Genomic DNA, 168,144 nt, shown 5'->3' with positions numbered 1-168,144 from the left:
ACAAAGCTTATACCCGTGAATTGGTAGCGGCAACAATCCCCTCTCGGGAGGGGAAGGGGTGGTTCGACAAGGTATAGCAAATTAAAAAAGATGAAGCCATACTTGTGAACTGGTAGCAACAAAAACCTCTCTTAAGAGGGGCAGGGTGTGTAAATCGTGCATAGAAATTCTGTGGATCATTTATAATCCCCGTAATCCTGATTCAGACAAAAGGATGGGCTTAGAGGAAGGTAACAATCCTGTAAATCCGTGGGGGTAGGGGCTCTCTCTAATCCTGAAAATCCTGATTCAGACAAACTAAACCTGAAAAAACAAACTTGGAAGATAAACCAAAAGATACAGGCAAGGTATTCGATGCGGACGTCATACGGCGGCTCTTCACCTTTGTGAAGCCCTACCTGAAGACGTTCTATTTCATCGTGTTCCTGACGTTCGCCTCGGCTATACTGGCCGCCCTGCGGCCGTTCCTGATTCAGTATACCGTCGATAATGAGATTCTGCAGAACGACTGGGAGGGCCTGAACAAGATGTTCGTGATACTCGCGGTGCTTCTTGTGGGGCACGCTATTGTGCAGTACCTCCATACCTATTTCGCAGGTTGGCTGGGGCAGCATGTCGTGCGCGATATTCGGGTGCAGCTCTACCGCCACATCCTCAACCTGCGCCTCAAGTTTTTCGACCGCACGCCGATTGGTACACTTGTGACCCGCAACGTATCGGACGTGGAAACGCTCTCTGATGTGTTCAGCGAGGGATTGGCAGCTATGATTGGCGATATCCTGCAGCTGGTGTTTATCCTCGGCTTCATGTTCTACATCGACTGGGAGTTGGCGCTTGTCAGCTTGTCCACTTTCCCGATCATGCTCATCAGTACCTACATTTTCAAGGAGAAGATAAAAGATACGTTCCAGGATGTGCGGACGGCTGTGGCGCGACTTAATTCCTTTGTGCAGGAGCATATCACAGGTATGAGCATCGTACAGATCTTCAACAACGAGAAGCGCGAAATGGAGAAGTTTAAGGAGATCAATAAGGAGCACACCCGCGCCAACGTACGCTCCGTGCTTTACTACTCGGTCTACTTCCCGGTAGCGGAGATTATCGGTGCGGCAGGTCTTGGTTTGCTGGTGTGGTATGGCGCCCACGGCGTGATCGACAATGATGTGTCACTGGGTACGCTGATGGCCTTCATCCTTTACATCCAAATGTTCTTCCGCCCCATCCGCATGATTGCCGACCGCTTCAATACCCTGCAACTGGGTGTGGTAAGTACTGAGCGTCTCATGCGCCTGCTCGACAGCAAGGAGATGATTCCGGATAACGGCAACTATGCACCGGAGAAGATCAAGGGCAATGTGAATTTTAAGGACGTTTGGTTTGCCTACAAAGACGAGGACTGGGTGCTGCGTAATATCTCATTGGATGTGAAGGCTGGCGAGTCAGTGGCTTTTGTGGGTGCTACAGGTGCAGGCAAGACCTCGGTTATCAACTTGCTCAACCGTTTTTACGAGATCAACAGCGGCCAGATTCTGATTGACGGGCACGATATTAAAGAATATAACCTGGATGTCTTGCGCCATCACATTGGCGTGGTGCTGCAGGATGTGTTCCTATTCTCAGGTACGATTGCCGACAATATCAGCTTGGGTAACAAAGCCATCACGGAAGAGCAGATGTGGCACGCCGCCGACCTGGTGGGCGCCCGTAAGTTCATTGAGCGACTGCCAGGCGGACTGCACTACCAGGTGATGGAACGCGGAGCCACGCTTTCGGTAGGCCAGCGGCAGCTGATTTCCTTCGTGCGGGCCATGGTCTATAATCCGGAGATCATCATTCTGGACGAGGCCACTTCCAGCGTCGACTCCGAAACTGAAGAACTGATCCAGTACGCCATCGACCAGTTGATGCATGGCCGTACGTCCATCGTCATCGCTCACCGTCTGTCTACCATCCAAAAGGCGGACAAGATCATCGTGATGGACCGGGGCGAGATAAAAGAAATGGGCAACCACGAGGAACTGCTGCGCCACGAGGGTTACTATGCCCAACTCTACCACATGCAGTATAAAAACATGATCGATCTATGAACAAGAAATTCTTGTTAGTAATGGCGGTGCTAGCCGTTATTGTGGGGGCTTTCTACGCCTATCTGGGAGGTTTCAGCTCAGCACAGGTGTCCGAAGTTAGCTCGGAGCAGCTCTACATGGCAGGCCGCTCTTTCAAAGGCTCTGTAAACGACAATGCAATCAATGACGCTTTCAGGAGAGCTGCCGAGGTACTCGACAAGAAAGAGCTGGAAGGTATGCTGGGTAACATCTACTACAACAATCCGGAAGGCCGAGCTGATAGTGTGGATGCATTTATCGGAGTGGTTATACCTGACAGCTCGGTACAGTTGCCAGCTGATTACGAACTGCGGGTAGTACCGGGTGGCCGCCGTGCTCTGCGCGGCGAAGTAAACGCCCATTATATGCTTTCACCTAACAAACTCTACGAAGCCATTTTTAACTACGCCGAAGAGAAGAGTCTGGAGCTGGAGACCTTCTATGTAGAGTGGTTTCCGGAGGACCACCAAGGTATAGTGGAGGTGCCTGTAAAGGAGTAGCTTGCAAGTATAGATTATCTCTATATCTTTGGTGATAGGGGAGCGGCTGTGCCTTTCCCCGTGGAACGATAGCAACAAAACAAATTGGGCAAAAAGGCAGAGGCAAAGAAAGAGCTGATACTGGAGGCAGCCAAGTCGGTGTTTGGCAAGCTGGGCTACAGCAAAGCCACATTGGACGATATCGCCCATGCCATCGGGCTCAAAAAACCGACACTCTACTACTACTACAAAAGCAAAGAGGTCCTTTTTATAGAGGCTTTTTCGCAGGAGTGGAAGGATAGTCTGTATCGCATCAAGAAAATAGCAGAGCAGGAGAAAGATCCTCGTGAACGCCTGTTGCGCTACATCCGTTCTTCGCTGCGCTATTATCAGGAGATCGTAACACAACACACCATCTCTATTAAGGTGCTCATCGAGACCCGCACCATGTTCCAGGAGCTATTCAGGGAATCGCGGGCCAAGGAGTCAAACTTTTACGCCACGGTCATCAAAGAAGGTATAGCCAACGGCACTTTCATAGACTGCGAAGCCGATCGGGTCGCTTATTCTATCATGGTGGTCAAAGACCTGATTCAGTTTGAAGAATTCCAACGAGCCCAGTTCCACAACCTGCCCTCCATTGATTTTGAGAAGATAGAGCGAGAAGTACTGTACACCGTCAATCTGATTATGGAAGGTATACGGGTGAAGGTATAAGAGTCAGGAGATAAAAGCTATTAAAAGTAACAATGCCCCAACTTAAGCAAGCATCTTAGGTTGGGGCATTGTTATAGCACCCCTGTCAGGGCCTAAAGGTTCCGTAAAAAGGAGTGCTGGGTTTGGGTAGCCGGTTTCCCCTAAATGCGGGGCTACTCCTGCGGGTGATTGGATTTATATTCTTCCAACTTGGCCTTCAGTGCGTCCACATCGGCGTGATGGCCTTTGGCTACTTCAGCTGCATCGAGTTCGATGAGCATGTTTTGCATTTGTTTCAGGTAGGCGGCTTTGTCCTTTTTGAGACACCCCTTGTGATTGTCTTTGCAGGTGCCATTCTCGTCCATGGGTTTGAACATACTGCCCTCACCGTAGATGAGCCACTGCGAATTTAGGTCATGGAAGTGCTTTACGATGCCCACCAACTCGTCTAAAAGATAATTCTTGCCAGATATGATATTGGCAAGCACTGTTTCGTCGCTGCCCGTCATCTCTAAGAGTTGGGGCATTTCCAATTCTTTGATGTTCGTATAGAAACGGAACCTTTTGCCAATTTGCTGTAAGTCAATAGCCATAGATAGAGAGTGTTAGAAGGTCATATAAAATTGCTATACGTACCTATAACAGTTTCTGTATCAAAAAATTCCCGGGCTATTAATTTCAGTTCGGCTAAGCTTTTGATTTTCAATGCGAAAGTGCTGGTGGCTAATGTGAGTCCTCTGCCTGCAACTGCCGCTCGTAGAGCACTTTGTAAAGCCCCTGCTGCTGTATCAACTCATCGTGTGTGCCATGCTGCACAATCTCCCCATCATCAAGCACCAGAATCTTATCGGCCAGCTTCACTGACGATACCCGGTGTGAAATGATAATTGAGGTACGGTTAGCCATGATACGACGCAGGCTGTTAAGGATGGCGTTTTCAGTTTTAGTATCTACTGCCGAAAGTGAGTCGTCGAGGATCAGGATGCTTGGCTCCCGCACCAGTGCCCGTGCTATAGAGACACGCTGCTTCTGACCGCCTGAAAGGGTAATGCCCCGCTCGCCCAGCTTGGTGTCGAATTGCTCGGGGAAGCGCATGATGTTTTCGTACACATCAGCGTCCTTGGCCGACTGCACCATTTGCTCCTCCGTAATGCTCGGCAAACCGAAGCCGATGTTGTTTCGGATGGAGTCGGAGAAGAGGAATACATCCTGCGGCACGTAGCCAATCTGGCTGCGCAGGCTCTCCAGGTTGTAGTCTCGCACATCTACGCCATCAATCAGGATGCGGCCACCTGTTATGTCATACATGCGCGGCAGCAGGTTGGCGATGGTACTTTTGCCTGAGCCGGTGTTGCCGATCACGGCGAGGGTTTCGCCATGCTTGATGTCAAACGAAACTCCTTTCAAGGCATGTATACCTGTGTCAGGGTACACAAAGTCAACGTTCTCAAACACAATATCGCCCTCAATCGGCTTGCGGATGTTCTCACGCGACACAATATCATTCTTCGTATTCAGGAATTCGTTGATGCGAGCCTGTGAGGCGGCGGCTCGCTGCACCAGGCTGGCCGTCCAGCCCAGCGAGGTAACAGGCCAGGTGAGCATGTTCACATAGATGATAAACTCAGCGATGTTACCCGTCGTGATGCTGCCGTTCATTACTTCCTGTCCGCCAATGTATACCGTGATGATGGTGCTCAGGCCTACCAGAAATAGCACCAGCGGAAAGAAGAGTGAGTTTACAAAGTTCAGCTCCAGCGACTTGTCTTTGTAGTTGTTGCTGGCTTTGGTGAAGTTATTATGCGAGTCGTCTTCCCGCACAAAAGACTTAAGCACTCTTATACCTGAAAAAGCCTCCTGCACGAAAGTTGTTATACCTGAGAGGCTACGCTGTATCTCGTCGGACTTGCGCTCAATGATGTTGTTGACGTAATAAATGCTGATGGCCAGAACAGGGAGTGGAATCAAGGTATAGAGCGTGAGCTTCACGTTTACCGACAGCATGTAAGGAATCACCATCAGGAAAAGAATCACGAGGTTGATGCCGTACATAATCGCCGGCCCAAGGTACATGCGTACCCGGCTCACGTCCTCGGAGATGCGCGACATCAGGTCACCTGTGTTGTTTTTGCGGTAGAAGCTCAGCGGCAGGCTTTGGTAGTGCTCGTAAATTTCGTTTTTGAGATCGTTCTCGATCAGGCGACTCATCACAATGATCGTCTGCCGCACAAAAAACAAGAAAAGCCCCCTTAGCAAAGCCATCACCAGGATGATTACCCCATACACCAGTATGCTGCTGGCGAAGGTGTCATACACTGTTTCCTGCTGCGCCATACCCTCAAAAAGGTTGTGCAGGTTGATACCCTCCTTGATCAGGTTGAAGGCGTGACGCACCACCTGAGCCGGCAGAATCTGGAAAAAGTTGGATATGATGATGAATACCAGGCCCCACAGGAGACGGTATTTATACTTGAGGAGATATTTATTGAGATAACGGAGTGATTTCACAGCAAGAATATGAAGCTCAGAGGCTTTTACGTAGACTTAGTAGGTTCAAATTGAATTAATCAAAAAAAGAATTAATTTTGCAGCACGAAAAACGGGGTATCTGTTGCCTCGCTTCTACAAAGATAGAATAACCCTTAATCAAATTCATAAATGGTCGAACTAAAAGAAGTTGAACTGAAGAAAGACAAGTCGGTCTTCGGTCAGATATCAGAGTATAACCATGAGAAAGTAGTTTTCTGCCACGACAAAGAAACTGGTCTGAAAGCTATCATCGGTATCCACAACACAGTACTTGGCCCTGCCCTGGGTGGTACCCGTATGTGGTCATATGCTTCTGAAGCTGAAGCGCTTGATGATGTGTTGCGTCTTTCGAGAGGTATGACTTACAAAGCCGCTATCTCTGGCCTGAACCTGGGTGGTGGTAAAGCCGTGATCATCGGCGACGCCAAAAAAGACAAGAACGAGGCCCTGCTTCGTCGTTTCGGCCGTTTTGTTAAGAACCTGAACGGTGCCTATATCACTGCTGAGGACGTGGGAATGACCACTAAGGACATGGAGTACATCCGTATGGAAACGGAGCACGTGTCTGGTCTGCCTGAGTCGATGGGCGGTGGCGGTGACCCGTCTCCGGTAACAGCTTATGGTACCTACATGGGTATGAAAGCCGCTGCCAAGAAGGCTTACGGCTCTGACTCACTGAGCGGCAAAAAAATCTCTGTACAGGGTGTTGGTCACGTAGGTGGCTACCTGGTAGAGCTGCTTGCTAAAGAAAATGCTCAGATTTTCATCACAGACATCTACGAAGACCGTCTGCGCGAAGTATCTTCTAAGTTCAACGCCCAGATCGTAGGCATGGACGAGATCTATGACCTGGACGTGGATATCTATTCGCCATGTGCGCTGGGTGGTACTATCAACGACAACACACTTGGTCGCCTGAAGTGCCAGGTAATTGCGGGTTGCGCAAACAACCAGCTGCGCGACGAGGCCGTTCACGGTCCTGCGCTGGTAGAGAAAAGCATCGTATACGCGCCTGACTTCTTGATCAACGCAGGTGGTTTGATCAACGTGTACTCTGAGCTGCAAGGCTACAACCGCGAGAGCGCCTATGCCCAGACAGAGCGTATCTATGGCTATACCCTGGATATCTTCGAACTGGCCGAGAAAGAAGGCATCTATACGCAACTGGCCGCCACTAAAATGGCTGAGAAGCGTATCAACAGCATCAGCAAAGTAAGATCTACTTTCTAAGGTTCTTCTATTGAAAAGATGATAAAACAGAAGTGCTGCATTAACCTGTGGCACTTTTGTTTTACACTTGTTCTGTTTTTAGCGAATTGGCTTACCTTTTCGTATAAAATTACCATAGCAATAAGCTGCTATACCTGATGCTCCGGCATTAATTAAGAGTACTAATACATTTCAACCAACACGTTCTTTAAAATACCATTATGCTCAACCGCAGAACACTTCGAATCAAGGCTATGCAAGCCATCTATGCCTACAAACAGGCCGAAGGTTCGGATTACCAGCTGGCACTTGACCAGATAGCAGACGACTTCGCTCCAGACCTGAACTCCATGGAAGTGCAGGATCGTAAGCTGCTTGAAGGCCGTAAACAAATTGCGCAGCTGCTCTTCAAAGAGTGGCACGAAACCGGCCAGTTCGAAACAGAAGAGACCGACAAGGAGATCATTGACGCGGTAAACAGAGCGATCGTCTACTACCAGAATACCCTCAAGAAGGACTATAAGCATTATAGCAACCAGATGATGGGCGCTGTGGAGCGTATCTACGACCACTACCTGGGCACCTTGCAAATACTGCAACTGCTGAACGAATTGGTAGAAGACGAAGAGGAAAAGAAAGAAAAGCGTTTCACGGAGGCCAAGGGCCCGGACGTAAAGCGTTTCCTGAACAACCGCGTGGCACAGCGCATCCTCAGCAACAAGTCTTATCAGGAAAACATCATCCGCCGCAATATCAGTTGGGGTTCTGACATCAGCGAAATCCGTGCGGTTTATAAGAACATCCTCAAGCAGGATGAGGTATTTCTGAACTACCTCGCACTACCTGAACCTACCCTCGAAGAGGACTTGGAGGTGGTGAAACATATTTTCAAAAACATTATTTTTAAAGAAAAAAACTTACAATCTTTGTTTGAGGAGCAGGATTTGAACTGGGTGGAGAATAAATCCATCGTGAAAAGCCTGGTCAACAAGACTGTCAAGATGTTTGGCGAAGAGACCGAAGAGGAGCCCGTGCTACTGGACCTCTCGGCTAACTGGGAAGACGACAAAGCCTTCTTTGAGGAGCTCTACCACCAGACACTGCAGGATGACGAAAAGTACGAGGCCATGATAGCCGAAAGCGTGAAGAACTGGGATGTGGAGCGTGTGGCCCTGCTTGACAAGATCATCCTGAAAATGGCGCTTTGCGAAATGCACATCTTCCGAAGCATACCCGTTAAAGTGACCATCAACGAATACATTGAGATTTCGAAGCTGTACAGCACACCTAAGAGCAAGCAGTTTGTGAACGGTGTACTGGACAAGATGGCGCAGGAACTGACCTCGAAAGGAGACATTCGTAAGTCAGGCCGCGGTTTGATCGACAACAAATAAGGTATAGTGCGTCTTTAAGCCCCGATATACCGTAATAGGGGAAAACGACATACCTAATATATAAGTATAGAGATAATCCTATGAGCAAAACGAGCAATATACTGTTTTTCGTTTCTGGAGCCGCTGTGGGAGCTGCAGCTGGTATCCTGTTTGCCCCTGAAAAAGGGAGAGAGACACGCAGCTGGCTGAGTTACCGCCTTGAAAAGTATCGCGACACCCTTTCAGACCTGCTGGAAGAATTGGTAGAGGATCGTAATCTGGTGCCTACTACTGCCAAGTCAGAAGGACAGCGTGTGATACAGGATGCCAAAGACAAAGCCGAGAAGCTACTGGGCGATGTCGATTCACTTATCAACGAGATTAACAGCAGGAAAGAAATATAAACATGAGAGAGATTACACTGATTCCCGGCGACGGGATTGGACCAGAAATTACAGAAGCCGTTAAAGCCGTTTTCAGCGCTGCAAACGTGCCTGTAACCTGGGAAGAGGAAAATGCAGGACAGACCACCTTCGACTCGATCGGTGAACTGATTCCTTCTACACTGATAGCTTCGCTTAAGAAGAATAAAGTGGCCCTGAAAGGCCCTATCACAACGCCGGTTGGCAAAGGTTTCAAAAGCATCAATGTGCAGCTGCGCCAGATGTTTGACCTGTACTCAAACGTACGACCTGCCAAGACTACACCCGGTGTAAACACCCGCTTCGAGAATGTAAACCTGGTGCTATTCCGTGAGAATACCGAAGGTCTATACTCTGGCCTGGAAATGTTCGACGAGCGCCTGCAGATCTCTGACTCCGTGGCCCGTCTGACACGTGTGGGTTGTCGCAAGATCATCCGTGCTGCCTTTGAGTATGCCAACAAGCACAACTGCAAGAAAGTAACAGCAGTGCACAAGGCCAACATCCTGAAGAGCGCAGGAGCGCTGTTCCTGAGCGAGGCCAGTGAAATTGCAAAAGAATATCCGCACATCCAGTACGACGACAAAATCATCGACAACATGTGCATGCAGCTGGTGATCAAGCCGGAGCAGTTCGACGTGATCGTAACAACTAACCTGTTCGGTGATATCCTGTCTGACCTGTGCGCGGGTCTGGTAGGTGGTTTGGGCGTAGTATCCGGTGCCAACATTGGCAATGACATGGCTATCTTTGAAGCGGTGCACGGCTCTGCTCCTGATATTGCAGGTCAAGGCAAGGCAAACCCAACGGCTCTGTTGCGCTCTGCCATCATGATGCTGCATCACATTGACCTGAAGGACGAGGCAAACCGCATCGAGACGGCCCTTGACGCTACGCTTGCTAACCGCGAGCAGTGCACAGGCGACCTGGGTGGCAATGCCAGCACCATGGAATTTGCACAGCACATCATTTCGAAACTATAATCAACTCAAAAGCTGTTTAACTGATATGAAAAAGAATTTCTTATTAGCCCTAGCACTTGGCGCTGCCATGACAGTGACCAGCTGCGACCAGAACAACACGACAGAAGCAGAGGCAACAGCCGCTGAGACAACTGCTACAGCCGAACAGCCACAGCAGATCGACAACCCAAATGTGGTGCCGACCAGCCAAACGACAAGCACTGAAAATGCAGCTGTGATGACGTTTGAGGAGTCTGAGTACGACTTCGGTACGATCAAGCAGGGCGAGGTGGTAGAGCATACCTTTACATTCACTAACACAGGCAAAACGCCGTTGGTGATCGAGAGCGCTTCTGCATCCTGCGGTTGTACAGCTCCTGACTGGACCAAGGCTCCTGTAGCTCCAGGCGAAAAAGGCAAAGTGAAAGTGCGCTTTGATAGTAACAACAAGGCTGGCCAGCAGGCACCTACCGTTACGATCCGTGCCAACACAGAGCCTAACATTGTTCGCATTGCGATGAAAGGCAATGTGGCTACATCAAACATTCCGACTGCAGGCGCTGACGGCCCTGTAAGACTCAACTAGTAATCACTCTTAAACAGAGCGTATAACCTTTTTATGCAAACGATATTCCTCCAAGCCGCACCAGATGGTGGCATGCTGCCACAACTCCTGATGTTCGGCGCTATTATCCTTGTTTTCTATTTTTTCATGATCCGTCCGCAGCAGAAGAAAGCAAAGGATCAGAAAAAATTTCGTGAAGAGCTGACAAAAGGCATGCAAGTCGTGACAATAGGCGGACTGCATGGTCGTTTAACAGCAGTAAACGATGACACCGTAGAGATAGAAGTAGACAAAGGCGTACGCCTGGTGTTTGAGAAGTCTGCTATCTCACTGGAAGCCACTGCAAAAGTGAAATAAGGATAAGAAACCTTGTCGTTTGAGAAAGCCCGAAATATCATTTTATGGTTTGTAAGGCCATTTAAGCCCCAAACAGAGCACTACTGGCGAATTGTAGTGCTCTGTTTTGTGGCGGCCTCTACTTTCTGGCTACTCAATGCCCTCAACAAAAGCTACTCTACCCAAACCACCTATCCGGTGCGTTTTGTATTCAATGATCAGCGCTTGGTGCCGATCAACCCTCTGCCTGAAGAAGTAGCGGTTAACGTTACCGGACGGGGATGGAAACTCCTTCGCAAAGCACTTAGGGTAGAGGTACAGCCTGCCGAGATCTACATCCGTAATCTGCCCCGCAACAATTATCTGCTTGGCTCTGCCCTGCGTCCCGCTCTGGTAAATGCCATGGATGGTCTGCAGCTTAACTTTGTAGTGACGGATACCCTTTTCTTCAACTTCAACGAGAAGGTAACGCGTCGTATCGCATTGCAGCTCGACCCTACTCAGAAAGTAACAGGCGAACGCCACGCGATGCTGCGTCCTGTTCGCATTGATCCAGACACCGTTACCTTCCGAGGACCGTCTTCCATGGTCGACAGTTTACCGAGCCCTTTCGTGTTGCGACTGCCGATTACCAATATGACTGAGTCCGCCAAGATCGTGGTACCCATCGAATATGATAATAAGTCGCTGGTAAAGTCAGATATAACAGAAGCCACAGTGTCGGTCAGGATTAGACCCCTGCAGCAGCGGGAACTCCAGGTAACGCCGGAGATGGTGAATGTGCCTTTAAATACAGATGTGACCTTGCGACCGCAGGTGGTATTGATTCGTTACCTCGCCCTCGAAGATTCGGGAGCTGTCATCAATTCAGACGCATTTAAAGCCATTGTAGACTTTTCAAGGTATAACCGCCAGGACTCAACGGTGGTGCCTGAGCTAGTACAGAAGCCCGCCGGAGCCCGCAACATCACGCTCTGGCCTGAGCGTATCAAAGCTGTTTTACAGAAATAATCTTATGCTTAGGATAGGTGTAACTGGAGGTATAGGAGTTGGCAAAACAATAGTGTGCCGCCTGTTTCAGGTATTGGGTATACCTGTGTATGACGCTGACACCCGCGCCAAGTGGGTAATGCAACATGACCCAGCGCTAAAGCAAGAGTTACAGGAGGCCTTTGGGCAGGAAACCTATACCTCAGAGGGACAATTAAATCGCGCTTATCTGGCGTCGGTGGTTTTCAATAACCAAGAGCGACTGGAGAAGCTGAATGCCATGGTGCATCCACATGTAGGCACCGACTTTGAGCGTTGGGCAGCGTCGAATGCTAAAGCCCCCTATCTGATCAAGGAAGCCGCGCTGATGTTCGAGTCAGAGTCTTGGCGGCAGATGGATGAAATTATTGTTGTGACTTCCCCGTTGGAGGTGCGTCTCAAGCGCCTGCTCAAACGAGACGCGCACCGGACAGAAGCTGATATAAAGGCAATCATCAGTAAACAGCTAAGCGAAGAAGAGAAAATTGCCCGGGCACAGCACATTGTCTACAACGATGATCAGCAGTTGATCATCCCGCAGGTGCTTAGCCTGCACCAGCAGTTTTTGGATAAGGTATAAGCAACAGTTGAAGCGAAACAGAGATGTAGGCCAGCCGGTAACAGGTATGGCCTTTTTTATTTTAACGACTTCGAGCCAGGTGCTTGGCATACCAATACACAGGGATAGGCGTTAAGGTATAGAGGGTGAATTGGTGACCAGTAGGTACAGCCCTGAAAATCAGGCAAAACAGAAAAGTATAGACATAAAAAAAGGACAACTTTTAAGTTGTCCTTTTGTGGGGCGTACTGGATTCGAACCAGTGACCCCCTGCTTGTAAGGCAGGTGCTCTGAACCAGCTGAGCTAACACCCCGTTTTATCGTTTCGTTGACCTGTTGTCCCCGTTTGATGATGCAAATATGGGGCGTTTTTTTGGAACTGCAAAACATTTGGAAAAAAAATCTTAAAATTTTTTTTCGTGCCCTTAGGCCTATTGTGCACGTGTGAATACTGCAGTACCTTTAGCTTTTGTAAGATGCTTAAAATCTGAACTTTCTCTTGGGACGAAATCGTGTTGTGAAAAAAGTGCTATTTTATATCGCCCTGGCAGCAGTGGCGATTACAGGCATTTCGGCGGGTTTGGTATATGCGTATCAGGATAAAATAATTGGCCTCTTTGTTGCCGAAGCCAATAAGCACATTACAACAAAGGTAGAAGTCGGTAAGATTTCACTCTCTCTCTTCGACAAATTTCCGCAGGTGGCTGTGGCGCTTGACCAGGTAAACGTGCACGAGGGTATAGCCGAAAGTGATTCGTCGCTGGCCCGAGCCGAGAAGCTGTATTTCACATTCAGCGTATTTGATATCATCCGTGGTAAGTATGATGTAAAACAGCTATACCTGGAGAATGGCTCCATCCATGTGCGTGTGCTGAAAAACGGGCAGGCTAACTACCACATCATTGCAACTGATTCCAGCGAGTCATCCGGTGATTTCGCCTTTAATCTGGAAAGGATTAACCTGAGCCAGGTGGCTGTGCGCTACACCGACCTGCAGCTAAACCACTACATCGAAGCTGATGCAGAGCAGTTGATTGCCGCTATGACCATCACAAACGATGAGATAGCCTTAGAAACGAAAGGAAACGCTACGATAGCGACTATACGGATAGGAGAGAGCGAGTACTTTAAAGAGAAGTCGGTTGCGCTACACACCGCCCTTACCATAAACCGCACGGCACAGACCATTGCCCTGCAGCCATCAGTTGTGCAGGTGGAGGGAGCCGCTTATGAAGTCGGCGGACAGATCGCCTATGGCGGCACTACAGAGTTGGATTTGCAACTGCAGGGAAAAGACACCAACATACAGTCCTTGCTGTCACTATTGCCGCAGCAAATCACGCGTGAGTATAACCAATACCGCAGTGAAGGCGATGTGTTCTTTAAAGGCACTGTACGGGGCAAAGTATCCGCTAAGCACAATCCAGAGGTAGCCTTTGAGTTTGGCGCCCGCAATGCATCTTTCTTTCACCCCGATACGAAGCAGAAGGTTGATGGCCTGCACCTGGACGGCTACTTTACAAACGGCGGCGGAAAGAGCGCTGCAACCTCATTACTGGAATTGAAGAATTTGAAAGGCGTGCTGAACAAGCGCCCGTTTGAAGGAAGCCTGACTTACCGCAACTTTGATAACCCCTACCTGGCCTTTAGCGCCAAAGGTATGCTGGATGTAGGCTATGTGGTGAGCCTGCTGCAGCTGGATGAGGTGCGCGGTGGAAGTGGGCTGGCAGATGTACGCATTGCCTTTGCAGGAAATTTAAAAGAGTTTAAGGCCAGGCCGGGCAACAGCACCCTGAATACAAGCGGCGACATTACGCTGCACAACGTGATGCTGAACCTCAAGGAAATGCCGATGCCACTGAAGAGCCTGAATGGCAACTTCATTTTCAAGAAGAATGATGTGGCGGTGTCGGACTTCAAAGGGCAGCTAGGCGACTCAGACTTTGTGCTGAACGGTATGTTTCGCAATGTCATGGCCTGGTTGCTGCTTGACAGGCAGCGTCTGCTCGTGGAAGCGGATTTCAGTAGCCAGTACCTCAACTTCGACCAGTTGCTTAGCGAAGAACTGAATACCCCGGCCGATGCCAGACAAACCAGTAATAGCGCCTATAAATTTAACATTTCACCGGACATTGCCTTTGACCTGAGCGCCGCCATCCGGCAGGCGAAGTTCAGGCGCTTCAGAGGAGAGCATATCAAAGGAGAGGTAAAGCTGCGTAACCAGATCGTATCGAGTCCCAATATCTCATTCAATGCCATTGGCGGCAACTTTGCCGTGCGCGGCAACCTGGATGCCCGTAACCGCGACCACATCAAGGTGAGCACAGCCACCAAACTAAGCAATATGAGTGTCGACAGCCTGTTCTATGTTTTCGAGAACTTTGGGCAGAGCTTTGTCTCCGATAAGCACCTGCGGGGTAAGCTCACAGCCAACATTGTATCAGATGTGTACTTCGACAGCCATCTCAATGCCAAAACTGACCTGATGCAAGCCGAAATAGCCGCTACAGTGCGTGACGGACAGCTGATCAATTTTGCTCCGATGCAGAAGATGTCCGCCTTCGTAAAGCGTTCAGAGCTGGCGAATATGAAGTTTGCTGAGCTAAGCAACAATTTCTGGATACAGCAGCGCACCATTTTCATTCCTGAGATGGACATTCGTTCCAACTTGTCAGCTATACCTTCAGTGTCCATCTCGGGCACCCATACCTTTGACCAGGACATGGACTACCGCATCAAGCTACCGCTGTCCAAAGGGAGTCGCCCTGACCGTGATAGTGTATATGGGGTGGTGGCAGATGATCCGGATGCAGGGAACAGTTCACTTTTCCTGACCCTGCGTGGCAAGGAGAGCGACTTTAAGCTAGCTTATGACAACGAGCGGGTGCGTGAGAAAATCAAAACAGACCTGAAGCAAGAAGGACAGGAGCTTAAGGACCTGCTGCGTGGTAAAAAGCCGGTAAAGCAGGAGAAGAAAGTGGAGCTGCAGGAAGGGGAGTATTTCGACTTTGACTAAGACTACAGCACAGCGGTTATACCTGGTCAGTATTTGTGCGGATTGGGTTAACTCAAATAGGTATAGGTAGGATGTTATAATAGGTGTAAATGCAGTATTGTAAAAATTATATTTTACTTACATCCTTTGTTAATGATCGTTTACCTTGTTAAAGTGGTTCTTTGTTAAAAAAATACTGTTGATTGTATAACCTGACGGGCATTCGGTCGTTAGATAAAACAAAATTACAATAATGATTTGCGTTGATTTTTTGGAATAGATGTAAAACTACTGTAGGCTCCCTTGGTAAGGTCCAATAATGGCGAAGGAGATGCTGCAGTTTGAAAATATAAGGGTGAAAAAAAAGCCGGAGTTTCTCCGGCTTTTTTATTTATAGCTGTGCAAGTATTTCTACTTAGTGCAGATCAGAAGGAGGGAAATGAACTGTTTCAGGTGCCTGCGGAGTGTCCCGCTTATTTTCCTTATAAACATGCAATGTCTGCGTAGGGAAAGCAAAGTCGGCGCCGTGCTTTTCTACTACTTCCACGATCTTGTAAGCCACTTCTTCTTTAATATTGATGTACTCGTTCCAATCCAGCGCTTCCACAAAATAGAGCACCATGACGTCCTTAGAGCTAGCTCCAAGGTTCTGAAAGCGGATGCGGCCATCCTGGTTTGTCTGTGGATGGCTGTCGATGTACTCCTGCAATTCGCTGGTGATGGCCTTGATCTGAGCTGAGGTTGTGTCATAAGTCAGGTTCACGTCAAACTGTACTCTGCGGAAAGTGCGCAGGCTCAGGTTGTTAAGCGGTTTGTCGATCATGCTCTTGTTGGGTACGGTCACGAAGGTCTTCTCCAGTGTGCGTATGCGCGTGCTTCGAAATCCGATTTTTTCAATCACACCTGTTACGCCGCCTACTTCCACCAGGTCACCAACTACAAATGGATGATCCAGGAAGATCGTAAAAGAGGCGAGCAGGTTTTCCAGGCTTTCCTTGGCAGCGAAGGCAATGGCCAGGCCACCTACACCCAAACTGGCAACAATGGCCGCTACGTTTACTCCGAAAACCGAACCCAGCACCACCAAGAAGGCAAATATGTAGATGATGACTTTGGAAAAATCCTTAAAGAACGGTACAAGTTGATCATCGAGCTTGGATGTGGTGCGGCTGGCTCTGCGCTGGAATACAAGCCCAAAGAAATCGATGAAGCGTGTAATAACCCAAGTAATGGCTGCAATGATGAAGATTTGATAGATGCGAAATAAAGCTATCTGCAGCATAGGGCTGCCGATGTATTCTACCCCGGATGGAAACTTCAGCACGTTAACAGCCAGAAAAAGAAAGACCAGAAACACCACCATCTCCAGCGGCTGTATCAGAAACCGCTTCAGACTAGCCTGGCCCTCCTCGTCTGCAAAGCGCTTCACCACCCTGAAAATGATACCGGTGATCAGTCTCGACAGCAGGGTTTTAAAGATATAACCGATCAGCAGTATAGTGGCGAACCAAAGATAAGCCGCTACTGTGTTGCCTAAAAATTCATAGGAAAGATACGCTCTTATATCATCCATGCTCATTGTATTATAGCAGTTGGCTCAGTGCTATTTCAAAAGAAGTTTTGGCGATCTCGGTCTTTGCCTGGTTCTTGGTATGGGTTCTCTCTAATGCCTCCCGGATGACACTGGAAATGTCATGGAAAATAGCGTCATCGGTGATTTCCACTTCATTCTCCATCAGGTAAGCAAACACACGCGCCATGCCGCAGTTTGCGATAAAGTCAGGTATAACGGATATGTTGCGATCGGCAAACTCACCGGTAGGGCCAAAGAAAATCTCCGGATCCTGGAACGGCACGTTGGCACCGCATGAGATTACCTCCAGGCCGCTGGCGATCATTTGCTCCAGCTGTCCGCGGGTAACAAGACGAGATGCTGCAGCAGGTATAAAGATCTCGGCAGGAAGAGACCAGATGCGGTTGTTCATCTCCTCAAAAGGGATCAAATTTTCGGTGTAGAGAGCATTGCCCTGCCGGCCCAAGAACAGTTCCCTGATTTCTTCAAAAGTGAAGCCTTCTTCATTGATCAGACCACTCGCCCGATCGATAATGCCAACAATTTTAACGCCCTTGCCTGCCAGGTAAAAGGCAGCAGCGGCCCCTACATTTCCCCAGCCTTGTATGATGGCACGCTTACCCTCAAACGAACCACCCCAGATAGTATAGTAATGGCAAACAGCCTCGGCCACTCCATACCCTGTAATCATATCAGCCACGGTATACTTGCGGGCAGCGGCCGGAGTGTAAGCCGGGTCCTCAATCACTTTGATCACTCCCTGACGAAGCTGACCTATCTTGTTTATCTTCTGAGGCTCGGTTGCATTGAAATGGCCGTTCACTACCCCTTCCTGCGGGTGCCACAGGCCATAGTCTTCTGTAATTGGAATTACCTCGTGTATCTCGTCCACATTAAGGTCGCCACCTGTTCCGTAATAGCTCTTCAGAAGTGGAATAACGGCCTTGTACCAGCGCTCCAGCACACCTCGCTTGCGCGGGTCGGCCGGATCGAAGTTGATGCCAGACTTGGCTCCGCCGATAGCAGGACCGGATACGGTGAACTTCACCTCCATGGTTTTGGCTAATGACTCTACCTCGCGCTTGTCCAGGCCTTTGCGCATGCGGGTGCCACCACCGGCCGCACCACCGCGCAGCGAGTTGATCACAACCCAGCCTTCGGCTTCAGTTTCAGCATCTTTCCACTCAAATACTATCTCAGGGCGTTTATTCTCAAATTTTTCGAGAAGCTCTTTCATGGGTTTGTTTGTAGTTAAGGGTTTACAGACCGCAAAGGTACAAAAATACATCGGAGCGTACAGACCCACGAAATCTTATGGAACCTTGGAGGTGAGGATTGTACTGTACTGGGAATACGCGTTACGACACTGGATTTTTGGTAAAAGGAAGTCAGGTTGGACAATTCGCGGAGGGAGTCAATCGGGCAAGGGCCATATAGTAATCTATTAACATTAAGTATTTTATATATCCAATTTTAATTTTTATACGTACATCTACTCAATTCAGCATTCAGGATGTGTCTGACAAGGAGTGTGTTGTGTTATGGGAGCCTTCAGAAGAAAATTTTAAAAATCCTTTGAAGCTACATCAGCCAAATGTCGCTGTTGCCGTATATATCTTAATATGAATTGTATTGTTTAAATGTATGTAGAAACTGTTAGGTATAATTATTAATTATGAAAAGTTTGTTGTCTAGAATTGAATCTAAAAAAATAGATAAGGCGGCCGCCATGCTGAAAGTACTGGCGCACCCGAAAAGACTGGCGATAGTGGACTTGCTCGGCAAGGAAGATAAAATGACTGTTACGGAAATTTATAAGTATCTGGACCTGCCACAGGCTATTGCTTCCCAGCACTTGATTACGCTGAAAGATAAAGGTGTGCTCTCTTCTTTTAAAGTAGGCACCAAGATTTACTACTCCCTTGCCATACCAAAGCTAATCGACGTGATCGATTGCCTGGAAGAGTGTTGCATTGATATTTAGTGATTCGCTCTGGTGCTTTGGCACCGAATATTGCATCAATAGAAAAGCCAAAGGTCTCCGTTCCCTTCGTTTAAAGAAGCTGGCGGGGACCTTTGGCTTTTCTATTGACTAAATAAAACAGACAGTTAACAAAGTTTTGCGGTGAAGCAAATGCTGCTGCCTGGGGCTTATAGTAGAATTTTGTCGCCTGATTCTTTTTGCTTTTTTACTTTTACCTTTTTGGAGGCAGGGGCAGCCTTGTCTTTTTTCATGGCCTTCTCAACTTCACGCTTCAGTATCTCGTGGCCTTCGTGCGTAGTGGCAGCAGAGAGCGCTACGGCATCGGTTCGACGCACGACACGGGAGGAGGTACTAACAACATGTGGCTTCGAGGTTGCAATCCATTTGGCATCTGCGTCTGCATAAGCGTCAGCGGGCTTATCAGTTACCATTCTATAGTCCGACTTCTGTATGGGAGCTATACCGTCGTTGGCAATATCACGCTCAGTCAGCATAAACGAATGGCTTGTGCAAGAGCTAAATAGCAGAACAACAGTAATAAAGGATAGGATAGTCGAGATGTTTTTCATTTTTACTGCACTAAGGGTAATAGGTTAGATTTTGTTTGCTGCTGTTCTCTTAGCTTGGATCGGTTTTTCCTGCGGTTTAAGTAAATATCTTATTTGAATATTTATATGTACAAAGATATGTATAAATAATTATATAACGCAAGAGTAAACACAAAAAAAGCTGACTTTTTGGAGTCAGCTTTCTATTAATGATGTTTAACAATGCTAATGTGAGTCTGCGGGTTGCTTCTCCAGATCAAACAGATCGTTGAGCAAGTCAATCAATGTTTCAGCTTCACCGCGTTTGCAGGCAGCTTTCAGTTGCAGCACCGGCAATTTTATTACTTTCTGCATCATCGATTTGGTGATGCTGTCAACCAGCTTGGCTTCTTTCGGGCCGAGCTTTTTCATGTAGCGGGCCATTTCCTCCTGGCGAATCGTCTCGAGCGCATTCTTCAGCTTGTTGATAGTAGGCGATACCATCATCTCTTTCGACCAGTCGTTAAACTGCTCTTTTGACTCTTCTATTATAGTACGTACCTGCGGCACAGAGTTGATGCGCTGCTGGAGTGCGGCAGATGCTTTGTTCTGTATAGTGTCGATGTTGTAAACCAACACCCCTGGTACGGCTTCCACCTCGGCTTCTACACTACGAGGTACGGATAAGTCTATGAAGAACTTAAACGTGAGCACGTTCAGGCGCTGGATCATTTCTTTGGTGAAGAAAGGCGTTTCGCGGGCTACAGAAGAGATAATCACATCTGCTTCTTTCAAGCCTTGCACGATATCTTCGAATGGGAGCACAGCCATGCCGCACTCGTCCGCTAACGTCTGTGCTTTAGCCATCGTACGGTTGGTAATGGTCACATGCTGGTAACCTTTGTCTTTGAGGTGACGACACACATCGGCACCGATTTCACCCACACCTACTACCAGTATCTTTGGCTCAGCCACCACATCGGCAGTCAGCTCCTCGATCAGCTCAATGGCTGCATAAGAAGTAGAGGCGGCGCCGTCGCGGAAGGCAGTCTCCTGTACCACACGCTTGTTGGTGAAGAAGATAGTATGCATGAGACGGTGCAGAAACGGACCGGCCGTCTCGTTGTCGGCGGCCCACTGATACGACTGCTTCACCTGGTTCGTGATCTGCATATCGCCCACCACCTGCGATTCCAGGCCCATACTCACCTCAAATAAATGCTGCACAGCATCGTTGTGCTCGTTGAGGATGGTAAAATAGTCGAGGTATTGGGTGATGTTGTCGATGCCTTTCGTGATACCGAGCAGCTTTACGATTTCGGTGCTATAGTCCACATCGGAGTTATAATACACTTCGGTGCGGTTGCAGGTAGAGAGCACCAGAATGTCAGAAGCCTGAATAAAGCTCTTCAGCGTCTGAATAAATTGCCTGCATGAGTTCTCATCTAAGGCAATCAGCTCCCTGATATCCAGCGGTGCTTTCTTATATGACAGGCTGATTGCTTTAAAGTTCTGAAGCATAACTTACGTTCGGAATACTAAAGTGCAAAATTACTGTATTGATGATTAAAATGAAACTTCCTTGCCCTTATTAATTAATTTATACTAATTTCAGATAATTTTCGCGCCACCGCATGATTCCCATTTACGCCCAGAAAAACAGAATAAAGTTTCTTGTCGTCATTGTCGCGCTCATTATTGGGGCGGTTACCATTACGTACACTAACGTATTAGTGAGCAAATTGTCTGAAAGAGAGCAAGAATTGGTGCAGCTCTACGCCAAAGGCCTGCGCTATATGATCAATGCTCCCAGCGACGATAACATCGTATTCATTGAAGAAGAAATTCTGTCCTCTAACCATACCATACCTGTTATTCTTACTGACGAGCACGAAAATATTCTCGATTTTAAGAACATCGATCTTCCCGAAAACATTTCAGAAAACCGCAAAAATGAGCTGCTGCAGCGCGAAATTGCCCGCATGAAGGCACAGCACGCTCCGATCATAGTGCCTTGGGCAGAGGGTTCTGAAAATTACGTTTTCTACAAAGACTCGGCCCTGCTATCGCAGCTGCGCTACTATCCTTATGTGCAGTTGATGGTTATTGCCTGTTTTGCACTGATGGCTTACTTTGCTTTCAGTTACTCCCGCAAGGCGGAGCAAAATAGGGTATGGGTCGGTCTGGCAAAAGAAACTGCGCACCAACTGGGCACGCCACTTTCTTCTCTGATGGCTTGGTACGAATACATGAAGTCCAGCCCGAAATTCGAAAATGAGCCCATCACGGCCGAGCTCTGGAAGGACATTCGCCGTCTGGAGATTATCACAGAGCGTTTCTCCAATATCGGGTCAGTGCCGCTGTTGCGTGACGAGAACGTACTGCAAGTGACAGAGAATGCCATCAACTACTTGCAGAACCGGATCTCAAGTAAGGTTGATTTTAGCGTAATTTCTAACTTCGCACCTGATATCACGGCCAAAATCAACGTGCCGCTCTTCGACTGGGTAATCGAAAACATCTGTAAAAATGCTGTGGATGCGATGGAGGGCCGCGGTAGTATCCGGCTGCAACTCTCGCTACTAGGCAAGAGCCAGGTCGCACTCGACATTAGCGATACAGGCAAGGGTATACCTAAAAGCAAGATGGACTCGGTCTTCTTGCCTGGCTTTACCACCAAGAAGAGGGGCTGGGGACTGGGACTGGCACTAGCCAAGCGCATCATTGACAACTACCATGCAGGCAGGCTCTATGTCAAGTCCTCTGAAATCGGAAAAGGTACCACTTTTAGGATCGTGCTGAATAGGTAGCGTTAAGTTAGGAATTTTGGAGTTTAGGATTTTAGGAGGTAGAAAGTCTGGAGTTAAAAATTAGAAGGTGCTCATAGGCGCGAGCATTTGTCAAGGGGTAGATAGAGGGCTGGTTTATGCTGGAGAATCGTGCTGCTTAATAGTGTGTCGTGATACGCTTTTAGTTTTTGTGAAGAAATGGTTACAGTCGTCAGGTATAGTGCTAGGTATAAGTCGGAATGGGATGCTTTTATAAAGGCGTCCAAAAACGGCACGTTCCTGTTTATGCGCGATTACATGGAATATCATGCTGACCGCTTCGAGGATCATTCGCTCCTTTTCTATTATAAAGACAAACTGGTGGCAGTGCTGCCAGCTAATACCACTAACAATGAACTGCACTCACATGCCGGCTTAAGTTACGGGGGTGTGATAAGTGGCCATAAGATGAAGGCCTCACTGATGTTGCAGGTGTTCGATGCTTTGATCAGGTATAGCCGGGAACAGCATTTCAAGTCACTTTATTATAAGACTATACCGCACATCTACCACCAAGTGCCAGCCGAGGAAGATCTGTATGCCCTGTTTAGGTATGGCGCTGTTCTATATCGCCGGGATGTAAACTCTGTTGTTGACTTAGGGCAGCCTGTCAGGTATAGCAAAGACCGGCGTTGGCGCCTGTCACAGTGCAAAAGCCATGAATGGGAGGTGAAGCGCTCAGAAGATTACGCGGAATTTATGCAGTTGGTAACTACACAGCTTGAAAGCAGGCACAAGCTGCAACCTGTGCATACAGCAGCTGAGGTAGAGAAACTAGCGCAATTTTTCCCTAAGGACATCAGCCTTTACATCATAAAGCAGGAGAGTGAACTCCTGGCCGGAGCTTTGGTATACGAAACTGCTGGCGTGGCCCACTGCCAATACATTGGTGCAAGCGAACGAGCCCAGGAACAAGGCGCTGCTCACGTGCTGATTGATCACCTTATAAATAAGGTATACCCGCACAAAAAGTATTTCAGTTTCGGCATCTCTACAGAGCAGCAGGGGCTATACCTGAACGAGGGTTTGGCGAGTTACAAAGAAAGTTACGGCGCCCGCACTGTGGTGCATGACTTTTACCGATTGGATTTCTAGTTTGAGGTAAGAGGAGTATAAGCTTCAACCTACTCCAAATCCAATTGTCGACCTTCAGCTTTGGCTTGCTCGTCCAGCTTAGTACCAACGCCTATACCTATGCCCATCCCAATTGGCATGCCCAGTCCAAGGAAAGCGAAGTTTTTCAGCATTAATGCAAACACGACACCGAAAGGAAGTCCTAGTGCTGTCATACCCAGAGCCATCCATAACTTTTGATGATGCTTTTGAGGCACCAGTTTCAACTGCTTTTCCACGAGCTTGAGGATGGAACTGCGGGTTTCCTTTAGTCTTGCCGTATACTGTTCCGCTGGAATACCTTGGCTGTTGAGCGGCTCTAGCTGTTGTGTAATGGCGGTAGCTATACCTTCAGGTATCTCTTTGCTGTTTAGGGCATCTATCAACCTTTGCATGTCATCAAACTCCCTTGTCAGTTTTTCAGACTGCACTACATCCGCTCGTGGTTGCAATTTTGGAATCATAGGCTCTCTGCTTTTTTAAACTCAAACTGGTACCTCCGCTGCGATGGGTTCATACTCGTTTTTCTTGCCAAACAGCTTGATAATACCCCAAAGTATAACGGCTCCTATGATGTATACCAGGAACCAGTGCACTCCCCAGCTGGAGAGCGAGGTGCAAACCAGGTTGGCTACCAGTGCCACCGTAACGGCATAAGGCAACTGGGTTTTTACGTGGTCGATGTGGTTGCAGCCAGAGGCAAGTGAGCTGAGAATGGTCGTATCAGAGATAGGGGAGCAGTGGTCACCGAATACGGCACCAGCCAACACCACCGAAATCACATTGTACATGATCGGCATGGTTTCCTCTACGCTCATGCCATGCTGCTGGCTCACGTACCAGGCAGCGGGCAGCATCAGGGGGTACAGAATAGCCATGGTGCCCCAGCTCGATCCGGTTGAAAATGCGATGATGGCAGCTAGGAAGAAGGTGATCTCAGGTAACCAGCGAGGCGACACGTTGCCCGAAAAGAGCGAGGTCAGGTACTCGGCGGTGTAAAGCTCCTTGGTAACCTGCGCCAGTGACCAGGCTAGCACCAGGATGAGCATGGCCGGAAGCATCGTCTTAAAGCCCGTCACCAGCGACTCCATAGTTTCATACAGACTCATGATACGCTGGCTCACCGTAAGCGCTATCGCCACGACCACACCCGATAGTGAGGCCCAGATCAGTGCAGTATATGAGTTGGAGTCACCTATGGTCATGGAGAGCTTGCGGAAGAAACCGATGCTTTGGTCGGCCCAGGTATCAGGGTTGTAGCCGGTATAGAGCAGGCCAATCACAGTGCCGAAGATAACCACCAGCACAGGTATAAGCGCATTGAAGGCACGGCTTCGGTCTGGATCGATAGCTTCGAACTCGGCCATTTCCTGCTGCTGGCGGGCTTCGCTGCGGCTGTCGGGGCGGTGGTTGCTCACAGCGCCGGTGGTGCGGGCTCGCTCTTCAGCTTTTTGCATCAATCCATAGTCGCGGTTCATCCAGATCAGCATAAACATAAACACCAGTGTCAGCACCGGATAGTAGGCGTACTCCAGCGAGTGGAAAAACAGCGAATAAGCGCCCTCCTCTATACCTAGGGTGGTGGCAGCATCTTTAATATAGCCAAGCTCAGCCCCAACCCAGGTCGTTACGAAAGCGATGGCAGCCACAGGGGCGGCGGTACTATCCACAATATAAGCTAGCTTTTCGCGGGAGATGCGATGCTTGTCAGTAACAGGACGCATGGTGTTGCCGACAATCAGAGTGTTGGCGTAGTCGTCGAAAAAAATAGCAATACCCAATACCCAAGTCACCAACTGTGAACTCCGGGCCGAGCGTGCGTAGCGGGATAATTTGTTCACAACTCCCGCCATCCCTCCATTTTTGGAGATAATAGCTACCATGCCACCGATCAGCATCGAGAACAGGATTACGGCAATGTGGTCCGTATCGGTCATGGCGCTGACCAGGTAGGTATCGGCTACAGCGAGCAGACCCGTAAAAAAAGCCCTAACGGACATGCCGTAGATCACAAAGCCACCCACCCATATACCTGCAAAAAGAGCGAGTAGCACCTCTCTGAAAATAAGGGCCAAAATGATGGCAATAAGTGGTGGTAGAATAGAGAGCCACATCGGGAAGCGGTGCACCCCGTGCTCGGCTTCGGCATCGAGGCGGTAAAGGCGGGCGATGGTGTGGGTGCCCACGTTAGCGCTCACCTGTATCAGATTGGCCTTTTGGGGAAGTGAGAAGCGGGCCTCACCTTCGGTGAAGCTGATCTCCTGCAGGTTGCCGTTGATGCGCACAGGCAGCGGTCCGCTATACTTGACCAGATTGCCCGCCTCGTTGGTGGTGCGCAGGGTAAAAGCCGTATCGTTGACGGCCTGCAGTCTGAATTCTTCTATGGCTAACTCTGTGCTATCTTCCTGCGCCATCGTCTGAAAGGAGAGAAACATCAGCAGCGCAAGACTCAAAAGGGTCTGTAATAACCTCATGTGGTTGTAGGGTCGGTTCTTGTAAACCCTTAAGTAAGTAAATTATTGAGAGATTAGAAAATTCTGATATTGGCGGAAGGCGGCTTTAGAAAAGAAAACAGCCCATGCGCCGGTGGCACAGGGGCTGTCGGTATCAGGTATGGCGTAGATTTACCGCGCTCTGTTCACAATAAACACGCCTGCCAGGATCACCACCATGCCGAGGTAGTGCCACAAGTGAATTACCTCACCATCGAGAACGCCCCACATGAGAGCCACCACAGGTATAAGATAAGTAGTAGAACTGGCAAACAGCGTAGTGGAGATATGAATCAGCTTATTGAAGAGCACCAGCGCGATGGCGGTGCTGAAAACAGCCAGTATGGCAATGTACATCAGCGCCTCCCAGGCACCCGGAACATGCTGCAGCTTGTAGAAAAAATCAGTGGTGAGCAGGTATACCAGCGCAACCGGGCCTACCGTAAGCAAGGCTAGGCTGGAAATGGCAACAGCCTTCATGCCGTGCAGACGGTGCTTGATAATGTTGGCGCTGATGCCGTAGAAGATGGTGGCCAGCACGATGTACAGACCATAGTACATGTTGTCGAGCTCAGCGTTGCCATTGCCTGTGAAGATCAGGATGGCCGTGCCCGCAATACCGATTACGATGCCAAGCATACGCATCCAGGTGATGGACTGGCCAAACAGTGCCGCGCCTACGAGCAAGGTGAACAGCGCAGTAAGTGAGTTCAGCACACCGGCTAGTCCGCTGGCCAGGCGCGTTTCGGCAATCGCAAATAGAAAGGCCGGGAAGAAGTTGCCCAGCAGACCGCTGCCAAGCAAAAATTTCCAGCGGCTTGGCTCTACTTTGCGAAGGTTCTTAATGGCAAAGGGCAGCAGGGCGGCGCAGGCAATGACCATGCGCAGTGCTCCCAGTTCGTCGGAAGAATAAACGACGAGTCCCTTCTTGATAAGTATAAACGATGTGCCCCAGATAAGAGCAAGTATAACAACCAGTACCCAGGCAATAACCGGTGTAGCTGTTTGCTCCTGTTTGGGCGTAGTAACAGTTCTGATAAGTTTGAGAATTTAAGAGTTAAAGAGTTTGAGAGATCCATCGCTTTCAAACCATTTGCAAAGATAAAGGAGTTAATGTCTCAGCATGCATGCCGGACATCAACTCCCTTAATTTTATCTGAAGCGTTAATTCCTAAACGCTCTGAGTCCTATACTTCTTCATACGCCATCGTCTGGGCTATCTCGTCCAGCGTGTCGTAGATTTCCTGGATGTCTTCGGACTGCACCAGTTTCATGCGCAGTGGCTTGAAGTGCGGCAGGCCACGGAAGTAGTTGGTGTAGTGGCGGCGCATCTCAAAGATGCCTAGTTTATCACCTTTCCACTCCAGCGAGTGCGTGAAGTGCTGGCGGCATACTTCCACGCGCTCTTCCAGTGTAGGCGGTGCTAGTACTTCGCCGGTGGCCATGAAGTGTTTGATCTCATTGAAGATCCATGGGTGACCGATGCTGGCGCGGCCGATCATGATGCCGTCTACGCCATACCTGTTTTTGTACTCCAGCGCCTTCTGCGGAGAGTCGATGTCACCGTTTCCGAAGATCGGGATATGCATGCGCGGATTATTCTTCACCTCCGCGATCAGGCTCCAGTCAGCTTCGCCTTTGTACATCTGCACGCGGGTACGGCCGTGTATACTCAGGGCTTTTATACCGATATCCTGAAGTCTTTCAGCAGTCTCTACAATGTATTTTGTATTCTCATCCCAACCCAGACGAGTCTTCACCGTCACGGGCAGGTGAGTGGCCTTCACGATCTCCTCGGTCATCTTCACCATTTTGGGCACATCACGCAGCAAAGCGGCACCGGCACCCTTACAGGCTACATTCTTTACAGGGCAGCCGTAGTTGATGTCAATGAGGTCAGGTCCGGCCTGCGACGACACAATGGCGGCTTCACGCATCGAGTCAATGTCAGAGCCGAATATCTGAATACCAATCGGGCGCTCGTAGTCAAAAATGTCAAGTTTTTGCACACTTTTGGCGGCATCACGTATCAAACCCTCAGAAGAGATGAACTCGGTATACATCAGGTCTGCACCGTTGGCCTTGCACACTTTTCGGAAAGGCGGATCGCTCACGTCTTCCATCGGCGCCAGCAGCAGCGGAAACTCGCCTAGTTCTATGTTCGCTATCTTTACCAAAGCAAAAGTTAAATTTTCACGTAAATTTACGTCAATTAAACCTAATCTTCTCTATGAAAGGTTTCATCTCCGAAGACCGACACCCACTTTTAGTTCTGCTATTGTTGCTGGCATTCATGCTGGGCGGCTATTTTGTGGCCAGTTTCCTATACCTGGTGCTGGTAAATGCGGTGCTCGGAATAGAGGTGATGGACCTGACTAATTTGCTGGCTAATCCGACTGAACATCCGGAAGCAGCCGACGCACTTCTACTCTTTCAGGGCCTAGTACAGTTCTGCTCTTTCGTACTCGGACCACTTTTGATGCTGCGTCTGGCGGGTGTGAACATCGACCACTATCTGAACTGGAAAAAGCTTCCTTTGCCAACAATTTTACTTTTGGCGGGCTTCCTGGTTGTTTTTATCATGCCAGCCAACTCATTGATCATCAACTGGAATGCCGAGCTCTCCCTGCCGGATTTCATGAAAGGCTTTGAAGAGTGGGCCCGTGCCAAAGAAGATGAACTGGCCGAGCTTACGAAACTGATTGCCAACTTCGGGACGTTCCCGCGCCTGCTGATGGGCCTGCTCGTGATCGCGGTTATACCTGCCATCGGCGAAGAACTGGTGTTCAGAGGCATCCTGCAGCGACAGGTGCACCGCTGGTCCGGCAACGCACATGTGGCCGTGTGGGTAGCAGCAATCATTTTCTCAGCTATACATGTGCAGTTCTTCGGCTTTGTGCCGCGTGTGTTGCTGGGAGCCTTATTCGGTTACCTATACCTATGGTCGGGCAACATCTGGGTGCCAATTGTGGCGCACTTCTTCAATAACGGCTTCACCGTATTTTTGCTATACCTGCAGCAGACGGGCGCTATCGATTTTAATGTAGAGTCGACGGAGCCGATGCCGATCATGACCATTTTGATATCGGCGGTGCTGAGTGCAGCCTTAATCTATTACCTTTACAAGCAATTTATGCTGACGCCCACTCGCCCCGAAAGTATAGCCGAGGCTGCAGATGAGCGCCGGAACCAATAATTCAAGACGAACCACCCGGCTGATGCTGCCGGTAACCTGTAACGCATGAGCACCAAGCTATCTGCCCTTAGTAATTTACAGCAACGCCTGATTGTAGGAGTATTAGGGGCGGCACTCTTTATCGGAGGTATAATTTTCAGTGAGTGGACCTTTTTCATCCTGTTTCTGGGGCTCACCGTGCTGGGCACATTGGAGTTTTATAAACTGTCAGAGGTAGCTGGCATCAAGCCCAACAAGGTATATGGCACGCTGTTGGCGGCCGGAGTTTTCATCGCTGTATTTCTGATCGACAAAGAGTACATGCCAGCCGAGCTGCTATACCTGATACTGCCCGCCCTGTTCCTGATATTTGTGCTGGAACTGTACCGCAAAGAGCCGCAGCCGTTCACCAACATTTCTTTTACCATACTGGGCGTACTCTACATCGCCGTACCATTTTCGCTGCTACAGTTGCTGGGTTATCTGGAGGGTGAATACCGCTGGCAGCCTATCCTGGGGCTCATGCTGCTGATCTGGTCATCTGACACGGGGGCTTACATCGCCGGCAAAAACTTTGGGCGCAACAAGCTCTTCGAGCGCATTTCTCCGGGCAAAACCTGGGAAGGCTGGGCGGGCGGCACGATTATGACCGTGCTGGTTGGCTGGCTGCTGTCCGTGTTCTTTCATGATTTGGAACTATACCAGTGGATAGGCGTAGCTATAATAGTATCGGTTTTTGGCGTATTGGGCGATTTAGTGGAGTCCCTGCTCAAGCGCAGCCTGGGTGTTAAGGATTCGGGTACGCTGTTGCCTGGCCACGGAGGCATTTTGGACCGCTTCGACAGCCTGATCCTGGCCGTTCCTTTCATCGTCGCATTCCTCAAAACTTTCTAAATTATTGTTGATTAAGGTGTAGGTATGTGTAAATAATATTTACATAACTTTACCGCCATAATTGTTAATCACTGATTAATTCAAAAGCTTAAAATGATGTTATACAAAGAGCCTGCACCGATCAAGGATAGAGAAAATCCTTTCGAATCGATGATGTCGCGTTTTAATATCGCGGCAGAGGTACTTGGGCTGGATGAGGAGGTTTACAATGTCCTTAAGACTCCAACGCGTCAGGTAATCGTGAACGTACCTGTCACAATGGATGACGGCAAAGTGCGAGTGTTTGAAGGTTACCGCGTTATTCACTCTACTATCCTGGGTCCATCAAAAGGTGGTATCCGTTTCGCGCCGGACGTGTTCCTGGACGAGGTGAAGGCCCTGGCTGCCTGGATGACCTGGAAGTGTGCCGTGGTAGACATCCCTTACGGTGGTGCCAAAGGCGGTATCATCTGCGACCCTTATGCGATGTCGGCAGGTGAGATGGAGCGTCTGACAAGAGCCTATACCCAGGCTTTGATTGACATCTTCGGCCCTGACCAGGATATACCTGCTCCGGACATGGGCACTGGCCCGCGCGAGATGGCCTGGTTGATGGACGAATACTCCAAAACCAAAGGCTCAACCGTACACGCTGTGGTAACAGGCAAGCCGCTTGTGCTGGGTGGTTCACTCGGCCGCGTAGAGGCGACTGGCCGCGGTGTGATGGTGTCGGCTATGGCAGCCATGGATAAACTGGGCATGGATCCGGCCAAATCAACGGCAGTGATTCAGGGCTTCGGTAACGTAGGTGCCTGGGCAGCTAAGCTGATGGCCGAGCGTGGCGTGAAGATACTGGGTGTGAGCGACGTGAGCGGTGCTTACTGGAACGACAACGGTATCGACATCGAAGAGGCTATCGAGTATAAGAACAACAACAACGGCCGTCTGGAAGGTTATAAGAACGCTGAGAAGATCAGCAATGATGACCTGCTGATCGCTAAAGTAGACGTGCTGGTGCCAGCTGCTGTGGAAGATGTGATCACGATCAAGAACGTGGACCAGATTCAGGCCCGCCTGATCGTGGAGGGTGCCAACGGACCTACTTCTTACAAAGCAGACAACATCATCAACGAAAAGGGCATCATGGTAGTGCCGGACATTCTGGCTAACTCAGGTGGTGTAACCGTGTCTTACTTTGAGTGGGTACAGAACCGCATGGGCTTTAAGTGGACGCTGGACCGCGTGAACACACGTGCTGAGCGCATCATGAACGAGTCATTTGAGCGTGTGTATGCTGCCTCTCAGAAGTACAACGTGCCGATGCGTATTGCGGCTTACATCGTGGCAATCGACAAAGTAGCGATGACTTATAAGTATCGCGGCGGTTTCTAAGAGAAGATTTTTATTAAAATAAACGAAAGTTTATATATTTTTGAAGCAGATAATAGCCCATCTACGAAACTGGATGGGCTATTATAAGTTATATAAGACCTGTAGCATTTAGTTTTCACGGATGAAAATTCATAAGGAAGGAAGAAGGATTCTATTTTTTACATTGCTGATTTTGTTGGTGCTCAACCTGTTGCTCTACAATTTCAACGCCGACAACAATACCTTCAACAAGATTTTCTCCGGTGTTTCAGCTGTTCTGTTTCTGCTTATCCTGCAGTTTTTCCGCAGCCCTTACCGCAACTTATTATTGCACGAAGATTTGATCGTAGCGCCTGCCGACGGCAAGGTAGTAGTAATTGAGGAAGTAGAGGAGACAGAATATTTCAAAGACAAGCGCAAGCAAATCTCGATCTTCATGTCACCGATCAACGTGCACATCACACGTAATCCGGTGTCAGGTATCGTGAGCTACTTCAAGTATCACCCGGGTAACTACTTTGTAGCCTGGCACCCGAAATCAAGTACGCAGAATGAGCGTACGACTGTGGTGGTAGAGTCCACTGCCGGTCCTGAAGTGCTGTTCCGCCAGATTGCCGGTGCCATGGCCCGCCGTATTGTGTGGTATGTAAATGAGGGCGACGAAGTAAGTCAGGGCGAGGAGTTCGGTTTCATCAAGTTTGGTTCGCGCGTGGATATTTTCCTGCCGCTGGACACTGAGGTGAAAGTGGAACTCGGTCAGAAGACTAAAGGCGGTCAAACTGTGATTGCTCAGCTCAAAACCGAAACCCCGACCTTCTTCGGATAAGATACTTAAGTAAAGTTATACCCTACATGAGGTATAAAAAAGGCCGGCCCGGGATATCCCAAGGCCGGCCTTTTTGCTTCTGAAGCTCACTGTAAAGAGCTTCAGATCAGTTGTTTTTGTTCTTGTATAGCAATCAAGGCAGCTTTGTAAGCAGAATAAGGAGACCGTATGTTGATCATCGTACATCAACATTCTCCTTTGTATAGCGTTAGCAGATAGGAGAATAACTGTGCCGCCTGAGGCAACTATGAAACAAATCTGCTACCTGTTACTGACACTGAGCCTGGCTTTGCTTTCGTCCTGTGAAGAGCTGTTTGAGTACCACCCGAACCAGATCATACTAAACGACGACGAGCGCGACCTCACCGCTCTCAACCTGGCGCGACTACAAAACCAGCAACCGGGTGATACGCTGCACCTACTCGTGATGGGCGACACCCAGCGCTTTTATGACGCCGCAAGCGCCTTTGTTGATGCCGCCAACACCTTCCCCCACATCGACTTCGTCATCCATCAGGGTGATATTTCTGACTTTGGCATGTCACAGGAATTCCGGTGGGTGCACGACATTATGAAACGGCTGAAGTGGCCATACCTGACCGTGATCGGCAACCACGACATGCTGGGCAACGGCCGCAAGGTATACCAGCAGATGTACGGTGGCTTTAACTATACCTTCGACTATGGTCATACCCGCTTTGTATTCATCGATACCAATAGTCTGGAGTACAATTACAATGGAAAAGTGCCCGATATCGATTGGCTGAGTAAACAACTGGTTCACCAGGAAGGCGATAGTTGGGAGCAGGCCATCGCAGTGTCGCACATACCTCCTTATGATGATGACTTTGATACGGCTCTGGAAAGAGCTTTCCATAAAACACTGAAGGAGAGTGAGCGGGTGCAATTGAGTCTGCACGGCCATATCCATGGCTTCAGGGCCGATTTTCGCTATGATGAGGAGGTGCTATACCTGGCTACCTCCACTGTAAAGAAGCGTGAATTTACATACCTGAAGGTATGGGCCGGAGGGTATAGTTTTGATAGAATTGCCTACTGATATGGAGCGGGTTTTCATCACATATCTCGTCGCTCTGCTATTCCTGTTGAGTCCTTACGAGGGACATGGCCAGGAGCGGTCGTTTTCACCCTATCATGTCAAGGTACAGTATGCGGGTAGCATTGGATTTGCTTCGGTTGGTGTTGGGCGGAGCTTTTTTCGTGAAAAGCTGGAGACAGATCTGTTTCTGGGCTATCTGCCCGAGCGTATAGGAGGAGATCGCATCTGGACGGCTGCCCTGAAGACTACTTTTGCACTTTTCAGGCCCGTGCCCCTGAAGTCGCTGGACTGGCAGCCGTTGCGCACCGGGTTTCAAGTGAGCCATACCTTCGGGGAGGAGTATTTTATTTTTGAGCACCACGACAAGTATAGCCGGGGCTACTACGGGTTCCCGACGGCGGTGCACCTATACCTATACCTGGGTGGGCAGGTGGACTTCACTCGTGTAGAGAAACTGCAACGGTTTGGGCTGTACTACGAAGTGGGCACCAGCGCCGAGTATTTGATTTCATATATCCAGAACCCGCGATACTTGGGGCCAGGCAAGATATTTAACCTGGCACTAGGCATGCGGGTGAGGCTGTAGTAGAGTAAACTTATTGGGAGCAACCTCAAAAAAGAATGGCCTTACCCCGAAGCAGGGATAAGGCCATTCTTTTTAGCGAAAGCAGAGCTTAATACCAGCTTTCTACGAGCTTCATCAGTTGCTCGAGGTACTTCTGGTCAACTTCGTCAAAATCGTCTAATTTGTCACTGTCTACGTCCAGCACCAGTTTCACCTCACCGTCTTTTATGACCGGTATCACGATCTCCGATTTAGAGTCGCTGCTGCAGGCAATGTGTCCCGGGAAGGCTTCTACGTCAGGTACCAGGATCGTCTCCTGGCGGGTAAAGCAGGCGCCACATACGCCTTTGTGATAGGGAATACGGGTGCAGGCCACCGGCCCTTGAAATGGTCCCAGCACCAGCTGGCCCTCTTTGTTGAAGTACACGCCCACCCAAAAGAAACCCATTCCCTGGCGCAGGGCGGCCATCATGTTGGAGAGGTTAGCGATCAAATCGCTCTCGCCGGTAACCAGCGCCTCAATCTGAGGCACCAGGGCTTTATATTTTTCTTCTTTCGTTAGATTCTGGTCTACTATAAGTGATTCAGCCATAATGGATAAGGTATAAGCATAAGTGCGCATCGAGGAAATCTGTACCTGATAAGAGGTTCAACGCTCCGGCGCGGGATTTATAAATTAAGTTCTGATATACTGTTTCGGTAATGCAGCAGCCTGTCTGATCCAGCGGTCTGTACTTCGAGCAGGTGGCTGTGTATCATGCCCGGGGCCGGCGTGCCCTCGCGCAGTACGCAAGTCTGGCTCTTGAAACAGATCGCTTCGTCCCACAGATTTTCCTTCAACAGACTTTTGAGCAGGTAAGTGCCGCCTTCCACGAGCAGCGACAATACCTGGCGCTGGTGCAGGTCCTGCATCAGCTGCGGCAGCAGTGGTTCGTTTTCGCGGAGCTGCACATAAGCTAGGTTCTCGTGCTGCTGTTCCCTTTGTTGGTAGGTATATACCACGGTTGGCAGGCTCTTGTCAAACAGGTGTAGATTTCCAGGTAGTTGCAGTTTGCGGTCGATGACCACCCGCAGCGGACTGTGGCCGGGCCAGAAGCGGGTGTCGAGGCGTGGGTTATCACACGCTGCCGTGTGGCTGCCCACCATGATCGCCTGCTCTTCGGAGCGCCACTTATGCACCAGCCTGCGCGACAACGGACCGCTGATCTGCACCTGCTGGTTGTTTGGTCCGCTGATAAACCCGTCTGCCGACTCTGCCCATTTCAGCAGGATGTAAGGCCGCTTTTGGTTGTGGAAAGTAAAGAAACGCTTGTTCAGTTCCAGCCCTTCGTTTTCCAGTACGCCTACTTTCACCCGTGCGCCCGCATCAAACAGCTTCTTGATGCCGCGCCCCGCCACTTTAGGGTTGGGGTCAGTATTGCAAATCACCACATCACGCACGCCACTGCTGATCAGCAGATCGACGCAAGGAGGAGTTTTGCCATAGTGGGAGCAAGGTTCCAGCGTTACGTATACCCGGCTTGTAGGTAACAGGCTTTTGTCCTGCACACTTGCGATGGCGTTAACCTCAGCATGCGGACCACCAAACTTGCGGTGCCAGCCCTCGCCGATAATGCGTCCCTCATACACCACCACACAGCCCACCATGGGGTTCGGGTAGGTATAGCCGCTGCCCAGTCTGGCCAGTTCCAGCGCACGCCGCATGTAGAGTTCATCAGTCAAGTTCAGGAGCTTAGGAGTTAAAGGGTTTAAGATCAAGTAAAAACCAAGTCAATAATAGAAAGCAAGTTGATTTTACACTTGTGACTTATACGCGATAAAACTTTACTTTTGCAAAGTTACCTAAAATCAAACAAAACCTATACCTGTGGCCACCATACTGCAAACAGCCCGATACATCCGCGAAAGCATACAACATGCCTATCCTGAACCAGAGGCCGGGGCCATTGCGCAGCTGGTACTGGAGCATGTGCTGCAGAAAAACCGTATGCAGCTCAGCCTGGGGCAGCAGGAGGAAGTCAATGAAGAGCAGGAGACGCAGATAAAGCAGGCTGTGGAACGGCTGCAAAAGCAGGAGCCAGTGCAGTACGTACTTGGCACCGCCCACTTTTACGGCCTCGACCTGCAGGTAGATGAACGTGTGCTGATACCCCGCCCCGAAACGGAGGAACTGGTGGATCTGGTCGTTCGTGAGCACCAAGGTCACAGTAATCTTCAGGTACTTGACATCTGCACGGGCAGCGGCTGTATACCTTTGGCACTGGCTGCCAATTTGGAGGTCCGCCAGGTGTACGGGCTGGAACTATCAGAGGGCGCATTGAAGGTGGCCCGAGCGAATGCCCGCCAATTGAAATTGCCGGTTGCCTGGCTTCAGCAAGACGTATTTGAACCGCTCCTTGGTATAGCATCTCATTCTTTGGATATCATTACCAGCAACCCGCCCTATGTAAAGGAACAGGAGAAAGCTCTGATGCGTACCAATGTGCTGGAGTTCGAGCCCCATCTGGCCCTGTTCGTGCCAGATGAAGACCCACTGAAGTATTATAGGCGCATTACCGAAATAGGGGCAGAGCTGCTCAAAACAGGCGGACGACTGTACTTTGAAATAAATGAACAGTATGGCGAAGAAGTACGGGCTTTGCTATTGCAGGCAGGTTTCAGGCAGGCGCAAGTGGTGCAGGACCTGTTTGGCAAAGACAGGATCGTGAGAGGAGAGCTGTAGAGTCTTCTACACATTAATAAAGCTGCGCTTAACCTGCCAGGGCTATGTCTGGTCTGCCTATACCAATAAATACAGTTTAATATTATATTTTTGTGATGCCTCCTGTTGTAGTAAAGCCTGTCGTCTGAACCCGGCACTCAGGTAATAAAGTACAACTGCTTTGATGAAACATACATAGCACCAGAAGACACCCAGGAAGTGATTGCTGATCTGTTGGCGATCAACGAGAATATACAAGTTGTTAAATAGTAGCCAGTCATAAGCGGCTGCACAGCATGAAAGCTTTTTGCAAGCTTGAAAACAAATTATATGAAGAAAATATTAGTGACAGGTGGGGCGGGGTACATCGGCTCCCATACCGTGGTGGAACTGGTAGAGGCAGGTTACGAGCCCATTATCATCGACAATTTCTCAAATACCGAAGAGCGCTCCTTGCAAGGTATAGCCGATATACTGGGTCGCGAAATCACTTGCCACCGCGTAGACTGTACGGATGGCGCAGCGCTGCGCAGTGTCTTTGAAAAGGAGACAGGTATAGCCGGCGTGATTCACTTTGCCGCTTACAAAGCTGTGGGCGAGTCGGTGGCCGAGCCGCTCAAGTATTACCACAACAACGTGGGATCGCTGGTGGCTTTGCTGCAGGTGATGGAGGAGTTTAAAGTAAATAAACTGGTTTTCTCCTCATCCTGCACAGTATACGGTATACCTGACAAGCTGCCTGTAACAGAGCAAACGCCGGTGCAGAAAGCCAACTCACCTTACGGCAACACCAAGAAAATCTGTGAAGAGATACTGACCGACCTGGCAACCAGTGGCAGCGACATGCATACGATTGCACTGCGCTATTTCAACCCAATCGGAGCACACCCTTCGGCTAAGATCGGCGAACTGCCGCTCGGAGTCCCAAACAATTTGGTGCCGTTCATTACTCAGACCGCCGCAGGTATACGCAAAGAGCTTACGATTTTCGGCAACGATTACGACACCCCAGACGGCACCTGCATCCGCGACTATGTGCATGTGGTGGATCTGGCGAAGGCACATGTGGTCGCCATTGACAGACTGCTGTCTGATAAGGCGGAGCATATCGAGTTCTTCAACGTGGGCACCGGCACTGGCAACACAGTGCTGGAAGCGGTGCAGGCTTTTGAGCAGGCTACTGGCGAGAAATTGAATTATAAAATTGGCCCACGCCGTCCGGGAGACGTGCCGAAAATATACGCCGACGTAACCAAGGCTACTGAGGAGTTAGGTTTTAAGACCACCAGCACCTTGGAAGAGGCCATGAAGAGCGCCTGGGACTGGCAAATGCATTTACAAAAATCAACAGTACAGCACTAACATATGAACTTACTTATTACCGGCGGTGCCGGCTTCATCGGCTCGCACGTGGTGCGGCTGTTTGTGGAGGCCTACCCGCACTATAACGTCTTCAACCTCGACGCGCTGACCTACGCGGGCAACCTGCAGAACCTTTCGGACATCGAGGGGCGGGAGAACTACACCTTCCTCCGCGGCGACATCACGGACGCCGCGTACCTGGAGGAAATCTTCGCTGAGCACCAGTTCGAGGCGGTGGTGCACCTGGCGGCCGAGTCGCACGTGGACCGCTCGATCGCGGGGCCCATGGCCTTCGTCCAGACCAACGTGATGGGCACGGTCAACCTCTTGGAGGCCTGCCGCTGCAGCTGGGCGGGGGACTACGCCGGCAAGCTCTTCTACCACGTCTCCACCGACGAGGTGTACGGCTCGCTGGGTTCGGAGGGGCTCTTCACCGAGTCCACGCCCTATGACCCGCGCTCGCCCTACTCGGCCTCCAAGGCGGCCTCGGACCACTTTGTGCGGGCCTGGTTCCATACCTACGGGCTGCCGGTGAAACTCAGTAACTGCTCCAACAACTACGGCCCCAACCACTTTCCCGAGAAGCTCATCCCGCTGGCCATCCACAACATCAAGGCTTTAAAGCCCGTGCCTGTGTACGGCAGGGGCGAGAACGTGCGCGACTGGCTCTACGTGAAAGACCACGCGAGGGCCATCGAGGCCATCTTTCACCGCGGCAGGGTGGGGGAGACCTACAACGTGGGGGGCGTGAACGAGTGGCGCAACATCGACCTGATCGAGCTGCTCTGCGACGTGATGGACGAGAAGCTGGGACGGGAGAGCGGTGAATCGAGAAAGCTGATCACCTTCGTCAAGGACCGCGCCGGCCACGACGCCCGCTACGCCATCGACTCCTCCAAGCTGATGGAGGAGCTGGGCTGGGCGCCCTCGGTGACCTTCGAGCAGGGGCTGAGAAAGACCGTGGACTGGTACCTGCAAAACGAGGCCTGGCTGGAGGAGGTCACCACAGGCCACTACCAGCAGTACTACGCGCAGCAGTACGAGGGCAGATAAGGAAAGGAACAAGCACACAGATGAAAGTAATAGAGACATTTCTGGGGGACTGCCTGCTGCTTGAGCCGGCGGTCTTCTCAGACGAGCGGGGCCACTTCTATGAGAGCTTTAACGAGGACAGGTTCAACGCCCTGGCGGGAGAAGAGGTGCGCTTCGTGCAGGACAACCAGTCCTACTCCACCCGCGGCGTGCTGCGGGGACTGCACTTCCAGCGCGGCGATCACGCGCAGGCAAAGTTGATGCGGGTGCTTAAGGGGGAGGTGCTGGACGTGGCCGTGGATATCCGACCCGGGTCCGAGACCTTCGGGCAGCACTTCTCGGTGGTGCTCAGCGCCGAAAACAAGCTGCAGCTCTTCATCCCGCGCGGTTTCGCCCACGGCTTCGTGGTGCTCAGCCCGGAGGCCGAGTTCTTCTACAAGTGCGATAACTACTACCACAAGGAGAGTGAGGGCAGCATCCACTACGCCGACCCGGAGCTTGGCATCGACTGGGACCTGGAGGCGTCCGAGCTGGTCATCTCCGGCAAGGACCGCGAGAGCCCCTCCTTCGCCGCGTTCAGGCAAAGCCTCTGAGTACTGCCAGGCAGCGCTGGGAGGCGATTGCCGAAGACATGACTATCTTTGCCGGCGCGGCGCAACAAACGGGGCCGCTCCGGGCATCAACCATAAAACCGAATAGAAGACAAATGAAAGGCATCATCCTGGCCGGGGGCTCCGGCACCCGCCTGCACCCCTTGACGCTGGCCGTGAGCAAGCAGCTCATGCCCGTCTACGACAAGCCCATGATCTACTACCCGCTCTCCACCCTGATGCTGGCCGGCATTAGAGAGATCCTGATCATCTCCACGCCCCACGATCTGCCCATGTTCGAGCGCCTGCTGGGCGACGGAGCACAGATCGGTTGCAAGTTCAGTTATGCCGTTCAGGAGACACCGAACGGGCTGGCGCAAGCCTTCGTGATCGGGGAGGAGTTCATCGGGGGGGACAAAGTGGCCCTTGTGCTGGGCGACAACATCTTCTACGGGGCCGGCATGGGCGCGGTGCTGCGCCAGAACGCCGATCCGGATGGCGGGGTAGTGTACGCCTACCACGTCACGGACCCGGAGCGCTACGGGGTGGTCGAGTTCGACGCAGAGGGGAGGGCCGTCTCCATCGAGGAGAAGCCGAGTGAGCCGAAGTCCAGCTACGCTGTGCCAGGCCTCTACTTCTACGACAACGAGGTGGTGGAGATCGCCAAGAACCTGGAGCCCAGCCCGCGGGGCGAGTACGAGATCACGGACGTGAACCGCGAGTACCTCAAAAGGGGCAAGCTGAAGGTGGGCGTGCTCAACCGGGGCACGGCCTGGCTCGACACGGGCACCGTGCAGTCGCTGATGCAGGCGGCCACCTTCGTGCAGGTGATCGAGGAGCGGCAGGGGCTGAAAGTGGGCTGCATCGAGGAGGTGGCCTGGCGCATGGGCTTCATCTCAGACCAGCAGCTCAGGGAAGCTGCAGAGCCGCTCCGCAAAAGCGGATACGGCGAGTACCTGCTCCGCATCATGAAAGAAAAGACATTTAGGTAGGTAGATACGAAGCCTAACCTGAGTCATAAAGCTGCCTGTGCAAATGCATGGGCAGCTTTTTATTTGAACAGAGCCTGAGATTAGGTATAGCGCGGCTAGAAAATAAAGCCCAGAGCAAAGCCCACTAGAATGAGAATAGGCGCAGGTATACGGGTAAAGAGGAGCAGGCAAAAGGTAGCCACTACAATGCCAAAGTTAAGGGGAGTGTTATCGATGGGGCGATAGAGCATAACAGCGGCCGCCACTACCATGCCTGAACTGACAGCACTTATACCTTCCAGCGATGCCCGCACGACCCTGTATTTTTTTAGGTCATCCCAAAAGCGGATCACAAAGAAAATCAGGAAAGTGCCGGGCAGGAAGATGCCTACTGTGGCTACCAGTGAGCCGAGTAGTTGCCCCCACACACCGTGCTCGCGCATAGCCAGATTGCCGATAAAAGAGCAGAAAGAGAAAACCGGTCCGGGAAGGGCTTGTACAATGGCAAACCCTGACAGAAACTCTTCAGCTGATAAGTATTCCTTAAAGTCAACAAACTCAGTGAACATGAGGGGAATCAGCACCTGTCCACCGCCAAACACCAGACTTCCGTTTCGGTAGAAGTTCTCAAATAGCCTGATGGGGAGTGACGATGTAGCTCCACCCAACACAGCTGCCGTGATCAACACGCCTACATAAAGTATAAAATTGGCCCACTGAATGTTTAGTTTCTTGTCTTTTTCCTGCGGGTGCTGCCTGAAACGGAGTGCCGTTATGGCTCCTCCAGCCAGCAATAGCAGCGGGTATACCCAAGGCGAATGAAAAAAGTAGGCCAGTATACCTGAAACGACCATGATGCCAATAGCCAGCTTGGTATTTACTACTTTGGAGCTAATCGCGTAGGCTGCATAGGACACAAAGCCTACCGCCATGGGTTGTATGAAGCGCAGAAATTGGAGTGATATGTTGTTTTCCTGGAGGTAAGAAATGCCTATTGCGGCTGCAGCCATAATACTGGAGGCTGGCAGCAGCCATACCAGCAGTGTCAGATAGGCCAGATTGGGGCCACCAATGCGATAGCCTATAGCTGTCAGAGTTTGGGTAGAGGTAGGGCCAGGGAGGATCTGGCACAGGGCATTGAGTTCAATCAGTTCCTGCTCGGTCAGGTAGCGGCGCTTGTTCACCAGCAACCGGAACATCATGGCAACATGTGCCTGCGGACCGCCAAAGGCGGTCAGGGCGAGCAACAGTACGTCTTTCAGGAAGATGTAGTAGCGCAGACTCATGCCGTAGGTTCAAAAAAAGAGAGACAGTGCGGACACCATCTCTCTTCTTACTGGTTTCAGTTCAGTTAAGCTTTCTTGAGCCCAAGCTCCACCAGGCGCTCGTTCAGGTATTCACCTGCTGTAGCATCAGGATAAGCTTTGGGGTTCTGCTCGTCTATGCAGCTCTCCAGGCAAGTCAGGTCCATTTCTGAACGCGGGTGCATGAAGAATGGAATAGAATAGCGGGAAGTATGCATCAATTCACGCGGCGGGTTTACCACACGGTGGATAGTTGACTTCAGCTTGTTGTTGGTCAGACGGGCGAGCATGTCGCCTACGTTTACAACTACCTGCTCTGGCAGGGCCGTGATCGGGATCCACTTGCCATCGCGGCGCAACACTTGCAGACCGTCGGCGCTGGCACCCATCAGTAACGTGATCAGGTTGATGTCACCGTGCTCAGCAGCACGAACTGCGTCAGCCGGTACCTGGTCAGGGTTTTCGATCGGGAAATAGTGGATTGGGCGCAGAATGCTGTTACCGTACTTCACTTTCTCGTCGAAGTAAGTTTCTTCCAGGCCCAGATGCAAAGCGATGGCGCGCAACACCTGTTTGCCGGCTGCTTCCAGTTTTCTGTAAGCTTCCAGCGTTACCTCCTCAAGTTCTGGTACTTCCGATGGCCAAATATTAGCCGGATATTCTGCCTTGATCGGGTCGCTGTCCGGAATGCCGCTCAGTTCCTGACCCACGTGATAAAATTCTTTCAGGTCACCGGTATTGAAACCTTTGGCTTTTTCCTTGCCCTTGCCCACATAGCCACGCTGGCCGGCAAGTTCTGGATTTTCATATTTTTGCTTTACCTCATCGGGCAAGGCAAAAAATTTCTTAACGGCTGCATAGAGTCTTTCCGTCAGGTCATCGCTCAGGCCGTGGTTTTTCAGGGCAATAAAGCCAATGTTCTGATAAGCGTTTCCCAATTGCTGCACAAACCGCGCTCTGCGTCCTTCATCTCCCGATGTAAAATCAGCTAAGTCCAATGAAGGAACTTCATCAAACAAAATCTCGCTCATATAGTCTTTTTTGTATACTTTTACGTTAATATTACGTAGTGCGCAATATACAAATAAAATCAGTATATTGGCTATTTGCTAATTCAAACCCTCTTTCGATGAAAAAAACCTACTTACTCTTTGCTTCGGCCCTTATGCTGGCATTTGCTTCCTGCGATACGACACGCCAGATGCAGGATGACGAAACGCGTACCCCTGTGATGGCTACTACTACAGGGCCAACACCTACCGGAGCTGTTATGAGCAAGGGCGGATTGCGTGTATTCGCTTTCGACGATTCACAGAAATACCCGGAGTCACAGCTTCGCCTGAATACTCCTCCAGCTAATGGTGTAGTGCAGCCAGGACCGGTAGAGTTTTCATATGAACTATCTAACTTCCAGTTGACCCGTATGACGCCGCACTCCAATTCGGAGTTCATGGCCAATTCGCAGGAAGGACAGCACATCCATAACATCGTAGACAACGAGCCTTACACCGCGCATTATGAGACTTCATTTACAAAAGAGATGGAGGAAGGCGAGCACGTGGTACTTTCATTCATATCGCGTTCATACCATGAAAGCTTGAAGCACAGAGGTGCTTACGACCTGCGCATGGTGACAGTAGGCAGACCACAGCAGCGTATGGAGTTCGATATGAAGGGTCAGCACATGTTCTACAGCCGTCCGAAGGGCGAGTACGTAGGCAGCGACACCCGCCGCATCATGCTGGATTTCTACCTGGTGAACACTGACCTGTCAACTACTGGCAACAAGGTGCGTGCTACGATCAATGGCAACGAGTTTGTGTTAGACAAGTGGATGCCACATATCATTGAAGGTTTGCCAATGGGCGAAACAACCATCAAACTGGAGTTGATCAACAATGCTGGTGCTGTTATACCTGGTCCTTACAACTCGGTAACACGCACGATCACTTTGAAAGAAAGCTAGGATTTCCTAAGCCATACAAGGACACAATAGAAAGGCCTGCGACACTCCTCGCAGGCCTTTCTATTGTGTCCTTCCAAATATTGCTCTAAAGGCTTATCTGAGTCTGCTAATACTCAAGCTGCAAAGCGGGAGCAAGTAAGGGATTAATAAGCCTTTAAAAAGAAGTGCTGTAACTTATTTGAAGTGGCCAACCATAATAGCTATAAAAGAAAAGTGGCTATACTTGACAATAGGTATAGCCACTTTTCTTTTTTGAGAGTGCTTGCTACTCCTTCGGCTTATTCTGCCCTCCCTGGTTAGGGTTGGCAATTGAGTTGCGCATGTCGGTGTCGCTTTGGATGTTTTGCATTTTGTAGTAGTCCATGATGCCGAGGTTGCCACTGCGGAAGGCTGCTGAGATAGCTTGCGGAATCTCTACCTCGGCTGCAATTACGGAAGCGCGGGCTTCCTGTGCTTTGGCCTTCATTTCCTGCTCCACAGCAACGGCCATGGCACGGCGCTCTTCAGCTTTGGCTTCAGCCACTTTCAGGTCGGCACCTGCCTGGTCAATCTGCAGTTTTGCTCCAATGTTCTCACCCACGTCGATGTCGGCAATATCAATTGATAGGATCTCGTAAGCTGTGCCGGCGTCTAGGCCTTTTTGGAGTACCAGTTTCGAGATGATATCCGGGTTTTCAAGTACACTTTTGTGAGAGCTGGAGGAACCGATAGACGTTACAATACCCTCACCTACACGGGCCAGGATAGTCTCTTCGCCGGCGCCACCTACCAGTTGCATGATGTTAGCTCGCACCGTAACACGGGCTTTGGCGATGAGCTGGATTCCGTCCTGCGCTACAGCGGCTACGTTTGGTGTGTTGATCACTTTCGGGTTTACAGAAGTAGTTACAGCCTCAAACACATCCCGGCCGGCCAGGTCGATGGCGGTCGCCTGCTTGAAGGATAGCGGAATATTGGCTTTATCAGCCGAAATAAGCGCTTTGATTACATTTGGGACGTTACCGCCAGCCAGGTAGTGGGTTTCGAGCTCAGTGGTCGTTACATCTATACCTGCCTTGGTAGCATTGATCATGGAGTTTACGATGAGGCTTGGCGGCACCTTACGAATACGCATGAACACCAGCTCCAGTAGGCCTACCTTAACACCCGAGAACAGGGCTGTGATCCAGAGGCTGATCGGTACAAAATAAAGAAAGATAAGCAGCAGGATAATGCCGCCCGCAATCAGGAATAAGACTGAAAAATTTTCCATTGAGTTGTTTTAGGTAATTGCTTCTACTGTGATTTTATTCGCTACTATTTTGATGATGCGCACGGGTGTGTTGGGTGCCAGAAAAGCGCCGGTGGTCTGTACCTCGTGGTGCCGCTCCTTAAAAAGGGCAGTTCCCTGCGGACGCAGCGCTGAAACAGTCTTGCCTTCTTCGCCGACTTCAAGCAAATGAGGGCTTTCCTCGTTCACACGACTTTTAATACTGTCTTTGAGCGCAAACCGCGACCAGGCATCCGACCTGAAACTGTAGAAAAGAGCCACTCCGCCGGCCAGGACGGACCCTGCCAGCACCAAATGTCCTGTTTCCGTTCCCAGGGCGGCATAACTGATCCAGATGCCTACGGCTACGAGTATAAAGCCCAGAATACCGACAATGGTAACGCCCGGCACAAAGATGAGCTCTACCACGATCAGAACAAGACCGATGCCAATGAGCAGCACTACTGTAAGCCAGTCTAAGAGCATAGTTTGGGAGTAGGTTTAGGTAAATATAGCGATTTTGCGATTCAATTACCCTGATCGCTTCATTTAATTTATACTGTGCGTAAAACAAAAAAGCCATCTCCCGCAGGAAATGGCTCTCTTTTTATAAATTTTGATTAATCCTCAGGTATAGCCGAAGCTTAGTAAGCCTTTGCAAAATATACACGCTGCTTCGATGACTTGCCTGTGATCATATCCACGCCGTCTTCTTCAGGCGTATTGAGGGCGATACAACGTATGGTTGCTTTTGTTTCTTCCTTGATGCGCTCTTCCGTTTCTGGTGTACCATCCCAATGTGCCAGCACGAAGCCGCCTTTGGTTTCCAGTACCTGCTTGAACTCCTCGTAGCTGTCTACCTTCGTCGTGTTTTCTTCACGGAAGGTATAGGCACGGTTGTAAATGTTCTCCTGAATCTCGTCAAGCAAGGCAGGGATGTAAGTAGCCAGGCTGTCGAATTGCTGTGTGCTCTTCTCCTTGGTATCGCGGCGGGCCACTTCGGCAGTACCGTTTTCCAGGTCGCGTGCACCGATGGCCAGACGAACCGGAACCCCTTTAAGCTCCCACTCGGCAAACTTAAAACCAGGACGTTCAGTATCGCGGTTGTCAAACTTCACGCTGATCCCTTTAGCTTCGAGCTCTTTCTTCAGCTGCAGCACTTTCTCGCTGATCTGCGCCAGTTGCTCTTCGCCTTTGTAAATCGGTACGATCACCACTTGGATAGGTGCCAGTTTTGGAGGCAGTACCAGGCCTTCGTCATCGGAGTGGGCCATTACAAGTGCACCCATCAGGCGCGTGCTCACACCCCATGAAGTTCCCCATACGTGCTCCAGTCCGCCTTCTTTGGTGGCAAACTTCACATCAAATGCCTTGGCAAAGTTCTGGCCCAGGAAGTGCGAAGTACCTGCCTGTAGCGCCTTGCCGTCCTGCATCAAGCCTTCGATGCAATAGGTATCCAAAGCACCAGCAAAGCGCTCGTTTGGCGTTTTCACACCACGGATTACCGGCAGGGCAATGTATTGTTCAGCAAAGGTGGCGTATACCTCCAGCATCTGCTTTGTTTCGGCAATGGCTTCCTCAGCGGTAGCATGGGCCGTATGGCCTTCCTGCCACAGGAACTCAGCCGTGCGCAGGAACAGGCGGGTACGCATTTCCCAGCGTACTACGTTAGCCCACTGGTTCACCAGGATAGGCAGGTCGCGGTAGCTTTGGATCCAGCCTTTGTACGTGTTCCAGATCACGGCTTCCGAAGTTGGACGTACGATCAGTTCTTCTTCCAGTCGGGCATTCGGGTCAACGCGCAGCTTGCCTGGCTTATCAGGATCGGCTTGCAAACGGTAATGCGTTACTACGGCGCATTCCTTGGCAAAGCCTTCGGCGTTCTGCTCTTCGGCTTCAAACAGGCTCTTGGGTACAAACAGCGGGAAATAGGCATTTTCGTGGCCGGTGGCCTTAAACATGTCATCCAGCTGACGCTGCATTTTTTCCCAGATGGCGTAACCGTAAGGTTTGATCACCATGCAGCCACGCACAGCGGAATTCTCCGCTAAACCGGCCTTTTTCACCAGCTCGTTATACCACTGCGAATAGTCTTCGCTTCTTTTTGGCAGCCCTTTGCTCATTATTTGAAAAAATTTATTTAATATCAGTAATTGTTAATCTTTTTGGAATGAATATTGCTTTCCACATAGTGAAGATTTAATATCATTCTCGCTCAAAATTACGTTAATATATTATACTATTGATAAGGTTTTGCGCTATTGTGTTTATATCTTTGATATAGAAGCATTTTTAGACACAGAAGGCCATGAAAAAATTAAACATATACACCGCACTAGCCCCTGTGATTGCACTTTTCGCGGTTGGTTGCAGTAGCCCGGTAGCTATGCAGTCGACAGAGTATGATGATATGTACTACAGCTCATCAGATCATACCGAGTATGTGCAGCCCCAGGCTCAGGCTTCCCAACAGCAGCAGTATGCTCCAGCTGAAGACAATCAGCAGGCCGCTACTGGTGATGTAACTCAAAACTATACTGCAGACGAGTACTATGACGGACGTACCTATCGTCCGCAGGCAACCTGGAACACCCCTAACTATGCCTACGTGGATCCATACTGGACAACTGCTTACGTGCATCGTCGCGTTAGTCCATTCTATGACCCGTTCTTTTATGACCCATTCTACGATCCATTCATGTATGACCCGTTCTTTCACAGAGGCGGCATGCGTGTGAACATTGGCTTGAGCATGGGCTGGGGATCCGGCTGGAACCGCTGGGGACATCCTTGGGGACGCCCTTATGGTATGTATGATCCATTCTGGGGTGGCGGATACTGGCCACACAATAACTATTATGCCGGCTTCTACCACGGATATAACCGAGGGTTCTATGGCAGTAACCGCTATATCTATGACCGTCCGGGTGTCGTGCAGCAGCGTCAGGTGCAGTACGGGCCACGTGGTGAGCGCAGCGTAGTGCCAGCCTCAGGTAACCCAGAGCGAGTAGCCGGACGTCCGAACAGATCGGAGTCTGTAAGAGATGAACAGCGTTCTACGCAAGGTGTAGACTATGCCCGCCCTGGCAGAACAGAGCGTGCCACAGGCAACACAAACGTAAGAGGCCAGGAAATCAACGCAGGAGAGAATACTGGACGTACTCTGCCAGCCAGACCGGCCACTACAAACCGTGGTTATGATCCGCAGAGCGGTCAGGTAAGACCATCGCGTCAGCAGCCGGAAGGCCAGCAGCCAGTACAGCGACTCAATCAGTCAAGAGAAGGCAATGTGTCGCCGGCAACGCAGCCACGACCAGTGGAGCGCCAGCAACGTATACAGCAGCCTACGCAGCGTCAGGAAAGAATTCAGCAACCTGTGCAGCGTCAGCAGATTCAGCGCCAGCCAGTACAGCGTTCTCAGCCAAGCTATCAGCGCAGCCAGCCAGTACAGCGTTCGCAGCCAAGCTACCAGCGTAGCCAACCGGTGCAGCGCTCGCAGCCTAGCTACTCACCACCAACCAGAAGTTCCGGTACATCTAGTCCTCCGGTACGAACTAACTCCAGCGGCGGTGGCCGTGGAAATAGAGGAGGAAACTAATCACAAACCCCTGATCCATGAAAATAACTAAGATTGTTTCCGCCAGCCTGGCACTAATGCTGGGCTGGGGCGGAACCGCTTTTGCCCAAGACGAGGTAGACGCACTGCGCTACACCCGTTACGGACTCACTGGCTCCGCACGCATCCAAGGTATAGGCGGAGCGCAAACGGCACTCGGTGCAGACGTTTCCACCATGGCATCTAACCCAGCAGGCCTGGGCATGTTCAGACGTTCAGAGTTTAGTATTACTCCCGGCCTTGGCTTCTCCACTTCAACCGGACGCGTCGGCGGAATTTCCACAAACGACGAACGCAACAGCGTAGCAGTACCTCACATTGGTTTTGTGTTCGCTGACCGCCAAAGTGATGAGAATAGCGACTGGCGCGGTGCTACCTTCGGTATAAGCTTCAGCAGGCTCAATAATTTCAACAACAGAACCTCATACCGCAACACTGCCGGCGGACAGGATCCAACTATTGTCGAATACTTTACAGAACTGGCAAACCTGCGTGGCCGCACGCAAACAGACCTAGATAACGAGTTTGATAATGGATTCACTACCATGGAAGGCTTGGCTTACGGTACCTTCCTGTTTGATTTCGATGAAGACGGCTTTGCTATACCTACTGATCGGATAGGAAATGTTAACCAATCAGAGGAGATTATCAGAAGGGGTTCTCAGAATCAGATCGATATAGCCGGTGGTACCAGCTATCGCGATAAAATCTACCTGGGAGCATCGCTTGGTGTAATCACGTCAGACTTCAGGCAAGAGCGCATCTTTAGGGAGACAGAAGAAAACGCAAGTACCGATTTTACCAGCCTGGAGCTGCGTGACGAGTACAGAACAAGCGGTACAGGCGTTAACCTGAAACTGGGTATCATTGTTCGGCCGACTGATGTCATCCGACTGGGAGCATCCATCCAAACGCCTACCCTGTATAACTTTAACGAAACGTACCAGCGCTCTATGTATTCCCAGTTTTTGCCGGGTGAAAACTATAGTGCCGTGGAACTACCTGGTGAGTTCTCCTATAAGCTGACAACGCCTTTCCGTGCATCGGGTGGTGTGGCCTTTTTCCTTCAGAAGTACGGTTTCATAGCCGCAGACATTGAGTACGTGGACTATGCAAATGCCCGTTTTTCTGAAAGTGATGATTTTGGAGGCAACAGCACGTATTTCAATAGCGTGAATGACCGTATTTCAGGCACATACCAGTCTGCTCTTAACTTCAGGTTGGGAGCGGAGGCGCGTTACGAGGTGTTCCGCTTCAGAGCAGGTTACGCTATAACTGGTGACCCCTACCGCAATGCCGATTTTGACGGCAAGATAAACACCTTTACGCTGGGCACAGGTATACGCCTGAACAGATATTATGCTGATGTTGCCTTTACAAGCTCGACGGCCAATAGCCTGTACAGCCCGTACAATTTCAACGATCCTACTGTATTCGTGCCAGTAGTAGACATTGAAGATAAGCTGAACACCGTGATGCTGACCTTCGGGTATAATTTCTAAAGATTTTTTCCTGTTTTCAGAAAGGCGGCAGATTCCGAAGGGGATGCCGCTTTTTTGTGTCTATACCTGTGCGCGGTATGGTTTTGGCGGTAAGGTATGGCAATACCATATTATTCTGATAAATTAGCAAACTAAACGTTAACAACACCTAAACACATGCATATCAACCTTAAAACTAATTTTCTGGCTGTCGTGCTTTTGTGCTTTGCCTTTGTAGCGCAGGCGCAGCAGAAAAAAGAAGTCACGCTGGAGGACATCTACCGCAATGGCACCTTCTCGGCCAAGTCGGTGTACGGCGTGAACTGGATGAACGACGGCCGCTACTACAGCTCGCAGGTAGCGGACGAGAAGAACGGCGTAAACGACATTGTGCGCTACGACGTGACTACAGGCCAGCCGGTGAACACCATCATCGAAGGCGAAGACCTGAAGCCGGAGGGCAGTGACAAGCCAATTAAGTTTGATGGCTATACCTTCAGCTCAGACGAGAAAAAGGTATTGTTCGCTACTGAAAGAGAGCAGATCTACCGTCGCTCTTCAAAGGCTGATTTTTATGTGTACGACATCGCCTCAAAGAAACTGACCAAGCTGAGCAATGGCGGCAAGCAACTTTACGCTACCTTCTCGCCAGATGCCCGTCGTGTGGCTTTTGCCCGCGAAGGCAATATGTTCTTCGTGGACCTAAGCAACATGCAGGAGACGCAGATCACCAATACGGGTAAGTTCAACTCCATCATCAACGGTTACGCGGATTGGGTATACGAGGAAGAATTTTCGTTTGCACAGGGTTTCCATTGGTCACCGGACGGCTCTAAGATCGCTTTCTATACCTTTGATGAGACCAACGTGCCGGAGTTCAACATGCAGATGTGGGGCGAGCTATACCCGCAAGACTACAAGTTCAAGTACCCGAAGGCTGGTGAGGCTAACTCTATCGTAACGGTATCGGTGTACAATGTGGGCAATGGCCAAACAGTGAAGATGGATACCGGCAACGAGGCCGACATCTACATCCCGCGCATCAAATGGACAAACGACAGCAACTTGCTATCTATCCAGAAGATGAACCGTCTGCAGAACACACTGGAATTGCTGCACGCCAACGCGACAACCGGTAAGGCCAGCGTGGTGCTGAAGGAGACAGACAAAGCCTATATCGATATCACTGACGACCTGACTTACCTGAAAGATGGCAAGCACTTCATCCACTCTTCTGAGAAAGACGGCTTCAACCACCTGTACCTGCACAACATGAACGGCAAACTGGTGCGTCAGATCACAAAGGGTAACTGGGAAGTGAGCAACTACATCGGCTACGACGAGAAGAACGACCGCCTGTACTACATGTCTACGGAAGTATCGCCGCTGGAGCGCCACCTGTACAGCATCAACAGCAAAGGCAGCAAGAAAAACCGCCTTACTGAGAAAGCTGGTACGCACCGCGTGAACATGAGCAACGACTTCAAATATTTCCTGGACTACCAGTCTGCTGCTAACGAGGTGCCTACTGTAAGCCTGCACACGGCTAAAGACGGTAAGTCAATTAAGGTGCTGGAGGATAACCAGAAGCTGAAAAACACACTGGCCCAGTATGATATCGCCAAGCAGGAGTTTTTCACCATGAAAACCCCGGATGGCACGCAGCTGAACGGCTGGATGATCAAGCCAACTGATTTCGATCCGAAGAAAAAATACCCGGTATTGATGTTCGTGTACGGTGGTCCTGGATCACAGACGGTGAACAACAGCTGGGGCGGTGCCAACTACCTGTGGTACCAGGTGCTGGCCAGCAAAGGAGCCATCGTGGTGAGCGTGGACAACCGTGGTACTGGTGCCCGTGGCGCTGATTTCAAGAAAGTGACTTACGCGAACCTCGGCAAGTATGAGATTGAAGACCAGATCGAAGCAGCCAAGTGGTTGGGCAACCAGCCTTACGTGGACAAAGACCGCATCGGTATCTGGGGTCACAGCTACGGTGGTTACATGACGCTTCTTGGCCTGACCAAAGGCAATGGTGTGTTCCGTGCAGGTATATCGGTAGCCCCGGTGACGAACTGGCGCTTCTACGATACTATTTATACAGAGCGTTACCTGAAGACGCCGCAGGAAAATGCTGCTGGCTATGACGACAACTCGCCGTTGTTCTTTGCCGACAAACTGCAGGGTGAGCTGTTGCTGATCCACGGTACCGGTGACGACAACGTGCATTTCCAGAATGCGGTGGCCATGCAGGACGCCCTGATCAGCGCCAACAAGCAGTTCGAAAGCTTCTACTACCCGAACCGTAACCACGGCGTGGGTGGCGGCATCACGAGCCTGCACCGCTTCAAAATGATGACCGATTTCCTGGAGCGCAACCTGATCAACCCGACTACTAAGCAGAACCAGTAAGGTATAGCTAGTACTAAGGACTTTCAGAAAAAGACAAAAGTCCTTCTAGGTATAACATGTTGCTATACCTGGAGCGAAGGCTGAAAACTGAAGTTTATACCTGAGCAACAAGGCTCGCCAGCAATGGCGAGCCTTGTTGCTTTTATGGCCTAGCTGTTCTTTCGTTGCAGGGCATTGAGGTGCAGGTATAGCCGCTGCTTTTCTGTGTCAGGTATAGCAAACTGGTTTATTTGAGTGTGTAGTTGTGTCTGTTCCTTCTCGGTAAGCGGGGTATGGCCATGCAATTTCTCCAGCACCGTTTTGATGAAAGAGGCTATTTGGTCGGCCTGGCCTGTGAAGTGGTTGAGCAGGTTAAGCAGGTCCCGCACAAAAGCATTGCAGCTGTGGTCGGGGTAACGCACCTTATGGTCTATTTCGCTCCAGCCTTCCTCGAAAAGCGTGCGCAGCTGTATCTCTGCAAAGTAGCGCTGTCGTTTAGGCTGGGTGCTCACTACAAAGTGCACAGCCCGGTAGCCGTGATCGTGCAGACGGATGTTTACACCGGCTTTTTCAAATTCTTGAATGGTAGTTGTAGCTGTACCAGGGGAGATATAGGCGAAAGGAGGGCGCTTCAGTTCCCAAGTGGCTTGTATGTGTTTTCCCAGAGCATGCCAGGTAGTCTTGTGTAGGTATAGCACCCGCACCCCAGCCAGGTCATTGATCCAGTTGACGTAATTATGCTCGTCAATGTGGCGGTCAGGATACTCTGATTTCTTGCGGATCACCTTGCGCAACAGGTGCAGCGGGTCCTTTACCCGATAGCGCACAGCATGCACTTCGGGTAGGTGCTGCAGGCTTTGGGCTGTCTGCGCTGCAATCTCCAGTAACTCTGGCTTACGCCGTAGAAAGTCATGGTAAATGCCCACCAGCGTCTGCGGTGCTATACCTTGCGCACGCCATTCTGACTCGCCCAAGCCAAGCGAGTTGAGTAACCTGGAAGCAAATTGTCCCGAACTTGTGTTTTTATTCAAGCCTCTAAGTCGCTGTTTCTAAATACTTACGTGATAAACCGTTGAAGGAAAATGGATGCCCGAAAGTATTTAGGTATAGACTATTCTTTTACCCCAAGCTGTGCATTAATCAATGGCGTTTTGGGAGCCAAAAAGAACCCTGTGAGACTTGCAAACATGATCGGGATAAAGTGCTGGAAGCCGGTGAGTGTCGCGAGTAAAATAATGGTGCTGATAGGAGTGCGGGTAACACAGGCATTGATAGCTGCCATACAGCTAATAAGTATAAGCGGTAGGTTCTGTCCGGGGAACGCCTGGTTGACGATCATTCCTACAGTAGCTCCCACAAAGAAGAGCGGAATGATAAATCCACCCCGCCATCCCGAGGTAACCGTAAAGCTGATAGCTAGAATCTTGGCTACCAGTAGCAGAAGCAGAAACCCTAATGTGAATTCCTCCGCTAGGAGCACATTGAGTTCGTCGTGGCTGAAGTAACGCGAAAGCGGGACATAATAGGCAATGATGCCGATCAGTAAACCCCCTACGGCCATTTTCACATAGATCGGTACCCTGAATTTTTTGAAAAGAGCCCTGCACTGACGCACGGTGAAAATAAAAAGCCAGCCTGCCGCAGTACCTGCCAGCGCATAGAGCATAGCGTAGAAGAAGTCGTTTAGCTCAGGGGTAGAGTACACGGGGAAGTTCCAGGTGGGGCCTATGCCGATGTGTGTGATCAGGATAAAAACAACATAGCTGGAGCAACTGGCGACAAAGGCAGGTATAAGCGCCTGGTAGTATTCTACTACATGCTTATGATGCAGGATTTCCAGAGCAAACAGAGTGCCTCCGAGTGGTGCACCAAAGAGGGCAGTAAAAGCAGAGGCCATACCTGCTATTGTTAAGGATCGGAGGTCTTCCCCTCTTATCTTGAGCTGTTTTGCGATCCAGGTACCGGTGGAGCCAACTACTTGTACCAAAGGCGCCTCAGGTCCGGCACTACCGCCACTTGCAATACACAACCACGACGACAAGATCATGGAAGGGTTGTTCTTTGGCTCCAGGTGCCCTCCTTTAAAGCGGATATTATTGACAATAAGATCCATCTCACCGGGGTCGCCGAGATAGTGGATGATAAGTCCGGCGAGTAAGCCGGCCCCGGCCATTAGCGGTATAACATACAGACCCTGTACAGGTGCCAGAAAGTGAAGCAGCCCCTCCAGAACCATCCAGTAAATGCCTGCGATGATACCCCCAATTATGCCAATAGCTACCCACAGCAGGAATATCTTGCTGAATACAAATGGGTTAAACTGTAAAGGATAGTTAATCTGGTTCCGCAACGTAACGGCCAGTCTTCTTCTTTTAAAGTCCATCCTGCAAAGGTACGGAGAAATGCAGGGATGGGTAAAGGAGGACTCGGATTATGAAGCTTCTACATTTCTTTCTGTCCTTTTGGGGATGGAAGAAATCTGGATTATTTCGCAGCTTCCGTCTACCTGCAGTTTAGCTGGCTTTCTCAGGCTCTCGTCACAAGAGTGTTCAGAAGAGAGGATTCCTTACAACTTCACACAAATATTCTGCGGCTCAGTGAAAAATCGCAGCGCCTCAAAACCACCCTCACGTCCTACACCCGAGTTCTTCATGCCGCCAAAAGGGGTGCGGAGGTCTCGCAGGAGCCAGGTGTTTACCCAAATGATGCCGGAGTGTACCTGATGCGCGACACGGTGTGCGCGATTCAAATTCTGCGTCCAGATGGTGGCAGAGAGGCCATAGTCGGTGCAGTTAGCGTATTGGATCACCTCTTCTTCGGTGTCGAAAGGGGTGAGCGTGACAACCGGGCCGAAGATTTCCTCGGTGTTGGTGCGGCAGTTGTAGGGCAGGCCTTCGATGATAGTCGGGGCGATGAACCAGCCATTTTTGCAACGTCCTTCTACCTGCACCTGATTTCCACCCGTCAGGATAGTGCCGCCTTCCTGTTTAGCCAGTTCGATGTAGGAGAGGACCTTTTGCATGTGCTGTTCCGATACCACCGCGCCCATTTTCGAGCCTTCTTCCATCGGGTCTCCAACCTGCATGGCCTTTACCTTCTCCACAAAAGCATCGCGGAATTTCTCGTACAGCGGGCGCTCAATAAATATGCGGGAGCCGCAAAGGCAAATCTGTCCTTGGTTGGCAAAAGAGGAGTGGATGGAGGTATGCAGGGCGTTGTTGAAGTCGCAATCCGCAAAGATGATGTTCGGGTTTTTACCTCCTAGCTCAAGCGATAGTTTCTTGAACATCGGAGCCGCCGTAGCCGCAATAGTGCGTCCGGTGGCGGTACCGCCTGTGAAAGAGATAACCGGCACTTTGGGGTGCGCCGTCATGGCGGCGCCTACCTTGTGGCCGTAGCCATGCACGATGTTAAGCACACCCGTAGGCAAGCCTGCCTCTATGCATATTTCTGACAACATGTAAGCCGTCATGGGCGTGACTTCAGACGGTTTCGCCACCACACAGTTGCCAGCAGCCAGGGCAGGAGCTATTTTCCACGTAAACAGGTATAGAGGCAGGTTCCAGGGCGAAATGCAGCCCACCACGCCATGCGGATGGCGCACGGTATAATTGATGGCGTTGGTTCCTTCCATGTAATGCGCTTCCGAAGCGAAATGCTGAATCGCTGTGCCGTAAAAGCGCATGTTGCTACTCGCCCTGGGTATATCCACCGATTTTGCCAGCTTCAACGGCTTGCCATTATCCACCGACTCCGCCTCAGCCAGCCTGTCCAGATTCTGGTCAATCAGGTCAGCAATGCGCATCATAATCTGGCCCCGCTTCTCAGCAGGCGTGTTCGACCATGCCGGGAAGGCCTTCAAAGCCGCCAGCACCGCCTGTTCCACGTCCTGTTCGTCGGAGTCAGGTATAAGCGAGTAAACCTCGCCCAAAGCGGGGTTGTAATTGTCGATGTACTGCCCTGCCACAGGCATTACCAGCTGGCCGTCTATATAGTTATGTATGTGCTGCATGGTACCTCCCCCCGGCCCCCTCCTAAAAACAGGAGGGGGAGCTTTGGGGTTTATTGCTTTGTCAAAATGAGAACTCTATAAATTTCCCCCTCGCTACGAATGCCTTCGGAGTAAGGGCTTCTTAACTCCCTCCCTTGTTTTTAGGGGAGGGCTGGGGTAGGGTTACAAACTCCCCGTTCTGCCCCCATCAACCGGCACATTAATGCCATTGATATAGGCTGCCGCAGGCGTGGCCAGAAACGCTGCCGCAGCGGCTACTTCTTCGGGCTCAGCGAAACGGCGGGCTGGGATTTCGGTCATCATTTCTTCTTCTACCTTGTCCACGGCACTGTCGGTTTTTTTCGCTTTATTTTCGATGATGGACTCCAAACGACCGGTGCGGGTTGCTCCCGGAAGTACGTTATTCACTGTAATACCGAACTGCCCCAATTCATTGGCCATCGTCTTTGCCCAGCTGGCTACGGCACCGCGTATGGTATTCGACACGCCCAAGCCCTGCAAAGGCTGTTTCACCGATGTACTGATGATGTTGATGATGCGGCCATAGCCTGCGCTTTTCATCAGCGGAATGACTGCCTGCGCCAGATTGTGGTTGTTAATCAGGTGCATGTTGAAAGTACTCAAGAATTCTTCTGGCTTGGCATTCACAATCGGTCCGCCCGCTGGTCCGCCAGTGTTGTTCACAAGAATGTGCACCTGATCGTGTTGCTGCAGGTATACCTGTAGTTGCTGCACCAACTCGTCGGGCTTGCTGAAATCTGCTACCAGATAATCGTGTTGCTGGCCTTTGCTATTGTCCAGTTCCTGGGCTACCGCTTGCAGCTTGGCTTCGTTGCGGGCCACCAGTGTTACGCTGGCACCCAGTTGTGCCAGTTCCACGGCGATGGCTTTGCCTATACCTTGCGTGCTGCCGCACACGATGGCTCTTTTATCAGTCAGGTCTAAGTTCATAACTTAAAAGTACGCAAAAGGCTTTAAACTTGCACGGCAGTCTGAGCAGGTGCTATACCTGATTTACCATTTATGCTTACTTTTTCGTACATTCAAGCTACAAACCTAACCCGATAAAACGATGGCCATACAGCGACCTTTCAATTTCAAACAGTGGATAGAGGAACACCGCCATTTGCTTAAGCCACCTGTGGGTAACCAGCAGGTATACAAAGGCAACGACGATTTTATTGTGATGGTGGTCGGCGGCCCCAACGCCCGGAAGGACTACCACTACGACGAAGGCGAAGAGTTTTTCTACCAAGTGGAAGGTGACATTGTGCTGAAGATAATTGAGGATGGCAAGCCTGTGGATATTCCCATCAAAGAAGGTGAGATTTTTCTTTTGCCGCCTAAAGTGCCGCACTCCCCGCAGCGCCCCGCCAATACGGTCGGTCTGGTGATTGAGCGCTACCGCCGCGAAGGGGAGAAAGACGGTTTCATGTGGTTCTGCGAGAACTGCGGCAACAAGCTGCACGAAGACTTCACAGAAGTAACGGACATTGTGAAGCAGCTACCGGTTATTATGGGCAATTTTTGGGACAACGAAGATCTGCGTACCTGCGATACATGCGGAGAGGTGCTGCAGCCTCCTGCAAAACCTGCATAACGGAAGTTGTCATTGAGAAATCTGGATTAACTTTTGGCTGTCGGTTGTTATTGTATGGACAGGTCGCGACCTGTCCGAATCGTGCATGAGTTTTTCCAGTTATTTTGGTAAAGCCAATGGGAGATCTTCACAATTCCTTATCCCAAGCCAAATGTAAAACTGATAAAATGCGTATCTTGTTGGATTGCCTGATTTGGCCGTACACTTTATAGCCGTTTTTCGCCCGATTACAAACATGCAAAACCAGAAGCCTATAACCTCCATACCTGCCACAGACAGTCTTTTCAAGATTGATATTCACACGCACATCCTGCCCGCTACGTGGCCCGATCTGCGTGAGCGCTACGGTTATGGCGGCTTCATACGGTTGGAGCACCATAAGCCGTGTTGCGCCCGCATGATGATGGACGACAAGTTCTTCCGCGAGATTCAGGACAACTGCTGGGACCCTAAAGTGCGCATGCACGAATGCAGTCACCACCAGGTGGGCGTACAGGTGCTGAGCACAGTGCCGGTTATGTTCAACTACTGGGCTAAGCCCGAGCATACCTACGATCTGTCGCGCATGCTCAATGACCATATCGCAGGTATCGTATCAGACTATCCCGACCGCTTCATTGGCCTCGGTACTATACCGATGCAGGCCCCCGATTTAGCCATTAAAGAGCTGGAGCGGTGCATGAAAGAGCTGGGTATGGCAGGTATACAGATCGGATCCCACATTAACGACTGGAATCTCGACGCACCCGAACTATTCCCAGTTTTTCAGGCGGCTGAAGAGCTGGGTGCCGCTGTGTTTGTGCACCCCTGGGACATGTACGGCAAAGAGAAAATGAGCAAATACTGGCTGCCCTGGCTCGTGGGTATGCCTGCCGAAACCAGTCTGGCCATTTGCTCTATGATATTTGGCGGCGTATTGGAGCGTCTGCCGAAACTGCGTGTCGCTTTTGCCCATGGCGGCGGTTCTTTTCCTGCTACCATTGGCCGCATCGTACACGGCTTCGAAGTGCGCCCCGACCTCTGCGCGGTAGATAACAACGTAAACCCCCGCGAGTATCTGGGCAAGTTCTATTTCGACTCCCTCGTGCATGACCCACAGGCACTGGATTACCTCGTGAATCTGGTCGGTGCCAACAGCATTGCCCTCGGTACAGACTACCCTTTCCCGCTAGGCGAACTCGAGCCTGGAAAACTCATCGAATCGATGCCATATGACCGTGCCACCAAAGACCGCATGTTGCACGGCACCGCTTTGGAATGGCTGAATCTGGAGAAAATTCGGTTTGTGAAGGAGGGTCTGGGTAGAGCGAGGGAGAAGGTCTGAGGTTTTTTGCCGCACCGTTACACCACCCTTCTTTATAAAAAGCAAAAAGACATCATTTACATTCCCGTTTTATTCGATAACAGGCAAGGCTTTCAAAAGAAGCTTACTAATTAGGACCATACGCTTGCAACCCTTTATGTAAAGTAAGGGTCATCTTGGTAAACAATCATTTTGATAAGATGAAAAATAGAATCGCTACGGTATTATGCTTATGTATTTTTTTCCTAGGTGCAAGCTGCAAAAAAGAAGCTGATGAACTAACAATGGAGTCTAAGTTAGCAAGCAAATGTACTTTTGACGAGCGAAAAACTGTAGGCAAATTCAACAATGAGCAGGGAACAGTCACTTATCTGCAGGATTATGATGTTTACATGATAATAGGTGGTAATCCAAGCGACAACATGCCGGCAGGAACATTGGAGCCTTGCAATTTGCCAGAGGGATTCAAAAAGGATCGCCTGAAAGTTATCTTCAGCGGAGAATTAAAACAAACGTATTCAACGGAGTATAGATTAGGCTGGCCTTTAAAACTGACGGAAATCAAGCTGGCTGAAAATTAAAAAGGCATCCTGCATAAGTTCATTAAACTTTCTAACTCCTACCCAACCCTCCCCATTCCCCAATTTCCTGTTCATTTTCTTATCTTGCAGATTATTAGCGTTGGCCTAGACTGGGCTGCCGTCAGAATCTTACCCGCATCAGAAAAATGAACTACCAGAATAGCCTTGCCTTTGCGCAGGAACAAGATAACCTTGATCCACTCAAGCATTTCAAAGACCGCTTTTATTTTCCGCAGGTAAACGGCCGTGATGCCATCTACTTCTGTGGCAACTCTCTCGGTTTGCAGCCTAAGTCAGCGCAGATGTACATCGACAATGAGATGTACAAGTGGGCTAACTACGCCGTGGAAGGTCACTTTAAAGGTGAAGAGCCTTGGTTCAACTACCATAAGTTGCTCGCTGACGGCGCTGCCCGTGTGGTGGGAGCCAAGCCACAGGGGGTGGTGATTATGAACCAACTCACCGTAAACCTGCACCTCATGCTGGTGTCGTTTTACCGACCGGAGGGCAAGCGTATCAAAATCATTATGGAAGGCGGGGCTTTCCCATCGGACCAGTATGCGCTCGAGACGCAGGTGAAATTCCATGGCTACACCCCCGAAGAGGCCATTGTGGAGCTGTTCCCGAGAGAGGGCGAGCATACCCTGCGTACCGAAGACATTCTGCAAAGTATAGAAGAGCACGGCGAAGAGCTGGCGCTCGTGATGATGGGCGGTATCAATTACTACACCGGTCAGGTATACGACATGGCGGCGATTACAAAAGCTGGTCATGCCGTGGGTGCTGTGGTAGGCTTTGACCTGGCGCATGCTGCCGGCAACGTGCCTGTGCAGCTGCACGACTGGGACGTGGACTTCGCCGTGTGGTGTACCTACAAGTACCTCAACTCCGGACCGGGCGGCACCTCGGGTGTGTTCGTGCACGAGCGCCACGCCAACAACCCCGACCTGCCACGCTTTGCCGGCTGGTGGGGCCACGACGCTAGCGTGCGTTTCCAGATGAAAAAAGGCTTTATACCGATGGCTGGTGCCGAGGGCTGGCAGCTGAGCAACGGACAGATACTTCCCTTTGCCCTGCACCGCGCTTCACTCGAAATCTTTGATGAGGCAGGTATGGAGAACCTCCGCGCCAAGAGCGAAAAGCTAACAGGCTACCTTGAGTACCTGATTGACGACGTACAGGTAAGCAAAGACGTGCTGGAGATGATTACCCCGCGTGACCCGCAGGCCCGTGGTTGCCAGATATCGCTTCTGGTGAAGCAGAATGCCCGGGAGCTATTCGATAAATTGATGGAGGCTGGCATCATCGTCGACTTCCGTGAGCCGAGTGTGATCCGGGTAGCGCCTACGCCGCTGTACAATAGCTTTGAGGAGGTATACCGCTTCTCCGAAATACTGCATAGCTGTCTGGAAGGACATTGCTAAACAGCGATATGGCATTGCAAAAGACGGAGGCTTGTAACCTCTGTCTTTTGCTCCTAGTAATACTCTAATCAAGAATACCTACTATTTTTGCAGCCAAACTATGCTGAACTGCATTTTAATTCATTCGCAGGGCGTTTTGAAAGAGGGGATGTGATGATAACAGACAGGCTTATTATTTAAATTTTTTTATTGTGACACTTTAAGGTAATAAATGGCCGTTACGTTCGAAGATATACTGCTGGTCTCCTCTATCCTGCTCTTCATCAGTATTCTGATCAGTAAGAGCCTTGGACGGTTCGGGGTACCAGCCTTAATCCTGTTCTTAGGAGTAGGTATGCTGGCAGGTTCTGAGGGACTGGGGAAAATTTATTTCAATGACGCACAAACAGCACAGTCGCTTGGTACAGTCGCTCTGGCATTTATTCTGTTCTCCGGTGGTTTGGATACCCGCTGGGAAAGTACGAAGCCCATTCTGTGGCGGGGCGTTATTCTGGCTACGGTAGGGGTATTCATCACAGCCATTTCCCTTGGAGCCTTTGTATACTTTGTTACAGACTTCACCTTACTGGAGAGCCTGCTCCTGGGTTCTATTGTGTCGTCTACCGATGCAGCGGCTGTATTCTCCATTCTCCGCTCCAAAAACATCGGACTCAAGAACAACCTGCGGCCTACACTGGAGCTGGAGTCGGGCTCTAACGACCCGATGGCCTATTTCCTGACTGTCAGCTTCACATTCCTGATCATGAATCAGGAGGCGAGCATCTGGCAGCTTGTTCCCATGTTCTTTATGCAGATGAGCATTGGTGCCGTGGCAGGTATAGCGATGGGCCGGGCTATGGTGTGGGTCATCAACAGGATCAAACTGGAGCAGGAGGGCCTTTATCCGGCATTGACCATGGCGATGGTGATCTTTACCTATGCCTTCACGAATGTCATCAACGGCAATGGCTTTTTGGCGGTGTATGTGGCGGCGGTTATACTCGGTAACCGCAACTTCATCCATAAGCGAAGTCTTACCAAGTTTTATGATGGCATAGCCTGGCTTATGCAAATTCTGATGTTCTTAACACTTGGCTTGCTTGTATTCCCATCTCACATGCTACCGGTAGTGGGCACAGGTCTGCTGATTTCGATGTTCCTGATATTTGTGGCTCGTCCGGTGAGTGTGTTTTTAAGCATGGCTTTCTTCAAAAACACGATACAGGACAAGCTCTATGTATCATGGGTTGGCTTGCGTGGCGCGGTTCCTATTGTGTTTGCCACCTATCCGATGCTGGCAGGAGTAGAGAAATCGGATATGATCTTCAACATCGTGTTCTTTATCGTACTCACCTCCGTTATGCTGCAAGGCACTACGCTCAGCCCGGTTGCAAAATGGCTTAACCTGAGCGAAAAAGACAAGAAGCTGAAAAAGCACCAGTTCGATCTGGAAATGGAGTATGACCTCAAAAATGAGCTCACCGAAATAGAGGTTCCGGACAGTAGCCCTGCAGTTGGCAAAACGCTGGTAGATCTGCAATTCCCAAAAGGTGCGCTTATCGTGTTGATAAACAGGAACAGAAAGTTTGTGACTCCTAACGGTGCCACCATGCTGGAGCCCAAAGATAAGCTCTTCGTGATGACCGATAACGACGAGGAACTAACAAAGGTGAACGAGCTGCTTGGCTACGAGGTGGAGTAGGATAAACGATCAATCGGCTAATGTTTAAACGGCATCTTAAAAGCAAAAGCCTTACTTTTGCAGGGCAATGGCTTTTACCAAGAACATAAAGCGCTATCTTACCTACCCACTCATGTGGGTGATGCTGCTTTGGGCTGTCACACTGCCGGGCCACGAACTGGCTGTGTACAGTTACTTAGTGAAAGGCTCTGCTGATGAAGTAGCTCAAAGCCTCAGGTCAGCTACCAGCGAACAAGATGATTTTTCGGTAAAGCAGCAGACTGTGCAAGTCTTTCTGGACGCTAATACTGCTTCGGTCATCGTGCTGAGTCCGCAGCAGCTGATCAAATGCGTGTTCCAGACACTCACGTTTGCTCCTGCCATTGATGACACACCCTCTTACTCACCCCATGCGGCAGGAGCTGAACTCATCACCCAGCTTTTCCCCATCACCATACAACCCAACGCCCCCTAGGCAATCTCAGTTTTGCACTAATAAGTTTTCCTCTGATGCATGCCAACATTCAGCGCAGGCTCAGGGCATCTCCTTCTTTTTCATATAGAGCAAGTCAGCCTTATGCTGCTTTAAAGCCTGTTATGCTTATCAACCAGTAGGTATAGGACAGCTCTACATACTCATATTTCGCATGACTGATTTTGCAATAGTCATATCGTGGGTATCCATTTTCGGGTTACTCATCGGTATAGTCTTCCCTCAATGGAGTCTCTTTTGGTATGCAGGCGAGAAAAGCCGGATTAACTCCTTCATTATTTATAGCTCCCTGCTGATAATTTCATTTCTGCTGTTCGCTGTTTCAGCCTGAGATCACAGGAGCATATCATATAGCCAAAGTTATTTTAAAACCCTTTCATTTATCATGAACACTACTTATTCGAATGATCAAATCAGTAGCTGGATATCTGACCAATTACTAAACTTAGGTGTACCTGAACAAGCAGCTATGCACATCAACATGTTGGTCCTGATTTTGGCAACGGCCCTGTTGGTATACCTGGCGGATTTCTTTTCCAGGAAGATCCTGGTGGGTACCTTGCATAAGTTTGCGGCTAAGTCCAGCACGAAGTTGATAGAGTATCTGGTGCGCAATAAGGTGATCGTATACTTGGCCAGGATTGCGCCGCTCATTATTGTGGTGCAGGCTATACCTGTTGTGTTTGCCGATTTTACGAGCCTGATTTCGCCGCTCATCAAGTTAACAGACATCTACCTGATCATGCTGTGGGTGTGGGTGGCCCGAGCGCTTCTGCGCACCTTCAAAGATTTCCTTAAGACAACTGAAACCTTCAGAGACAAGCCCGTAGAAAGCTTCCTGCAGGTACTTACTATTTTTCTGTACTTCGTGGGTGGCTTACTTATTTTCTCCACCCTTACAGGCAAAGATGCCTGGACATTCGTAACGGCTATGGGTGCGGCTTCGGCGATACTGATGCTGGTGTTCAAAGACACGATCATGGGCTTTGTGGCAAGCATACAGGTGTCGACCAACGACATGGTGCGCATAGGCGACTGGGTAACCATGGAAAAGTACGGGGCAGACGGCGATGTGATCGAGATAAACCTGAACACCGTAAAAGTGCAGAACTTCGACAAGACCATCACCACGATACCGACCTACTACCTGATCTCCGACTCGTTTAAAAACTGGCGGGGGATGCAGCGCTCGGGCGGGCGGCGCATCAAGCGCTCTGTGTATATCAAAATATCCAGCATCCGTTACCTGTCTGACGAGGAGGTGAGCCGCCTGAGCAAGATCCAGCTACTGAAAGGCTATCTGGAAGAGCGCCAGCAGGAAATCAGGCAGTTTAACGCAGCCAACGAGATCGATAAGAGCCTTTTGATCAATGGGCGCAGCTTAACCAATGTAGGTGTGTTCCGGCAATACGTAGACGCCTACCTGAAGGCGCACCCGAAAACACACAAAGGCATGACCATGATGGTGCGCCAGCTCGAGCCGACCACCACTGGTATGCCGATTGAGCTATACCTGTTTGCCAACAGCATTGTGTGGACGGAATACGAGGCAATTATGGCTGATATTTTTGACCATCTGCTGGCTGCTGTGAAGTACTTTGACCTGGAGGTATTCGAAATGCCAGCGGCGGATGATGTGCGGAGCCTGCAGTTCAATTCGGTTACGACAGCCAATATGCGTTATCCCATGACGGAGCCCATGCAGAACTAAAGCGCCTGTAACCAGTTCGTTAAACATCGCTGGCTGTGAATCAGGTATAATAGGGAAGTCCCGTATCATTAAAAATCAAGGGACCTATACCTGTGAGCGGATAAAGTTTGATGTATATTGTAAGATTGGCAGCCTGTTGCTGTATTGTTTTCACACTACTTATTTCAGTATAACGCGATTATATGACACACCTTCCCCATTTAGTAATGGACCTGGGGCTGATACTCGGAGCTGCGGGTATCACAACACTGATTTTCAAAAAGCTCAAGCAACCACTTGTGCTGGGCTACATCATAGCGGGCTTGCTGGTAGGGCCGCACTTCAACCTTTTCCCGACCATCATCGAGATTGAAAACATCAACGTGTGGGCCGAGATCGGCGTGATTTTCCTGCTGTTCAGCCTCGGGCTGGAGTTCAGCTTCAAGAAGCTGGTAAAAGTAGGCGGCGCATCCTCCATCATGGCGGGCGTGGAAGTGATTGTGATGCTCTTGCTGGGCTACCTCACAGGCAAAATGCTGGGCTGGAGCACGATGGACAGCGTGTTCCTGGGCGGTATACTCTCCATCTCCTCTACCACCATCATCATCCGGGCTTTCGACGAGCTAGGCGTGAAATCGCAGCGTTTCGCAGGGCTGGTGTTTGGCGTGCTGATCGTGGAGGATCTGGTGGCGATCCTGCTCCTGGTGCTGCTCTCCACTTTGGCCGTGAGCCAGCAGTTTGCAGGCACCGAAATGCTGCAGGCAGTGCTCAAACTGGCTTTCTTCCTGGTGGTCTGGTTTCTGGCGGGTATCTTTCTTATACCTACTTTTTTGCGCAAGGCCAGCAAACTGATGAACGATGAGACCCTGCTGATCGTCTCCATCGCACTCTGTTTTATTATGGTGATACTGGCGGCGCAGGTAGGCTTCTCGCCAGCGCTTGGGGCGTTCATCATGGGCTCTATACTGGCAGAAACTACTAAAGCTGAGAAGATCGAGCACCTGGTCACCTCTGTGAAGGACCTCTTCGGGGCCATCTTCTTCGTCTCGGTAGGTATACTGATCAACCCGGCCATGATTGTGGAGTATGCCGGGCCGATCGCCTTGATCACAGTAGTGACGATTGTTGGCAAAATGGTGAGTATCACGGGCGGTGGTCTGATGGCCGGACAGGGGCTCAGGACTTCAATCCAGTCAGGTATGAGCGTGTCGCAGATCGGGGAGTTTTCGTTCATCATCGCCACTCTGGGGCTCACCCTCAACGTAACCAGCGACTTTTTGTACCCGGTAGCGGTGGCGGTTTCGGCCATCACAACGTTCACCACACCTTACATGATCAAGCTGGCCGACCCGCTGCACCGCTCCGTAGAAGGTATGCTGCCAGAACGATGGAAAACCTCGCTCAACGAGTACAGTTCGGGCGCAGAGACAATCAGCACCGTTAGCGACTGGAAAATAGTATTGCGGTCCTATGTCATCAACCTGGTTGTCTATTCAGTCATCCTGATTGCGATCGTACTGGCGTCTGGCAACTTTCTGTATCCGTTCATCACAGAGAACTTCATCAACGGTGTGTGGGGTGGTGTAGCGACGGTGGCGATTGCGCTGGTGTTCATGGCGCCCTTTCTGTGGGCGATGGCCGTATACCATCCGCAAAAAGAAGCCCAGGGCCGCATCTGGGCTAACCGCAACTACCGCAGCCTGATCATCGTCCTGGAGTTTACGCGGGTAGGTATAGCCATCCTGTTCATCGGATTTTTGCTCAACCAGGTGCTGTCGGTGCAGGTGGCCATTGTCGGTAGCCTGTTCATCATCGGTTTGCTGGTTGTTTTCTCGCGGCGTATCCAGAACTTCTATACCCGCATCGAAGACCGGTTTATGTCGAACCTGAATGCCCGCGAGATTGAGGCGGCCAGCAAAATGACGCATACGCTGGTGCCCTGGGATGCTCACCTGACTAGCTTCGAAGTATTGCCTAACGCGGTGGTCGTAGGTAAGAGTATGATTGAGCTGCAGATCCGTGAGAAGTATGGTGTGAATGTCGCCGTAATTGAGCGGGAAGGCCGCAACATTATGGCACCGACCCGTAACGAACGCATCTTCCCCGGCGATAAAATTTATGTATTCGGCACAGATGAGCAAATCGAGGACTTCAGCGAGTTTATTAACGAAGAGTTTATACCTAGTTCGAACGGCGAGACCACCCGGGAAGAAATAAGCCTGCAGAAACTGGTGGTGTCGCCTGCCTCCAAGCTGCTTGGAAAGACTGTGCGGGAATCGGGGGTGCGGGAGAAAACGAAAGGGCTGATTGTAGGTATAGAAAAGAACGGCGAGCGCATGCTCAACCCGGACTCAGAGCTGGTAATAGGGGAAGGTGATATTCTATGGATTGTGGGCAGTCCGTGGCGTATAAAACAACTGGAAGCCGCCCGTCAGGAAGCTTGAGAAAGATCATCCTTTTTACGATTTTAGCTTGACAAAGAAGCATTATGCACAAAATTGAATACTGGATAGAGGAGAACCTCAACCTGTCGGCTGCCATACAGGAGAACATCGTGAAGTCACTTGTGGCTTTACTGGTGCTTTGGATCGTGAGCCGGGTGCTGCTACGACTGGCTTCGCGACAACAGACCGACTCCCGCAAGCTATACCAATGGAGAAAGACAACCAACTACGTCGTGACGGGGCTGGGAATTATTTTTCTGGCCAATATCTGGTTCGACGGCTTCAGGTCCATCACCACGTTCCTGGGTATCTTCTCGGTCGGTCTGGTGGTAGTGCTCCGCGATCCGATACTGAACATGATGGGCTGGGTATTCCTTATCTGGAAGCGCCCATTCAAAGTAGGCGACCGCATTAAGATAGGCCTCTATACCGGCGACGTCATCGACATCGGCTTCTTCCAGTTTACCATCAACGAATTGGGTGAGTGGGTGGATTCTGAGCAGGCGACGGGCCGCGTGGTGCACATCCCCAACAGCCAGGTATTCACGCAGGGGCAAATCAACTACAACTACGGCTTCCCGTTTCTGTGGCACGAGGTGCAGGTAAGGGTTACTTTTGAAAGCAATTGGCAGAAGGCGAAAACCATTTTGCAGGAGATCGGGAGTCGGCATACCGAAAAACTGACAGGGGAGGTGGAGCAACGCGTGCGCATAGAGGCGCAGCAGCACCTGATCTTCTATCGAAGCTTCGAGCCGCGGGTGTTTACCAAAGTCAGAGAGAACGGTATACAGCTTACTTTACGCTACCTCTGCAACCTGAATGGCCGTCGGGAGAGCGAAAACAAGATATGGGAAGACGTGCTGTCCGAGTTTCTGGCCACATCGGATATTCGCTTCGCTTACCCAACCACCCGTTTCTACAGCGCCGCCGAAGGGCAGGAGAGCGAAACAGAACTGCAGCGGATTGTATCGTCGCGAAAGAGCTTGGAGTAGAATAAAAAAGGAGCCTGTTCTTTTATAGAACAGGCTCCTTTTTCTTATGCCGGAGATTTGAAATTATACTGCTTTGCGAACCGCTCAGCTTTAATTTTTATACTCCCTTTGCCTCCTTTTCTTTAGCCTCTTCCCGGAACTCCTTCATCCTTGCAAAATAATCCCGCGCGGCAGCCATCACCTTTGGCGAAAGCAACAGGGCCGATACCATGGTAGGAATCGCCATCATAGCATACATGCCGTCGATAAGGGCGATTACGGCAGTGATGGTGGCGGTGGCGCCAAACACGATAGTGGCTACATAGAAGTAGTTGTAGTAGTGCTTATACTTCGCACCGAAGAGGTAGCTGAAGCATTTGGTGCCATAGTAAGAGTAGGAAAACAACGAAGTGAAGGCGAAAATCATCACACACACCACCAGTACATAGCTGCCAAAGCCAGGCATGGCATTGTTGAAGGCAGTGGCCGTCATAGTCACGCCGCTGGCATCGGTATCCTGCCACGTACCCGTCAGGATGATGGCCAGACCGGTGAGCGTACAAACTACGATGGTGTCAATGAAAGGTCCTAGCATGGCAACCAGTCCCTCGCGAATAGGCTCGTCGGTTTTGGCGGCGCCATGCATCATAGAGGCCGTGCCTATACCTGCCTCATTCGAGAAGGCCGCCCTGCGTGCACCCGCAATAATGATCGCACCCACAGCACCGCCCAGCACAGTTTGAGCCGAGAAGGCGTCCCTGAAGATCAAGGCGAAGGCATCAGGTATAGCAGTGTAGTTCACGAACATGATGTAGAACACAGCCAACATGTAGAGCACCACCATGCCTGGCACCATTTTGCCCGCCACATGGCCAATGCGCTGTATACCTCCGAAAATCACCAGAGATGTAATGAACACCAGCACCAGTCCGATGGTAAGGTTGGTGTAGAATAAGTCAGTGGTCGTGAATCCATTAGGCTCGAGCACAACCTCCCGGATGACCTGCGTGAGCTGGTTGGCCTGGAAGATAGGCAGCGTACCAAACAGACCCGCAATAGCGAAGAAGGCCGCCAGCGGTTTCCATTTCTTGCCAAGGCCTGTCTCAATCACGTACATCGGTCCGCCCTCCAGGTGGCCTACGCTGTCGTGGCCACGGTACATCACCGACAGGGAACAGGTAAAAAACTTGGTGGCCATACCTACAAAGGCACTCACCCACATCCAGAACAGCACACCCGGCCCGCCAATGGCGATGGCCACGGCCACACCGCTGATGTTGCCCATGCCTACAGTAGCCGCCAGCGCAGCCGACAGCGCCTCAAAGTGGTTGATGTCCCCCGGGTCGTCGGGGTCGTCGTATTTGCCACGCAGCACGTTGATGGCATGGCGCAGGTAGCGGAAGGGCAGGAAGCCTGAGTAAAACATAAAGTAAAAACCGCCGCCCATCAGGAGGATCAACAAAGGCATACCCCATGCGGCGTCACTAAACCATACTAAAAACTCTTCTAATGCTTTCAATAGAAAATAGGTTGCTTAAGTAGAAAGCTACAAAGATACGCTTAGAATGGCAACCAATGGCACTATACAATTGCCGTATTTTTTCGTAGCTTACAGATATAGGTGCCAGTACTGGTACAGGTATACTGCTAAACCCATGCCGATGAAAACCAGGTTTATAGTACTGATCGACTTTTCCTCTTACTCTAAATTTGAGCTGCAGCTGGCCAAGCACTGGGCTGACAGCATGGCCGCTGACGTGTTGCTTCTGCACGAGCCCATTGTTATGGCACCAGCCCTCACCGATGCCAGCACTCGCAATGAAATAATCGGTTATGAGACCGATAAAGCCCTGAACAAACTCAAAGCGTTTGCGATGCAGCACCTGCCTGATACACGCCACATCAGCTATCGGGTAGCCGAGGACAGCCTGATTATATCGCTGCAGCGTCTGTTAAGTGAGTACTATTATAATATAATCTTTGTAGGGCTGAAAGGGACTGGCTTCCTGAAGCGGATCTTTATGGGCAGCATGGCCATTAGTGTAATTGACGAAACAAACGATGTGGTAGTGGCTGTGCCCCGGCACTCTTTCAACATGGCGCCTGACACGCTTTATGTAAGTGTGTACTACAAATACAGACTCAACACGGCAGAGCTTGACAAGGTGCTTCAGCTGTTCGGTGATAAGATCAAGCACATCCGTTTTCTGTCTGTAGTGGCGAAGAAGGACAGCATGAAGCAAACGATGAGCTACCTGAAAGAGTTGCGGGAGATGTACCATGGTGAGCGTGATGCTCACATAGAGGCTTTCGAGGGAGAAGATGCTTTCTATACCTTAAAGCAATACATGAACGCCCACGCCGATGGCATGCTGGTGGTACAGAAAGGGTCCCGCTCTTTCACAAACCAGGTTTTTCGCCGCTTCCTGATCAACGAGTTGGTCTACGACGCCTCTGTTCCGCTGATTGTGTTGCCGGAGGTAGAGCAGGAACAGGTATAGCACATCTAGGTATAGAACCAAGTCTTAAAACTAAAAGCCCCTGTGCTCTGTATTAAGTCGGGAGCGCTTTTTTTAGTGCACACGCCACACCCCAATCTACTACTATGAACCTAAGTGAGCTGATCAACAACCAATTTTACGAGTTCGCCCTCATTATCTTTCTGGCTACTTTGGCTGGAGCCATTGGCCGCGTGCTGCGGCAGCCACTTATCGTGTCGTTTATCGCGGTAGGCATACTGGTAGGGCCCTCGGTGCTCAACATCCTCAATTCCGAACATGAGATTGATCTGCTCGCCGAGATGGGTATTGCCATTCTGCTCTTCGTGGTAGGCCTCAAACTGGATATCAACCTGATTAAATCGACGGGAAAAGTAGCTTTGATGACAGGCCTCGGGCAGGTGATCTTTACCTCGGTCTTTGGTTTTGGCATTGCCATGGCGCTAGGTTTTGAGTGGTTGGAGTCGCTGTATGTGGCGGTGGCACTCACGTTTTCGAGTACCATCATCATCGTCAAGCTGCTCTCCGACAAAAAGGAGATCGACATGCTGCACGGGCAGATCGCACTTGGCTTCCTGATTGTGCAGGACATTGTGGTGGTCGTAGTAATGATCGTGCTGTCGGCGCTGGGTGCCGAGTCGGATCGCTCCGTCGGAATGGACCTGCTCTTTGTGTTCGGCAAGGGCATTGCCATGTTTGCGGTGGTGGCCGTGCTTATGAAGTATGTGATTCCGAGAGTGACCAAGCAACTGGCCGACTCGCAGGAATTACTGGTGCTCTTCTCCATTGGCTGGGCGATCCTGCTGGCCGCGCTGGGCGATTTTCTGGGCTTTAGCAAGGAAGTGGGTGCTTTTCTCGCAGGTATATCGCTGGCCTCCACACAGTACCGCGAAGTGATCAGCGGCCGACTCACCAGCGTGCGCGACTTCCTGCTGTTGTTCTTTTTCCTTGATCTGGGTTCGCAACTCAACCTGGGGCTGATGGGCGAACAGGTCGTGCCGTCCATTATATTCTCGGTGTTTGTGCTGGTCGGCAACCCGATCATCGTGCTCATCATCATGGGTATTATGGGCTACCACAAGCGCACCTCCTTTAAGGCAGGCCTAACCGTAGCGCAGATCAGTGAGTTCTCGCTTATCCTCATCAACATGGGCATGGGCGTGGGTCACATCGACGAAGAAACGTTAGGACTGGTGACGCTGGTTGGCCTTATCACCATCACGCTCTCCACCTACATGATCATGTTCTCGGACAAACTCTACGACTGGCTTGGGCCCATGCTCGGCGTATTTGAGAAAAAGAAACCGACGCAGCCCAAGGAGCTCGAAGACGATACCGAAAAACTGGATGTGCTTATCTTCGGCTTAGGGCGTTACGGCCAGCGTATAGCCACTGCCTTAAAAGAAAAAGGACTGAAGTATGTCGGGGCAGACATCAACCCGGCCATTGTGAACAACTGGACAGAGAACGACTTGAATGCCGTGTACTGCGATGCCGAAGACCCGGATTTAGCCGAGGTGTTGCCTATAAAAAAGGTATCGAACGTCATCAGTACCATTTCGGAGGTGAACGTAAACATCGCCCTGATGAAACTGCTGTGGCACCACGATTTTCAGGGCCAGGTGGCTGTAACCGCTACCAGCGACAGAGCTGTAGTGGCGCTCAGAGAGGCAGGCGCCCAGTTCATTTTAGAACCTTACAAAGACTCTGCGCAGCATGTAGCCGAAATGTTCAGTCACGAAGTGGAGAAAGACGAAAAGGCGGAAGCGGAGCAAGAGATAGAAAGTGATCAGGAGAGAACCAGAAAAGAAGATGATTCCGAATAGCGAAGGCTTCACCCAACTCGACATGCCCGATGCCGAGGTATACTACGCAGCGCACTTTTTCACGAAAGAAGAAAGCGACCTATACCTGCAGCGACTGACCGAGGAAGTAGCCTGGCAGCAAGAGGAAATCAAAATGTTTAGCAAACAGCTGCCCCTGCCACGTCTCACTGCCTGGTACGGAGACAAAGGCTATACCTACTCAGGCCTGTACAATGCACCCCAGCCCTGGCTGCCTGTGCTGCAGGAGCTGAAAGAAAAAGTAGAAGCCGCCTCAGGCGACAGGTATAACAGCGTGCTGCTCAACTACTACCGTCACGGGCAGGACAGCATGGGCTGGCACGCAGACGACGAAAAATCGCTTGGGCCAGGTATAGCCTCCATCAGTTTTGGCGGAGAGCGGGGCTTTGCCTTTCGGCACCGCAAGCGCAAAGACCTGCCTGCTTTGAAGCTTACACTGCAGCACGGCAGCCTCTTGCTCATGCAGGCAACTACGCAACAGCACTGGCAGCACCAACTGCCCAAAACAAGTCGTCCTATCGCGCCCCGCATTAACCTGACTTTCCGTACAATCATTGGCTAAGGTATAATGCCGCCGGAGTATTGCCTTTCCCGATTGGAAAACGTTTCTTTACAGAACAAGAAGCCCTGAACCTCACACTATGACTGAGAGAAAGAACATCACCATCATGGGAGCCGGACTGGTTGGTTCGCTGCTGTCGCTATATCTGGCCAAGCGCGGTCACAAAGTGGACATCTACGAGCGCCGACCCGACATGCGCAAGATCCTGCTTGATGGTGGCCGTTCGATCAACCTCGCCCTGAGCGACCGCGGCTTCAAAGCGCTTAGAGGTATAGGTATAGAGGAGGCTGTGCGCAAAGTGGCTATCCCGATGCATGGCCGCATGATGCACGATGAACAGGGCAAGCTCACGTTTCAGCCGTACGGTAAAGAGGGGCAGTCGATCTATTCGGTTTCCCGTGCAGGTCTGAACGCTGCTTTGATGGATCTGTCGGAGTCAAATCCCGATATCACCTACCACTTCAACCGCCAGCTGCTCGACCTGGACCTGCGCCAAAGCAAAGCCACACTGCGCAATCACGAAACAGGCGAGCTGGAAGAGCTGCAAACCGAAATGCTGTTCGGAGCCGACGGGGCTTTTTCGATGGTGCGCAACGCCATGCAGAAAACCGAACGCTACAACTACTCACAAAGCTACCTGGAGTACGGCTACAAGGAGCTGACCATACCGCCAACCGCAGACGGTGGCTGGGCATTGGAGAAGAACGCCCTGCACATCTGGCCGCGCGGCAACTACATGATGATCGCCCTGCCCAACATCGACGGCAGCTTCACCTGTACCTTGTTTTTTCCTTACGAGGGTGAGCTTTCCTTTGAGAGCATCAAAACCGACGACAACCTGCTCAACTTTTTCCTGCAGACTTTCCCCGATGCTATACCTTTGATGCCTGATCTGGCCGAGGACTACTTCTCTAACCCCATCGGTTCGCTGGTGACGGTCAAGTGCTTCCCCTGGTCTTTCGAAGACAAAGCTCTGCTGATCGGCGACGCCTGCCATGCGGTGGTACCGTTCTACGGGCAAGGTATGAACGCTGGCTTTGAGGATATCACCGTGCTGGACCAAATGCTCGAAAACTTCAGCGGGGATTGGGAAAGCCTGTTCAAGAAGTTTGAGCGCAAACGCAAACCCGATGCCGATGCCATTGCCGACCTGGCCGTGATGAACTTCATCGAGATGCGCGACAAGGTGGCCGACCCGCGCTTCCTGCTCCGCAAGAAGATTGAAGGCAAGATCAACCAGCAATACCCCGACAAGTGGATTCCGCTCTACTCCATGGTAACCTTCACAGACTTACCTTATTCCTACGCCCTGGAGACAGGCCGTGAGCAGGACAAGATCATGAAAAAGGTGATGAAGCATATCAAAACTGTGGAAGACTACGACAAGCCGGAGGTGCATAAACTGCTGGAAAAGCAGCTTGTTAAGAAAGAGAAACTGAAAAGCTATCAGGCGCAGGAGGCGTAAAAACCTGCTAATCCAGCTAAGCTTCTCTCAATTTACAATAGCCTTTTTTGGGGCCATATCCTGCTTATATTTTACATTTAAGTTACCTTTTCCATCGGAATATTAAAAGTAAAGTTTGGGGCCTCTGAGAGCAGTTGAATAACCTGGCTAGGTTCTTGCAAGTTATAGCTTCAAAACATTTTAATTAAGAGTCAGGTATAGCTTATATAGCGATCAAGTGAACCCGTCTTTCTTTATTCATCATTTCAAAATTTTTAACCCCGAGTCTCATGAATATTTTACATAAACTGAAGGCCACTGCCGTGGCAGGACTTGTTGTAGGCTTCGTGTCAATAGGCGGTAGCGCAGTAGCCCAGCAGGCTACTCCTCAGAAAGCACCGCAGCAACAGGCGCAAGCTATTTCTGATCAGGATATCAAGCTTTTTGTAGATGCCAGTACCCGTTTGATGGAGCTGCAGCAGGAAAGCGAAAAAGCCATGCTGGTGATTCTGGAAGAAGAGAAACTAAGCGTTGATAAATTCAACACCCTGGCGCAGGCACATCAGCAGCAGAAGCTGGCTGAAGCCGAAGGCACAGCAGAAGAGAAGGCCGCTTTTAACAAAGCGATCGGACGTATGATGGAAATGCAACCTGACATTGAAAAGAACATGCAGGCTGCTATTCAGAAAGATGGCATGTCAGTAGAGCGCTACGAGCAGATCATGCTGGCTTACCAGCAGGACCCGGCCGTGCAGGCCAAGATCCAGAAAATGATGGGTTTGTAAAAGCTCTCAGGTATAAAGCACAAAAAAGCTTCGCCGAATTCCGGCGAAGCTTTTTTATTGGCCTTAGTTCTGTGTGAACTCCAGTATCTTAAAGGTCTTACTACGCTTGTCGAAATAGCCGTAGTGCAGCTTGTTGTTGCCATAGCGGTATAGTGTCTTATACTCTGGCTTCTGCTTCAGCTCTTCTTCGTAAGCCTCTATCTTGTCCTGCACGGTGGCGGCGGCACTGTCGTCTTTTGCTACATAAGCTTTGTCGAGCGTCTCACTATCGAGCACAGCTCTGAAATAGGTGCTCGTTCCAGGCCCCACTGGCTCACCCGATCGGTTATAAAACGGATCGTAGTAGTAGCGGTTGTACGGGAACATGCTGTAGCTGTACGGTAAGGTATAGGCCGGTACCCAGCGTCCTGGCATCAGGTATAGCCCACGTGAGGTCTGGATAAAGCGATCGGGCGTACGCACTAGTCTGCCCGGGTCTCCGTTTATGTTGCGGCGGCTTGGCGGCTGGTACGAACCGATGGTAAGCTGCAGTGTGCTATCGTTGAAGGCATCTACGGTAATAGCAGGTTTGCCCGTCGACAGGTTGCGCATCACCTTAGAGGTCTTCTCGATCACGCTATTGCCTGACGAGAACAAGGCGCCTGCTCCCCGCTGGTGCACTGGCGTAGCTTTAATGTCGATATCCTGATCAGCCGTATACCTGTACTCCTTGATTGGCTGCAGGGTGTTGAAGTTAAAGGCGGTCAACGTAAATTCGTCTTTCTCCAATTGTACCCGGAACAGGGTGTTGGCATGCAGGAAAGAGTTGAAATTGGACGCGCTTTTAACGGTCAACGACGGCAGTGTACGGTATTCGGTTTGGCCACTTGGCCAGTCGAGTGTCAGAATCTCAGTGGTCAGTTCATTCTTCTTGCCACGCAGCGAGAAACCGTCGAATACCAGGTATAGCTTATCACCGCGGGTGTAGATCTTGCTGCGGTGCTGACCGGCAAACACGGTGCGCTCCAAGTCAGGGTGCACAAAGATCAGTTCCTGCTGGCGTTCGCTACGGGTACGGGTGCGCGGCAGGTCCGCCATCTGGAAGGTCTTCTTCTCGTAGTAGCTTTCATCCAACTCACGGTGCAGGATCAGGTTATCCTTCTTATCGGTATAAATCATGTAAAAATGAGATGCATCGGCAAAGGCGCCGACAAACGTCTCGTTTCTGTCACGGCGCAGCGGCACATCGGGCAGGCTACGGAAACCACCGCTATACCTGTTTACGGCAAAAGGGCGCACAAACTCTTTGCTGCCGTTTACATACCGGCTATAAAATACAAACTCAGTATCGGTTACGCGGGTACCCAGCACCTGTGGCTGCTGGCCGTTGCGGTACGGTATCTCCTGAGTCGCTACGGTCTGACCCTTCGCATCTACCAGGCTAAAGTGCAGCTTGCCACCCTGAAAGAAGTAGAGACAGACATTGCCGTCACCATCGGCCACCGACACCAGATCTTCAGCCCGGCGCAAGGGAAGCTCCAGGCTGGCGAACTCCTGCTGCGCACGCACCTCAGGTGCAGCAAAACCGAGCAGGAGCAAGGCTAATATTATATATCGCATAAGGCTATTTATTAGGGATTTATCTGAAGTAAGATAGCAAATTTCTAGCCAAAAAGAGAGCCCGGCTAAGGTATAGCCGGGCTCTATGTTCACGCAGGTATAACCTGTGTTAAAACTCTGCGTTTTTCGGTGTGCGTGGGAAAGGGATCACGTCGCGGATGTTGCCCATACCTGTCACGAACTGCACCATGCGCTCGAAACCCAGACCGAAGCCGGCATGCGGACAGCCACCGAAACGACGGGTGTCGAGGTACCACCACAGGTCCTCCTCGTGTATACCTACGCCTTTCATGCGCTCCACCAGTATGTCCATGCGTTCCTCACGCTGCGAACCACCCACGATCTCGCCTATACCTGGCGCCAGGATGTCCATAGCGGCCACAGTCTTGCCGTCGTCGTTGAGGCGCATGTAGAAGGCCTTGATGTCTTTCGGATAGTCCGTTACAATCACCGGCTTTTTGAAGTGCTTCTCTACCAGGTAGCGCTCGTGCTCACTCTGCAGGTCGATGCCCCACTTCACGTCATACTGGAATTTCTTCTTTTTGTAGTGATTCGAGTTGAGCAGGATATCGATCGCCTCGGTATAGGTTACACGCTCAAAGTCGTTGTTCACCACAAACTCCAGTTTCTCGAGCAAGGTCATTTCCTGGCGCTCGTTCTGCGGCTTGCTCTTATCTTCTTCTGTCAGGCGCTGGCCCAGGAACTCGATGTCCTCGCGGTTGTGCTCCAGTGCGTAGCGGATGATATACTTGATAAACTCCTCGGCCAGGTCAGCGTTCATCTTCAGGTCATAGAAAGCCATTTCCGGCTCGATCATCCAGAACTCAGCCAGGTGACGGGCGGTGTTGGAGTTTTCTGCCCGGAAGGTCGGGCCGAAGGTATAGATATCACTGAAAGCCATGGCTGCCAGCTCACCTTCCAGCTGACCAGATACCGTCAGGTTGGTGGCTTTGCCGAAGAAATCCTCTTCGTAGTTCACCTGTCCGTTTTCGGTAAGCGGCGGGTTGGTTGGGTCTAGCGTGGTTACGCGGAACATCTCTCCGGCGCCCTCTGCATCAGAGGCCGTGATGATCGGCGTGTGCATGTACACAAAGCCCTTCTCGTTGAAGAACCTGTGCACGGCAAAAGCCAAAGAGTTGCGCACGCGGAACACAGCTCCGAAGGTGTTGGTACGGAAGCGCAGGTGCGCGATCTCGCGCAAAAACTCCAGCGAGTGCGCTTTCTTCTGCAGTGGGTAGGTTTCCGGATCGGCTTTGCCCAGCACTTCAATCGTGTTGGCCATGATCTCGTAAGCCTGTCCCTTGCCCTGCGACTCTACCAGCTGCCCCGTAATAGCTACGGCAGCACCGGTGGTTACGTCCTTCAGGGACTCCTCGCCAAACTTCTCGGCATCGGCTACTACCTGCAGGTTCTGTATCGTGGAGCCGTCGTTCACGGCGATGAAATTCACAAATTTGTTGCCGCGCTTGGTGCGTACCCAGCCCTTCAATAAAACCTCGTTGCCTACACCGGCACCCGTCAGTAGCTCTTTTACTTTTGTGCGTTGCATGTTATTTCTAGTAGCGTAATGTGTCTGAACAAATTATAGGTTAAGGTATAATTTTCTGCCCTTCAGCAAAGGCAGAAAAAGGTACGTAAAAAAGCGCAAACCAGCGGCCCTAATCTACTTAGGTAAAGTCCTGTAGCAGGCAAGTTGACCACTGTTGGCACCTGGGTGCAGCCCCTTTCCCAATAATCCCTCAAAGTAACGATATTTTAACCTTTTTTGTAAATGCAAGTAAAATTATCCTAAATTTGAAGGTGCACTGACAGGCGCCAAAATCCATTTTCACCCACTATGCAGCGACTCGATTTAAGACAACTCTTATCCCAGAAGTTATCGCCGCAGCAGATACAATTTATCAAGCTGCTGCAGATACCTACTGTTGAGCTGGAGGCACGCATAAAAGAGGAAATGGAGGTTAACCCCGCCCTGGAAGAAGGCCGTGAAGAGCCCGAAAACGAATACAGCGACTCCGAGTCGGATGACTACGACAGCGATGACGACTACGGCAAAGACGATGTCGACATCAATGACTACCTGAACGACGACGAGATAAGCGGCTACAAGATGCAAGGCGACCGCGGTGGCGATGATGACGATGATCGCGAAATGCCCATCGCCATGTCCACCTCGCTCACCGACAACCTGATGGACCAACTGGGCTTTCTGGAGCTCGACGACAAGCAGTACACGATTGGGATGCAGCTCATTGGCAGCATTGATAGCGACGGGTACATCCGCCGCGACCTGAGCTCTATTGCCAACGACCTGGCCTTTTCGCAGAATGTGATGACCTCCGAAGAGGAAATTGAGCAGGTGCTGCACATGATCCAGACCTTCGACCCGGCAGGTATAGGCGCACGTGATTTGCCGGAGTGCTTGCTGCTGCAGCTCGAGCGCCGTGAGCAGGACGAAACCATCCGGTTGGCCGAGCGCATCATTAAAGACTCATTTGACGAATTCACTAAGAAACATTACCAGAAAATACAGAGCAAGTTTGGCGTGTCGGAAGAAGAGCTGAAAAAAGCTATCGACGTCATCATCAAACTTAATCCGAAGCCAGGTGGTAGCGGTGCCGGCATGACGCGGGTGCAGTACATTATACCTGACTTCATCCTGACGAACGAAAATGGGCAGCTGCAGCTTTCGCTCAACTCCCGCAATGCCCCGGACCTGCGCATTAGCCGCTCCTATGCCGATATGTTCGACGCCTACGACAAGTCGGACAAGAAAGACAAGAAGCTGAAGGAGACAGTGGCTTTTGTAAAGCAGAAGCTCGATGCGGCCAAGTGGTTTATCGATGCCATACGTCAGCGCCAGAACACACTGCTGCGCACCATGGAGGCCATCATTAAATATCAGCACGATTTCTTCCTGGAAGGCGACGAAAGCCAATTGCGTCCGATGATTCTGAAAGATATCGCCGAGGAGATCGGAATGGACATCAGTACGGTGAGCCGTGTGGCCAACAGCAAGGCCGTGCAGACTGAGTTCGGTATTTACCCGCTCAAGTACTTCTTCTCCGAAGGTATCGCCACCGATTCCGGCGAAGATGCCAGCAGCCGTGAGGTGAAGCATATTCTCAAAGAGATTATTGACAAAGAGAACAAGCGCAAGCCACTCTCCGACGAAAAGATAGAAAAGCTCCTGAACGACAAAGGCTACAACATAGCCCGCCGCACCGTGGCCAAATACCGCGAGCAGCTCAACATACCGGTAGCACGTCTGCGGAAAGAGCTTTAATAGAATGAATTAATTAATAAGGATGAATAATTAATTAGCCGTTCATTGCGAAGCGTATACCTGTCAGATAACTCAAAAATTTAGTCACTATTCATTCGTCATTAATAATTAGCCTTTCTTGAACCGCTCCCTTGCCCGCTTTTTGTCTGTTGCGTTTCACCCACTGCTGATGCCGACGTATCTGTTCGTCATCATTCTTTACTTTCTGCCAGTTTCCTCTATTTCGCTGCCATTGCAAAGCCGCTGGATCATACTTGGAATGGTCTTCTTTAGCACCTTCATGGTGCCTGGGCTTGGTGCCTTTGCGATGTTCAAAACCGGCTTTATCGACTCATATGAGATTGACCGGCGCGAGCAGCGCAGCAAACCACTCCTGTTCACGGCCCTTTGCTATGCGGTCACGACTTACCTGTTTTACTCAGAGCCTGTTTTTGATCAGCTTTTCTATTTTATAATGGCCGTGATCACAGCATCTGTCTTTGTGGCCTGGTTCGTATCCTTTTTCTGGAAGATCAGTGCGCACGGCATCGGATTGGGAGGGGCCTTGGGTGTGCTTCTGCTGGTGAACAAACTGATGCCCGAAGCAGGTTTGCTTATGCCTATCATATTGCTGATCCTGGTATCTGGGGCGGTGCTCTCGGCCAGACTGGCGCTGCACGCTCATACCCCGGCGCAGGCCTATACCGGCTTTCTGACAGGGCTTGTACTAGTGCTTATGGCGGGTTTGGTAGCGCTATAGCCGTTTTTGCTCTTCAGGGTGATTATCTATACCTTTGGTTATCTCTACTATAAACAAACGACAACATGAACTACGAGTGCTTGCTATATGACGTGCAGGATGGCATCGCAACCATCACGCTGAACAGACCCGATGTTTTCAACGCCTTTAACGACAAGCAGAGCTACGAGCTGCAGGACGCCCTGAAGCAGGTGACCCGCGACGACAGTGTGCGGGTGGTTATCCTGACGGGTGCCGGCCGGGCCTTCTGCTCCGGGCAGGACCTCAAAGCCATCGCCAGTGCCGACAAGCGTGATCTGTCGGAGTCGCTTGAGAAAAGGTATAACCCGATCATCCGGGCGATGCGAAACCTCCCCAAGCCGATCATCTGCAAGCTGAACGGTGTGGCTGCAGGTGCCGGTTGTTCCCTTGCTTTGGCCTGTGACCTGATCGTTGCCTCCACCGCTGCCAGCATGATCGAGGTGTTCGTGAACGTAGGCTTGGTGCTCGACTCTGGGTCCTCTTTCTTCCTGCCGCGTGTAGTAGGTTCGCTTAAGGCCTTCGAGTTGAGTACCCTAGGCTCTAAAGTAAGCGCTGAAGAAGCGCTGCAGCTCGGTATGGTAAACAAAGTGGTAGCGCCTGAAGAACTGGACGCTGCCGTGGCTGAACTGGCTGCCCGATACGCTGTGGCACCAACCAAAGCCATTGGTCTGATGAAGAAAATGCTTAACAAGTCCTTCAACTCTACTTTGGACGAAATGTTGGATTACGAGGCACACTGCCAGAAAATAGCCGGTAATTCAGCTGACTATAAGGAAGGCGTGACTGCCTTCAACGAGAAGCGCAAGCCGAACTTTACAGGTGCTTAAGGTAACTCCTGACTCAGAAACATAGGTATAGAAGCCGGAACTTGCGTCCGGCTTTTTTTTATACCCTGAATTTTAGGCCGTTTGCCCATGCGACCAGCCCGTTCACACATATCTGCAGTTATGATAGGCGATCAACTACTTGTTATAGTATACATATAGTAGTATTCAAAGGGTAAATTAGCTTAAAATTATGAAAAATCAGTTTCTCCTCATCACGATAGTACTGTTGTGGGTGTTGCTGACGACTCCTGTACATGGGCAGGACTGCAATGGCTATATGCTGCTAACTGAAAATGCTGAGTACGAGATACTCAACTACAACCAGCGCAACAAACTCACAGGCCGCATGCTTTACAAAGTAACCGATGTGCGGCGCAACGGAAATAAATCGGAGGCTACGGTTCATACCCAGATGTATGACGAGAAGGGCAAAATGGCCAACGAAGGCAGCTACCAGGTAGGTTGTGAAAACGGTTCCATTTGGATAGACATGCGCTCGCTTATGAACCCGGATATGATGGAAGCTTACAAGAACATGGAAGTCAAAATGGAAGGCGACCACATGGACTACCCGGCCTCTCTCAGTCCGGGGCAACAACTTAAAGACGGCAGCTTCACCATCAATGTCATAGACAAAGGCAGCGGCCAGAACATGAGTACGATTACGATGCAGGTAACAGGACGCACCGTGGGCAACAAAGAGCGGCTGGAGGTGCCGGCCGGTACATACGAAGGCTTCAAGATAAACCAGGACATGGAGGTGCAGACCCGTGCCATGGGCATGAAAATGCCCAGTACCCGTATGCAAACGGTCGAGTGGTTTGTGCCCGGCACCGGCTGGATCAAGTCAGAAACCTACCGCAATGGCAAACTAATGGCTTACAGTGTGCTCAACAAGATCAATAAGTAATCAGAAAGAATAGCCGATCGAGAAGTTCAGCTGCGGAGAAGGCCCCACCGTGAAGACGGCGCCTTCATCGGAATGCATCACATGCCCGATGATGTTTTCCCTGATCAGGTCTCCGCCGTTGGTGGCATTGGCAATCTTAACCCGTCCCCCAAGTCCTCCTGACAGCTCTGTGGTAAAGTGGCGGCCCAGCCGGAACTGGTAGCCCAGGTGGTAGCTCAGGTCTATGGCATTCTGGTAGAGCCGGCCTACATACCTGAAATCGGGGTCGCTGGGCGGCACGTCCGGCAGGTCAAACACATTGCGCTCAAACACAATGAAACGGTAGCTGAACATGGGGCCGTGGAAAAAGCCGAAAGGAGCAGGTTTTTTCTTAGAGGTATAGTAACGCTGACTCATCCGGATGCCGATGCCCATCACATCCTTTATATTAGTTGACCAGCCATCGCCCTTCATGTGCAGTTTGTAAAAATAATTCAGTCCGAACTCGTTACTGATACCGGGTGCGCGCACTTTTTCATAAGAAACGAAAACTTCTCCGTAGTGCAGCGGGTGTATCTTGAATACCTTGTCATGGTCTTGGTCAATGTTAGCCATCTCGGCACGATCCTCCCTTTCCTGCTCCGTTACCTGTGCATGGGTTGCGGTACAAATCATAAAACAATAGAAGAATACCAAAGCTGCGGTGGGGCGCAAGGCCAGGAATCGTGTCATATGGTTTGGCTTAAGAAGGGTTGCAGGCTTGTTTCAGGTATATATCGTTTTATGCCTGAGATGGTTGTAGCCTTTTCCGCCTATGTTGCATACCCCCTCACTTTAACCCAGAAAATCCTCCAAACAGCGGTTTTTTGACTGTGTCTACTATATTAAAAGCACATAATATAACAACATTGCATTAGGGGCGTATACCAATCTGTTCAAACTATTTTACTATTAACAAGAAATAACACTATGAAAAGAATTGCAACAACAGGATTAATGGCATGTGCCTTTATGTTCGGCACAATGGCCTGTGGCGGCTCGGGCAACGACAGCGTAGAACAGGCACAGGAAGCTACCGAACAGACCTTTGAGGACACTGCCATGGAGGACCGCAGAGTAGAGGCCTCTGAGTTTGTGACCAAAGCAGCCAGCAGCAGCATGATGGAAGTAGAGGCAGGTAAACTGGCGCAGGAACGTGCGACCAACTCACAAGTGAAGGAGTTTGCCGCTATGATGGTGAAGGACCACTCAGCGGCAAATGACGAGCTGCGCACGCTGGCAACCAGCAAAAACATCACGCTGCCTGACAGCATGAGTAACGAGCACATGGACCAGATGCGTGATTTGCGCGACAAGCAAGGCGCTGAGTTTGACAGAAACTATATGGACAAAATGGTGAGCGCGCACGATAGCGACATCAGCATGTTTGAGGATGTAGCAGAAGACGAAAACTACGCAGATGCGGATGTGAAGGCCTTTGCCAGCAAAACACTTCCAAAGCTGCGCCAGCATCGTGACCGTGCCCAGCAGATCAGAGACGCCCTTGGTAATAACTAAGCACTTGCTCTGATTTATTTTATAAAAAGACTATCTTGAGCATCTGCAGCCCTTTTGGTTGCAGATGTTCCTGTTTTAAACCCATGTGTATGATTCGGAAATTTACGGTGTATATGGCGAGCGCCCTGCTGCTGTTGGGCAGCACCTCATGTGGCGGAGACGATAGCATAGAGCAGGCAGCTGCCCAGAGTGTAGAGCAGTTTGAGGCTGCCGGTGTGCAGGGAATGAAAAACGATGCCCTGTTCATAGCAGAGGCCACCAGCGCAAATATGCTGCAGGTGCAGCTCGACGACCTGGCTTTGGAGAGAGCTGTCAGTCCAGAGGTAAAAGAAATGGCGCAGGAGATGAGCACAGGTCACCGTCGTGTGATGGAAGACCTGCAGGATGTAGCTGTTCAAGGCGAATTTGTAGTGCCTAACGAACTGGGCAGTTCGCATCAGAAGGTATACAATGAAGTAAGCGGTGAAACAGGTATTGGCTTTGACCTGGCCTACATCAAGCGTATACGCGAAGAGCACAATCGTTTGCTAAAACGCTACGAAGACATGGCAGAGAACGCAATCAATATGGATGTAAAGCAGTTTGCCTCCAAGCAACTCCCGCTCCTGCGGCAGCACCTGCAGAAGGCCGAAGCACTCGAAGACAGACTAGGAAGCATCTAGAAACGAAAAGTCCGCTGCTATACCTTAGCAGCGGACTTTTCAAATATGCTGAGCTATACCAGATCCTAAGCCTGACCGTTTTCGCGGTAGTGGCTGGTCTTGAGCTCCTCTTTCAGGAAGCGGGCGGTATAGCCTTTCCCTTTTTTGACGATTTCCTCTGGCGTACCGGCAGCCACAATAGTACCACCGCCCTCGCCACCTTCCGGCCCGATGTCGATGATCCAGTCGGCTATCTTTATCAGATCGAGGTTGTGTTCAATGATCAGCACCGAGTTGCCTTTGTCAGTCAGCTTGTGCAGCACCTCACTCAAGTGCTCGATGTCCTGGAAGTGAAGACCGGTCGTTGGTTCATCCAGAATGTAGAGCGTTTTGCCTGTATCTTTCTTCGATAGTTCTGTTGCCAGTTTCACACGCTGCGCCTCACCGCCTGATAGGGTAGTCGCCTGCTGGCCGAGGGTAATGTAACCTAAGCCCACCTCATTGAGTGTCTGTATCTTGCGCAGGATGCGTGGCTGGCTCTCAAAGAACTCCACTGCCTGCTCTACCGTCATGTCCAGCACATCGGTGATGCTCTTTCCTTTGAAGCGCACTTCCAGCGTTTCGCGGTTGTAGCGCTTGCCTTTGCAGACTTCACATGGCACGTACACGTCCGGCAGGAAGTTCATTTCGATCGTGCGCATACCTGCGCCTTCACAAGCCTCGCAGCGGCCGCCCTTCACGTTAAACGAGAAACGACCTGGGTTATACCCTCTGATCTTGGCCTCCGGCAGCTGCGCAAACAGTGTACGGATATCGGTAAACACACCCGTATAAGTAGCTGGGTTGGATCGTGGCGTACGACCGATCGGTGATTGGTCTACCTCGATCACTTTATCAAGATGCTCCAATCCTTCAATTTTCTTATAAGGAAGCGGGTCACGCTTGGCTCGGAAGAAGTGTGTGTTCAGGATAGGATAGAGCGTATCATGTATGAGCGAGGACTTGCCACTGCCCGACACACCGGTTACGCACACCATCTTACCGAGCGGCAGCTCCAGTGTTACGTTTTTCAGGTTGTGGCCCGTAGCGCCTTTCAGTTTCAGTACTTCACCTGTGCCCGGACGCTTCACACGCGGCACGGCTATACCCCGGCGGTTACTCAGGAAGTCGGCGGTGGTGGTACCGGCCTTCATCATGTCTTCTGGCGTGCCGGCGGTTACCACCTGGCCACCGTGTATACCTGCGCCCGGACCGATGTCCACCACATAGTCAGCCTGCAAAATCATGTCTTTGTCGTGCTCCACCACAATAATGGAGTTACCCAAATCGCGGAGGTCCTGCAGGGCTTTGATAAGACGCTCGTTGTCGCGCTGGTGCAGACCGATGCTCGGTTCATCCATGATGTAAAGCACACCCACCAGCTGCGTGCCGATCTGGGTAGCCAAGCGTATACGCTGACTCTCACCACCAGACAGTGTTTTCACAGGCCGGTGCAGACTCAGGTAATCCAGACCCACATCTAACAGGAAGCCGATACGCTTGCGGATCTCTTTGAGGAGTTCCCGGGCAATCACATTCTGGCGCTCGTTCATGCGGTCTTCCACGCCCTCAAACCAAGCCGCCAGTTTGTTGATATCCAGCACTGAGAGCTCGCCTATATTGGTATCAGCGATCTTGAAGTGCAGGGATTCTTTTTTGAGTCTATACCCGTTACATTCCGGGCAAGTGGTGGTCTGCGCAAAATCCTCTACCCAAGAGCGGATGTTGTCGGAGTCCGATTCCATCTGCCCTTTCAGGAAATTGACAATGCCCTCAAATTCGACTACATAGTTGCCCTTTTTAGTATTCACTTCCAGCTCCTCTTCCAGACCATAAAGCAACACCTTCAGCACATCCTCCGGCAGGTCTTTGATCGGCGTCGAAACCGATACCTTGAAATGCTTGAAAAGGGCCTCAATCTGCTTAAAGATCCAGATGTCACGGTACTCGCCGAGGGGCGCTATACCTCCGCGACGAATACTTAGGCTCTTATCAGGTATAACAGACTCTTCCGTGATCTCCTGTATCTCACCCAAACCGTTACACACCGGGCAGGCACCGTAAGGGGAGTTGAACGAGAAGGAGTTTGGAGCCGGATCGTCATAGGCTATACCTGTGGCCGGGTCCATGAGGTGGCGTGAGAAGAAGTGCGTCTTGTCGGCGTCAACGTCCAAGATCAGAACTGTGCCCTTGCCGTGCGTGAGTGCATTCTGGATAGAACCTGACAAACGGAAACGGTCTTCTTCTTTCACCACAATCTTGTCGATCACGATTTCGATGTCGTGAATCTTGTAGCGGTCCACCTGCATTTTCGGGGCAATCTCCACCAGTTCGCCATCCACGCGGGCACGTATAAAGCCCATCTTGCGTATTTGCTGAAAGAGTTCGCGGTAGTGCCCTTTACGGCCTTTTACCACCGGGGCCAACACCACAATGCGCTTGCCGTCGAAGTTCTCCAGGATGTGGTTTACGATCTGGTCGTCGCTCTGGCGCACCATTTTCTCGCCGGTCACATAGCTATACGCCTCGGCCGTACGAGCCCAGAGCAGTCGCATGAAGTCGTAAATCTCGGTGATAGTGCCTACTGTGGAGCGTGGATTGCGGCTCGTGGTCTTCTGCTCGATGGAGATCACCGGCGAAAGTCCTTCGATCTTGTCCACGTCAGGGCGCTCCAGTCCGCCCATAAACGAGCGGGCGTAAGCCGAGAAGGTTTCCATGTAGCGGCGCTGTCCTTCGGCGTATATGGTGTCGAAAGCCAGCGAGGACTTGCCCGAACCACTAATACCGGTAAAAACGACCAGCTTGTAGCGGGGCAGCTTGATGGAAATGTTTTTGAGATTATGTTCGCGGGCACCGTATACTTCGATCTGCTGTGTTTCTCCGTCCTCAGAGAAGGCAGTGGCGGTGCCGGTTGCTGTGTCTTGCGCTTGATTAAAAGCCATTCAGGAATGCTTGATTTTAAATAGCAAAGGTACAAAAATATCAGCTCCTCCGGACTCGAAGATGCTAACCCTTCTTAACAGAGATCAGCGCTAAATGGTTTAGCTTTTAGCAATTATCCTTAGCTTTTACCTCAATCTATGTTTCCGTAGCGTGATGCCTGTTTTTCGTGAAGTTCCTCGTGGTGGTGGCTCGTGGGTTGGTAGTCCTGCCGATGGCGTTGGATCAGTTTCTGCTTATTCAGGTAGCGTACAAAGCTATACACAGCCAATAGTATCCCGATCGGCATCAGGGTAAGCCCGATCAGCTCCATGTACATGTGCTGCGAAAACTTAATAGCGGCAAAACCACCGGCTATGAGCGCAATGGCCGTTCGGAAATAAGCCATCAGGGTACGCTCGTTGGCGAAGATGGTGCGCTGTATAGCCATCTCGTCCCGTATTTCCGAGTTTTTCTTCTCCAGCTTCTGGATTTTCTTCTTCAGCTTTTTGATCTCGTCTTGTTCCGGCGCCTGCATTTTTTCGCTTTTTGAGAAATATACGAAACTAATGCGAGGGAAGGCATAGCTGTCAGCTTTTGTAAAGTCATCGGTTGAATCCCGAATAATGGTTTCTATCACGTTGAAGGCTGCTTGCCGTTTTCGCCGGGCTGTAGCAGGTCATCATGTGCCCGCTCGTGTTCATGACTGGTAGGGCAGTAACCCTGGTGGTGATTCTCAATGATACGCTGCTTGTGTCTATACCTGATAAAGCTGTAAACACCCAGTATAATGCCGATGGGAATCAGGATAACGCCAATGATTTCCAGGTACAGATCATCGGAAAGCTTGATGGCAACAAAACCACCTACTGATATGGTCATGGCGGTGCGCAGGTAAGCCATCAGAGTACGTTCATTGGCGAAGATGGTGCGTTCTGCCGCCATGTGGTCACGTATCTCCGCGTTTTTCTGCTCCTGTACTTTCAGCTTCTTCTTGAGCTTCTTGATCAACTCTTTGTCCGCGTCTGACATAGGCTTGGGGCTTTCCTGTTATTATGTACGATTCTACTGGGCTAAGGTAATGGCAATCAGCTAAAGCTTTCAGGTAGAGCCGAATTCAAAATTTTCAAATTCAATGTTAAAACTATATATTGCTAAGGTGCAAAGCAGCTCCTTTTATACCTGCTGCGCACATACGCCAACCGCACCTCCGTTTTATGAAAAGACGCTACCACTATTTTCTGCTTGCAGTACTGATGCTATTGTCAGGCTATACCTGGGCGCAGGACGCCGGGCAGATACGCATCACGGCCAGCTATCAGAACCAGCCCCTGAACGCAGTGCTGCAAGACCTGCAGCAGAAGCACAAACTGCGCGTGTTTTACCAGCCCGACTGGGTGGAAGGTATACAGGTGACCCAGACCTTTGAGCAGGAGCCACTCACAAGTGCTTTTCAAAGACTTTTGGAAAAAGCCCAACTGTCGTTTGTGCTGTACGATGACCACACCGTAGTGCTGGTGCCTCTTTCTGCGGCTTCCATTTTTCGGTCTGATACAGTGACGTCAGGGGCAGCTGCCGCAGGGAAGGCCGCTGAGCGCATTGTGACGCTGAGCGGACAGGTGCGCAGTGCCAAAACAGGCGAGCCTTTTATAGGAGCCACCGTGCTGCTTGTGGAAACAGGAAAAGGCACTGTTGCCGACGAGCAGGGCAGGTATACCTTGTCGGTGCCGGCAGGTAACTATACCTTGCGGGTGCGGGCCATTGGCATGGTGGAGGACCAGCGGCGGGTTAGCCTGCAGCAGAGCCGCACCATGAATGTCGAGCTCTTTGAAGTTAGCAACCAGCTGCGGGAAGTAGAGATATCGGCCAAAGCGCCTGACCATAACGTGGAAAGTCTGGAGATGGGCGTGGCACGTTTGTCAATACAGGAAGTGCGCAAGATGCCTAACTTCCTGGGAGAGGTGGATGTGTTGCGGAGCGTAATTGCGCTGCCCGGCGTTACCACTGTAGGGGAGGGGGCCAGCGGCTTCAATGTGCGCGGGGGCAGTATCGACCAGAACCTGATCCTGCAGGACCAGGCACCGCTTTTCAGTGCGTCTCACCTGTTCGGCTTCTTCTCAGTTTTTAACCCGGATATGGTGCAGGATGTTACCCTGTACCGCGGCGGTATACCTGCCAGGTATGGCGGGCGCATCTCGTCGGTGCTGGACGCGGAGCTAAAAGAGGGTAACAAAAAAGCGCCGATCCTGAGCGGAGGCATCGGTTTGCTGGCCAGCCGCCTGATGGTGGAAGGGCCGCTGCTGAAAGACAAAGCTTCTTTTGTACTCGGAGCCCGTGGCGCTTACCCGGGGTTGGCACTGCGCTATGTGCCTGACAAGTCCGTGCGCGACAGCGACGGCTATTTTTACGACTTCAATGCCAAGGTCGACTATACGATCAGTGCCAAAGATCAGTTGATGGTGTCAGGCTACCTGAGCCGCGATGGTTTCCGTTTTGGGGCTGATACCACTTATACCTGGGGCACCGCTACTGCAACTGCCCGCTGGAACCACACCTTCAGTGACAAACTCCTGTCGAGCGTAACGGGTGTGGTGGGTGACTATGACTATGGCGTGGAGGCCGAAACAGATCCCTTCAGCTATACCCTCGACTCAGAGATAAAATACAAGCAGATTAGGGCAGACCTGAACTACGAACCTACTGTGCGGCATAAAATGGGCCTGGGTGCCTCGTCCTCCTGGTATGAATTCAGTCCCGGCACCCTAACGCCCGGCTCAGAACTGTCCAGTCTGCTGCCTGTCAGCATGCCGCGGGAGCGCTCCGTTGAAGCCGCGCTATACCTGGACCACGAATACGCCCTTAGCCCGAGGATATCAGTTAGCTACGGATTGCGCTACTCTTCATACTATAACCTGGGGCCGGGCGATGTGTACGTGTACGATCCGGAGTCGCCACGCAGGGAGTCTACTATCATTGATACACTGAGCTACAGCAATGGCGGCGTGATTCAGCAGTATGGTAACTTTGAGCCACGTGCTTCCCTTAAAATAAGCCTGGGCGAAAATAGCTCGGTGAAGCTGGGCTACAACCGCATGGCGCAATACATTCACCTGATATCTAATACAACGGCAGCCTCCCCGGTGGATATCTGGAAAACGAGCAACCCGAACCTGCGCCCGCAGATCGGCGATCAGGTGGCGCTTGGCTTCTTCAAAAACCTGCAGGACAATACTATTGAACTCTCGGCGGAGGCCTACTATAAAAAGCTGCACGACCTGGTGGAGTATAAAGACGGTGCCCGGCTCCTTCTCAACAACACACTAGATGCGGACCTGCTGCCAGGCGAGGGCAAGGCTTACGGTCTGGAGCTGATGATGCGCCGTAAGGGCAAAAAGCTGACGGGCTGGGCAAGCTATACCTATTCCAGGTCGCTCCGCCGCGTCAATGGCCCTACACCCGAAGAGCGCATCAACAACGGCAATTTCTTCCCGGCAAACTTCGACAAACCGCATGACCTTACCTTGGTCATGAACCAGCAGCTGACCCGCCTGATCAGTCTGTCAGCCAACTTTACTTACAGCACCGGCAGACCGATCACTTATCCGGAATCAGTGGGCTACATCGATGGGCTGCTGATCGTGAACTACAGCGACCGCAACCAGCACCGCATACCGGACTACCACCGCCTGGACCTGGCGTTTGTGATAGACGGCACCAACAAGCGAAACGCCAACTGGGTGAGCAGCTGGGCCTTCTCGGTATACAACGTGTACGGGCGCAAAAATCCTTATTCGGTCTTCTTCAAACCAGCCTACGGCGGCACTATTCCACAGGCTTACAGGCTATCGGTGATCGGATCGGCGGTACCAGCCATTACTTACAATTTCAAGATCACACGATGAGAAAGCTGTTGCTGAGTTGGCTGGTGGCTGTGATTGGCTTAGGGACGTCTGGTTGTATTGATCCGATTGCGATACAGACCGGGGAGACGGAGCCCCAACTGGTGGTGAGCGGGCTGATCACAGATCGCCCCGACGAAACGCTGAACAAAGTGAGCATCTCCTGGTCAGAATCATTTGACAGTGAAAATAAGGTTGTGTACAATAGGCCTGTGCTGGGAGCCTACGTCAAAATTCTGGATAATCGGGGTGCAGGGTTTCAGCTGATTGAGGGGGAGCGGGGAGTTTACTTCCTGCCTCAGTACCTGGCAGGGGAAGTTGGGCAGCACTATAGGCTGTACATCAAGTTGCCCGACGGCCGGGAGTATGAATCGGCACCCGAGCTGCTGCAGCCATCTCCGCAGATAGAGCACGTGACCTATACCTTCAAAGAGTTTACCGAAGTTGTCAGAAATGGCAGCGGCGAACTGGTAGAGCAGACCTCAGAAGGCTTTGAGGTATACGCTACCCTGGCAGATCCGGCTGGCACCGCTAACTACTACCGCTGGGATGCAACCGGTGTATTCGAGTACTTCAGTCGCGCTCCCGATGCCATTCCTATACCTGCTACCCAATGCTGGTCTTTTGCAGGGCGTGTTACAGGCAGAGCTGTAACTGCGGGCGACAGGCTCTTTAACGGAAATACGCATAAGCAGACGGTCGTAGTATTGCCTGCTGACATGCCTACCAAGTACCTGGTCAGAGTGCGGCAGTATGCGCTCACCGCACAGGCTTATGAGTTCTGGCGGCTTTTTGAACAGCAGCAATCCAGCGTAGGAAGCATATTTGATCCGCCACCCGCCAAAATACGGGGCAATCTATACAGCTTAAGCAATCCGGCAGAAGAGGTGATCGGGTATTTTGGCGCTTCGGGGGTTAGCGAAAAAGGTATTCTAATCGACAGGGCAGTGCACGCTCCTTTCCGAAGTGGGCCTTACGAGCCACCTTTTGTGGTGCCGCCCCAGGATTGCCGGATTCTTTTTCCGAACAGCACCGCCATGAAACCGGCTGGTTTTTAAGATTTACAGATTATTGTCTTTCAATGCAGCGAGTAAAAAACACATATTGTCACATCCTCCCGTGGGCCATGCTACTGATCATCGTCCTGCTGCAGGCTTGCGTGGATCCTTTTGAACTCCAGACCGGAACAGAGCAGAAGTCACTGGTGGTGAGCGGCATGATCACAGATCAGAATAACCCGGAGCTGAATAAAGTAACCCTCACCTGGACTGCCCCTTTTGATAGCGAAAACCAGCAGGTAATTGTAGAGCGTGTGCACAATGCCACTGTAACCATACAAGACAACCTCGGCAACAGCATGCCGCTGTATGAAGGGGCCAGAAATGGCGTGTATACGCTGAGTGCGGATGACTACCAGGTAGCGCAGGGCAGGAGCTACACCTTGCACATTATTTTGCCCGATGGACGGGAGTATACATCACGTCCGGAACTGTTGCGCCCTGTGCCAGCCATCCAGGGTATAAGCTATGAGTTTAAGCAGTTTGTAGACGTAGTGCGCAACTCAGCAGGTATGCTGATCGAGCGCAGGTCGGTGGGTTTTGAAGTAAAGGCCCAAGTGCAGGACCCGCCAGAGCGAGGCAACTACTATCGCTGGGACACAGAGGGGGTATTCGAGTTTTATACCAACACAGGCGATGCGCCAGTGCCTTCCGTGTGCTGGGCCAATATGGGCAGCATTAACACTAAAGTGGTAGCAAACAACGATAGGCTGGTGAATGGCCGCTATTTTGAGCAGCCTGTGGTAGTGGTGCCTGCCGATATCCCAACCAAATACCGCATTAAGATCAGACAGTTTTCTCTGACTGGCGAAGCTTACGAGTTCTGGCGCCTGTTCAATGAGCAGCAGACCAGCGTGGGCAGTATTTTCGATCCGCCTCCGGCACGCATCAACGGCAACATGTACAGCGTCACTAATCCCGAAGAACGGGTGGTCGGGTATTTCACCGCCTCTTCCATGGTAGAAGATTTCATCGTGATCCAACGCATGTTTTATGCCCCTTTCCCGGGTTTGCCATATGAATTACCTCTTGGCGACTGCCGCTACACCTTCTTGTACCCGAATGTAACCAACGAACGGCCAATCGGCTTCTAACATTTAAATCAAACAGATGCACATAGCCTTTCATAGCATCCCCAAAATAACGGCCAGGCTGCTACTGGCAGTAGCTCCCTTGCTCAGCTTACCGGCTTTTGCGCAGCAGGAGCAGGTTGCCAAAGTAGCTGCCGCCCAGGTACAGCGCCAGCTTTCAGACGAGCAGGTGCAATTGGTACACAGTCAGCCCTGGTACATGGCAGGCGAGCGACTCTGGTACAGTGCTGCTGTGCGCAAAAACTCCACTGCTCCCGCCAGTCGGGTGCTTTATGTAGAGCTGCTGGATGCAAAAGGCAGCACCCTGATCAACCAGCGACTGGTGCTGGAGGATGGAAAAGCACAGGGAGATTTCCTGTTGCCTGAAAACATGCCATCGGGCAGCTATACCTTACGGGCTGCCACCAACTGGATGCGAAATTTCAGTACGCAACAGCACTGCCAGGAGCAGCTCACCATTGTCAACCCGAACGAAGTAAAGGCGCTGGAAGGACGTGCGGTAACAGCTAGCCCCCTTCAGGTGCGATTTTTACCTGAGTCCGGTGTTTGGCCGGCGGGAGTGCCTACCAAAATAATAGCGACCGTGACCAATGCCGCAGGTATAGGTATAGCCGCACAAGGCATAGTGGCTGATACAGCCGGCCAAACGCTTGCCTCTTTTAAAAGTGACGCATCAGGTATAGCCCTGTTCAGCCTGACGGCTACAGAACAGCAGGAACTGGTAGCACAGGTACAGGCAGCTAACTACGCACCTCAGCAGGTAATGCTCCCCAAACCTAAAAAACAGGGCGTAGTATTAGCAGTTGGAAAAGTAAGCCCGACAGGTATAGAAGTAAATGTGCAGGGGCAATCAACTGTAAGTCATGTGCTGGTGGCCGCATCGGGAGGCAAGGTATATTTTGCGCAGCACGTGACGGGGGCAGAGCAAGTCACCGTGCCGTGGGCAGATGCAGCGCAACCGCAGTGCAGGTTGCTACTGCTCAACACGGGCGGTTTGGTAGAAGCTGAGCAGCGCATTGTGATGCCACGTGCAGCAGGTATAGGGGTACAGGCCGACCGTCAGCAGTATGGTACCCGCCAGCAGGTAACCGTTACAGTGAAAGGGCTGCCGGCCAATGCCTGGCTCTCGACCTCCGTGGCCGAGCGACGAGCAGCACTTCAGCAACCTGGTGGTTTTGTCGCTACAAATGAACTGCGGCTGGAACACGAAACCGACCAGGAACTCTGGGAGGCCATCGCAAAAAATGAAACAGAAGCCCGGTTCGCACGGGAGCCCTTAGTGGAACCCGTACGGCAGGAAGGCGTGAAGGGACCATTTCAGCAGGAGACTTTTGCCAAGCAGTTAGACACCGCTTTTGTGCAGGCGCTGCCCTCACATGTCATAAGCGTTGCGAAGAAACACTATACCCGTACTAATATCCAGGACATCTATGGCCTGACAGAACCTCATGCGGCCTCTCCACTACCACGTTTGCCAGCCGACCGGGTGTTCAAGCTGGATGACTACGTTGCTTTTCAGGATGTAGAGGAGGCTATCCGGGAAGTGAGTACCAACCTGCGCATGCGTAAGAAAAAGGGCAGGCAAACCGTGCGACTGCTTTACGTGGCCCCCGGAACCAAGCGCATGATGAAGGACGAACCGCTATACCTGCTGGACGGCGTCATCCTGGAGAATATGGACGAGATCATGGCGCTCGACCTGAACGACATCGCCTCTATCGAGATAGCCTGGTCAGAGGAGAAGCTGTATGCCGGCAACCTGGGACGTCTGGTAGACAATGGCATGTTTGCCATCTACACCAAAAGCGGTGAGGCCCGGGAGCGACTAAAAGCGAAGGGCCTGCCTGTGCTGTATGAACAATACAACTTGCCCCGGAACTTTGTAGTGCCGGCGGCTGCCTCTAACGACGCGACGCAGCTGCCAGACTTCCGGCAACAGCTTTATTGGCAGCCATACCTGCAGGTCGGAGCTGACGGAAATGCCACCTTCACGTTTTATACCTCCGACGAAACGGGAGTATTTGAGATACGGGTGCAGGGGCAAACAGCCGAGGGCATACCTGTAAGCGGAAGCACTTCAATTGAGGTAAAGCTGTTAAACTGAAAGCCAAAGAAAGGCTAAACTGAGGTAAGGGTTCTGCTTATGCATATTCTGATCATAGCCGATACCGGTAGTTGACAGACTGACATCTACTAAAAGCGGTATATACCTGCATAAAAAAAGCGCCCTACTGGAGAACAGTGGGGCGCTTTTTTGTAAGAGTGCTTTTCTCTTAGAAGTTCGGAGACAGCAGGTATTTGCTGTAGAACTCGTCGATCACTTTCACAGCTTCCGTTGGGTCATCCACAATGTGCACCAGGTCCAGGTCCTCGGGGCTGATGTTGCTCTCTACTTTCAGCATTACATCTTCAACCCACTGCATTAGACCGCCCCAGTACTCGCGACCTACCAGTACGATTGGGAAAGCACCGATTTTCTTGGTCTGGATCAGCGTGATGGCCTCAAACAGTTCGTCGAGTGTACCGAAGCCACCCGGCATTACGATAAAGCCCTGCGCATACTTCACGAACATCACTTTGCGCACAAAGAAATAGTCGAAGTTAATGAGCTTGTCAGAGTCGATGTAAATGTTGTTGAACTGCTCGAATGGCAGCTGGATGTTCAAACCCACAGACTTGCCTCCCTCGGAGTGCGCCCCTTTGTTACCGGCTTCCATAATACCCGGGCCACCGCCCGTGATTACGCCATAACCATGGCGTACCAGCTTGGCTGCGATTTCCTCAGCCATGACATAGTATTTGTGCGTGTTCTTGGTGCGGGCAGATCCAAAAATAGATACGCATGGACCGATTTTAGCCAGTTTCTCAAAGCCTTCCACGAATTCCGACATTACCTTGAAGATCTGCCAGGAGTCAGCGATCTTGATCTCGTTCCAGTCCTTATCTACAAAGGCCTGGCGGATCTTTACATCCTCTTCAGATGCCGGGGGAGCTGAAACCTGACCGGCTTCACGCAGGTCAGTAATGGATTTTGCTTTATTTTCGTTTACGTCCGGGTTCAGGATAGTCTGTCCGCTGCCGCTGTTGTGTGACTCGTCGTTGAGTTTCGTTTTGCTTGTCTTTCTAAGCTTTGTCATAATTCTTTCTTCGTCTTCTTCAGGAGGCAGGCCTCCTGCGGCGCACTCACGGTGAGGCGCCTTCTTCATTTAATAAATAATTTTAAGGGTGTGTGTCTGCAGCGTGGAGAAGAAAACTATGCAGTCACGGTTGTGTCTTTCTTTATTTGGAGCGAATCGCAATTACCGGATCCAGGTTTGAAGCAAGTACCGCCGGAATGATCCCCGACAGCATGCCTATGACCGCCGATACGCCCAGGCCCAGTATAATGTTGCCTGCCGAGAGCGAAATCTTCATCATGTCCTGCGGTATAAGTGTGAGTAGGAACACGAGCAGGATACCGATGCCACCGCCAATAATGCTCAAAAATACTGACTCAAACAAGAACTGGAACAGAATGAAATAGTTTTTAGCACCCAGTGATTTTTGTATGCCGATGATGTTGGTTCTTTCCTTTACAGACACGAACATGATGTTGGCGATGCCGAAGCCGCCCACCAGTATGGCAAAACCACCAATCACCCAGCCCGCCAGGCCAACTACCTGGAAGAAACCTGAGATGGCTTGAGTGGCCATTTCGGGTCGGTTAATGGCAAAGTTGTCTTCGTCGCGGGGCTTCAGACCCCGGATGTTGCGCATCATGCCGCGTACTTCGTATTCCAGTTCCTGTAAGCCTATGTCCTCTTCGCGGCCTTTTACAGCAATAGTGGAGCCGATGCCATTAGGTCCGGTCGCGTACATCTTGCTAAAGGTGCCATAAGGTATAATTCCCATCTGATCGAAGTTAGGCATGCCAAACATACTCTCGCCCTGCTTCTCCATCACCCCGATTACCGTAAACTTATGTCCGCTCACGCGGAGTTCCTGCCCAATGGCTGGCTGGCCTGGGTATAGCGTATTGGCTACCTCATCGCCTATGATCATCACATTGCGGGCTGCATCCACCTCCTGCGGTATGAAGTAGCGGCCTTCTGCCACCGGAATCTCTGTTACTTTGTTGTAGTCGAAGGTGACGCCCATCAGGCCGGCATCTCTGAAATTGTTATTGCGGTGCTTAAACAAGCTGCGTCCTTTGTTGGCAAAAATAGCCACGCCGGCATCGTTGGTCAGGTTGCGGTCCAGTAAGCGGAATTCGTGGGTGTTGGGCTGTGGACGCTTAAAGTATTTCCACCAGGGATATTCGCCGCCAAAGCTCCAGGGCCACTTCTCCACATACAGCACCTTGTCGCCGATGAAACTCATACTGTCGCGCACGTTGCGTTCAAGCGAGTCCACCAGTGTAAACACCGATATGATAGCGAAAATACCTATGGTTACACCCAACAGGGAGAGGATCGTTCGGAGCAGGTTAGCACGAAGGGCTTGCCATGCAAATCGGAAACTTTCGGCGATAAGGCGTAGGTAGATCATAGTTTGGCGTACAGCAAAGTAATTTTCTTAAAAGTAAGAATATTTCGGGCAAACTAAGTAAATTTGCGGTTTGATTTTTTAATTGTATCATGGGTATGTCTTCTTGAATTTTAGGGAAGAAGATATAGGATTTGATACAGGCCGTTTTAAGTCAGCACGATTTATACCGTAATATAAAAAGTATGAAGTTATCAGAATTTAAGTTTGAGCTACCTGAAAGCCTGCTAGCCACACATCCATCCGCTAACCGCGACGAATCGCGCATGATGGTGGTACACCGCGACTCGGGCAAAATTGAACACCGCGTGTTCAAGGACATCCTGGAGTATTTCGATGAAGGGGATGTGATGGTAGTGAATGACACCAAGGTATTCCCAGCCCGCCTGTATGGCAACAAAGAGAAAACCGGTGCCAAGATTGAAGTGTTCCTGCTGCGCGAGCTCAACAAGGACATCCACCTGTGGGACGTGCTGGTAGACCCTGCCCGCAAGATCCGCGTAGGCAACAAACTGTACTTCGGCGACAGCGACCTGGTAGCCGAGGTAATCGACAACACCACTTCCCGTGGCCGTACGATCAAGTTTTTGTTCGACGGTCCGGACGAGGAGTTCTATAAGACTATCAATGAGCTGGGTGAGACGCCACTTCCAAAGTACATCAAGCGTGAGGCTGAGCCGGAAGACAAGGAGCGTTACCAGACAGTGTACGCCAAAAACGTAGGTGCCGTAGCCGCTCCGACAGCTGGTCTGCACTTTACGAAAGAAGTACTGAAGCGCCTTGAGATCAAAGGAGTGGATGTAACGCCGCTTACACTGCACGTTGGCCTGGGTACTTTCCGCCCTGTGGACGTAGAAGACCTGACCAAGCACAAGATGGACTCTGAGAACTTCATGGTGCCAAACGACACCGCAGAGTTGGTAAACAAGGCGTTGGACAATAAAAAGCGGGTTGTAGCCATCGGTACAACCACCATGCGTGCACTGGAGTCGTCAGTATCGGCCAGCAACCGCCTGAAGCCAAACGAGGGCTGGACAGATCGTTTCATCTTCCCTCCGTATGATTTCAAGATCGCCAATGCGCTGGTTACAAACTTCCACATGCCGGAGAGCACACTGTTGATGATGACAGCTGCCTTTGGCGGATACGAACTGGTGATGAAAGCCTACGAGGAGGCCGTGAAAGAGAAGTACCGCTTCTTCAGCTACGGCGACGTGATGCTGATCCTGTAGTAGCAGGTATAAGATTTAGAAAAGCCCCGGCCCACCAAAGTCGGGGCTTTTTGCTTTATTTGCAGCTTCATTTAGTTCGCAACTAAGCCGAAAAAGTATGTTAGCGCCGGATCCTGATATCACATACCCGCTTACGCATCACCATAATTTGGTTTTTCTGAAGAACATCATCCAGAATCCAAATATCATGGTTGGAGACTATACCTATTATCATGATCTGGATGATCCGCACAATTTCGAAAGAAACGTACTCTATCATTTCGACTTTATAGGGGATAAGCTTCGGATCGGGAAGTTTTGTGCCATCGCCTCCGGTGTGAAATTTATCATGAATGGTGGCAATCACGAGACCAGGCCAATCTCCACTTTCCCTTTTGCTATCTTCGGGAATGGCTGGGAAACAGCTGATGGCGGAGCAGACGCCTCATCGAAATATCCTCACAAAGGAGACACGGTAGTAGGAAACGATGTCTGGATCGGTTATGAGGCTGTGATCATGCCTGGTGTGAAAATTGGGAATGGTGCCATCGTGGCAACTAAGGCCGTCGTGACCAAAGATGTGCCGGACTACGCCATTGTAGCGGGCAACCCAGCGCAGGTTGTTAAAATGCGTTTTACGGAAAGTGAAGTTGCGCAATTGCTCCAAATTGCCTGGTGGGACTGGAGCGTTGAAAAGATTACCCGGAACCTGTCTGTTATAAACGCGGCAGATATCAGGCAACTGGCTCACTGCCAATGATTCAAAACCTCTACTCAATACACAAACCTATTCTATGGAAAAAGCTTTGCAACAATACGCCATTATCGTAGCCGGTGGCACAGGCAGTCGCATGCAGCACAGTCTGCCGAAGCAGTTTATCGAACTTGCCGGTAAGCCGATCCTGATGCACACGATTGAGCGGTTCTATACCTACAATGCCGACATACGCATCGTCGTGGTGTTGCCGGAGGACCAGTTGCAGGTATGGCGGAACCTTTGTAAGCAGCATAAGTTTCCTGTTTTCCATATGGCAGTGCCGGGGGGCAAGACACGCTTTGGCTCTGTGAAAAATGGCCTGGCGACAGTGCATGGCGAGGCCCTGGTGGCTGTGCATGACGGCGTGCGGCCGTTTGTAAGCTCTGCCACAATTAAAGCAGCCTTTGAGAGCGCAGCTGAGGCGGGAGCTGCCGTGGTGGCTGTGTCTCCTAAAGACTCTATTCGGGAACTGACCGAGGGCGGGAGCCAGGCTGTGCCACGCACCAGGTATAAACTCGTGCAAACCCCGCAGTGCTTCAAAGCCAGCCTTTTGCAGAAAGCGTACGAGCAACCCGAGCAGGAGTACTTTACTGACGATGCTTCTGTTGTAGAGCAGCTAGGCGCAGGTATAGCCCTGGTAGAGGGTAGTTATAGTAATATCAAGATCACGACACCCGAAGACCTGCTGTTGGCTGAAGTACTCGTGAAGCAGTTCGATTCGGCATCTTAACGGACAATGCGCTGCGCTTCCAGAAATTCCTGATTCTGCTGTACTGTTTCAGGTGAAAGCGGTTCTAGATTAGGGTCGGGCTTGGACAGGTTAAGGAGATAGCCTTGCATGGGCAGCAGGTTGTAGAGGTCATGTGTTATGCAGAACACCGTTTTGCCTTTTTGCTGTACCCACTGCTGCAACAGTTGGAATACCTGCTTCTTATAATAAACATCTAGCTGCTGGGTGGGCTCATCGAGCAGCACCACTTCGGCGTCCTGTAGCATCAGCTGCGCCAGCCACACCATTTGCTGCTCACCTCCCGAAAGCGTAGTAAAGTCCTGCTCCTGCAGGTGTGTCAGTTCCAGTTGCGCCAGCGTAGCGCGGGCCAAGGCATAATCCTGTGCGGTATAATTCTCAAAAAAGCTCTTTCTCCTGAAAAGGCCCATCACAACCAGGTCAAGCACGCTGATCGAGAAAGAAACGATGTTTTTTTGGGGGAGGTAGGAGAGAAGGCCTGATGCCGCTGCGTCTTTTGCGTTTCGCAAGTCATGGCCGTGCAGCAGGAGCTGCCCCTGGTAAGGTATCTTTTGCTGAAAGGCCCGGAATAGGGTTGTCTTACCGGCTCCGTTATGACCAACAATAGCTACAAATGCCTGCGAAGGCACAGAAAAAGAAAGGTTGCGGATCAGAGTACGATGCTCATAACCCGCAACCAGATTTTTTACTTCAACGATGTTTTTCAATGAGTAATGAATAGTGAAGAATGAATAATATAAAGTCAATTACTCATTATCCATTATCTAATTCATCATGAATTAGTACTCGTCTTCGTTGAACATGAAGTCTTCCTTGGTAGGATAGTCAGGCCAGATCTCCTCGATGTTCTCGTAAGGCTGCCCGTCATCTTCAAGTGCCTGCAGGTTTTCTACCACTTCCATAGGGGCGCCTGAGCGAATAGAGTAATCGATCAGCTCGTCCTTAGTGGCTGGCCAAGGTGCGTCCTCCAGGTATGATGCTAATTCCAGTGTCCAATACATAGTATGTGTCTCCTTAATCTAAATGGCGTTGAAAAAAATAGTTCGCAAAAGTATGAATTAATTCACAAACTAAAATTTTTTTGAAATATTTATTGCTTTTTGTGATTGTTTTTACCAAAACAACGCAAATACACCGTAAATGTTCATTTTGAGTCAAATTTTTTTGACCCTACTTTTTCGCTGCAATTTGCCCTGATTGGGCTGTATGTAAATATAAAAAGCGCCTGCCGCATTCGCAACAGGCGCTTCCTCAAAAAATATAGGTAAATCTGAATTTTTCTATTTATTGATCGTGCTGAGCTGCTCTTGGAACATCTCGATCAGGGCCTGCTTAGTCTTGATCTTACGATTGAAGTTGCGGATCTTGCCCAGAAGCATGTTACGGAACGAGTCATTGCTTGGCGCTTCGCTCAGTTTGCCTAGGTTCGTCTCAAGCACTTCCAGCTCCTGACGGTCCGACTTGATGAAGTCGCGCAGCGCGTTGATACGGGCATGCAACCCCTCTTCGTGGCTATAGGTTTCGTTGGCGTTCTGCTGGCGCTTGCGAATGTAGTGCTCCAGGCTGCTCATTTCAAACACACGGTCGCAGGCTTTGATGAAACGCTCCCAGATAGCATCTGAAACATCAGGGCGAACAGGACCTACTTTTTTCCACTCTGCCTGCAGTTCTTTGGCGCGTCTAACGGCATCGTTGAGGCTGTTGTGCTGCAGCAACTGCTCGGCTTGGCTTACCAGTTCCTGCTTGCGTTCCAGGTTCGTGTCGTAGTACTTTTCCTTCGAGTCTGCCTTTTCGTTTGTGATCTTTACTTTAAGTCGCTCAAAAAAGTGGTTGTGCGCTTTTCTGAACTCAGTCCACAGCTTGTTGGTGGTGGCTCGCGGTAGCGATCCTCCAATTTGCTTCCATTGCGTCTGCAGGTCTTTCAGCTTGGCTGTGGTAGCCTCCCATTCTTCAGAGTTTTGCAGTGCTACCGACTTGGCGATCAGGTCTCTATACCTGTCGTAAGTGCGGTTCTGCATTTGTTTCTTATCATTGAAGAAAGACTTCTTGCGCTCAAAGAAAGCCTCCAAAGCAGTTTTAAAGCGTTCTTCGATCTCGTCGGTGAGTTCTTTCTCTACAGGGCCCGTCTTGATCCAAGTGGCACGGAGGTCCTTCATTTTATCAGAAGTCTCTTTCCACTCCACGCTATCCTGCAGCGCCTCTGCCTCCTGTATGAGTCCGATCTTGATGCTTAGGTTCTTCTCCCGGTTTTGCTTGATGGTTTCATTTATTTCCTCCTCAGCTTTGCTCAGGGTATGATAAATAGCCTCAAAGTCACCTAAAGCGTCATAGTTGCCTACCTGGTCTTTCATGTGCAGTACTTTCATCAGGAAAGAGCCTTTGTTTTCGGAAGTTGCAATGCGCTCAAGCAGGGCGTTTACTTTATCGCTAAACATGTGAAAGCGCTTGGCAAAATAAACCAGCGAGTCTTCCTCTGATTCTTTCACTTCGCCTACTTTTCTGTCGGGGTAGGTCATAAAAGCTTTCAGCCATACTTGCTGGTCCTGAATAAAGCCGTATTTTTTGGCTTCTTCCAATAGGTCGTTGTTTTCCATTTAAGGATCGGGTTAGAATCGGAACATAAAAGGGCAAAGGGTCCAAAATTTAGACTAACCTTAGCATACGCATGTCAGGTTGAAGCGTTGACTGTCTGCTGTTTAGCAGCATAAGTCTTTTGGCAATGACCTGATTAGGTGCTACGGTAAGTCTGTGCGGACTTCTCCCATACAGTTTTTCTACAAGTTTAGTGATTTCAAAGCACTTTTGTGAACCATAAAGACATGAATTTTTACGATATTTGTATTTGTCGGCGTAAATAATGGCTTGTCCGGGTACTTTTGCCGGGCCTGGTGCTGTAAATGCCGCTTTTATTTAAAACTAATTTACTGTCTGCGGGCAGTACTAAACTGATATACAGTAAAATGAGCAACGAAACCATTATTTTCTCCATGGCCGGGGTCAGCAAGATCTACCCGCCACAGAAACAAGTACTTAAAAATATTTACCTCTCCTTTTTCTATGGTGCCAAGATTGGCGTGCTGGGTCTGAACGGTTCCGGTAAGTCAAGCCTGCTCAAGGTGATCGCCGGCGTGGACAAGGAGATACGCGGTGAAGTGGTGTGGTCACCGGGCTATACAGTGGGTTACCTGGAGCAGGAGCCACAGCTAGACCCAACCAAAACCGTGCGCCAAGTGGTAGAAGAAGGCGTAAGCGAAGTGGTTGGCTTGCTGAAGGAATTCGACGAGATCAACATGAAGTTCGCCGATGAGATGACCGACGATGAGATGAACAAACTTATCGAGCGTCAGGGGGAGGTGCAGGAGCGCTTGGACCAACTCAATGCCTGGGAACTGGACAACCGCCTGGAGCGGGCTATGGATGCTCTGCGCACGCCGCCAGAAGATGCCGTGATCGGTAACCTGTCAGGTGGAGAGAAGCGCCGCGTAGCCCTTTGCCGCCTGCTGCTGCAGGAGCCGGACGTATTGTTGCTGGATGAACCGACCAACCACCTCGACGCTGAGTCGGTGGACTGGCTGGAGCAGCACTTGCAGCACTATAAAGGCACTGTAATCGCCGTAACCCACGACCGTTATTTCCTTGACAACGTGGCTGGCTGGATTCTAGAGCTGGACCGTGGCGAAGGCATTCCGTGGAAAGGCAACTACAGCAGCTGGCTAGAGCAGAAAGCTGCTCGTCTGGCGAAAGAAGAGAAGTCGGAAAGTAAGCGCCAAAAGACTCTCCAGCGTGAGTTGGAGTGGGTACGCATGGCCCCGAAAGCCCGTCATGCCAAATCGAAGGCACGTATCAGCCAGTATGATAAGCTTGCCAGCGAAGAGGCTTCCAAGAAAGAAGAAAAACTGGAGCTCTTCATACCGGACGGCCCGCGTCTAGGTGCGCAGGTTATTGAGGCACACAACATCAGCAAGGCCTATGGCGACAAGCTGTTGTTCGAGAACCTGAACTTCTCATTGCCGCAGGGTGGCATTGTGGGTATCATTGGTCCGAACGGTGCAGGTAAGACTACCTTGTTCAAGTTGATTACTGGTCAGGAAAAGCCAGATGCAGGTGAGTTTACGGTAGGCTCTACGGTACAGATCTCTTATGTAGACCAGGAGCACGCGAACCTCGATCCGAGTAAGTCGGTGTTTGAGGTGATCTCAGGAGGAACGGAGCACATGCTGATGGCAGGCCGCCAGGTGAACTCCCGTGCCTATGTAAGCAAGTTCAACTTCTCTGGTGGTGACCAGGAAAAGAAAGTGGAGAAGTTGTCGGGTGGTGAGCGTAACCGCGTGCATCTGGCCATGACGCTGAAAGAAGGCGGTAACCTGTTACTGCTTGACGAACCGACCAACGATTTGGATGTAAATGCCATTCGTGCTCTGGAAGATGCGCTGGAAAACTTTGCAGGCTGTGCCGTGATCATTTCGCACGACCGCTGGTTCCTGGACCGTATCTGTACCCACATCCTGGCTTTCGAAGGTGATTCGCAGGTATACTGGTTTGAAGGTAACTATACGGACTACGAGGAGAACAAGAAGAAACGCTTGGGTGATACTGAGCCAAAGCGTATACGTTACAAAAAACTGGTATAGATTGCACCATCGTGTGCTGAAAGTCAAGTTTTCTGTATGAATGAAATCCCTTGGAAACCGTTTGGTTACCAAGGGATTTTACTTTTTATGATGCTGTCAGTATTGGGAATTATCTGATTTAAGATTTTTCTCACAAAAATTTTAACAAAATTTAAATTTAATAATTCTAATAGCCTGTTGCTTTTATTTATTTGATTGGCTATTAGTAAGTTGTAATATAAGTAGAAGGTTGGGAAATGATAGGTTGTAGATATTGTTCTATTAAATAGATTTTATATACAATTGTTTGCATATACTAATTATTTAATATTTATTTGCAATGTCTTCTGGAAAAAATATGATGATATTTAACTAGAAGTGAATTTTTTTATGCTTGCAATAATAAAGTCTAACCTAAACCCTAAAACATTCTATTGTCATGAAAAAATTTACCCTTAACGAATCAAAAGCTAATCTGATTGTTGCTGCTTACTTTGTGCTCGGTGGTGCAATTAGTAGTTTACTAGTAACAATAGCTTAATTTTACCAATTTTAATAGTAATGATAAGGGCGATGCTTTTAAGCATCGCCCTTATCATTAGCTCTCATTCTAATATGTGTTGGAATGGATGTTTGCTTGACTTATTCACTATTGTAAAATGCTTTACATAAGTATTGACAACCGACAATAGTATTAATATTCAAATATATATATATGAATATCATAAATAATTATAAAATATTTATAAATAATACAACGATAGAGTTAGGATATACGTAATGTATTATTAGTAAGGCAGCCAAAGGTATTTTAAAGCATTTCTAACGTTTAAAAGGTTGTCACTCATGAAAAAACTTTACTTTGATGAAGATGCGCTCGCATACATTGTCATAGCAGGCTATTTTGCGGTTGCGAGCATTGTTTCTGTTATTGTAGCTTACTAAGAGCAGTATCTTAAAAATAGCGGGGCCATACCTGATTTCAGGTATGGCCCCGCTATTTTTAAAGAGTTTGTGGATTACTTAACTTTCCTGAACTCAAGTTCACTGAAGTGGAAATCCGGGTTGTTTGCATCGAGTCGCATTTCAGCAATCTTACCGTCCGGACCTACAATGAAACGCACTTTCGTTGGGGTGAGCAGCGCGAAATTGTTCTTCCACTCCAAGTCAAAGATGTCATGCTGCCAGTGCGTGAGCTTGCCTCCTAAGGCAGGAGCAGGGGCCAGGTCCAATACTAATTGTTTGTTCTGTACCTTAATGGTTGCATCACCATACAACGGACTGTTGTATGTGCCCGCGTAGGCTTCCAGATCCATGGTTGGTTTGCTCTTGCGTGGCTTTTCTTTTGGGGCTTTGGCAGCGGCTTCGTCTTGTGCTCTACGTGCCTTGGCTATGTTGTCGAGTGAGAACTGGCTCCAGTCGCGGCCGTTCTGTACTCCCAGGAACTGATCGAGGGTATAATTGGCCAGTGGCGACATGATGCTGCTCATACTGTTTGTCAAGATGACAATGCCTAGGTTCTCTTCAGGTACCAGCACCGTGCGACTGTTCATGCCTTCATGCCCTCCACCATGGGCCAGTACTTTGCGACCTTCGTAATCGTTCATCATCCAGCCCAGACCAGCGGCCGAAAAGTGGGTGGAAGGTACATTGGCTTCGGCTTGTTTGGATATCGGCATGGCATTGTGTGCAGTCCACATCATGCGGTTGGCATCTTCGCTGAAGATCTTTTGGCCTTTGTAAGTACCGCGGTTTAGCTGCAGACGCATCCACTGAGCCTGCTGGTTTACGCTCGTAAAAATTCCTGCCGCTGGGTTCCAATTGTCCCAGGCTGTGAAGGTAGTAGGGTAGGGCTTGCGCTTTTCGTCGAAGCCGTGCGGAGAGGCGACGTTGTCTTTACCGGCCAGCTCATTTACGGAGGTATAAGAGCGGCTCATACCCAGTGGCGAGAAGAAGCGCTGCTTGATAAAGTCTTCCCACGTTTGTCCCGATAAGGCCTCAATCACTTCGCCGGCGGCGATGAACATGAGGTTGGAGTAGCCATAACCGTCGCGGAAGCTGTAGGCGGGCTTGAGATGACGGGCACGCTCCAGAATTTCGCGGCGGCTGTAGGTGGTGTTGTACCAGAGCAAATCCCCGCTGAAGGTGCGGAAGCCAGCGCGGTGGCTCAGCAGGTCCTTGATGTTGAGCTCCTGCGTTACATAAGGGTTATAGAGCTGCAGCCACGGCAGGTGCTTTGTTACTTTGTCGTCCCAGTTGAGTTTGCCTTCATCCACCAATATGCCGAGGGCGGCGGCGGTATAAGCTTTGGAATTGGAGGCGATGCCGAACACGGTGTTGGCATCTACTTGTCCGCCTGCTTTGAGGTCGCGCACGCCGTAGCCCTTGGCAAAGATCACAGAGTCGTTTTTCACGATGGCAATGGCCATGCCCGGGACATCCCAATCCTGCAGCGCCTTCTGGTAATAGGCATCCAGCTTTTGGAGGGTAGCGGCTGTGTTTTGCTGCGCTAAAGCCTGCAGGCTACACACTGTTGCCAGTGTAAGGAGCAGCGCAAGGCGCTTAAAGAAAGTATCAATAGAGTTCATAGTTGAGTAAGTGGGTTGTAGAGGCAAGATAGGCAATTTTACATCCTTTTGCATAACATGGCCTGTCCGTTGTTGTATAGACGACAATAAAGAACACGGGCAGTAGATAGGAAGCTTTCTAACTACTCTCTGCGCCCCGAAATCCATATTCTGCGGTGAAGCCGGGTCTCGCCTTCTTCACGGGGCAGGTGAGGACCTTGTTCGTACTCCTTCAGCTCCATGCGCAGGCGCTCCTGTTCTTCTGCCGATACGGTGGGAGCTAGTTGACGGAGGTTGGGCTGACCCGCGTCTATCCAGGCTGTAAACCAATAGCTGGCCACGGTATGGATGGCAAGACGCATCTGTCGCTCTACCTGCCCGTTAAGTCGGCGGTGATAGGCCTCCGAAAACTCTCTGGAATACACCCGCGTGGTGAGGTTGCCGCGCACTTCGTAGCTGTACTTTTTCTCTTCCTCAAAAGCCAGTGTGAGTTCACGCTCAAAACCAAGTACGGAGTCAAGGGCCAAATGGGCGCTGGCGACAATCTCCCAGGCCTTAAGCTGTGGTTGCTCAATATACCTGGCCTGCCCCACAAAGAAGTCGTAGTTGTCAGAGAGCAGCTCGGGGATCCGGCTCTCCCAAAAGCCATGTATACCGCGCTGCCCTGTGAACTGCCCGTTGTAGTTGCGGGTGGTGTGCAGGGGCACGCAGGCGTCGGCTATGTAATGACCCATGTCGGCCGAGAGGCGCAGGATGCGATCCAGGTCGCGGTCTTTGAAAGCCTGCGTGAGCTGAAACTTCATGCGGTTAATGTGCCAGGGCACAATACCGTGCGCCATGAGTGTGTCTTCGCCATAGCGCTCTACGGCCTGTTGCCAATAGCGGGGCATTTTATAGAGGGCGCTGTCGCCGTATACGTCCAAGTCGATGTAGTGGCGGGGCGCCTCGCCAGCCACTGCATAGCGGCGGCGGTCTGGGTTCACGGCGTTTTCAGTGATGTAGCGGATGTGCTTTTTGTAGAAGCCCACCATCTCGGGCGGCAGCGTATACACAGCCAGGCGGTTGATGCGCTGGTGCGCGAAAAAGCCCCAGCTATACCCGGTGAGTGGGAGCAGGAAGGCAAGCAGGAGCAATACAGCGATTTGTCGGAAAGCCATACCTGCCGTGTACGGAGAATAGCGGAATTTGTATGTTACACGCCTCCCAGGCTTTCTCGGAAGTGTGGAATGAAAACAGGTATAGTATGACAGTAAGTTTGACCGGCAGATCCGTAAATTAGGAATGTTGATTATGTAAGGTTTATATGCAGAAGCCTGCAGTTTTTCGTTTAAACTCTTTTGTCCCGACATACACTTGAAACACATGAGCATAGAGAATATACCAAGTCTTGCCCGCTTCCTGGATGCACAAGCCAGCAGTTACGAGCAGGCTCTGACTGAAATAAAAAATGGTCGCAAGCGGAGCCACTGGATGTGGTTTATTTTCCCGCAATTGCAGGGGTTAGGGTATAGCGAGACTGCCCGATACTACGCCATTAAAGACCTGGAAGAAGCCCGGCTATACCTGCAGCATCCTGTCCTGGGGCAAAGATTAGTGGAAATTTCCAAAGCCATGTTAGCGCTGGAGGGAAAAACAGCCAACCAAGTCCTGGGGAGCCCCGATGACCTGAAGCTGCGCTCCAGTATGACCCTGTTTGCTGCAGTACCCGGCGCTGATCCTGTTTTCAAAGCTGTGCTCGACAAGTATTACAGTGGCAAAGAGGATGAAAAGACACTGCAGCTTTTAAAGTAACGCGGCGATTTTTCCAGCTTAAGTGGAAGCCCGTGCAGGCAGTTGCCAGCTAAGCCTATACCTTACCAAGGTATAGACACGTGATTTTTTCAGTAAGGATTATAATTTACTGAACCTTACTGCAGTTAAAGTATAGTAAACCTACTATGCTCTGATGATGCAGCTAAAACTCTGGAAGAAAAAACCGGCTGAGAAGCCAGCCAAGAAAAGTGCTCTGCGCGAATGGGGAAATGCCCTGATGTTTGCGGTAATCGTATCCTCGTTTTTCCGCTGGGCCACATTTGAGGCTTATGCTATCCCGACGCCTTCCATGGAAAAGTCGATGCTTGTAGGCGATCGCCTGTTTGTGAGCAAACTGCACTACGGCCCCCGCACCCCCATGACGCCACTGCAGGTGCCACTGACCCACCAGACCATTTGGGGTACGGATCTACCTGCTTATTCTGAGGCGCTGCAGTTAGAGTCCTATCGGTTGCCTGGTTTCTCAGAATTGAAGCACAATGACCCGGTAGTATTCAATTTTCCGGATGAAACGGAGCACCCCATGGACCAGCGCACGCACTACGTGAAGCGCTGTGTAGGTATAGCCGGCGACATGCTGGAAATCCGCGACCGGCAGGTATACGTCAATGGTAAGCCACTCGACAACCCGGAGCAGATGCAGTACGGCTACTTTATGGCCACTGACAAGGTGCTGCAGCCGAAGTTCTTCAGAGAGCGAAATCTCACAGACGTGTACCCGGTGCAGGGAGGTTATCTGCTGCACACTACACCTGCCAGGGCACGGGAACTGGCTTCGCTCCACTTTATACAGGGCATCGAGCTACAGCAAATGGCGACGGGCGAGTCAGAGGCTGGAATATTTCCACAGGCGCCGGGCCTCAACTGGAACCGCGACAACTACGGCCCGCTCTACATCCCAAAGCAAGGCGTTTCAGTAGCGATCACACCCGAAACGCTACCTATCTACCAAAAGATCATCCTGGAACACGAGCAGAACAAAAACGCCGAGGTGCGGGAGGGCAGGCTATACCTGGACGGTAAGGAAGCCAAGAGCTATACCTTCCGGCAGAACTATTACTTTATGATGGGAGACAACCGTCACAACTCACTTGATTCCCGCTACTGGGGCTTTGTGCCGGAAGACCACGTTGTCGGGAAACCGTTGTTTACCTGGTTTTCGGTGGATGAAGAAGCGGGTGGGTTAGATAAAATTCGCTGGAGTCGGTTATTTAGCTGGGTGGAATAATAGCCTCAGCTATGGCTAACAGCTGCTGGACAATTTGCTGCCAGCATACCTGGACAGGCTATGTGCTGGTCTTTTTGATGGAGACTTTCATGCGGAGCCACTCCTCGGCCCCTTCGTCTTTATCAAAAGACTTTACATCGAGCACCTCCCTGAGGTTAGGAAACAATGCTTTAAAGGACCGTTGCCCATAAATGCCAGGAGATAGTACATGCGCAAAGAAGCGCAGCCCCAGGCTTTTGGCCTGCGGGGCCCACTTAAAGGCCAGCCAATTGACTGCTGCTTCCCAAGGTCCTATTAGCTCCCGATTACTGTTCAGAACTCCCGGTGACGGCTTCTGCCGCAACATCGACAGAACCAGGTTGCCGCCCATCACAACAGTCTCAAGAGACTGTATACCGATCCAGTTCATAGCTATAAAGCCATTATCAGGCATCCTTCTTACCTCCAGGAAAACATCTCCGTTAGCCTTCTTTAATTCTTTATATTCTATACTGTCTGTCAATTCCACTAAAATGTATATCTCTTTCTTCGCAACCTAATGACTTTGCGCCCGCTGACCAATATCTGCACAGATACTTGTACGGTATTTTTACAAAAAATTCTTAATGGCCTTGATTGTCTCTTCCGGCGCACTCAGGTTAGGGCAGTGGCCTGTCGCCTCTAAAATTGTGAACTTGCTGCCAGCGATGCTCCGGTGGGTATATTCGCCAACTGGCGGCGGGGCAATGGCGTCCTCCGAACACTGCAAAATCAGGGTGTCTGTCTTTACCTGAGGCAGGTCCTTTCGGTGGTCTGACAAGAAGGTGATATGGGCAAAGTCATTGGCGATTTCGGGATTGCTTTTGCAGAAGCTCTGCGCCAGTTCCTGTGCCAGCTCCGGACGGTCGGCGTTGCTCATGATCACTGGGGCTATGGTGTTGGACCAGCCCAGGTAGTCCCCATCCAGCGAAAGGAGCAGGCCATCTATATCCTGTCGTGAAAAACCGCCATAATAGTCGCCGTCATTGATAAAGCTTGGCGAGGGGCTTACCAGCACAAGCTTAGAGAAGCGCTCAGGCTCCTGGATGGCAGCCAGCACTCCGATCATGGCACTCACTGAGTGGCCTACAAAGATGACATCCTGCAGGTCCAGTTCATGGCATATCTCAAGCACATCTGCCGCATAACCTTGCAGCGACGAGTAGCGATCTTTTGAATAGGTAGAAGCGTCTGAGTTGCCAAATCCTATGTGATCGAAAAGTATGATCTTGTAGTCATCCTGAAAAGCAGGGGTAATATAACGCCACATGTTCTGATCGCAGCCGTAGCCATGAGCAAACAGCATCGGCTTTTCTCCTTTTCCGGTTACCGTCACATTGTTTCGTTTGATCGCATTCATAAGCTTGAGTTTAGAAGGTGAGTTGAAGAAAAATGTTGGTAATTGAATAGATGTGCCACTAAGGTAGGCATGGCAGATGAGAGTACAGCACAAAATCCGAAGTTTAACCTTTGATGGTATGCGTCGCAGATGTGTGGCAGTAAAGTAAATCGCCTGCCGCAGTAGTCTGGAGCAGGCGATCTTTGATAGGTGTCAGGTATAGCGTCTAGCGTTTCTTTGTTGCCGCTGTCGGGAATTTCATGCGATAATCCGCATCCACTTCTCCTTTGGATATTTTGGTAAGCTTGTTCTTGATCAGGCGCTTTTTCAGTCCGGAAAGGTGGTCTGTGAACAGGATGCCCTCAATGTGGTCGTACTCGTGCTGGATCACACGAGCCGTCATGCCGTCGTAGGTATCGGTGTGTTCGTTCCAGTCCTGGTCAAAGTAGCGGATAACAATGCGCTCAGGGCGGTATACCACCTCACGCACACCCGGTATGCTCAGGCAGCCTTCCTCAAAGCCCCACTCTTCCCCGTCTTCCTCGATGATCTCCGGGTTGATAAATGCCTTTTTCACACCTTTGCCTTCGTCGCCTTCGTCCATCATGGGCTCAGAGTCGATCACAAACAGGCGGATGCCCTTGCTGATCTGCGGAGCAGCGAGTCCCACGCCGTGGGCATGGTACATGGTGGTGAACATGTCTTCAATCAGCTCATTCAGACCTTCGTAGTCCTTCGGGATGTCCTGCGCCGGCTCCTTCAGCACCGGGTCGCCATAAGCGGTAATAGGGTAAATCATATTGTTCTGCTTTCTAAATACGACTGTAAAATAATGGCTGCGCTCACCCGGTCCACGGTGCTTTTGTCCTGGCGGTCCTTCTTCTTGAGTCCGCCGGCCAGCATCGCTTTCTGAGCCATGCTGGAGGTAAAGCGCTCGTCTACGGTATGCACCGGTATACCCGGAAACTCCTTCTGGAGCTTACGTACAAAGCCAATGACATGTGGCGTTGCATCGGTGGCTTCACCAGTCAGGCGTCGCGGCATACCTACAACAAAGGCCTCCACGGGTTCGCGCAGGGTATAGGCTTTCAGGTAAGTCAGCACATCTTTGGCATGTATAGTTTCGAGTGGCGAAGCAATGATCTGGAGTGTGTCCGTTGCGGCCAGCCCCACCCGCTTGTTGCCGTAGTCTATACCTAAAATTCTCGCCATAGTGCCCTGTGTAACTTCTTTTGCCTGCCTTAAGCGAGCATTTGCGCTTTAAAAATACAAAGTTAAGGGATTTAATCAGGATTTACAGGATTAAAAAGGATTGGCGGAGTTGATCAGGTTGGAGGGGCTGGGCTCCACCACGTCTTGCGGCCCTGTGCGCGGTATGTGAGCAGAAAAAGGTAGCCTGTCCGGATCTTTTTATACTAAAATGGAATAAAACCCGACCAAAGCTTTGTTAAAAGAATAACAAGCTATACTGTATGCAGGTATACTTAAAAAGAAGCCTTGTATAGCAGAGCCTGAATATTTATCTCTGTAAAGCTGCAAAAAAGCGCCCGCTTAGCTTTATATTTAACCGTTTTTAGAGATCGAGATGAGCGAAGAAACCAAATACAACTCACAGGAGGAGCCTGAAACAACCGGGCAGGGCAAAGCCCGCAACACGCCCTTTCAGGTACGCTTACCCCTGTACATTGCCTTGGCCCTGATTGTGGGGGTGCTGATCGGTGCAAATACCTTTTCCCCTTCTGATAACAATCCACAGAGTACAGCTAAGGCCTACTTGAAATTCCGCGACATACTGAGCTATATCGATCGTGACTACGTGGACACCGTGGACACTGAGAAGCTAACCGATCACGCCATCACCAAGATGCTCGAGAAGCTCGACCCGCATACCTCATACATCCCCGCCGCTGATCTGGCCATGGCCCGCTCTTACCTGGAAGGCGATTTTGAAGGCATCGGCGTGGAGTTCAATATTTTTAAAGACACGATTTATGTGATTACCCCCCTGAGCGGCGGACCGTCTGAGGCGGCAGGTATACAGGCCGGCGACAAGATTGTGAGTGTAAATGGCGAGAACGTGGCGGGTACAGGTATAACGAACGAGGGCGTGTTTAAACGATTGCGAGGTCCGAAGGGTACAGACGTGAAGATACAGGTGCTGCGCAAAGGCAACAGGAAGCCATTCGACTTTACGATCACCCGCAACAAGATTCCAACCGTGTCAGTGGATGTGAACTATATGGTGAACAGCAACACGGGCTACATCAAAGTGAGCCGCTTCGCCAACAATACCTTTGACGAGTTTAAAACGGCCTTGACCGGCCTCAAAAAGAAAGGGATGCAGCAGCTAATACTCGACCTGCGCGGCAACCCGGGCGGCTACATGGACCACGCAACCCGCATGGCCGACGAGTTTATAGCAGGTGACAGGATGATCGTGTATACCGATGGAAAAGACTCCCGCTACGACTCCAAGTCTTTTGCTCGAACCAAGGGTGACTTCGAAAACGGTCCTGTGATCGTGCTGTTGGACGAGGGCAGTGCTTCGGCCTCCGAGATTGTGGCTGGTGCCCTACAGGATAACGATCGCGCCCTGATTGTGGGGCGACGCTCATTTGGCAAAGGACTGGTGCAGATGCCAATTCCGCTAAACGACGGGTCGGAGCTGCGCCTGACCATTTCGCGCTACTACACGCCGAGTGGGCGCTCTATCCAGAAACCTTATGTGGCGGGCACCGAGGATTATCAGAAAGACATGCTGAACCGCTTCGAGAATGGGGAGTACTTCCATCCGGACAGCAGCCTGTTTGTAGACTCGCTTAAGTATAAAACAGGCAAAGGACGCGTGGTGTATGGTGGCGGGGGTATTATGCCCGACGTGTTTGTAGCCCGCGATACTACGGAGTTGTCGGAGCTGTTGAGCCAGCTTTATAGCAAAAATGTGATCCGGGAGTATGCATTGGCCTACTACAACGACAACCGCAAGGACCTTGAAAAGATGCCAATGGACAAGTTTGCGAAGTCCTTTAACGTTTCTGATAAAATGCTGCAGGAGCTGATGCGTATGGCGGCACAATCGGAAGTGAAGTACGACGAGGCCCAGTACAAGCGCTCACAGGCGCTGCTCCGTAATAACGTGAAGGCATTTATTGGCCGCAGCGTATACGGTAACCCGGGTTTCTTCCCGATCCTGCACGAGAAGGACGAGGAGTTTCAGGAAGCCCTTCGCCAGTTTGGCAAGGCCCAGCGATTGGCCAAAGGAGGCGTATAACAAACCAGAATTTATACCTGTATCAGAAAGGCACCCGGTAGGGCTGCTTTTATAAACCATAACCAAACAGAGAGGAATGGCTTATTATCACAAATTAGGCACCATCCCGCAGAAGCGCCATGTGCAGTTCAGGCAGGAGGACGGAAGTCTGTACGCCGAGCAGCTGGTGGGTACGCTGGGCTTTAGCGGCCTGTCGTCGTTGCTGTACCACAAGAATCCGCCGACACGCATCACCCGCATCGAAGATCCTATACCTTACGCACCCAAAAAGGCCGAAGGTGTAAAGCTGGCACCGCATCACCTGAAGACGCTCGATCAGACCGTTACGGGTTCTGACTACTTAAGTGCCCGTAAAACCATGATGCTCAACAGCGATGTGGCCATCAGCATCTGCAATCCGTCGGAGCTGAAAATGGACTACTACTACAAAAACGGCCAGGCCGATGAGGTGGTATTTGTGCACGAAGGGAGCGGGGTGCTGTTGTCGCAGATGGGCAAGCTGGAGTTCCGAGAAGGCGATTATATTGTGATTCCGCGCACCATCATTCACCAGTTCCATTTCAACGACGGCCCGGTGCGCTTGCTGATCACTGAGTCATTTAGCCCGATTGAGACACCACGCCGCTACCGCAACCACTTTGGGCAGCTGCTGGAGCACTCGCCGTTTTGTGAGCGTGACATCCGTGCTCCGCATGAGCTGATCGAGTACACCGAGGGCGGTGAGCACTTGGTGCAGATCAAGAAAGACGGCATGCTGCACCAGTACTACTACGACTTCAGCCCGTTTGATGTGGTGGGCTGGGATGGCTACTTCTATCCGTATGCGCTGTCCATCTACGACTTTGAGCCCATAACCGGTCGCATTCACCAGCCACCTCCCGTGCACCAGACCTTTGAGGCGCACAACTTCGTAATCTGCTCCTTTGTGCCACGCTTGTTCGACTACCACCCACTGGCTATACCTGCGCCTTACAACCACTCCAATGTAGACTCCGACGAGGTGCTCTACTACGTGGCAGGAGACTTCATGTCACGCAAGGGCGTGGACCGAGCTTCGTTTACAGTGCATCCAGGCGGCATACCGCATGGCCCGCACCCGGGCACGGTGGAGGCGAGTATCGGCAAGAAAGAAACCCACGAGTACGCTGTGATGATCGACACTTTCAAGCCGCTATACCTGACCGAAGAGGCCGTAGGGCTGATGGACAAGAATTACCCGATGAGCTGGCTCGAAAATGGCCCGGGTGGTTCGCGCGCAGCCGACATGTTCGACTAATTGCGCTACTCTAACTCGTTTTTACTAAATTTGCACTCTGTGCAGGCATTACAGGAAAGACAGCCCGCAAGGTTGTCTTTCTTTTTTGGCCCTTCACACCTATAAATTAGTAAAATAGAGTACTTTAAATTTCACCCTTTTATGAAAAAAATGCTGTTGGCAGTGTTTGCGCTGCTCACCATTATAGCAACTTCCTGCGACAAGGTAGACGATCTGCTTACCTTCTACATTAATCAGGAAGAAACTATTCGCATCGAGTCTACTTTCCCGATTGGTGTCGTAATGCCGCTGTCACCTATACCTGTGAAGACAAACTCGTCGGAGACTTTCAAGAACAACAAGACACGCGCCGAGCTGGTAAAAGACGTGAGCCTGAACAAACTGACGCTTACCATAGCTGATCCCGCTGATGAGAACTTTGACTTTTTGCGCAGCATTGAGATATACCTGAGCAACGGCGAAGGAGACGAAACGAAGATCGCCTATCTAGATGAAGTGCCGAAGGGCGTCAAGGCCATTGAGTTGAAATCGACCAATGCTAAGCTAGATGAGTACATCAAAGGAGAAACGTATACAGTTAGAACGAGAGCTGCCATAGCCAAGCCAATTACACGCGATGTAGCCATTAAGGCTGCCATGCGCTTTAAAGTGACTGCAGACCCAATTTAATCATGCATACCATATCCATGAGAATTTCAGAAAGCAACAAACTGGAGAAGATCATCATTGTAGGCGACCGGGTGCTGATCAAACCGAAGACCTCCCGGGAGCAGACCAAGAGCGGGTTATACCTGCCGCCTGGAGTACAGGAAAAAGAGAAGGTACAGGAAGGCTATGTAATGAAGGTAGGCCCCGGCTACCCAATGCCTGCTGACTATGGCTTCGATGAAGAGGTGTTTGGCGACGAGGAACAGGAGCAAGTGCGCTACCTGCCGCTCCAGATAAAAGAAGGGGACCTGGCCATCTACCTGCAGCGCGACGCCATCGAAATCAACTACCTCAGCGAGAAGTACTTTATCGTGCCGCAGTCTGCAGTGCTGATGCTGGTACGCGAAGAAGATTTGTAAGCCTAACTGGAGCTTATGTAAAGGCGCCATACCTGTCAAACGGGTATGGCGCTTTGTATTTCCATCTCTCGTCGTTTAAATAGGCACGTTTACCAGTTATGTATATGGTTAAGCGTTTTGTTGTCAGGAAAATGCAAGTATTGTGGCCTCGGGGGCATCTATTCTATACCTTTGTATAAACACTCACTTTGATTGCCCTTTTACTTTATGGTTGGCTGTATACCTACACTTGGTTTTGTGCGGATGGTTGTGCTTGTATTAACTGTGCTGGCATGGCAACAGGTAGGAGCGCAGGAGAAAAAAGCTCCTGTCTTTGCCAATGTGAAACAGTTGCAGGCGCTTCGCATAACCGAATCCATCAAAATTGACGGTTCGCTGGACGAGGAAGTCTGGCAACAGGCCGAGACCGCCACAAACTTTATACAGAGCAGTCCCAACCCCGGCGCGAAAGAGGTGCACCCCACGAAGGTGCGCATTCTCTACGACGATGAGTCTATCTACGTGGGCGCCATTATGCACGACGTGTCCCAGGACAGTATATTTAAGCAACTGGGCAAGCGGGATGATCTGGGCAATACCGATTTTTTTGCAGTGTTTTTCGACACCTACAATGACCAGATCAACGGTTTCGGCTTTTATTTGACACCCGCAGGTGTGCAACTCGACGCACGCTATTCGTCCGACGGTGAAGACTTTACCTGGAATGCTGTGTGGGAGAGCAATACTAAACTTGATGGCAATTCTTGGATAGCAGAGATGCGCATACCTTACTCGGCCCTCCGATTCAGCAGCAAGCCGGAGCAGTTATGGGGACTTAACTTCATGCGCAACCGACGATCCACGCGGCAGGAGTTTTTCTGGAATCACGTGGACCCAGCCATTAACGGTTTCATGAACCAGTTTGGCAAGCTTAGGGGCATCAAAAATGTGGAAGCACCGCTGCGGCTTTCGCTCACGCCCTACGTATCGGCCTATGCCGAAAAGTACCCGGTGCGCAACGGCGACGGCAGCGTGCGATACGAAGACAATGTGAACTTTAGTGGAGGTATGGACGTGAAGTACGGCATCAACGACGCCTTCACACTCGATATGACGCTGATACCTGACTTCAGCCAGGTGCAGTCCGATAACCAGGTGCTCAACCTGTCGCCTTTCGAGGTGCAGTTCAACGAGTACCGGCCTTTCTTTATGGAGGGCACGGAGCTGTTCAACAAAGGCGGCTTCCTTTATTCCCGACGCATTGGCGGCACACCCATCAACTTCCTGGACGCAAGTGCCGAGCGCGAACAGGGCAACACTATCATCGAAAACCCGCGCGAAACCAAGATGCTGAACGGTACCAAGATATCGGGCCGCACGCAGTCGGGTTTGGGTATAGGCTTGTTCAACGCGGTAGTAGGGCGGCAATTCGCTACACTAGAAGACAGCGAGGGCAACCGCTTCCAGAAAGAGACGCAGCCGCTCACTAACTATAACATTCTGGTACTGGACCAGTCGCTCAAGAACAACTCCTATGTGACGCTCGTGAATACCAACGTGCTGCGTGCAGGCAGCACTTACGACGCCAACCTGACCGGTATGCTCTTCCGGGTGGCCAACAAAGGTAACCGGTATGCCGTGGAAGGCAGTGCCGCCCTGAGCCAAAAATACTACCCCGGCGACGCGCAGCTGGGGCATATGTACAGCATCGGCGGGGGCAAAGTGAGCGGCAATTTTCAGTACAGGTTCACCCATTCCATGAAGTCCGACACCTACGACCCGAACGACATGGGTATCAACTTCATCCGCAATACTGTGGACGAGGACCTGAACCTGCGCTACAACATCTACCAGCCATTCTGGAAGCTGCTGAATATGAATACCCAATTGGGCGCTACCTACAGCCGCCGGTATAAGCCCGACGATTTCCAAAACTTCGTGATCTATGGCAGGGCGAGTGGCACATTCCGAAATTTCCTGAGTGTGGGCACCAACTTTAATTTGGAGCCAGTGAGGACCTATGACTTCTTCGAGCCACGGGTAGCAGGTCGCTACTATACCTTTCCGGTGAACCGCAGTATTGGCGGCTGGATCTCGTCGGACTACCGCAAGCGCCTGGCCCTGGATGTGGACTTCAACTACCGCACGTTTGACGAGCACGAGCGCCAGAATTTAGGCTATTCCATTTCGCCGCGCTTCCGGGTGAACGATAAGCTGATGTTCATCTACAGGTATAGCCGCAACAGCAACCGCGACGACATGGGCTATGCTAACTATCGTAGCCGAAGCTCAGAAATCAGCGCACCGCGTGACATCATTTTCGTGCTTCGCGATGTGAATACGGTAGACAACACGCTGACGAGCTCTTATATTTTCAACAATCGGATGTCGCTGTCGCTGCGGGCGAGGCACTATTGGTCGAAGGCCGAGTCTAACCGTTTCTTCGAGCTCAGCGATAAAGGCGAGTTGCTCACCAGCAGCTACCCGCTTGGCTACTTCCCTGAGAACGAGCTGCCAAACCACAACATCAATTACAATGCCTTTAACATCGACATGATCTACTCGTGGTGGTTTGCGCCGGGCAGTGAGATCAGTGTGATGTGGAAGAACGCCATTTTAGAAAGCCAGGGCGACATTGTACCGCGTTATCATGAGAACTTTACCCGCACCATCACCGGGCCCCAGACCAATAGTCTTTCGGTAAGGTTGCTGTACTTTATCGACTACCAGGTGCTGAAGAAGCAGTTCAGCAAGTCTTAGAACCAAATACCAGCAAAGCAAAAGCCCGGAACTGTAGCAGCTCCGGGCTTTGCCGTTTTAAGGTATAGAAGGTATAGATTAGTTGATCGGTTGGGTCAGGTCGAAGTCAGCCTGAAAACGGAGCTGGTTATCGCGCTTGAGGATATAGCTGAACGTGCGGCCGTCGGGACTCAGGACTACATTCCACTCATTGGTAGAGGCCGCAGGTATAAGCTGGGCGGTGAAAGCGTCAGCCGGGAAACGCATGGTGGTTGCGTCGTCAGTATCCAGGGCAATGCCGCCGTACATGGTGACTTCGTCTGAGGTGCCATCTTCGTGGCGGTGGTCATGCTTTAGTTGTAAGCCTTCCTCCATTTTAGTGAACACCCACGTTCTGGATTTGTCTTCACCCACATGGAACGGGATACGGATAACCTGGTCGGAGCACTCACGCACGTGCATGGTTAGTTCTTTGCCTGCAAACGGGTCTTTGCCATCGGCCGGGAACACAGCCTTGCCTCTGAAGCTTTTGCCGCACAGCTTGCTTAACTGAGAAAAGAAAGCCTGCTGCGTAGCTGTTACAGGTGACTGCGGGGCCGCGGCAGTTTCCTGTTGCGGAGTGGTAGTCTCGGTAGTAGTGGTCGTTGTGCTGCTGGCCTGTGGTTGCTGGGCGCAGGAGCCGAACATGAATGCCACACCTATAGCGAGTAGTAATCTCTTCATAGTTTCTGTTTTGTTTGGCTGAAGATAGGGAATGCGCTCGGATTAGCAAAACAGGTAGGTATAGGTAAAGACACTACTTTGACTGCATCTGAACCAAACAGAAATGCACAGTAGCACAAAAAAGCCCCGGCTCAAAAGCCAGGGCTCTTCTGATTACTGTGCTTATTAGCGCTGTAAGACCAGTTTTTGAGTGAAGGCCTGATCGCCGAACTTCACGCGGAGCAGGTAAATGCCAGAAGCTCTTGCCGAGAGGTCGATGTCCGCTTCATAGAAACCATTGAAGCCGGTCACTTTGCGGGTATAGATCAGGTTGCCCAGCATGTCAGTCACGTTCAGGTATAAATCCTCTTGCTGCGCCGTCTCGAACTGCACCTTAAATACGCCAGTACTTGGATTAGGCGAGGCTACCAGCTCTTTCTTCAGTTCACGGCCATTAGCCTGATAGGCGAAGGTATAGATTTGCGATCGGGTAGAAACGCAGCCCTTCCACTGTGCCTGCACGCTATAGTCCCCGCTTTCTGTTGGGGTATAGGTCTGCTCAGTGGCACCAGGTATAGGCAGGCTGTTCAGGTACCACTGGTTGCCGTCTGCGGCACTTGACTGCAGGCTCAGGCCCTGGCGCGAAATTACCGGCGTTGGAAGTGGAGAGCCATTCTCAACCGGTACAGCTACCCTTGGGCTGATACAGCCTAAAGCACGCACCTTCAGGTCATAAAAGTAGTAATAATAGCTTAGCGCGCCCGGGTTGGCCGTGGTGCCAGTAATCGTGAACACATTGCTTACGCCAAATGGATAACCCGTTACGCCGGCGTTGTTCCTGTAGATGGTGGCCCCATTCGCATGGTCATAGGTGATTGCGATGTTGTAAGTGCCAGCCTCAGGTAATTCCAGTCCCAGGTAGTATACTTCGCCTTGGTCATTTGGGTCGTCCTCCTGCACGCCCGGGGCAGGGGTGGAGCGGGTGGCTTCCACAGTAATTGTACGGCTCGAAACAGGGGAGCCGTTGCTGTTGTAGGCTGTAAAGGTAATCTTGCCTGGGTTGCCAATATACAGGCGGGCGCTTTCCAGCAGCATAGGAGCTTTTGTGTCTACGATCACATCCGGCGTAAACTGGTTATACCCACCGCCTGTTGCAAACTTCTTGGTCGCTGGTCCAACAGTGGCTGAGAAATCGTTCAGGGAGGCATAGAGCGAGCCGTTAGCACTGCTTGTTGCAATACTGGTTGAGTTACCCGCAGCGATGGGCGTGCCTCCGCTTGCCGTATTGTACCAGAAGATTGTACCATCACCAGTGCCGGTCAGGGTATAGCTGGGCTGGTCACCGCAGCGGGTTGCCACTGCCTGTGCCACAGTGGTGTTGCCACCTACCCCGTAGATTTTGCTCAATGTATTATTCTCTGGTACGGCATCACTGGTGGTGCCTGCCGAAGCAATCAGTTCATAAGTAGCGCCAGCTTCTGTTTGGAAATCAGCTGTCAGCAAGATCTCATCTGAGGTAAAGGATTTTAGCGTTTTGGTGTAAACCGTTGTCATGGTAGCTACTTTGGTGCTACTACGGTATACCTCTAGTGTCATCGGAATATTTTTCTGATCGCGGAGCCCATTGTTACGGATTGTAACCAGAAACTGCTGATTCGTGCCGGCGCAGAGCGATGAACCTACCGGCTTTACCTGCTCCAATGCAACATCTGAGGACGGCTTTGTAACCTGAATGATATAGTCCTGCGTTTCGCCGCGGGTGTAAGTGCCACAAGAGCTTATGCCTGCCGGATTGGAGGTTTCAACCAACACGACGCGCAGTCGGGTCATGTAGCCAGGCTGTAGAAAAGATGGGGCTGAAATACTGGCATTGAACATCCCGACACCGTTGGTAACACCAGAAGCAGCAGCTTCCTCACCCTGATCTTCGAAGCTGCCATTGCCGTTCCAGTCCACATATACCTTAGCTGCCTTGCTGACATTGGCGCCACAGGTGCCCAACTCAAACGACACCGTTTTAGTCTGACCCGGCTCAAAGGATAGCAGCATTTCCTCCTGCAGGCGGTAGGTGGCGCATCCTTCAAAAGAAGTTGTAATGCCGTCAAAAACAATTTTGCTGATGCGTGAACCTGCCTCCGAAGTGGGAGCGCTTGCGCAGTAGGCTGTGCCGCCCATGCCGCTCACCAACAGGGAATATTCCTGAGGCCCTTTCTGAAGCGTGCGCTTGTGAGATACGGTAATGGTGTAGGTCTCGCCAGGTATAGCGTTAGGTATAAGTACCTGCTCTACATTGTCTACCACGTTGTCGCCTTGGGTTGCGGGCAGTTCAGGAGCATTGGGGTTCAGTACCCAGGGCATGATCGTATTGCCGCGGTTCGTGACACGTATGTCCAGGTCATTAATCAGGCGCGGACTGCGGTTATTCAGGGCGCTGTACATGGAATGGGCAGCTCCTTCCGGGTCGGTCCAGGAAATGGTGGCCACCAGTGGTCCTGCGCCGGATGCCACTACCTCCAGCGTATAGGTTTTGCCTTGCTCCAGACTGCGCTCCTGTATCAGGTGCGTGTTCTGGGTGTTGCTGATCATAGTAGCGGCGCGACTGGCGTTCAGAAGTCCCCAGCCATGCATGTAGTCAGGCCCTGGAGCGTCGCCGGCCTCGTCAGCCGTATGAATGGCCAAACCTTTGAGTGTGGCGGCACGCATGAATTTCCCGTTGTTCAGATTGGAATAGTGCTCTTGTAGCAGCAGCAGGGAGCCCGAAATGTTGGGGGCTGCCATGGAGGTGCCGCTCAGAGCTTTGTAAGAATTGTCGCTGGCACTGGTTGTAGAAAGAATTCTTTCTCCACCTCCTACCAGGTCAGGCTTAATACGACCATCATCAGTAGGCCCAAAGCTGCTGAAGCTGGTGATCTTGACATCGGAAGACTGGTTGTAGCCGTTTGGGAGGCTGTTCACGGCACCCACAGTCAGTATATTCTTGGCAGTGCCGTAGGTGGCTATGCCATCATAGCCTTCGTTGCTGCTTATGTTGGCAGGACGCTGTGCCACCAGCGTGAAGTTACCGTTAGAGTTGCGCTGCATGTAAGGTTTGCCTACAGCGGGGCCAGGCTCCTGCCGATTGTTACCACCTGACTTCACGATCAGGAAATAGGGCGCATTATAGGCGATGCGGTCCCAGCTAACAGAAGTCTCGTCATAGTAGCCGAACTTGTAGTCCTCTGTTTCGCTTACCTGAGGTGTTCCCCACCATTCCCAGTACGGGTCCTCATCGGTGCCTTTGCGTTCACTATTATAACGCCAGCCGGCTATGGTACCATAAGAGTGGTTTGAAACCAGCATATTGGCTTGCGCAGCCTCGGCCATTTCGGAAGGACTGTTATTAAAGTCGTAAGCGTACAGCTTTTTCACCCCGTGCGCCATGCCCTTGGCCATCAGGCTCTGTCCGCTGGCGATGAGGGTGCCGGCCACGTGGGTGGCATGGTCATTCAGTTTTGATGGCTTGTCTTTCTGCTCTACACGGCCGCGCAGCTCCACATGTGACTCGCGTACCAGGCCACCGTCCCAGACCCCCATTTTGTCAGTAACGCTGTTGCTCGCCCCACTGAGGTTAAGCCCCAGCTTGCCGCCTGTCCAAAGCTGGTTTGTGCGGGTGGTGATGGCGGCGTTATTGTTGTAGGTGATATAGTAAACCGGCATGCCCAGTTCATCAAGGCTCTGTAAGGATATGTGGGTACCGTCCTTGTAAGTCTTTTCAATTTCCCAGCCATTTCGCTTGGCAAGCGCAATAGCTTCGGCACGTTTTGTCCGGTAATTTTTGTCTTCAGCTGCCGCAATGCGGCCCAGCTCCTGCACATTAGCGCGCACAGGCACCGAGCCACTCTGCTGCGCAAAGCTAACAGAAGTCGTTGCAAGTGCCGCAGCCATCAGCCAAAGGCTCAATCCTCTCATAAAGTAGTAGTAGGTAGAAGTTTAGAACCACCAATATACTTAAAAGTGCGCGAACGCCAAACTGGTTCAGTGTGAATACTTTATTTGGTTAAACATTGGTTTGGAGGGGCGCTAGACCCTGTGTTGGCGCTAGCCTGCTTTTAAAACAAAACGCCCTGAGCTGTGAGCCCAGGGCGCTTGTATTGTCGAGGGTCTGACTTTGTTATTTTTGGAGGTACTTTGCAAAATCCTTGGCAAAGTATGACAGGATAATATCCGCTCCAGCTCGCTTGATGCTCAGCAAACTCTCGAGCATAGCTTTTTCCCCGTCAATCCAGCCTTTGAGGCCAGCGGCTTTTACCATGGCGTACTCACCGCTCACGTTGTAGGCGGCGATAGGCAGGTGTGAGTTGTCGCGCAACAGCTTGATGATGTCCAGGTATGCCAGGGCTGGCTTTACCATCAGGTAATCGGCTCCCTCTTCGGTGTCGAGTGCGGCTTCGATCAGCGCCTCACGGCTGTTGGCCGGGTTCATCTGGTATGTTTTCTTGTCACCCATTTTTGGAGCGGAGTCCAGGGCATCGCGGAACGGACCGTAGAAGGCGCTGGCATACTTGGCAGTATAGCTCATGATGCCCACTTTGTGGAAGCCGTTCTCGTCGAGCACGCGGCGGATGTGCCCTACACGACCGTCCATCATATCCGAAGGACCCACAATGTCAGCGCCAGCCTGTGCCTGCGTGAGCGCCATTTTGCCCAAAACCTCCAGCGTCTCGTCGTTCACGATCTCACCGTTTATCACAATGCCGTCGTGCCCGTCGGAGCTATAAGGGTCCATGGCCACGTCAGTCATCAGCACCACGTCCGGGAAGTTCTTCTTGATCTCACGGATGGCTCTTGGGAACAAGCCGTCAGGGTTCTCGCTCTCCCTGGCGTACTTGTCTTTCAGGTTTTCGGGGATGCTAGGGAAAGGGGCAAAGGCTTTGATGCCTAGCTCCACACAGCTGGCCACTTCATCGAGCAAAGTGTCAACGGAGTAGCGGTTGATACCCGGCATAGAGGCTACCTCCACCTTCTGGTTTTGGCCCTCGATAATGAATAGCGGGAAGATGAAGTCGTTCAGTTCCAGGGCAGTTTCCTGCACCATGCTGCGGATGACTTCGTTATAGCGGTTTCGTCTTGGTCTTTTCGTGATCATAGTATAGCGTTTGCTCTAAAATGCTTCGACATAAGTATACGGCAAAGGTACGGCTTATGCGTGGCAAAGCGAAGCTATACCTTGGAAATTGGAGTGCCCTATACCTAGACCAGCATCTATTTCACTGGCGCTTCAAGAACCGCAGGCGGTGCTATGTTCTCGGATGTTGTATGCTGCTTAAGCGCCACGTAAGCGCCAATGCCGAGCCCTATTAGAAAACCAGCAAAAGCAAAAGCGATAATCCATTTGCGTAAGCGGAACAGGAGGGAGTTTGTGTCAGTTTTCATGAAACGGAATGGTGTGGTGGGTTTAAGTTGCGAAGTGAGAGCCGTGTTAGTTGGTGAAATAATACAGCGCTTCGCCCATGCTTTTGCCGAAGGTAAAGATAGCAACAGCCGAAGCAGTGATTAAGAGTGCTTTTATGATTCTAGTCTTCTTTTGCATAACGTGAATGTTTGTTTCGTTTTGGAGTTGGCTGTAAGTTATACCTGTTTCAGGGCAGGTATAGTTGTAGGACGGATTAGCTCTTTAAATATAACACGATTCCTGCAGCAACTCCAAGTAAGAAGCCCAGAGCGCAGATGATAGAAAGCGTTAAGGGTGTCAGGTATAGCCTTCCTGTTTTGATAAAAGACTAGTGAGTTAAGTTGTAAACAAGCTCGCCAAGGCTGCTTCCCACATGTTCTCCCGCTATAAAAACTATAACAAGTGCAATTAGGATAGAGGTTATTCTTGCTGATTTTTTCATAAGTCTGATGTGTTAGTTCTCGTCTTGGTTGTCAAAAGCAGCAGCATCAAATCCATCCAGAAGGCGCTGCGCCTCTTCCTCATCATGTCCGGAGATAATGAGCCGCACCGGATTAAAGCCGCCAGAAGCTACTTGAAAAGGCGCAATACTGCCCATGTGCTCATTTTGTATAAACACATAAATGCCGTGGTTCTCAAGCATGTTTTTAATGACCGCTGCCCGATGAAAGTCACCGGAAAAGATTATGGTGGGTTTGCTTTGTTCTGGTTGGGCCATGTATGCGAATAAGTTTGTTGTTAGCGAAAGTCGTATACCTGTCAGGATTGATGAATATAAGGAAAGTCAACTACAAATCCTAAGAGCTTACTACTATTGTGTTCCCATCTTCTCGGTGGCTGCTTCTATTGCCTGGTACTGCTTCTCAAAGTCTGATAAGACAGAAGTGGAGTGGATAACTTGATCTAAGCCCTGCTTGTCTACTTTCTGCAGCCAGCGGTCTACTTCGTGTTTGGAGGTGACGCACCGGTACCAGCCAAGGGTATCTGATTGGTAGAAGTATGTTGACCTCCCCCATAAAAACCGGACTGCTGTAAAGTAGAGGAGACGAGCAATTGTCGTATAGTTAAAAAACGAATTGCCATGAAGAAATCGAAGTTCACCGAGGTGCAGATTATCTTCGCCATCAAGCAAGTAGAGACGGGAGTTAAGGTAGAGGAGGTGTGCCGCAAGATGGGCATCTCAGAGGCCACCTTCTATAACTGGAAGAAAAATACGGTGGTCTGGGAGTGTTGGAATTAAGAAAGCTCCGGCAGCTGGAGGAGGAGAACCGGCAGTTAAAACAGCTGGTGGCAGACCTCGGGCCTGGACAAACAAATGCTGCAGGACGTGGACCCGATGCTGAGACATGTCTGTGGGTCTGAAAAAAGCTTTGAAGCCAGCCCGGCTAAAAGGGCTGGCTTCAGGCTTGACAAATGTTTGTCGCGTTTCCATCACCAGGGCTTGTAAGGTGGTGAGGTTTCACCGTACAGGCTGGTACTATCGCTCCAAAGCCAGGGACAGCTCCGTGATCAGGAAGCGGATGCGGGAGATAGCTCAGGTGAGGGTTCGCTACGGCTTCTGGCGTATCTTTATCCTGCTGCGGCGGGCGGGTTGGCGGAACAACCATAAGCGCGTGCATCGCCTCTATAGGGAGGAGGGGCTGAAACTGAGGACAAAGCGCCCGCGAAGAAACAAAGCCGCCGCTCATAGCCTGGAGCAGCCTGAACTCTCCAGCAATCAGGAGTGTTGGAGCATGGATTTTGTAGCCGACCAGCTCTTTGACGGCAGGAAGTTCCGCTGCTTAACTGTAGTGGATAATTATAGCCGACAGTGCCCGGGCATCCTGGTGGGACAGTCCCTGAGGGGAGAAGACGTGGTCGCTGCTTTGGAAAAGATAAAACAGGAAAACAATGCTGTACCCAAGCGTATACAGGTAGACCACGGGAGTGAGTTTATATCCAAGGCGCTGGATAAATGGGCGTATGATAACAAGGTGACGTTTGACTTCCCCAGACCCGGGAAACCCACGGATAACGCCTTTATCGAGTCCTTCAAAGGTAGCTTCAGGAACGAGTGTCTGAACGCCAACTGGTTCCTTTCTCTGGAGGATGCAAAGCAGAAGATAGAAGCTTGGCGAGAGGAGTATAACGGTTTCCGGCCTCACAGTTCATTGGGTGACATAAAGCCGGAAGCGTGGGTGAAAAAGAACATAGTGAAGCCCGAATTCTCTATTTTTGGCCAGTCCTAAAATTGGGAGGAGCTCAGATTTTAGAAAAGTCTACTTTTGAACTGTGCTGGTTTAGGGGTACTTACAATGATAAGCGCCTTTTTAGAAGTGGAAAACAAAAGAACCTCCTGGCTTTAGGTAATACATTGACTATATCCCTAAAACAGGAGGTTCTTCTTTATCATCCTAGCTCTAAGCTTTGGTATGTTTCATGATTCGTTATACAATTAGGTAAAAGAGAAAAAGTCTTCTATACTAGTGTGTAATATAGTATAAGAACTCACCTATGCTCTTGCCAAATCTGAATATAAAATAGGCAGATAAGGTAATCAGGAGAACTTTAGTGTACCAAGTAGCTAGCAACATTTGCAAGCATCTATCCAGCGTTTCTTTATTAAAGTATTCCATGATTCATTAATTAAGGTGAGTTGATAAACTTAGCGTGTAATATGGTAAATAAATTCTCCTGTAGCTTTTCCTGCTTCATAAATGGCTAAGCCTGCCGCTGCAGCTCCACCTATTGCAAGAAATGGAATAATAAATGGGTTTCCACCTTCAATTTCGATATTTTCATCGTAGGTGTTTTCAGCTACATTATATGTAGCAAGATCTAATTGTAGGGCTTTCATAGTTCTTATTTTGCAGCTTCTTGATATCCAACATAAACTCCTGCTCCAAAGAGCCCTGCTGCGGCAGTGCCTGCTGCAATCCAACCTGCAGTCTTAGCTGATATAACTACACCTGCAATAACTATCGGGAAAATACCCCCGTTGATATTTTCTAATTCTTCTACTTTTAGTTGAACTACGTTTAAATTTTCCATATTTTTTTGAAATCTTTATGCTTCTGTCCACACTTACAGGCGGCTGACATTACCTTTTGCTTAACCGGTTAACTGATATAAAGCTACTTTTCTTCCATCTAGAAAAATTGGATTGGAATAAATTTTTCCTCCAAAAACTTTAATATTTTCATCCTCCGAAACAACCTTCAAAGAGAATGCTATTTCCAGCTTTTGATTAGAGGTATAGTAGAATGTGTTTCGCTTTCTGGTATAGTTAATTGCTAAGCCTTCGGTCTTCAGTTCATCAATTATATTATACAGTTGTGCCCTGCTGACGCCAAGCCTACTAGCTAGCTCCTCTGGCGTACCTGTTCTCTCTTTCCGGATTAATTCATCCAGATACTTAATCCTTTCGATGTACTTTCTAAAATTCATATCATTTCCACATTTAATTTAGAACCAAAAGTTGTTTGTTTATCATCTCAAAATAGCGCTCACGTTTTGTTAGAAGCTCCGCGTGTGTACCCTGTTCTATGAGTTTGCCGTTTTCCAATACAAACAGCAGGTCAAAATCCTTCACAGCAGCAAGTCGGTGGGTAATAAATATCACGGTCTTCCCTGCTTCTGCCAGTTTGCGGATAGTCATTTGAACAAATTCTTCTGATTTAGGGTCAAGCGAGGAGGTGGCCTCATCCATTATCAGTACTTCAGGGTCTTTATATAAAGCTCTGGCTATAGCGATGCGTTGTTTCTGGCCGCCCGATAAAGAAGCGCCATTTTCGCCGAGGTAAGTGCCAAAACCATTTGGTAAGCCTTCAATAAAATCCATCATACCTAACTGCCCACAAATGCCGACAATGCGCTGTACGTCTGGTTGGTAATCTCCAAGGGCAATGTTTTCAATTACGTTGCCGGCAAACAAGTCTACTCTTTGAGGTACTACTGTCACCAGTTGCCTCAGACTTCTGTTCTCAATGTACTTTAGGTCATAGTCACCAATATGCACACTTCCCGATTGAAGCGGGTATAGGTTCTGCAGGATAGAGATAAGTGTAGATTTACCAGAGCCGCTTTCCCCGATAATGCCTGTTATTTTGCCTTTCGGGATTTTAAGGCTTAAGCCCTCGAAAACATTCTTGCGGGATCCATAGCGGAAGTGTACATCCTTGAGGTATATGTTGCCAATAAGCTCTTTCTTCAGCTCAAATTTATTTTCATTACTTTCTACCTCCAGGTCCATAATTTCAAATAAACGGTCTGCCGCAATCATGGCATTTTGTATTGTTTTGTTCATGCCGATTAGCGTACCCACAGGGCCGGTAAAATAACCTATGACGGCATAGAATGACATGAGTTCACCGGGTGTTATCTGGTTTTCCAAAACATAACCAGCGCCGACCCATAACAGTACGATGGTGAATACTCTGGAAATAGTTTCGGAGGTAGTGCCAGTGAAGATGTTGTTAACGCCTGATTTATAGACTGAGCCCAAAAGCTTGATAAAGCGCGTCTCGGATTTAATGTTGGCATGGTCTTCCATGCCAAATCGCTTGATAGTTCCGGCTGCCGTAATAGACTCTACCAATTGTGACTCAAGCTCGGCTGAGTCTTCCATCAGTTCCCGTTCTACTTTTCGGTTCAGCTTATTGGTAATAAAATATACCAGCGTATAGAGTGGGATAATCAGGAGAATGACCAGAGCCAGCTTCCAGTAATAAGTAAACATCAAGGCAAAAGCGAACAGTACGATGAACACATTAACCATTAGATTAATGGATACATCGTTAATGAAAGCCCTGATTTTAACTGCGTCGTTTATTCTGCTGATAATTTCACCTACTCGCATCGTATCAAAGAATTGCTGCGGGAGCGTAAGCAAGTGTTTGTAGTAGCCAAGGATGAGGCGTGCATCTATTTTCTGACCTGTTTTCAGAACAAACAGGGTCTTGTATACGCCAATCAATACCTGGAACACTAGTAGTGCCAGCATAATGACGCTCATCAGATTGAGCAGGTTCTTGTTGCCATCTGCAAAAACATGGTCTACTATCTTCTGCACGTAAATGGCCGTCGATAAACCAAGCACAGTGTAAATAATTGCTCCAAAAAGAGCCTGAAACATCACAGATTTGTGAGGCTTCATTAGAAACCAGAAACGCTGGTAGACAGAAACAGTCTGATTGAGTGCTTTAAAGTCATCATTGGGCATCAATAGGACCAGCACGCCACTCCACAAGGCTTTAAACTCTTCATGAGGCATCTTTTGCATCCGGCCATCCGCAGGGTCCATGATGTGGATGTGCTTCTTTGTCGCTTTGTAAATAACGACGTAGTGATGGAGAACACCCTTAATGATGACGTGTGCAATGGTAGGTGTAGGAATTTTGAATAAGCTGTCAAATTCTCCTCTAACGCCCTTAGCGGAAAATCCCATCTTCTCAGCCGCTTCAATTAAGCCAAGTACGTTGGTACCCTTCTGATCGGTAGAGGCCATCTGCCGGATCTTTGAAACAGGAAGCTTTAGTTTGTAGTGACTGGCAATAGACGCCAAACAGGCAGCCCCGCAATCTGTTATATCACGCTGCTTTACTTTGATACTCATACGTGTAGTTTGTTAGGGAATAGCTTAAATAGTAGTAATGGCAGGATTCATCCAGTCATCTACTTTGTCATAAAGGAGCTGAAACAGGCTGCGACGCGCGACTAAGAACCGACCATTGAATGTCATGCCTTTTCTCAGCTCACCAGTATACCCGTTTTTCAACTTAAGGTGCGTTTGGTCGAGAGAGCAGATAACCCTAAAGGCTGCCTGCTGTTCGGAAATAAGAGAAAGGTCATCCGCTATTTCCGCTACTTTGCCTTTTGCAAACCCCCAATCATTGTAATTGAAGGCGTCTACTTGAAGAGATACCTGCTGACCAGGTTGTATGAACCCAACATCTTTGGGTGAGATATAAGCTACTGCTAATAGCGTAGAATCAGGAGATATTTCGGCTATTTTCTGGTTCGGAAATACAAAATCTCCCTCCTTAATATTTTTTACATTTAGCAGGGTGCCGTTCACGCCTGCTAAAATCTTGTAATGAGTTTTCTGCTCAGTAACAGACTTTACTTTATTTTCAAGTTGATTTAGTTCGTTAGCATAGGAGTTAGCTTCCTGTTTCCATTTCGCTTTCTGTTTTTTAATATGAAGTTCTAAATTAGACTGGGCTTGCTCATACTTCAATTTAGACTCGTCATACTCTACAAAGGCAATTGCTTTTGCTTCGTATAATAGCGCGTTTCTTTCATAATCTCGGGTTGCTTTATCAAGCACTGCTTTCAGGCTTTCATAAGCAGAAAAGTATTCATAATAAGAAGCAGCATAAACATCAGACTTGAAAGAAGGGGGTGTAGTTGTTATATTTTTATTCCCTAAAGTTCTCAGATCAGAAAGAAAGGTGTTTAATAAGCCAATCCTTTGCTGATATCCTTGTAACTCCAAATTCAGTTGTTCAGATACGATTTCAGCAATGACATCTCCTTTAGACACCTTGTCATTCTCTTTATATCTGATGTTATAAACTCTCCCCTGTACAGGTACAAAAACTTCATTTCGTTCGAGCGAGCTCTGCAGTATGCCTTTAGCCTGGATAGATAGATCAATATAGATGAAGGGTAGGCACAAAAGCGCTAAAAATAAAAAAGCTAATGCGCTTAAGTAAATGATCTTCGAACGTACAGTTATTCTGCTTTGATAGCATTCCGTTGACTGCTCGATGATAGCCGAGGGGAAAATCGTTTTCATGTGATAGTTGTGTAAATGGAGCGTTTACAAGTATATCTAAAATGAAAATTAATGCAAAATAAATATTACTATATTTTGCATTAAAAATATATTGAGAAGGCTTTAGTTAGGTTTAAGCGAGCTTTAGCGTTAATTACTTGATCGATTGATTTATAAAATCAAATAGACGCCTACTGATTGTAATTACAAATGAGTTATTTTAAGTGCCATTAAAAACAAAAAGGCGAAGCCATTACAGCCTCGCCTTTTATGTGTTTTAGGTATACCTTCTCTTAAAAGTTCATGATTACTTTTTCAATGATGTCGCAGCATTCGTGCAGCTGCTCCTCCGTCATCACCAAAGGCGGTGCAAAGCGGATAATATCGCCGTGGGTTGGCTTGGCAAGCAGGCCGTTCTCTTTCAACTCCACGCACACATCCCAGGCGGTGCGGCCATCAGCCGAAGGCTCGATCACGATGGCGTTGAGCAGGCCGCGACCTCTTACCAGCGTAACCACTTCCGGGCGCTTGGCCTTGAGTTGGTTCATGCGGTCACGGAACACTTCACCCAGCTTGTAGGCATTCTCTATTAAGTTCTCTTCTTTAATCACCTCCAAAGCGGCAATGGCAACTGCCGCTGCCACCGGATTGCCGCCGAAGGTAGACCCGTGCTCACCTGGCTGAATGCACAGCATGATGTCGTCGTTGGCCAGCACACAAGACACCGGTAGCACGCCACCTGAAAGGGCTTTGCCCAGGATCAGGATGTCGGCTTTCACATCATCGTAATAGCTGGCGAGCAGCTTACCGGTACGCGCTATACCTGTCTGGATCTCATCAGCCATCAACAGCACGTTGTACTCTTTGCAAAGCGCATGTGCCTTAGCCATATATCCGTCCTGCGGTACTACTACGCCTGCTTCGCCCTGAATCGGCTCTACCAGGAAACCGCAGACGTTCGGGTTCTCTTTCAGGGCCGTTTCCAGCGCCTCCAAGTCGTTGTAAGGAATCACTTTGAAGCCGGGCATGTATGGGCCGAAGCCTTTGGTAGAATCCGGGTCAGTGGAGAAGGAGATGATGCCTGTCGTGCGACCGTGGAAGTTGCGCTCTACTACGATGATCTCGGCGTTGTGAGAGGCGATTCCCTTCTTCAAGTAAGCCCATTTGCGGGCCAATTTGATGGCCGTCTCCACGGCCTCGGCACCGGAGTTCATGTAAAGCGATTTGTCGTAACCGAACAGCTCGCAAATGTACTTCTCGGCTATACCTAGCTTGTCGTTGTAGAAGGCACGGGAAGTTAGTGTGAGTTGCTGGGCTTGCTCGATCAGGGCATTGATGATGCGCGGATGGCAGTGGCCCTGGTTTACGGCGCTGTAGGCCGACAGGAAGTCAAAATAGCGTTTGCCCTCCACGTCCCACAGGTATACGCCTTCGCCTTTGTTCAATACCACCGGCAGCGGGTGGTAGTTGTGGGCGCCGTATTTTTCTTCGGTTTCGATAGCCTGCTGGCTGGAGGTGATGGATAGCGTGCTCATAGTTTATGTGTTAAAAAAGCTGTTTCCGGTCTATTGGGCAGCGCTACGCCATACGCTGTAGTGCCGCACCTATATTTACGGGATTCTGTATATAGGTTGTAAATATAGCAAAAACAGCCTGACTTATATCTTTAACTGGAAAGGGAGCTTATTCGGTCTGCCGACACTGCCTGAAAACGGAGCGGAACTCCTCTGCATCATACTCGGCATAGATATCTGTCATGATGCCAAGCAGGTTGTTATCCGTCCGGAAGCCATACACCTCTTCCTGTCCGCTTTGTGAGGTGGGCGATGGCACGATATGGCGCTCCAGCAAGGTGAGTTGATTGGGGGAGAGTTCGCAGCTCTGCTCAGAGCAGTAAACCCGCTGATGCTGAATAGTAAACGTGTTGACAAAGCCTCTTGCACGCAGGGCACTCACGGCTTCGGTTAAATTTTGGAAACGGGTCATAGGCTTGCAGGATAAGGGTTACAAATTGAGACACGGCCATCTTTGTTAGAACGAAATGCCCTGCCGCTACAAGGTATAATGAAGGGGCTATTTGGTAAACGTACCTGAAATGCCGATATTTGTCGCTTTATAAGGAGTATAGCGTGAGCGATCTGAAAGAAGGCGAGGACTTTTATTTTGAGCGTGGACTGATGGTGCTGACGGCCAAGTACCTGCTCAAACGAGGCTATTGCTGCAAGAATGCCTGCCGGAACTGCCCCTACGGCTTCACCAAAAAGAAGAAAGAAACGGGCATGAAAGGCGAAGACAAGGTATAAGCAATGCTGTTAAAAAGCCTTTGTAGTTGTCTTGCAGCGTGTTTTGTTAAAAATATCTGCTATGCTTTTGAATTTCTGTATCTTTTTGCAGATATTTGCACCCCTATTGAAATAATTTAGAAGAAAATACAAGATGGCACGAGTTTGCGATTTAACCGGAAAGAGAGTACAAGTAGGAAATAACGTTTCTCACGCTAACAATAAGACAAAGCGTAAGTTCTATCCGAACCTTCAGAAGAAGCGTTTCTACATCCCTGAGGAAGATGCTTGGGTAACCCTTAAAGTTTCTACTTCAGCATTGAGAACAATCAACAAAAACGGTATTTCTGCCGTTCTGAAGAAAGCAGTAGAGCAAGGCTTCATTATGTACTAATGGCAGCCTTCCGGCTGTGTGTACTGTTATGCTTGCTGTCTTTTACGGCAGTAGCGCAACCGCATGCAGGCTCGGGAAAGCCATCTGATACTTTAGATAAAGAGTTTCACCGGCAACGGAGAGAGGTACTGCGGCAACAGCTGCCCCCTCGCTCCGTTGCCGTTCTTTTTGCCAGTCCCGTGCGCAACCGCGCCAACGACGTGGACTACTATTGCCATCCGGACCCCGACTTCTATTACCTGACCGGGTATAAGGAGCCGAACGCCGTGCTGCTACTTTTCCAGAGTCCGCAGAACGTGAACGGTAAGCAGGTACAGGAAGTACTATTTGTGCAGCCCAATGATGAAATGCATGAACTGTGGAATGGCAAACGACAAGGCGTAGAAGGAGCGGCTAAAGAATTAGGTATAGCGACGCTGGCAAATACCGATTTCGCTTCCTTCAAGCTTGATACCGCCAACCTGCAACAGATCCTGATCAAAAGTCTGCCGCATGATGTACGCGACGATGCAGCGGATGAAGCTGATCTGTACAGTTTGCTTGGCCAGTTCAAGTCCAAGGTAAAGTACCCGACCAACTTCAGCGCGACACGCAGTATGCTTTATGGCATTGTGCGCGAGCATGGACTGGCGCAGTCCGAAGGAGTAGTAGCCTACATTCAGGAAGCCATGCAGCAAGAGCCAAATCTGCGACAAGATCAGGCGCTGCAAGGTTATCTGCAGGCAAAAGATATGCGTGCCCGCACCAAAGCTGTAGCGGCTATACCTAAGCAGAAGCTGGATGCTTTCACACTCGATCAGGCGCTGGACGCCATGCGCGAAGTGAAGACTGAAGCCGAACTCAACCTGCTTCGCAAAGCGGCAAGCATGTCAGCAGTGGGGCAAATCGAGGTGATGAAGGCCATGAAGCCGGGCATGTCCGAAATGGAGGTGCAAGGTATACACGAGTTCGTGTTCAAGAAATACGGTGCGCAGCATGTAGGCTACCCGAGTATAGTGGGAGCCGGCAACAATGGCTGTGTGCTGCATTATATTTCCAGTGCCAAGCCGGCTATACCTGGCAGCGAACTGGTGCTGATGGATGTGGGCGCTGAGTACCTGGGCTATACCGCCGACGTGACGCGCACTATACCTGCCAATGGCAAGTTCACGAAAGAGCAGCGTGCCATTTATGAACTGGTGCTCAAAGCGCAGGAGGCAGGATTTCAGCAGTGCAAGGTAGGCAACGCTTTCAACGCGCCACATCAGGCTGCCGAGGCAGTGATAGCAGACGGGCTTGTTAAACTGGGCATCATCAAAAAGCGTGAAGAAGTACAGCGTTATTTTCCGCACGGTACCTCGCATTACCTGGGGCTCGATGTGCACGACCGTGGCAGCTACGGGCCTTTCCAGGCCAACACGGTGATTACGGTGGAGCCGGGCATTTACATTCCGGAAGGAAGCCCGTGTGACAAGAAGTGGTGGGGGATCGGCGTACGCATTGAAGATGATATCCTGATCACTGATAAAGGCTGGGAGAACCTGTCGAAACAGGCGCCCCGGACAATAGAGGAAATTGAGAAAACCATGGCCCAGCCGAGCGCGTTGGACGGTTTCAAGCTGCCAAGGCTTGATTAAGGGCATTTTTAACGATGTATAAACGCGGCAGAGAGCGCAGCTAAAAAGCTTCTGCAGAAAAATTTATACTTTGTTTGTAATTAGAGATTTAAGCTTGTATATTTGCAGTCCTAAATAAAAATTTACTGTTGAGATGGCTAAAAAAGCAAAAGGTAATAGAATCCAGGTAATTATGGAGTGCACAGAGCATAAAGCGACTGGCATGCCTGGAACTTCAAGGTACATCACTACCAAAAACAGAAAGAATACTGCTGAGCGTCTAGAGCTTAAGAAGTATAACCCTGTGTTGAAAAAAGTAACTGTACATAAAGAAATTAAATAACCATGGCTAAGAAGGTAGTTGCAACCCTAAAGACCGCTACAGGTAAAGATTGGGCAAAAGTGATCAAAGCCGTTAAGTCTCCAAAAACTGGTGCTTACAGCTTTAAAGAAGAGATGGTGCCTGTTGATAAAGTACAGGAGTTCCTTAAGAAGTAATTAAGCCTACTCTACTATACATAGATAGAATACACGAAAAAGTCCCTTTGCTGGGACTTTTTTAGTATATTACCGTATCACACCGAGATAGTCTCACCCTACAAAACACGCAAATGGGAATTTTTGACTTTTTCAGCAAAGAGCAAAAGAAAGAATCGCTCGACAAAGGTCTAGAGAAAACCAAAACCAGCTTTTTCGGGCAATTGAGTAAAGCAGTCGTTGGTAAGTCCACGGTAGACGTGGAAGTGCTCGACGAACTGGAGGAAATTCTGGTGCATGCGGACGTGGGAGTAGAGACGACTGTAAAGATCATCGACCGCATTGAGAAGCGTGTCGCGCGTGACAAATACGTGAGCACAAGCGAGCTCGACAGAATCCTGCGTGAAGAGATTGCCGCCTTGCTCGAAGAGAACCGTGCCGGTGACGGTGCCAACTTCGACCTGCCGGCAGGTATAAAGCCTTACGTGATTATGGTCGTGGGCGTGAACGGCGTGGGTAAAACCACCACCATCGGCAAACTGGCCTCGCAATTCCACAAAGCCGGCAAGAAAGTAGTGCTAGGTGCCGCCGATACCTTCCGTGCCGCCGCCGTTGATCAGCTGATCATCTGGGGTGAGCGTGTAGGCGTGCCGGTAATTTCGCACGGCATGAACACGGATCCAGCCTCTGTGGCCTATGATGCCGTAAAGAAAGGTGTGGACATTGGTGCTGACGTCGTGATCATCGATACAGCGGGCCGACTGCATAACAAAGTGGGCCTGATGAACGAGTTGTCGAAGATCAAGCGCGTGATGCAGAAAATCACGGCAGACACCCCGCACGAGGTGTTGCTGGTGCTCGACGGCAGTACAGGCCAGAACGCCCTGCTTCAGGCACGTGAGTTCACCAAAGCCACTGACGTAACCGCACTGGCCATCACCAAATTGGACGGTACGGCCAAAGGTGGTGTGGTGATCGGTATATCGGACGAGTTTAAAATTCCGGTGAAATACATCGGTGTAGGTGAGAAGATAGAGGACCTGCAGCTATTCGACAAGAACCAGTTCGTGGAGTCGTTCTTCTCCCGCAAATAGATTTTTGCTGTTGCCTGTATGGGAAAATTGCTGTTGATAGGGCTGTCGCTGTTGCTGACCGTTTGTAACGGTACCCAAGGTACGTCAGGGCAGGAGAGCGAAGGCCAAGAAGCGCAGCAGGAATCTAAAACGCAAACAGGCCAGCAGATGCAGATCAAGCAAGGTATACAGGGGCAGATACTCTGGGAGGCAGGCAACCAAATGCCTTCCCCGGATGCCCCAACCAGCAGTGGTCGCCGCGGTGTGGAGCGCACCGTGTATATTTACGAGCTGACCAATAGTTTACAAACCACATCCAAAGACGGTGTTTTCCACACCGCGATTCAAACCAAATTAGTCACCCAGGTAAAAACAGACGGCAGCGGCAACTTTGCGGTTCGTCTGGAGCCCGGCAGGTATAGCCTTTTCACAAAAGAGGAAGACGGACTATTCGCCAATCTTCTTGACGGCGATATGAACATCTTTCCGGTGGAGGTTAAAGAAGGTGAAGTAACGGAAGTAGAGTTTTTGGTTAACTACAACGCATTTTATTAACGAATCACATCATCCAGAGCATCAGCTCGGAGTCACCACAGTTAATATCAAATCCAGTAAAGGTATAGCTCAGCTTCTATAGCTATAAAACAAATCAGCCCGCTATACAGCAGGCTGTTCTTTTATTCCCTAAACATGTTGTACTTTTGCAGTTCATTTGCCCAATCGAACTAATGCGCAGCCGCAATGGTTTTGAGTAATTGGGAATTATCGCGCTAATACATAGATAAGTGAAAGTAAGAAGTTTAAAGAAAGACAAGGTAAACGTGATCACATTGGGTTGTTCTAAAAACCTGGTGGATTCGGAAGTGCTGATGGGGCAGCTGCGGGCCAATGACATGGACGTAGCGCACGAGTCTGAGAAGGACGATTCAAATATCATCATCGTGAACACCTGCGGCTTTATCGACAATGCCAAGCAGGAGTCTATTGATACCATTCTGCGTTACGCTGAGGCCAAAGAAATGGGCCAGATCGACAAGCTGTACGTAACAGGTTGTCTGTCGCAGCGCTACAAGGACTCGCTGGAAGCAGAGATTCCGCAGGTGGATGCTTACTTCGGTACGCTGGAGATGCCGCAGCTTCTCAAAAAGCTGGAGGCAGACTACAAGCACGAGCTCATCGGCGAACGACTCATCACGACACCTTCGCACTTCGCTTACTTTAAGATAGCCGAGGGCTGTAACCGTCCTTGCTCTTTCTGTGCTATCCCTTTGATGCGCGGCAAGCACGTGGACCGTCCGATCGAAGACCTGGTAAAAGAGGCGAAACGACTTGCTAGCATGGGCACAAAAGAATTGGTGCTGATAGCGCAGGACCTGACTTATTACGGCTTACAGCATTACGGTGAGCGCAAGCTGGCTGACCTGCTCCGCAACCTGTCGGATGTGGAAGGTATAGACTGGATCCGCATGCAGTACGCCTATCCGTCCCAGTTCCCGATGGAGGTGTTTGACGTGATGAACGAACGTGAGAACATCTGCAAGTACATGGACATGCCGCTACAGCACATCTCTGACAACATGCTCAAGACCATGCGCCGTGGTATCAGCAAGCGCCGCACCATTGAGCTGGTAGACCAGATTCGTCAGCGTGTGCCGGATATTGCTTTGCGTACGACACTGATAGCAGGCCACCCGGGTGAGACTGATAAGGATTTCCAGGAGCTGTATGACTGGGTAGAGGAAACCCGCTTTGAGCGTCTGGGCATCTTTACCTACTCACACGAAGAAAACACCCATTCCCATACCTTGGAGGACAACGTGCCGGACGAGGTGAAGCAGGAACGTGCCGACGCCATCATGGAGCTGCAGCAAGGTATATCTGTAGAACTGAACGAAGAGAAAGTAGGCAAGACTTACAAAGTACTCTTCGACCGCAAGGAAAGCGGCTACTTCGTGGGCCGTACGCAGTACGACTCACCGGAGGTGGACAACGAAGTGCTTGTGCCAGCCGATAGCCAGTATGTGCGTCTGGGAGACTTCGCCAACGTGAAGATCACTGATGCTTCTGACTTCGACCTATACGGTGAGGTAGTGCTGTAAATTAACTGAAAGCCAAAGATCGGGTGTTTAAAACCCGAGACTGCGAATAACCATAATTAAAGGAAATTCCTTGCGTGCTACGGCCGACAGGGAATTTCCTTTTTTGTTTATAGCCCGGAATTATGTATTATGGTATTCAGAAACCTAAATATAGTTCAAGGAGCAGTTTTAGACGCTGCAAAGCCTTTCCCACCTGTATGCGGCACATCAAATTACTCACTACTGATTCCCTTACACTCGAGTATAATGCGGTAGAAGATTACATTGCAGCTACCTGGCATGGGGCCTTTACCAGCGAGGTCATCAAACAGGGATATGAGCAGATTCTGTTTTTCCTGCAGAAAGAACGCTGCCACAAACTACTTGACAACCACTACGACGTGCAGGGGCTATGGGTAGAACTGACTGATTGGCTAGCCTTTGACTGGCACCCACGTGCCGAGCAGGCTGGTTTGCGCTACCATGCCGCTGTTTATTCGCAAGACTATTTCAGCCGTCTCTCCACTGACAGAGCCATCCAGATGGTGCGGGATGGTATTGCGAATGGATTTGAAACGACCGAAAATGCGGAGGGCTGGCTCAACTCACTCTAGTTTATTTCAGCACATACTTGCTTAGCACTTTGTAAGCATCATTCACATTGTCGCCTTTGCGGAATTCCTGCTTGATAGTGGGCGATGCCTCACCTGTCAGCCAGATCTTCAGCTCGGCATCGAAGTCGAGCATGCCGGCGCTCTCTTTTGAAAACATCTTGATGCTGGCATAAGGCACACTTTGGTATTCAATTTTAGAACCTGTTATACCCTGCTTATTCACTACGATCAGCCGCTTGTTCGTGAACACCAGCATGTCCCGGATCAGGCGGAAAGCCTTTTCAATTTGCTCATCATCGAGCAGGATGGGCTGAAATTCTTTTGTGAGTTTTTCAACAGGCACAGCCGAAGCATGGCCCATTAATCCGTTCAATAATCCCATATCGTTTGATTTTTAGCTAAGTATACGGACTTTATACCTTTAGTTTGTCTACTAAAGCCTTCGTTTTGAAAGCTTTTGGAGCGAAGGTAGTGGGTGCCTAAATTCAGATTCCGTCCGCCTATACCTGTTTTCTATCGTATCAGCTATATATCGAAAATAAAAAACACGTACTTTGTGGCGCAACATAGGTGAACGTGTTTTGTTATACCCTCCAAGTATAGCTACACAGCGTAAAGCCACAAAACAGAGCAGATGGAAGTAACTGATATGAAAATCACCAAAGTAGACTATGCCGCTACTGGCGCTTTCTCCCAGACGATAGCCGATTACCTGTCGCAAAGCGAAAAGCTAAAGACGTTCTATCACCGCTTTCCGACGCTGGAGGCTTTTGGCGAACAAATCAAGGAGAAACAATTCACGGAAGCCCAGCGCCACATTTTGTGTCAGGTGTTGCAGGAGCAGTATGGTTCTTTAACAGATATCCATCCAACGGTGCAGCAAAACCTGGAGTTGTTGCAGCAGCCCAACACCTATACCGTGACCACAGGGCACCAGCTCAATATTTTCACAGGGCCGCTTTATTTTGTGTATAAGATCGTAACGGCGATCAACACCTGTCGCCAATTGCAGGCAGCTTACCCGGATTACAACTTTGTGCCGGTATACTGGATGGCCACCGAAGACCATGACTTTGCGGAGATCAACCACTTCAACCTATTTGGCAAGCGCTATACCTGGGAGTCGGAGCAGACCGGTGCCGTGGGTCGCTTCGCAACAACAGGACTTGACAAGGTGCTGGAAGAGCTGCCGGAGGCTTTCCCGATTTTTGAGGACGCTTACCGTAACAGCAAGACACTGGCCGATGCAACCCTTGCCATCACACATGCGCTGTTTGGCGAGTATGGTTTGGTGAGCATCGACGGCGACCATAAAGAGCTGAAGAAGGCGCTTATACCTGTAGTAGAGAAAGAGCTGAACGAGCAGCTGTCGAATAAGCTGGTAGAGGAGACGAACGCACAGTTGGAGCAGCTAGGCTACAAACCGCAGGTGTTTTCACGTGAGATCAACCTGTTTTACCTGCAGGACGGCATGCGCGAGCGCATCGTGCAGGAAGGCGACAGGTACAAGGTACTTAATACCGAGATTAGCTTTTCTCAAGAAGAAATCCTGCAGGAGGCACAGCAGCACCCGGAACGTTTTAGCCCGAATGTGATACTTCGTCCGCTTTTCGAAGAGATGGTGCTGCCCAACCTGGCCTACATTGGCGGTGGGGCAGAGGTGGCATACTGGTTTCAGCTTTGTAAAGTGTTTGAAGCACACCAGGTAACCTTCCCGATCATCATGCTGCGCAACTCGGCCCTCTACATCAGCAAGCCGAATGCTAGCCGCATGCACAAACTAGGCCTTGAGCCGATCGAATTGTTCCAGGATTATCAGGAGCTCAAGAAGAAACTATCATCGCAGCTGCATGAAGAGGAGATTAACCTTGAAACGCAGCGTGAGGCTGTAGCCAAAGCGTTTAAACAAGTAGAAGCGCTGGCCGAAGGAATTGACCCGACCTTGGTAAGAGCTGTGGCGGCTGAACAGCAGAAAGCGCACAATTCATTGCAAATGCTCGAGAAGAAGCTGTCTAAAGCACGCGACAGCAAGCACGAGCAAACCTTCAAACAACTTGAAAACCTGAAGGACAAACTCTTCCCGAACGGCAGCCTGCAGGAACGCCAGGACAACCTGCTCTCATACCAGACCAACCACCCGAACTTTATACCTGCACTAGTGGAGGCTTTTGACCCATTGGAGTTTAAGTTCACCATACTGGAGGAGGAGTAATGCACAAAGCCGAGCTGCGCAAATCCATGCTACAACGTCGCCGTGCACTGTCCGTCGACGAGGTTGCTGTGCGGAGCCAGCGTATAGCTGACTTGTTTTTCCAGCACTTTCCTCTTAAGGCAGGGCAGACCGTACACGTATTCCTGCCGATCATCAAAAACAACGAGGTGAACACCTGGCCCATCATTGAGCGGTTGCGGCTGGAGTGCCCTGAGGTGCGCGTAGTTGTGCCCGTAACAGATGCCGAACAGCATACGCTTTCACACCATCAACTGACGGAAGAGTCAGTGCTGGTAGAAAATGCCTGGGGTATACCTGAGCCGCAGAATGCCGAGATCGTCCATGCCCATGAAGTAGATCTGGTGCTGATCCCTTTGCTGGCTTTCGATAAGCAAGGCCATCGGGTAGGGTATGGCAAAGGCTTTTATGACCGTTTCCTGGCCGACTGCCGACCAGATGTTGTGAAGGTAGGGCTGTCGCTGGAGCAGCCTGTGGAGCGTATCGCTGACCCAAATGTATATGATGTACCACTCGACTTTGCCATAACACCCGACGGGGTGTGGCCGGAAACATTAGCGTTGCATAGTTAGTTTGCAGTGCTCCCTAAGCTTGGTTAGTGTCAACTGAGATCGGGACGTTACATAAGCCGCAAACAAAAAGCCCCGCTGCAGTGATGCAGCGGGGCTTTTTGTTTGCGGCCCTTCGGAGCCTTATTTCTTTTTGCCATTTACCACCTGGCGAAGCTGAGCTACAGGACCGAATTCAGCCTGCTCAATTGTCTTGCCACCAAGGTAGATTTTGCGCAGCTGCACTTCAACAGGTGCCATGGTGCGGGTCATGTCTGAGCTCACCACTTTTGTGTAAAAATCACGGGCTTCTACTACTGCGCCGCGTTCAAACTGGTGTCTGGTTTCGTTCTTGTTCACTGGCAGGCCAGGTATAACCTGGTAAGTCGTACAAACTACTTCGTACTTCGCCTGGAAAGGCTTCACCACTTTCTGTAATAATTTCTTCATTTTGCTTCCTGTTGATTTGCTTTCATTGCTCTAAGACAATGCAAAATAAGACTTAATTCCAGAAATAAAACAATTTTTGAAGTATAACAATTAAAAAAAATGGTGAGCGGTTTATGTAAGTGCCTGAATTATACTTTATTGAGATAAAACTTTGCTGTAATTCCTTAATAAGGAGGCACTTGTGATAAATCAAAGTTCAAGGAAATGAGATTCGATACCTGTGCAGGCATTTAAAATTCATATTTAGGGTAACTCGTAACGCCTTGATATACTATTTGTTAGCTTGCTATACCTTGTCAGGTGTTACTTCTGTTTTATTAAGCAAGCGCTCTATATCCGGTGTTATCTTCTCGGGTTTGGTGATCGGAGCATAGCGTTTCACCGGATTTCCGTTGGCATCAATCAGGAATTTAGTGAAGTTCCATTTCACACGGCTGCCCAGCAGTCCTCCAAGCTCTGACTTCAGGTACTGGAACACCGGATGGGCATTACGACCGTTCACGTCCACTTTCTCCATCATGGGGAAGCTCACGCCGTAGTTCACCAGGCAACCCTGTTCAATCTCTTCTTTTCCTCCCGGCTCCTGATTGCCGAACTGGTTGCAGGGGAAGCCCACCACCACCAGGCCATCATCCTTGTACTTCCTATAGAGCTCCTCCAGACCTTCGTACTGTGGCGTAAAACCGCAGTTGCTGGCAGTGTTCACCACCAGCACGACTTTGCCTTTGAAGTTCTCCATATTGACTTCTTTGCCCTGCAAAGAGGTCGCTGACAGGTTATAGAAGGGGCTATTTTGATTTGACATGCTCATCGTTATTCGTTTTAAGTATTTGCTATACCTCAACCGAAAATAAGCGAAAAGGTTTTACTCCACCGGTTTGATGCCGCGTGTCATTTCACGCTTGCCCGGAGGGCCAGGGAGTGCCTCTACTTCGTAACCAGCTGCTTTCAGGCTTCGCTTAAAGGAGCCCTTTGCGCAGTAAGTAACCAACACACCACCGGGGCGGGTAGCTTGGAATAACTTATCGAACATCTTGTCAGACCAGAGTTCAGGCTGCTTCTCGGGAGCGAAGGCGTCGAAATAGATCAGGTCGTAATAAGCACGCGGTGGCACAAACTCTTCCAGCGTTTCGTGGATCTTCTGCAGCGTAAAGTAAGGGATTACGTCAACCGGCTCGTTCCAGGGAGCTTTGTGAAGTTCCAGAAATGCATCGTGCAGCTCAGGATTCAGAATGACTTTATCAAACTGCAACTGCTCCACCACCTTCATTTCCAGCGGAAACTTCTCCAGTGTGTCGTATTGTATGAAAGCCTTCTGAGCCAGCGAGATGGGGTAAGTGAGGATGGCGTTGAGGCCGGTGCCAAAACCCACCTCCAGAATCTTGATGTCTTTGCGGAGATTGAGCACATGCTCCAGGCCGTGCTTAATGAAGACATGCTGCGACTCCTGCAAAGCGCCATGCACCGAGTGGTAGTGCTCGTTCAGTTCGGGCACGTACAAGGTGTTGGAGCCGTCTTTGGTCTGCCTGATTTCGAGATGCATGATTATTTGTTTACTTTACAAATGTAAGCAATGACGAATGATTAATGAATAATTAATAGTGAGGAATGAATAATCATTAATGAGTAATGGATAATGAAGAGTGAATAATGATGAATGAATAGAGAAGTTTAAACTACATCTCTTAAACGCTCAAGCTTCCCAACTCTTAAACTCGAATAACTTTATACCTTTCTAACTTTTTACCTCAAAACATGCCCCGCATCAAAGTAGCTATACCTGAACATGTGTCCTTCGAGGCAACTATACCTGTGCGCATTACTGATCTCAACTATGGCGCTCATCTGGGCAACGATGCCCTGCTCTCTATCCTGCACGAGGCACGCCTGCAATTGCTCAAGCACTTCGGCTACACTGAGCTCGATATGGGCGGTGGCAGCCTGATCATGGCCGATGTTGCCATCGAATACAAGGGCGAGGGCTTCTATGGTGATGTGCTGACGCTGCGGCTGGCCTTTGACGATGTGCACAAGTATGGCTTCGACATCACCTACCACGTGCTCAACCAAAACGACAAGGAAGTGGCCCGCGCCAAGACAGGTATGCTCTGCTTTAATTACCAGGAACGAAAATTAATGGCACTGCCCGACGAAGTAAAAGCCCGGATTGAAACTAAAGCCTAAGTATTTTTGTAATTTTGTGGTATGAATTTGATTGCAGATATACCCGTTTTAAATAAGAAAGACATCCGTAAGCTGTCGCTCGACGACTTAAAGGCATGGCTAGTGGAGCAGGGCGAGAAAGCGTTCCGTGCCAAGCAGGTCTATGAGTGGATCTGGAAGCACTCTGCCCAGTCGTTTGAGGAGATGAACAACGTGAGCCTGGCCCTGCGCGAAAAGCTGGACCAGCACTTCGCCATTAACGCAGTGCAGGTAGCCACCAAGCAGCTCAGCAACGACGGCACTATCAAATCTGCTTTCAAACTGCACGACAGTAACATCGTGGAGGGCGTGCTGATACCGCACGAAGAGCGCAAGACCGCCTGTGTGAGTAGCCAGGTAGGATGCTCGCTTACCTGCAAGTTCTGCGCCACCGGATACATGGACCGTGTGCGTAACCTCGATGCCGCCGAGATCTACGATCAGGTAGTGCGCATCAATGAGCAGAGCATGCAGCAGTATGGTCAGCCACTTACCAACATCGTGTACATGGGTATGGGTGAGCCGATGCTCAACTATGCTAACGTGATGAAGAGCATTGAGCGTATTACAGCGCACGATGGCCTGGGTATGGCCGCACGCCGCATCACGGTGAGCACGGCAGGTATAGCTAAGATGATCAAGAAGATGGCCGATGATGGTGTAAAAGCCAATCTGGCCCTGTCGCTGCACGCCGCCAACGACGAGAAGCGCAACCAGATCATGCCGATCAACGAGACCAATTCACTGGAGGCACTGACCGATGCTCTGAAGCACTTCCATGAAGTGACAGGCCGCAAGGTGACGTACGAGTACATCGTGTTCCAGAACTTCAACGACACCCTGCAGGATGCCGAGGAACTGTATCGTTTCTCCAAAGTGATACCTTGCAAGATCAACCTGATCGAGTATAACCCGATCGAGAACGCCGACTATAAGAACACGGATGAAGAGCGCTGGCAGAACTTCATCTACTACCTCGCTGACCGTGGGGTGCAGGTGAACGTGCGCCGCAGCCGTGGCAAAGACATCGATGCTGCCTGCGGACAGCTCGCCGTAAAAGAGAAACAGCCTGCTGCTTAAGTTTAGGCTAATGATAAAGCAAAAGGCCCCTGCTATACCTGTAGCAGGGGCCTTTTGCTTTACTTGGGTTTGTGTCAGCTGGCTTTGTTGAACCTGCCTTCCGGCCTTGGTCTGCCGCTGGATATGTCGTGCGGGTTATTGGTGATCTCCTGCTCTCTGAACAGCACCGCATGCTCCTTGGGCCGTATCTCCTGGCCAAACTCAGCGGCATACTGCTGAGTGAACTCCGCCCCGAACAGCACGATCAGCGACGAGTAGTAGATCCATACTAAAATTACGATAATGGAGCCGGCAGCCCCATAGGCTGAGCCCGGGTCGCTGGTGCTGATGAACCAGCTGATCAGGAATTTGCCAATAGTGAACAGCAGTGCCGTGATCAAAGCGCCCACCCACACATCTTTCCATTTGATAAAGGCATCGGGCAGGTACTTGAAAATAAGTGAAAACAGGGCCGTAATAATGGCAACCGACAGAATAAAGTCCATGGCCTTGATGAGGAAATACAGCACATCAGGCGAGATAAACTGCAGGTAGCTGTCGAAGATCTCGCGGAGATATTCGCTGAGGATAGAAATCACTGCACTAAGCATTAGCGACACCAGCATCAGCAAGGCAATGCTCAGCACGATACCAAACGAGAACAGGCGCACCTTCAGCATCTTCACGATGCCGTTTGTCGGCTTCGGTTTCACGTTCCACACCCTGTTCAGCGACTCCTGCAACGTAGCAAAAAACGTAGTGGATGCGAAGATCAGCGTGCCTATACCTATCCAGAACGCTATACCGCCTCCTTCGCTCAAAGCCGCATTCTGTACGATGGTCTCAATGGAATCAGCTGCACTGGGACCTATCGCCCCTGAAATCTGGCTGGAAAGTTCACCTGAAACGGCCTTCTCGCCAAGGAAGTACCCGGCGGCCTGTATGATGATGACCAGCAGGGGAGGGATTGAGAAAATGGCATTGAAGGCCAGTGCCGCAGCCAACATAAGAGAACCGTTGTCCAGAAACCCACTAAAGGTATTCTTTGCAAGGGGGAATATAATGCCTGTTAAAGATTTTGTCATATCGCTTGTCTGTATCAGAATAGCTTTTTGATACGACAGCGGGAAATGTTAGGTTGGAAATGCTAGAGCTTATCAATGGTGGCGGTAAGGCTGCCTCTGGCATTGACAACAGCCTGTATACCTGAAGGGCTCAGGTAAATATTCTCAAGCGCCAATTCGCTGACGGCCCCACGCAGCAATACCGATTCGTGCAATCGACCTGACTGGTTCAGCGTCTGCTGCAGCATGTTGCGCACATCCGTCAGCTGGCTTTGCACCGGTATGTTTACCTGGCTTTGAATCATCTCCTTGAACTTGTTCTTGGCCAGCCAATTGGCCGTGTTCAATAGCATGTCTCTGGTGTCGAGGTCATAGTCCACGTCACGCAGCCTGATAGAGGCAGTTTGAGCATCGTAGTAAGGTGTGCCGCGCAGGTATAGCTTGCCTACCAGCTTCTTGGTAAAGAGGCCTGCCTTGGTTTTGCCGTCCACGTCCAGCATCAGTACAAGCTGCTCGCCGCTTGGGGTGATGGCGGCGTCCTTAACAGTCAGCTGGCTTTTGCCCTCGTCGAAGGTATAGGTTTGGTTAGCCACTTGCTGCTGCATCAGGCTGCTGGCATGGGCATAAGGCACGGTAGCAGTTAGGCCGATCTGAATGTCGTCGCTCATGCGGCTGTCGATGATCAGGCGGGGCAGGTTCTTGTTTACTTTTGTTTGTGGCTTGCCGTCAGTGCTCACCTGTATAAAAGAGCTGATGCCGATGCGGGTATGCAAACTGCCGTTATGAGCGTATAGCGGAGCCATGCGCACCTCCTGTGGATTCACAGTGAGCCAGGCATTGAGGTTGTCGTCCAGCTTCACAGGCTGCTGCAGCTGCACCCAGGTGTCGGCCACGTACTGGCGCAGGTTCAGGCGACTCTGTATTTCTTTGTCCAGCTGGCGGGCGATGGTGCTCATCTGCTGCTTCATGGCGGGCTCTATGAAGCGGGCCAAGCCGATCTTAAGCGGACCCAGGTTGATGTAAGGCTTGGTATCGCCCCACTCAAAATTGCCGCTCGTGATGGTGTTCACTTTGTAATCGTCGGTGAGGCCAAAGCGGCTTTCTGTTTTCACGACCATGTCGAAAGAAGTGGCCTCGGTCTTGCTGAATGAGGGACAGGCTTTGCAGGGTTCCCACTGCCAGCGGCCCTTGGCGTGTACCTGCAGCGGCACACTGAAGTAGAGTTTATCCTTATCGGCCCTAATGGTCATGCGGCCCTTTTTGAGCACGGTGACCATCAGGTTGTCATCGTTTAAGTTGTCGTCTTTGTAAAGGGCGCTCTGTATTTCCTCGTTGATCTTGTCCTCAATAGCAGCCAGCGGGATGGAAACAGGTATACTGACAGAAGAGAGCTTCGGCTTATAAACAGGCGCATTTGACACGGTAGCCGCTGGGGCAGTAGTGTTCAGTCGAGCAGTACTGGAGCATGCCTGAAACGCAAGCAGGCTGCTGAGTACAAACAAAATAAAAACAAGCTGTAGGGTAGTGAGTCGGAACACGCGTTATAGCCTTCTAAATTATGGCGCAAGTTAAGGGCATTTGTCCATTGTCCGTGCTCGACCCGATGTGTTATTATCTGGTTTCCTGACTAGCTGGTTGTAAAAGCCGGGACAGCATAGCGCGAATGCCTTCTTCGGTGTCAACAATGCCGCACTCCTGAATTGTTCCTTTTAGGTAAGAAGCGAAAAATGGCGTGCCCGTAAGCTTGACCTCCTGACTAGATACTGGATTCTCGCTGGCGCTCATGCGCGCAAACGTGATGTCATGGTATTGTGGTTCAGTAGAGAACTTTCGAAAAGAAGGGGAAAGCTGTTTGCATACCGGGCAGGCCGGGTCAGTGAATTTTACGATTACTCTTTCTTTCTCAAATATCAGCTGCCTTAGCTTATCGTCATTTATATCAGTTACAGTCATGGTCTAGTGTTTTGGGTCGTCGCATACCTGCCGGGGCCTGCGACTGTGCTTCTGTAACTTATAGACGTTTTGTGCAAAATATAGGTTAACTGCTGAATAAAAAAACAGCCGCCAACAAGATGCTGGCGGCTGATTATATAAGTGTAGCTAATCTTTAATTTTTATTAAAATACAAATCCGAGGCGGATTCCTCCGGTGGAAAAAGGAGAGAAGCTGATGCTGTGGTATCCTTTATATTCCTCATCGGGCGTGTAATCATTTTTGTAGGTAGTTGTCACGTCTTTCTCCTTACTGTACCGGATTCCAGCACCTAATTCAAATCCTGCATAGAAGCGGGGGGCAATGTAATAGTCTACCCCAGCCAAACCGTTCAAGCCAATGTTGTAATTTGCTCTGTTGCCGGCTGAACAGCCACTAGCTGGTGTCCAGGATCCTTTTGTAATTTGGCTTGCACTTTCAGATTTAGTGCCTCTGTAGCCAATCGGTAGCTCCGCTCCGATGTAAGGCGACAATCTGCTGGTGCCCGCAAAATGCTTTTCTATACCCGGCGCAATGGAAATGCCAAAAGTTGTCTGATACGATTCGTCTCCTGTCTTATCATAGACATAGTTTGCCTGAGCCCCAAGTCGGTAAGCTTTGTCTGCAGCAATAAACTTTCGGACTCTGATTCCCCCTCTGTTTAAGGATATCCCATATTCGAGGTTGACGGCTACTTCAGTAGTAATGTCGCCGGCAGTAGGTTTGTAAGTTTTGTTTTCAGGTTGTGCGACCTCTGTAGTCTGCGCCTGCGCTGTGAAAGCTGCGGCCAGGCAGCAGGAAAGGGCTAGTAGTTTTAGTTTCATATAGATGGTTTGGTTAAGTATATATAGGTAAAACCAAATATTGTGCCGTTTTGAATAGTTTAAGGTATAAGTATGAATTAAAATTGTTTTGCTTAGAGCTTGTGCTGTTTAAGTGTCAGATAAATAGCGTGTTATTGGCTAAATAAAAAAGCGGGTGATGCTTTCGCACCACCCGCTTTCGCTTGTATACTTTAAGATTGAAGAACTAAAGTGTACCGTTATAGTAGCTTCAGCTCTGCAAATGTCAATGTCCCAATACTTATACCTAAGCCAGTGTCTGCTCTTCTTTCATCTTCTTCAGATTGAGCAGCATATCCTCCGTCATGGCATCAAGGTCATAGGCAGGTTTCCAGCCCCAATCCTGCTGGGCGGCGCTATCATCAATGCTCTGCGGCCACGAGTCGGCGATCTGCTGACGGTAGTCGGGCTTGTAAGTGATCTTGAAGTCAGGTATAAACTTGCGAATGGATTCCGTGATCTCCTTCGGAGAGAAGCTCATGGCGCTCAGGTTGTAAGAATCGCGGATCTTTACTTGCTCAGCCGGTGCGTGCATCAGGTCCAATGTGGACTTAAGCGCATCCGGCATGTACATCATCGGCAGGTACGTGTCTTCGCTCAGGAAGCATTCGTATGTTTCACCTTCCAGAGCTTTGTGATAGATGTCTACGGCATAGTCGGTAGTGCCACCGCCTGGCAGGGCCTTGTAACCGATGAGGCCAGGATAACGGAGGCTGCGCACATCCAGCCCATATTTCTGGAAATAGTATTCGCACCAGCGCTCGCCGGCTTGCTTGCTCACGCCATACACTGTGTTCGGGTCCATGATGGTGTGCTGCGGTGTGTTCTGGCGCGGGGTGTTCGGGCCGAATACGGCTATAGAGCTTGGCCAGTATACCTTCTGGACCTTGTGCTCCAGCGACAGGTCCAGCACATTGAACAGGCCTTCCATGTTCAACTTCCAGGCAAACTTTGGGTTCTTTTCACCGGTGGCCGACAGCACGGCTGCGAGGTGGTAGATTTGCTTGAATTTATATTTGGAGGCCAATTCGGCCAGTACGTTTGTGTCCAGTACATCCACCTTCTCAAATGGGCCTGAGTCGCGGAGGTCAGCCTGTTTGGGAGCCGTGATATCGGCTGCCACTACATTAGAACCGCCATACATGTTGCGGAGCTCCAGGGTGAGTTCAGAGCCAAGTTGTCCGCAGGCGCCAATCACCAATACCGTGTCACTTGTGTTTGCCATAGTCAGAATAAATTAGTTGCACAAAGTAACCGATTTCAGGCCAATCCTGAAAATATAAGCGCAAGAATCCCAAGGGGCCTGAAATAGAAAACGCCTGCCAAAGGCAAGCGCTTCATGCTCACTAAATTAATCTTAACCTAATACTTTCACCACGAACCAAAGGTATAGCGGCTAATCGGGTACTGAAATAGCTGCCGGCAGATTTAATGATTAAGTAATGCAATGGTAAAATAGAAATAATGCCAGCCTGTTTCAGGAGTGCGATTTTCTTATATTTGTTGAGCAAAAGGCCTTTGCAGTGAGTGTGGCAGGCCTATAAAGCGAATATTAAACACGATTCAGGCCTGTTTCCGTACCTTTGCAGGTATAGCACACGGTCAGCGCACTATGAAGTTTGAAGAGTACCTCGTAAAAAAGCGGATAAACAAGGAAGCCTTTGCGGCAGAAGACCCGGCTCGGTTCCAGGCCTGGGAGAGCATGTATGCGCAAATGCACCCCAACAGCTTTTATGTGGCCGTGAAAATGGTGCTCAACAATGTACGACTGCGCTACCACTTACGGGAGGAAGACGTACCCAAGCCGGCTACCACAGCAGCACCACGGCCCGCTGCCCGCCGTGCCGCTGCTCCTGCTCCGAAGCCTGAAACTGAAATCCCAGCAGCTATACCTGCTACACCCGATGTTCCACAGGAAACAATTGAGGAAAAGCCGGTTACGCCTGCCGCAACGCCTAAGCCAAGGCCTGTGGTGCGACGACCTGCCGCTTTGCAGACGCCAACAACCGACGACCCGTCAGCTTCCGAAAAGCCAGCGGAGGAAACATTACCTACAGCTCCGAAGGCCAGACCAGTTATCAAGCGTCCTGTTATACCTAAGCCAGCTGCCGAAGCGTCTACCGACAAGCCTGCAGAAGCAGATGTGCCTGCACCGCAGGAGCCAGCCGTGCCACGAGCCAGACCAGTGATCAAGCGTCCGGCCGCTCTTTCAAAACCAGAAAATCAGCCAGCCAGCCAAGAGCAGAATGCCACAGCTATTCCTGAGCTGACCGCTAATTCAGAGGCATCAGCTGAACCTGCTAAGCCAGCCCGACCAAGGCCGGTGATCAAACGACCAGCCGCTCTGCAGAAGTCTTCACAAGGTGAGGGGCAGGCTACTCCGGAAAAACCCGCCGAAGGTATAGCACCGGCAAGCGAAGCAGCTGCAGAAGCCTCAAAGCCAGCACGGCCAAGACCGGTCATCAAAAGGCCGGCAGCTTTGCAGAAGCCTGCGGAGCAACAGCAGTTGAATGCAGGTACAGAAGACCAGCCAACTGCTGCACAAGCAGCGTCAACAGGTATAGAAATCCCGGCTCAACCGGCCTCCGCAGACACATCAAAACCGCCAAGGCCACGGCCTGTTATCAAGCGTCCGGCTGCTTTGAGCAAAGCAGTAGCTCCGGAAGCGAAACCGGAAGAGGCAAAAAGTGCCGAGAGTGGCGTTGCTATACCTGACGCTGGAGCAGATGTATCCTCAGAAGTTAAACCTACAGCACAGATCCCTGTAACAGGAGCACCTGCTACACCTGATAAAGGAGCTGAACAGCCAGAGGATAAGTCAGCTGAGAGCACACCGGGAGTCGAGCCTGATGCTGCGCCGCCAGCTAAACCGCCTCGTCCGCGTCCGATCATCAAAAGACCAACACCGCCAGCAGTGGCACCGGGCAAGGAGCCGGAAACAGAAGAACAGCAGGAGGGAGGAGGTTCAACGGCAATGGAAAAACCGGAGGCAACGACAACAGAGGAGCAGCCTATACCTGAACCTCAGCCAGAAAAGCCAAAGCCACCACGCCCACGGCCAGTTATCCGCCGTCCACCGCCTAAAACAGAAGAGTAATTGGAGTCAGGTCTATACCTGAACAAACAACATAAATCAAGTAACAGCCTAACGAAGATAACCCATGTACGAAACGTTAAAACCAGATTTGGAAAAACAGCTTGCCGAGATCAAGGAAGCTGGTTTGTATAAGCAGGAGCGTATCATCACCACTCCGCAGGGAGCTGATATTGATACCACGCAGATGCAGCACGTGCTGAATTTCTGCGCCAACAACTACCTGGGCCTGTCGGCTCACCCGAAAGTGATCGAGGCAGCCAAACACGCCATTGACACCCACGGTTATGGCATGAGCTCCGTGCGCTTCATCTGCGGCACGCAGGATATCCACAAAGAGCTGGAGCAAAAGCTGTCTGAGTTCCTGGGCACTGAAGATACGATCCTTTACGCAGCGGCCTTCGACGCTAACGGCGGTGTGTTCGAGCCTTTGTTTGATGCCGAGTCAGCGATCATTTCGGATGCGCTGAACCATGCCTCTATCATCGACGGTATCCGCCTGTGCAAAGCCCAGCGATTCCGCTACGAGCACAACAACATGGAAGACCTGGAGGCCAAGCTGCAGGAAGCCGTGAATGCCGGCACCAAGCATCGCATCATCGTGACAGACGGGGCCTTCTCTATGGACGGCACGGTGGCGCAACTCGACAAGATTGTGGATTTGGCTGATAAGTACCAGGCTGTGCTGATGGTAGACGATTCGCACTCCACCGGCTTTATGGGCAAGACTGGGCGCGGAACGCACGAGTACCACAACGTGATGGAAAAAGTGGACATCATCACCGGTACACTAGGCAAAGCACTGGGTGGTGCTATGGGTGGCTTTACATCTGGTAAGAAAGAGATTATCGACATGCTGCGTCAGCGTTCACGTCCATACCTGTTCTCCAACTCACTGGCTCCGTCTATCGTGGGTGCCTCCATCGCCGTGCTCGACATGCTGAGCTCTACCACTGAGTTGCGCGACAAGTTGGAGTGGAACACGAAGTACTTCCGTGAGCAGATCACCGCCGCTGGTTTCGACATCAAGCCTGGCGACCACCCGATCGTGCCGGTTATGCTGTATGACGCGCCGCTGGCGCAGGAGTTCGCTGCCCGCATGCTCGACAAAGGCATCTACGTGATCGGATTCTACTACCCGGTTGTTCCAAAAGGGCAAGCCCGTATCCGTGTGCAGCTCTCCGCCGTGCACGACCGCGTACACATCGACAAGTGCATTGCCGCTTTCACAGAGGTAGGCCGCGAGTTGGGTGTGATCAAGTAAGATTGCAAATCCATCAAGGTATAGAAACAGCCACTTCCATTGGGGGAGTGGCTGTTTTTTATTAACTTGTCATTATCAAGGTCCACATTCCTGCTATACCTATGAACAACGTCAAAATAAAGGCTGGTCAGTTGCTGCTCGGTACCGTGCTGGCCTGGTTGGTGATATCCTTTCTGGCCTACGCCACGGCAGGTATACGGGACGAGGTAAACCTGACCGGTACACTGCTTCAAATCACCTTTTACTTCTCTATTTTACTTTCGGCAGAGGCCTACCTGAGCATGATGCTCAACCCACAGTGGGTGCGTGTCAATCTGGGTATGGTGCTGCTGCTTTGTGCACCGGCATTAGCTTATTTGGCTTGGTTTGTCAGCCAGATCATTATTGGATAAGCCTGTTTCTTCTCTTTCTCAACACTAAACCTAGTCTATGCTGTTCTGTTTTATCGGAAACGAACCTTTCTTCAGTTCTATCTTTCTGCTGGTGGCTGCCTATTATACACTGGTAGTGCTCTCACTGCTGCACCTGATCTTCAAAACAGATTATAACCTGACCGAGCGTCTGCTTTGGATGGTTGTGCTGTGGGTTGTGCCCGTTTTTGGCCTGCTGGCCTACTGGGTATTCTGGAAAAGAAGAGGAAAAGCATAAACACAAAAAAGCCTCCGCTTGGCGGAGGCCCTTTTCCATAGTTCTAAGTATAGTTTCTTTAAGTACGCTTTGGCTATTCTTGTTCTTTAGAAGCGTCCTGGCCTTGCTCATCAAGGGTGATTGTGCCAGTCTGGCCTTCTTTGTTTGTCAGGGCGATTTCGTAAACAACTTTTGCGTTCGCGTCACCTTCAGCTGGCTTCACTTTGTAGATATCGCCTACAGTCCACTCTTTGTAAGCTTCGTGATCCAATACCGCCTTTACAGGGGCTGGAAGCTGATCTTTGGTAACTTTTTCTCTATTGTCGTTCTGAGTTTGCGTTTGGGCTTGCTCAGCAGCCTGTGTAGCTTGTGCGTTCGCATCGATAGATGTAAATCCAAGTAGGGCAATGGCGGCTGCTAAAAAAGTTGCTTTTTTCATGTTATGTTAGTTTAGTTCGATTAACATTTGTTTCACATAGCCCTATTGGCATAACCGTGCCAGAACCACTTAAATTATATAAGTTACTGTTTATTAATTAGTTGTGTATTTTAGGTGGGTTTTGCAAACTGTGGAAGAGCACAGGGTGATGGGGAAATTTTTCCACACTTTGTGGTGAGCACCCATCATTTAACCCTGGTTGTAGGAAGTATGGCTGCAGGTATGCAACAGGTATAGCTTCTGAGTCCATGGTAATAAAAAAAGCCAGCCCCAAGGGCTGGCTTTGCTATCGTTTTAGGCTTATACCTTAGGCTGCGCTTACCGACTTCTCTGCAGGAGCTGGAACAGCGGCTGGCTTCTGGTCTGTGTCGAACAGGAACTGGTTGAGCTTCACTCGCAGGTCAGCTGAGGAAAGGTTGCGGTATACCTCGGCATTGCGTACCAGCGCGATCTGGCCTGTTTCTTCGGATACGACCAGCACCACACTGTCGGTTACTTCCGTAAGGCCGATAGCAGCGCGGTGGCGAAGACCCATGGAGGCGGGTATCTCGTTGTTCTCCGTTACAGGCAAAATGCAGCGGGCCGCTTTGATGCGATTGCCCGAAATGATCACAGCGCCATCGTGCAGCGGACTCGTCTTGTTAAAGATCGACATCAGCAGTCGCTTCGAGATCACGGCATCAATCAGGTCGCCGGACTCGGCGTAATATTTCAATTCGGAGCTTTTGGCAAATACGATCAGCGCACCTGTATTTTTAGCGGCCAATGATTTGGAGGCTTCAATAAAGGGGGTGAGGCTGAGCTTCTCCACCTGGTCGCGCCGCCATGGGAATCCACGGAAAAGGCGGTCGTTGTTGAAGGCGGTGGTTTTACCGATCAGCAAAAGGAAGCGCCGGATCTCGGGCTGGAATACAATGATGGCTGCGAGTACACCCACTCCCATAAACTGGCCGAGGATGATGCTGAGGAGCTCCATGCCTGCGGCCCTTACCACCAGGTATAGTAGGTATACGGAGAGCAGGCCCAGGAAAATCTTAAGTGCCACGCTACCAGTCAGAAGTTTATAGAGCTGGTAAAGCAATACCGTGACGAGCAGGATGTCAAGCACATCGAGCAGCTCAATTTCCAAAAAGCCTACTGTAAATAAAGGAATCAATGCGTTACTTTCGTGTATAGTTGGATAGTCTGTTTTGTTTCTTTTACGTCGTGCACCCGCAAAATGTCGGCACCTTTTCCTAACGCGATGGTATTGAGTGCTATTGTGCCGGCCAGTGCTTCGGATTGGTCGATGCCCAGGTACTTGTAAGTCATGGACTTGCGGGATACTCCCACTAATAACGGTAGCTCAAGTACACGTAGTTCCTCAAGTCGGTGCATTAGCTCAAAGTTCTGATCCACAGTCTTGGCAAAACCAAAGCCCGGGTCCAGTATGATGTCGTTCACACCCAAGCTTTTTAACTGCGCCACCTTGACCTGCAGCTCGTCCAACACATCCAGCACGAGGTCCTTGTAGTCCGTGAGGCTGTTCATGGTTTGCGGCGTGCCGCGCATGTGCATCAGGATGTAAGGCACTTGCAGCTGCGCCACGGTTTCGAACATGGCCTCGTCGAGGTTGCCGCCCGAAATATCGTTGATGATGGAAGCACCCGCCTTTACACTGGCCTCCGCTACTTCGGCCCGGAAGGTATCCACTGAAATCACAGCTCCCGGGAAAGCCTGCATGATGGCCTCAATGGCAGGTATAACTCTATCCAGTTCTTCGGCTGTTGAAACATCCGCAGCGCCCGGCCGGGAAGAGTAACCTCCCAGGTCAAGGATGTCAGCACCGTCTTCCAGCATGCTTTTGGCTCGTTGAACAACTTCGTCGGGAGAGCTCAGGCGGCTGCCTGCATAGAAAGAGTCAGGCGTAACATTGAGGATGCCCATGACTAGCGGCATATCCAGCGAAAGGATTTTTCCGCGGCAGTTAAGTGTACTTTTCTTTCGAAAAAACTTATCTTTCGATTCCAATGTTGGCGTATCTGTCAATCGTTTAAAATTAAAGCTAAAAAGTTGATTAGTCAAACACTCCAGGAATATAATCAGGTAGTAAACCGCTGCAAAGATATCTTCGTCAAGAAGACCAAAGATTACGGCACCGCCTGGCGCGTGCTGCGACTGCCGTCCATCACCGACCAGATTTTTATCAAGGCACAACGCATCCGCTCCATCCAGGAGAAGGGCAAGCAAATGGTGGAGGACGACATCCGTGACGAGTTTGTGGGCATCATCAACTACTGCGTGATCGCCCTGATGCAGCTTGGCCTGCAGGAGAGCGACGAACTGACGCTTTCGGCAGAAGAGGTGGAGCGCATGTATACTGAGCACATAGAAGAGAACATCAAACTGCTCAATGCCAAAAACCACGACTACGGCGAGGCATGGCGCGACATGCGCGTGAGCTCCATCACCGACATTATCCTGATGAAGCTCTACCGCACCAAGCAGATCGAAGACAACGAAGGCCAGACCCTGATCTCGGAAGGCGTGGAGGCGAACTACCGCGACATGATTAACTACGCCGTGTTTGCCTTGATTAAGTCGGGCTTTGCGGAGACGGTGAAGTAAGTATAGATAAAAGAATGTCATCTCGACGATAGGAGAGATCTGGAGGATTGATTTCCAAGATAGTTTCAGATTTCTCTGAGCTACGCTCGCCCCCTTCGACTCACGTCTCGGGCATGTTCGAAATGACAAAAGTCCTTTAATAGAAGGTGTCAGGTAGAGTAGGTGAATCGGCTTTTGCGATTTCCTAAACTCCCAAACTCTTAAAATCCCAAACTCAAAATGCGCTACATCACTAAATTTTTCTGGCTCTTTGTGGGCGTCCTGTTCATCTTCTCAGGACTGATCAAAATCAACGACCCGGTGGGTACGGCCATTAAACTGGAGGAGTACTTTGAAGTATTCGCTCACGATATTTCGCCCGTGTTTCTGTCGCTGGTACCGGCAGCGCTGTTTCTTTCCATTTTCCTGAGTGCGGCTGAGATCGTGCTGGGGGTGGCGCTGCTTATCCGCTGGAAACTCAAGGAGGTACTGTGGCTGCTGCTGGCCATGATCGTGTTCTTCACCTTCCTGACCTTTTACTCGGCATACTTCAACAAAGTGACCGATTGCGGCTGTTTCGGAGATGCCATCAAGCTCACGCCGTGGGAGTCGTTCACCAAAGACATAGTATTGCTGGTAATGATCATTTGGCTGCTCCTTTATAAACGCTACCTGCAACCAATCGTGCAGCCCAAAGTGGGAGCAGCCGTAACAGCGCTTACCGCCCTGATTTCGGTTGGCATTGGCTGGTACGCTTATGAGCATCTGCCTTATGTCGATTTCCGCGCTTATAAAATTGGCAATAACATTCCGGCCCTGATGAAGCCTTCGGCACCGTTGCGTTACAAATATGTGATGGTGAAAGATGGAGAAGAGGAGGAGTTTGAGGAGTACCCGATGGATGAAGCCTATACCTTCAAGGAGATGGTAGCGGTGAATCCGGAGGATGGTCCGAAGATCACCGACTTTAACGTGTGGAACGATCAGGGAGATTTCACACAGGAAATCCTGAGCGGCAACAAGCTGCTGGTGATCGTGCACAATGTAGAGAAAGCCAACCGCAGCAACATCGAGCAGATAAGCAAGCTGGTACAGGAAGCCGAGCAACAGGGTATAACGCCTGTAGTCATCACTTCCTCCGGCCGTCAGGAGTTTGAGGCCTTCCGCCACGAGGTGGGTCTGGCTGCTCCGTACTTCTTCGGCGACGGCACTGTACTCAAAACCATGATGCGTGCCAACCCCGGCACCATGCTGCTGCAGGACGGCACCGTAAAAGGCATGTGGCACCACAACGACACACCAGATGTGTCGGAGCTGGTGAGCTTGCTGTAAAAGCACTATACCTTAGCTTTGAGCACGCAACGCATTTTCCTGATCGGTATGATGGGGGCTGGCAAGACCACTTTGGGTCGACAGCTGGCTGAGCGGCTGGGCTATACCTTCGTGGACCTCGACGAGTACCTTGAGCAAAGGGAAGGCTGCAGCATTGCGCAGCTGTTTGCCGCAGGGGGGCAGGAGGGCTTTCGACAGAAGGAACGGCAGGCGCTGGAGTCGGTAGTGCAGGAATTTGAGCAAGCTGTGGTAGCTACTGGCGGCGGCGCACCCTGCTTCTTCGACAACATGGCATTTATCAACCAGCACGGCACGAGCATTTTTCTGGACGTGCCGGCTGAAGAACTCACGCAACGACTGCTTTTGACAAACCTGAGCCAGCGTCCCTTGCTGGCTCAGAAAAGCGAAGAAGAGCTAAAGGATTTCATAGTCAAAACATTAGCTGAACGTCTGGTATTCTACAAGCAGGCTAAGTATACGGTATCGGGAAAAAGGTATAACATTGGACGGTTAGAATCGTTAGTTAAACCATAACAAAAACTCCTCGTTTCCGCTTATGTGTTGCAGCGGATAAATACATACGGGATACCTAATATTTAACTAATTTTGCGGTAAAAATCCGTTTTTAGCAAAATCTGACTATGAAACCCAATCACAAAGGACAAGCCCAGATATTCCAGAATCCTGTGCTGGAAAGACTGACACGTACACACATTGCACTGCCTATTTCTATTTTTATCGTCATTGCCATCGGGCTGATTTACTATGGCATCACGTATAGCTTTATTAATGTGCTGGAGGCGATCGGCTTCTTTCTGCTGGGCTGGCTTATCTTCTCACTGATCGAATACTGCGCGCACCGCTTCGTGTTCCATATGGATACCGATACGCCGATGAAGGAGCGCATTCAGTATACCTTTCACGGCAATCACCACGAGTACCCGAAAGACAAAGAGCGCCTGGCTATGCCGCCGATTGTTAGCTTGTTCATCGCCTCGTTCTTTTTCTTTGTGTTCAAGCTGATCTTCGGGCAGTTTGTATTCGGTGTAGTGGCCGGGCTGCTGTTTGGTTATGCGCTATACCTGTTCGTGCATTATGCCGTGCACGCATACGCACCGCCTAAGAACTTCCTGAAGCAGCTTTGGATTCACCATAGTATTCACCACTACAAAGACCCGAACGTGGCTTACGGTGTATCTTCTCCGCTCTGGGACTACATACTGGGAACGATGCCGAAACGCACTAACTCAAAATAGAGCAGTCCATCGAAATCAAAAAGGGAGCCGATTGGCTCCCTTTTCTTTTGTTAGGTATTGTGTTTATCGTCTGAATCTGCTGAAGAGCCAGCCTACCAGGGCCACAATCAGAACGATGATGATGAGCGCGGTCCACATACCGGCTTTGAAGATGTCTCCTATCAATTCGCAACTACTCATGGTAACTGCCATCAGGACGAAAAGGACGGGGAGGTATAGTCTTATATTTTTCATAGTCTTATTTTGTTTAGGTTATAGCGCAGCGCCTAACACTCTTATAGAGAGTGCGGTTGCGGTAATATGACGAAATTGTCATATATATCAGATACTTGCTTTTTAAGTAAAAGGTTGGCTTATAAGGGGTGAGGTGCTGTGGAAGCTGCTGGCTGCTTCTTAACCTAAGGCCCCCTGTATGAGTAAACACATGAAAGTGTTTTCATGTTTATAAAGAGTCAATTCCTTAATGCTAGATTTCTATAATTTCATTAAGCGGTTTGCGGCAGGGGTCTTAATGGTTCTTATCGCTTACCTTTTAATAAGCCAAGGTTACTTTTTTCTGCTGGTCTTTTCAGGCATTCTGCTTGCCGTGCTCTTCAGTGGTATGGCGGAGTGGATTGTCCAAAAAACGGGAATGAAGCGGTGGGTGGCACTACTGCTGTCCGTGCTGCTTTTCTTCGGTCTGATAATAGGGGCCTTTTGGTTGTTGGCACCCACTATAGCAGAGCAGGTAGGCGAGATGCGGGAAACCTTGCCTAAGTCCATTGAGCAACTGAGAAACTGGCTGGGTGAGCGAGGCTGGGGAGAGCGGGTCGCGGAGAAGCTACCTGAAAACTTTGAAGGTGCTCTCTCGAAACAAGAGAATCTTTTCTCGCAGGTTACCGGCGCTTTTTATACGACACTCGGGTTCCTGGCCGATCTTGTAATAGTCGTCATCACAGCCTTGTTCCTGGCCGCCAGTCCGACCCTCTACACACATGGGCTGGTGAAGCTGTTCCCAGTCCATAAGCGGACACGAATACTGGAGGTGCTGGATAAGTGCTACAGTACCCTACGGGGATGGCTGGTGGCTATGCTGCTGGCTATGTCTATGATTGGTATCAGTACCGCCATTGGCTATAGTCTGATCGGGTTACCCCTGGCATTCGCTTTGGCCTTCATCGCTTTTCTTTTCGCGTTTGTGCCCAACATTGGCCCATGGCTGGCAGGGGTGCCTGCTGTGCTCGTCGGTCTGATGGAAGGAGGGCAGATGGCGCTGTATGTGATTCTGATCTATGGCGGCATTCAGATGGTGGAGAGTTATGTGCTGACTCCCATCATTTTCAAGAAGACAGTAGACCTGCCACCGGCCCTGCTACTGTTCTTTCAGGTGTTGCTTGGTTTGCTGCTGGGAGCGTTAGGGCTGCTATTAGCCGCCCCGATACTAGCCGTGCTAATGGTGATCGTGCAGGAGTTGTATGTGAAGGACGTGCTAGAGGCAGAGGTTAAAGAGAAATAAAAAAAGCCACTTGACGATTTTACTCGTAAGTGGCTTTTTCTTTAAGCTCCCCCTCCTGGGCTCGAACCAGGGACCCCCTGATTAACAGTCAGGTGCTCTAACCAACTGAGCTAAGGAGGAATCTTATTTATGTTCAGTGACGGCCTCTACCGTCGAATGATGGTGCAATATTACGGCGCCTAAGCTTACTACGCAAGTACTGGGCTAAAAAATATTTCGAGTAAGTTGTAAATGGTTGTGAATCAATCCGAAAAATTTAATTAAAAATGGAGAGCAGAGAGCCATTCAGTGCGGTGCGGTACTGCCTGAGGCCATATACAGCGGGACCCGCACTCACACCTCCCTGAAAATTGAACTGGGATCCGCAGCAAGTGTCCACAATAAACAGGTTGGACTGGTCTGCCTCCACCTGGCCGCAAGGTGCGCTCGCGGTAGGGTCATAGGGGCAGGCTCGCTCAAAAGCCAGGTATAGGTTCGCATGCTGCCGGATCACAATGATGCCTTTGTAACCGGAGTTCAGGTATACATAGCCTCCATCCTGGCGCAGACGCGTGTACAGCTGGCTGTTGACATTGATCTGCTCGCTTACAGGTACATTGGGTATACCCGGGCCTGGGTTATCGCTGCCGCAAGAGGCAAGCATCAGCAACGCCAGCAGGCAAAGGAGCTTACTGGTAATCGTAGAAGCCTTTGCCAGACTTGCGGCCATGGTGGCCGGCATCCACTTTCTGCTGCTGTATGCGGCTCGGTCTGAATTTCGGGTCATAATGGAAAGCCTCAAACATGGAGGAGGTAACAGAGTAATTGGTGTCTACGCCGATCAGGTCCATCAGTTCAAAGGGGCCCATCTTAAAGCCGCTGGCCTGCATAAGCCGATCTATACCTTTGGCATCGGTCACACCTTCTTCGAGCAGCTTGAGCCCCTCTACATAAAAGTGGCGCGCCACCCGGTTCACAATAAAACCAGGAGCATCTTTTGCCATGACAGGCTTCTTCTCCAATTTCAGGGCAAGCTGCTTGATCGTTTCAGCCACTTCCGGCGAGGTAGCGGCTCCTGAGATCACTTCCACCAGCTTCATGATATGGGCCGGGTTAAAGAAGTGCATGCCCACTACCCGCTCCGGGTGCGGTATACCCGCTGCGATGCGGGTAATAGGTATAGACGAGGTGTTGGAGGCAAAGATTGTATCAGGCGTATTCACGGCATCCAGATCTTTGAAAATGCTCTGTTTTACCTCCAGGCGCTCTACCACAGCCTCAATAATAACGTCGCAGCTCAGCTGCAGTGTATCACCAGTATAAGATATGTTCTCCAGCGCCACCTGTTTATCAGCTTCGGTCAGCTTGCCGCGCTCTATACCTTTGTCGAGGTTTTTAACGGTAGTCGCTTCGGCTTTCTTGAGCACCTGCGCATTGATATCGAACAGAATGGTCTTATACCCGGCCTGCGCACAGATCTGCGCAATGCCTTGCCCCATCGTGCCGGCACCTACTATACCTATCGTTTTGATGTTCTCAAATTTCATAGCCTTGGTTGTCTGTTAAAAAAGAATGGGTGAATGCTTTGCTATACTTAAAGAAACAAAACATTCACCCATTCGCTCAATCACTCATTCAGAATTAAATCACTCCTTTGAATTGTCGCAGGAAGCGTACGTCGTTTTCGGTGAATAGGCGCAGGTCTTTGATCTGGTAGCGGAGCATGGTGATGCGCTCGATACCCATACCGAAAGCAAAGCCGGAATATACCTCCGGATCGATGCCGCAGTTGCTGAGTACGTTCGGGTCTACCATGCCGGCACCGCCGATCTCTACCCAGCCCGATTGTTTACAGATGTTGCAACCCTCGCCTTTGCAGATCAGGCAGGAGATATCAATCTCGGCGCTTGGCTCCGTGAACGGGAAGAACGACGGGCGGAAACGGATCTTGGTGTCCTGTCCGAACATCTCTTTCGCGAAGTAATAAAGTGTCTCTTTCAGGTCTTTGAAGCTCACACCTTTGTTCACATAAAGGCCCTCCACTTGCTGGAATACCATGTGCGCACGGGCTGAAATGGCTTCGTTGCGGTATACGCGGCCCGGCATGATGCTGCGCAGCGGCGGCTGGTTGTTCTCCATCAGGCGCACCTGCACGTTGGAGGTATGGGTACGCAACAGTTTGTCACGGTCCTCGCTCAGGAAGAACGTGTCCTGCATTTCACGGGCCGGATGGTTTTCCGGGAAGTTCAGGGCGGTGAAGTTGTGCCAGTCGTCCTCGATCTCCGGTCCGTCGGCCACGTTGAAGCCGATGCGCTCAAAAATGCGCACGATCTCGGCACGCACCAGTGAAAGTGGATGGCGGGTGCCCAATGTATTAGGTATAGGAGGTAGCGTAAAGTCAAAAGCGTTCTCAGCTTCAGCGCCTGCCGAAGCATTGGCCAACTGCTCCTGCGCCTCATCAAACCGGGCCTGGGCTTTATTCTTGAGCTGGTTTAGCTCCTGGCCTACCTGTCGACGCTGCTCGGGTGCCACGGATTTGAGGTCGTCAAAAAGGGCGGCTATAGCGCCTTTGCGGCCAATGTAAGCGATTCTGAATTGCTCCAACTCGGCTGCGCTACCAAGCTGCGCGGCCTCTATCTCTTGTGCTACTCTCTGTATATTCTCAACCATAGTATGCAAAGATAATAATTTGCGAAATGTGAAAGGCAAAATAAGGCGCTTTGCTATACCTTGCCATTCGGTGAATAAAACCTAACTTGGTTTACCGACGCCAACCGGCCGTTTACCGACTTCTGTCCGGGGGTAACCTAATAGCCATTGAACTGAGCAAGGGCATCTTATACCTTTGGTACAGATCTTAAAACTAAGCGAAATAAAACCATGAAAAATCAAGAATACAATAGAGGCGGTTCCGGCAAAATGGCCGGCGTTTTTCTCCTGATGGTAGGTGTGCTGTTGCTCACTGCCAAGAT

Annotated in this window: 155 protein-coding genes, 2 tRNA genes and 1 pseudogene (1 of these 158 only partly in view); 89 read left to right on the top strand and 69 right to left on the bottom strand. The window is 50.4% G+C overall.

All coding sequences use genetic code 11. The features are described from left to right. The first annotated feature begins 317 nt into the window (after window positions 1-317). From I0P70_RS14675 to I0P70_RS14665, 3 genes are all read left to right on the top strand, one after another. Window positions 318-2,087 (top strand): ABC transporter ATP-binding protein, encoded by a 1,770-nt coding sequence (locus I0P70_RS14675; RefSeq protein ID WP_196119341.1) that lies wholly within the window; start codon window positions 318-320, stop codon window positions 2,085-2,087. Beyond that, window positions 2,084-2,605, top strand: coding sequence for a GyrI-like domain-containing protein (locus I0P70_RS14670; RefSeq protein WP_196119339.1), 522 nt, complete (start codon window positions 2,084-2,086; stop codon window positions 2,603-2,605). Before I0P70_RS14675 ends, I0P70_RS14670 begins: the two co-directional genes overlap by 4 nt. 84 nt (window positions 2,606-2,689) lie before the next feature. Further along, entirely contained in the window at window positions 2,690-3,301 is a 612-nt protein-coding gene (locus I0P70_RS14665; protein ID WP_196119337.1) for a TetR/AcrR family transcriptional regulator, read from the top strand. A gap of 152 nt (window positions 3,302-3,453) precedes the next feature. Here I0P70_RS14665 and I0P70_RS14660 read toward each other — a convergent pair whose 3' ends face one another. Together I0P70_RS14660 and I0P70_RS14655 are read right to left on the bottom strand one after the other, a co-directional pair. Next, entirely contained in the window at window positions 3,454-3,873 is a 420-nt protein-coding gene (locus I0P70_RS14660) for a hypothetical protein (RefSeq protein ID WP_196119335.1), read from the bottom strand. A 130-nt stretch (window positions 3,874-4,003) separates the two neighbouring features. After that, on the bottom strand, window positions 4,004-5,788 hold the full coding sequence (locus tag I0P70_RS14655; RefSeq protein WP_196119333.1) for an ABC transporter ATP-binding protein: 1,785 nt from the start codon (window positions 5,786-5,788) through the stop codon (window positions 4,004-4,006). Between the two features lie 150 nt (window positions 5,789-5,938). On the opposite strand from I0P70_RS14655, the gene I0P70_RS14650 reads away from it, so the two are divergent. The 8 genes from I0P70_RS14650 to coaE all read left to right on the top strand — a co-directional run bounded on the left by I0P70_RS14650 (window position 5,939) and on the right by coaE (window position 12,285). After that, window positions 5,939-7,039, top strand: coding sequence for a Glu/Leu/Phe/Val dehydrogenase (locus tag I0P70_RS14650; RefSeq protein ID WP_196119331.1), 1,101 nt, complete (start codon window positions 5,939-5,941; stop codon window positions 7,037-7,039). A 233-nt stretch (window positions 7,040-7,272) separates the two neighbouring features. Next, the gene (nusB, locus tag I0P70_RS14645; protein ID WP_230392210.1) at window positions 7,273-8,412 is read left to right on the top strand and encodes a transcription antitermination factor NusB; all 1,140 of its coding nucleotides are present in this window, start codon (window positions 7,273-7,275) and stop codon (window positions 8,410-8,412) included. 80 nt (window positions 8,413-8,492) lie between these two features. Then, the gene (locus tag I0P70_RS14640) at window positions 8,493-8,795 is read left to right on the top strand and encodes a YtxH domain-containing protein (RefSeq protein WP_007655029.1); all 303 of its coding nucleotides are present in this window, start codon (window positions 8,493-8,495) and stop codon (window positions 8,793-8,795) included. A 2-nt stretch (window positions 8,796-8,797) separates the two neighbouring features. Continuing rightward, window positions 8,798-9,796, top strand: a complete 999-nt coding sequence (locus I0P70_RS14635) for an isocitrate/isopropylmalate dehydrogenase family protein (protein WP_196119327.1) — start codon at window positions 8,798-8,800, stop codon at window positions 9,794-9,796. Between the two features lie 25 nt (window positions 9,797-9,821). Beyond that, a complete protein-coding gene (locus I0P70_RS14630; protein WP_196119325.1) occupies window positions 9,822-10,361 on the top strand; it encodes a DUF1573 domain-containing protein in 540 nt (179 codons plus the stop codon). Window positions 10,362-10,394: 33 nt separating this feature from the next. Continuing rightward, a complete protein-coding gene (gene yajC, locus I0P70_RS14625; RefSeq protein WP_007655023.1) occupies window positions 10,395-10,697 on the top strand; it encodes a preprotein translocase subunit YajC in 303 nt (100 codons plus the stop codon). 12 nt (window positions 10,698-10,709) lie between these two features. Continuing rightward, window positions 10,710-11,687, top strand: a complete 978-nt coding sequence (locus I0P70_RS14620; RefSeq protein WP_196119323.1) for a hypothetical protein — start codon at window positions 10,710-10,712, stop codon at window positions 11,685-11,687. A gap of 4 nt (window positions 11,688-11,691) precedes the next feature. After that, window positions 11,692-12,285, top strand: coding sequence for a dephospho-CoA kinase (gene coaE, locus I0P70_RS14615; protein ID WP_196119321.1), 594 nt, complete (start codon window positions 11,692-11,694; stop codon window positions 12,283-12,285). Between the two features lie 218 nt (window positions 12,286-12,503). On the opposite strand, the gene I0P70_RS14610 is transcribed toward coaE, so the two are convergent. Next, window positions 12,504-12,578, bottom strand: a tRNA-Val gene (locus I0P70_RS14610). Window positions 12,579-12,781: 203 nt separating this feature from the next. Between I0P70_RS14610 and I0P70_RS14605 the strand changes: the two genes are divergently transcribed. Further along, entirely contained in the window at window positions 12,782-15,280 is a 2,499-nt protein-coding gene (locus I0P70_RS14605; protein WP_196119319.1) for an AsmA-like C-terminal region-containing protein, read from the top strand. Window positions 15,281-15,674: 394 nt separating this feature from the next. Here the strand turns inward: I0P70_RS14605 and I0P70_RS14600 are convergent, their stop codons facing one another. Continuing rightward, window positions 15,675-16,832 (bottom strand): mechanosensitive ion channel family protein, encoded by a 1,158-nt coding sequence (locus I0P70_RS14600; protein WP_196119317.1) that lies wholly within the window; start codon window positions 16,830-16,832, stop codon window positions 15,675-15,677. A 10-nt stretch (window positions 16,833-16,842) separates the two neighbouring features. After that, window positions 16,843-18,069 carry a Glu/Leu/Phe/Val dehydrogenase dimerization domain-containing protein gene (locus tag I0P70_RS14595; RefSeq protein WP_196119315.1) on the bottom strand — a complete coding sequence of 409 codons (1,227 nt, stop codon included), beginning with the start codon at window positions 18,067-18,069 and terminating at the stop codon, window positions 16,843-16,845. 438 nt (window positions 18,070-18,507) lie between these two features. Between I0P70_RS14595 and I0P70_RS14590 the strand changes: the two genes are divergently transcribed. After that, window positions 18,508-18,816 (top strand): helix-turn-helix transcriptional regulator, encoded by a 309-nt coding sequence (locus I0P70_RS14590; RefSeq protein ID WP_076421268.1) that lies wholly within the window; start codon window positions 18,508-18,510, stop codon window positions 18,814-18,816. 167 nt (window positions 18,817-18,983) lie between these two features. On the opposite strand, the gene I0P70_RS14585 is transcribed toward I0P70_RS14590, so the two are convergent. Together I0P70_RS14585 and hemA are read right to left on the bottom strand one after the other, a co-directional pair. Further along, a complete protein-coding gene (locus tag I0P70_RS14585; protein WP_196119313.1) occupies window positions 18,984-19,310 on the bottom strand; it encodes a hypothetical protein in 327 nt (108 codons plus the stop codon). Window positions 19,311-19,589: 279 nt separating this feature from the next. Continuing rightward, window positions 19,590-20,864, bottom strand: a complete 1,275-nt coding sequence (gene hemA / locus I0P70_RS14580; protein WP_196119311.1) for a glutamyl-tRNA reductase — start codon at window positions 20,862-20,864, stop codon at window positions 19,590-19,592. A 113-nt stretch (window positions 20,865-20,977) separates the two neighbouring features. On the opposite strand from hemA, the gene I0P70_RS14575 reads away from it, so the two are divergent. Then, the gene (locus I0P70_RS14575; RefSeq protein WP_196119309.1) at window positions 20,978-22,153 is read left to right on the top strand and encodes an ATP-binding protein; all 1,176 of its coding nucleotides are present in this window, start codon (window positions 20,978-20,980) and stop codon (window positions 22,151-22,153) included. A gap of 177 nt (window positions 22,154-22,330) precedes the next feature. Then, window positions 22,331-23,266 (top strand): GNAT family N-acetyltransferase, encoded by a 936-nt coding sequence (locus I0P70_RS14570; RefSeq protein ID WP_196119307.1) that lies wholly within the window; start codon window positions 22,331-22,333, stop codon window positions 23,264-23,266. Between the two features lie 29 nt (window positions 23,267-23,295). On the opposite strand, the gene I0P70_RS14565 is transcribed toward I0P70_RS14570, so the two are convergent. The 4 genes from I0P70_RS14565 to dusB all read right to left on the bottom strand — a co-directional run bounded on the left by I0P70_RS14565 (window position 23,296) and on the right by dusB (window position 27,953). Then, window positions 23,296-23,748, bottom strand: a complete 453-nt coding sequence (locus tag I0P70_RS14565; RefSeq protein ID WP_196119305.1) for a hypothetical protein — start codon at window positions 23,746-23,748, stop codon at window positions 23,296-23,298. Between the two features lie 21 nt (window positions 23,749-23,769). Beyond that, window positions 23,770-25,758: a Na+/H+ antiporter NhaC family protein gene (locus I0P70_RS14560; RefSeq protein WP_230392208.1), complete on the bottom strand. Its 1,989-nt coding sequence runs from the start codon at window positions 25,756-25,758 to the stop codon at window positions 23,770-23,772. Window positions 25,759-25,908: 150 nt separating this feature from the next. Further along, window positions 25,909-26,754 (bottom strand): DMT family transporter, encoded by an 846-nt coding sequence (locus I0P70_RS14555; protein ID WP_230392217.1) that lies wholly within the window; start codon window positions 26,752-26,754, stop codon window positions 25,909-25,911. A 209-nt stretch (window positions 26,755-26,963) separates the two neighbouring features. After that, the gene (gene dusB, locus I0P70_RS14550; protein WP_196119303.1) at window positions 26,964-27,953 is read right to left on the bottom strand and encodes a tRNA dihydrouridine synthase DusB; all 990 of its coding nucleotides are present in this window, start codon (window positions 27,951-27,953) and stop codon (window positions 26,964-26,966) included. A gap of 53 nt (window positions 27,954-28,006) precedes the next feature. Here dusB and I0P70_RS14545 point away from each other — a divergent pair, with 53 nt between their 5' ends. The 6 genes from I0P70_RS14545 to I0P70_RS14520 all read left to right on the top strand — a co-directional run bounded on the left by I0P70_RS14545 (window position 28,007) and on the right by I0P70_RS14520 (window position 33,667). Then, complete coding sequence (locus I0P70_RS14545) at window positions 28,007-28,972, top strand: CPBP family intramembrane glutamic endopeptidase (RefSeq protein WP_007659500.1); 966 nt, start codon at window positions 28,007-28,009, stop codon at window positions 28,970-28,972. 45 nt (window positions 28,973-29,017) lie between these two features. Continuing rightward, window positions 29,018-29,845 (top strand): phosphatidate cytidylyltransferase, encoded by an 828-nt coding sequence (locus tag I0P70_RS14540; RefSeq protein WP_230392207.1) that lies wholly within the window; start codon window positions 29,018-29,020, stop codon window positions 29,843-29,845. 96 nt (window positions 29,846-29,941) lie between these two features. Continuing rightward, the gene (locus I0P70_RS14535; RefSeq protein WP_196119389.1) at window positions 29,942-31,216 is read left to right on the top strand and encodes a Glu/Leu/Phe/Val dehydrogenase; all 1,275 of its coding nucleotides are present in this window, start codon (window positions 29,942-29,944) and stop codon (window positions 31,214-31,216) included. 121 nt (window positions 31,217-31,337) lie between these two features. Continuing rightward, complete coding sequence (locus I0P70_RS14530; RefSeq protein ID WP_196119301.1) at window positions 31,338-32,021, top strand: phosphatidylserine decarboxylase family protein; 684 nt, start codon at window positions 31,338-31,340, stop codon at window positions 32,019-32,021. Window positions 32,022-32,268: 247 nt separating this feature from the next. Further along, window positions 32,269-33,081: a metallophosphoesterase gene (locus I0P70_RS14525; RefSeq protein WP_196119299.1), complete on the top strand. Its 813-nt coding sequence runs from the start codon at window positions 32,269-32,271 to the stop codon at window positions 33,079-33,081. A gap of 1 nt (window position 33,082) precedes the next feature. Continuing rightward, a complete protein-coding gene (locus I0P70_RS14520) occupies window positions 33,083-33,667 on the top strand; it encodes a hypothetical protein (protein WP_196119297.1) in 585 nt (194 codons plus the stop codon). Window positions 33,668-33,755: 88 nt separating this feature from the next. Here I0P70_RS14520 and I0P70_RS14515 read toward each other — a convergent pair whose 3' ends face one another. Both I0P70_RS14515 and ribD read right to left on the bottom strand, forming a co-directional pair. Further along, a complete protein-coding gene (locus I0P70_RS14515; RefSeq protein ID WP_196119295.1) occupies window positions 33,756-34,238 on the bottom strand; it encodes a GAF domain-containing protein in 483 nt (160 codons plus the stop codon). Window positions 34,239-34,315: 77 nt separating this feature from the next. Beyond that, entirely contained in the window at window positions 34,316-35,368 is a 1,053-nt protein-coding gene (gene ribD / locus I0P70_RS14510) for a bifunctional diaminohydroxyphosphoribosylaminopyrimidine deaminase/5-amino-6-(5-phosphoribosylamino)uracil reductase RibD (protein ID WP_196119292.1), read from the bottom strand. A gap of 145 nt (window positions 35,369-35,513) precedes the next feature. Here ribD and prmC point away from each other — a divergent pair, with 145 nt between their 5' ends. From prmC to rfbA, 5 genes are all read left to right on the top strand, one after another. Further along, window positions 35,514-36,368, top strand: coding sequence for a peptide chain release factor N(5)-glutamine methyltransferase (gene prmC, locus I0P70_RS14505; protein WP_196119290.1), 855 nt, complete (start codon window positions 35,514-35,516; stop codon window positions 36,366-36,368). 309 nt (window positions 36,369-36,677) lie between these two features. Next, window positions 36,678-37,709 carry a UDP-glucose 4-epimerase GalE gene (gene galE / locus I0P70_RS14500; RefSeq protein ID WP_196119288.1) on the top strand — a complete coding sequence of 344 codons (1,032 nt, stop codon included), beginning with the start codon at window positions 36,678-36,680 and terminating at the stop codon, window positions 37,707-37,709. A gap of 3 nt (window positions 37,710-37,712) precedes the next feature. Continuing rightward, window positions 37,713-38,762 carry a dTDP-glucose 4,6-dehydratase gene (rfbB, locus tag I0P70_RS14495; RefSeq protein ID WP_196119285.1) on the top strand — a complete coding sequence of 350 codons (1,050 nt, stop codon included), beginning with the start codon at window positions 37,713-37,715 and terminating at the stop codon, window positions 38,760-38,762. Between the two features lie 20 nt (window positions 38,763-38,782). Beyond that, window positions 38,783-39,334 carry a dTDP-4-dehydrorhamnose 3,5-epimerase gene (gene rfbC / locus I0P70_RS14490; RefSeq protein WP_196119283.1) on the top strand — a complete coding sequence of 184 codons (552 nt, stop codon included), beginning with the start codon at window positions 38,783-38,785 and terminating at the stop codon, window positions 39,332-39,334. 113 nt (window positions 39,335-39,447) lie between these two features. Then, window positions 39,448-40,323 (top strand): glucose-1-phosphate thymidylyltransferase RfbA, encoded by an 876-nt coding sequence (gene rfbA, locus I0P70_RS14485; RefSeq protein WP_196119281.1) that lies wholly within the window; start codon window positions 39,448-39,450, stop codon window positions 40,321-40,323. Between the two features lie 95 nt (window positions 40,324-40,418). On the opposite strand, the gene chrA is transcribed toward rfbA, so the two are convergent. Together chrA and I0P70_RS14475 are read right to left on the bottom strand one after the other, a co-directional pair. Next, the gene (gene chrA, locus I0P70_RS14480) at window positions 40,419-41,588 is read right to left on the bottom strand and encodes a chromate efflux transporter (protein WP_196119279.1); all 1,170 of its coding nucleotides are present in this window, start codon (window positions 41,586-41,588) and stop codon (window positions 40,419-40,421) included. A gap of 65 nt (window positions 41,589-41,653) precedes the next feature. Continuing rightward, window positions 41,654-42,637, bottom strand: coding sequence for an isopenicillin N synthase family oxygenase (locus I0P70_RS14475; protein ID WP_007654196.1), 984 nt, complete (start codon window positions 42,635-42,637; stop codon window positions 41,654-41,656). 98 nt (window positions 42,638-42,735) lie between these two features. Here I0P70_RS14475 and I0P70_RS14470 point away from each other — a divergent pair, with 98 nt between their 5' ends. Then, complete coding sequence (locus I0P70_RS14470) at window positions 42,736-43,572, top strand: hypothetical protein (protein WP_196119277.1); 837 nt, start codon at window positions 42,736-42,738, stop codon at window positions 43,570-43,572. Between the two features lie 265 nt (window positions 43,573-43,837). Here I0P70_RS14470 and floA read toward each other — a convergent pair whose 3' ends face one another. The 3 genes from floA to proS all read right to left on the bottom strand — a co-directional run bounded on the left by floA (window position 43,838) and on the right by proS (window position 46,944). Then, on the bottom strand, window positions 43,838-44,824 hold the full coding sequence (gene floA, locus I0P70_RS14465; protein ID WP_007654193.1) for a flotillin-like protein FloA: 987 nt from the start codon (window positions 44,822-44,824) through the stop codon (window positions 43,838-43,840). A gap of 9 nt (window positions 44,825-44,833) precedes the next feature. Next, window positions 44,834-45,307 carry an NfeD family protein gene (locus I0P70_RS14460; protein WP_196119275.1) on the bottom strand — a complete coding sequence of 158 codons (474 nt, stop codon included), beginning with the start codon at window positions 45,305-45,307 and terminating at the stop codon, window positions 44,834-44,836. A 158-nt stretch (window positions 45,308-45,465) separates the two neighbouring features. Further along, the gene (gene proS / locus I0P70_RS14455; RefSeq protein WP_196119273.1) at window positions 45,466-46,944 is read right to left on the bottom strand and encodes a proline--tRNA ligase; all 1,479 of its coding nucleotides are present in this window, start codon (window positions 46,942-46,944) and stop codon (window positions 45,466-45,468) included. 185 nt (window positions 46,945-47,129) lie between these two features. On the opposite strand from proS, the gene I0P70_RS14450 reads away from it, so the two are divergent. The 3 genes from I0P70_RS14450 to I0P70_RS14440 all read left to right on the top strand — a co-directional run bounded on the left by I0P70_RS14450 (window position 47,130) and on the right by I0P70_RS14440 (window position 52,330). After that, window positions 47,130-48,419, top strand: coding sequence for a hypothetical protein (locus tag I0P70_RS14450; RefSeq protein ID WP_196119271.1), 1,290 nt, complete (start codon window positions 47,130-47,132; stop codon window positions 48,417-48,419). Between the two features lie 17 nt (window positions 48,420-48,436). Next, window positions 48,437-49,939: an OmpP1/FadL family transporter gene (locus I0P70_RS14445; RefSeq protein ID WP_196119269.1), complete on the top strand. Its 1,503-nt coding sequence runs from the start codon at window positions 48,437-48,439 to the stop codon at window positions 49,937-49,939. Window positions 49,940-50,095: 156 nt separating this feature from the next. After that, window positions 50,096-52,330: a S9 family peptidase gene (locus I0P70_RS14440; protein ID WP_196119267.1), complete on the top strand. Its 2,235-nt coding sequence runs from the start codon at window positions 50,096-50,098 to the stop codon at window positions 52,328-52,330. 149 nt (window positions 52,331-52,479) lie between these two features. Here the strand turns inward: I0P70_RS14440 and I0P70_RS14435 are convergent, their stop codons facing one another. From I0P70_RS14435 to I0P70_RS14420, 4 genes are all read right to left on the bottom strand, one after another. Next, complete coding sequence (locus I0P70_RS14435; RefSeq protein WP_196119265.1) at window positions 52,480-53,340, bottom strand: RelA/SpoT domain-containing protein; 861 nt, start codon at window positions 53,338-53,340, stop codon at window positions 52,480-52,482. Between the two features lie 80 nt (window positions 53,341-53,420). Further along, window positions 53,421-54,692, bottom strand: coding sequence for a chloride channel protein (locus I0P70_RS14430; RefSeq protein WP_196119263.1), 1,272 nt, complete (start codon window positions 54,690-54,692; stop codon window positions 53,421-53,423). A 183-nt stretch (window positions 54,693-54,875) separates the two neighbouring features. Further along, the gene (locus I0P70_RS14425) at window positions 54,876-56,321 is read right to left on the bottom strand and encodes an aldehyde dehydrogenase (RefSeq protein ID WP_196119261.1); all 1,446 of its coding nucleotides are present in this window, start codon (window positions 56,319-56,321) and stop codon (window positions 54,876-54,878) included. 162 nt (window positions 56,322-56,483) lie between these two features. Beyond that, window positions 56,484-57,272, bottom strand: a complete 789-nt coding sequence (locus tag I0P70_RS14420) for an SDR family oxidoreductase (RefSeq protein ID WP_196119259.1) — start codon at window positions 57,270-57,272, stop codon at window positions 56,484-56,486. A gap of 121 nt (window positions 57,273-57,393) precedes the next feature. Here I0P70_RS14420 and I0P70_RS14415 point away from each other — a divergent pair, with 121 nt between their 5' ends. From I0P70_RS14415 to I0P70_RS14375, 9 genes are all read left to right on the top strand, one after another. Then, complete coding sequence (locus I0P70_RS14415) at window positions 57,394-57,921, top strand: 3-hydroxyanthranilate 3,4-dioxygenase (RefSeq protein WP_196119257.1); 528 nt, start codon at window positions 57,394-57,396, stop codon at window positions 57,919-57,921. Between the two features lie 235 nt (window positions 57,922-58,156). Next, complete coding sequence (locus I0P70_RS14410; protein ID WP_196119256.1) at window positions 58,157-59,245, top strand: amidohydrolase family protein; 1,089 nt, start codon at window positions 58,157-58,159, stop codon at window positions 59,243-59,245. Window positions 59,246-59,424: 179 nt separating this feature from the next. After that, window positions 59,425-59,805: a hypothetical protein gene (locus I0P70_RS14405; RefSeq protein ID WP_196119254.1), complete on the top strand. Its 381-nt coding sequence runs from the start codon at window positions 59,425-59,427 to the stop codon at window positions 59,803-59,805. A gap of 146 nt (window positions 59,806-59,951) precedes the next feature. Beyond that, complete coding sequence (kynU, locus tag I0P70_RS14400; protein ID WP_196119252.1) at window positions 59,952-61,229, top strand: kynureninase; 1,278 nt, start codon at window positions 59,952-59,954, stop codon at window positions 61,227-61,229. Window positions 61,230-61,440: 211 nt separating this feature from the next. Beyond that, window positions 61,441-62,910, top strand: a complete 1,470-nt coding sequence (locus I0P70_RS14395) for a potassium/proton antiporter (RefSeq protein WP_196119250.1) — start codon at window positions 61,441-61,443, stop codon at window positions 62,908-62,910. 67 nt (window positions 62,911-62,977) lie between these two features. Continuing rightward, window positions 62,978-63,364 (top strand): hypothetical protein, encoded by a 387-nt coding sequence (locus tag I0P70_RS14390; RefSeq protein ID WP_196119248.1) that lies wholly within the window; start codon window positions 62,978-62,980, stop codon window positions 63,362-63,364. Between the two features lie 403 nt (window positions 63,365-63,767). Beyond that, window positions 63,768-65,093 (top strand): mechanosensitive ion channel family protein, encoded by a 1,326-nt coding sequence (locus I0P70_RS14385; protein WP_196119246.1) that lies wholly within the window; start codon window positions 63,768-63,770, stop codon window positions 65,091-65,093. A 182-nt stretch (window positions 65,094-65,275) separates the two neighbouring features. After that, complete coding sequence (locus I0P70_RS14380) at window positions 65,276-67,516, top strand: cation:proton antiporter (protein ID WP_196119233.1); 2,241 nt, start codon at window positions 65,276-65,278, stop codon at window positions 67,514-67,516. A 44-nt stretch (window positions 67,517-67,560) separates the two neighbouring features. Further along, window positions 67,561-68,508, top strand: a complete 948-nt coding sequence (locus tag I0P70_RS14375; RefSeq protein ID WP_196119221.1) for a mechanosensitive ion channel family protein — start codon at window positions 67,561-67,563, stop codon at window positions 68,506-68,508. Between the two features lie 97 nt (window positions 68,509-68,605). Here the strand turns inward: I0P70_RS14375 and I0P70_RS14370 are convergent, their stop codons facing one another. Then, window positions 68,606-70,006, bottom strand: a complete 1,401-nt coding sequence (locus I0P70_RS14370; RefSeq protein ID WP_196119219.1) for a sodium:alanine symporter family protein — start codon at window positions 70,004-70,006, stop codon at window positions 68,606-68,608. 142 nt (window positions 70,007-70,148) lie between these two features. Between I0P70_RS14370 and I0P70_RS14365 the strand changes: the two genes are divergently transcribed. The 5 genes from I0P70_RS14365 to I0P70_RS14345 all read left to right on the top strand — a co-directional run bounded on the left by I0P70_RS14365 (window position 70,149) and on the right by I0P70_RS14345 (window position 75,620). Next, entirely contained in the window at window positions 70,149-70,988 is an 840-nt protein-coding gene (locus I0P70_RS14365; RefSeq protein ID WP_196119217.1) for a universal stress protein, read from the top strand. A 104-nt stretch (window positions 70,989-71,092) separates the two neighbouring features. Continuing rightward, window positions 71,093-72,811, top strand: a complete 1,719-nt coding sequence (locus I0P70_RS14360; RefSeq protein WP_196119214.1) for a cation:proton antiporter — start codon at window positions 71,093-71,095, stop codon at window positions 72,809-72,811. Continuing rightward, on the top strand, window positions 72,798-73,391 hold the full coding sequence (locus I0P70_RS14355; RefSeq protein WP_196119205.1) for an alpha-ketoglutarate-dependent dioxygenase AlkB: 594 nt from the start codon (window positions 72,798-72,800) through the stop codon (window positions 73,389-73,391). Before I0P70_RS14360 ends, I0P70_RS14355 begins: the two co-directional genes overlap by 14 nt. Window positions 73,392-73,470: 79 nt before the next feature. After that, complete coding sequence (locus I0P70_RS14350; RefSeq protein ID WP_196119203.1) at window positions 73,471-74,856, top strand: NAD(P)/FAD-dependent oxidoreductase; 1,386 nt, start codon at window positions 73,471-73,473, stop codon at window positions 74,854-74,856. 269 nt (window positions 74,857-75,125) lie between these two features. Then, window positions 75,126-75,620, top strand: coding sequence for a DUF4168 domain-containing protein (locus I0P70_RS14345; protein ID WP_196119201.1), 495 nt, complete (start codon window positions 75,126-75,128; stop codon window positions 75,618-75,620). Between the two features lie 63 nt (window positions 75,621-75,683). Here the strand turns inward: I0P70_RS14345 and I0P70_RS14340 are convergent, their stop codons facing one another. Both I0P70_RS14340 and asnS read right to left on the bottom strand, forming a co-directional pair. Then, window positions 75,684-77,219, bottom strand: coding sequence for a hypothetical protein (locus I0P70_RS14340; protein WP_230392206.1), 1,536 nt, complete (start codon window positions 77,217-77,219; stop codon window positions 75,684-75,686). 109 nt (window positions 77,220-77,328) lie between these two features. Beyond that, window positions 77,329-78,768 (bottom strand): asparagine--tRNA ligase, encoded by a 1,440-nt coding sequence (gene asnS / locus I0P70_RS14335; protein WP_196119199.1) that lies wholly within the window; start codon window positions 78,766-78,768, stop codon window positions 77,329-77,331. A 288-nt stretch (window positions 78,769-79,056) separates the two neighbouring features. Between asnS and rpoN the strand changes: the two genes are divergently transcribed. From rpoN to I0P70_RS14315, 4 genes are all read left to right on the top strand, one after another. Beyond that, on the top strand, window positions 79,057-80,505 hold the full coding sequence (rpoN, locus tag I0P70_RS14330; RefSeq protein ID WP_196119197.1) for an RNA polymerase factor sigma-54: 1,449 nt from the start codon (window positions 79,057-79,059) through the stop codon (window positions 80,503-80,505). Between the two features lie 118 nt (window positions 80,506-80,623). Beyond that, entirely contained in the window at window positions 80,624-81,244 is a 621-nt protein-coding gene (locus I0P70_RS14325) for a hypothetical protein (RefSeq protein ID WP_196119195.1), read from the top strand. A gap of 65 nt (window positions 81,245-81,309) precedes the next feature. Beyond that, on the top strand, window positions 81,310-82,092 hold the full coding sequence (locus I0P70_RS14320) for an enoyl-CoA hydratase-related protein (protein WP_196119193.1): 783 nt from the start codon (window positions 81,310-81,312) through the stop codon (window positions 82,090-82,092). A gap of 190 nt (window positions 82,093-82,282) precedes the next feature. Next, window positions 82,283-83,002, top strand: coding sequence for a hypothetical protein (locus I0P70_RS14315; RefSeq protein ID WP_196119191.1), 720 nt, complete (start codon window positions 82,283-82,285; stop codon window positions 83,000-83,002). Here the strand turns inward: I0P70_RS14315 and I0P70_RS14310 are convergent, their stop codons facing one another. Next, entirely contained in the window at window positions 83,003-83,713 is a 711-nt protein-coding gene (locus tag I0P70_RS14310; RefSeq protein WP_230392205.1) for an ABC transporter ATP-binding protein, read from the bottom strand. It abuts the gene before it with no gap. A 237-nt stretch (window positions 83,714-83,950) separates the two neighbouring features. Here I0P70_RS14310 and I0P70_RS14305 point away from each other — a divergent pair, with 237 nt between their 5' ends. Continuing rightward, a complete protein-coding gene (locus I0P70_RS14305; protein WP_230392204.1) occupies window positions 83,951-84,538 on the top strand; it encodes a DUF4142 domain-containing protein in 588 nt (195 codons plus the stop codon). 89 nt (window positions 84,539-84,627) lie between these two features. Then, the gene (locus tag I0P70_RS14300; protein ID WP_196119189.1) at window positions 84,628-85,200 is read left to right on the top strand and encodes a DUF4142 domain-containing protein; all 573 of its coding nucleotides are present in this window, start codon (window positions 84,628-84,630) and stop codon (window positions 85,198-85,200) included. Between the two features lie 65 nt (window positions 85,201-85,265). Here the strand turns inward: I0P70_RS14300 and uvrA are convergent, their stop codons facing one another. The 3 genes from uvrA to I0P70_RS14285 all read right to left on the bottom strand — a co-directional run bounded on the left by uvrA (window position 85,266) and on the right by I0P70_RS14285 (window position 89,169). Beyond that, window positions 85,266-88,160, bottom strand: a complete 2,895-nt coding sequence (uvrA, locus tag I0P70_RS14295) for an excinuclease ABC subunit UvrA (protein WP_196119187.1) — start codon at window positions 88,158-88,160, stop codon at window positions 85,266-85,268. A 131-nt stretch (window positions 88,161-88,291) separates the two neighbouring features. Continuing rightward, window positions 88,292-88,777 carry a YidH family protein gene (locus I0P70_RS14290; RefSeq protein WP_370583232.1) on the bottom strand — a complete coding sequence of 162 codons (486 nt, stop codon included), beginning with the start codon at window positions 88,775-88,777 and terminating at the stop codon, window positions 88,292-88,294. Beyond that, the gene (locus I0P70_RS14285; protein ID WP_196119178.1) at window positions 88,774-89,169 is read right to left on the bottom strand and encodes a DUF202 domain-containing protein; all 396 of its coding nucleotides are present in this window, start codon (window positions 89,167-89,169) and stop codon (window positions 88,774-88,776) included. Before I0P70_RS14285 ends, I0P70_RS14290 begins: the two co-directional genes overlap by 4 nt. 185 nt (window positions 89,170-89,354) lie before the next feature. On the opposite strand from I0P70_RS14285, the gene I0P70_RS14280 reads away from it, so the two are divergent. The 4 genes from I0P70_RS14280 (at window position 89,355) to I0P70_RS14265 (ending at window position 96,289) form a co-directional block, all read left to right on the top strand. Next, window positions 89,355-92,039: a TonB-dependent receptor gene (locus I0P70_RS14280; RefSeq protein ID WP_196119176.1), complete on the top strand. Its 2,685-nt coding sequence runs from the start codon at window positions 89,355-89,357 to the stop codon at window positions 92,037-92,039. After that, window positions 92,036-93,094, top strand: coding sequence for a DUF4249 domain-containing protein (locus I0P70_RS14275; RefSeq protein WP_196119174.1), 1,059 nt, complete (start codon window positions 92,036-92,038; stop codon window positions 93,092-93,094). The genes I0P70_RS14280 and I0P70_RS14275 overlap by 4 nt, the downstream gene beginning before the upstream one ends. Before the next feature lie 68 nt (window positions 93,095-93,162). Beyond that, window positions 93,163-94,188 carry a DUF4249 domain-containing protein gene (locus I0P70_RS14270; RefSeq protein WP_230392203.1) on the top strand — a complete coding sequence of 342 codons (1,026 nt, stop codon included), beginning with the start codon at window positions 93,163-93,165 and terminating at the stop codon, window positions 94,186-94,188. 16 nt (window positions 94,189-94,204) lie between these two features. Further along, window positions 94,205-96,289: a hypothetical protein gene (locus I0P70_RS14265; RefSeq protein ID WP_196119170.1), complete on the top strand. Its 2,085-nt coding sequence runs from the start codon at window positions 94,205-94,207 to the stop codon at window positions 96,287-96,289. 169 nt (window positions 96,290-96,458) lie between these two features. Here the strand turns inward: I0P70_RS14265 and I0P70_RS14260 are convergent, their stop codons facing one another. Together I0P70_RS14260 and I0P70_RS14255 are read right to left on the bottom strand one after the other, a co-directional pair. Then, a complete protein-coding gene (locus I0P70_RS14260; RefSeq protein WP_230392215.1) occupies window positions 96,459-97,322 on the bottom strand; it encodes a TIGR00730 family Rossman fold protein in 864 nt (287 codons plus the stop codon). A gap of 142 nt (window positions 97,323-97,464) precedes the next feature. After that, window positions 97,465-98,712: an ABC transporter permease gene (locus I0P70_RS14255; protein WP_196119168.1), complete on the bottom strand. Its 1,248-nt coding sequence runs from the start codon at window positions 98,710-98,712 to the stop codon at window positions 97,465-97,467. A gap of 182 nt (window positions 98,713-98,894) precedes the next feature. Here I0P70_RS14255 and queA point away from each other — a divergent pair, with 182 nt between their 5' ends. From queA to I0P70_RS14240, 3 genes are all read left to right on the top strand, one after another. Continuing rightward, window positions 98,895-99,941 carry a tRNA preQ1(34) S-adenosylmethionine ribosyltransferase-isomerase QueA gene (queA, locus tag I0P70_RS14250; protein ID WP_196119166.1) on the top strand — a complete coding sequence of 349 codons (1,047 nt, stop codon included), beginning with the start codon at window positions 98,895-98,897 and terminating at the stop codon, window positions 99,939-99,941. A gap of 97 nt (window positions 99,942-100,038) precedes the next feature. Further along, the gene (locus I0P70_RS14245; RefSeq protein WP_196119164.1) at window positions 100,039-100,680 is read left to right on the top strand and encodes a CatB-related O-acetyltransferase; all 642 of its coding nucleotides are present in this window, start codon (window positions 100,039-100,041) and stop codon (window positions 100,678-100,680) included. Between the two features lie 34 nt (window positions 100,681-100,714). Next, window positions 100,715-101,407, top strand: a complete 693-nt coding sequence (locus I0P70_RS14240; RefSeq protein ID WP_196119161.1) for a 2-C-methyl-D-erythritol 4-phosphate cytidylyltransferase — start codon at window positions 100,715-100,717, stop codon at window positions 101,405-101,407. Here I0P70_RS14240 and I0P70_RS14235 read toward each other — a convergent pair. The 3 genes from I0P70_RS14235 to I0P70_RS14225 all read right to left on the bottom strand — a co-directional run bounded on the left by I0P70_RS14235 (window position 101,404) and on the right by I0P70_RS14225 (window position 104,019). After that, entirely contained in the window at window positions 101,404-102,132 is a 729-nt protein-coding gene (locus I0P70_RS14235) for an ABC transporter ATP-binding protein (RefSeq protein ID WP_196119159.1), read from the bottom strand. The two genes, I0P70_RS14240 and I0P70_RS14235, sit on opposite strands and share 4 nt — an antisense overlap. 72 nt (window positions 102,133-102,204) lie before the next feature. Beyond that, entirely contained in the window at window positions 102,205-102,426 is a 222-nt protein-coding gene (locus tag I0P70_RS14230) for a DUF2795 domain-containing protein (protein ID WP_007652164.1), read from the bottom strand. 279 nt (window positions 102,427-102,705) lie between these two features. Then, window positions 102,706-104,019, bottom strand: a complete 1,314-nt coding sequence (locus I0P70_RS14225; protein ID WP_196119157.1) for a DUF349 domain-containing protein — start codon at window positions 104,017-104,019, stop codon at window positions 102,706-102,708. A gap of 366 nt (window positions 104,020-104,385) precedes the next feature. Between I0P70_RS14225 and ettA the strand changes: the two genes are divergently transcribed. Next, a complete protein-coding gene (gene ettA, locus I0P70_RS14220) occupies window positions 104,386-106,056 on the top strand; it encodes an energy-dependent translational throttle protein EttA (protein WP_196119155.1) in 1,671 nt (556 codons plus the stop codon). Window positions 106,057-107,054: 998 nt separating this feature from the next. On the opposite strand, the gene I0P70_RS14215 is transcribed toward ettA, so the two are convergent. Both I0P70_RS14215 and I0P70_RS14210 read right to left on the bottom strand, forming a co-directional pair. Beyond that, window positions 107,055-108,623, bottom strand: a complete 1,569-nt coding sequence (locus tag I0P70_RS14215) for a serine hydrolase (RefSeq protein ID WP_196119153.1) — start codon at window positions 108,621-108,623, stop codon at window positions 107,055-107,057. A gap of 122 nt (window positions 108,624-108,745) precedes the next feature. Further along, complete coding sequence (locus I0P70_RS14210) at window positions 108,746-109,759, bottom strand: zinc dependent phospholipase C family protein (protein WP_196119151.1); 1,014 nt, start codon at window positions 109,757-109,759, stop codon at window positions 108,746-108,748. A 205-nt stretch (window positions 109,760-109,964) separates the two neighbouring features. Here I0P70_RS14210 and I0P70_RS14205 point away from each other — a divergent pair, with 205 nt between their 5' ends. Both I0P70_RS14205 and lepB read left to right on the top strand, forming a co-directional pair. After that, window positions 109,965-110,393, top strand: a complete 429-nt coding sequence (locus tag I0P70_RS14205) for a DUF1810 domain-containing protein (RefSeq protein ID WP_196119148.1) — start codon at window positions 109,965-109,967, stop codon at window positions 110,391-110,393. Between the two features lie 157 nt (window positions 110,394-110,550). Further along, the gene (gene lepB, locus I0P70_RS14200) at window positions 110,551-111,642 is read left to right on the top strand and encodes a signal peptidase I (protein WP_196119377.1); all 1,092 of its coding nucleotides are present in this window, start codon (window positions 110,551-110,553) and stop codon (window positions 111,640-111,642) included. A 58-nt stretch (window positions 111,643-111,700) separates the two neighbouring features. On the opposite strand, the gene I0P70_RS14195 is transcribed toward lepB, so the two are convergent. From I0P70_RS14195 to ruvX, 4 genes are all read right to left on the bottom strand, one after another. Continuing rightward, the gene (locus tag I0P70_RS14195) at window positions 111,701-112,051 is read right to left on the bottom strand and encodes a hypothetical protein (RefSeq protein WP_196119146.1); all 351 of its coding nucleotides are present in this window, start codon (window positions 112,049-112,051) and stop codon (window positions 111,701-111,703) included. A gap of 180 nt (window positions 112,052-112,231) precedes the next feature. Continuing rightward, window positions 112,232-113,020, bottom strand: a complete 789-nt coding sequence (locus I0P70_RS14190) for an alpha/beta fold hydrolase (RefSeq protein ID WP_196119144.1) — start codon at window positions 113,018-113,020, stop codon at window positions 112,232-112,234. 205 nt (window positions 113,021-113,225) lie between these two features. Then, entirely contained in the window at window positions 113,226-113,798 is a 573-nt protein-coding gene (def, locus tag I0P70_RS14185) for a peptide deformylase (RefSeq protein WP_196119142.1), read from the bottom strand. Continuing rightward, on the bottom strand, window positions 113,795-114,211 hold the full coding sequence (gene ruvX, locus I0P70_RS14180) for a Holliday junction resolvase RuvX (protein WP_196119140.1): 417 nt from the start codon (window positions 114,209-114,211) through the stop codon (window positions 113,795-113,797). The genes def and ruvX overlap by 4 nt, the downstream gene beginning before the upstream one ends. Before the next feature lie 373 nt (window positions 114,212-114,584). Here ruvX and I0P70_RS14175 point away from each other — a divergent pair, with 373 nt between their 5' ends. The 5 genes from I0P70_RS14175 (at window position 114,585) to I0P70_RS14155 (ending at window position 121,352) form a co-directional block, all read left to right on the top strand. Beyond that, window positions 114,585-116,270, top strand: a complete 1,686-nt coding sequence (locus I0P70_RS14175) for a S41 family peptidase (RefSeq protein WP_196119138.1) — start codon at window positions 114,585-114,587, stop codon at window positions 116,268-116,270. A 76-nt stretch (window positions 116,271-116,346) separates the two neighbouring features. Further along, complete coding sequence (locus I0P70_RS14170) at window positions 116,347-117,546, top strand: homogentisate 1,2-dioxygenase (RefSeq protein WP_196119136.1); 1,200 nt, start codon at window positions 116,347-116,349, stop codon at window positions 117,544-117,546. A 141-nt stretch (window positions 117,547-117,687) separates the two neighbouring features. Then, a complete protein-coding gene (locus I0P70_RS14165; protein WP_196119134.1) occupies window positions 117,688-118,215 on the top strand; it encodes a hypothetical protein in 528 nt (175 codons plus the stop codon). 17 nt (window positions 118,216-118,232) lie between these two features. Next, window positions 118,233-118,613: a co-chaperone GroES family protein gene (locus tag I0P70_RS14160; RefSeq protein ID WP_040573517.1), complete on the top strand. Its 381-nt coding sequence runs from the start codon at window positions 118,233-118,235 to the stop codon at window positions 118,611-118,613. A 264-nt stretch (window positions 118,614-118,877) separates the two neighbouring features. Continuing rightward, complete coding sequence (locus I0P70_RS14155) at window positions 118,878-121,352, top strand: DUF5916 domain-containing protein (protein WP_196119132.1); 2,475 nt, start codon at window positions 118,878-118,880, stop codon at window positions 121,350-121,352. A 78-nt stretch (window positions 121,353-121,430) separates the two neighbouring features. On the opposite strand, the gene I0P70_RS14150 is transcribed toward I0P70_RS14155, so the two are convergent. From I0P70_RS14150 to I0P70_RS14130, 5 genes are all read right to left on the bottom strand, one after another. Next, window positions 121,431-122,054 carry a hypothetical protein gene (locus tag I0P70_RS14150; protein WP_196119130.1) on the bottom strand — a complete coding sequence of 208 codons (624 nt, stop codon included), beginning with the start codon at window positions 122,052-122,054 and terminating at the stop codon, window positions 121,431-121,433. A gap of 165 nt (window positions 122,055-122,219) precedes the next feature. Next, window positions 122,220-125,981, bottom strand: coding sequence for a S8 family serine peptidase (locus I0P70_RS14145; protein WP_196119128.1), 3,762 nt, complete (start codon window positions 125,979-125,981; stop codon window positions 122,220-122,222). Between the two features lie 202 nt (window positions 125,982-126,183). After that, entirely contained in the window at window positions 126,184-127,158 is a 975-nt protein-coding gene (hemB, locus tag I0P70_RS14140; protein ID WP_196119126.1) for a porphobilinogen synthase, read from the bottom strand. A gap of 116 nt (window positions 127,159-127,274) precedes the next feature. Continuing rightward, entirely contained in the window at window positions 127,275-127,445 is a 171-nt protein-coding gene (locus I0P70_RS14135) for a hypothetical protein (RefSeq protein ID WP_196119124.1), read from the bottom strand. Between the two features lie 473 nt (window positions 127,446-127,918). Further along, a complete protein-coding gene (locus tag I0P70_RS14130; RefSeq protein WP_196119122.1) occupies window positions 127,919-128,182 on the bottom strand; it encodes a DUF2007 domain-containing protein in 264 nt (87 codons plus the stop codon). A 363-nt stretch (window positions 128,183-128,545) separates the two neighbouring features. Between I0P70_RS14130 and I0P70_RS14125 the strand changes: the two are divergent. Next, window positions 128,546-129,692: pseudogene (locus I0P70_RS14125) on the top strand (IS3 family transposase). Window positions 129,693-130,108: 416 nt separating this feature from the next. Here the strand turns inward: I0P70_RS14125 and I0P70_RS14120 are convergent. The 7 genes from I0P70_RS14120 to I0P70_RS14090 form a co-directional block, all read right to left on the bottom strand. Beyond that, window positions 130,109-130,300 carry a hypothetical protein gene (locus I0P70_RS14120; protein ID WP_196119120.1) on the bottom strand — a complete coding sequence of 64 codons (192 nt, stop codon included), beginning with the start codon at window positions 130,298-130,300 and terminating at the stop codon, window positions 130,109-130,111. A gap of 5 nt (window positions 130,301-130,305) precedes the next feature. After that, on the bottom strand, window positions 130,306-130,494 hold the full coding sequence (locus tag I0P70_RS14115) for a class IIb bacteriocin, lactobin A/cerein 7B family (protein WP_196119118.1): 189 nt from the start codon (window positions 130,492-130,494) through the stop codon (window positions 130,306-130,308). Between the two features lie 60 nt (window positions 130,495-130,554). After that, a complete protein-coding gene (locus I0P70_RS14110) occupies window positions 130,555-130,890 on the bottom strand; it encodes an HTH domain-containing protein (protein WP_196119116.1) in 336 nt (111 codons plus the stop codon). 13 nt (window positions 130,891-130,903) lie between these two features. Next, a complete protein-coding gene (locus I0P70_RS14105; protein ID WP_196119114.1) occupies window positions 130,904-133,057 on the bottom strand; it encodes a peptidase domain-containing ABC transporter in 2,154 nt (717 codons plus the stop codon). A 24-nt stretch (window positions 133,058-133,081) separates the two neighbouring features. Continuing rightward, window positions 133,082-134,242, bottom strand: coding sequence for an HlyD family secretion protein (locus I0P70_RS14100; protein ID WP_196119112.1), 1,161 nt, complete (start codon window positions 134,240-134,242; stop codon window positions 133,082-133,084). Between the two features lie 272 nt (window positions 134,243-134,514). Then, entirely contained in the window at window positions 134,515-135,756 is a 1,242-nt protein-coding gene (gene rocD / locus I0P70_RS14095; RefSeq protein ID WP_196119110.1) for an ornithine--oxo-acid transaminase, read from the bottom strand. Between the two features lie 148 nt (window positions 135,757-135,904). Next, complete coding sequence (locus I0P70_RS14090) at window positions 135,905-136,207, bottom strand: hypothetical protein (RefSeq protein WP_196119108.1); 303 nt, start codon at window positions 136,205-136,207, stop codon at window positions 135,905-135,907. Between the two features lie 143 nt (window positions 136,208-136,350). Here I0P70_RS14090 and I0P70_RS14085 point away from each other — a divergent pair, with 143 nt between their 5' ends. From I0P70_RS14085 to I0P70_RS14045, 9 genes are all read left to right on the top strand, one after another. Then, entirely contained in the window at window positions 136,351-136,524 is a 174-nt protein-coding gene (locus I0P70_RS14085; RefSeq protein ID WP_370583230.1) for a DUF5522 domain-containing protein, read from the top strand. Window positions 136,525-136,657: 133 nt separating this feature from the next. Continuing rightward, window positions 136,658-136,897 carry a 50S ribosomal protein L28 gene (rpmB, locus tag I0P70_RS14080; protein WP_007652245.1) on the top strand — a complete coding sequence of 80 codons (240 nt, stop codon included), beginning with the start codon at window positions 136,658-136,660 and terminating at the stop codon, window positions 136,895-136,897. Window positions 136,898-136,929: 32 nt separating this feature from the next. Beyond that, the gene (locus I0P70_RS14075) at window positions 136,930-138,513 is read left to right on the top strand and encodes an aminopeptidase P family protein (protein ID WP_230392200.1); all 1,584 of its coding nucleotides are present in this window, start codon (window positions 136,930-136,932) and stop codon (window positions 138,511-138,513) included. Between the two features lie 133 nt (window positions 138,514-138,646). After that, window positions 138,647-138,835, top strand: coding sequence for a 50S ribosomal protein L33 (rpmG, locus tag I0P70_RS14070; RefSeq protein WP_007652246.1), 189 nt, complete (start codon window positions 138,647-138,649; stop codon window positions 138,833-138,835). Window positions 138,836-138,837: 2 nt separating this feature from the next. Then, entirely contained in the window at window positions 138,838-138,990 is a 153-nt protein-coding gene (locus I0P70_RS14065) for a DUF4295 domain-containing protein (protein WP_007652248.1), read from the top strand. A gap of 113 nt (window positions 138,991-139,103) precedes the next feature. After that, window positions 139,104-140,063 carry a signal recognition particle-docking protein FtsY gene (gene ftsY / locus I0P70_RS14060; RefSeq protein ID WP_196119095.1) on the top strand — a complete coding sequence of 320 codons (960 nt, stop codon included), beginning with the start codon at window positions 139,104-139,106 and terminating at the stop codon, window positions 140,061-140,063. An 18-nt stretch (window positions 140,064-140,081) separates the two neighbouring features. After that, window positions 140,082-140,597 carry a carboxypeptidase regulatory-like domain-containing protein gene (locus I0P70_RS14055; protein ID WP_196119085.1) on the top strand — a complete coding sequence of 172 codons (516 nt, stop codon included), beginning with the start codon at window positions 140,082-140,084 and terminating at the stop codon, window positions 140,595-140,597. A gap of 230 nt (window positions 140,598-140,827) precedes the next feature. Further along, on the top strand, window positions 140,828-142,141 hold the full coding sequence (rimO, locus tag I0P70_RS14050; protein WP_196119084.1) for a 30S ribosomal protein S12 methylthiotransferase RimO: 1,314 nt from the start codon (window positions 140,828-140,830) through the stop codon (window positions 142,139-142,141). Window positions 142,142-142,338: 197 nt separating this feature from the next. Further along, window positions 142,339-142,734 (top strand): hypothetical protein, encoded by a 396-nt coding sequence (locus tag I0P70_RS14045; RefSeq protein ID WP_196119073.1) that lies wholly within the window; start codon window positions 142,339-142,341, stop codon window positions 142,732-142,734. Between the two features lies 1 nt (window position 142,735). Here I0P70_RS14045 and I0P70_RS14040 read toward each other — a convergent pair whose 3' ends face one another. Further along, a complete protein-coding gene (locus I0P70_RS14040) occupies window positions 142,736-143,116 on the bottom strand; it encodes a PH domain-containing protein (RefSeq protein ID WP_255531026.1) in 381 nt (126 codons plus the stop codon). A 252-nt stretch (window positions 143,117-143,368) separates the two neighbouring features. Here I0P70_RS14040 and bshC point away from each other — a divergent pair, with 252 nt between their 5' ends. Further along, window positions 143,369-144,946, top strand: a complete 1,578-nt coding sequence (gene bshC / locus I0P70_RS14035; RefSeq protein ID WP_196119071.1) for a bacillithiol biosynthesis cysteine-adding enzyme BshC — start codon at window positions 143,369-143,371, stop codon at window positions 144,944-144,946. Then, entirely contained in the window at window positions 144,946-145,536 is a 591-nt protein-coding gene (locus I0P70_RS14030; RefSeq protein WP_196119069.1) for a 5-formyltetrahydrofolate cyclo-ligase, read from the top strand. The genes bshC and I0P70_RS14030 overlap by 1 nt, the downstream gene beginning before the upstream one ends. 120 nt (window positions 145,537-145,656) lie before the next feature. On the opposite strand, the gene I0P70_RS14025 is transcribed toward I0P70_RS14030, so the two are convergent. The 3 genes from I0P70_RS14025 to mnmD form a co-directional block, all read right to left on the bottom strand. Further along, window positions 145,657-145,962, bottom strand: coding sequence for a hypothetical protein (locus tag I0P70_RS14025; RefSeq protein WP_196119067.1), 306 nt, complete (start codon window positions 145,960-145,962; stop codon window positions 145,657-145,659). Between the two features lie 286 nt (window positions 145,963-146,248). Continuing rightward, complete coding sequence (locus tag I0P70_RS14020) at window positions 146,249-146,773, bottom strand: glutathione peroxidase (RefSeq protein WP_196119065.1); 525 nt, start codon at window positions 146,771-146,773, stop codon at window positions 146,249-146,251. Window positions 146,774-146,827: 54 nt separating this feature from the next. After that, window positions 146,828-147,505, bottom strand: a complete 678-nt coding sequence (gene mnmD, locus I0P70_RS14015) for a tRNA (5-methylaminomethyl-2-thiouridine)(34)-methyltransferase MnmD (protein ID WP_196119063.1) — start codon at window positions 147,503-147,505, stop codon at window positions 146,828-146,830. A 212-nt stretch (window positions 147,506-147,717) separates the two neighbouring features. Here mnmD and I0P70_RS14010 point away from each other — a divergent pair, with 212 nt between their 5' ends. Together I0P70_RS14010 and rlmN are read left to right on the top strand one after the other, a co-directional pair. After that, window positions 147,718-148,146, top strand: a complete 429-nt coding sequence (locus I0P70_RS14010) for a thioesterase family protein (protein WP_196119061.1) — start codon at window positions 147,718-147,720, stop codon at window positions 148,144-148,146. A 21-nt stretch (window positions 148,147-148,167) separates the two neighbouring features. Next, window positions 148,168-149,244 (top strand): 23S rRNA (adenine(2503)-C(2))-methyltransferase RlmN, encoded by a 1,077-nt coding sequence (gene rlmN / locus I0P70_RS14005; RefSeq protein ID WP_196119059.1) that lies wholly within the window; start codon window positions 148,168-148,170, stop codon window positions 149,242-149,244. Window positions 149,245-149,318: 74 nt separating this feature from the next. Here rlmN and I0P70_RS14000 read toward each other — a convergent pair whose 3' ends face one another. The 5 genes from I0P70_RS14000 to I0P70_RS13980 form a co-directional block, all read right to left on the bottom strand. Beyond that, window positions 149,319-150,308, bottom strand: coding sequence for a YihY/virulence factor BrkB family protein (locus I0P70_RS14000; protein ID WP_230392199.1), 990 nt, complete (start codon window positions 150,306-150,308; stop codon window positions 149,319-149,321). A gap of 62 nt (window positions 150,309-150,370) precedes the next feature. Beyond that, window positions 150,371-151,825 carry a DUF4403 family protein gene (locus tag I0P70_RS13995; RefSeq protein ID WP_370583229.1) on the bottom strand — a complete coding sequence of 485 codons (1,455 nt, stop codon included), beginning with the start codon at window positions 151,823-151,825 and terminating at the stop codon, window positions 150,371-150,373. A 73-nt stretch (window positions 151,826-151,898) separates the two neighbouring features. Next, window positions 151,899-152,240: a co-chaperone YbbN gene (locus tag I0P70_RS13990; protein ID WP_196119050.1), complete on the bottom strand. Its 342-nt coding sequence runs from the start codon at window positions 152,238-152,240 to the stop codon at window positions 151,899-151,901. Window positions 152,241-152,404: 164 nt separating this feature from the next. Beyond that, entirely contained in the window at window positions 152,405-153,082 is a 678-nt protein-coding gene (locus I0P70_RS13985) for a hypothetical protein (RefSeq protein WP_196119048.1), read from the bottom strand. Between the two features lie 265 nt (window positions 153,083-153,347). Further along, window positions 153,348-154,325, bottom strand: coding sequence for an NAD-dependent epimerase/dehydratase family protein (locus tag I0P70_RS13980; protein ID WP_196119046.1), 978 nt, complete (start codon window positions 154,323-154,325; stop codon window positions 153,348-153,350). A 387-nt stretch (window positions 154,326-154,712) separates the two neighbouring features. Between I0P70_RS13980 and I0P70_RS13975 the strand changes: the two genes are divergently transcribed. The 4 genes from I0P70_RS13975 (at window position 154,713) to I0P70_RS13960 (ending at window position 158,106) form a co-directional block, all read left to right on the top strand. Further along, window positions 154,713-156,197 carry a hypothetical protein gene (locus I0P70_RS13975; protein WP_196119044.1) on the top strand — a complete coding sequence of 495 codons (1,485 nt, stop codon included), beginning with the start codon at window positions 154,713-154,715 and terminating at the stop codon, window positions 156,195-156,197. A gap of 64 nt (window positions 156,198-156,261) precedes the next feature. Further along, window positions 156,262-157,458, top strand: coding sequence for a glycine C-acetyltransferase (gene kbl / locus I0P70_RS13970; protein ID WP_196119042.1), 1,197 nt, complete (start codon window positions 156,262-156,264; stop codon window positions 157,456-157,458). Between the two features lie 101 nt (window positions 157,459-157,559). Next, entirely contained in the window at window positions 157,560-157,850 is a 291-nt protein-coding gene (locus tag I0P70_RS13965) for a hypothetical protein (RefSeq protein ID WP_196119040.1), read from the top strand. 37 nt (window positions 157,851-157,887) lie between these two features. Next, on the top strand, window positions 157,888-158,106 hold the full coding sequence (locus I0P70_RS13960) for a PLDc N-terminal domain-containing protein (RefSeq protein ID WP_196119038.1): 219 nt from the start codon (window positions 157,888-157,890) through the stop codon (window positions 158,104-158,106). A gap of 73 nt (window positions 158,107-158,179) precedes the next feature. Here I0P70_RS13960 and I0P70_RS13955 read toward each other — a convergent pair whose 3' ends face one another. The 3 genes from I0P70_RS13955 to folP all read right to left on the bottom strand — a co-directional run bounded on the left by I0P70_RS13955 (window position 158,180) and on the right by folP (window position 160,534). Beyond that, a complete protein-coding gene (locus I0P70_RS13955; RefSeq protein WP_007652294.1) occupies window positions 158,180-158,524 on the bottom strand; it encodes a hypothetical protein in 345 nt (114 codons plus the stop codon). A 307-nt stretch (window positions 158,525-158,831) separates the two neighbouring features. Next, window positions 158,832-159,680, bottom strand: a complete 849-nt coding sequence (cdaA, locus tag I0P70_RS13950) for a diadenylate cyclase CdaA (RefSeq protein ID WP_196119036.1) — start codon at window positions 159,678-159,680, stop codon at window positions 158,832-158,834. Then, window positions 159,677-160,534, bottom strand: a complete 858-nt coding sequence (folP, locus tag I0P70_RS13945; RefSeq protein WP_196119367.1) for a dihydropteroate synthase — start codon at window positions 160,532-160,534, stop codon at window positions 159,677-159,679. The genes cdaA and folP overlap by 4 nt, the downstream gene beginning before the upstream one ends. Window positions 160,535-160,576: 42 nt before the next feature. Here folP and I0P70_RS13940 point away from each other — a divergent pair, with 42 nt between their 5' ends. The 4 genes from I0P70_RS13940 to I0P70_RS13925 all read left to right on the top strand — a co-directional run bounded on the left by I0P70_RS13940 (window position 160,577) and on the right by I0P70_RS13925 (window position 163,698). Further along, window positions 160,577-161,131 carry a DUF1599 domain-containing protein gene (locus I0P70_RS13940; RefSeq protein ID WP_196119034.1) on the top strand — a complete coding sequence of 185 codons (555 nt, stop codon included), beginning with the start codon at window positions 160,577-160,579 and terminating at the stop codon, window positions 161,129-161,131. Between the two features lie 219 nt (window positions 161,132-161,350). Then, window positions 161,351-162,442: a BT_3928 family protein gene (locus I0P70_RS13935; protein ID WP_196119032.1), complete on the top strand. Its 1,092-nt coding sequence runs from the start codon at window positions 161,351-161,353 to the stop codon at window positions 162,440-162,442. Window positions 162,443-162,460: 18 nt separating this feature from the next. Next, window positions 162,461-162,976 carry a shikimate kinase gene (locus I0P70_RS13930; protein ID WP_196119030.1) on the top strand — a complete coding sequence of 172 codons (516 nt, stop codon included), beginning with the start codon at window positions 162,461-162,463 and terminating at the stop codon, window positions 162,974-162,976. Window positions 162,977-163,083: 107 nt separating this feature from the next. After that, the gene (locus I0P70_RS13925) at window positions 163,084-163,698 is read left to right on the top strand and encodes a sterol desaturase family protein (RefSeq protein WP_007652304.1); all 615 of its coding nucleotides are present in this window, start codon (window positions 163,084-163,086) and stop codon (window positions 163,696-163,698) included. 63 nt (window positions 163,699-163,761) lie between these two features. Here the strand turns inward: I0P70_RS13925 and I0P70_RS13920 are convergent, their stop codons facing one another. Beyond that, complete coding sequence (locus tag I0P70_RS13920; RefSeq protein WP_007652305.1) at window positions 163,762-163,932, bottom strand: hypothetical protein; 171 nt, start codon at window positions 163,930-163,932, stop codon at window positions 163,762-163,764. A gap of 229 nt (window positions 163,933-164,161) precedes the next feature. Here I0P70_RS13920 and I0P70_RS13915 point away from each other — a divergent pair, with 229 nt between their 5' ends. Beyond that, window positions 164,162-165,193, top strand: a complete 1,032-nt coding sequence (locus tag I0P70_RS13915) for an AI-2E family transporter (protein WP_076421119.1) — start codon at window positions 164,162-164,164, stop codon at window positions 165,191-165,193. Between the two features lie 46 nt (window positions 165,194-165,239). On the opposite strand, the gene I0P70_RS13910 is transcribed toward I0P70_RS13915, so the two are convergent. The 4 genes from I0P70_RS13910 to pheS all read right to left on the bottom strand — a co-directional run bounded on the left by I0P70_RS13910 (window position 165,240) and on the right by pheS (window position 167,842). Continuing rightward, window positions 165,240-165,313 (bottom strand) — tRNA-Asn (locus I0P70_RS13910). A gap of 136 nt (window positions 165,314-165,449) precedes the next feature. Beyond that, window positions 165,450-165,914, bottom strand: a complete 465-nt coding sequence (locus I0P70_RS13905) for a hypothetical protein (RefSeq protein WP_230392198.1) — start codon at window positions 165,912-165,914, stop codon at window positions 165,450-165,452. After that, a complete protein-coding gene (locus I0P70_RS13900; protein ID WP_196119028.1) occupies window positions 165,862-166,719 on the bottom strand; it encodes a 3-hydroxyacyl-CoA dehydrogenase NAD-binding domain-containing protein in 858 nt (285 codons plus the stop codon). The genes I0P70_RS13905 and I0P70_RS13900 overlap by 53 nt, the downstream gene beginning before the upstream one ends. Before the next feature lie 94 nt (window positions 166,720-166,813). Further along, window positions 166,814-167,842 (bottom strand): phenylalanine--tRNA ligase subunit alpha, encoded by a 1,029-nt coding sequence (pheS, locus tag I0P70_RS13895; protein ID WP_196119026.1) that lies wholly within the window; start codon window positions 167,840-167,842, stop codon window positions 166,814-166,816. A 210-nt stretch (window positions 167,843-168,052) separates the two neighbouring features. On the opposite strand from pheS, the gene I0P70_RS13890 reads away from it, so the two are divergent. Continuing rightward, a protein-coding gene (locus I0P70_RS13890; protein WP_196119024.1) for a LiaI-LiaF-like domain-containing protein crosses the window boundary here: on the top strand, window positions 168,053-168,144 show its 5' end (the start). The gene runs 757 nt beyond the window's last position; the window shows 92 of its 849 coding nt (coding positions 1-92); its start codon is at window positions 168,053-168,055; the stop codon falls past the right edge of the window.

Source organism: Pontibacter sp. FD36 (assembly GCF_015686655.1).
In the GTDB taxonomy this organism is placed as follows: domain Bacteria; phylum Bacteroidota; class Bacteroidia; order Cytophagales; family Hymenobacteraceae; genus Pontibacter.
The sequence above is the reverse complement of the archived record's forward strand: the minus strand, read 5'-3'. Positions and strand labels throughout refer to the sequence as shown.

Coding starts and splice junctions, on each gene's coding strand:
- I0P70_RS14670 (WP_196119339.1), top strand. CDS start 2,084: ATGAACAAGAAATTCTTGTTAGTAATGGCGGTGCTAGCCGTTATTGTG.
- I0P70_RS14660 (WP_196119335.1), bottom strand. CDS start 3,873: ATGGCTATTGACTTACAGCAAATTGGCAAAAGGTTCCGTTTCTATACG.
- I0P70_RS14650 (WP_196119331.1), top strand. CDS start 5,939: ATGGTCGAACTAAAAGAAGTTGAACTGAAGAAAGACAAGTCGGTCTTC.
- nusB (WP_230392210.1), top strand. CDS start 7,273: ATGCAAGCCATCTATGCCTACAAACAGGCCGAAGGTTCGGATTACCAG.
- I0P70_RS14640 (WP_007655029.1), top strand. CDS start 8,493: ATGAGCAAAACGAGCAATATACTGTTTTTCGTTTCTGGAGCCGCTGTG.
- I0P70_RS14635 (WP_196119327.1), top strand. CDS start 8,798: ATGAGAGAGATTACACTGATTCCCGGCGACGGGATTGGACCAGAAATT.
- I0P70_RS14630 (WP_196119325.1), top strand. CDS start 9,822: ATGAAAAAGAATTTCTTATTAGCCCTAGCACTTGGCGCTGCCATGACA.
- yajC (WP_007655023.1), top strand. CDS start 10,395: ATGCAAACGATATTCCTCCAAGCCGCACCAGATGGTGGCATGCTGCCA.
- coaE (WP_196119321.1), top strand. CDS start 11,692: ATGCTTAGGATAGGTGTAACTGGAGGTATAGGAGTTGGCAAAACAATA.
- I0P70_RS14600 (WP_196119317.1), bottom strand. CDS start 16,832: ATGGATGATATAAGAGCGTATCTTTCCTATGAATTTTTAGGCAACACA.
- I0P70_RS14595 (WP_196119315.1), bottom strand. CDS start 18,069: ATGAAAGAGCTTCTCGAAAAATTTGAGAATAAACGCCCTGAGATAGTA.
- I0P70_RS14590 (WP_076421268.1), top strand. CDS start 18,508: ATGAAAAGTTTGTTGTCTAGAATTGAATCTAAAAAAATAGATAAGGCG.
- I0P70_RS14585 (WP_196119313.1), bottom strand. CDS start 19,310: ATGCTGACTGAGCGTGATATTGCCAACGACGGTATAGCTCCCATACAG.
- hemA (WP_196119311.1), bottom strand. CDS start 20,864: ATGCTTCAGAACTTTAAAGCAATCAGCCTGTCATATAAGAAAGCACCG.
- I0P70_RS14575 (WP_196119309.1), top strand. CDS start 20,978: ATGATTCCCATTTACGCCCAGAAAAACAGAATAAAGTTTCTTGTCGTC.
- I0P70_RS14570 (WP_196119307.1), top strand. CDS start 22,331: ATGGTTACAGTCGTCAGGTATAGTGCTAGGTATAAGTCGGAATGGGAT.
- I0P70_RS14565 (WP_196119305.1), bottom strand. CDS start 23,748: ATGATTCCAAAATTGCAACCACGAGCGGATGTAGTGCAGTCTGAAAAA.
- I0P70_RS14560 (WP_230392208.1), bottom strand. CDS start 25,758: ATGAGGTTATTACAGACCCTTTTGAGTCTTGCGCTGCTGATGTTTCTC.
- I0P70_RS14545 (WP_007659500.1), top strand. CDS start 28,007: ATGAAAGGTTTCATCTCCGAAGACCGACACCCACTTTTAGTTCTGCTA.
- I0P70_RS14540 (WP_230392207.1), top strand. CDS start 29,018: ATGAGCACCAAGCTATCTGCCCTTAGTAATTTACAGCAACGCCTGATT.
- I0P70_RS14535 (WP_196119389.1), top strand. CDS start 29,942: ATGTTATACAAAGAGCCTGCACCGATCAAGGATAGAGAAAATCCTTTC.
- I0P70_RS14530 (WP_196119301.1), top strand. CDS start 31,338: ATGAAAATTCATAAGGAAGGAAGAAGGATTCTATTTTTTACATTGCTG.
- I0P70_RS14525 (WP_196119299.1), top strand. CDS start 32,269: ATGAAACAAATCTGCTACCTGTTACTGACACTGAGCCTGGCTTTGCTT.
- I0P70_RS14520 (WP_196119297.1), top strand. CDS start 33,083: ATGGAGCGGGTTTTCATCACATATCTCGTCGCTCTGCTATTCCTGTTG.
- I0P70_RS14515 (WP_196119295.1), bottom strand. CDS start 34,238: ATGGCTGAATCACTTATAGTAGACCAGAATCTAACGAAAGAAGAAAAA.
- galE (WP_196119288.1), top strand. CDS start 36,678: ATGAAGAAAATATTAGTGACAGGTGGGGCGGGGTACATCGGCTCCCAT.
- rfbB (WP_196119285.1), top strand. CDS start 37,713: ATGAACTTACTTATTACCGGCGGTGCCGGCTTCATCGGCTCGCACGTG.
- rfbC (WP_196119283.1), top strand. CDS start 38,783: ATGAAAGTAATAGAGACATTTCTGGGGGACTGCCTGCTGCTTGAGCCG.
- rfbA (WP_196119281.1), top strand. CDS start 39,448: ATGAAAGGCATCATCCTGGCCGGGGGCTCCGGCACCCGCCTGCACCCC.
- chrA (WP_196119279.1), bottom strand. CDS start 41,588: ATGAGTCTGCGCTACTACATCTTCCTGAAAGACGTACTGTTGCTCGCC.
- I0P70_RS14475 (WP_007654196.1), bottom strand. CDS start 42,637: ATGAGCGAGATTTTGTTTGATGAAGTTCCTTCATTGGACTTAGCTGAT.
- I0P70_RS14470 (WP_196119277.1), top strand. CDS start 42,736: ATGAAAAAAACCTACTTACTCTTTGCTTCGGCCCTTATGCTGGCATTT.
- floA (WP_007654193.1), bottom strand. CDS start 44,824: ATGGAAAATTTTTCAGTCTTATTCCTGATTGCGGGCGGCATTATCCTG.
- I0P70_RS14460 (WP_196119275.1), bottom strand. CDS start 45,307: ATGCTCTTAGACTGGCTTACAGTAGTGCTGCTCATTGGCATCGGTCTT.
- proS (WP_196119273.1), bottom strand. CDS start 46,944: ATGAGCAAAGGGCTGCCAAAAAGAAGCGAAGACTATTCGCAGTGGTAT.
- I0P70_RS14450 (WP_196119271.1), top strand. CDS start 47,130: ATGAAAAAATTAAACATATACACCGCACTAGCCCCTGTGATTGCACTT.
- I0P70_RS14445 (WP_196119269.1), top strand. CDS start 48,437: ATGAAAATAACTAAGATTGTTTCCGCCAGCCTGGCACTAATGCTGGGC.
- I0P70_RS14440 (WP_196119267.1), top strand. CDS start 50,096: ATGCATATCAACCTTAAAACTAATTTTCTGGCTGTCGTGCTTTTGTGC.
- I0P70_RS14430 (WP_196119263.1), bottom strand. CDS start 54,692: ATGGACTTTAAAAGAAGAAGACTGGCCGTTACGTTGCGGAACCAGATT.
- I0P70_RS14425 (WP_196119261.1), bottom strand. CDS start 56,321: ATGCAGCACATACATAACTATATAGACGGCCAGCTGGTAATGCCTGTG.
- I0P70_RS14420 (WP_196119259.1), bottom strand. CDS start 57,272: ATGAACTTAGACCTGACTGATAAAAGAGCCATCGTGTGCGGCAGCACG.
- I0P70_RS14415 (WP_196119257.1), top strand. CDS start 57,394: ATGGCCATACAGCGACCTTTCAATTTCAAACAGTGGATAGAGGAACAC.
- I0P70_RS14410 (WP_196119256.1), top strand. CDS start 58,157: ATGCAAAACCAGAAGCCTATAACCTCCATACCTGCCACAGACAGTCTT.
- I0P70_RS14405 (WP_196119254.1), top strand. CDS start 59,425: ATGAAAAATAGAATCGCTACGGTATTATGCTTATGTATTTTTTTCCTA.
- kynU (WP_196119252.1), top strand. CDS start 59,952: ATGAACTACCAGAATAGCCTTGCCTTTGCGCAGGAACAAGATAACCTT.
- I0P70_RS14395 (WP_196119250.1), top strand. CDS start 61,441: ATGGCCGTTACGTTCGAAGATATACTGCTGGTCTCCTCTATCCTGCTC.
- I0P70_RS14390 (WP_196119248.1), top strand. CDS start 62,978: ATGGCTTTTACCAAGAACATAAAGCGCTATCTTACCTACCCACTCATG.
- I0P70_RS14385 (WP_196119246.1), top strand. CDS start 63,768: ATGAACACTACTTATTCGAATGATCAAATCAGTAGCTGGATATCTGAC.
- I0P70_RS14380 (WP_196119233.1), top strand. CDS start 65,276: ATGACACACCTTCCCCATTTAGTAATGGACCTGGGGCTGATACTCGGA.
- I0P70_RS14375 (WP_196119221.1), top strand. CDS start 67,561: ATGCACAAAATTGAATACTGGATAGAGGAGAACCTCAACCTGTCGGCT.
- I0P70_RS14365 (WP_196119217.1), top strand. CDS start 70,149: ATGAAAACCAGGTTTATAGTACTGATCGACTTTTCCTCTTACTCTAAA.
- I0P70_RS14360 (WP_196119214.1), top strand. CDS start 71,093: ATGAACCTAAGTGAGCTGATCAACAACCAATTTTACGAGTTCGCCCTC.
- I0P70_RS14355 (WP_196119205.1), top strand. CDS start 72,798: ATGATTCCGAATAGCGAAGGCTTCACCCAACTCGACATGCCCGATGCC.
- I0P70_RS14350 (WP_196119203.1), top strand. CDS start 73,471: ATGACTGAGAGAAAGAACATCACCATCATGGGAGCCGGACTGGTTGGT.
- I0P70_RS14345 (WP_196119201.1), top strand. CDS start 75,126: ATGAATATTTTACATAAACTGAAGGCCACTGCCGTGGCAGGACTTGTT.
- I0P70_RS14340 (WP_230392206.1), bottom strand. CDS start 77,219: ATGCGATATATAATATTAGCCTTGCTCCTGCTCGGTTTTGCTGCACCT.
- asnS (WP_196119199.1), bottom strand. CDS start 78,768: ATGCAACGCACAAAAGTAAAAGAGCTACTGACGGGTGCCGGTGTAGGC.
- rpoN (WP_196119197.1), top strand. CDS start 79,057: ATGCAGCGACTCGATTTAAGACAACTCTTATCCCAGAAGTTATCGCCG.
- I0P70_RS14320 (WP_196119193.1), top strand. CDS start 81,310: ATGAACTACGAGTGCTTGCTATATGACGTGCAGGATGGCATCGCAACC.
- I0P70_RS14315 (WP_196119191.1), top strand. CDS start 82,283: ATGAAAAATCAGTTTCTCCTCATCACGATAGTACTGTTGTGGGTGTTG.
- I0P70_RS14310 (WP_230392205.1), bottom strand. CDS start 83,713: ATGACACGATTCCTGGCCTTGCGCCCCACCGCAGCTTTGGTATTCTTC.
- I0P70_RS14305 (WP_230392204.1), top strand. CDS start 83,951: ATGAAAAGAATTGCAACAACAGGATTAATGGCATGTGCCTTTATGTTC.
- I0P70_RS14300 (WP_196119189.1), top strand. CDS start 84,628: ATGATTCGGAAATTTACGGTGTATATGGCGAGCGCCCTGCTGCTGTTG.
- uvrA (WP_196119187.1), bottom strand. CDS start 88,160: ATGGCTTTTAATCAAGCGCAAGACACAGCAACCGGCACCGCCACTGCC.
- I0P70_RS14285 (WP_196119178.1), bottom strand. CDS start 89,169: ATGTCAGACGCGGACAAAGAGTTGATCAAGAAGCTCAAGAAGAAGCTG.
- I0P70_RS14280 (WP_196119176.1), top strand. CDS start 89,355: ATGAAAAGACGCTACCACTATTTTCTGCTTGCAGTACTGATGCTATTG.
- I0P70_RS14275 (WP_196119174.1), top strand. CDS start 92,036: ATGAGAAAGCTGTTGCTGAGTTGGCTGGTGGCTGTGATTGGCTTAGGG.
- I0P70_RS14270 (WP_230392203.1), top strand. CDS start 93,163: ATGCTACTGATCATCGTCCTGCTGCAGGCTTGCGTGGATCCTTTTGAA.
- I0P70_RS14265 (WP_196119170.1), top strand. CDS start 94,205: ATGCACATAGCCTTTCATAGCATCCCCAAAATAACGGCCAGGCTGCTA.
- I0P70_RS14260 (WP_230392215.1), bottom strand. CDS start 97,322: ATGACAAAGCTTAGAAAGACAAGCAAAACGAAACTCAACGACGAGTCA.
- I0P70_RS14255 (WP_196119168.1), bottom strand. CDS start 98,712: ATGATCTACCTACGCCTTATCGCCGAAAGTTTCCGATTTGCATGGCAA.
- queA (WP_196119166.1), top strand. CDS start 98,895: ATGAAGTTATCAGAATTTAAGTTTGAGCTACCTGAAAGCCTGCTAGCC.
- I0P70_RS14245 (WP_196119164.1), top strand. CDS start 100,039: ATGTTAGCGCCGGATCCTGATATCACATACCCGCTTACGCATCACCAT.
- I0P70_RS14240 (WP_196119161.1), top strand. CDS start 100,715: ATGGAAAAAGCTTTGCAACAATACGCCATTATCGTAGCCGGTGGCACA.
- I0P70_RS14230 (WP_007652164.1), bottom strand. CDS start 102,426: ATGTATTGGACACTGGAATTAGCATCATACCTGGAGGACGCACCTTGG.
- I0P70_RS14225 (WP_196119157.1), bottom strand. CDS start 104,019: ATGGAAAACAACGACCTATTGGAAGAAGCCAAAAAATACGGCTTTATT.
- ettA (WP_196119155.1), top strand. CDS start 104,386: ATGAGCAACGAAACCATTATTTTCTCCATGGCCGGGGTCAGCAAGATC.
- I0P70_RS14215 (WP_196119153.1), bottom strand. CDS start 108,623: ATGAACTCTATTGATACTTTCTTTAAGCGCCTTGCGCTGCTCCTTACA.
- I0P70_RS14210 (WP_196119151.1), bottom strand. CDS start 109,759: ATGGCTTTCCGACAAATCGCTGTATTGCTCCTGCTTGCCTTCCTGCTC.
- I0P70_RS14205 (WP_196119148.1), top strand. CDS start 109,965: ATGAGCATAGAGAATATACCAAGTCTTGCCCGCTTCCTGGATGCACAA.
- lepB (WP_196119377.1), top strand. CDS start 110,551: ATGCAGCTAAAACTCTGGAAGAAAAAACCGGCTGAGAAGCCAGCCAAG.
- I0P70_RS14195 (WP_196119146.1), bottom strand. CDS start 112,051: ATGAACTGGATCGGTATACAGTCTCTTGAGACTGTTGTGATGGGCGGC.
- I0P70_RS14190 (WP_196119144.1), bottom strand. CDS start 113,020: ATGAATGCGATCAAACGAAACAATGTGACGGTAACCGGAAAAGGAGAA.
- def (WP_196119142.1), bottom strand. CDS start 113,798: ATGATTTACCCTATTACCGCTTATGGCGACCCGGTGCTGAAGGAGCCG.
- ruvX (WP_196119140.1), bottom strand. CDS start 114,211: ATGGCGAGAATTTTAGGTATAGACTACGGCAACAAGCGGGTGGGGCTG.
- I0P70_RS14175 (WP_196119138.1), top strand. CDS start 114,585: ATGAGCGAAGAAACCAAATACAACTCACAGGAGGAGCCTGAAACAACC.
- I0P70_RS14170 (WP_196119136.1), top strand. CDS start 116,347: ATGGCTTATTATCACAAATTAGGCACCATCCCGCAGAAGCGCCATGTG.
- I0P70_RS14165 (WP_196119134.1), top strand. CDS start 117,688: ATGAAAAAAATGCTGTTGGCAGTGTTTGCGCTGCTCACCATTATAGCA.
- I0P70_RS14160 (WP_040573517.1), top strand. CDS start 118,233: ATGAGAATTTCAGAAAGCAACAAACTGGAGAAGATCATCATTGTAGGC.
- I0P70_RS14150 (WP_196119130.1), bottom strand. CDS start 122,054: ATGAAGAGATTACTACTCGCTATAGGTGTGGCATTCATGTTCGGCTCC.
- I0P70_RS14145 (WP_196119128.1), bottom strand. CDS start 125,981: ATGAGAGGATTGAGCCTTTGGCTGATGGCTGCGGCACTTGCAACGACT.
- hemB (WP_196119126.1), bottom strand. CDS start 127,158: ATGATCACGAAAAGACCAAGACGAAACCGCTATAACGAAGTCATCCGC.
- I0P70_RS14135 (WP_196119124.1), bottom strand. CDS start 127,445: ATGAAAACTGACACAAACTCCCTCCTGTTCCGCTTACGCAAATGGATT.
- I0P70_RS14130 (WP_196119122.1), bottom strand. CDS start 128,182: ATGGCCCAACCAGAACAAAGCAAACCCACCATAATCTTTTCCGGTGAC.
- I0P70_RS14120 (WP_196119120.1), bottom strand. CDS start 130,300: ATGAAAGCCCTACAATTAGATCTTGCTACATATAATGTAGCTGAAAAC.
- I0P70_RS14115 (WP_196119118.1), bottom strand. CDS start 130,494: ATGGAAAATTTAAACGTAGTTCAACTAAAAGTAGAAGAATTAGAAAAT.
- I0P70_RS14110 (WP_196119116.1), bottom strand. CDS start 130,890: ATGAATTTTAGAAAGTACATCGAAAGGATTAAGTATCTGGATGAATTA.
- I0P70_RS14105 (WP_196119114.1), bottom strand. CDS start 133,057: ATGAGTATCAAAGTAAAGCAGCGTGATATAACAGATTGCGGGGCTGCC.
- I0P70_RS14100 (WP_196119112.1), bottom strand. CDS start 134,242: ATGAAAACGATTTTCCCCTCGGCTATCATCGAGCAGTCAACGGAATGC.
- rocD (WP_196119110.1), bottom strand. CDS start 135,756: ATGAGCACGCTATCCATCACCTCCAGCCAGCAGGCTATCGAAACCGAA.
- I0P70_RS14090 (WP_196119108.1), bottom strand. CDS start 136,207: ATGACCCGTTTCCAAAATTTAACCGAAGCCGTGAGTGCCCTGCGTGCA.
- rpmB (WP_007652245.1), top strand. CDS start 136,658: ATGGCACGAGTTTGCGATTTAACCGGAAAGAGAGTACAAGTAGGAAAT.
- rpmG (WP_007652246.1), top strand. CDS start 138,647: ATGGCTAAAAAAGCAAAAGGTAATAGAATCCAGGTAATTATGGAGTGC.
- I0P70_RS14065 (WP_007652248.1), top strand. CDS start 138,838: ATGGCTAAGAAGGTAGTTGCAACCCTAAAGACCGCTACAGGTAAAGAT.
- ftsY (WP_196119095.1), top strand. CDS start 139,104: ATGGGAATTTTTGACTTTTTCAGCAAAGAGCAAAAGAAAGAATCGCTC.
- I0P70_RS14055 (WP_196119085.1), top strand. CDS start 140,082: ATGGGAAAATTGCTGTTGATAGGGCTGTCGCTGTTGCTGACCGTTTGT.
- I0P70_RS14045 (WP_196119073.1), top strand. CDS start 142,339: ATGCGGCACATCAAATTACTCACTACTGATTCCCTTACACTCGAGTAT.
- I0P70_RS14040 (WP_255531026.1), bottom strand. CDS start 143,116: ATGGGATTATTGAACGGATTAATGGGCCATGCTTCGGCTGTGCCTGTT.
- bshC (WP_196119071.1), top strand. CDS start 143,369: ATGGAAGTAACTGATATGAAAATCACCAAAGTAGACTATGCCGCTACT.
- I0P70_RS14030 (WP_196119069.1), top strand. CDS start 144,946: ATGCACAAAGCCGAGCTGCGCAAATCCATGCTACAACGTCGCCGTGCA.
- I0P70_RS14025 (WP_196119067.1), bottom strand. CDS start 145,962: ATGAAGAAATTATTACAGAAAGTGGTGAAGCCTTTCCAGGCGAAGTAC.
- I0P70_RS14020 (WP_196119065.1), bottom strand. CDS start 146,773: ATGAGCATGTCAAATCAAAATAGCCCCTTCTATAACCTGTCAGCGACC.
- mnmD (WP_196119063.1), bottom strand. CDS start 147,505: ATGCATCTCGAAATCAGGCAGACCAAAGACGGCTCCAACACCTTGTAC.
- I0P70_RS14010 (WP_196119061.1), top strand. CDS start 147,718: ATGCCCCGCATCAAAGTAGCTATACCTGAACATGTGTCCTTCGAGGCA.
- rlmN (WP_196119059.1), top strand. CDS start 148,168: ATGAATTTGATTGCAGATATACCCGTTTTAAATAAGAAAGACATCCGT.
- I0P70_RS14000 (WP_230392199.1), bottom strand. CDS start 150,308: ATGACAAAATCTTTAACAGGCATTATATTCCCCCTTGCAAAGAATACC.
- I0P70_RS13990 (WP_196119050.1), bottom strand. CDS start 152,240: ATGACTGTAACTGATATAAATGACGATAAGCTAAGGCAGCTGATATTT.
- I0P70_RS13985 (WP_196119048.1), bottom strand. CDS start 153,082: ATGAAACTAAAACTACTAGCCCTTTCCTGCTGCCTGGCCGCAGCTTTC.
- I0P70_RS13980 (WP_196119046.1), bottom strand. CDS start 154,325: ATGGCAAACACAAGTGACACGGTATTGGTGATTGGCGCCTGCGGACAA.
- I0P70_RS13975 (WP_196119044.1), top strand. CDS start 154,713: ATGAAGTTTGAAGAGTACCTCGTAAAAAAGCGGATAAACAAGGAAGCC.
- kbl (WP_196119042.1), top strand. CDS start 156,262: ATGTACGAAACGTTAAAACCAGATTTGGAAAAACAGCTTGCCGAGATC.
- I0P70_RS13965 (WP_196119040.1), top strand. CDS start 157,560: ATGAACAACGTCAAAATAAAGGCTGGTCAGTTGCTGCTCGGTACCGTG.
- I0P70_RS13960 (WP_196119038.1), top strand. CDS start 157,888: ATGCTGTTCTGTTTTATCGGAAACGAACCTTTCTTCAGTTCTATCTTT.
- I0P70_RS13955 (WP_007652294.1), bottom strand. CDS start 158,524: ATGAAAAAAGCAACTTTTTTAGCAGCCGCCATTGCCCTACTTGGATTT.
- I0P70_RS13935 (WP_196119032.1), top strand. CDS start 161,351: ATGCGCTACATCACTAAATTTTTCTGGCTCTTTGTGGGCGTCCTGTTC.
- I0P70_RS13925 (WP_007652304.1), top strand. CDS start 163,084: ATGAAACCCAATCACAAAGGACAAGCCCAGATATTCCAGAATCCTGTG.
- I0P70_RS13920 (WP_007652305.1), bottom strand. CDS start 163,932: ATGAAAAATATAAGACTATACCTCCCCGTCCTTTTCGTCCTGATGGCA.
- I0P70_RS13915 (WP_076421119.1), top strand. CDS start 164,162: ATGCTAGATTTCTATAATTTCATTAAGCGGTTTGCGGCAGGGGTCTTA.
- I0P70_RS13905 (WP_230392198.1), bottom strand. CDS start 165,914: ATGCCGGCCACCATGGCCGCAAGTCTGGCAAAGGCTTCTACGATTACC.
- I0P70_RS13900 (WP_196119028.1), bottom strand. CDS start 166,719: ATGAAATTTGAGAACATCAAAACGATAGGTATAGTAGGTGCCGGCACG.
- pheS (WP_196119026.1), bottom strand. CDS start 167,842: ATGGTTGAGAATATACAGAGAGTAGCACAAGAGATAGAGGCCGCGCAG.